The sequence below is a fragment of the Acinetobacter sp. A2 genome, from assembly GCF_048537555.1.
In the GTDB taxonomy this organism is placed as follows: Bacteria; Pseudomonadota; Gammaproteobacteria; order Pseudomonadales; family Moraxellaceae; genus Acinetobacter.
The window spans coordinates 1441784-1672469 of record NZ_CP183239.1 but is presented as its reverse complement, the minus strand read 5'-3'; the positions used below and the strand labels follow the sequence as shown (position 1 = coordinate 1672469).

Below are 230686 nucleotides of genomic sequence, written 5' to 3'. Positions count from 1 at the left end.
AATCCGGCACCGACGTTATTTGCCCAAAGCCCATGCTTTTGAGACCCAGCTAACCTATCTATGGTTTGATCCGGATCAGCTCGCGACCTTTACCGGTAAATCCTGGCTCTGGTCTTCCAGCCGCTGGAATTTTCTGACCCTGGATGAGCGCGATTTTCTGAGCATGGAATGTGGTTCAATCCGGCAGAAAGTTGCACGCCTGCTAATCAAGCGGGAAAACTATCTGTTACCGCATGCCGCTTCCATCCGGGTGCTGGCCTTGCCGCGCACACTGGGTTTCCGTTTCAATTCCGTAGTGTTTTATCTGGTCTTTGGTGCCACCGACCAGTTGCTCTTTGTGCTGAGTGAAATCACCAACACACCGTGGAATGAACGACAGGTCTACATTCACGACTGCCGGAACAATGCAGACGAACATGCGCCGTACCAGAGTCACCAGTTTGACTTTAAAAAGGCCTTTCATGTGTCGCCGTTCATGCCGATGGGGCTGGATTATCGCTGGCGCTTCAGCTTTTCGGATCGGCAGAACGTGATTCATATGCAGCTGTTTGAGCAGGGAATCTTGCAATTCGATGCCACCCTGAAATTTTCCTTGCAGGCCATCACGGTTCCTTCACAGCAGCATCGCTATGCTGTACTGAAAGTTCTTGAACCCTTCAGGATGGTCAGCGGAATTTATCTGCACGCCTTTCGTTTATGGAAAAAGAAAATTCCGTTTTACCGACATCCTAAAAAAGAAAAAGGAAACACATTGCGATGAAGACACTATTCATGGGAGAGCAAAGCACACTGCCGGTGGTACTGCGCCACCTGCTGAAATTACGCCATGGTCAGCTGATTTTTAAAGGCGTCTGGAACGGGGCTGTCGGGGAAAATAGCGATTTACAGGCGGTGATACAGGTGCATGATGTCCGTCTGATGGATCTGCTGTTCCGTAATGGTGTACTGGGTGCTGCCGAAGGTTTTATCCGTGGCTACTGGAGCAGTGAAGATCTGGTCGATGTGATCCGCATTTTGGCACGTAACCGCGATGTGCTGGACCAGATGAATCAGAATGCAGTGGCCAAAGCCAGCCAGTTACTGTTAAAGGTCTGGTATAAATCGCGCAAGAATTCGATTGATGGCAGCCGCAAAAATATTGCCGAGCATTATGACCTGAGCAATGACTTTTTCAAGCTGTTTCTGGATTACAGCATGATGTATTCCAGTGCGGTGTTTAAAGAGCCGGGCATGAGTCTGGAACAGGCTTCGGATTATAAAAAAGAGCTGATCTGCCAGAAACTGCAACTCAAACCGATGGATCATTTGGTCGAAATTGGCAGCGGCTGGGGTGGTTTTGCCATTTATGCCGCGCAGCAGTATGGCTGCAAGGTCACCACCATCACCATTTCCAGAGCACAGTATGATGAAGCGGTCGCGCGAATAGAGGCAGCAGGATTATCCCATCGCGTGACTGTGCAGCTAAAAGATTACCGCTTACTGGAAGGCAAATACGACAAGCTGGTGTCGATTGAAATGATCGAGGCCGTAGGTGAGCAGTATTTATCCACCTATTTCCAGAAATGCCGTGAGCTGCTGAAACCGAATGGTCTGGCCCTGATTCAGGCCATCACCATTGAAGATGCACGCTATGCCAAAGCCCTGAATACCGTGGACTATATCAAGCGCTATATTTTCCCGGGCAGTTTTATTCCCTGTATCAGTGTCATGACCCAGACCGCTTCCGAACAAAAACTGCGTCTCAAACATCTGGAAGATATAGGCCAGAGCTATGCCCAGACCTTGCACTGCTGGCGTCAGCGTTTCTTGCAGCAGCATGATCAGGTCCTGCAACTCGGCTTTGATGAGCGTTTTATCCGCATGTGGGATTTTTATCTGTGTTATTGCGAAGGTGGCTTCCGCGAAGGCGTGATCAGTGATGTACATCTGCTGTTCGAAGCCAGTGCCTACTAAGCCAAGATAAAACAGGAGGGCTGACATGCTGCTGAATTTACTGGTGCTGAATGTCTTCATTATGCTGTGTAGCTGGCTGCTGGTGACCTATAACCAGCGTGCCGGACTGGTCGATGTAGCGTGGAGTTTCAGTATTGCACTCAACGTCATTATCGCGGCCTGGGTCGTGGAAACGGCTCCGCTACCGGTGCGCATGTTTCTGGGCGTGGCGAGTGGCATCTGGTTTTTACGCCTGACCTGGCATCTGCTGCGCCGTTATGCCAATGAAACTGTAGAAGATACCCGTTACGCCAATATGCGCCGGGCTATGGGCGATTACCAGCATCTCGGTTTTCTGGCCTTTTTTATGTTTCAGGCCGGACTGGTGGTGCTGTTTTCCTATCCGATGCTGGAACTGCTAAGCATTCCGGTGCAGCAGTGGAATGACTGGACCTCAGTGATGCTGATTGTGGCAGGCATGATCATGTTGCTGGCGCTGATCGGTGAGAGTACCGCTGACCAGCAACTTTACCGGTTTAAGCTCAATCCACAAAATAGGGGTAAAACCATGGATCGGGGACTCTGGAAATACTCGCGCCATCCCAATTATTTCTTTGAATGGCTGCACTGGTTTGCCTATCCGGTCCTTGGTCTGGCAGCAGGTGCCTATGGATTATGGATTTATCCGCTGCTGATGTGGCTGTTTCTGTACTACATCACCGGGATTCCCTTTAGTGAACAACAGGCGCTGGCACATCGCGGCGACAACTATAAAGACTATCAACGACGAACTTCAATGTTTATTCCGTGGCCACCCAAACAGTAGGTAAATACATGGACTTTATGATTCAACAATCTTTAAAACTGGTCGAAAGCGGCAAGCTGCCCGATTCGGTCATTCGCGCCGGCATTCGCAGCCTAAGCAAAAAACGTCTGGCACAGGAAGGGCGCTTTGACCCGGCACTGGCAGCCCGGCGCTATATGGATGTGCTGCATATGCTGAAAAACAGCGAGATTGCCATCGAGACCGACAAGGCCAATGAACAGCACTATGAACTGCCCACCGCATTTTTCCAGGCAGTACTGGGCAAGCGTCTGAAATACAGTGCCAGCCTGTTTGAACATACTCATACCACGCTCGATCAGGCGGAAGAAGCGGCACTGGCCAGCTATTGCCAGCGTGCACAGTTAAAAGATGGACAGGATATTCTGGAAATTGGCTGTGGCTGGGGATCTTTGAGTCTGTATATGGCCGAGCATTATCCCAAGGCCCGTATCACGGTGGTGTCGAATTCCTCGACCCAGCGCCAGTATATTCAGGAACAGGCGCGTCTGAAAAAACTGCAGAACCTGACGGTGATCACCTGCGACGTCAATGTGCTGCAACTGGAACCCGCGTCCTTTGACCGCGTGGTTTCGGTGGAAATGTTTGAACACGTACGTAATTACCAGAAACTGTTTGAAAATATCAGCAGCTGGCTGAAAGCGGATGGTCTGCTCTGGTGCCATATTTTCTGTCACCGTTTCCTGCATTATCCGTTTGAAGTGAAAAATGAATTCGACTGGATGTCGAGATATTTCTTTAGTGGCGGACTGATGCCGGCAGCTTCGACCTTTCTGCATTTCCAGCAGCATTTGCAATTAGAGCAGCACTGGCAATGGGCCGGCACGCAGTATGAACGCACCGCAAATGCCTGGCTGGAGAACATGGACCGGAAACAGGTCGAGCTGCAGCCCCTGTTTGAACAGACCTATGGTGCAGATGCCGCCATCTGGTGGCAACGCTGGCGGATTTTCTTTATGGCCTGTGCCGAACTGTTTGGTTATGAGCATGGACGTGAATGGGTGATCGGCCACTTTCTGTTTAAGAAAAAAGCCATATAATTGAACAATGAATCGGATGGGCCAGCGGGGAATCTAGCAATGTTAAAGCTGTTTAGGGACAAACGCGATCATCCTTTGGGTGAGGTGTTTAACCGCTACTATTGGCTGCAAATCGGATTCATTGCCCTATCTGTGGTAATCGGGATTGCCTGTAGTGCCTGGGTAATCAAGGGTTCCTTGCTCAAAACTGCGCTGGAACAAGAAATGTCACACTACTGGCAGCGGCTGGAACGTAATCCAGCTGCTGAACTGCCCGACACCAAAAACCTATATGGTTACCGCTGGAACGATGTGCCGCCGGTCCAATTTCGGCATATGCAGCTTGAGCAAGGGGTGAACCGGCGTTTTGTCGATGGTAAGGAACGCATGACCGTTTATGGTGAAAAAGATGGACAGCATGTGTTGCTGGTATTTGGCGAAAGCAACGTCAACAAGCTGGTGTGGCTGTTTGGTCTGGCACCACTGATGGTCAGCCTATTTGTGCTGTATAGCGTGCTGTGGTGGTGGAATCGCCGTGCTCGGCGCTATTTTTCCCCGATTACCCGCCTAGCCAATGCGCTGGAGCATATTGACTGGGAACACCAGAAAAATCAGGCTTCCCCGTTTCAGGACATCCGTACCGACTCCAATCTGGAAGCGGAATATCTCAAGCAGGCATTAGAAAAATACCATCACGTCTTAAGCGAGTTTATTCAGCGTGAACGCGAGTTTACCGGTGATGTCAGCCATGAGCTGCGTACGCCACTGACCATTTTAAAGGGCAATGTGCAGCTGTGCCAGGCACGCTATGGTGACAACAAGTCCTTTACCCGCCTGCACAATACCATTGAAGATATGCAGCTGCTGGTCGATACTTTGCTGGCGATTGCCCGCAATACCACCAATACTTTAACTGCCGAACCAAGCATGCTGTCCCAGTTACTGGACAATCTGGTGCAAGATCTGGACAGCGTTAGCCATAACAAAGGCATGCAGATTGATCTACAAAAAGACCTCGATGAACAGCCACGTAAGCTTTATCCATCGATGACCAAAATGGTGTTTGGCAATATTCTGCGCAATGCGCTGAATTATTCGCAAGGCACAGAAATTGACGTCATTCTGCAAAAAAATAAAGTACTGATTGCCGATGATGGGGTCGGCATTCCTTGGCCGAATAACGCCAAAGTTCAAGAGCTTTCCGGACAGCAGCTGCAACTGGAAATCAAAGGACATGGCATTGGCCTGCAACTGGTACAGAAGCTGTGCAAGCAGCTGGGCTGGCGGGTGGAGTTGTTTGACCGGCAGTATTATCTCAGCACCCATCAGGATGTTGATCTTGCGATGACGACCGGACTGATTGTAGTAGTGTATTTAAACGAAGTTTCCGTTTGAAAATATTAAGACTCTAAAGCAATTTTTAAACCGACACCAGATATGGTATGAATCAGCTTCTGCTCAAAAGGCTTATCAACCATCTTACGTAGATTATAGATATGACTGCGTAACGCATCACTTTCTGGTTCTTCATCGCCCCAAAGCTCCATCATAATTTCCTGCTTGGTCAGCACTTTAGGGGAATGGCGCATCAAGAGTTTTAACAATTTAAATTGAATCGGAGGCAGCTCAATGGTTTGACCAGAACGGGTTAGCTGCTGTCTGGCCGGATCCAGAACCAGATCGTGAATTTGCAGACGGCTACTAGAGACTTCACCCAGCGAACGCTTGATCAGGGCTTTGACCCGTACCACTAGCTCGTTAAAATCGAAAGGCTTGACCAGGTAATCATCTGTACCGGAATTGAAGCCTTTGAGTTTGTCATCCAGGGTATCACGAGCAGTGAGCATCAATACTGGTAGGTCCAGACCTTCTTCATTGCGTAACCATTCACACAGTTCATAGCCAGAACCATCAGGCAAATTAATGTCCAAGAGTAGAACATGATAACGCTGTTGTTTTAATAACTGGCGTGCAGCATGCAGATTTCGGGCATGATCGACCACAAAATCGTGTTCTTCAAGAAACTCGCACAAGGTAGAGGCCAGTTCATAATGGTCTTCCACCATCAGGATAAAATGTTTGGACATAGCTGCGGATACTAATTTAATAATTGCTGTTTTAATTTAGCACTAAATGGCTGCGGACCAAGCCAGATATTAAAATATTGCTGGGCTAGAGGATGCTGCAGCTGCCCCAAGTCTTTCCGATTGAGGGATAAACTTAGGGTTTGTGTGTAATGGTTGTATTTTAAACGGTACAGATCACCTGATCTCACTGGACGATATAACTCGGTGATCGGATTAAAAATAGCCTGGATGTTGGGGTCCTTAACGTTACGCTTGAGCAGATGCGTAGCAGCTCGTTTGAATGCCCATTCCGGAATATTTTGAGTATAGGAAAAATCCATCTGGATATTCTGTTCTTTCCAGGACTGACTACAGTTTTGTGCAAAATATCTGGCCACTCCAACCTGTTTTTTCCCCACCATCAGTGGGCCATTACTACATTTATTTAAGGTTTGTGCCTGCGCCCATGAGCTGATACTAACTCCCATCACGAACACCGTACTGATCACTACTTTTTGAAAGGCAGAACCCATGAATAGGCACCTCCAACATAAGGTAGGGAACGATACAGGCCGTTGGCGGGATCCCAGAAATCTTGCTGGAAAATAATCTTATTGTTTTCATTGACCTTAATTTCACTGATTCCGAAAGAATCCATGCTTCGAGTCGTTCCGAACATCTTAAAGTCATAGGCCATATGCCAATGTACGTAGGCAGAATCTTGATGATAATAGGTATTTAACAGCTTAACGCTAACATTACTGACTCGCTTGTTCATCCCCTGAAAATGTTCAAGCAGATTTTGCCGGGATGAAAATTGTGAAAGGGTATCGTTAATAAAAAGCTGATCGGCATATAATACTCCAGCTCTTTCAGTAAATTCTGGTGTACCCAAAGTATTAAATGCTGAAGTAAAGCGCGTTCCAATAGCTAGTGCTTTATCCTCATCCAAAGCTACGCCCTGAGTACCAGTTCTGGCTTTTGCATAATCAGAGGAATAACTAGGGATACTTTTACATCCGGATAACAATAGCAGTGGTAGAGACAAGGCCGCTGCCATTATTTTCTTAACATTTTTCATCATCACTGTCCGTCTTAAATTTATGCATTTAATCTAGATAAAATGTCGTGAATAGAATGTGAAGATGACAACACCCTATGGGTAAAACAGACAGATTCCCATTCTTTTTTAAGAAAGATGGACTTAAAATTGACATACTCCCGCCACTTTCGTTTTACCTCAAGTGGGGGATTCTAAAAGCAAAAGCTCTTAGGTGACTTCCTCACGGATTTCACTTGCTTTCTGCTTCACAGGGCGACCTTTACCGCATCCTCCCTCGACAGACAAAACGGCATGTCCTGCCGCCAAAATATTGCAAGAAGCGTTAATATCCGCATTCTCGCTAAAGCCACATTCAACACACTCAAATTTAGCTTGAGTTTGTCGATTCTCTTTCGCTACATGACCGCATGAGCTACACGTTTGACTTGTATATCTAGGGTCAATTTTGACGAGCAAACCACCTCACCATAGCTGTTTGTACTCCAACATATCGACAAGCATCGACAAACCTTGATCAAGAATTGATTTGTTTAAGCCCGATTTGGCTTTAACATTCTTTCCTTTTTTCTCGATTGAGCCTTTCGCTGATTTCGACATATTGGCTACCTTTAAGTCCTCAACTACGATCATTGCGTGGTTTTTGCTGAGAGTTGTAGTGACTTTGTGCAAGTAGTCATGCCGAATATTGGCAATATGATGGTGTAATTTATTGATCTTTAGATTCAGTTTTTTCCAGTTTTGACTAAATTTGGTTTTCTTTCTCAACTTGCGTTGAAGCCTAGCTAACTTGACCTGATTGGCTTTAAAGCTATTGATCGGGTCGAATACCTGACCACTAGAGGTTGTGATTAACTTTTTAACGCCCAAGTCGATGCCAATGGCTGATTTTGATAGGTGGATAGGTTGTTCGACCTCACGATTAGTACAAAATGAAATGTACCAAAGCCCACAAATTTTCTTAATCGTGACACTTGTGATTTTGCCAACAATTTCCTGTGATTTTTTAAACTTAATCCAACCTGTTTTTTTAGGCAAAGAAACGCGATCACCGACAACATCACAATCCTGAAACGGAAGTCTAAACGATTGCTCACCATCAGATTTTTTCTTAAAGCGTGGCATGAGTGGTCGAAGCTGAACCTCGCTACCATCAGCTAATTTAAAGAATCTTGGTTTTTTAGGTTTGAATGGTTTTTGCTTCAACTTCGCTTGTTCTTTGGCGTTATAGAACTTCTTCCATGCTGTAGCAAGATCACGGATTTTTTGCTGTAAGCAAGCTGAATAGGTATCACCAAGAAAAGAGAACTCTGGTATTTTCTTGAGTGGTACTAAGTTTTTCTCAATGGTTTCATAGCGAATAAATTCATCTTTAGCGAACACTTCAAATGATTTAGCGAGAATTTGATTCCACACAAAACGAGCAGAACCGATTGCTTGATTAAGCAATATTTCCTGTTCTTGATTAGGCAAAAGCCTAAACTTGCAATGTTGTGAAATATTCATTAAACCATTGTTTAGGAAAGAGTTATTAATAAATAACTGTATCAGAAATTGGTGATATATCCAAGAAAATGTTAGCTTTATTATGGCTTACGCCACTCGCTTATATCCACCACCTCACTGTCGGTGGGGGGTCTTACGCTCGATTAAAGATAATCAGCTATATTGCATCAAAAATGTTAGAACCCATTCAAAATGTCTATATTTTCAATTCTCACCAGTAAAAATGTCTAGTTTATGGCAACTTTCAAACCTTTCTGCAACAAAGCCAGTTACGAGTTGAAAAAGTCTAATGATTCTACGAATACATCTAACTTTTTCAACTAACTATAAATGTGTCGCACTTGAGATTAAATTCGCGATTAAGAAAAGTCTAATTCCTTCTCAAATGCTTTCAGTTCAAAGCGAGCCATAGCTAAATTTGATTTTGAACGATCTAAAACTAGATACAAAAACAAATTCCCATTGCTTTCAAGTGGGCGAATCAGGTGATATTGCTTACCTAAAGTAATTAAAAGATCTTCAATATCATCATTTAATTGCAAAGCATTGGCTATTTTACGTTTTGCACGGATAACTTCTGTATTACCTGCTGCTGCAAGTTCCAAGTCTATGCTAGTACCATGTGTTGTTGCTAAAGCTAAACCACTTTCACTATCTACTAATGCGGCTGCAATAAAACCATCTATCACAGTTAAACTATCTAAAACGATACGTGCCATTTTACTGTCTACCTTAAATGAAGGGTTTCCCCATAAGAAATACTGATTTAAAGACCTAATTTTTTACGCAGTTTCGTAAAGAAACTACGTACTTTTACCATCTGACCTTGGTCAGTTGATACATGACTTCTCATAAATTGAGCTTCATGAGAGTCAATCCATGAACCCATTTTGAGCATGTGAGTAAGCGCAACAAAGCGGATAATTTGATGTTTTGGAATATCTAATTGATCGATTACTGTCTGAATTTGAGCACCTTGGGCAAAACAGGAGGCAATTTTTAACAAATTACGACGCTCATTGCCTGACTCAAATTTTGGCCAAATCTGCAATTTGAAATATTGATTCATCTGAATATCTGGAAGCGCTAGATCAGTAGAATGATAGGCTATCTGCCACAACCAGCTGCGTAAATCCTGAGCCGGCCTATCTTTGATCGTGTTTTGTACAAATTGGTTAGTAGCATAGGTGTGATTTAAACTTTTATCAAAACACGATACTGGGTTATTAGGGTTAAGCCAAACGCGCTCGGTCACAGTATCTACTAATGCCAAAAATCCTCGATAATGAAATAGTTGAATAAAACCATTTCTGGCTAATAAACATTGATCCAAGACCGTCGAAATCGTAACAGAGTGGCCTATAGCTTCTACCGGTAGATGAAAAGGATAATCTGGTTCATAGTCAAAGAATTTTTCTTGTAACCACTCACGTAAATCATCTAACTGTGTCACAGGATAAGCTAAGGTGTCATCGACAATCTTCCCCTGTTGTTCTGGAACTTTAATCAGACGTAAGTAATTTACATGAATCTGCGCAAGAATTTTTTGAATGCTAGATGAAGCAAAAAAGGCATCATTCACCATCAGGAGATCTATATTAGTGTCAGCAATATTTACCCAACGTATATTCACTTCATAGGGAACCGAGCGCAATATTTGGGTTTTAAGCTGATTAAGAGTATTTAAGCTCAGACCGAAGACAGCAATATTTAATTTTTTCTTCATTCTCTAACCGAATTAAGTCAACTGTTATTATGAATATTAAAATTCATTTAAATACAGTACATTCCAAAAGAATTAATCAGAAAATTTAAAAAATCATCTATATATTGATCTTAGCTAAAGATTCAGATGCTTTTTTAACTTCATAGCGCATTTGACCAAGCAGCACATCAGATGTCCCTACTGCTACAATTAGCATGGGATAATCTGCATGTTCCACCCCCATTAACACAACATGACCATTTTCAGCATCCAGTGAAAGAGTTTTACAGCCTGTTAAGTTAATTTCAGCAATAAAAGCCGATACCATGGCTAAAATCGAGCTGCTGACCGCCGCAATTTTCCCAGTATGCTCTAACTGCTTTTTACTAGCCAAAGCCAATTGAAAACCGTCGGAAGAACACAACATTACAAAATCAACACCACTGACACTATTTAACAGTTCATGCATTTTTACACGACCAGTTTCAATCAATGATTGAGGAATTTGGCGTGAAGGCAGATTGAGATTCATTTTGATTTCATCCTTTAAAGCATTGGCATACTGTAAGTTTCAATAGCAGCAATTAATACTTCAACTATAAGAAGAACATCATCTTTGTGTCTGGCATCAATCGCAAATACAGGATAACTGTAGTCATTTAGGCTCATCCAATCCCGATAAATTTTAAGCATATGGTCATTTGGTTGATCAAGATGGGTAATACCAATCACAAGATTTTTACTATAGCTTTGGAAGGCATTGATATAATTTTGCAAATCTTGCAAACGCTCTGCACGTGAATGATCAATTAAAATAGCAATGCCCATTGCACCTTTACAGACAATCTTCCACATAAAATCAAAACGATCCTGACCGGGGGTGCCATAAAGTCCAATTTTAGTCTCATCTTCCAGCACGATTTCACCGTAGTCGATTCCGACTGTAGTGGAATATTTACTGTGTCTCTCGATATCTGTATTGATTGCTTCGGTTTCTATGACCGGAATGTCGGAAAGTGCCTTGATCGCGGCTGATTTTCCAGCCCCCATACTCCCACCAAAAACAATCTTATATTGCTGAAAAATCATATAGATACCTTTTTCTTCAAGCTTTGATAGGTGTCGTATAAAATCTATCGCGTAGTTTTAAGCTTAAAGCTGCCAAGTGTAATTTAGTACTTATGTCAATATTTTTAATTATGGTTGGATCATTACATGATTACAGTAACCATAACCATTTAAAATATTTTCAAATACCAGGCGGTAAGCGTAGGAGTATAAGTGTGAATAAATTGTGAATTATGAATTGATTATTTGATTAACTTGGACTGGTTACCAGAACAAATTTCAGGTGCTTTAACACAGTGCGGTTGGCTGGATGTACCTTCACATGAGTGGATTTACCAGTACATTAATCAAGATAAATCAAAAGGCGGTAAACTCCATCTACACTTAAGGCATCAGAAGAAATATCGAAAACGAGGTTACAAAAACACGGATCGTAGGGGGCAAATCATTGATAAAACAAGTATTCATTGCCGAGACCAGGTCATTGATTAACGACAACGTTTAGGAGATTTCGAAGGTGACACGGTAATTGGTAAACATCATAAAGGTGCGTTATTAACTCTCGTTGATCGAAAGAGCCTGTGCGTACATATTGTTCATTCAGGAAAGACGAGAACTTCATCTAAAATGATTACTTGTGCATTAGACCGTTTACGGATGAGCCATGCTTATAGTGTGACATTTGATAATGGCAAGGAATTTGCCGAACACAAAAGAATTACTGATGCTGGCATAGAGACGTATTTTGCTGATCCTTACAAGTCTATTCAGTGAGCTAGAAATGAAAATACGAATGGTTTAATCCGTCAATATCTGCCAAAATCATCATCGTTTGATGACGTGTCAAACGAACAAATAGAGCAGATAGAATTTGCACTCAACCATTGTTCTAGAAAAACACTAGGTTGGCTTACACCGAGTGAAGTTATGGGTGGTTTTTATACTGTTGTACTTGCCGCTTGAATCCGCCTTATATTTTAAGTGATTTGTAATCTAATTTGTTGCTTAAAAGATTGAATCTTGGGGGGCGTTGCATTGGCAGCGCAAAGAGAACTTATATCTTACAGAGCGAATATGTTGTCAAAAAACAAATCAATTTTTATCTTTCTTTTTTTAGCATTCGTAATCGTGAATATTTTCATGATTAGTTTATTTGCTTATACCTTATATACTTCACATGAGCGCGAAGAAGCTGAAGTTAGAATTCATATAGAAAATTTAACTTTACTTCTCGAAAAAAGAATTAGCAGTAGCTCAAAAGAAATTGATTTATCTTTACATACGTTACAAGCTTATGTAGAAAAAGAATTACGTGAAAAAAAACAAATAAATGATAGAGATATTTCTAGCTTTATTCAAAAACAAAAAGACTGGATCGGTTCTGTTACACGAATTCATATCACCGATATCAAAGGTCAAGTCCAATTTGGCGATAGTGATATTAGTAATGAGACTTGGAATTACGCCAACTATCGTTTTTTTAAAGATGTTCAACAGAATGATACAGATCAACTGTTTGTTACGAAACTAATAAGAGATCCTAATGGTCAAGGCTGGGTTCATCTATTTGCACGACGTTACAACCAGCCGGATGGAACTTTTGCAGGTATGATCGTCTCTACATTACCTGCTAGTTACTTTAATCATCTGATTGCAGATCTGGATGTAGGCCCTAAAGGGGTGCTGTTGGTGCAAGACCTGAATATGCGAATTATCGCCCGCAATCCCGTGCTCCAAACTCCGAAAGGCCTAGTGGGTTTTGTAAGTGCACCACCAGAACTGTCACAACTGGTTCATTCCAGAGCACAGTTTGGTAGTATTTATAGTCAACAAACAATAGATAAAGTCCCACGTATGGGACACTTCCGTAGATTAAGCACTATGCCTGTTTTTGTTGTTGTTGCTTATGCAAAAGAAGACTATCTGGCTCAATGGTATCATGAACTAATTAAAGCTATTTTGTTTGGGTTGCTCTTTCTTGTAGTTACTGCGATTACAACATACTTAGTTTGGTATCAAATCCGGGCCAATATATTAAGTAATCGTCGTAGTCAGATGCTGTTGCAGAATGCTAAAGATGGTATTCATATACTAGATAGACAAGGCCGGCTCATTGAAGGGAGTGATTCGTTTTTTCGTATGATAGGCAGCACTCCACGACTAGTTGTAGGACAAACGCTGAGTTATTGGGATAACGGCTATAATGAAACAGATCTTCAAGATTTGATCAATACAGGTGTTTTAAATCCAGAAGGTATTCGCTTCGAAACTTATTATCAGAATGCTCAAGGTGAGTGTTATCCAGTAGAAGTCAGTTCAGTTCTAGTGCATCTTGATAATGAAGAGGTTTTCTTCTGCTCGGCACGTGATATTACTGAACGTAAAAAAGCTGAAGAAAATCAGCGTATCGCTGCAACTGCATTTGAATCCCAGGTTGGAATGATGATTACAGATTCTCAGCGAGTTATTTTACGGACCAATCGTGCATTAACAGAAATTAGCGGTTATAGCCAGCAAGAGTTGATCGGTAATACACCAAAAATCTTTCAATCGGGCAGGCACGACAAAAAATTCTATGCCACCATGTGGGAGCTTATTCGTACCACAGGATCTTGGCAAGGTGAAATATGGAATAAGCGTAAAAATGGAGAATTGTATCCACAGCACATCTTGATTGCGGCTGTACGTGATAGGAATGGCGAAACGACGCATTATGTGTCTTCTATTACCGATATTTCTGCCTACAAAGCTTCAGAAGAAAAAGTACGCTTGCTTGCATTCTATGATTCTCTGACCCAATTACCTAACCGTAGCCTGTTTCTCGAGCATCTTGAACAGAGCCTACAAGAAGCGGAAAATAAAAAATGGTGGGGAGCACTTCTGTGCATTGATCTGGATCACTTTAAAGTATTGAATGATACAGAAGGTCATGAGACTGGCGATCGCTTATTAAAGCAAGTCGCAACGCGCCTGTCAGAATACATAGAAGCAAATCAAATGGTTGCTCGATTTACGAGTGATGAGTTTGTGGTACTGCTTGATCAGCTTGGAAACTCCGAGATGGAGGCTATCCAACGAGCAGAAAAAACTGCAAAAGATATTTTGCAAAGACTCGCTCAACCATACTTTTTCACTAACTCTGAGTACCGTAGTTCAGCAAGTATCGGGATTAGCCTGTTTGGTCAAGATGCAGAGGAAAACCTACAGGATCCAATTAAACGTGCCCAAATGGCAGTGTTTGAAGCAAAGAATTATGGCCGAAATACCTATCGCTTCTTTGATCCACGGATTCAATCTCAGGTTGAGGAACGTGCCGAGATTGATGCCGGCTTGCGTCAAGCGTTGGAAAAAAATCAGCTTATGTTGTATTACCAGCCACAAGTAAATGGTGCAGAGCGGATGATAGGAGTAGAAGCCTTGTTACGTTGGCGTCATCCAGTTAAAGGAATGATTTCTCCTGCCCGTTTTATCCCTATAGCAGAAGAAAATGGCTTTATGATTTCACTGGGTCAGTGGGTACTAGAAAGTGCCTGCCAGCAATTAGGAGAATGGGCTAAACACCCGAAAACAGCTCATCTCAGCATCGCCGTGAATGTCAGTGCAAGTCAGTTTAGGCGTGAGGAGTTTGTTCAAGACGTACTCGAAATTCTGGAGCGTACCCAAGCTCCGGCACACTTGCTCAAACTTGAACTTACCGAAAGCGCCCTAGTCATGCGTATAGAAGATATTATTGAAAAAATGACCATTCTTAAACGTTATGGAGTGATATTTTCTCTAGATGACTTTGGGACTGGTTATTCTTCTCTGGCTTATTTACAACGTATTCCAATTGATCAGTTGAAAATTGATCAAGGTTTTGTTCGTGATATCGTGGTGAGTAGTAATGATGCCGAAATTGTGAAAATGATTATTGTTTTGGCTAAAACTTTGGGAATTTCTTTAATTGCTGAGGGAGTTGAAACTGAAGCCCAACGAGATATATTAGAAAAACAAGGCTGTTACCATTATCAAGGCTATTTGTTTGGCAAACCGATGCCTATTGATGAGCTTGAGCAATACTATCTTTCAAGAGTACATACAAAACCAAGAAAGACCTGAGTAAGTCCCAAAGTCGTGCTATCTATCCCCACCTAAATCAAAGATTACAGATGGGGAATTTCGCACAGTTAGTTAAATTGCTGTATAAAGCAGGGCAGCCAGGCATTCCGCTTGCTCAATCGAACAGATGCCTTCCAGGCGCATCTCTTTGATCACGATCCTGAAGGGTTCTATTCGCCCGTTCTACACAGCCTTTGGCTTGTGGTGAGTTGGCGAAGATAATATCGATATTCAGGGTGCTGAGTACGCGCCCAAATTGCGTAATCTTGGTGTCTTTCTTGCTGCTTTGATTCACCCTGAAGACTGAATGTTTGTCGCTGTAAAACGCTAAAGGCTTACCATGCTGTTCGACATACAAACGTGTTGAAATCATATAGTCAAAGGCTGATTCCGACTCACAGAAGCGTAAATGCTGCAATTTTCCTGTGGCATCATCGATAAACACCAGTAGACAGCATTTAGGGGCTCATCCATCAAACCAGTCATGGTATGAGCTATCGATTTGAATCAGTTCACCAAAGCAATCCCGGTTGTAACGAGGCTGATACGGGCGTTTCAAGTGCTTGGTGCAAAATCAACAGCTACTTGGATACCAATTCTTATTAAGAATGGACACTTACTACTCACTTGCCTTGTGCCATTTTAGTAAGCATCCGGCTAACACAGCCTTACCAAGCGATCCTATAAGCCTTAATTTAGTTCCCACCTAAAAACAAGTGGGGACTTAATCCATGAACATGGATATATATTCAGCAACACCTCCTGTTGCTAAAAAACGCCGAAAATACAGCAAAGAATTCAAACTCAGTATTGTCAATGCCTGCAAAAATCCTAATACCTCGATCGCTTCGGTAGCACTGCAACATAGTATTAATGCCAACTGAACCGTACCGGGTTTGTCGGAGACTTTTTATTTAAGTTAGGCCACCTGACCTAACGGGTTAATCTTATCATAGTACATTGCTTCAAAATCAAAAGGTGATACATAACCCAGTGCACTGTGTACACGCTTTTTATTGAACCAATCTACCCAGTTTAGTGTCGCAAGCTGTACATCCGCTAAACCTTGCCAATCTGCTTTTAAATATTCAATCACCTCTGTTTTGTATAAGCCATTCACTGTTTCAGCCAAAGCATTATCGTATGAATCACCAGTCGTACCGACTGATGCTCTTAAATTTGCTGCTTCTAAACGATTGGTATAACGAATGGAAAGATATTGCACACCTCTGTCTGAATGATGAATCACATTCTTTGGCATGCCTCGATCGTGCAATGCTTGCTCAAGTGCATCGAGCACCATATCTGTATTCATCCGTGTAGATACTTTCCATCCAACAATTGCTCGCGAGAACACATCAATAATAAAGGCGGTGTAGACCCAGCCATAATTGGTTTGAATATACGTAAAGTCAGCGACCTGAGATACCGTCTTGGTAGTCAATCAGGTTTTGAGATTATTCTACCAATAAATAATCTCTTTGATAGGCAGTCTGATGTTTTAAAACGCCATAACACAGATGTATAAGCTTGCGCATTGCAGCACCTAAAGCACACATTTTATTTTTACCCTGGCTTAATAATCGTTGATATAAAGCTTCAATGTGTGGATTATATTTAATCGCTGTTAATGCTGACATATACAATACTGAGCGTATTTTACTGTCACCTGCTTTTGATAAGTGACTTTGCTTGTTGACTGAACTGCCAGACAACTGATGTACTGGAACCAAACCTACATATGCAGCAGCTTGACTTGCTTTTTCAAACTTGTGCGAATGAAATAACCCCAACAGTAATAAGCCTGATCGTTCACCGATTGAAGGAATAGTTTGCAGTAATTTCAAATCCTGTTTCAATGTTGGATCTTGATCTATGTGATTATTTATTAACTTATCAATATGTTCAAGTTGCTGATTTAAATACTCAATATTCTCTTCAAGTAATTTAATCACAACAACGGAGGTATGAGTAGACTGCGCCTTTTCAAGTCGATTCTTTTCCTGCAATAGACTACCTAGATAGACATCTCGTCTGCCTAGTAAAGCTTTTAATAATCTGACATTTTCAGGTTCAGGCTGCCATATGATTAACTTTGCGGTGTAACCATAACGTGAAAGAGCTTCACTATCAGCTTTATCCGTTTTATTTAGCATGGACATGCCTTTGGCAAAGGCTCTTACTCGTGAAGGATTAGCCACACAAACCTTTACACCTGCATCATATAGATAATATCCCAAATTCTCATGATAAACCGAAGTCGCTTCCATGATTGCTGTCACTTGATCAGGTTCAATTTTAAGAGTGATGAGCCATTTGAGCAGACTGCCAAAGCCACTTTCTGTATTAGTAAATATTTTATTTTTTCTTTTTCCAGTCAAACCTTGAGGGAAAATGCAACAATCTATTTTGGTTTTACTGACATCAATACCTAGCATAATCATGGTGATATTCCTTGAGTTTAAGCTATGATTTTTATCCCATTAACCATCATCTTACCTTGTGAATACAGCATCAAAGTGCTTAGTTACCGTTCAGAGTTGTATGAGGGATAAGGGCAAATTGTAGGTTTTATCTCAGGTTCAAATTTAAGATTTTAGCAGCATTCCAAACTCTACAATTTGCGTATAGTGGTAGCTAATCACTATATCAATCAAGATACAAGAAGCATTGCTTCGCAAGGGTCAGGTCGATCAGCACTAAAATTCCGTTTCACTAAATCATGTGCTCTTTTTTGATCATCTCGGCTACGGGTGGTTTGTTTATTCTTACCACGCCAAACACCTTGTATACCTAGCTTCTGCATCAATCGAGCAACTGTACAACGTGCGATAACATAACCTTCACGTTTCAATTGTTGCCAGACCTTACGCACACCATATCGACCTGAACTTTCTTTCCAAATTCGTTGAATTTGTTCAGCATGATGCTCATCATGTCGAACTCGTTTCGCTCGAGGTTCTGGATTGTCAGCGAGATCTAAAGTTCGGTAATAGGTTGAAGCTGCGATCGGTAAAATCCTACAAATCGCATCAACACCATATAAGTCTTTATTGTTATGGATGAAATCCACCATTATTTGTGTGGGCGGTCGAGCTCCGCCTGGGCGAAAAAAGCGGCTGCTTTACGTAGAATTTCATTCGCACGTTGCAGTTCTTTATTTTCACGTTCCAGTTGTTTGATACGTTCTTGATCTGAAAATTGTTGTACTTTGATTGGATTTTGTTGATCCAAGTATTTTTGATACCAAACACGTAGTGTTTCAGGAGTACAGCCAATTTTAGGAGCAATTGCGGAAACTGCAGCCCAATTCGATGGATAATCTTTCTCGGATTCAATCAATAATTGAACCGCTCTTTCTCTGATTTCAGGGGTATATTTTAATTTTGTCATCGGGATAGTCTCTCAGAATATTGACTCTCCGACAAACCCGGTACGGTTCAGCTGTAGCAATTAGTGTTTTTACAAGTCTCATCATCAGTGTCCGTATGAAGTGTATGTTTATACCTTAGGCAGCACAGCGTGAACAGAATGTGAAATAGACGTTATAGATGAGCAATTGAATAGAACTTTTCAAATCAAAGATTAAATGTTTAACTTTTTTCCTCGGCCATTAACCAATCAATGATATTCATAACATCACGATTTTCGTTATTTTTTCTGACCATTGCATAAAAATTATAGTCACAATAGATAAAACCAAAAGGGGCAATGATCCTTCCATTTAACATTTCTTTTTCTACTAGAATTTGAGGTGCTATGGCAATTCCTAACCCAGACACGGCAGCTTCTATCATTAAATTCAGACTATCAAAATAACGTTCATTCGCTTTTGGGGAAAAGCGTATTTGAAACTGATCGAACCATGTATGCCATGCACTTTTATTTGAGTGGGTATGAAGTAATGGATAGTTTAAAAGATCATTTACGGAATGAAGAAGATTTATTTCACGATTACAAATAGGACCCATGTTATCGGGAAATAACAGATATTTATTCAAAAAGTTGGGAAGTAGATGATGCTCACTGACGCTATTGATCAATATGTCAACCTTCTCTTTTTCTAACAATTTTAAGTCATTACATGTCATTAATTTGATATGGATATTGGGATAAATGACTTCGAGCTTTTCTAATCGAGGAATCAGCCAATTTGCCATAAAACTATGAGAAGCGCCTATGACAACTTCTACTTCTGAAGTTTTATTTGTTAACTCAAAGACGCATTGTTCTAAACGATTAAAAAGCTCCATACAAACGAGCGATAATTCTTCGGCATCCGCCGTCAGAGAGATGGTCGAGGAATGTCGAATAAACAATTTTTTATCCAACCATTCTTCTAACTGCTTTATTTGATGGCTAATCGCACTATGGGTGACACATAATTCTTCGGCAGCTAAGCTGAAACTTTTATTTCTGGCGACAGCTTCGAAAGCTTTTAAAGCATTAAGAGGAGGTAATGTTCTGCGTTTCATGTTGTAAAATTTTCTAACACCATAAGCTCAAAATATATCAATTATCATCAAAATGAAAATATTTTAAGATCGAACAAGTTTTGATAGTAAAAGAGATATGAGATGACAACCCCTTATACAGGTAATGGTCCTGATGACTTAGGATTTTTTGGTAAATTTGGCGGATGTTACATGCCAGAGAGCTTAATGCCAGCACTTCAAGAATTAGAGCAAGCCTTTAATAATGTTCGGCACAAACCTGAATTTTGGGCTGAATATCAGCAGATTTTAACGGACTTTGTTGGTCGTCCTAGTCCTCTTTTTTATGCAAAAAACCTAACAGCTTATGCAGGCGGCGCTCGAATATATTTCAAGCGAGAAGATTTGAACCATACGGGTGCGCATAAGATCAATAATTGTGTAGGCCAAATCTTATTAGCCAAATTTATGGGGAAAACCAGAATCATTGCAGAAACTGGTGCTGGGCAACATGGTGTTGCAACAGCAACGGTTTGCGCGCTGTTTAAGATGAAATGTACCATTTTTATGGGAGAAACAGATATTCAGCGCCAACAAATGAATGTTGAGCGCATGAAATTACTCGGTGCTGAAGTCAGAAGTGTTCAAAAGGGTCGTGGGACTTTAAAAGATGCCATGAACGAAGCATTACGTGACTGGATTCGTCATGTGGATACAACCTATTACCTGTTGGGTACTGGCGCAGGCCCTCACCCATATCCGACGATGGTCAGAGAATTTCAGAAAATTATTGGTCTAGAAGCCAGAAACCAAATACTCCTGAAAGAAAATAGGCTGCCTGATGCTCTAGTTGCTTGCGTGGGTGGGGGATCAAATGCACTAGGGTTGATGCATCCTTTTCTAGAAGACCTGAATGTCAAAATGTTTGGCGTTGAGGCAGGTGGAAAAGGAATAAATAGCGATGAACATGCCGCCTCTATTTGCAAAGGTCAGGTCGGTGTGCTACATGGCAATTTAACCTATTTATTACAAGACTTCGATGGGCAGATTTTAGAAGGGCACTCTGTATCAGCTGGATTGGATTATCCTGGTGTTGGTCCAGAGCATGGCATTCTGTTTGAAACAGGACGTGTGACATATACGGCTATAACCGATCAAGAGGCTGTAAATGCATTTCAGCTTTTAAGTCAACAGGAGGGTATTATTCCTGCGCTTGAGAGTTCTCATGCGATTGCATATGCGATTCAACTTGCTCAAGAAATGCAGCCAGAACAGATCATTATTGTCAATTTAAGTGGCAGAGGAGACAAAGACTTAAACACGGTCAAAAAATATCTTGCAGGAGCTACAGCATGAACCGTCTAGATCAAAAATTAGAGCAATTGAAACTGGAAAATCGAAGCGGTCTGGTCTGTTATTTTACTGCTGGAGATCCTAATTTTACAGCAAGTTGTCGTCTGTTAAGCCAATTGGGTCAAGCAGGGGCTGACATTATTGAAGTGGGTATTCCATTTTCTGATCCAGTGGCAGATGGAGAGATCATTCAGGCAGCGCATCTTCGGGCTTTAGATGCAGGTCAAACGGTAAAACAGACCATTGAGTTGGTAAAAGTAATCAGGCTGCATGATGACCAGACACCAATAATTTTCATGACTTATTTAAATCCGATGATGCAATATGGTTTTGAGACACTTATCGCCGAAACAGAAAATCTTATAGATGGAATATTGATTTTAGATGCTCCATATGGATATCGAGAAAACTTTGAAGTGCAATTAAATGAAAAAAATATGCATTTAATTGCAATGACCGCGCCGACGACCCCAGTTGAAAGGTTAGAGCAAATTTCAGCGCGCGCGACAGGGTTTTTATATCATGTTGCAGAAAATGGATTAACAGGAGGAGACTTCAATCTATCTAATCTTGAGAAAAAGATGACTGAAATTAAGCCGATTTTTAATATTCCTGTTGCAATTGGTTTTGGAATCAAAAATGAAAACCATGTTAAAGCACTAGCCAATAAAGTAGATCTTATTATCATTGGTTCAGCGCTTGTCGATACTTTTTTTAATAAGGGAATGAATGCGACTTTAGAAAAAGTGACGGTTTTTGCACAGATACTGAGACAAAATAAAGAATAGTCAGGCACCTTTCATAAATCTTCTTTAAAACCATAATTGAATATAAAACAATATTTATCTTGGCCTTCTCCCGTGAGGGAGATGGAACTTTATACGTCGATTTTTTCTAAAATGATCGCTTTTTAAAAATCACTATTATCATATAGATGTGACATGCGTTTTTGCTTTGTTTCAAGATAAGCTTTGTTAAAGATATTTAAACCAACTTTTAAAGGAATACGTTCAACAACATTAATTCCTAAATCAGTTAAAGATTTAATTTTAAGGGGATTATTTGTAATGAGTTTTACATTCTTTATTTTTAAATAATCTAACATAATGGTACATATATCATATTTACGAGCATCTGCTGGTAAATTTAATAATAAATTGGCGTCAAGAGTATCATGTCCTTGGTCTTGAAGGGCGTAAGCTCGGATTTTATTGGTTAGTCCTATGCCGCGACCTTCTTGGCGCAAGTATAAGATCACACCTTGACCTGCATCATTAATCATTTTCATGGTTGAATGTAATTGGGGGCCACAATCACATTTGAGTGATCCAAAAGCGTCACCTGTTAAGCATTCTGAATGAATTCTAACGAGTACAGGTTGATTAGAAATAGCACCCATGCCTTTGGAAAGAGCGATATGTTCTTCACCAGTACTTTTGTCTTGAAACGCTATAATTTCAAAATCACCAAATGCAGTCGGTAGTTTTGCTTTTGAAACAAACTCTATAGCCATTGGAGAATACACCTATATAAATTTATATTTGGTACAATTTACTTAATCTAACTTGAAAGCATTGGTTAATTTTTTTCAGTCATAAATTTCAGCATTTTACTTCCAAGTAAAGAGTATGTATTTAATAGTGAATTTTTTGTGAAATCTTAAGTTGACAAAAACAACTAACCAGGTGGAAAAGTTTTTTAGTTAGCCAATGTTCACACATGCCTCGCATTGTTTCTATCCTACTCAGCCTAGAACAGCAAGAACAACTCATTTTTTTGACTAAGCATGCAAAACATTCGCGTGAAAGGCAACGTACCTAAATGATTCTTTTGCTTTTTGAAAGTAAAAGTGTTGTAGAAGTTGCTGTTTTACAAGAATGTATTTGATAAAAGATAAGGCTACTACGTCGACGTTGGGAGCTATATGAATTTGAATCGATCTAAGATGGGCATCGCTTAAGTCGGTGCAATACATTAACCTCGGACGATCAGGCGAAAATTCTAGGTTGGGTCAATACAACTACACTCGGCGCAGAACAAATCTGAGTCTAATTATATGAAGGATATAATGTGTCCGTGTCGATAATGTCAGTCAGTTAAGCAAACATTAGCAAAATGTAGTAAAAATGAGTGTATGCCAATACGCTCATTTTTTATGACTTTATCTGAAAATTTAGATTGCACTCTCCAAAAAGCCTCCCCCTCACTCGAGCCTGTAAATTAAATTGTGTAATTGCCTGAATTTGCTAAAGGAATCAAAACAGAAGACGATCTCAATCAATTCACCCGATTGTTGACTAAACTCACTGTTGAAACGGCTCTCAATGTCGAACTTACCGAACATCTCGGACATGAAAAGAATGCTCGTAAGAACGGTTCAAATGCTCGTAACGGTTATTCCAGTAAGACCGTGCTGAGCGATGATGGTGAGATTGAGATCACCACACCACGAGATCGTGATGGCACATTTGAGCCACAGCTAATTAAAAAGAATCAGACTCGTATCACGCAAATGGATAGCCAGATTCTATCCCTTTATGCCAAAGGCATGACCACCCGTGAAATCGTTGCTACCTTCAAGGAAATGTACGATGCCGATGTATCTCCAACGCTCATTTCCAAGGCGAACAGCACTGCTGTGAGGATGCCGTCGTTGCAGGATATTCTGATCGCCTGTGTGGATGGACTAAAAGGCTTTCCTGATGCCATTAACAGCGTATACCCGCAAACCCATATCCAGCTGTGCATTATCCATATGCTGCGTAACAGCTTGAAATACGTATCATGGAAAGATTACAAGGCCGTCACTCAGGATTTAAAAACCGTTTATCAGTCATCTACTGAAGAGGCAGCCTTGATGGCCTTGGATCAATTCGCCCAAACATGGGATGACAAGTACCCACAGATCAGCAAAAGCTGGCGTACACACTGGGAGAATCTAAATACCTTCTTTGCTTATCCAGCCGAGATACGCAAAGCCATCTATACCACCAATGCGATCGAATCATTAAACAGCGTAATACGTCAGGCGATCAAAAAGCGTAAAGTCTTTCCAACGGATGATTCTGTACGTAAAGTGATTTACCTGGCAATTGATGCAGCATCTAAAAAGTGGAATATGCGCGATTCGCGACTGGCGTTTAGCCATGAGCCGCTTTATTATTGAATTCGGTGACCGCTTAAGCAATCACCTTTAAATTTATGAAAAGCAATTACACAAAATTATTTACAGGCTCATTAAAATGACTAAGACAAGAACTATTATTGTGATTGAAGTTATTGTGCAAATTCTTATTTAAATGATCATTAAATTTTGTGCTAACTTGGACAGACATTATTCGGCTAGTTGGACAAACAGTTATTGTTCTTTAAGATGATTAATTAATCGCTCATAGTCATTTTTAGAAAGTTTACCAATGTAAGTTAATTTTGTTTTATCAATTGGCAGCTGATATGTCTGTACGGTATCAATCCATTAGTACCCACCATCATCGTTTAAAAATGCTTGAGCAGATTTTGTATTTGATACTTTTACACTTGGGATATTATGGCTAAGTGCTATGAGCTGTGCTGTATTAAAATCATCATCACTTATTTGATTGCTTACAGGGATTCGACCTGTTTTGGCAATTTCAGCCATGACCATACTAAAAACAGATGCAGGGGTTAGCCCAACTTTTTTAATAATGTACTCTGCTGATTCCGAAATAGCCTCATCCACAGAATATTGAACTCTCTTTTTTATTAGCGTAGACATTTAACACCTCTCAATCTTATTAATGCCATTTTATGCCATAAAATGGCACAGGGAAAGTGAGTAGTAAGTGTCCATTCTTAATAAGAATTGGTATCCAAGTAGCTGTTGATTTTGCATTATTGAATTAGAAAGTGAATTTTACATTAAAATTGAGTAAAAAACCGTCAATTGTAGACTAAAATCTACACTGAACTTGAGCCTGACATTTTCTGTTTTATTCGTATATACGAATACAAAAGACTTATGAATAGTGCAATTTTCCGAATAATTACATAGATACTGGTACCAGAAAGTTTAAATCTTTGTTCATTTATTTGTGAGATTTAGTGTCTATTTGAATAAGAATATGCAGGATATAGCTCTATCAGCGTATTACATTTTTTTTGACACGATTTCCTAAGCTACGTAGGATTTTATGCTAAAAAAAATGTAAGGTTTAAAGCGTAGAACTGCAGGCTTTGGAAAGTTGGGCTCTCAGCGTATTACATTTTTTTTGACACGATTTCCTAAGCTACCCCTCAAATTCATGCTAAAAAAAATGTAATAGTGGCTAAGCAGAAAGCCTGATTTAAGAGGATTCGATGCATTGGGATATTACATTTTTTTTGACACGATTTCCTAAGCTATCCCTCAAATTCATGCTAAAAAAAATGTAAGAGTTACTAAGCAGAAAGCCTGATTTGTGATCCTAGACAGTATCGTGGACAACAAATCCCTCTAAACTCTTAAAATATTTCTGTTCAAAGGCTTCTGGGCTTAACCAGCCGTTTGCGGAATGCCTTCTGACCCGATTGTAATAAATCTCAATATAGTCAAACAAGACTGTATTCGCTTCTTTTCGAGTGGCAAACACACTGCCATGGACCACATGACCTTTCAATGTATGAAAGAAGCTTTCGGCCACTGCATTATCCCAACAGTTTCCCCTGCGTGACATACTTTGAACGCAGTTATTCGTCAATAATAGCGCCCTAAAATCACGACTACAGTACTGTGAGCCTTGGTCCGAATGCACCATGACACCCATTGGATACCCCTGACGAGCCATTGCACAATGAAACGCATCACACACCAATTGACGGTCTATTCGATGGCTGGTTTGCCAACCGACAATACGACGGCTGAATAGATCCAGCATCACACACAAATACAGCCAACCTTGCTTAGTACGGATATAGGTAATATCCGTTGTCCAGATCTTATTGGGTTCATTGACCGTAAATTGACGATCCAACAAGTTAGGCGCTGTAGGCAAACGATGGTTTGAATCAGTCGTATACTTGTATTTACGTGCAATCCTGCTACGTAAACCAAGCTTTTTAAGCATTCTTCCAACGGTTCGTTCGCTCATGCTGTAACCTAAATCATGCATGCCATGTACCAATGAAGGTGCACCCAATCGTGCATGATGCTGCCAATATACGGCTTTTAAATCATTATATTTCTGCGCTGGATTGGCCTGGCGTTTTCGCCAGGCATAATAGCCTGAAGTGCTGACACCCAGGCATTGACAGGCAGAAGATACAGTGACTTCATTCACATCCAGATCTTGAATTACCGTGTACTTTTCTTGGCATGATCTGTCAGAAAGTACACATGCGCTTTTTTTAAGATGTCATTGGTTTCCCTGAGCTGTTTGACTTCTTTCTCTAATTCTAAGATCCGCTGTTGTTCTGGTGAAAGTTGACGTTTGCTTGAACCTACTGGATTGGCTTCACGAATCCATTTGTCTAAAGTTGAATAACCCACACCTAATTTCTGGGCGATTGCAGCTATAGGTTCGTGGGAGTTTGAAAGTGCATAATCAATCGCTTGCTGTTTAAATTCAGGACTAAAACGTTTAGCCATTTCTTGAATCTCCAAAGATTAAAGTTACGTTATCTTTAGAGGGACGTGCTGTCCATTATTTTGGCTAGGATCATGTCTCAAGCATTAGTCCCTAAAACTATTACATTTTTTGATACTATCTTCTAAGATTACCTAATAATGTATATGGCTAAATGTATTGCTAGGTTTGAATTTTTTTTACTGGGCATTTGAATAAGATTAAAGGGTAGATTGCCCTAAGCAATATTGAATAATCCTTCTGGGAAAAACGTTAAATGAATGACTTGCATGAATTGAATGGCCTAAAAAATATTTATCTCTATGATTCATACTTACCAAATAATTCTACAAAAATTGAATTGGGTGAGGGGAATTCTAATTTAACGGGTGCAAACGGCGCAGGAAAAACATCCACCTTAAATTTAATCCCAATATTTTTTGGGGCTCGGCCTGATCGATTAATGGATCGTTCTGCCAATAAACTCAGTTTTACAGATTATTACCTTCCAAATCCACGTAGCATGATTGTGTTTGAATACAATACACCGATGGGGCTGTGCTGTGCGGTTTTTTACCGTAATCAGGATAAACAATGCTATCGCTTTATTCAAGGCAGCGCATCTGAGACTGTTTTTTCAAAATCTTCTATAGAATTCCATAAGGAACACCAGACTGTAAAAAGTCTGTTGCAAGAAATTGAAATGAAAGGTTATTACGTCAGTAAACAGATCGACAATAGTCTGGATTATGTAGCGGTTCTAACTAATGATAAAAAACGTCTGAATCGTGATTTCAAACTGAGGGATCTTGCTTCTATTTTCTCTCTTAGCGGCAAAGGCCATGAATTAAAGCATATCGGGGCATCCACCCAGATCACCTTGAATAAAACCAACTTGTTAGATAACTTCAAGCTCATGTTGGTCGATGCTTTTTTAGAAAATGAGCAGATGATGAATCAGCGCTCAAATACGCTGAATTCTTCCAGCCTCATTTCGGATATTCAGACATTACGGGAATTCGATAAGGAAAAGCCAAAACTGCAACTGGGGATCGAGCAACGACGCGCCTTAATGCAGACTTACGCTTTACTGGAGGCTTATCGAGGTCAGGCAATCAAAAAACTAGAGATCAATAATACGACAATCGCACAGCTTCGTTATCAGAGAAGCCAAGCTATTGAGCATGCTAGAGCTGAATTAAAGGTGATTGAAAATGAGATTATTGCGAATAGCTCAAATGAATCACGTGCAAAAGGTGAGTTGGAAGGCTTACAACATGCTTTGGCCTCTATAGAGGAAAATGAGAAAAATTATAAGAATCAGGATATTCTGAAAAAGCAGGAAGAATTCAATAATCTTGCCAAGTACAAGCAGGAAGCTGAAGATGCCCGCCGTTATGTGGATGAATTAGAGAAGAACCTGAAAGAAATTGTTCATAAATTTGAAAAACTTAAAAATAATGCCTTGGAAGAAAAAGACCGGGATTTAGCTGCTATTCATGAAGGTAAGAATGAGGTTTCTAATTTACTACACAATTTGCAACAGGATAGGTCTCATGCTGTAGATCAACTGGCTTTGGCTGAAAAGAATGAGCTCAATGCTTTCGAGCAAAGTAAACTGGAAGAGCGCAAAATTTATGAAGATGAGGTTGATCATTGCAATAATTTGATTGCTGAAGCAGTAAACCATACACAGGAAGAACAACAGCAAATTGAAGAGTACCAGCTGAATCTTCAAGCACTCCAAAAGACCATGCGGGACAAGGAGCAACAACTCAACGCGGCGAACACTCATTTATTGCGCCTAAAAAGTGAGAACACTCGAGCCAAGACAGATCTTGATACAGCCAAACGCCATTTAGATAAATCCACGCAAACAGAACATCAGTTAAGAGATATCCTGTATCAGAAAAATACATTACTGAGCTTCCTGAAACAGTGTCCCGATGACAACTGGAAACACAACATTGCCAAACTGATTAATCCCAAATTATTTTTGCATACCGGGTTAAAGCCTTACTGGGATTCAGAACAGCAAACTGGAACTGGTGGCTTTTATGGCCTGCATCTTGATACTTCTAAACTGGAGCTGCCAGTTGAAGCCGAGTCACTCAATGAATTAGAGCAACGCCTTGCACAGGCGATTAGCATTCTGCAAGATGCCAAAGAGAAATACACTAGCAGTGAAAAAGCAGTGGCCGCATCTGCCAAAGCAGTTCAGGACTTTGAGCTGAACCTCATCAAGCTGCAGAATGAGCTGCGTCAGTCCCGAGACACATTTGATAGTACCCAGCGTATATTTGAGCAGTATAAGCAAACTGTTCAGATGAATGTGGCAGAGCGGAGAAAATTAGCCGAGGGACAACGTGATCAAGCTCGTCAGCGACTAAATCTATTTAATGAACAATTAAATGTGGAACGCCAAATGATTCATGATCGTTTTGGCAACGAAAAAAACCAAATTCAGCAGAGTTATGATTTCAAAATCAAAGAACAATTAGAACGCAAGGCCATGCTGGATGAAAGATCCAAGTCTGTTGTTCAGAAATATAATAATAAAATCATAGATCTGGAATCTCTGCGTAATAGTGAATTACAACAAAAAGGCTTGGATACTGCAGTTTATCAAAAGGCACAGGATCAGCTAAAACAACTGAACCATAAATGCCATATTGTGAAAGATTATGAAACCATCTTGATGCAGTACAAGGTTTGGTTTGAGCAGGAATATTCACGTAAAACGGGTATCTGCAGCTTAATCGGCAATCTCGAACAAGAAATTTATGCCTTCAGACAAAACTTTGACAAACTGACTATCAAAATCGAAAAACTCAAAGAACATTCACGTCATGAAGTTAATCTTATTGAACGCAATCTTCAGCAGGTTGAAGAGGAAAACACCAAGATAGCCTCTTTAAGAAACCGTGTTAATTCAGTACTGGAAGGTATCCCGCAGATTGAACAGCTTGAGGTTGCTGAGCCGGTTAGTTTTGAATGGTTTTACCGCAATACGGAGGATCATCTCAATCGTCAGAAAGAACAGCTCAAGGAGTTGAAGCAATCCCTCAATACCGTACTCAGCATTCTACGCCAGAATACTGATTTCGAGCTCTACAAGCAGTGGGAAAACCGTATGGCGCTGTTAGGTAATGTGAACACCACCACATATGATCTTTACGGTATGAAAGAAATCGAAAATATGCTGTTGGTGGATATCCCTACAAAAGAAAACCTTACGATCAACAGTTTTAAACTGGCTGCTTATGATTTACGTAATTATGGGCAATCTTTGGCTAAATTCCGCCGCAAGCTGAAGGCGATATCTAACGACCTTACGGAGCAAACCAATACAACCAATCCATTCACAGCATTAGGGAATATTCAGATTGAATTGCTCTCTGTACTTGATGGCCTCAATGTCTATGAACAGTTGGATCGCTTTGAAAAAGATCTGGATGAAGAATCGATCCAGGAATCATCTCAGCTCATACTACCGAGTGAGAAGTTAATACGGTCATTTGAATCAGCTGTTAAAGCATTAGAAAAGTCGAATGTTCAGACTGACGATATTCGCTCTTTAGTCAAACTGCGGATTAGCTATGAAGAAAATAACCGCAAGGTCTATGTGAACAATGATTCTGATTTGCTTTCCGGCAGTAGTACTGGCTTGTCACGATTAATTGTCATTATTATCTTTACGGCTTTAACACGAAAACTATGTCCAGATATCAATACAGTTATCCATGTACCACTCGATGAAATCGGCCAGTTTGATTCACAAAATACAATACGATTATTCGAGTTGATGCATAAGCAGAATATTTATCTGGTCTGCGCTCAGCCGAACTTATCCAGTGAATTAAGTGAAAGTTTTGTGCATAAGAATGATATCGACCGAAACTTCGGTATACGCAAGTTTAAAACCCAGAAGAACGAAAAACCTAATCCGCTTTTAGCCTAGTGGGGACCTATTATGCAAATTGCTAAATCAATTTTTTCTAACATTGTAAATGTTTTAATTTCTGGGGGAATTATCGATGAGCATGTCCACAAAGATCTCTACCACAAGCTCCAAGATGATCTGGTCTTGGAGGAAATAAATAATTATCTCGATTGGATGGGAAAAAAGTGCATCCGTACCAAAGATAATTATGGGTTTTACTGTGTCTTTAGTGAAAGTCGGAAGAACAAAGAAACCCGTGAACTCCTGAGAAAACAGTTCAGCGAAATTGTTTCGAAAATGGAGCCCTTAAATGATTGGCTTCGCTTATGCCGTTCAATCAAAGACAATAGCCGTATTATGCAATGCGGGGATACAGTGACTTATGGTGAACTCATCACTGAGGTTGAACGATCTCCACTGATTATGTCACAACTTAAGGAGTTGGTCATTAAATTAGGTAAGGCATCCACCTCTCCTAAAGAGCAGATTAGCTCTGTGCTTCAATACCTTGTCAGCAATCAATATTTACATCCAACCGGCAACACTGGCACGACTTATATTGCGACAGCAAAGTGGTCCGTCTTTTATGATGAGCTGGAATACATCTGTACCTTTAATGGTATCAATTACGATGAAATGCCTGAACTGGAACAGGGCGAGCTGATATGAGTGAGTTGGAATATCCGGCAGCCAAAGCGGCGAAAGCGCTCAACAACTACATTGATAATATCGGTAATGCGATTGTATTTAACAACGCAATTGTGCCTGTAACTGATGACAATGAGTATTTAATCAAAGTATTGAATAAAGCCGAACTTGGCTATTTCAACACTGAAAAAAATGGCTTTAACTTATACAACCACGTGATTTCATTCGTAACCTATTATGAGAAAAAACGTAGGGTTACTGACAGCTCTAAACAGATTCACAAACTTATTTCAGACATTCGTGCCAATATCAGTGAATTTGAAACAACCAAACTCAAAAGTGTAGAAGATGCTGAAATTTATAAGGATGAAATTAGTGAAGCTATTGTTGAATTAGCCAATACTATTTTTGAGAGCTGCTATGATTTCTCCACTCAGGCACTTCAAGATCTGGCATTGTTTAACAATCTTGAGGTCCGTATTCAACGCATTGAAAAAACCATCAGGATTTTAAGTTCACTGACTGAAGTGATGGGCGCACTTTCAACCAACGCAATGCTTGAGCTTGGTGCTTCAGATAAAGATCTTGAAAGTTTGGTGGTAACTAAGCTGATCCCAGTATTCATTATCTGTAGTAAAGAGGTGAAATACAGTGCTTCTAAATTAAACAAGCAGTTGTTTGATTGGAAACAGGAATTATCTTCGCAGAAAAAAAGCAACATGGTGGATGCTTTCTACCGCTTTTTAAAAGGAAAATCTGCATTAAATTTAGAATTTGATGAGACGACGGCATCAGAAGTCTTTTATCGTGTGCCACGCAGTGAATTGATTAGCTATGCAGATCTGGATGCTGAGGAAGAACAGGAAACGCTGCGTGAACTTGGCTCAAAAGCCTTTACCAAGCGTGAAAAACGGATAGATCAGAATAAAGATCGAGAAAATCTGCCAGATGTTAAAGAAGGAAATGAGGTTGTTGAGCAGCCCTTAACTGCTTTAGAGATTGCTATGAGTAATTTCTTTGAAGCATTGCTTGTGGATGGGGGCAAACATCAGCAATTGAGTGGTGTTGAAACATATGAACTGCTAATGCCAGGATGCGATATCGATTTTTGGCTGATCGCCTTAACCAGCCACTATAGAAACCATTTCAAAAATAAATTGAACATGCAATTTATCGAAACGATAGATCCTATATTTGATGGAAATAGTTGTGTATCTGATGTCATCATTTCTCGAACTGATAAATTGCAACAGGTTGCGTGATAGGAGAACTTAATGACTTTTGGCTTACGCGAACTCTCCGTCATTCAGACGGCGTTGCAATTAAAAAAACGGTCTATGGCTTTCAATAAAACCTGGCAAAAAGTTCATCAGGATTATCAGATTGGTACGGTTCACGGTAAGGAGCTTCACCTTACCTCTAAAGAACTGGAATATTTGGAATGCTGTATCTATGCAAAACAGGTTAAGGTCGCTCCTGAACAGTCTCTTAATTTAGAATCTGATCGTATGGACTTGTTAAACTTTTTGAAAGATGAAAAGTCTGGGGGATATTCTGTATTCGGCGATCAACTTGTATTTGCATCAGTGTATGCAAAATTGCCATTAAAACAGGGGGATGTAGTCATCGGTTATAAGGGCTTAGTTCCTACAGTTCATGCCAATGAATTAATCTTCAATAAAATTGAAAAACTGATTATCGTTGAAAATGGAACAATGCTGACCAGACTGTTTGATTGGTATGAACAGCTACCTGAAGCATGGCAAGACAGTTTATTTTTATATCGTGGTCAGGGGCAAAATGCACGTCAGGTGTTTGAATTGCTGGCCAAACTTCCTGACCATACAGAAATTTCCTTTTATGGTGACTTTGACCCGTTCGGTTTGAACATTGCTGCCCATTTCCTTAAGCGTAGAACAATGTCTATCTTGATTCCTGAATGCTGGAGAGAAATCACCCGGAATCATCTGGACAATAACCCTAGTAAATTTTTTGAACAGATTCATAGTAGTCATGACCTTTCTACTGATACTGCTCAGCCTTTGCTCATTAGGGATTTGTATAGGCACATATACATCAATCAAATTGCTCTCATGCAAGAAAATGTGAATAGGTTAGGGCCTCTAAGTGAATTAAAGATGGACTGAAATTAATCTAATCCTAATTTCTTAATAAATTTTTTGGGCTTTGTTGCACAAAGATTTGAAATGCAAAGCGCCCCTAATTGAGCCAAATTTAAGGCGTAACTTGGGTAAGTGGTCGACCTAATTCCGTAAATCTGTTGAGGACTGCTACACGTGCATGAATTTCATTCACCTGACTAGGAAAGCTTCTTGCCATTAATTTATCGCCTAATAATTTGATGCAATCCATCTTGGTTTCCACCAAACTGGAGGGTGTAAATAATTCTGTGTAAATACAGTTTTAAAAATACTTGCTTTCAGCATCTTATCACTATTACTTTTTCCTTGCTAACAAGGTCGCAAAACGCTGCTTAATTCGATCACCTGCAGCATCTGTACGGTGTAACTCACCTACATTTTCATTGTATTTCACAATATCCCAATCAGCATAACACGCACTTAATTCACCCGCTTTAAAGCTAGAAGGGAAGTCTTGTTGTACAGGGTAGTCTTCAGTATCCATTGCACAAACAATTAAGTTGTAACCCTGTGAAAGAGTGGCTTTTTGCATATTTTGAATGAGTTTTGGAGTAGTTTCAGGTGCCAAGAACATCATCACCACAGTACAATTAATAAAGTGATATTGCCCTGAAATAGATGAATCCTGATTCAAGTCACGCACCGCAGTTTGAATGGTAGTGATTTGCTCTGCTTCAATAATTTCATTCAATTTTTGAATACTGGTCGGGTTACCATCCCAAGCATCGACCTGAAAACCATGCTGACTCAAATACAGCGCATTGCGGCCTGTACCACAACCAACATCTAAAGCTTTGCCAACGGGTAACTGCGGCAGTGCGGCTATAATTTCAGAATGGGTTGGGCTTAATTTGTATTTTTTGACAAAATAATCTTGAGCTAAACAATAAAAACTGAGCTGACATTCAATGTCTTCACTGGCAGATACGATTTTATGCCAAGCTTGCGGCTCAATAAAAGGCGGTTGGTTTTGCACAGAAAAAACATGCTCAGATTGCACTTCACCTGATTCATGCAGCATTGAAAAATGAATTTCACCTTTTAAAATGGTGAGTTTTGCCCAAGTGCCTACTTGCGTGTTGTGTTGTTTCTTAAAACCTTGCGGAATTGAATCATGATTCCAAATTGGAAGTTGCTTATAACATATCAATTCTTGTTGCATCATAAACTCCAGCGTTGTTCATCATGATTTAGACACTTGTGTAGATTTTTTATTACGTAGATTAGTCTACTTGATCTTAATTTCAGCATAGCATTTCATGTCGTTTTCAACCATCTATTCACTGAGAATTTGCAAGCTTAAAAAATGTGTTTTGAGGTGAAATAAGCAGTACCCAGAAATGATCCTGAAAAATATTCAGCTGAAGCTGCATTATTTTCATGTTCATTGCGCTATGAATGTTTTACCATGAGTCGCCTTAATTTATTGAATTATCCAGTGTTTATTCAAGCCAATCAGTTTGTTATTCCCACACAGCAGCATGATTATCCTGAATGGCATCGTGGGCGTGAGCATTATGCGTTGTGGTACTTAAGCATTGAGCATCCTGCTTTAGTTCAATATTTAGAACAATTAAAACAGCAATTTTCTGATTTATTATTGACTCCTAATACCCGCCAGTTTCATATCACTTTATACATTTGTGGTTTTTCCGCCGTAAAAAAACACTGGGATGATGACTTTGTTGAACAACAGTTTCAGCGACAATTACAGGCGCTGCAACATTTGCAATTGCAACCTTTTCAATTGCAGATTGGCGGAATCAATAGCTTTAACAGCGCGTTGTTTGTAGATGTGCAAGATCATGCTCAGCAATTATGCCGTATTCGTCAGGCTTTAAGCACAGCAGGAGAGGAAATTGCCGCTTTGCAGTATCATCCGCATATTACTTTGGGGCTGTATCAAGCTGAACATTCAACTAATTATATTTTAGAGCGTATTCAAAATACTATAGTGCAACATTTCGATTTGAATATTCAGCATTTAAGTTTTGGATATTATCAGGCGAAAACATTACAAGGGCCACTTTTTACAAGCTATCAATTTCCTTTGGGAGCATCATGATTCAACTTATTTTGGGCGGTGCACGTTCTGGGAAAAGTCGCCTAGCCGAACAAAGTGCACAGCAATTTGGCAAAACGGTTATTTATGTGGCAACCGCACAAGCAGGCGATGCCGAAATGCAGGCACGGATTCAGCATCATCAGCAACAGCGTCCGCAGTCATGGCAATTGCGTGAAGAACCTTTATATTTGGCGCAACAGTTAAAAATGCTGGATCATCCAGATCATGTGATTTTGGTAGATTGTCTGACTTTGTGGATGAGTAATTTACTGATGCAAACGGCAGAAAACTTTGCTGAACAACAAATTGTAGCATTACTTGAAGTTTTACCTCATTTGCAGGCCGATATTATTTTGGTGAGCAATGAAACAGGTTTAGGTGTTGTGCCACTAGGGGAAATCACCCGAAAATTTGTAGATGAATCAGGGCGGCTACATCAACAGTTAGGGCAAATTGCAAACAAAGTCCAGTTTTGTGTTGCTGGTTTTCCAATGCTTTTAAAAGGAGAGAATTCATGACTTGGTGGTTAGCTGAATGTCAAACACCCAATGTGCAGATGAAACAGCAGGCAATCCAAAGACAGCTTCAACTGACAAAACCTACAGGGTCGTTAGCTGAACTTGAAAATGTCGCAATTCAACTGGCATCTTTACAAGGCACAGCGCAACCGAATATTGAACGTCCGTGGATTTGCATTTTTGCAGGTGATCATGGCGTCATGGAAGAAAATATTTCGGCCTATCCGCAAGCGGTGACACGACAAATGCTGCAAAATTTTGCGACGGGTGGCGCATGTATCAGCGTCATTGCTAAACAGTATCAGGCACAACTACAAGTGATTGACTGTGGTTCAGTGGGCGATGCGTATGACTATGCGGGCGTAGAGCGACATTGTATTCGTGCTGGTACAGCAAATTTTGCTAAAACGCTTGCCATGACCGAGCAAGAGTGTATGCAGGCTATGGCTTTAGGGCGTAAAAGTGTTGAAGATGCTGTTGCGCAACAGGCCTCAATCTATGTTGCAGGTGAAATGGGGATTGGGAATACTTGCTCTGCATCGGCCTTATCTTGCTTTTTATTGCAAGCACCTGCAGAAGCACTCACAGGTGTGGGAACAGGTATTGACACTGCACAATTACAACATAAAAAGCAGGTGATTGATGCAGCTTTGGCGCTACATCAAGACTATGTAAAACAAGATGCCTTTAAAGCCCTTTGTGCTGTTGGTGGTTTAGAAGTTGCGGCTATGGTGGGCGCATATATCCGCTGTGCACAGCTAGGTATGCCTATAGTGGTGGATGGTTTTATCAGTAGTGCTGCGGCATTGGTTGCTGTCCGTCTAAACCCGCAGGTGCGTGAATGGATGTTGTTTGGACATCAGTCGGCAGAATATGGCCACCGCCGTTTATTGGAAGAGTTAAATGCGCAGGCATTATTAAATCTAAATTTACGTTTGGGTGAGGGCAGTGGTGCAGGTGCTGCTTTGGGCATCATCCAGCTGGCCTGTGCCTTGCATAATCAAATGGCAACTTTTGCAGAAGCAGCAGTCATTGGCGAGAAAGTAACTTCATGCTCAGGCTAGATGTATTAAGGCATGGAGAAACAGCATTGAGCCATACTTTGCGTGGCTCAACCGATGATGCTTTAACGTCCAAAGGCTGGAAAACAATGCAGCAAACCGTGAATACTGCGCTGGATCATGGTCTGCAATGGGATATGATTCTGAGTTCTCCTTTGCAGCGTTGTTTGAATTTTGCTCAGGATTTTTCTGGCGAACAGCAATTGCCACTTTATATTGATGCCCAGTTTCAGGAAATGCATTTTGGTACTTGGGAAGCGGCTTCAACCCAGACTTTATATGTAGAATATCCTGAAGATTTAGCAAAATTTTGGACGACCCCTACGCAATTTACCCCGCCACAGGCAGAAGCCTTGTTCGATTTTCAACAACGGGTTGTACAAGGTTTGAAGGACTTTATTCAGTATTTACAAGTCAAAAACACGAATCAGCCAAAACGAATTTTACTGGTCACACACGGTGGGGTCATTAAGCTGTTAAAGGTGATGGCGCAGCAACAACCCTTAGATGATATTTTGAAAATGTCGGCAGATTTAGGGCAACTGAGTTCATTTCAATTGCATTTGGATGGAAGCGTGACGATGCAGGAGCAACAATGACAGCGTTTTGGATTGCCTTGCAATTTCTCACCACTTTGCCTGTGTCCTTAAAACAACTGCCGAGTCCACAACAAAATGCGCAGTCGTTGTTGTTTTATCCTGTGGTGGGTTTGCTAATCGGAGCTGTGCTTTGGGGTGTTGCCAGTTTGCTGCAATTTCTGCCTTTGGTGCTTAGTAGCAGCCTGATTTTAGTTCTCTGGATTTGGCTCACTGGTGGTTTGCATTTAGATGGACTAGCAGATACCGCAGATGCATGGGTGGGTGGTTTTGGAGACCCCGAACGAACATTAAAGATTATGAAAGACCCAAGCAGCGGGCCAATTGGTGTGCTGAGTCTACTGATGTGCTGCTTGCTAAAATGGTCAACACTTTATGTTCTACTCGAGCAACAATATTTAGCAGCTTTACTGCTGGTACCTGTTTTAGCGCGTTTGAGTGCACTACTTTTATTTTTAAGCACACCGTATTTGCGTGCTCAAGGTTTGGGTACTCCTATACAAGCTTATTTGCCCAAAACAGGCGCAAAAATTGTGATTGCGTTGACTTTTGCTAGTGCTGCGCTGTGGGGATGGCTTGGCTTGATCGCTGTGCTGACTTTCATCCTTTGTACGGTATATCTACGACATAAATTTATGCTGCGATTGCAAGGTATAACGGGCGATATGGTGGGTGCGAGCATAGAAATATCTGAAACGATGGTTTTATTGGCTATTGCGATTTCATGGTTTTTAATTCACTGAAATTTTTTAAGTGCTTTGGGATACTTGTTTAGCACATCACAAGTATATGAATTTGTTTGATTTAAATAATAATTGACTTGTTTTTGCAAAAATGTAGATGTACGCTTATCGGAAAGTTCCTAAATTAGATTTGATATTTTTAAAAACTATGATAATAGTAATTTATGTCAGTCAGCCTTGATGGCATTTGTATCTCAGGATGAGATCACAAGCATGATGTATAAAAATCAAAAGGAATGTCATATATGATCAAACTGTTAAAGCAAATTTTCTGTTTACACATCTATGAATATGATGAAATGGAAGAAATCGGGGCGCATTTAGAGTGTCGTAAATGTGGGGACAGTAAGACACAATAAGTCATCATTAACAAAAGTGAGTTTATAACTCACTTTTTTATTGCCTAAATTTTGACACATTTGTATTTAGATTCTATTTTCTTGCATGTTCAGGCTTTAAGCTTGGTTGAGTTGCTTTTAAGATAGCGCTATCTTGCCTGTTAAAAGATGTGATGGATGGCGATGCCTAAAAACTTTAAAGAAAAGACCTATATTGTAGATGAAAATTTGGCAGATACTTTGACGTGGTTACTACATCATCAAGACTGCTATGATCGTTTTTATTATGATGCGATTCAGCAACAGCTAACAGTAGAACATGCCAATGGTGCCGATATAATTAAAGTAGGGCAGTATTTGAATGCCAGCTACGGTATTTTAATCACCTCTTAAAAGTGCTGCTGGACTAAATTATTTTGCTGAATAAAAATTGAATATGACACAAAAACAAAGTCCCATTTTGGGACTTTGTTTTTTTTGGTTTAAGCTAAATGTTTAAGCAATTGCCATTGCATCTACAGACAATTCTGCAACGGTTGGTTTGGCACGTTCAGGAACTAAACCTAGCTTTTGGAACAGCTGTTTGTCTTTGCCTTCGCCTGCATTTGGCGTGGTGAGTAATTTTTCGCCCGAGAACAATGAGTTCGCACCTGCCATAAAGGCCAAAGCTTGATCTGAATCTGACAATGATTCACGCCCTGCTGATAAACGAATGTAACTGTTTGGCATAATAATACGCGCAACCGCAATGGTACGAATCCACTCAATCACATCTAGTTTTTCTACTTCAGCCAACGGTGTACCTTCAATCGGCACTAACATATTGATCGGCACAGATTCAGGGTGTAATGGCAATGTCGCCAATTCATGCAATAAACCAATACGGTCTTGGGTGTCTTCACCTAAACCAACAATACCGCCACTACACACTTTCATACCAGTTTGACGCACAATGTCTAAGGTATTTAAACGATCGTCAAAGCTGCGAGTGCTGATCACATTAGGATAATATTCACGCGACGTGTCGAGGTTGTGATTGTAATAGTCCAAGCCAGCATCTTTTAAACGCTCTGCCTGAGATTGATTCAGCATGCCTAAAGTCATACAGGTTTCTAAACCCAGTGCCTTTACTTCACGTACCATTTCCAACACATAAGGCATATCACGTTCATGTGGGTTACGCCATGCAGCGCCCATACAAAAACGTGAAGAGCCTGATTCTAAAGCTTCTTTGGCCTCTTGAATGACTTTTTCAACGGCAATGCGTTTTTCAGCTTCTAGTTGTGAATCATAATGCGCAGACTGTGAGCAGTATTTACAGTCTTCCGGGCATTTGCCTGTTTTAATGGACAATAAGGTACTGACTTGTACAGTATTGGCAGCAAAATGTTGGCGATGCACACGCTGTGCTTCAAAGACCAAATCCAGAAAAGGCTGTTCATATAACTGCTGAATTTCTTCTCGGGTCCAATCATTACGTACTGACATAAGTAAAAGTCCATCATCCCTATTATTTATAGTCTGTATCATACACAAACTGTGGAAATCAGAAAGGCATAATCTCTCAATTTGGTCGCAAATATTTATCTTTCGTCAAGTAAAACAACAAACTCATTTTAGTTGCAAACTTAAGCATTTTTATGGCTATTTCGCAGCAAAATTAAATTCTGGCCATTTTTATTTTGTGATGAAATGGCAACTAAAATTCAGATAATGCACGAAACTGGCAAAGAACCTGCAGTCCAAACGCTACCGTTTTTGTTAGGTGAAAATTGTTTATTTTTTAGGCTGTTTTAACTCTTGTTCCTGAATGGCCCAGTCAGTATGGATTTGCACAATCTCATCATGCTGTAATCTTGTTTGTTGCAAAGTTTGCAAAATTTGTGAAGAAAATGGGGCATTTCCAAGTCCAATGGCAATATTGCGCATAAAGCTCTGATAGCCAGTACGACGCAATGGACTGCCTTCCGTTTTGGCTAAAAAAGTGGCTTCATCCCATTGCCATAAATCTAGCAGGCTGATCTGATCTAGCGCATGCCGAGGCTGAAAATCATCAACCGTGGTGACTTGGGCAAAGCTGTTCCACGGGCAAATCAGTTGGCAATCATCACAACCAAATACCCGATTGCCAATGCCACGGCGTAAATCTTCAGGAATTACCCCTTGATATTCAATGGTCAAATACGCAATACATTTACGTGCATCTAACATATAAGGCTCAACAAGGGCCTGTGTTGGGCAAATGTCAATGCAGGCTGTGCAAGAACCGCAATGCGATGTTGCAGGTGTATCAAAAGGCAAATCTAGTGAAGTAAACAGTTCGCCCAATACAAAAAACGACCCAGATTTTTTATGAATAAGTAAGGTGTGTTTGCCTGTCCAACCCATGCCTGCACTTTCTGCAAGTGACTTTTCAAAAATGGGTGCAGAGTCGGCAAAGGGGCGTGATTCAAACTCACCAACTTTTTCACGGATACGTGTTGCAAGAGTTTTAAGGCGACCACGCATCACTTTGTGATAATCACGACCGCGCGCATAACGGGCGATAATTGCCGAATTAGGGGCATCTGGAATGTGGCGTGGTTGTGGTCTTTCCACCAAATAATTCATACGCACGCAAATAATGCTTTTGGTATTTGGCACTAATAATGCTGGGTTGGCTCGTTTTTCTAAATTTTCTTCCAAAAACTTCATATCACCATGATAGCCACGGTTTAAATATTCCTGAAAACGGGCTAATTCTGCTTGAGCATCTGGTTTGGCAATGACACAATCAGCAAAACCAAGCGCCAAAGCTTGAGCTTTAATCCACTCTTTCAGGGCAGTTGGATCATCTTGATATAGTGAAATATGTGCTGAAGTGGTGGATGTTGCCATAACAAAACAGAAGGGAAGAAAAATGCCGCAGCAAGTGTACCATAGCCCTGTTTATCATAGCCAAAGTATTCAAGCGTGGGAGAAACGCTGGTTTGCCCGTCAAAACAGTTCCTATGGTTTAATGCAGCAAGTGGCATGGACACTACATTTACAACTTCGCAAAATTTTTGCTGCCCAGACTTTTCCAATTCAAACAGTTGCTGTGTGCTGTGGGCAGGGCAATAACGCTGGTGATGGCTACTTAACTGCAAAATATTTACAACAAGCAGGTTTTCAGGTCGATATTTATGCAGCAACACGCGGTACATCGACAGATTTACATCAGGCTTTTTTAGAAGCTGAAGCGGCAGAAGTGAATATTATTCAGGGTTTTGCATTTCAAAAAAAATATGACTGCTATATAGATGCGTTATTTGGTATTGGTTTAGATCGTCCTTTAAATGATGAATGGCAGTCGATTATTCACACGATCAATCAACAACAAGCTTTAAAAATTGCGGTAGATATTCCAAGCGGTTTAAATGCCAATACAGGTCAGCCGATGCCATGCGCAATTCAAGCGGATTACACCTTTACGGCCTTGGGTTTAAAGGTAGGCTTATTTACAGGGCAAGCGCAGGAATATACAGGACAGGTAGATGTACTGGACTTGATTCCTTTAGATGCAGAACTCAAAGCTTTGGCACAGCTCACACCACAACAAATTAAATTACCCGCAAGACAAGCTTTTGGGCATAAAGGCATTTATGGGCATGTGCTGATTGTAGGTGGGCACGCGCAAATGGGCGGTGCTGTGATGATGGCAGCAGAGGCCGCATCAAATGCAGGTGCGGGCAAAGTGACTGTGGTGTGTCATGCTAAACATCATGTTGCGATTTTAAGCCGAGCGCCAAATTTAATGCTGCGTGATATTGATGCACTGTCTAAGGCAGAGATTCAGCAATTAATTTCACAGGTGGATGCCGTAAGTTTAGGCATGGGACTTGGTCGGGATGCTTGGGCGGAGCAACATTATACAAATTGGTTTACGGCTTTAAATCAGTCAGATGTTGAGGTGGTTTATGATGCCGATGCATTGTGGTTCTTAGCCCAACATGCACAGGCTTCAAATAGTCCAGCTCAGCTCAAACTCAATAGCTATGCAACACCACATTCGGGCGAGGCGGCAACTTTGCTTGGTACTACGGTTGCCCAAATTGAAGCTGACCGTATTGCTGCGATTCAGCAATTACAGCAACGCTATGCAGGAGAATGGGTGTTAAAAGGTTCGGGCAGTTTGACTTTACAAACTGCGCCTACAGCAGCAGAAGCAACTGCACTGTGGATTTGTACCGCAGGCAACCCAGGCATGGGTACAGGGGGAATGGGGGATGTCTTGGCAGGAATGATCGCCAGTTTAAAAGCTCAGTTTCACAATCAAATTCAATTACATGAAATTGTCATGTTACATGCCTTAGCGGGAGATGTTCTTGCCCAACAAGGCATGCGTGGCTTACAGGCGCAACATATGAACCAAGCCATTTATCAGGTCGTGAATCAGTAAAATATTTAAGATGAAGCTATTTATTTAACGACGTCTAGAGCTTGAGCGACTACGACCACGGGCCATACCCCCTAAGGCATTCAGCACGGCTAATTTAGTCATACTGCCCGAAGCATGCGCATGGCAAATAGCAGCAGCTAAAGCATCGGCAGCGTCTTGTTGCGGTTTAATAGACAAGTCGAGCAATTTCATGACCATCATTTGTACTTGTTCTTTATCGGCAGCACCATAGCCAACGACTGATTGTTTAATTTGGCGTGCAGTATATTCCGCCACCTGCAAATCTAAATTCACCAAAGCGGCAATGGCTGCACCACGCGCTTGCCCCAATTTCAGGGCAGAGTCAGGGTTTTGAGCCATAAACACCTGCTCAACTGCTGCTTCTGTCGGGCCATGAAATCTTACAATTCGCTCAATGCCTGCAAAAATTCGTTTTAAGCGCTCAGGCATTTCACTGCTTTCGGTGCGAATGGTTCCTGCATCTACAAAACGCAATTTAGCACCATCACGTTCAATAATGCCGTAGCCAGTAAGCCGAGAACCAGGGTCGATTCCAATAATAAGTGACATGCCAAGCCTTAAAAAATTACATCATGCTGAATTATAGGAGTTTAAAATTCTTTTGTGTGGAGTAATTTAAAAACATTCAGTCAATGTGCTGATGTTTAAACAATTGGAGCATATCTTTGCCATAATTTCGATATTGGACTTCATTTTATTTTAAGTATTGAGTTTTATACTCAAAATATGATGTTAAAAAGAGGCAAGCTATGGCCAGATGGATTGATCAGCTAAAACAATGGGCTAAGCAAATTAAACGAGATGTCTATGCAGTTTGGTTTGCAGCACGTGATCCTGAAACACCATTCCTTGCTAAATTGGTAGCCTTATTGGTTGCCGCTTATGCCATTTCACCCATCGACTTAATTCCAGACTTTATTCCTATTTTGGGCTATTTGGATGATCTGATTTTAGTGCCCTTGGGTATCATGTTGGTATTGCGTTTAGTGCCCACAGAGGTGATGCAACATTGTCGTCTACAAGCCGATGCAATTAGTCAAAAACCAAGTAGTTATATCGCAGCATTGGTTTTTATCATTGTGTGGTTAGGGTTGGCGTATCTGGCTTATATTTATCTCTATCGCCCAACCATATAGGTTGTAATTGGGTGATGATGAAAATATTAATGACAGGCTAGACCTTTAAAAATACAATACTGCCCATATTGAAAGAAAAGTGAATCAAAAAAGCTTGATCCCGATGAAGCACTTGGTTTCTGCATTTTATTTATTTAATTGAGATTAGATTAATTTTCATGAAATTATTTCTTATTGTTCTAATTGGCTTAGTTCTTGAAGTCTTCGTCTGGATTGGTGTGGGTGACCTAGTAGGGAGCATGTGGTACGTGTTCTTTTGGTTTATTGCCGCATTTGTGATTGGCTTGAACTTGATTCGTAAATATTCTGCTGGTGTGATGCCACAAATGCAGCAAATGCAAATGGGGCAGATGAGTGCCGACCCTGCACTTAGCAATAATTTACCTAAAATCTTTGCGGGTTTTTTATTGATGATTCCAGGTTTGATCAGTGATGTTCTGGCATTGTTGGTGATGATTCCTGCCGTTCAAAATGCATTTAAAGCCGCAATGATGAAAGCCATGATGAAGCGTCAGCAAGCGATGATGAATCAAATGATGGGTGGCATGATGGGCGATATGAATGGCATGGGCGGTGCAGGTCAAAACCCATTTGCAGATTTAATGCGCCAAATGCAAGATATGCAAAATCAACAGGGTGGTCGTGACTCTAGTATCATTGATGGTGAAGCACGTGAAATTACCCCTGATGCTAAAAAAATTGAAATGAAAGATGTCAATCAACCTAAGTAATATTGATTGTGCTTTCTATAAAACCGAATCGAGCTGATTCGGTTTTTTTATGCGCATTTTGGATGATAATTAACGTGAAATATTTAAAGCAGCGTCTATAGCCTGATTAGGCAAGCTATAATCACGCTTTAAGTTCTTTCTGATGTATCTATGTCATTGTTATTGACCATTTGTGCACTGCATTTTGTTGCGCAGCTCAGTCCTGGTCCAGATGTGCTACTCATTGCTAAAAGTGCAGCAACCAATACACGCCGTAATACTTTACACATTATTGTAGGTATTTCGACGGGAATTGTCGTGTGGGTAGTGCTGACCTTGCTCGGTTTCACGGTCTTGGTACAACAATTTCCATGGATACAACAAGTACTGATGCTCATTGGTGGTTTATTTCTTGCCAAAATGGGTTGGGGTATGCTGTCAGGTGGTTGGCGGAGTTGGCAGCAAAGCAAACAGTTTGATGATACGAATGTTCAAATCCCTGCGGCAAAAAACTACTTTTTATTGGGTTTGTTCACCAATTTATCTAATCCTAAAACCTTAATTTACTTCAGCAGTGTCTTTGCTTTGGCGTTGAGTTCATCTGCAACGGGTTCTTTAAAAGCCCAATTAGCGGTCATTATTCCTATTCAGACCTTTGTGACATTTACTTTATTTATGTTGCTGCTTTCCACACCCAAAATGAAAAAGTTGTATCAGCGTTCGGGCAGTTATATTGATATGGTGTCGGGTGCATTATTTTTATTATTTGCGCTGTGGTTATGGCTAGATGCTCTGCGTATGTTTTCAACCTAAAATATAGATATGAACCTTAGTGAGTTGAGTTAATTGGGTCTGATGGTTTTTTGACGGTTTGTTTAGCTTCAGACTCAGCTTCTGTTTTAACGAAATGATCGGGTGGATAGTTCCGATTGCTACTTAAAGTCGCTTCTGTGTTTTCTGAACCCTGATATTTTCGGCTACGGTTGGCACGTTCACGTAAACCGCCTTTTTTAATCAATTGCACCATCTTGATTCTATTCCGTGTGATTAAAAAGATTGATAAAACCCACGTTTAGCAAGCTAAATTTGAGCTGTGATCTTGAGTTTTACGCAGTTCAATATTTTAACATGGCATATAAAATTCAGATGGAAAATCCAGAAATTTATTCAAAAATACTATTTGCGCATTTTTTCTAACTTTGGCATGCTGATTGAAATGCTTGGCAAGGTTGCTGAGCAAGTATCTGAGACAAGCTACAAAGTGTCACAGATGCTTAAGCAAAATTACACTTCATCAGGGTAGATGGTGTAACAATAAAAACAAGAATTACAGTGAAGTAGGAGAATACCTATGCTGTATCATCAGTATCGTTGCGCATGTTGCAATCGGGTTGTGGAATCATCAGAAAAAGAATGTACCTCTTGTGGTTCATACAATATTCGTAGTCCTTATGGTTTTTGGTTATTCTGTATTTTGGCTTGTTTAGCCGCAGCTATTGTGTTAAAAGTCGTGCATGTGTATTTGCAAGATCATCAAGAGGTGCCTGTACAGCAAACAGTACTTGATGTGATTCGTACACAGTAGGCTGAATATAATTCTAAACTTAACTTAATCTAAGATTTTCTGCTCAAACTTAGCCTATATCTAGTCATATTTAAGGTGCTAAATTTAAAAATCCTGAATGAAGCTATCATTCAGGATTTTAGGTGATTTTTCTGCTTGTATTTTTAATCTTAATCAAAGCATTATAAAGCTGTTAAGAGTTCAAAAAACTAGCTTGGTTAATGGCAGACAGGGCAGCATTGACTTCAAAAATCTTGCCACGAATGTTTTGTACGCCAAAACTTTCTAAACGGGCGGTGTGCATTTTTAAATATTGCTCTGCATTGGCAGTATTATCAAATAAGTAGATGCCACCAGCTTCTTGCGTCTGGCTGTTCTCTGTCCAGATTTTCCAAATCATGCCAGCTTCAAGGTTAATACTTTCAGCAAGTTCTTTGTATGCTTGGCTCATGCTTTCGCCAAATGGGCCTTGAGAAGGGAAGTCGACTTGAAGAATAACAGCCATGCGTAGCTCCTAAATTATTTTTAAGCGATATTAGGACTATAACATATTCGTATTTTATATATTGAGATTCACGTCATAAATATTGTTTGTTTTATGGTGCATTAAAAAAGCCCACCGAAGTGAGCTTTTGAAATCTGTTTGAATCAGAACTTTTATAAACCTGCAGAAGCTTTTAATGCTTCAACTTTGTCAGTTTTTTCCCATGTAAATGCAGTGTCTGAACCTTGGCGACCAAAGTGACCATAGGCTGCAGTTTGCTTATACATTGGTTGTAACAGATTGAGCATATTGGTAATGCCGTAAGGACGTAAGTCAAAGTGTTCACGTACCAAAGCAATAATCAATTCATCTGCTACTTTTGCAGTGTTAAAAGTGTTAATTGAAATTGAAGTTGGTTCAGCAACACCAATTGCATAAGACACTTGAATTTCACATTTGTCTGCCAAGCCTGCTGCAACAATATTTTTTGCAACATAACGACCTGCATAAGCAGCTGAACGGTCAACTTTAGATGGGTCTTTACCCGAGAAAGCACCACCACCGTGACGCGCCATACCACCGTAAGTATCTACAATAATTTTACGGCCAGTTAAACCACAGTCACCTACAGGGCCACCAATTACAAACATCCCCGTTGGGTTGATGTGAAATTTAGTGTCTGCATGGAACATTTCGGCAGGAATCACTTTTTTCACAATTTCTTCAATCACAGCTTCTTTGAGCTGAATTTGAGAAATTTCAGGATCATGCTGAGTAGATAAAACTACTGCGTCCAAACGTACAGGCACACCATTTTCATACGCAAAAGTTACCTGACTTTTTGCATCTGGGCGTAACCAAGGTAAAGCACCACTGCGACGTAATTCAGCTTGCTTTTCCATTAAGCGGTGTGCGTAAGAAATTGGGGCAGGCATTAATACATCAGTTTCACGGCTGGCATAACCAAACATCAAACCTTGGTCACCCGCACCCTGATCTTCAGGTTTTTGGCGGTCTACACCTTGCGCAATTTCAGGTGATTGTTTACCAATCATATTAATGACCGCACAGGTAGAACCATCAAAGCCAAGATCTGAATGATGATAACCAATACCGTTTACGGTTTGACGAACAATGGCTTCAAAATCAACATTTGCAGTTGTTGTGATTTCTCCTGCCAGTACAACCGCACCCGTTTTTACAAGCGTTTCACAAGCAACCCGCGCATAAGGGTCTTCTTTTAAGATTGCATCCAAAATGGCATCACTGATTTGGTCAGCCATTTTATCTGGATGGCCTTCGCTTACAGATTCCGAGGTAAATACAGCGTACTCGCGCATAAGTCCTATCACAGTTAAATTCAAAAGACGCAATATGTTACATCGAGTTAGACTTTAGGACTAGCGCATTACGACTAAAATGGCTGAATTTATTTCAATTCAATGACTTTTTATCGCATATCTTTTGCTAAAAAATAGATAAAGTATCGGTATGACTATATTTTGACTCAAAAATATTCATGTTGGCTAAAGCATGCCGTCATAATTTTAAACTAAGAAACATTTTATTTTTAAACATTGAATTGTATTTAAAAACAATATCTTATATTGATGTTTTAAAGACGTTGAATTGAGTTTATCTGCATGATTCTGCATTTTTAAAAGCTATTATAAAGTTTTGAAGGATGGCTGTGATTCAATTTATTGTGTGAAAAGTGAATAAAATTCAGGGTGGGGTTAAACTTGTCTATTATTTCAGCATTTAGTCAGGTCAAAATTGGATAATGCATGGAGTTAAACGAGATGAATTTTATCTAAAGTGTGAGTCGGGCATCAAACTTGCTCTTCGTTCATGCGAAATTCTATAAACTGAAATATCTATGTTTTAAAATCTGTAAAGCTGCGGCTTAAAACTTGCTTTGTTGAATGGTTGGCCTCATTTCTCTTAAAACAAATGCTGAAACTGCCCCGAATCTGCACGAAAAGTACGCTGAATGGGAATTAATGCGGAAATATTGTTGCATAGGCTTTACCCCTCAGGCGTTTTTTTGAGAGAATAGCGGCTGTTTTGAATTCTATTCATCTTCTTCTGTTTAACGATTTTTTGTGGACTCTGACCTATGACGACCCCGCTTAACGAACGTCGTATTGCAAACGCAATTCGTGTATTGGCAATGGATGCTGTGCAAAAAGCAAATTCAGGACATCCAGGTGCTCCGATGGGGATGGCAGATATTGCCGATGTGGTGTGGCGTGAATTCTTGAATCACAACCCAACTAATCCACAATGGGCAAACCGCGACCGTTTTGTACTGTCTAATGGTCATGGTTCAATGTTGCAATATGCGTTGTTACATTTAACAGGTTATGATCTTTCGATTGAAGATTTAAAAGCGTTCCGTCAGTTACATTCAAAAACTCCAGGTCACCCAGAATTGGGCTATGCACCAGGGATTGAAACCACCACTGGTCCTTTGGGTCAGGGTATTGCCAATGCCGTAGGTTTTGCCTTGGCTGAAAAAACTTTGGCAGCACAATTTAATAAAGAAGATATTCAAGTTGTAGACCATTTCACTTACTGTTTCTTGGGTGATGGCTGTTTAATGGAAGGTGTTTCACACGAAGCATGTTCATTGGCAGGTACTTTAGGTTTAGGCAAACTGGTTGTTTATTATGATGACAACGGCATTTCTATTGATGGTGAAGTAGAAGGCTGGTTCTCTGATGATACAGAACAGCGCTTCTTGTCTTATGGCTGGCAAGTACTAAAAGTTGATGGTCACGATGCAGATGCAATTCGTGCGGCAACAGTTGAAGCAAAAGCAGAAACGCAAAAACCAACCATTATTATTTGTAAAACAGTGATTGGTTTAGGTTCGCCAAACAAACAAGGTAAAGAAGACTGTCACGGTGCGCCATTAGGTCATGACGAAATTGCATTGACTCGTGAAGCATTAGGCTGGACAGATGAAGCGTTTGTGATTCCTGAAGATGTATATGCCGCTTGGGATGCGAAAACCAAAGGTGCAGAATCAGAAGCAGCATGGAATACGACTTTTGAGGCTTATGCAGCAAAATATCCAACTGAAGCTGCTGAACTTAAACGTCGTTTAAGCGGTGAATTGCCAGCAGAATTTGTTGCGCAAGCAGATGCATTTATTGCAGAAACCAATGCTAAAGCAGAAACGATTGCAACCCGTAAAGCCAGCCAAAATACTTTACAAGCATTTGGTCCATTATTGCCTGAATTATTGGGTGGTTCTGCAGACTTGGCAGGTTCAAACCTAACTCTTTGGAAAGGCTGCCAAGGTGTTCAGGACAATGCAGCAGGCAACTATGTGCATTACGGTGTACGTGAGTTTGGTATGACTGCTATTGCAAATGGTGTGGCACTTCATGGTGGCTTTATTCCATACGTGGCAACCTTCTTAATGTTTATGGAATACGCACGTAATGCAGTACGTATGTCTGCATTGATGAAGCAACGTGTAATTCATGTGTATACCCACGACTCAATTGGTTTGGGTGAAGATGGTCCAACCCACCAACCTGTTGAACAAATTGCATCTTTGCGTGGTACGCCAAACTTAAATACATGGCGTCCTGCTGACACTGTAGAAGCTGCCATTTCTTGGAAATCTGCATTGTTGCGTAGCGAAGGCCCAACTGCTTTAATTTTCTCACGTCAAAACTTACCATTCCAAACCCGTACTCAAGCACAAATTGAGAACGTGGCAAAAGGTGGTTATGTGTTGGCTGAAGAAAAAGGGGAACTTAAAGCAATTATTATTGCAACAGGTTCTGAAGTATCTTTGGCAATGGAAGCATACGCACAGCTTGAAGGTGTACGTGTTGTGTCTATGCCATGTGCTGAAGAATTTGTGAAACAAGATGCGGCATATCGTGAAGCAGTATTGCCATCACATATTCGTGCACGTGTTGCGGTTGAAGCAGCGCATGTAGACTACTGGTGGAAGTTTGTTGGTCTAGATGGCAAAGTTATTGGTATGACAACCTATGGCGAATCTGCACCAGCAAAAGAGTTGTATCAACACTTTGGTATTACCACTGAAGCGGTTGTAGCTGCGGTAAAAGAATTAACTGCTTAATTTTTTAATTAAGTGTTTTTAAAGGCGTTCCTGCAAAGGGACGTCTTTTATTTTTGCATATTTGTTTGGCCGCTTGTTTAGTGTTGCCTGCAGATGTTGCAAGTGTAAGTCAGGTTTGTGAATAGACCTCTGTGTAATTGAGTGAGATGAGAAATGAGTTTGTACGAGCAAATTAATGATGAAGTCACTTTAATGGATGCGGGTGAACAAAAGTGGATTGGACAAGATTTACCACTTGAAGCAATGGTTGCGGTGGAGTTGTTATTACAGGATTTAGCTGAGGATCAGCAAATCAAAATCCGCCGTAAAAACCATGAAAAGCAATCAGGCTTAAAGCAGGTTGATCGTATTTTGATTGAAAAGCTTTAATTGATTTGCCTTTTAATGGTAAAAATCGTGAATTGTTAGAGATCAGCTTTATTCTATGCGTAGGGTAAAGCTTTTTTATTGCTGTAAAAATAGTGTATAAAATAGCCTAAGCATAATATTCAATGTGAATCATCAATCATTTCAAGATATAACAATTAGGCAATATCCAAGCATGCAGACAACCCAAGTACGGCATCAACTAAGTCAAAAAATAGATATTGTGCCGTTAAGCGAAATTCAGTTTGAGCAATGGCAAGCACTTTGGCAAGGCTATCAGTTATTTTATCGGGTGCAACTCAGTAATGAAGTGACACGACTGACTTGGTCAAAACTGACCGATCCTCAACGACCATATATTTATGGCTTTGCTGCCGTATCTCAAACTAAAGTTGTCGCAATTGTGCATGTGATTGAACATGACAGTTGCTGGACACTCAAGCCTTATGCCTATTTACAAGATTTATTTACCTTGCCTGATTATAGAGGGATGGGGATTGCAAGGTTGCTCATAGCGCAGATTTATCACACAGCGCAACAGCGTGAATGTGATCGGGTGTATTGGCTTACCCATGAAGATAATTTACAGGCTCGGCAATTGTATGATCGTGTCGTAAAAAGAACAGGTTTTATTCAATATCGAAGTCCTACAATCGCTATGTAAAACGAGCATGCATATTTTTACAAATTTATCGTTTCAGTCATGCAACATAACGTTTTATCTTTACACGTGTATTTGCATCAAAAATCTATAAACTAAACATCATTGAAAACGAATTCACTCTTTTGGAGATCAACAACATGAACATGAAATCAATTGCATTAGGTTTGGCTATCGCTTCTGCAGCAACTATGACTATCGCAAAACCAGTAGCTTATCAAATTGACCCAACCCATACTGCAACTGTATTTACTTGGGATCACTTCGGTTTTTCTACACCATCAGGTAACTTCTCAAACATTCAAGGTACAATCAATATTGATGAGAAAAAACCTGCGAACTCATCTGTTAACGTAACTATTCCATTAAGCAGCATTAACACTAACGTGAAAGCTTTAGATGAGCACTTAATGGCAGCAGACTGGTTTGATGCAGCAAAATACCCAACAATTACTTTCAAAAGTACTAAAGTTGAAACTCAAGACAAGAAAAACTTTAAAATCACTGGTGATTTAACTGTAAAAGGTGTGACTAAACCGGTAGTACTTGATGCCGTATTGAACAAGCAAGGTCCACACCCAATGACTCAGGCGGCGACTGTTGGCTTTAATGCAACAACTTCATTCAACCGTTCTGCATTTGGTATTGCAAGCTATGTACCAAACGTAGGTGATAAAATTACTGTAAACATCACTACTGAAGCATCTGTAGCTGCAAAAAAATAAGTAGATATGATGTGATAAAAGCACCATTGATATGGTGCTTTTTTTGTGTCTGTATTTTTAGATGTATTTATACGTGTGGCAGATTTTGAGTCTAATATTGAAATGGATTAAATAAAAATGCGAACCGAAGTTCGCATTTTTAGATAGGAGCTTTAGCTTTTAAAATTTAACACAACTTAGAAAAAGCCTGCAGGTTTAGTTGAATAGCTCACCAACAAGTTTTTGGTTTGTTGATAATGCTCTAACATCATCTTGTGGTTTTCACGGCCAATACCTGACTTTTTATAACCACCGAAGGCAGCGTGTGCAGGGTAAATGTGATAACAGTTGGTCCAGACACGACCTGCCTGAATTGCACGGCCTGCACGGTATGAGGTATGCGCAGAACGTGACCAAACCCCAGCACCTAAACCGTAAATGGTATCGTTGGCGATTTTAATGGCTTCATCGAAGTCTTTAAATGTAGTGACAGAAAGTACAGGGCCGAAAATTTCTTCTTGGAAAATTTTCATATCATTGGTGCCTTTGAAAATGGTCGGTTCAATATAGAAACCGCTACCCACTTCCTGACGTTCACCACCACCTGTTAAAACTTGTGCACCTTCTGCACGGCCTGTTGCGATACAACCTAAGATTTTATCTTGCTGTTCTTGTGAAGCCTGCGCACCAATCATGGTTTCAGTATCAAGCGGGTGACCTGTTTTAATACGTTTAACACGTTCAATGGCTTTTTCCAAGAAACGGTCAGCAATACTTTCCTGTACGAGTGCACGTGATGGACAGGTACAGATTTCACCCTGATTCAGCGCAAACATAGCAAAGCCTTCAAGAGCTTTATCTAAGTAGTCGTCATCTTGCGCCATAATATCTTCAAAGAAAATATTTGGAGATTTACCACCAAGTTCCAAGGTCACTGGAATAATATTTTCAGTGGCATATTGCATGATCAACTGGCCAACTTGTGTTGAACCTGTGAATGCAATTTTGGCAATACGTGGATTGGTTGCCAATGGACGACCAACTTCTACGCCATACCCATTGACTACGTTTAATACGCCTGCAGGCAATAAATCTTGAATGAGTTCAACCAAAACTAAAATACTGGCAGGCGTTTGTTCTGCAGGTTTAAGCACAATACAGTTACCCGCAGCCAATGCAGGTGCAAGTTTCCATGTCGCCATTAAAATAGGGAAGTTCCATGGAATAATTTGTCCAACCACGCCCAAAGGCTCGTGGAAGTGGTAGGCAATGGTATCTTCATCAATTTCAGAAATTCCACCTTCCTGCGCACGGATACAGCCTGCGAAGTAGCGGAAATGGTCAATCGCTAAGGGAATATCGGCTGCTAATGTTTCACGTACAGGTTTACCGTTATCCCATGTTTCGGCAACCGCCAGTAATTCTAGATTTTGCTCTAAACGATCTGCAATTTTTAACAGAATATTAGAACGAGTAGTTGGAGATGAACTGTTCCATTGAGCTTTGGCTTTGTGTGCAGCATCTAAAGCCAGTTCAATATCTTCTGCAGATGAGCGTGGGACTTTGGTAAATACTTTGCCATCTACAGGAGAGATATTTTCAAAGTATTCGCCTTTGACTGGTGCTACCCACTCGCCACCAATAAAGTTTTCGTATTGTGATTTAAATTGAACTTTTGAACCGGGTTGATTTGGATCTATGTAACGCATGGCTATCTTCCTTTGATGGTTTTTTATAATGTGCCGTGGTGATATACTGTTTTGAACAATCCTGTTACGAAAAGCAGGGTAAATTTACGGCTATGGTATAAGGTACTCGGGTACGTTATTTGTTTAGCATACCCAATATAAGGTTGGAAAAAGGTTGGAAAGTTGCAGGTTTACAAGCAGCCGACAAATACTTACAAAAATAAGCAATACAGTGGATGTAATGTATTCAGGATTGTGAGAATCAGTGATGATGAAAAAACAAGACCTATTGGAAAAAAGACAACATATTGAACAGTTTAGACAAAGCAGTAGTTTATCTCCGCTACATGCACAGCAAATTCAGCAGAGTATTTTAAATTCGTGGCAACGCTCTGAAATTGCAGAAATTCCTATAGATCGGCAGGCGGCACCGTTAAATTCTAGTTTGTCTGGTTCGCAGAGCGGTTCAGCGTTGCAGCGTGCCGTACAAAACTGTGCTGAAGATTTAAAACATATTGCGCAGCAGTCATCTATGGTGGCAGCAGTAGGAGATGTAGGCAGCACCATTATTTGGACGGCAGCCAGTGCACAAATGCGTAATGTGGCGGAGCGAGTGCATTTTGTCGAGGGTGGACAATGGCGTGAAGAATTGGTAGGCACGAATGCATTGGCCTTGTCACTTAAAACCCAGCAAGCCAGTTGCGTGTTTTCCAATGAGCACTACATGTCGTCTTTGCATGATTGGGTGTGTTATGCCGCACCAATTGTCGATCCACATTCCAAACAGGTTTTGGGTGTGATTGATTTATCGACCACATGGAAAAACCATAACAGTTTAGGTCTGTTGGCTGCCGAGCGCTGCGCTGCATTGATTCAAACCGCATTGTTGGAACAACAAAAACAGCAGTTATATATCCGTGCATTCAGAGTGCCGCAAGTCTTGTTCAATGGCAAAGTGGTGGTCATGACACCACGTCAGTTGGAAATATTGGTTATTCTGGCACTTTGCCCACAAGGCATGAGTTTGGATACTTTACATCAGGCTTTATACGGCGAACGTAAAGTCAGTATGGGCACACTGAAAGCCGAAATGTCGCAATTGCGTGATACTTTAGGTGGAATGTTGGGTTCACGTCCGTATCGGATTTTGGCGCATATTGAAGCTGATTTTTTACAGGCAGAGCAGGCTTTAGATGCAGGTTATGTGCAGTCTGCCTTACAAACCTGCGCAGGAGTATTTTTGGCAAAAACCGAAAGTCCATTTTTATGTGCATGGCGAGATTGCCTAGAATCTCGCCTGAGCGATGCCATATTTAATGCACAGGATACAGATGCTTTACTGAAACACTTGGCACATAGTCCTGAAGCAATTGACGCGGTAGAGCGCTTAATTGAACTGATGCCGAAGCACCATCCTGCACATCAGATTTTATTAAAATACAAAGGCTAAATGATGAGTTAAGTCATTTAGCCTATATTTTACAGCCCTTTATTTTTTAACCAGTCAAACAAGGACTGATACACTTCTGCACGTACTTCGGGTGCAGACAGCACCAAATCATGTACGCCATTTTTAATCTGGCAAAGCTGAATATCACCATGCATACGGTGGGCAAATTTTTGCATATCAGCCACATTTAAAATGACATCGCTGCGCTGGGCAATTTCGTTCCATTGGCGCGGGTAACTACTTTGGCTAGGGTGCATAATCAGCGTTGGCACACCTAAATGCACACTGGCGTGAATTTCCTTTTGTGCTTCATGAATGGCATGCACAAAACTCAGGCGTACTTTAGGGTAACGTGGTTTTTTCCACTCCAGATTGAATAACCATTCACCATGATATTGCTTGTGTAAACTTGGCACATAAAAAGGATTTAGGCGGCTTGGAAACTTCAAATCTGGAAATAATTTTCCAAGTTGACTTAAACGAGGAACGCCAGCTTTTTTCTCAATTTCGGTCATATTGAAATCATAAAAAGGGCTGTTACACCATAGGCCGCGAATTAGAGGATGATTTGGATGATGTGCCACATAGAGTGTGGTGATTAATCCACCTGTAGAGTGACCGCATAAAATGACGGAATCATGTTGTTCAGCCGCGATTTGCTCAAGTGCAGCCGAAATTTCTGCATCGTATTCAGATAGGTTACGCACGTTATACCAGTGCTGGTGTGACAAATGTGAGCGTCCATATTTGCGTAAATCGAGCGCATAAAAGTCATAACCATGCTGATTAAACTGTTCTGCCATTTCAGTCTGAAAAAAGTAATCAATAAAACCATGAATATAGAGCACAGCTTTACGGGTTTCTTGTTCGGCTTTTTTGCGTACCAAAGTGGCAATCACTTTACCTTCATAATCGGCGGGGAAGTCCAACGTCATTTGTTGATAATCAGGACCTAAAATATCAGGATGGTAGCTAGGGGCAGCTTTTTGTTTTTTACGAAGTGGCATAAGGCGCTCATCATCAATTTTATTTTGTCTATATCCTTGATGAGCTGTGTGCATTTGTCAAATTGAATTATGAAAAGCATCAACATTTAGATATTTTGTAGATTGTGTATAAATGTCTATATGCGCAGCACAGATTAAAAAAAGCAGAACACACGTGACATGGTTCTGCAAAGGGAAGTTAAAAATTAAAACAAGAAACAAAATGAGAAAAAGACAATTGATTAGAGGATGGGAGAGGCTGAGCAAATGTAGATTCACTCAGCCGTGTAGCGATATTTACATAGCCGCTTTGAAAATTTCGACCACTTGCGCATGGTTGGCTTTACGTGGGTTAGTCAGCATGCAGGCATCTTTTTGTGCATTTTCCGCCATAATCGCTAAATCATCTTCTTTAACGCCCAACTCTGCCAAACCTGTTGGAATACCAATAGAACTCGATAATTCACGGATTGCATCAATTGCAGCATAAGCAGCCTCTGTGGTGGTTAAACCATCTGTATTTACACCCATCAACTCTGCAATGTCTGCATAGCGTTCAGGGCAGGCAATCAGGTTAAATTCACAAACATGCGGCAGTAAAATTGCATTACAGACACCGTGTGGCAAGTTATAAAAACCACCCAATTGATGCGCCATCGCATGTACATAGCCTAATGATGCATTATTGAATGCCATACCGGCCAAGTACTGCGCATAGCTCATGGCATCACGTGCTTCAATATTTTCACCATTTGCCACTGCAGGACTCAGCCATTGACTAATCATACGAATAGCTTTTTCTGCACAGGCATCGGTAATCGGGTTGGCCGCAGTTGAAACGTAGGCTTCTACCGCATGCGTCAAGGCATCCATACCTGTGGCAGCGGTTAAGCCCGCAGGTTTGGCAATCATAAGTTTAGGGTCATCAATGGCGATGAGTGGGGTACAGCGCCAATCGACAATGGCCATTTTTACGTGGGTGTCGGTGTTGGTAATGATACAGAAACGGGTCATTTCTGAAGCTGTTCCCGCTGTGGTGTTAATGGCAATCAGCGGTGTCATTGGCACGGTACTTTTATCTATGCCTTCATAATCACGAATATGTCCACCTCCTGCAGTGACCAAGCCAATACCTTTAGCACAGTCATGCGAAGAGCCACCGCCTAAAGACACAATGAAGTCGCAGTTGTTGGCATTGTAGGCATCGACACCGTTATGGACATTAATATCGGTTGGGTTTGGCTCTGCCCCTGCAAAGATATGGCTGGCAACGCCTGCTTCAGTTAAGTAGCCTGCAATGGTATCGGCCACGCCAAATTTAAATAGTCCTTCATCTGTCACAATTAGGGCTTTTTTTGCGCCCAAGTTTTGTGCTCTTACGCCAATTTCTTTGGCACAACCAGGGCCAAATAGTGACACGCAAGGAATATAAAAACCGTTGGTTTGATCTGCAATATTTTTAAAAGCCATGCTCAGATTCCTTCTTGCATTGGGTATTGGAATAATATGTTGTTATCGCGGTATTGAACCGTGATTTGAGTATTCAATGCTTTGTATGCAAATCCTACCTACCAAAAACCAACCCTATTTTGTGAGGAAATAGTGCAAATTAATCTATTGTAATTTATGGGATTTTAAAAGAGTAATTAACTATAACTAAAAATATAGATAAATATTTGCATAAGTGCTCATTTTGTCTATGTCGATTCAGTAGTGGCAAGGTGGGTATTTATTAGAGATTTAAATGATTATCTTTTGTATTTTAGGTGAGTGTCTTGGTATATTAGCATCCATATCTATTGATTATCCAATCCCTTAACCTAGGCATGGCTTTGTGAAATTAACACGCATTCATCACTGTAAAAACTTGAATCGAGAAAAGTATAAGCAACTTGAAAAACAAGCTGTTTTACTTGGTCGTGTTCGCAGTGAAGTTTGGGCTAAATATGGTGCTGTTGCAGGCTTAAATATCAGTGACAGGGCTATTCGTGATGCGTGGATGAAAGAAGGTCGCAACTTCGGTGTATCTGCAAATGCGTGGAAAGAAACCCTGCGTGACTGTATGGGTGATATTAAAGCCTATCGTGAAGCTGCCAAGGAAAAGGTCAAACAAGCTATTCGCAAACGTACGACTTGCGACAATGAACGTAAAAGACTCTATACGCTGCTAAAAAAAGATGAATGGACAACAGATAATTTCCTCCATCGTCAGATGCGTAAGCATTTTCGGCATGGTGTGAATCACACGCACAATCAAATCATTGTACGTGCTGATATGTGTAAAACCTTTGAGTTAAACGGTCAATGTTGGCTTAAAGTACCAAGCCTAATCCCTCGACAAACCATTAAAATCCCATTAAATACGACTGTTGATTTTGCACCGCAAGGCACATTAAGAATTATTCTAAAAAATGGCAATATTGAAGTTCATTCAACCTATGATGCAGTTGAAACACAAGATTGTGGTCAAGAAACTGTTGGTGTTGATAAGGGCTATTCAGAAGCCTTTGTAGATTCTGATGGCGATGTATATGGGAGTGGTCTAGGCAAGCTGATCTCAAGTGAATCAGATTATTTAAATCAAAAGTACAAGCACAGAAACAAGCTCAGAGCGATTGCTAAAGCTAAACCACACAAGAAACAGAAAATTGAGTTAAATAATCTAGGTCGAAAAAAACTAGATAAGCGACAAGATACTCAAAAAGCAAAGCTCAAGACATTAATATTTACAGCAACTCACAAGTTGGTTGATAAAGCCAAAGTGATTGTTGCGGAAGATTTAACATCCCCAATTCAAAGTAAACGCAACTATGGCAAAAACACCAATAGACGCTTAAATACATGGGCTAAAGGTTTGTTAGCTAATGCCCTAACTTCTATATCTCACCGTAGAGGTTCTACGGTGCATCTAGTCAATTCTGCATATACTTCGCAAAGTGATTCTTTCTTGCATGGCCTTTTAATAGGTACACGTAAGGGAGATCGTTTTCACCGTTTCAATGGGGAAGTTGTGCAAGCTGATTGGAATGCTGCGAGAAACGTGCTTGCAAGATTAAACGACAATGAGATAAGTCGTTATACGCCTTACAAAACTGTAAAGCGTATATTGCAAGAACGGACTGACCGCTACAAGTCGGAACTGACCGACTCAGGCTCTAGTTACACGCTTGGCAACAAGACATTAACAGAGTGCGAATTAGTCCTTGACTATGTTTGACTACATTTTAAGGAACAGTCATATTTCATCTGAAGCTTTATAAAAGCTATAGGCAAGGCCAGAAATCTTGTTTATAGTGGTTTATATATACGGTTTTATGTGTAGATACTGTGCATAAAACCAGTCTAGTGGAAGTTGATGCATAGGCAGATTTAAGGAAAATTCAAGCATCAAGTGCTTTATGAAAATGGAAAATAAAACAAAAAATAGGGATTAATCACGAGTTTGGTCTAGTCGCTGCAATTAAATAAAAATAAGATGCAACTTAGATAGACCGTACTTAAGCATGAGGAGTGTGTATGCAGCCAAGTCGCCAGCATAGCCAATTGCATGCCGTTGCACAGCAATTGGTACGTATTTCCAGTGTGGCCGCAGAAATATATCAAGATCAAATGGAGCTAGTTGGGCATCTCACTGCACAAAATATGTTCCGTATTGATCCTTTACAGCATCGGATTGAATTGCTAAACGGTCTATTTAGCCTTGAATTTTATCCGCCTAAATCTAACCCTAGTTTAATTCAGACGCAGTTTGAGTTTGCGGGGCAGCATCAAGAAGCGTTTGAAGATTTTTTTCTGCATGATTTACAGTTTCACACGGGTGATTTAAAGCCACAACACTCCTTATTTTTGCGTAATCAGGCGCAGCAATTACGACATCTGATTATGCAGCAAGCCTATATGTGGGTGGATGGTGCTGCACGTGTTCAACAGTTGCTGCTGCATTTAGATGGTGTACAGGCTCAGATTTTAGATCAAGCCTTGATTCAGTCTGATTATGCCCAGCATGCTGTTTTTACAGGTGCTGTACAGCATGGTGCGGTCATTCCAGATGAAACATTAACGGCCTTATCTGCATTGTGTGCTTTAGAATTTATTGAGGGTGATACCTTTTTGCCTGTGCAAGCCTTAATGCACAGTTATGATGATTTTTGTTTTAGTGCTGCACAGTTTTTGCCTAAAGCCATGTATCGAATTTTGGCGGTGTCCTTTCCTGAGCGTTTTAATTTGCAGGATTTAATTGACCATCAGGATGATATTCAGTTGTTGTATCGGCATGCCGAAGAACATGGTCATTTACTGGGTTTTGCCCGCTTAATGCATCGAGAAGTGTGGCAGCGTTCCGATGCATTGGCAAAACCGCATTTCTTAAAATCCTGTCCTTTAATTTGGCAAAAGAAGGTTGCCAAACTGCCGTTATTTGATTATCCACGAGCGGTGAACTGGCTGTTTAAACAGTCTGCACAAGTGTTGGATTGGCTCAGTTTAAATATGCAGCATACCAGTGTGCGGGTCGCAGTGACTGCGCTCAGTTTTGTCGATTGTAGTCAGGCACATCCACGTATTATTTTAGCGACATTGCAATATTTTCAATATTCTGCGGCGCGTATGTTTATTCAAAGCTGTAATGTGTATGCGACACAGCAGGCATGGTTTGCGCATGCACATAATGTCAGTCTAATGCCACATGGTGAAAAGCAATCTGTAGATGATCCACGTGTTGCGATTAGTCCTTCCATTTTGTATTTGGATGAATGGATGAGTTTGCTAAAAACAGTGGCGCAGCAAGATGAGCATTTGGTGAAGCATGTTTTTAGACGTTTGAGTCGTGTTATGCAAAGTTATATGACTTATTTGCAGCAAATCACACAGGATTTACCGCCTGCCTTGTTGGACTATATTCAGCCCGAGAGTCAGCAGCAGCGTGATTTTTATACGGTGTTGCAGCGTTATCAACTTCAACCTGATGATTTTCGGCAGCGTTTTTATTTACGGGCGCAGCATACGCGAGTTTCAGTGTTTGACAGTTATGTACGTGACTATTTACTGGAATATTTTGCAGCGCATACACATATTCCTAAGAGTCTGAGTTGGTTGGGGTTATTTTATCAGGCGGTGCGTTGGCATCAACAGGTCTACAAAGCAGAACTGATGGCCAAATTAAAAAAGGAAATTCAGTGCAGTGCATGGCAGGCCAAAAGCCCTATGCCAACGCTAAAATTTTCAGGCTGGTGCTTTGAGGAAATGATTCATTTAGACCGTATTATTGAAGAATCACAAAACTTTAAACACTGTTTGGCACTTAGCTACGCTAAGCTAATGAGTGAAGGGCAATATGTGGCTTTTCACATGGCGTCACCACATTATGCGCAGCAATTGACTCTGGGCTGTCATTTTCGGCAGGGGCAACTTGAATTTGATCAGTTGGAATATCCGAATAATCAAAAAGCGGAACAGTTACTGGTGACCATTGCAGAGCAGTTTATTGCATGGCTGAATCCACAATTGCAAGCTAAAGCATAAGACAACAGTTGTCGTATTCGCAGACTTGAGCCTTAACTTTTGGGCAAAAACTCGTTAGGCTATAGCCGTTCAGCAATGGTATAGGTCTTATGAAACAGGAAACTGCACTTAAACTTTTAAAAGCAGGCGAAAATGTCTTTTTAACAGGCTCTGCTGGTGCGGGTAAAACCTATACCCTGAATCAATACATCAATTATTTAAAAGCACGAAAAGTACCTGTAGCCATCACTGCATCTACAGGTATTGCTGCAACGCACATGAATGGCATGACCATTCACACATGGGCAGGCATTGGTATTAAAGATTTTTTGTCCGATGCAGACCTAAAAAATATGAAAGAGCGCAAATATCTCAAAGAACATTTAGAAAATGCGCAAGTGTTGATTATTGATGAAATTTCGATGTTGCATGCCAAGCAACTGAATTTAGTCAATCAGGTTTTAAAATATTTTAAAGATAGCGATGAAGCCTTTGGCGGCATTCAGGTGATTGTTGCGGGAGATTTTTTCCAGTTACCGCCTGTAGGGAAAAATGATGAGCGCAACCGAGATAAATTCTGTTTTATGTCGGACGCGTGGGTAGAAGCCAAGTTCCGTGTGTGTTATTTGACCGAACAACACCGTCAGGGCGATGACTATTTAAATGATATTTTAAATGCAATTCGGGCGCAGAATATTGAACAAGCACATATTCAGGCTTTGGAACAAACTCGTCAGCAAGATATTGGAGATACGTTCACCCGTCTATATACCCATAATATGGATGTAGACAACATCAACTTTAAACATCTGAATGAAATTGAAACTGAGAGCAAGCAGTTTGATGCCGTTTGTGATGGCAATGAAAAACTGATTGAAACCCTGAAATCATCAGTACGTGCACCTGAAATTTTAAATCTGAAAAAACATGCCAAAGTGATGTTTGTTAAAAACAACTTTGATATGGGCTACATTAACGGCAGTTTGGGCGAAGTGATTGGCTTTGAAGAAGATGATGATCATGGCATTTTGCCTAAAGTGAAACTGACCGATGGCACCGTCTTGTTGGTTGAGCCTGAAACATGGTCGGTAGATAATGATGCTGGTAAAACCATTGCCAGCTTTCAGCAAATTCCGCTGCGTTTAGCGTGGGCCATTACCATCCACAAGTCACAAGGTATGACCTTAGAAGCTGCAGAAATTAATTTAAGCCATACTTTTGAAAAAGGGCAGGGTTATGTGGCCTTGTCACGTTTAAAATCTTTAAGTGGTTTGCGCTTATTGGGTTTTAACAGCCAAGCATTGGAATTGGACAGTTTAGCCATTAAGGCTGACCGGCGTTTTCAGGAATTGTCTGAAGAAGCCGAAATACACTACGAACTGATGGATTTAACTCCGCAACATAATGCATTTATTCGTCATTGTGGTGGCACATTGAACGAAACCGAGATTTTGCGTAATGAAAAGAAAATTGCCAAAGGTGGTAAAACCAATTATGCAACCGCCACGTTGGATGAAACCCGCGCTTTATTTGAAGAAGGTTATGATATTCAAGATATTGCGGTAGAGCGTGGCTTAACACCTGCAACCATCATTAACCATTTAGCACGGTTGCAAAAAGAACAAAATCTGGATATTTCCGTGGCACATCCGGGTGAAGAAGTAGTGGAAGAAGTGCGTAAAATTTATAAGCGTTTAATGAAGCGCCAAAATGCAGATCATTTTAGCGATGACGGGGCAATTAAGTTGCGTCCTATAGTTGAAGCCACCAGTCCGAGAATGGGCTATGACCAAGTGCGCTTGGCACTGTTGTTTATTCAGTAGTTGAGGATGCCTGTAAAGACCACAGGCTTTTGCGGAGTAATTAACTATAACTAAAAATATAGACAAATATTTGCATAAGTGCTCATTTTGTCTATGTCGATTCAGTAGTGGCAAGGTGGGTATTTATTAGAGATTTAAATGATTATCTTTTGTATTTTAGGTGAGTGTCTTGGTATATTAGCATCCATATCTATTGATTATCCAATCCCTTAACCTAGGCATGACTTTGTGAAATTAACACGCATTCATCACGGCTTTGTTGCACAAAGATTTGAAATGCAAAGCGCCCCTAATTGAGCCAAATTTAAGGCGTAACTTGGGTAAGTGGTCGACCTAATTCCGTAAATCTGTTGAGGACTGCTACACGTGCATGAATTTCATTCACCTGACTAGGAAAGCTTCTTGCCATTAATTTATCGCCTAATAATTTGATGCAATGCATATTGGTTTCCACCAAACTGCGGCGATGATAGCCTGACCATTTTTTCCATAATGTCCTGCCTAAACGTTTAACTGTTCGAAGTAATTCATTTCGCTCTAGCGAGCTACTCTTTGTATCTTTCCATGGTTTCGCATTTTTTCTAGGTGGAATCACCGCATGTGCTTGCCGATCTGCAATGACCTGACGGCATTGCTTGGTGTCATAAGCTCCATCGGTATAAACAGAGTCAATCTGCTCATCTTGTGGAATCTGATTAAGTAAATCACCAAGCACCTGTGAATCACTGACATTATTGGTTGTGAGCTGAATAGCGCGTATTTGTAGGGTTTTGGCATCTATACCAATATGTAGTTTACGCCATTGGCGACGATATTCAGCTCCATGTTTCTTGCGTTTCCATTCGCCCTCACCTAGAAACTTCATGCCTGTAGAGTCTACGAGTAGATGCAGCCCATCGCTACTTTTTTGGTAGCTGATTGCAATATCAATATGCTTTTGTCTTCTACAAAGCGTACTGTAATCTGGTGCGGTCCAATTTAATCCGCAAAGTTTAATCAGACTTTGCACAAAGCCAATGACCATACGTAAAGATAGACGGAATAAGGATTTAATCATTAAGCAGCATTGGATAGCTGCGTCGGAGTAGGTTTGATTTCGCCCTTGTTTGCCTTTTGATGGAGCATACCATTGCGTAGCAGGATCAAACCAAATGGCAATATTTCCGCGACTCATGAGTGCTCGGTTATATGCGGGCCAATTGGTTGTGCGGTAGATTTTGTGTGTAGGCTTCTTCATTTGAAAATTATATCGCTGAAAAAGCCTTTACAGATAGGTTTGTGCAACAAAGCCGTTTTAAACCATCACGACGCTGTAATAGGTGATAAACCCGTTCAAATGCAGTTTGCCATTCTGGCTCAAGGTCTAAAACCAAGGCAGGTTCATCGAGTTGTACATAATCCACACCACGTGCTTTTAGTTCATCAAACAATGCAGCATAAATAGGCAGTAATGCATCTATAAATTGCAAAATGGCTTGATTTGCGGCAACTTCACGCTGCATTATATTACATTCACACGTATGCTGTTTTGTTTCTAGCGTTTCATAGGTATCGACAATGCGTGATAAGTACAAAAACGTTAGCAAGCCGGGTACAACAACTTTTAGCGGTTTATTAAAGGCTTTTGCGCGTTCCACTTGTGTAAATAAGTCGGAAAAATCAGCTTTAAATTCCTGAGCTGAATTTAATTCAGGTACAAGATAATGGTAGTTGGTGTCGAACCATTTGGTCATTTCCAGCGCTGCAACATCACTACAGTTTGGTGCACGACCACGTGCTAAATAAAATTGTTGATCGACTTGATTCAGTTTTGCTGCATCTTTAAAACGTGCTGGAATGATACCTAAACGTACAGCATGTGTGAGAACGCTGTCATAAAGTACAAAGTCACCCACTGTAAGTATAGAAATCCCTGCATCTACCTGTGCTTGCCAGTTAGCGGCTTCAACCGCTTGAGCTTCAGCTAGAAAGTCAACTTGTTGAATTTCACCTTTCCAATAGGATTCTTCTGCAAATTTGAGTTCACGTTTTGCCCCAATACGTGGGTAGCCTAAAATATGTGTGGTTAATGTCATGATAATTCCAAGGGAGATTGAGCTGATTATGTTGTAAATATCATCAAATAAAAAATAAGATGAAACAAACTCATTATTTTCATGTTAAAATTAATTAAATTCATTTTTTTGTGTTTGCATTTAAGCTTTGTGAAATGATCTGCTACAGATTAAATCTCAATATAAGCATCGAACAAATACATCAGCAGTTTTAAAAATTAGGAACAAGCAATGCTTGAAATTCGTCACTTAAAAACTTTGGCAGCCCTGCGTGAGCATGGTTCTTTGGTTGCTGCCGCCAATGATTTGTGTCTGACCCCATCAGCAATTTCTCACCAGTTAAAAGAATTAGATCATTGGTATGGGGTAGAAGTGGTGAACCGCCGTAGCCGCCCTGTGACTTTTTCTAATGTGGGGCAGCGATTATTAAAATTGGCCGATGATGTCTTGCCGCAAATTCAGATTACCCAAACCGACATTACCCGCATTGTGCATGGTCAAACGGGGCGAATTATTTTTTCTTCGGAATGTCATAGCTGTTTTGATTGGTTGATGCCGCTACTAAATCAGTATCGACAACAATATCCTGATGTAGATTTGGATTTCGCTTCAGGTTTTGAAGCTAATCCTCATGAATTGCTGCAAACGGCAGAGTTTGATTTGTTGATTACCGCAGACCCGATTGCACTCAAAGGTATCGAATATTTTCCAATTTTTGAATATGAATCACGTTTGGTATTGTCCAATACTCATCCTTTGGTACGTGCAGAGCGTATTACCGTGCAGGAATTGGCTGAAGAAACGTTAATTACCTATCCTGTAGATAAACACCGCTTGGATATTATGTCTAAGCTGTTTATTCCTGCCAATATTCAGCCCAAAGCCATTCGTACTACAGATCTAACCCAAATGTTAATTCAGCTTGTGGCCAGTGGTCGCGGTATTGGTGCTTTGCCTGACTGGGTGGTGAATGAATATGAACAAAAAGGCTGGGTGACTTCACGTCGTTTAGATTGTGTTGCTGCAGGCGGGTTACGCCGTACTTTGTATGCAGGTTATCGGAGCGAAGAAAAAGAAAAGAGTTATTTTGAAGGTTTTTTAAAGCAGCTCGAAAAATTTTCACAAAAGCGGACACAGTATTATTCAAGCTGAGCACGCTATAAAAGATAGTGCAGACTTATTGTTAAAAGCATTAAGCTGATTCAAATATTCTCTAAAGCCAACGGAATGTTCTTGCTAAGCTTGCCTTGCAAATATTAAGGGAGAGCGTGGTGAGTTCGGTGCGTTGGCTGACAAAGGATTTGTGGATTGTGGCAGCGGGTTTTATGGCCGCAATGCATATTGGCAAATTGCCGCCCACTGTTCCTGTGCTACAGGCTGAACTTGGGATTAGTTTGGTTTAGGCAGGCTTTTTACTGTCTTTGGTACAAGCTGCAGGCATGAGTTTTGCCTTACTGTTGGGCAGTTATACTGCAAAAATTGGATTGAAGCGTTGCGTATTATTAGGTCTGACTTTACTGGGTAGCGCCAGTTTTATAGGTGGTTTTGTTCAAGACTATTCAGCCTTATTAATACTGCGTGTCATTGAAGGTTTTGGCTTCTTACTGGTCACTTTGAGTGGTCCTGCAATGATTCGTCAATTGGTTGCTATAGAACAACTGCCTGCCAAAATGGGACTTTGGAGCGCCTATATGGGTGGTGGTATGGGCATTGGCTTATTGACCACACCTTTTTTATTGGATGTGTTGGATTGGCAAGGCGTGTGGATGTGCTTTGCATTGTTATCCTTTATCCTTGCAATCATCATTTATAAAGTCGTGCCGAGTGTGCAGATCGGCACGCAAACGATCGCCATATTTGACCTGATCAAAGCGACTTTAACTCATCCACCTGCATGGATACTGGCTTTGGTTTTTGGTGTATATGCTGGGCAGTGGTTCAGTTTGGTGGGTTTCTTACCCACGATTTATCAGCAATATCAAATTTCATTACAAACTGCAGGCATACTCACGGCAATGGTGGCAATAGCCAATGCAGTGGGGACATTTGTGTGTGGAATTTTATTGCAACGTGGTTTTAGAGCGTTGGTTTTGATGCAACTCGGCTTTGTTGTACTTATACTGTGCGCGCTGAGTTTTTACATATTACGTGAAGCTTTACCCTTTGCTGTACAGTTTTTACTGGTACTCAATTTTTCTTTATTTGGCGGTTTGGTTGCCGCGGTAGTATTTGCACAAGTGATGCATTTTGCCCCTCAACCTGTTGCAATTAGTACAACCATAGGTTTGGTGCTGCAATGTTCAGCAAGTTCTCAATTTTTGTTGCCACCTGTGGTGGCGGCTATCGTTTCTGCCACAGGAACATGGTTTTGGGTCGGTATTTTAATGGCAGTCTTATCTGCTATAGGGATGCTGTTAACCGCTATCTTATTTCGTAAAACTGCATGAATTTGGAAGGTTTTCATTTCCAATGCGTGATCTAAATTAAGTTCAAGAATAGCCAATAAATAAAGTTAAAATTCCTGCGGCAATCAATGGGCCGACAGGAACACCACGTAACACTGCAACACCTACCACAGTGCCGATCAACAAGCCTGCTACGACATTGGGCTGATTGGTCATTAGTTTCACACCACGCCCACCTAACCATGCAACAAAAACACCAATCGCAATAGCAAGTAACGATTTCCAACTAAGAAAAGATTTTAAAATTGCATCACCAGGAATTTTGCCACTGGCAATGGGTGTCAGTACACCAATGGTCAGAATAATAATGCCAATATTTAAACCGTGCTGCTGCAATAGTGGGAAAAACTCACTCAGAGGTGTAATTCTGAACACAATCAATATACCTGCAGCAATGGTTACTGCGGAGTTTTGACTGAAAATACCGCAGGCCAGCAGCACGATCAGTACCATTAAGTTAAGGTCTAATTGGGAGAGCATGATGATCAATACAATAGAAAACTGGAAAAGTGTCATTATTGTAACGGCTTTTAGCCATGAATGGGCAGAGCGCACGAACTGATCAGAAATTGTTGTGTATTTGGTTTAGAATAGCGGGCAACAGTTATTTTTAAATGTTTATGCACGGAAAGGTCGTTATGTTGCTGGAAAAAATGCTGCAATCACAAGGTTTTGGTTCACGTAAACATTGTCAGCAACTTATTAAAAATGGTGCAGTAAGTATTCAGAATGAAATTCAGACCAACCCTAAATTTGCTATCCAGATAAAACCAGATACTGCTTTGCAGTTTAGCGTGTACGGACAAAACTATCAGTACCGTGAACAGGTATATATTGCCTTACATAAACCACAGGGCTATGAGTGTTCGCATCAGGCGACGCATCACTTTAGCGTATTTGACTTGTTTGATGATGTATTGCTGAACCGTGGGCTACAATGTGTAGGACGTTTAGATCAAGATACTACAGGTCTGTTGCTGCTGACTGATGATGGACAATTTTTACAGGCGTTGACCCATCCTAAAAAGCATGTGGCAAAAGTGTATTCAATGCATACAGCAGACCCAATAAGTGCTGCACAAATACAGCAACTAGAGCAGGGTGTAGCATTGCGTAATGAAACAGGGCTATTTGCTGCAACAGAAGTACAGCAACTTGCTGAATGTGAATTGCAAATGACCATTCATCAGGGGGTATATCATCAGGTCAAACGTATGTTGGCGGCAGTCGGCAATAAGGTGGAACAATTGCACCGCCAGCAGGTGGGTGCATTAAATCTGAATGATTTGGCCATAGATGTCGGTGAATGGGTCTATTTAAGCCCCGAACAAATCCAGTTAGCGAAAACACGTATTGAATAAAGCACGAATAAAACTACTGATGCAAAGCTAGTGAGGTGCACTACTATTTTAAAAAGCAGTGATAGGTTTGAAACTCATCATCTTTGACAAAACCCATCTTTTCATACAATTGATGCGATTGGTAATTACTTTTCTGTGTTTCAAGGCTAATGCGTAGTGCATTTTCATGTCGTGCAAATAAAATAGCGGTATCAATTAGCTGTTTGGCCGAGCCTTGTCGTCTAAAAACTGGGGTGACATAGACGTCATCTAAAATATAGTAAGTTGAACAGGCAACAGATGAAAAACCTAAATAAAGTAGTACAAATCCAGTAATTTTATGGTCTTTGATATGTATGAAAATCACACTTTCCTGATTTTTAAAACGCTGTTTTAGGAAGGCTGCAGAAAGGCTTAAATTTGAGGAAGCGCCATAAAATTGACGATACTCATCAAACAATACCGCAAGTTGTTCTAAATCTTCTAAAGTGGCACGTCTTACAATCATATTGGTACTCCATGCTTTTTTATTATCCTTGCATGAAGCATAGCTAAGTTTTTAAAGCTATTTTTTAAAATTTTGTTTAAAAATGCAACACTGTTAATTTTTGTCAGTTTCACCCAAAATGGCATTCAACTCATCAAACAGATCTAAATGCTCATCATCTAGCTCAAATTCTTCGGTTTGAGCGGTAGGCATTGCGCTTGTATCTGGGGTTGCAGATGGCTCTGTAAGGTCTGCTTTTTGCTCTTGTTTTAATTTACGTAACTTAATCAATTGCTCCAAATTAATATTCTGATTTTCAATTGAAAAGGGGATTGATTTTGTTAGTACCACTTGCTTAAAGAATAGGCGTACTGCTTGCGCAGGTGTAATCCCGAGTTGTTTAAACACAGCAAAAGCTTGTTTTTTCTCTTGAGAGTCCAAGCGTACTTGATAGACTTCAGTTTTTCTCATAATTTTTAATGGAATAAAAAGATTTAAATTTTAGCGTTATTGTAAACAATTGGAGTGTAATTTCAATATGACTACAGATAAAATACGCTATTTTGTAATGACAAACATATTACAATGTCAATTCTTGTACTGCACTAAATTGTAATTGCTGTTGGCTGATCGGGTCAAAAAATGCTAAATGCTTGGCCAGTAATTGTAATGGCTGAGAAAAATCATCATTTTTTTTATGCTGCAAAATAGGATAAAAAGGGTCATTTTTAATTGGGATGCCTAAATGATTTAAATGTACTCGCAATTGGTGTTGTTTACCTGTGGTGGGATGCAGTTCGTATTTTCCCCATGTCTGATTATGTTCAAGTAAATGAATATCTGTTTCGCTATTTGCAGTGCCTGACACCACTTGCATCAAATAAAAAGGTTCGCCTTTTTCCATGCGTAATTGCACTTTACATGGCAGTGTTAAATTCGCTCGATAAGGCGCAATTGCATGATAAATTTTTTGCACCTGACGTTCTGCAAATAATTGTTGATATACCGCACGAGTTTCAGGCTGTTTGGAAAACAGCACCACACCTGCAGTTTCACGGTCTAAGCGATGAATAGGGGTGAGTTGTTCATTTTGCGTTTGTTTTTTCAGCCTTACCAATAAGGTTTCTTGTACATATTGCCCAGTGGGGCTCATGGTTAAAAAGTGAGGTTTATCGACCACCAGTAAATGTTCATTTTCAAACAAAATTTGATGCTGAAAAGGCACAGTAACTTCATGTGCTAAAAATCGATAATAAAAAATATCCTGATGTGCGAGGTAAGGTGCATCTACATTTAGACGATTGCCTTGATTGTCATAAACCAGACCATCTACAAAGCGTTGTTGCCATTCCTGCGCAGAAATATGCGCAAATTGAGTTGTTAAATAATCAAAAACAGAGCTAGGGTTGTTGTCTAATTTGGGTAAATGCAATTTGCTGGCGCTCACACCATCTAACATAGGCGGAATAAAAGGGCTGAGGTGAGTCGACTTCATCTGCGAATTGCTCGTATGAGGTGAAAATAGTTTACATTTGATTAAATACAAATAGCCTAAGCAAATTCGGGTATTCAATTGCGTCAGATCAGACAATCTAGCTGTATAAATATGCAATATATTGTCCACATTTACACAGTTTTATACATCAGTACATAGGCTTTAAAGCAGTGCGATGCTATCATAATTGGTCTTTTGAATCATGTCGTGAGCGCTATGCAGTATTCATTTAATTTGGCTTTAAATAATGAGCAAGATACCCAAAGTCTGGCACAGGTTTTGGCTACGCATTTTCGTTCTGGTGTGATTTATTTGATCGGCGATTTAGGTGCAGGAAAAACCACCTTATCGCGCTATTTTTTGCAGCATTTGGGGCATCAGGGTGCAGTTAAAAGCCCGACTTACACATTGGTAGAGCCGTACCAAATTCAAGGACAAGATATTTTTCATTTTGATTTATATCGCTTAAACGACCCATACGAATTGGAGTTGATGGGTATTCGTGATTATTTAGAAACTCCAAATGCCTTATTTTTGTTTGAATGGCCTTCTAAAGGTGGCGATGAAATTCCAGCTGCCGACCTCATTATTGATATTAAAAAATCAGAAGATGAATTAAGCCGTTTTGCAACACTGAGTTCATCTTCGGCTGAGTTACAACAAGCTTTGGAGCAACAGTTTAATCATGCCTAATGATGCGTTAAATCTACGTCGTATTCATACGCTTGAACCTGCATTAGCCAACCAAATTGCTGCAGGGGAAGTGATTGAGCGGCCTGCGTCTGTAGTCAAAGAATTATTAGAAAATGCGATTGATGCAGGTGCAACTGAGCTGATTATTCGTGTGGCACAAGGCGGCAGTACACTGATTGAAATTATTGACAATGGTCGTGGGATTCATGCCGAAGACCTACCTTTGGCGGTCACTCGTCACGCAACCAGTAAAATTCAGACAGCTGATGATTTACATGCCATTGTCAGTTTAGGCTTTCGTGGTGAGGCCTTGGCTTCAATTGCAGCGGTATCTCGTTTGACTTTAGTCAGTAGTCAAACGGAAGATGGTGTGGGTTATCAAGTTGAAGTGAATGGTACGGCCTTTGATCATCAAGACATTCAGGCTGTTGCTGCTCCCAAAGGTACACATATTCGAGTACAGGATTTATTTTTTAATGTTCCTGCACGGCGTAAATTCCTAAAAAAAGCGGGTACAGAATTCGGACATATTGAAGAAATTGTACGCCGTTTGGCGCTCACGCATTTTGATATTCGTTTTGTTTTAGAACACAACGACAGCATCAAACTGAATTTACCCATTGCCGACAGTGGCGAATTGCGTTTTCAACGGGTACAACAACTGCTAGGGCGAAACTTTGTTGAAAATGCTTATTGGATAGATGCTGACAGTGTCACTATGCGCTTATCGGGCTGGTTGGGTCATCCTTCCGATGCTCGCTCGCAAGCCGACTTGCAATATGTGTATGTAAACGGGCGTATTGTTAAAGACAAGACCATTTCCCATGCTTTACGCATGGCTTATGATGGTATTTTGCATGGGCATCAACATGCGGCATATTTACTGTTTTTAGAAGTTGAACCTGAAAATATTGATGTCAATGTGCATCCAACTAAGCATGAAATCCGCTTTTTAAATCAGCGTGAAGTGCATGAGTTTGTACGGCATTATGCCAAAGAAACCTTGGCACAATTTCAAACTGCAACAGCTGATCTTGCGACCGCAATGAAAGCCGACCCAGTAGAGCAGGCAGCACCTTATGTCGTACAACCACGTTACCAAGAACAATTTCAGCTGCACAAATCTGTGCAGACCAATCCCCTAAATCCGTACGAACAAACGGTAGATGTAGATCACGTATTAACTACAGCAGCATCAGGTAGTGATTTACTCACGGAGTTTAATCGTAGCCATCCGCAAACTGTGCAATACAGCCAAGCAATGCAAGGCAGGTACCAAGGCTCACAACAGCTGAATAATGCCTTAAAAAGCTATCTTGCACCTTTGCGTGATGCTGACCCTCAAGATTCAACTAGCGTAGCGTATGAATCAACGACAGCTGTAGATGAACACCCGCTTGGAATTGCGATTGCACAATTGCACGGTATTTATATTCTGGCGCAAAACAGCGAAGGTCTGATTATTGTCGATATGCATGCCGCACATGAACGTATCGTTTTACAGCAGATGAAAGCTGCATGGGATAAACCAGAGTTTTGGACTTCACAGCAATTACTTATTCCTAAAGTTATCAGCATTAGCCGTATGCAGACCATGCGTGTAGATGATTTAAAACCACAATTGGCACGTTTAGGTTTGGAAATTGATCAATATGGCGATGAGCAAGTTATTGTGCGTGGTGTACCAGCCATTTTGCATAAAGCAGATTTTGCAGAGTTAATCCCAGAATTGCTGAATGATTTAGACCCAAATGATGAAGCGCAGGCATTACTGCAAAAACGTGATCATATTTTGGCGGGTATGGCGTGTCATAGTGCAGTACGTGCACATCGGATGCTGAGTCTTTCTGAAATGAATGCCTTGTTACGTCAAATGGAACAAACCGAATTTGCCAGCCAATGTAATCATGGTCGTCCAACATGGCGTACTTTCCCATTGGCCCAATTAGATAAACTTTTTGCTCGAGGAGAGTAGTATTACATGTCAAAACAATTGCCGGTCATCAATTTAATGGGACCAACTGCAAGTGGTAAAACTGCTTTGGCATGTGAACTCTATGAACTAGGTCATTTTGAGCTAATTTCAGTCGATTCTGCGCTGGTTTATCGAGATATGGACATTGGTACAGCCAAACCAACTAAAGCGGAACAGGCGCGTTATCCGCATCATTTGATTGATATTATTAGCCCGCTTGAAGTTTATTCTGCTGCACAGTTTGTGGAAGATGCCTGCGCCTTAATTGATGATATGCACGCACGTGGAAAAACCCCAATTTTAGTGGGTGGTACCATGCTGTATTTTAAAGCTTTGCTTGAAGGGCTATCTTCTAATTTACCCAGTGCCAATTATGACGTCCGTGCAGAAATTGAAGATAAAGCTGCACGCGAAGGTTGGGAGGCGGTCTATGCAGAGTTATGTGCAGTAGATGCACTAGCAGGTGAAAAATTTAAGGTGTCAGATAAACAACGTATTATTCGTGCACTGGAAGTTTATAAATTAACAGGAACGCCAATTACCCAGCTTCAGGCAGAACAACCCAAAAATGTACCATATCGTTACACTTTTCATAACCACGCTTTGATGCCTGATCGGGTAGAATTACATCAGCGTATTCAAAAACGCTTAGAGATTATGTGGGAAATGGGTTTTTTGAATGAGGTGCGGCATCTTATTGAAAATTACGATTTAGATGCTAATTTACCCTCTATGCGTTCAGTTGGCTATCGTCAAGCTTTAGAGTTTTTGCAAAACGGTGATGAAAGTCGCGAAAAAATGCAGGAAATGGAGGATAAGGCGCTATTCGCGACACGACAACTCGCGAAACGTCAATATACTTGGCTCAGATCGTTGCAAGAATCGCATAAATTTCACACATATTTTACGATAAAGCAGGCTCAAGAAGACTTGCGAAACTGTTACGGATAAAGCAAAATTTACCTACTGTCTTTTTTATAATTTTTAATTGAAAAATAGAGATAGTTTTTGCGCTGATTTTTAATTATTTTTGGAGTTATAACATGTCTAAAGGTCAAACTTTACAAGATCCGTTCTTGAATTCTCTCCGTAAGGAACGTATTCCTGTTTCTATCTTCCTTGTGAACGGTATTAAGCTACAAGGCCATATTGAATCTTTTGACCAATATGTTGTTTTATTAAAAAATACAGTAAGCCAAATGGTTTACAAACATGCAATTTCTACAGTTGTTCCTGCACGTAATCCACGTCCTGCTGGTGCACCTGCTGGTGGTCAAGGCGCAGGCTTTGGCGGTCAAGGCGGTGGCTTCGGTGGTCAAGGTGGTGGCTTTGGTGGTCAAGGAGGCTTCGGTGGTCAAGGTGGCGGCTTTGGCGGTCAAGGCGGCTTCGGTGGTCAAGGTAGCGGTTTCGGTAGTCAAGGTGGCTTTGGTGGTCAAGGCGGCGGCTTTGGTGGTCAAGGTGGCTTCGGTGGTCAAGGTGGCTTCGGTGGCGGTCAAGCAACAGGCGGTTTTGACAACGATTCTAAATTTGAAGAATCTTCAGAAGACGATAACAACCATTAATTGATCTTCTTAAAAAAACCTCTCAAAATGAGAGGTTTTTTTATGTCTATGGTTTTTATCAAAGTCATATTTGAGTAGTAAATAAGATGCGGTGCACATGTTAGAAAAGCATAAAAAAAACCAGTGTAGCAACACTGGTTTTAATCTTAGAAATAGCAGAAAACTTAAGCTTAGTTTTTCTTGCGGTCTAAGCTTGGGTCTTTAATTTCTACAAAAGCATTGTTGCGCGTTTCACGTAACCAGCTATCCAATTCAGTATCAAACTGGCGTTCACCTAGTATTTGACGTGCCATACGTTCTTGGTATTCACGAGTCATATCTTGCTGGCGTGTATCGGTCACTTGCAGTACATGCCAACCAAACTGGGTTTGGAATGGTGCGCTAATTTCACCTTTTGCAGTGTTTTTCATTTGATTTTCAAATTCTGGCACCATCACGCCAGGATTCACCCAGCCTAGACTACCGCCATCACGTGCAGAGCCAGCATCATTAGAGAAAGTCGAAGCTAAGGTTGCAAAGTCTTCACCCGCTTTTAAACGGTTGTGAATACTGTCAATCATGTGTTTCGCATTTTCAGGGCTTACTACTTCACTTGGCTGAATCAAGATATGTCGAGTTTGGTATTGTGGAACTAGTGCACGTTGCTCAGTACTTTTGCGTTCCAGTAATTTTACGACATGAATACCATCACGGACTTCAATCAATTCACTGGTTTGCCCCACATCTAATGGCGTAATACGTGCAGCAAGTTCTGCAGGAATATCGGTCAAGTTACGTAAGCCCATGTCTGCAGACTGAACAGTTATGCCGTTGCCTGTATATTTTTTACTGATGGCTTGAATGTCATTGTTCTGCGCCAGTTCAGCTTTGACTTGTTGCGCAACCTGAGCTGCATTTTCTTTTCCTGAAACACGCACATGCAAAATATGGACTTGGTTGCCTAAAGCGGCCTGACCTTGTGGGGTTTTCAGAAAGTTATCAACGTCTTGATCGCTAATTTGAATACGTGACATCACCACTTGCTGACGCAAACGATTCATGGCCAAATCTTCTGCAATACGATTACGTAAAAATGCATAACTGCCAGGAGATGATTTATCTAACTTTTGCTGAAAAGCCTCTAAGCTATTGCTTCCATTTTGCTGTGCAACTTTTAACACAGCTTCATTCAGGGATTTTTCATCAGCTTTAATGTTATAGCGTTTTACTTGTTCTAATTGAGCCTGACGTACAATTAATTGCTCTAAGGCTTGTTGTTCTAAAATTTGTTGAGGTGGAACAGGGCGCTTTTGCATTTCAAGCTGTTGCTTAAGTTCAACCACGCTTTGCGCTAAATCACTTTTTAAAATGACACTATTGTCAACTACAGCCACAATTTGATCATTCGCAGCAGCAAATGCAGGCAGGCTAACAGCCATGCTCAGTGCCAAGGTAGATGCTTTTAAAAATCGTTTTAACTGTACTGTCTTCATTAACGTTGTGTCCAAGATTGATTAATTTTATTAAAACCTAAAATACGGTTTTCAAGCAAAGAAGCAAGTTTATTATTGAAACTGCCTAAACCTTTTAAATTTAGCTCTGCCATAATGGCACGTTTTGGTTTAACACCTGCATCTGTCACATCGTCCAAGTCGTTATAGTAAGAGCGACCATAGACTGAAATACCCCAGCAGCATGATTCGTAATTTACACCCAGTAAATACTCACGTGCCACACTGTTATCTAAGTCATATTGTGCGTGACCTAAAATACGCCAGTTGTTGTGAATGGGTTGAATGAATGATGCAACCACTTGATCATAATGGTCTTGGCGGTTTGGAATATAACGACGGTTAATATAGCCAAAGTTATATAAGTTACCCTGATCGCCAGCGTAAAGCAGATTTACATTACGCTGAGCATTGTCGCCATTAGACATCCAAGCAGCATTGGCACTGATGCTGAGATTTTGGCTTAATTGGCTGGTGAGGCTGACAATTGGCCCTGTACGGCTTTGCGTGTCAAAATCATCGCTGGTATTTTCTAGTGTGACACGGCGGTCTTCAAAATAGAAACTTTGACCAATGCCTGCCTTAACGCGCTCTAAACCAATTTCATCAAACAGACTGTAGCTTAGGCCTAAAGATAGGAAATTATTATCTTCTAAACGGTCATGTCCATAGAAACGGTTTGGACTGAATAATTGATCATAATTGATTGATGCTGTTGCAGAATCAAAGTTAGGGTGATCATTTTGATTTTTATACGGTGCATAGGCATAGAATGCACGTGGCGTAATCGTTTGTAGGAAGCGACCATTTTTTTCAAAGGTAATCCCTGTGTCCAATGTAAATTGTGGCACAGTGACAGATTCACTTTCACTAGATGAGTGATATTGATTCAACGCTCGAGTGTCTTTGTCATAGAAGGTGTTAATGTTGCGTAAAGACACTTCTGGAATAACAAATGACCACGGATTGCGGTAGTTATAACGCACTGCAAATTCGTTATAAATACGGGTGCCGCTTGGTTCGCCTACATCTAATGCACCAATGTCTTTTTTGAAGTAAGCCGTGTCGTTATTAAACTCGACTTGGAAACCTTGAGGATTACCTGTTTTATAATTCAACAAGAATTGTGGTAAACGTGCATAAGGGCGTTTTTCATAGGCAATAGATTGATCCAGCGTTTGGAAATCTTCAACTTTGAGCTGAGCTTTTAAGCCAGGAATACCATTGCGATAGTTAAGTTCCCAAGCACGACGTAAATTAAGATCGGTTTTGGAGTTAGGGTTATTATTTAAATCGGCAAAGTAATCTTTGTCTGAAGCATAGTTGTATTCAAGATTAGTCGAAAACTGATTGTTAATTTGCCAGTTGTGTAAAAAGTGCAAGTCTTTACGGTCTTGATCATCATATTTGGCATCTGAAGCTAAATAACCACCCCAGATTTGGCCTGAACCAAAATTTTCAGTTAAATAACGGAATTCACCCTCTAGCATTGCACCACGATCGCCAATATAGCGCGGGCTAACGGTTGCATCGTAATTAGGTGCTAGGTTCAAATACACAGGTACAGAAAGTTCAACACCACCATCATTGGTAAAACCAAAACTTGGGGTCAAAATACCTGTCGTGCGGCGGTCGTCAATCGGAAAGTTAAAATAAGGCACAGCCATGACCGGTACATTTTTTACATATAGTTTTGTACCGCGTGTTTCACCGCGTCCAGTTTCCTGATTGAGCTTAATTTCGTTGGCTTGAATTTTCCAGGTTGGCGCTTGCTCGGGCGGGCAGGTGCTGTAGGTGGCGTTATTGAGTACCATGGTATTGGTTGAGGTACGTGCAATTTTTTCTGCCATGCCATGAGCATGCTGTTCTTCAGCAATATAAAAACTGTTATTTAAATCGCCTTGCTGAGTTTTAAGGTTGTAGTTAATTTCATCACTTTGCGCAAGTAAACCAGCTTGTGCCATTTGAACACGACCTTCGGCTTTGGCAAAGGTTTGGGTCTGATCAATGGTAATTTTATCGGCGCGAATTTGACGGCCTTGCTGGTCAATCAGGACATTGCCTTCTAAGACAGAATCGCCATTTGGGTCATAGTGACCATAATCGGCAGTAACGGTAGAGGTTGCTTCTGCAGCGTCTACAGCAACTGTATTTGAACTGATAGGTGTCAGCCAAGCACCTTTACAATAAGCCGAGCTGGCTGTGTTACCAAATTGTTGTTGCGCTTCGGGCGTTGCTTTATCAACATAATATTGCTCAAAGAATTGCTGACCTGGGTAAGTCTCTTGAATACTTTGTTTAAGCCGTTGGTTGTCAATATGACTGACCGATGAAGCCTGATCTGCTGTCTGTGCATAACTGGAAACAGAGTGACCACATAACAGAGTTAAGACCGCAGTCGCTAAAGGATTAAATTTAAACTGATGCTTCATTTATCTCATCAACCAAGAGTGCTTAATCGCAATTAATTATTGTCGCATCATAGAGAAAAAGCGCAGAAGTAGCTACACTTAGCACTTTAAAAACTCAGCCTGTATTAGAATTTATTGCAAATGAATACACAACGTGAACAATTGATACAAACATGGATAACATCTGTACTTGGTTCAGATCAATTTGAAACTCATTTTTTAGCAGGCGATGCAAGTTTCCGTCGTTACGCACGAATCAAATTGAATAATAAAACATTTATGCTCATGGATGCACCACCAGAAAAAGAAGATTGTGGTTCTTTTGTCACGATTGATGAATTTTTTGCTGCCAATGCTGTGCGTGTACCCAAAATTGTGGCCAAAGACCTGACACAAGGCTTTTTGTTGTTGGAAGATTTTGGCGATGTGCTGTTATCGACCTTATTAAATGAACACACAGTAGATGACTATTATGCACAGTGCTTTAAGCAACTGATTCAATTACAAGCGATTGATGGTGCGGCACATTTCCCTGGATATTCGTATGACAAGTTGGTCAGTGAAATGGAGCTACTCACCGACTGGTTATTGCCCGCTTTACAGATTCAGCCAACGGCTGAAGAAAGTGCATTAATTAAACGTACATTTGCGATTTTGGCCAATGCTGCTTTGGCGCAGCCACAAGTGATTGTGCATCGTGATTTTCATAGTCGTAACTTAATGAAAATTAATGATGATGCCGAGTTAGGAGTAATTGATTTTCAGGATGCTGTGATTGGTGCAGACACTTATGACCTGATTTCAATTACACGCGATGCTTATGTGCAGTGGAATGCTGAGCGTGTGTATCGCTGGTTTAAAATGTTCTATGACTTGTTGCCAACAGCATCTAAGCAAGATCGTGACTTTGAACAATTTAAAAAAGATGCCGATATGATGGCAATTCAGCGCCATATCAAAATTTTAGGTATTTTTGTGCGTCTGTTTGAACGTGATGGTAAGTCGGGTTATCTCAAAGACTTACCAAGAGTAATGTGGTATTTGCTTGAAGAAAGCAAACCGTATCCTGAATTACAACCATTTATGCAATTCATTCACAATATAGTAATGCCAAAATTTACGGCTAAATATGGTCAGTATGAGGTGGTTGCTTAAATGAAAGCCATGATTCTTGCTGCGGGCATGGGTAATCGTATGCGTCCTTTAACACTGCATACGCCTAAGCCATTATTGGAAGTCGGTGGTAAGCCTTTAATTGTGTGGCACATCGAAAAATTGCAAAAAATTGGTGTGCAGGAAATTGTCATTAATACCGCATGGCTAGGTGAAAAACTCACAGATGCTTTGGGTGATGGTTCGCAATTTGGTGTGAAAATTTTGTGGTCGCATGAAGGTGAAGGCTTGGAAACCGCAGGCGGAATCATCAATGCGCTGTCATTATTAGGCAATGCGCCTTTTATATTGGTGAATGGTGATGTTTGGACCACGATGGATTTCGCACCTTTGTTGAATGTACAACTGCAGGATGCTTTGGCACATTTGGTTTTAGTTGAAAACCCTGTGCAGCATCCACAAGGTGATTTTACCTTGTCTGAAAATAAGGCTTATACCTTTGAGCAAGCACAGTCAGGTGAAAATCTGACTTACAGTGGGGTCGCGGTGATGCATCCACAAATGTTTGTTGGTTTAGAATCGGGCAAGCGTCCACTAGCGCCATTGTTGAAACAAGCCATGCAGCAAGAAAAAATTTCTGCACAGAAATTGCAGGGCGTTTGGGTGGATGTTGGCACTCCTGAGCGATTAAATGCACTAGATCAACAAATTCAGCAGGGTGTGTACGCTTAAGTGCATATTCACTAAGCATTCGCCCCTATGACTGCAACTATAAATCGGTATACTTCCATTAACTTTTTCGAGATGTGAATTGTGATGCATTCGTTTTTTCAGGAACTCAAGCAAGGTAGTCAGGCTTTAGGTTTAGAGCTCAGTGATGAGGCTTTAAATTTATTACTCAAATACCAAGATGCTTTGGTGCTATGGAACAAAGCGTACAATCTCACAGCAATTCGTGATCCGAAAGAAATGCTAGTGAAGCACTTGCTAGACAGCTTAAGTATTTTAAGAGATTTGCCTGCCGGTCGTTTGTTGGATATTGGTACAGGTGGTGGTATGCCAGGCATGATCATTGCCTTATGTCAGCCTGAACGTGATTGCGTGCTATTAGATTCTAATGGTAAAAAAATCCGTTTCTTAAAGCAGTTTATTGCTGATTTAAAACTGAAAAATGTAGTTGCCGTACAAACTCGTGTTGAAAATGAAGATAGCATTCGTGAGCTAGGTCAGTTTGATGTAATTACCAGTCGTGCTTTTGCATCTTTAACTGACTTTGTTGCAGCATCTAAACCATTTATGCATGAACAAAGTATTATTGCCTCTATGAAAGGTTTGGTTCCTGCCGATGAAGTGAAAGCATTGAAAGATGAGTTTAGCTGTGAAATTATCGAGCTCAAAGTTCCACGTTTAGACGAACAGCGTCATTTACTTTTATTAAAACGTATTTAATTTTTCAAAGGACTGGGGTGATCATGGCACAAATTATTGCGATTGCGAACCAAAAAGGTGGTGTAGGCAAAACCACAACCGCAGTAAATTTGGCAGCATCATTGGCTGTTTTGAAAAAGCGCGTTTTATTGGTTGATATGGACTCGCAAGGCAATGCCACCATGGGGTCGGGTATTCAAAAAAATGATTTGCTCTATTCTGTGACCGATGTGTTGTTGGGTGAAGTACCTATTGAAACAGCAATTACAAAAGCAGAAGTTGGCTATAAAGTGCTGGGTGCCAATCGTGATTTGGCAGGGGTTGAACTGGTCATTGCCGAGCAAGAAGGACGTGAATTTATTTTACGCAATGCTTTGCAGGAAGTTGAAAAAGATTTTGATTATATTATTGTCGACTGTGCGCCAAGTTTAAGCTTAATTACGGTGAATGCTTTGGCTGCTGTGCAGAGTGTGATGATTCCAATGCAGTGTGAGTACTATGCTTTGGAAGGTTTAGCCGATTTAACCCAAACCATCGACCGTATTCAGCAAGCCTTAAATCCTGATTTGGAAATTATTGGTGTGCTACGCACCATGTATGATGCACGTAATGCCTTAACTCGTGATGTATCAGAAGAATTGTCACATTATTTTGGCAAAAAATTATACGATACCGTAATTCCACGCAATGTGCGTTTGGCAGAAGCCCCAGCTCATGGCCTGCCTGTCATTTATTTTGAAAAAAGCTCTAAGGGGGCGGTTGCCTACCTAAATTTAGCAGCTGAAATGTTGAAAAAAAGCAAAGTGAAAAAAGGAAGTAAAGCATGACCACAAAAAAACGCGGATTAGCCAAAGGTCGTGGTTTGGATGCCTTGTTAGGATCGATCCAAAAAGAAAAATTACAACTCGAAGTACAAGCCTTAGATCATGGTCAGCTAAAACAGGTAGATGTTAATTTATTAAAGCGTGGTGAATACCAACCACGTCGTTTTATTCATGAGCAAGATTTGCAGGAGCTGGCTGCATCCATTGAAAAACATGGTGTGATGCAACCGATTGTGATTCGTCCAATTGACGATGAACAGCACCCTTATGAAATTATTGCAGGTGAACGTCGCTGGCGTGCAGCGCAATTGGCAGGTTTAACCGAAATTCCAGCAATTGTGCGTGACCTGACCGATCAGGTGGCAATTGCTTTGGCGTTAATTGAAAATATTCAGCGTCAAGATTTAAACCCAATTGATCAGGCACTTGCATTACAGCGTTTTCATGATGAGTTTGGTTTAAGTCATCAGGAAATTGCAGAAACAGTGGGTAAAGCACGTACTACAGTCAGTAATTTATTACGTTTATTGACTTTGACCGATGCAGTAAAAGATTTGATGCAGCAAGGTTTGCTGGATATGGGGCATGCACGTGCGATTTTAACTTTAAAAGCCAAAGATCAGCTCAAAGTTGCCCAGCATGTGATTGAAAAGAATTTATCGGTACGACAAACAGAGCAATTGGTGCGTGATTTCAATGCACCAAAACAAGAAAAACCTAAAACTGTGGTTGCTCCCGATATTCAACAACTCACACAGCGTTTGTCTGAGCGCTTTAGTGCAGATGTAAAAATTGATTATAACAAGCAGGGCAAAGGCAAATTGGTCATCAGCTATCACTCTCTGGAAGAGTTGGATGGCATTTTAAATATTTGCCTGTCCGATTAATTTTAATTCGTATTTATTGGGGAAAAACGAATGTGGGAATTAGTAAAAGCAGGTGGTTGGCTCATGCTGCCGTTGGTGTTGTGCTCGGTATTTACCGTTGCCATCACCATTGAGCGTTTTATGCGTTTAAAGCGTGCTGGCGTGTTGCCAAATGCACTGTTATTAAACCGTGGACAGAGTTTGTCTACAGTGTTGCAACAGTTAAACCAAAATGAAAGCTTAAAAAACAGTACCCTAGGTCGTATTTTTGTTGCGGGAGCGCGTAACCAACAACAATCAGAACAATATGCACGTGCACAAATGGAAGCGACTGCATCACAAGAAATTGGGTATTTAGAAAAAAATATTAATTTTTTAGGGACACTCAGTGCTGTTGCGCCATTATTGGGTTTGTTAGGTACAGTGCTTGGAATTATTGAATCATTTTTAGTGATTGATGTGGGTGCAAGCAATCCCACACTCATGATTCCAGGGATTTCTAAAGCTTTGATTACTACTGCGGCGGGGATGTTAATTGCAATTCCTGCGTTATTTGCCTATCGTTATTTTCAGCGTTTGGTGCAAGAGTATGTTGCGGAATTAGAGCAGCAATCGACCTTATTTCATGCAGGACTTTTTCATCAAAAACCACTTACTCAGGCTGAACCTAAGTTGAATGCGCAAGATGTGAAGAAAGTTAGCTAGGGTGAAGATATGAAATTCAAACGCTCGCAAGTCGAAGATATTCATATTAACTTGACACCAATGATTGACTGTTTATTGTTTATCTTGGTGTTTTTATTGCTTTCGACCACATTTAACCAGTTTAGCCGTATGAATTTAACCTTGCCTGAAGCGCAGGGTGTTCCACCAAAATCCTATGAACATAAAATTGAAGTGGTGGTCGACTCTACAGGGCATTACTCTGTGAATGGTCAGGCACTTTCTACTAAAGAAGTGGCAGACTTAAACACAGCAATTAAACAAATTTCGCAAGATCGTCGTGATTTAATGTTTATTATTGCTGCAGATGCCAAAGCAAGCCATCAGGATGTGATTCGGGTGATGGATGTCGCAGGACAACTTGGTTTCGTCAACATCAATATCAGTACGAAAGTCCCAACTCGAGGTTATTAGTGAAGAAGGATTTACAGGTCTACCGCCGTCTTCTGAGATATTTGCTCCCTTTTTGGGGTTTGGCTATTCTGGTCATTGTTGGTTTTGCCATCAATGCAGCCACAGAAGTTTCGGTGGCAAAACTCTTAGAGAAAATTATTAACGCCATTCAGGAGCGAGACCAGTCGTTTACGACACTTTTTCCACTTTTAGTTATTGCTTTAATGTTTTTCCGCGGTTTAGGCACCTTTATTGGAGGATACTTTACTGCGGTGATTTCACGTAATTTGGTCTTTAATATTCGTCAGGAAGTTTTTGCGAAACTGCTGCGGCTGCCTGCACAGTATTATCTGGATAATACCAGTGGCCATATTACGGCCAAAATTATGTATAACGTAGAACAGTTGACCGCTGCCTCTACGGAGTCCCTGCGTACTTTGGTACAGCAGGGTTTAATTACTTTGGGTTTGTTGGGGTATTTGCTGTACACCAACTGGCGTTTGACCTTATGTATTTTGGTGTTTGGTCCATTAATTGGTTTGCTGATTCGTAAAGCAGCAAAACGTATGCGCCGTTTGTCTATTCAGGTACAAGACACCATGGGTGATGTAAACCATGTGGTGCAAGAAACTGTAAATGGCAATTTGGTGGTGAAAGGCTTTGGTGGTCAAAGCTATGAACAAACCCGTTTTAAGGAAAACTCTTTAGAAAATTTACGTCGTGGTCTAAAGATGGTGGCTGTACAACAACTGAACAGCCCAGTTGTGCAGTTTATTATGTCGATTGCATTGGCCATTATTATTTGGATTGCATTACGACCTGAAATTTTGCGTGATATTTCAGCAGGTGAGTTTGTAGCATATATCACTGCGGCTGGTATGCTCAGTAAACCAATTAAAGCCTTGACCGATATTAATGAAAAATTACAGCGCGGTTTGGCTGCAGCACATTCAGTATTTGAACTGCTAGATATGTCTGAAGAAGATAATCAGGGCACGCTCACGCCAAACCTAAAGGGCAACCTACAGTTTAAGAATGTCAATTTGGTGTACTCAGATGGTCATCATGCTATTCATGACTTTAATCTAGATGTCAAAGCAGGTGAAACGGTCGCTTTAGTGGGGCGTTCTGGTGCAGGCAAGACTTCATTGGTCAATCTGTTGGTGCGTTTTCAGGAAGCATCCTCAGGGCAAATTTTATTTGATCAGCAAGATATTCGTGATATTGAGTTAAATAGCCTACGCTCACAAATCGCCATGGTTAATCAGCAAGTGGTGTTGTTTAACCGCACGGTACGAGAAAATATTGCCTATGGTCAGCTTGAAGGTGCTAGTGATGATGCCATTATTGCTGCAGCCAAAGCCGCCTATGCACATGATTTTATTATGGCTTTACCACAAGGCTATGACACACCATTGGGTGCGCAAGGATTGAACTTGTCAGGTGGTCAGCGACAACGTATTGCCATTGCCCGTGCTATTTTAAAAAATGCACCAATTTTAATTTTAGATGAAGCCACCAGTGCTTTAGATAATGAATCTGAATATTTTATTCAGCGTGCATTTGATGCAGCCATGCAAGACCGTACGACCATTGTCATTGCACACCGTTTATCTACCATTGAAAATGCTGACCGTATTGTGGTGATGGATCAGGGACGAATTCTAGAGCAAGGTACACATCAAGAGCTTATGATGCGAAAAGGTGCATACTTTCAGTTGCATCAACGTAATTTTGAGGAACATTAACTCATGTCTTTGGTACAATTCATTCAGGACGCTTGGCATAAACAAGCCAAATGGCTGGTTGTGCTTAGACCGTTGTCGATGTTGTATCGTGGCGTGAGTTTATTGAATCAAAATTTATATCGTTCAGGTATTAAAAAGGCTTATACCGCGCCCGTACCAGTCATGGTGATTGGTAACATTACTGTTGGTGGTAGTGGTAAAACCCCTTTACTGATTCACTTGGTGAAATATCTGCAAAGTCTAAATGTACGTGTTGGCGTGATCAGTCGGGGCTATGGCGGCAAAGGTCCATTTCCAGCCTATGTAGGTATTGATGCCGATGTTGAGGCAGTAGGCGATGAGCCAACCTTGATTGTGCAATCAACAGGTGTGCCGATGGCTGTAGGGCCAAATCGTCAAAAAAGTATTGAGCTACTGCTTGAACAGCATGATTTAGACTTGATTATCAGTGATGATGGTTTGCAGCATTTGGCTTTAAACCGTCAACTAGAATGGATTGTTTTAGATAATAACCGTGGATTGGGTAACGAGAAAATTTTGCCTGAAGGTTATTTGCGAGAACCAAAATCACGTTTGGATGATGCCACCGTGATTGAACATGCAGCACAACCGCACTCGAACTTAAATATGCATCTCGCAGTGGCTGCACCGTATTTGTTGCATCCTGAACAAGAACTAATTTTTGACCCGACCCAAAGTTTTTATGCGGTGGTTGGTATTGGCTTTCCTCAACGATTTTATAGAACTTTAGAGTCGATGGGGGTGACACAGTTTCAATGTCACGAATTTCCAGATCACCATGACTATGAAATTACCGATTTGCAGTTTGAAGACTCGCAACCGATCATTACCACAGAAAAAGATGCAGTGAAATTATTGGCATTGTTAAAGCAATATCCAGATTTTCAGCGTGAAATTTGGGTCGTGCCTGTAGAGGCCGTGTTGTCATCGGCCTGCTATGTCACCTTACATCAACAATTGAAACAATTAGGTTTAAACCTGCCTGAAGGAACATTATGAAGCACATTGTTATCCCTGCACGTTATGCCAGCTCACGTCTACCAGGCAAACCTTTGTTGGAAATTCATGGTCGTGCCATGATTTTACGTGTGGTCGATCAGGCTAAAAAAGTGGCAGGTTTTGATGACTTGTGTGTGGCGACCGATGATGCTCGTATTGCTGAGTTATGTCGTGCCGAAGGAGTTGATGTAGTGCTGACCTCGGCAGACCATCCCTCTGGTACAGACCGTTTAAGTGAAGTGGCACGTATAAAAGGTTGGGATGAAAACGATATTATTGTGAATGTGCAGGGTGATGAACCACTTTTACCTGCACAGTTGGTGAAACAAGTGGCACAGTTACTTGAAGATCAATCCGAGTGCTCTATGTCTACGCTGTGTGAGCCGATTCAGCAACTAGATGAATTCACTCGTGATAGCATTGTGAAAGTGGTGATGTCAAAGCACAATCAGGCTTTGTATTTTAGTCGTGCCACAATCCCTTATGACCGTGATGGTGCAAAAGCAGCGGAAGTGAAATTGCATGCACATGCCTATCGTCATTTAGGTTTATATGCTTACCGTGTAGCGTTGTTACAAGAATACGTGACTTGGGAAATGGGCACATTGGAAAAATTGGAAAGTTTAGAGCAGTTGCGTGTGTTGGAAAATGGCCATCGTATTGCTATTGCTGTAGCAGAAGCGAATTTACCACCTGGGGTGGATACGCAGGCAGACTTAGACCGATTAAATGCAATGGATATTGCCCATTTTGAATAAGTGAATTGCCCACCATGCAGCATGATGTAATTGGACACGTTTATCCGTGGCAGCAACAAGTTTGGGAAAACCTGACTGGTCGATTTCCCCAAATGGGGCATGGTTTATTATTTTTTGGTAAGCAGGGTTGTGGTAAAGAAGCCTTTGCACAACAATTTGTAGCATGGATTTTGTGCCAGCAGCGTGATGTGCAATCACAGCCTTGTGGTGAATGTAGTAGTTGTCAGTGGTTAAAATCAGATACACATCCAAATTATGTCTATATCAGCACCGATGAAGAGAATAAAAAACAAAACGCGAAAATTAAGATCGAGAAGATCCGTGATTTATTACCTTTTGTCCAACAAACGGTAGATGGTTGGCGGGTAATTGTGATTGAACCTGCCGAAGCCTTAAATATTGCATCATCCAATGCCTTGCTGAAAACCCTCGAAGAACCGGGTGATCGCATTGTGATTATTTTGCTGGCAGATCATTATCTTAAATTACCAGCAACCATTCGCAGTCGTTTACAGCATTTTGCTTTAGACCGAATTGATTCAGCGCAAGCTACAGTATATTTGCAGCAGCATTTACCCGATTTGGATGTAACTAAGCAACAATTGTTGATGAATCTGTCCAATCACATGCCATTGCAGGCTTTAGCGTTAGCAGAGGCAGCATGGCTTGAGCAACGTACAGATTTTCTTAAAGACTGGTATAGATTGGTCACTCAAAAGAATATGCCAATGGCAATCGCAACAAAATGGAACAAAGCGCTGAGCTTTCCTGATTTTAGTCAGATGTTTGAATACTTGTTGTGTGATTTAATTTGTGTCAAGCTAAATCAAAGCATTAAAAATCTAGATTTAAGCACTGCTTTGCAGCATTTAGCCGAACAATATGGCTTGGAAAGTTTGTTTGGTTTATATGCAGAATTACAGCAAGCCAAGCCAATGCTTGAGCAAAACGTGCAAAGTAATCTGGTGCTTGATCAATTATGTATTAAGTTAATGAATATTTAAGGGGAACATCATGCAACCACGTATGGGCGGTATTATTCAGGCCAATATTCCTGATCTTGAAACGCTATATTTAAGTTATATGCCATACGTTGTAGGCGGTGGCTTATTTGTACCCTCAAAACAACCTGTAAAAATGGGCGAAGAAATTTTTGTACTCGCGACTTTACCTGAGCAATCACAAAAAATTCCCCTAACAGGCAAAGTGATTTGGATTTCCCAAAAGCAAAATGGTATCAAATTGCAGGGCTTTGGCATTCAGCTCAGTGGTGAAAAAGGCGTTTATTACAAATCAGAAGCCGAAAGAATCCTTGCGGGGCTTAAGTCTGACAACCGTACAAGTTACACTATGTAGGTAGTTTGCTTTTAGGAAAAAATCGTGTTTGTAGATACACATTGTCATTTAACCATGTTGGATTTAAGCCCTTATGATGGTGACTTAGATGCAGCAATTGCACAGGCACGTCTCGCAGGTGTCTCTAAAATAATGGGCATCTCGGTTGAGTTAGACGATCATATTGCCTTGGCTGCAATTGCAGCTCGTCATGCTGATGTAGGTTATAGCGTTGGTGTACATCCCTGTGAAAATGCAGAAAATATGGCACGAGCTACCACAGAACAACTGATAGCTTTGGCACAAGCAGACAAAGTCTGGGCTTTGGGGGAAACAGGTCTAGACTATTTTCATAGTACTGATTTTGTTGCGGAGCAAAAAGCCTGTTTTGCGCGCCATATTCATGCCTCGCAAGCTGTGAAGAAACCAGTTGTAGTGCATACTCGCGCTGCCAAGCAAGACACAGTGGATATCATCCGTGCCGAAAAATCGACCCATGGCGTTTTGCATTGCTTTACTGAAGATTGGGCAACTGCCAAAGCGGTGCTAGATTGCGGTTACTATGTGTCATTTTCAGGCATTGTTTCTTTTAAAAATGCACAAGATTTGCGGGATGTGGCGAAACAAGTGCCTTTAGATCGTGTGCTTATTGAAACAGACAGCCCATATTTGGCACCTGTGCCATATCGCGGTAAGACAAATGAGCCAAAATACGTTCCGTATGTAGCCAAAGCCCTAAGTGATGTATATGATAAGTCCTTAGAGGAAATGGCTTTCATAACAACACAAAACTTTGAAAACCTGCTCAAAGGACATTAATTTACACGCTGGATGTGTGTAAATGTGGCGCATGTCCACGTGAAATATGAAAAATTTTAATTGATAGAATAGTGAAAAGAGAGTTTATCGGGTGAAGATGGATCGTCAGGCTCAGTTTCGAGCAAGAGAAACGTTAATTTTCCAAGTGGCAGAGCAATTGCTTTTGGAAAATGGTGAAGCAGGAATGACCCTTGATGCTTTGGCAGCAGAACTGGATTTGGCCAAAGGGACTCTATATAAACACTTTCAAAGTAAAGATGAGTTGTATATGTTGCTCATTATTCGTAATGAGCGCATGTTGCTAGAAATGATTAAAGATGCTGAAAAGCAGTTTCCTGAGCATTTAGCTTTTTTTATGCTGCATCACTTGCATCATCCTGAGCGCACTGTGCTTTTTCATCAAATTGAAGAGCGTCTTTCTACCACAGGTGTTGGCATTGGCTTGTTGTTTAGTGAACTCTATCAAGTTCGTAAAAGCCGATTACGCATTATTATCCGCATGACTGAACAATATTTAGAATCTATTCATAGTCACATGGAAGTACGTGACTATTTAGCTTCCATTTGGGCGTTGACGCATGGTGCGGCAGCTATTTTAAACTCAAGCTTTTATCAGCGTTATTTGGGTTCGCGGGATACTCTACGCGTGGCCTATATTGATCAGGCTTTGGCTATGCCAAAACAAGCACAGTCTTTTGAACAATTGACCTAATTAAAATATGAACACTCCACTGTCTTCGGTACGCGGTTTCACGCTCATTGAATTGATGGTGGTGATTGTGATTATGGCAATCATGGCATCACTGGTTTTAATGAATATTGGTGGTGTCGATCAGCGTAAAGCCATGCAGGCACGGGAAGTGTTTTTATTGGATTTGCGTCAACTGAACCGTGAAGCCAATGATCAAGCACGTATTTTTGCTTTAAATTTGCATACCGCAACCGATGTTTCTCCTGCACGCTATGAGGTGTTGGAATATCAGCCTTACGCTTCAGAGCAGCAATTAAGCCTGCAAAATAATCAAAAATGGCAAACTTATACAGAATTTAAAACGAGAACTTTGCCTGAACAAGTTTCTATCCAAATTTTATCTTTAGAGCAAAATTATCCGCAAGCGAATCAGAGTGAGTTATTGCAAAGTAATGCGCCTGCCTTGATTTGGCTGGGTAATGGTGAAGCCAAACCTGTGCGGATTCAATTTTATTTTGAACAACGCCCTGTAGGTGCGGAAATTGAAGTCGATCATTTAGGGAAAATCCATGAAAGTTAACGGATTTACACTGCTTGAAGTGATGGTCGCTTTGGCAATTTTTGCAACGGCTGCCATGGCCATGACCAAAGTAGCCATGCAGTACACTCAATCTACCGCAAACGCTATTTTAAGAACCAAGGCACAATTTGTGGCCTTGAATGAAGTAGCATCTATGGAAATGAATCGCCAATGGTTAAGTGGTACAGAGTCAAAACAGGTTACCCAGCAGGGAGAAACTTGGCAAATTGACAAGTCCACACAAGCAACCATTAGCCCAAATGTACAGCGTGTGGATATTCAAATCAGTTTATATAATACAGACACTGGACAGGTTGAAGCAGGGGTAACGTCTTTGGTGTTTTTTAATACACGTGAGCAAAACCCATGAGTGCAAGAAAAGGCTTTACCCTAGTTGAGTTATTGGTTGCGATTGCCATTTTTGCTGTGCTGTCTGCATTGGGTTGGAAGGTGTTTGACTATTTATCTAAAGTCAAAGACCGTAATGCCATGCATGAAGCCAATTTGGAGCAGTTGCAGGAAAGCTATCAGCAAATTTTACGTGATACCTTACAGGCTGTGCCTTTGGCTGCGAATGTAAAAGGGCAACAACAACCTGCATTGGTCTTACAGAGTGGACGTTTTAATTATAGTAAAACAGGTGTGACTGATCCTTTGCAACAAGGTATTTCACCGAATGAGCGTGTCGAATATCAATATCGTGCCGATGAAAAAAAGGTGTATCGTTTAAAATATCGTAATTTGCATCAAACAGGGCATGACCAGCCTGAATCAAGCGTGTTGTTGGATCAGGTCGATGCGTTTGAAATAGTGGTATTAAATCCTCAAACATTAAATAGCTGGCCTGAAAACCCGATCAATCCAAACCAAACCGAGCAGCTTCGACTTTTACCCAAAGGCGTAAAAATTAATTTGACTGTGCGTGATGTGCAGTATGAATGGGTTTTTAGTTTATTACAGACCGATTTTTTAAATAAAAATAATCAAAATAAATAAAGACAAAGGGCGGCCATGCGTTTACAACATACACAGACCTCACGCATTATCAAATCACAGCAAGGTATAGCCTTGATTACGATTTTGATGTTGGTTGCCTTAGCTACAATTTTGGCGGCGACCATTGCTAAACGACAAATGTATACCAGTGAGAATACTGCTTATTTAATGCGACAAAATCAGGCACTTTTGTATGCCAAAAGTGCTGAAGTATTTTTTTCAGAGTTGCTGCAAGATGATGCTAAAAATGCAGGGCAGGTCGATCATTTACAAGAAAACTGGGCGAAACCAATGCCACCATTTCCAGTCGAAGATGGCTATGTGTCAGGTGTGCTACAAGATGAGTCGGGTAAATTTAATTTAAATAGTTTGCTGACACCTGAAAATCAGATCAATGAAAAAGCGAAAAAGTATTTTGAAAAATTGTTGCAGCGGGTGGGCTTGCCTGCGCAGCTGAGTGAAGCGGTGATTGACTGGCAAGACCCAGATGATGAGCCGAGTGGCGCAATGGGTGCAGAGTCAAGTTATTATCAAGGTTTGCCGCTGCCATATTTGCCGCCCAATAATTTATTTCACAGTGTTGAAGAATTAAAACAAGTCCGAGGTTTCGAGGGTGCTAAGTACCAGTTACTTACGCCTTATGTGAGTGCATTGCCAAAACGTGACACGACCATCAACATCAATACTGCACCAGCATTAGTGTTGGCAAGTTTAGATGAAAAACTGGATGTTGCTGCTATACAAAATTTATTAGACCGTCGCAATGCCAACTTAGAACATTTTAGTAATGTGAATGCGTTGTGGGAGTTGGAAGACTTTCAGAATGTAGATGCATCAATACGTAACGAGTTTTCAGGTTTGCTGGGTGTGCAATCCAATTATTTTAAAGCGAAAATAGAGGTGGTGTTGAGCGAGCGTAAACGACAATTTAGTAGTGAATTGGTACGTAGTGAGAAAACGGTTGATGTGGCATATCGAAGTTTGACACCTTTTTAATTGGGTGAGCATTGATGAGCTTTTGATCTTAGCTCAAATTGACATGAGAACGCATCTTTAAATACTGTTATTGTCAGGCAATCTGAGGGCTAAAATTAGCTTATTGTTCACGTTTTGCATTATAATTATAAGGAATATCCCCCAAATATTGTGATGACCTAACGACACATGATAATTCGTAAGTTATTTAAGTTTGAAAATGCGCATATTGTGCGTAATTGCACTTCAGACCGTTGCAAGCGCTCGATTCATGGTCATAGCTATAAAGTAGAATTGTTACTGAAAGCTTCAAAACTTGATCATGGCCAAATGGTGTATGACTTTGGCTTACTCAAAGGTGTTATTAAAGAATTATATGATGCCTTTGATCATGCAATTTGTTTTTGGGAACATGATGACCCTGAGTATATTCAGGCCTGCAAAAAATTTAGTGCACGTTGGGTCTCTTTGCCAGTGTCACCATCGGCAGAGCAGTTTTCTCGCATTTTCTTTTATTTGGCACAGCAGGTATTGGCATCGACCATCACACAAAATGGGGAAGGTGATGTAGAGGTCTATTCTGTGATTGTGCATGAAACAGATACAGGCTATGCACAAAGCTTTTTAGAAGATATTGAAAATGCACAAATGGGTGAGTTGCAGTTAGCGCAAATCCATTTTTCTGATCAAGTGCAGGCAGAGTGGTCAGACCCTCAAATGTATGAAAAATTAAAACAGGGGATGAAGTTTCAAAACCCTAATGTTGAGTTACAAGTCAAACTTTAAACCAGACCATTAGACATCTACAAGGATTGATACAAGCATGTCTTTTACTGAGCAGCAATATGCGAGCTTAAACAAAGTCCAGTTGGATGACAGTTGGAAATACAGCTTGGCTGAATTTTTATTAAGTCCTCAAATGGATGCGCTACGTGAGTTTTTGTTGCAAGAAAAACAACAGAATAAGGTGATTTATCCACCAAGTTCGCTGATATTTAACGCTTTAAATACCACCCCTTTAAATCAGGTGAAAGTGGTTATTATTGGGCAAGACCCTTATCATGGGCCAAATCAAGCGCATGGACTCAGCTTTTCTGTGCAAAGAGGGGTTGCATTACCCCCATCTTTGCGTAATATTTTCCATGAGTTACATACAGATTTAGGTATACCTGTTCCACGCCACGGCGATTTAACCCATTGGGCGGAACAAGGGGTGTTGTTACTCAACAGTGTGTTAACTGTACAAGCAGGACAACCAACCTCGCACCAAAAGCAGGGTTGGGAAGATTTTACAGATCATGTGATTGATGTGTTAAATCAACAACGTGAGCATATTGTGTTTATTTTATGGGGCGCATATGCACAACGTAAGGGACAACGTATAGATCCGAATAAACATCTGATATTGAAGGCAGCACATCCATCGCCACTGGCAGCAAATCGTGGTGGTTTTTTTGGGTGTAAAGTATTTTCAAAATCAAATAATTATCTTAAACAAAATGGCATTGAGCCTATAGACTGGCAGCTGGACGCATGACACATTCTCCCATTTCAAAAGAATACCACCCAGATTTAATTGTAGAAGAAGCAAAAAATGGCTGGCGCATTGTGCGTTTGAATCGCCCAAAATCATTGCATGCTTTGGATGAATCAATTGTTTCTGCATTATTGGCAGTATTTGAAGACTTTCATACCGATGACAGCGTGAAAGCAATTTGGCTGGATTCAACTACACCTAAAGCGTTTTGTGCAGGCGGTGATGTGCGTAAGTTACGCCAGTTGGTTATTAATGATGAAGTTGCAACCGCCAATAAATTCTTTGAGCAAGAATATGCACTGGACTTGTTGTTGCATAACTATGCCAAGCCAGTGTTGGTTTGGGGTGAAGGTTATGTGATGGGCGGTGGTTTAGGTCTCTTCATGGCTGCGCCATTCCGTTTGGTAACACCATATTCACGTTTAGCGATGCCAGAAATTAATATTGGCTTGTACCCAGATGTAGGTGCAACCCGCTTCTTGGCAGACCGTGGTGCGATTGGTTTGTTCACTGGTTTAACAGGTTCAATCATGACTGCAGCGGGTGCCTATGGTATTGGTTGGGCAACGCATATTTGTGATGCGCAGCGTGCAGCAGTGTTAGATAAAGTCATTAATATTGACTGGAATCATTACCCAGCAGGTGACTTCCGTGCCATTGATGACACCTTGAACAGTATGCATCGTCCTGTAGGCCCAGGGCCGTTGCAAAACTCTTTAGATGTGATTCAAAGTGTGTGCCGTGGTGTGAGTTTTGAAAGTGACTATGAGTCGATTATTGGTTTGAGTGATGCGCGTAGTGACTGGTTGCGTCAAGCCAGCGAAAATCTGCAAAAAGGTTCACCAACCACAGCGGCTTTAACTTGGTTGTTATGGCAATGGGGTAAACAAGTTCATTCTTGGAATGAAGTATTTGAACTAGAAACTCAAATTTCTGACTGGAAAATCCGTCACGCAGATTTTGTAGAAGGTGTGCGTGCGCGTTTAGTTGATAAAGACTTGGCACCTGCATGGCAACAAAACGGCAAGATTAATCTCAAAAATATTTTTGTAGATAATCCACCTGTGACCACTATTGAAAGCTGGAATGAATTGTTAAAGCAATACGAAATTATTTAATTTTTCATTCTATTTCGCTGTTATTTGAATGTCAGAACAACACTATAGTGATGAAGATTGGATGCAGCTTGCTTATGCGCAGGCTGCATTGGCTGCGGCACAGGGAGAAATTCCTGTGGGTGCAGTGATTGTGAGTCAAAATCAAGTGATCGGTGCGGGCTATAACGCACCTATTTCTTTACATGATGCAACTGCACATGCTGAAATTGTGGCTATTCGTGCTGCTTGCGCCAATATTAAAAACTATCGTTTACCCGAAGACGCAACCTTATATGTCACCTTAGAGCCTTGCACCATGTGTGTGGGGGCATTGATTCATGCGCGAATTAAACGGGTAGTGTTTGGCGCGACAGAACCCAAAGCGGGTTCATTAATCAGTGCCAGAAAGCTTTTAGAATCGGGTTATTACAATCATATTTTTGAATATCAATCAGGTTGTTTAGAGCAACAATGCTCGAGTCAGTTAAGTGATTTTTTTAAAATGCGTCGTGCACAAAAGAAACAACAAAAGCAGCAACAGCTAATAAATGACCTAGATGATCAAAAGCAAACCTGAGTTTTACTGCTGATTTGCGTTAAACTGAATGACAGATCATTTAATAATTTATTCTCAGGTCTTACCATGAATGCCATTCAAATCAAAAAAGAATTTAATGCGCCTGTGTCGCAGGTTTTTGAATTACTGTCTAAACATGCGACATATAACATTGCCTTTGCGCCTATGCAGGTAGTACGTGTGAAAGATTCAGCTGACCCTGAGCGCCCTGATGGAGTAGGTTCTGTACGTCGCATGGGTATTGGGCCAATTAAGCCTTTGCAGGAGCAAATTACTTTGCTCGAACCGAATCAGCGTATTGAATATAAAATCATTAAAAACCCATTGATCAAACATCATTTGGGGGTAATTGAATTTCAGGATATGGCTGATAATAAAACTTTGGTGACCTACAGCATTGAGTTGCAAACTCGTGTGCCATTTGTGAGTAAGGCTATTTTGGCTCAACTAAAAACTGCAATTAAAATTGGCTTGTCTAAACTGGCCAAATCTCTCTAAATCATTACGGAAACATCATGACCGTTCAAATTATTACCATTGATGGCCCAAGTGGCTCAGGTAAGGGCACCTTAGCTGCAAAACTGGCAGCGCATTATCAATTTCATTTGCTTGATTCAGGTGCATTGTATCGTTTACTTGGTTTGGCTTTACATAAGCAAAATCTGCTAGATCGTCTAGATACAGAGCTGCAAGCGTGCATCGACATCGCAACACACTTAAACATTCAATTTGTAACCCAATCAGATGCAACTCAAGTGCTACTGGATGGTGAAGATGTTAGCCAAACTATTCGTACTGAACGTGTAGGTGAGTATGCTTCTAAAGTGGCAGCTGTGCCAGAACTAAGAATCGCATTGCTTGCCCGCCAGCACGCTTTTGCCCAAGCACCAGGCTTGGTGGCAGATGGGCGTGATATGGCAACCAGTATTTTTCCTGCAGCGCAAGCCAAAATCTATTTAACGGCTTCGGCGGAGTCACGTGCACAAAGACGTGTAAAACAGTTGCAGGGTATGGGGCTGGATGCTAAAATAAGCGACATTTTAGCGAATATCCAAGCTCGCGATAAACGTGACATGGAGCGCACTGTTGCTCCGCTTAAGCCGGCAGATGATGCTTACATCATTGATAGTTCTGAACTGAACATTGATGAAGTATTTGCATTAATGACGGCTTATGTCGATCAGAAGCTTGGTATTAGCCACGCTTAATAGGCGCGAACCCAATATATTCAGCGAACGCATAGCTTGATCAGTTTTATACGGACTATGTAGACGCTTAACTAAACCGGCCTTGTCTGATCCAAGACCGCTGACTTTATCAGGTATATCATGACCGAATCTTTTGCAGCCCTCTTTGAAGAAAGCGAATTAAACCTCAACGTTGAAAAGGGTGCTGTCATCCAAGGCGTTGTAGTAAGCATCGACTCTGACTGGGTAACAGTTGATACTGGCCTTAAATCAGAAGGCGTTGTAGACCGCGCTGAATTCTTAAACGAACAACGCGAACTTGAGGTTCAAGTTGGTGACACCGTTGATGTTGTTGTTGAAGCACTTGACAACGGTATGGGCCAAACTGTTTTATCACGTGAAAAAGCGAAACGTGCTGAAACTTGGACTAAACTTGAAAAAATCTTTGAAGACGGCGAAATCGTTACTGGTGTTATCTCTGGTAAAGTTAAAGGCGGTTTCACTGTAGACATCGGTCCAGTTCGTGCGTTCTTACCAGGTTCTTTGGTAGACACTCGTCCTATCCGTGACACAACTCACCTTGAAGGCAAAGAGTTAGAGTTCAAAGTTATCAAACTTGATGCTAAACGTAACAACGTTGTTGTATCTCGTCGTGCAGTGATGGAAGCTGAATCTTCAGCTGACCGTGAAGCACTTCTTGCTCAGCTTGAAGAAGGTCAAACTGTTACTGGTACAATCAAGAACCTTACTGACTACGGTGCATTCGTTGACCTTGGCGGTATTGATGGTCTTCTTCACATCACTGACATGGCTTGGAAACGTATCAAGCATCCATCAGAAGTGGTTGAAGTGGGTCAAGAAGTTACTGTTAAAGTACTTAAATTTGACAAAGAGCGTAACCGCGTATCTTTAGGTCTTAAGCAATTAGGCGAAGATCCATGGTTAGCGATCATGAGCCGTTATCCTAAAGGTTCTATCGTTAAAGCTCGCGTAACTAACTTAACTGACTACGGCTGTTTCGCAGAAATCGCTGAAGGCGTTGAAGGTTTAGTTCACGTTTCAGAAATGGACCACACAAACAAAAACATCCACCCGTCTAAAGTTGTTCAGATTGGTGATGAAGTTGATGTTATGGTTCTTGAAGTTGACGAAGAGCGTCGTCGTATTTCTCTTGGTATCAAACAAACTCGTGCTAACCCATGGGAAGAGTTTGCTAAGAACCACGACAAAGGTGAAAAAGTTTCAGGTACTATCAAGTCAATCACTGACTTCGGTATCTTCATCGGTTTACCAGGCGGTATCGATGGTCTGGTTCACTTGTCTGACATTTCTTGGAACGAGCAAGGCGAAGAAGCTATCCGTCGCTACAAGAAAGGTGACACTGTTGAAGCGGTTATCCTTTCTGTAGACGCTGAAGGCAACCGTATCAGCCTTGGTATCAAGCAATTGAACAGCGATCCATTCAACGATTTCTTAGCTGCTAACGAACGTGGTGCTTTGGTTAAAGGTACTGTAACTGCTGTTGACGCTCGTGGCGCAACTGTTAAGTTAGCTGACGAAGTTGAAGCAACTCTTAAAGCATCTGAAATCAACCGTGATCGCGTTGAAGATGCAACTAAGTTCTTAGAAGTTGGTCAAGAAGTTGAAGCGAAAATCATCAACGTAGATCGTAAATCTCGCTCTATCAACTTGTCTATCAAAGCGAAAGACGAAGCTGAAGAGAAAGAAGCAGTTGCTAACTTGAAAACAGCAGCTAGCGGTCAAGACAATGGTCCTAAGACTATTGGTGATTTGATCAAAGCTCAAATGGGCAACTAAGTTGCGGGTAAACTGTATTGTTAATGTAAATTAACTAATACTTTTTACACAAATACTGTAAACGGTAGCGTAGTATTCAATTATTACGCTACCGTTTTGTATTTAAACAGGTTATTATCAGTTTTAGGTAAAAGTAGCTTGATAATTAAAGAGGTCGCAGATGACTATTGAAGCACTTAATAAGTCTGACTTGATAGAACGAATTGCTTTGAAAAATCCACATCTGGCTGAGCCATTGGTGGAAGAAGCTGTTAAGATAATGATAGATCAAATGATTGCATCACTATCGGCAGATAACCGAATTGAAATTCGTGGATTTGGTAGTTTTGCATTGCATCACCGTGAACCACGTGTAGGTCGTAACCCAAAAACAGGTAAGTCTGTAGAAGTTGCGGCTAAAGCTGTACCGCATTTTAAGCCGGGTAAAGCACTACGTGATGCAGTAAACGAATCGGCAAATAAATAAAATTCCTAGGGGTGTTTATGCGTTACGTTCTCGTCGCTATTTTAGTTATTCTATTTGGATATTCTCTGGCACTGGTTTTGCAAAACGGCACTGAACTTTCAGTGGATCTGTTGTTTACCCAAGTACCTGCTATGCGTTTGGGCTTATTGCTACTAATCACGTTAGCACTTGGTTTAGTGCTGGGACTGTTGTTGGGTGTGCAAGTTTTCCGTGTATTCCAAAATAGTTGGGAAATTAAGCGACTACGTAAAGACATTGAACATCTGCGTAAAGAGCAAATTCATGCAGCTCAACTGGCTGCTGCTGAAGCTGCTGCACATACGCGCCATGAAAAAACAGTATTAGATGTGCATACAGAAGACCGTTCTTCTAATGCCCTTTAAATTAGCAAATTAAGTTAATTTAAAAGCAACACCCCAAGGTTTACTTTGGGGTGTTTTTTTATGCTTATATTTTTATAGTCATCTATTCCACTTATGATCAGATTTGAGCTGTCTTTTGACTATCTGCCTCATGCGAATCACTTTATAATAAGCATTATTTGTCTAATTCATAGGTAATTCTCTTGAGTATCATTGTTGCCCTCGATGCTAAAAGCCAATATGACGCCTTAACCATTGCAGAGCAGTTAGATCCTGCATTATGTCGAGTAAAAGTTGGTAAAGAGTTATTTACCCATGAAGGTCCAAGTGTAGTTAAAGCCTTGCATGCGCAAGGGTTTGAAGTGTTTTTGGATTTAAAATTTCATGATATTCCAAACACAACTGCGCAAGCGGTCTGTGCTGCAGCTGACTTGGGTATTTGGATGGTCAATGTGCACGCCTCTGGTGGCCGAAAAATGATGGAGACCTGCGTGGAGCGTTTAAAAGCGGGGAATTACCAAACACAACTGATTGCGGTGACTGTATTGACATCTATGGGGCGTGAAGATTTAAAAGACTTAGGTTTAGATATTGAGCCGTTTGAGCAAGTGCAGCGATTGGCTAAACTCACAAAAGATAGTGGTTTAGATGGGGTAGTATGTTCTGCACAAGAAGCAAAAATGTTGCGTGATACTTTGGGACAAGATTTTGCCTTAGTGACGCCAGGTATCCGCCCAGAAGGTGCTAACGCTGATGATCAAAAACGCATTGTCACACCAAAACAAGCCATGCTAGATGGTTCGACGCATTTGGTGATTGGTCGTCCAATTACCAAATCTGAGAATCCTCGTCAAACTTTGAAAGATATTTTAGCGACGTTTTAATTTTCCAATCTCTGACTCTCCAAAAGAGAGTAATTAACTATAACTAAAAATATAGACAAATATTTGCATAAGTGCTCATTTTGTCTATGTCGATTCAGTAGTGGCAAGGTGGGTATTTATTAGAGATTTAAATGATTATCTTTTGTATTTTAGGTGAGTGTCTTGGTATATTAGCATCCATATCTATTGATTATCCAATCCCTTAACCTAGGCATGACTTTGTGAAATTAACACGCATTCATCACTGTAAAAACTTGAATGTGCAAAAGTACAAACAGCTTGAGAAACAAGCTGTTTTACTTGGTCGTATTCGCAGTGAAGTTTGGGCTAAATATGGTGCTGTTGCAGGCTTAAATATCAGTGACAGGGCTATTCGTGATGCGTGGATGAAAGAAGGTCGCAACTTCGGTGTATCTGCAAATGCGTGGAAAGAAACCCTGCGTGACTGTATGGGTGATATTAAAGCCTATCGTGAAGCTGCCAAGGAAAAGGTCAAACAAGCTATTCGCAAACGTACGACTTGCGACAATGAACGTAAAAGACTCTATACGCTGCTAAAAAAAGATGAATGGACAACAGATAATTTCCTCCATCGTCAGATGCGTAAGCATTTTCGGCATGGTGTGAATCACACGCACAATCAAATCATTGTACGTGCTGATATGTGTAAAACCTTTGAGTTAAACGGTCAATGTTGGCTTAAAGTACCAAGCCTAGTACCTCGACAAACTATTAAAGTTCCACTAAACACCACTATGGAATTTGCACCGCAAGGTACGTTAAGGATTGTTCTTCGGAATGAAAATATCGAAGTTCATTCCACTTATGATGCGGTTGAAACTCAAGATTGTGGTCAAGAAACTGTTGGTGTTGATAAGGGCTATTCAGAAGCCTTTGTAGATTCTGATGGCGGTGTATATGGGAGTGGTCTAGGCAAGCTGATCTCAAGTGAATCAGATTATTTAAATCAAAAGTACAAGCACAGAAACAAGCTCAGAGCGATTGCTAAAGCTAAACCACACAAGAAACAGAAAATTGAGTTAAATAATCTAGGTCGAAAAAAACTAGATAAGCGACAAGATACTCAAAAAGCAAAGCTCAAAACATTAATATTTACAGCAACTCACAAGTTGGTTGATAAAGCCAAAGTGATTGTTGCGGAAGATTTAACATCCCCAATTCAAAGTAAACGCAACTATGGCAAAAACACCAATAGACGCTTAAATACATGGGCTAAAGGTTTGTTAGCTAATGCCCTAACAGGTATATCTCACCGTAGAGGTTCTACGGTGCATCTAGTCAATTCTGCATATACTTCGCAAAGTGATTCTTTCTTGCATGGCCTTTTAATAGGTACACGTAAGGGAGATCGTTTTCACCGTTTCAATGGGGAAGTTGTGCAAGCTGATTGGAATGCTGCGAGAAACGTGCTTGCAAGATTAAACGACAATGAGATAAGTCGTTATACGCCTTACAAAACTGTAAAGCGTATATTGCAAGAACGGACTGACCGCTACAAGTCGGAACTGACCGACTCAGGCTCTAGTTACACGCTTGGCAACAAGACATTAACAGAGTGCGAATTAGTCCTTGACTATGTTTGACTACATTTTAAGGAACAGGACAATTGTGGATTCTACTTTTAAATAGCAGCCAATATACTTACAGCAATGGGGGCAAGGACTGACAATACAAATCCACTGACCATTGCATGTGGAATAAAATCATTACCACAGGCTTGTTTGACCATGGGTAAAGTCACATCCATTGCTGTTGCACCTGCAGCTGAAATTGCAGCACGTGGATAACGCCAGCCAAGTGCATACATCAACAATATTGCAAAAATCTCTCTGAACAAGTCATTCATTAACGCAATGCTACCTAATTCGGGTGTACGTAGTTCAGATACGACAATGCCACTCATAGAATAAAAGCCATAACCTTGTGACAACATTAGCAAATCTTTGAGCTGTACGGGTAGCCATAGTGCACAAAGTAACACGCCTGCGACAGAACCCATGATGCATCCAGCAGGAACCAGCAATATTTTCCAATTCAACCAAGCGCGATCTAACGGTGAATAGGCGAGGTCGAGTCCGATCATCCACATAAAAAATAACAGTAAGTACCACGTTTGTATCTGTGCTTGAAAATTCAAGCTATCTGTAATTTGATGCAGTGCATAACCAGCAAACAACGCTAGAAATGCATAACTGATGTTCAGGCAGGATTTGCGTAATAAATGCAGTGACACTTTACCGTGTGTGGTTTGTATTCCAATACCTTTAAATAAAAGATAACAGCATAGAAATGCACCTATTGAGGTGGCAAATGCAATTTGCATAGCAGTAGATAGAATCTGCACAGGTTGCTGTAGTGAGCTAAATGTCTGTGCAAATTCAAATGCAATTGCAACGAGTAAGATATAGCTAAAATATGGCAGTAATTGGAATGCAATTTTTTCAACGATAACGGGCAAGCGTTTAGCGAGTATAAATCCTAAAAATAAACAAAATAATAATTGGAAAATCAGCCAAAGAGATTGCATGACATCAACAGGTGAGAAGGTGGATTGAACACCTGTTGATTATGCCTATTCAAATGACAAAGCGGAACTTTATGCTGCTTTACTGATTAATCTAAAATCACTTGGATGCAGGGACTTGGTTTGAAGCCAGTATTTCCAAGTATAAGTTGGCCAAAGCGCAAAGTTTTTGCCATCGTCTTGTTGATACCAACTCACACAGCCAGATTGCCAAACGGTGTTGTTTAGCATAGCTTCAATTTTTTGATTGAATTGGTCTTGTACTTGATCTTTAACCACAATCGCCTGAGCATGTGATTGATTCACTAAATCCATCATTTGCAAAATATAATCAACTTGCGCTTCAATCATAAAGATAACTGAGTTATGTGCTAACACTGTATTTGGCCCAAGTAACTGGAACAAGTTCGGAAACCCTTTGTGGCTAATGCCGTAATAGCTTTCTGCGCCATCTTTCCAAGCTTGTTTAAGATCAATGCCATGCTCGCCAATACAACTAAATGGCTGTAAATAAATACGCGGATCGGTAATAAAACCTGTGCCATAAATCAAACAATCAATTTTACGTGTTTGACCATCGGCAGTAATGATGCTGTCCTCGGTCAGTTCTTGAATGGCATCAGTGACTAGCTCAACATTTTTGCGATTAAAGGTTGGGAAGTATTTGTTAGAGACCAAAATGCGTTTACATCCCATAATATAATCAGGGATGAGCTTTTCTGCCAATTGTTTGTCTTTGACCTGATAACGGATATACGCTTCTGCTAGCTTCTGAGTGTATTTCATCACACTGGGTTGCATGATTGGAATTGCACGTGATTCATTTGACCAATATAAACGAGCGCGATGCAGCTTTCTAAACCAGTCTAGTCGCTGAAAGATTTTTTTCTCTAAAGCTAAATACTTACGTTCATCCCTCGGAATAACCCAAGCTGCGGTCCGTTGCATTACATACAATTGTTTGACTGTTGGTGCAATTTCGGGAATATACTGAATGGCGCTACCGCCTGTGCCAATAGAGGCCACCACTTTGCCGTTTAAGTTGTATTGATGATCCCATTGCGAGGAATGAAAAACTTTGCCCTTAAATTTTTCAATGCCTTTAATTTTAGGAATTTGCGGAACATGCAGTGGGCCAGAGGCCAAAATTAAATATTGGCAACTTAATTGTTTGCCATCTTTTAAAGCAATGTGCCACACACAGTCTTTTTCCTGATATTCGGTATGCACCACTTCGCTATTGAATTGACAATAGTCACGTAAATTAAACTGTTGCACCACATCCTGAATATATTGAAAAATTTCTGGTGCTTCTGCGTAGCGTTTGCTCCAGTCGGTTTTTGGTGCAAAAGACAATGAATATAGATGCGATTGCACATCACAAGCAGCACCAGGGTATTGGTTTTCACGCCAAGTTCCGCCCACTTCATTGGATTTTTCTAAAATCACAAAATTTTGAATATTGCGTTGTAATAGACGAATCGCCATGGCTAAGCCACCAAAGCCTGCACCAATAATTGCGACTTGATAATGAGCTACTGCATCCTGCATGAAGACATCCTTATATTTATTTTGTTTGACTCAGGATAGAATAACCCGATGCCTGACAACATGATCGTGCTGACATAAAAATTGATATTTTCGGCAATTTCTATCTGTGGGAGAATCAGGTAAAAAGGATATTCTATTTCGCACTGTTCATTTTATGAAAAGATCTATACTTGGCTTGATGTATTTAATACAAGGCATGCGTAAAGCAGGCGTTGATGTCGATGCAAAATTGCAAAGTATCGGCTTGCGTGCAGACGCATTGGACACCAGTTCGGTGATTCATCCAAGTCTGGAATGGGATATTTTAAAAGTCATTGGTGCGGATGTTGAACCTGAAATGGGGCTGTTTATTGGACAGCATTATGCCTTGGCAGGTTATGGTCCTTTGCTGATGTTATTGGTGACCAGTCCTAATATTGCAACAGCATTAGAAAAGGGGATTCAATATCAGGGCTTGACCCATTTGAGTGGTCAATTGAGTTTGCAGCATCAAGCACAACAGATTGCACTGTGCTATCAACCGAACGATCTGCACAGCAGTTTAGGGATACTACGCGCACAATGTGAAATTTCAGGCACATTTAAGTTTATTCAAGACCTTTATAAAATGATGGGCTTGAGCGCACCACGTATTCGCATAGAATTACCCTTTGCACAGCCGCAGCAAAGTGAAGTGTTGCAAACCTTTTATGATTATTATGGCCAAGACATTGTCTTTAATCAGCCTCAAGCCGCATTTTGGTTTGATGATGTAGTGTTGAATGCACGTATTCCATCTGCAGATGCAGTAACGTTTAGTAGCTACGAAGCTAAATGTATTGTAGAGCTAGACCGCTTAAAATTAGAAGACAATACGCCTTCAGTGGTGCAACGTGTTAAAGATTATTTAGAGCTGCAACAGGGCAGTATGCCTAGCATGGCAGAAACAGCACAGGCCTTACAAATTCCAGAGCGGACGTTAAGGCATCAACTGCAACAATTGAACACCAGTTACAAACAAATTCGTGAAGATTTAATCAAAGATAAAGCACTGCGTTTAATTGAATATCAGGAGTATTCAATTGAAGTGATTGCAGAACTGTTGGGTTATTCGGAGCCTGCGGCATTTAACCATGCCTTTAAGCGCTGGTTTGGCCAAAGCCCACGCCAATATACCAAATAGCCTGTGTTTAGCCGAAGTATTCAGCAAACCTATGCCAAAGTGTTATATCTCGTGATTCGATCTTCGTTATAATCTATTTGCCCAAACAAGTATCCATGAATATGTCTGATTTTAATTCACCACACAATACAGCCTTTAATCCACTGTCACCTGCAGAGCGTTATGCGCAAGCGATTGCATCTGGGCAGTTCATGCCAGATGATGCACAGGCGCAGGCTGTACACGAACTTGACCGTGTGTGGCAGGAATTAATTCAACGCTATAAAGCTTCAAAAAAAGCATTTCGACGTTTTCGTCGTCAGACTGCGCCACAAGGTGTTTATATGTGGGGCGGTGTAGGTCGTGGTAAAACATGGTTGATGGATCAGTTCTATGATTCAGTTCCGTTTCGTCGCAAAACCCGCATGCACTTTCACCATTTTATGCAATATGTGCATCGTGAACTCAACAAACTTTCAGGGCAGCGTAATCCCTTAGACTCTGTTGCAGATCAAATTTATAAAGATGCAGTGGTGATTTGTTTTGATGAGTTTTTCGTTTCAAACGTCACCGATGCGATGATTTTGAGTGATTTATTCCAGAAACTGTTCCATCGTGGGATTACTTTGGTCGCAACTTCAAATATTGCTCCAGATGGTTTGTATAAAAATGGCATCCACCGTGACCGTTTTATTCCAACCATTGAAATGGTGAAAAAGCATTGTCAGGTACTCAATGTCGATGCTGGGGTAGATTATCGTTTACGTGTATTAAAACAAGCTCAGTTGTTTAAATCGCCACTCAGCCATGATAACCAAAACTGGATGGCGCAGCGTTTCAGTGCATTGACCAATACCCAGCAGCATTCATCTGAACCGATTATTATTAATCAGCGTACTGTAGAAACCATTGCACATACTGAAGATGTGTTGTGGTGTGAGTTTTCTGAACTGTGCTTTAAGCCACGTAGTCCTGCAGACTTTATTGAAATTGCCAATATCTATAATACAGTATTGGTCAGCAATGTACCGCATTTGACTGATTTCTTGTCTGAAGGCACACGTCGTTTTATTTACTTGGTTGATGAATTCTATGACCGTGGGGTAAAACTGTTATTGACCTCAGAAGATTCAATTATCGAAATTTATCAGGGCGAAAAGTTAGCATTTGAAATTGAACGCACGCGTTCACGTTTATTGGAAATGCAATCCGATGACTATTTAAATGCAGAACACCGCCAAATACAGGCAACAGAAGCCGAACAGCAAATGAGTTGATTTTAAAGCGCCTAGAATTAGGCGCTTTTTTATGTTAGAAATTCAGTGACTGCTGGTTTTATCGACATTTTGTCATAAACATGGCTTAATCTTGTGGTGTTGAAACAGGACTGTCGATGGTTTTTACAACAAAATCTGAACTTAAGTCTAATTTCGACATTTCAAAAACTTTATACACTGTGAAAGTGTATTTATATGAATAATAATGTCATGTTTCAGATCAGAATTTCAGGTGTTTATTGTCACTCATCTTGTAATAAATGATCGTTATTTTGAAATGTGATAATACTATTCAGCTAAATATAAATCAGTATACTAGAATCTCTTGTATAAAAAGTAGCAATATCAGGAAAGACAATGACTGCACGTATTCAAAAAGGCAAGTTAGCGATTGCTAAAGAACTTTACGATTTCATCGAAAATGAAGCACTACCAGGTTCTGGTTTAGACAGTAATGCATACTGGAAAAACTTTGAACAAGTCGTTGTCGATCTTAGCCCTAAGAACAAAGCGTTACTTGCAAAGCGTGACGAGCTTCAGGCTAAAATTGATGAATGGCACCGCAATAATACATTTGAATTAGAAGCTTACAAAGCTTTCTTGACTGAAATTGGCTACTTATTACCAGAAGTAGAAGATTTTCAAATTACCACCGAAAATGTTGATGAAGAAATCTCATTATTGGCTGGTCCACAACTCGTAGTACCTGTACGTAACGCACGTTACTGCTTGAACGCAGCAAACGCACGTTGGGGTTCGTTATACGACGCACTTTACGGTTTTGACGTTATTTCTGAAGATAATGGCGCAGAAAAAGGTAAAGGCTATAACCCAGTTCGTGGTGAAAAAGTAATTGCATTTGCGAAAAACTTCTTAAATGAAACTTTCCCATTGGCGCAAGGCTCACATGCCGATGCGACTAAATATGCTGTAGATGCAAACAAACTTGTAGTAAGCCTTAAAGATGGTTCTACAACAACACTTGCAAATGAAGCATTATTTGTTGGTTATAATGGCGAAGCTGCTGCTCCAACAGAAATCGTATTCAAAAATAATGGTCTACACGTTGTAGTTCAAATTGATGCAACTAGTCCAATTGGCCAAACAGATGCAGCTGGTGTAAAAGATGTTGTTCTAGAAGCTGCTGTAACGACAATTCAAGACTTAGAAGACTCAATTGCAGCTGTAGATGCTGAAGAAAAAGTTGAAGGCTACCGTAACTGGTTAGGTCTAATGAAAGGTACATTATCAGAGTCAATCGAGAAAAATGGCAAAACCATGACTCGTACATTGAACGCTGACCGTACTTTCAAAAACCTAGAAGGCGGTGAAACTAAAGTTCATGGTCGTTCATTAATGTTACTACGTAACGTAGGTCACTTAATGACTAACCCTGCAATTTTGGTTGATGGTCAAGAAATCTATGAAGGGATCATGGATGCATTGATCACTCCATTATTGACTTTTGCTGACATTCGCGGTGAAAACACGATCAAGAACTCACGTCAAGGTTCTATGTACATCGTGAAGCCAAAAATGCATGGTCCAGATGAAGTTGCATTTGCAGTTGAATTGTTTGAACGTGCTGAACAAGTACTTGGCTTGCCTGCGAAGACTTTAAAAATCGGTATCATGGATGAAGAACGTCGTACTTCTGTAAACTTGAAAAACTGTATTGCTCAAGCTAAAGACCGTACTATCTTCATTAACACGGGTTTCATGGACCGTACAGGTGACGAAATCCATACCTTCATGGAAGCAGGTCCATTCGTTCGTAAAGGCGAAGTAAAAGGTCAAATTTGGTTCCCAGCGTATGAAAACCGTAACGTGATGATCGGTTTGAAAGCAGGTTTACGTGGTAAAGCACAAATTGGTAAAGGCATGTGGCCAAAACCAGACATGCTTTTAGACATGTACAAAACCAAAACTGAACATCCTGAAGCGGGTGCAAGCTGTGCATGGGTTCCATCACCTACAGGTGCTGTGATTCATGCTATTCACTATCACCAAGTGAACGTAGCAGACCGTCAACAAGAATTATTGGCAACTGAGCCTTTATCTTTAGATGACTTGTTAACTCCACCATTGGCAAAAGACACTAACTGGTCTGACGAAGAAAAAACTAAAGAGCTTGAAAACAACTGTCAAGGTATCTTGGGTTACGTTGTACGTTGGGTAGATTTGGGTGTAGGTTGTTCTAAAGTTCCAGACATCAACGATGTTGGTTTGATGGAAGACCGTGCAACTTTACGTATTTCTTCACAACACGTTGCCAACTGGTTACGTCACGGTATCGTGACACGTGAGCAAGTTGAAGAAGTAATGCAACGTATGGCTAAAATTGTGGATCAGCAAAACGCTAACGATCCGTTATATACGCCAATGTCTAACGACTTTGCGAACAACATTGCGTTCCAAGCTGCGTCTGACTTAATCTTTAAAGGTGGTGAGCAACCTTCTGGTTATACAGAGCCACTTTTACACGCTGCGCGTTTAAAATTAAAAGGTTATACAGGTGACTAATCCTTTGGGAATGAATGTTCACTGATTGTGTAATACAAACAAATGAGCCTCTTCGGAGGCTTTTTTGTTGTCTGTATTTTGCCTATGGTTTCTTGAAAATTTTGCAGCTGAATAGTTACAGGATGTACTCGCAGCTAGAAAAACATCAAGCTGCGGAGTAGAGTGAAAGCCATATATAAAAAGTATCGCAAGGACAAATACATGCCAGCATATCAAGGTTTGAATCAACAATTTATTGGTGGACATTGGACGACTGGCACATCAACCAAGACCATAACCAATAGCAATCCTTATCAGCAAACAGTCATTTTTGAGATGCAGGCTGCCAGTGTAGTAGATGTTGATAGTGCCTATAGTGCGGCACAAAAAGCCTTTGATGAACAAGTTATTAAATCTACCGAAGTGCGTAAGCAAGTCATTACTAAATTACAGCAAGTCATTCAGCAGCGACAGGAAGAAATTGTACAGTGGCTGATTGATGAGTCAGGCAGTACTCGATTAAAAGCCAATATTGAAGTGGATGCTGCGCTAGGGATTATTCAAGAAGCAGCACAATTTCCTGATCAGATGACAACTACACCATTAGAAAGTAAAGATCCTCAAGTACGCAGTTTTGTTTTGCGCAAGCCTTTGGGTGTTATTTCAGTGATTAGCCCTTGGAATTTTCCATTTCATTTATCTATGCGTTCGGTGGTGACAGCAATTGCTTGTGCCAATAGTGTGGTGTTGAAACCTGCAAGTGATACACCAGTCACAGGTGGAACACTCTTGGGTAAATTGTTTGAAGAAGCAGGTTTACCTGCAGGCGTACTGAATGTCGTGGTTGGGGCTAGCCGTGAAATAGGTGATTATTTTGTTGAGCATGCTACGCCTAAAATGATTTCCTTTACTGGTTCTACAGCAGTTGGGCAGCGTGTAGGGCAAAAGGCAGTAGGTGGAGAAACACTGAAACGTGTTGCGTTAGAACTTGGTGGCAATGCACCTTTGGTCATTTTAGATGATGCCAATGTCGATTTAGCTGTGGAACTTACGGTAATGGGTCGATTTTTGCATCAGGGGCAAATTTGCATGAGTACCAATCGGGTTATTGTCGATGAGTCGATTTATGCTGTGTATATCGATAAGTTGTTAACACGTGTGCAGCAATTGGTGGTGGGTGATCCTAATGCACAAAATACACTTATTGGTCCCATCATTAATGCAGAGCAAGTGAAAAAACATCAGCAAATCATTCAAAAAGCGAAGGCGCAGGGCGCTGAATTAATTTATGAAGGTGGCATAAACGTAAATCTAGTGGCACCACATATTTTTGTAAATGTTGATGCTAATGCCGAGATTGTCCAGCATGAAAGTTTCGGGCCAATACTACCAATTTTGCAGGCCGAAAATGAAGCACATGCTTTGCAATTGGCAAATCAGACCCAATACGGGTTATCTGCAGCTGTGTGTACAGCAAATTTAGAGCGTGGCATTGATTTTGCTGCGCAGCTCGATGTGGGGATGACGCATATAAACGGTATTACCGTTGCAGATCATGCCAATGCACCGTTTGGTGGAGAGAAGAATTCAGGTTTAGGTCGTTTTAATGGGCGCTGGATATTTGAAGAGTTTACTCGAACACATTGGATGACGTGTCCCGCTTAAAGATGGCTGTTTGCAAGCATATTGCGCTTAAACATGCTAGTGCATGGGTAAGCGATACTATGCGTGATATAGTAAATTTGTCTTTTTATACAAGTTAAATATGTGTGCCAATTTTAAACCGTTGAGCCTAACGCAGTTATCTGCTTTAGGTTTACCAGAAATACCTTTTGAATATCCTGACGAAGTTTATCCGAACAGTACTGCGCCTTTATTATTTAAGTCTGAGACGGGTTTGGAGTGGCGTTTGGTAAATTTTGGCCTGATTCCAAAATGGGCCGAAGACAAAAGCATTGCTTTAAAAACTTATAACTGTCGTAATGAAACTATACTGGAAAAGCCCAGTTTTAGCGAAGCAGCCTATAAGTGCAAATTTGGCGTAATTCCAGTATCAGAATTTTATGAGTCAAAATATATTGAAGGTAAAGCCCAGCGCTGGGGTGTACGACGTAAAGATGGGCAGGTATTCTTTATAGCGGCGCTATACGAAATTTCTAGGCTAAATGTGGGGCAAGAAAATGAAGAGATTATACGCTCTGCCAGTATGATTACCATGGACGCAATTGAGCATGACATGATGAAAGAGTTTCATGTATCTGGCCCTGTGAAGCGTTCGGTTATTGTGATTCCACATGCACGTTTGGATGAATGGTTAAGCCTGAAAACGCCCAATATACAAAGTTTTGTACAAGGCTTTCCTGTAGATGAGTTTGAGTGTTCCTTTGTTCCAAAAGCAAAGATCGAAAAAGTAAGTCCCCAACTCAACTTTTTCGATCTTTAACAGTTTTTCAATGGCTTGTGATATAGCTTCTTAGCGAGCTAAGTTGTTAAAAATTTGACGTAAGCTTTCCATCATTTTTTCAATTTGTAGTGGTGTCAGGCCATCAAAGGATTGCTCTAGCACAACACTAGTCAAATCATTGATTTTATTGGTCATGTCGTCACCTTTTTCTGTGAGTACAACACGGGTAATACGCGCATCATCATCACAGGAATAAGTTTCTACTAAACCTTCATCTTTCAGGCGATAAACAATTTTAGTGGTGGTCGACATTTTAGATACCACCATATCAGACAAGTCAGACACGCTGGCATGCGGTTTAGAACGAAGCGCCAATAAAATACGGCGACGTGAATTGTCTAAACCATATTTCTTTAAAGCGTGATCAACATTTTGCACATATTGTGCATGCACTTGTGTCACCCAATAATATGGAAATTGTTTAAGATCGTAATGATCGGTTGAAGGCAGAAATTTAGAATATTTCTTGGACATTGCATATTCCTTGCATTGTTTTAATTGTATTTTTTGATATTTCACATTTTATGTGAAAACTCATGTGCTTAGCAAGACGTTTTTATTACTTAAAGTTAGTGTGAAGCTAAACTTAATAAAATAAAGGTCTAATAAATAAAAAATTCTTAAACAGATTCACGTAAATTTTGCGTTGTAAATGCAAGATCGTGATTGCCATTAGCGTGAATTCAGCATTGTTTTGAGTGTAAATTTTTAATTGTATTTTGGCGTTTGAACAGAAAGTTCAATGTTTGGTTGTAGCTTGTAGGTCTGTCATACCACATATTTATTAATCCTCTAGAATTTTTTTAGTACGGGGATTAGCAATTCATTGTTGTTATCTAGCAATCACATTGTGTGTGCCACAATGAATATTCATAATTAGGCAGCATTTTAGTCAAAAAAATACATTTGTACACTTCGCATTTCATTCAAAAGGTTGCGTGAATCTGATCATGATACGCAGAAGATATGGGTTCGAAATCTTAAAATATTAATATCACTTAAATAACAATAGCTTGTAATGTATTTGTTTTGAATAAAAAGTAAATTTTGTTCAAATGACTCATTCGTCAAATTTATTGCCTAAAATGGGTTTGACTTTTTATCTTATTTTTCAATGTTATGATTTTGTGCTAATCACTCCATATTTAGTTTATGGTTGAAAAATACAATAAAAAAGAAAGACCGATTGCTTTGTTTAGTTTTTTTCAAAATTTTCAAAAATATAATTACAAATCTTCAAGATTGTGCATAATTAATCTATCAATTGCTAAAAAGGTTACTTTTATGGATCCGTCGCCGTGCGCAGGTCTACTTTATATTTCGATTTCTGCTAACTTTCTCGGAGATTTAAACTAATGGAGTTTTTATTAGATCCGGGAATATGGGTTGGTTTAATTACACTTATTATTTTAGAAATCGTACTGGGTATTGATAACCTAGTTTTTATTGCTATTCTTGCAGAAAAATTACCACCTGAACAACGTGATAAAGCCCGTGTGATCGGTTTGTCTTTGGCGTTGTTTATGCGTTTAGGATTGCTATTTGCAATCTCTTGGTTGGTGACCCTAACCGAACCTTTAATTACCATATTTGATAAAACCTTCTCTGGGCGAGATTTGATTCTCTTGGGCGGTGGTCTATTCCTGGTCTATAAGGCCGTGGGGGAGCTGCACGAGAAGATGGAAGGCAAGCCTGAAGTCAAAGTCACAACCAATGTCGTGTACGCAGGTTTTGCAGCTGTTGTGGCTCAAATTGTCATTCTAGATGCTGTGTTCTCACTGGATTCGGTCATTACCGCAATTGGTATGGTTGACAACATCTATGTGATGATGGTGGCAATGGTTGTGGCAATGTTGGTAATGTTACTTGCATCTAAGCCTTTAACAGCCTTTGTTAACCGACATCCGACCGTTGTAATTTTGTGTTTAAGTTTCTTACTGCTAATTGGTATCAGCTTAATTGCAGAAGGTTTTGGCTTCCATATTCCAAAAGGCTACATCTATTCTGGTATTGGTGTTGCGATTGCAATTGAAGCGTTTAACCAGTTCGGTCAGCGCAATGTTGCAAAACATGAAGCAAAAATTCCATTACGTCATCGTACTGCCGACTCAATTTTAAAATTGATGGGCGGCAGATTGGAAACCAGCAGCCCAGATATGAATGTCGAAGCACAAGAAGCATTTGCTGATGAAGAGCGTTATATGATTGGCGGTGTATTAACACTTGCAGAGCGTTCTGTGGCTTCGATTATGACGCCACGCAGTCAAATTTCATGGGTAGACATTGAAGATTCGCCTGAACAAATCCGTGAACAGATTTTGTCAGTACCACACAGCTTATTTCCAGTGTGTCGTGGCAGTTTAGATAAAGTCATCAGCATTGTTCGTGCAAAAGAATTGTTAGATGTTGTAGATGATGAAGTTGAACTTAAAGCTTTAATTAAACGTCAGCGTCCAATTTACATTTTTGAAAAAATGAAAGTGATTGATGCCATCAATACTTTACGTACCTCTAAAGGCTCATTGGTGTTGGTTAGCGATGAGTTCGGTAACGTTCAAGGCCTCATTTCACCATTAGACGTGTTTGAAGCGATTGCGGGTGAGTTCCCTGATGCAGATGAACAGTTGGATTTAATTAAAATTAATGACAACGAGTGGAAAGCAACAGGCATGCTGGATTTGTATCAGCTTGAACTTGAGTTGGGTATGTTAGATTTAGTTGAAGAAGATGCGGGATATATTAGTGTCGCAGGTTTGATTCTAGATAAAACCCAAGGTGAAGTGCAGGTAGGTACACAGTTGGATTATCAAGGGGTGCACTTTGAAGTAACAGAACTTGATGCAAACCGCATTAAAACTGTGATGATTCGTTTGCCTTAATCAGCATCATCCCTAATTAATAAAAAGCTCTGCCAAATTGGCGGAGCTTTTTTTGTCATCTGAATGAAAATTACGACTACATGGGGGTGAGTTATTGTGTTAAAGAATAATCAACATCCATAAAAAAGAAGCAACCAAACAGGATTATAAATTTGGTTGCTTAAACTGGAACAAGCATCTACAGCAGTGTATATCCATCAATTTGTAGCTGTTTAAACCACCAACTGATCGGCAATAATTTCCCATAAGTTCTGATGTGATTTTTTAAACATTGCCATGTGTCCAATAGATTTATGTGAGAAACGATGCGGTTCTAATTCAATCATGCTAGTTGCAGCATTCGGATACAAGCGCAGTAAATCCTGCACATTGGCTTCAGTGGCAATTTCATCATCTGTAGTCCAAATGGCTGTAATTGGGCATTGGATTTCTGAGTGGAAATCACGCTGCACAGTTTTACCGACTGCGTTAATGACATAGCCAGGTTTACTGCAAAATTGAGCCCATTGTTGTGCGACATTTTTAGGTAAGTTCTCACCCATGCCAATTGCATTGGTTGGGCCATAACCATGGGTTAATCGGGCAATTGGGAAGATTAAATTAAACATGACAGGTGCGAGTAGGCGAGTACGTCCCTTTAAACCTTTTACGTGCCCTGTAGAGCCAGAAACAGCTACCACTTTGGCGACTTTATGGTATTCAGGATTAATTCCCAGAAGTTGTCCACCAGCGCTGTGACCCAACAAGATGACTTGTTCAGCCTGTGATTTTTGCAATAGTGAATTCACAGCGGCAGGAATATCAAGTTGTCCCCAATCGACAATACTGGCTTCACATTGTTTTAAGGGTTGATGCAAAGAGTCGCCAATACCACGAAAATCAAAGCATAATACTGCGTGACCGTGTTCGCTTAACCATGCAGCAAATGCATGATAGAAGCTTTTGGTTATGCCTGTTGCAGGGCAAATTAGTACTGGCAACCGTTGGGTATGGTTGTATTGATTTGGGTAATATCGTGCAGCTAAAGAATAACCGTCTGAACAAATAATATTTAAATTTTCAAAAGTACTCATAATGCTTTAACACAGTTTTGAATAAACTCACTTTACACGAGTTCCAAAAAGAAACTTGATATTTATGCTGACTCTAAAGTCAGATAAGTTGGTAGTGGCTGTAGTTAAATAGCGGAATGAAAATAACAGAGTAACTTACATGGATGGTTTGTCTTGGGCAGTGCGTCTGGCCATTATTTTTAGTGGGATTTTTTTATGGGTGGGAATGCTGACAGGTGTTTGGAAGTATTGGCAAATTAGGAATTCAGCTCAAGCACGTGCACATTATTATGTCGATATTGCACACCGAAGTAGTTTGCTCTATGCACCTGCAAGTTTAATTTTAGCGGTATTGGCTTATTTTTGTATTTGGGATGCCACTGTTATTTTAATTTGTGTGATCTTGAATTTAGCATTTTTTAGCTTTTCAATTTTAAGTTATATCTTGCATGGGCTATTAAAAGATACCACGAATCAATTTAAACAACCGCATCAGCTTGCAAAGTGGCAACTACCAGCGTGGTGTATGAGTTTGGCAATGTTGTTGTTAATAGGTGCGGAACTTGGAGGAACAAGCGTGTTATTGCTTGGTGCAATCTACGGATTATTATAGATTTATGGCTAGATCGGCAGCTATTGAATTTTAGAATTATTTTGAGAGTTGGCGGCAGTGGAATAATCCAACTGCCGCAGAATGTTAGATGATGGCTTAATTTTTAGCAGTGCAGGGCTAAAAATTAACGAGCTTCGGCGTTTTGGCTTTGGCGGAACTTTTGATCAATTGATGTCCAAATTGCAAAGGCAATACATACCAAAAAGGCATATAAGAAATAGGTTGGTTTCAAGTTACCTTGAATTGTACCTTGTAGCAATAAGGTTAGCATCAATGCAAAAGTGGTGCTTAAAAATGTGACTAAGTTTTGGTTAGCCTTCAGAGCGCTAATGAAGACTTGCGTATTGAAATGTGAAAACATCTCCATCCCTCCTTGTTATAAATCACTAAAATCAGAGCGTTTTAGTCAGATTGCTTTTAATGTTGTACTGCTTTATGAGAACTATTTCAAGCCCTTATGGTTATATTTCCTTAGAAAACGTCATTTTGTTGAAAAATACCTGATTTCCATATCATTTATTTACAAAATGAAACAAAGGGTGACATTTTTCAGCCCATGAAAAGTGCTTTTTGAATCACTTGCATATTTTATGCCAGCTAATTTTGCAGCAGACTATACGACTTTAGCGTTAATTTTTCTTAGGGTATAAAGTTGAATTTAAGCATAATTTTTGAAATTTTTATTTTAAAATTTGCTAATTCAGTTATTTATTTTAACTTTGTGAAGTCATGACTTTGCTACAACAACTGACATAAAACAGCATGCTTAATTGCACCATAAAACAATAAATGTCTGTTTGGGTAAAACCTGACAATTATTGTTTATTTGCAAACTTTCCTTCACATCATATTTGGGTAAAACATGATTCTAAGGCAATCAAGTCTCTTATTTTTTTAAGCGATCACGAAATGTTGCCAGCACAAATATTAGCAAGGCGGGAATTAGCCAAGCAAGATTTTGTTCACTGAGTGGAAGACTGGTGAGTTCATTTGGCAAGTAAGAGCTTAGATTTGCAGCTTTCATGGCATCAATTAACCCGAAAAGTAAAGCGACCGCTGCAGTTGGTGCAATAACACGTGTGGGAATACGAAAAAACTTCCAAAAAAAGCTAAGTAGAATGACCACAATTGCAGGTGGGTAAATTGCACTTAAAATGGGCATAGATATGGCGATGAGCTTGGTAAGCCCCAAATTGGATATAACAAACGCAAAACCCACCAATATAAAGACCCAGCGTCGGTAATGAATTTTAGTAATCTGTTCAAAGTAACCTGCACAGGCACAGGTGAGGCCAATTGCAGTTACGATACAGGCAATAAAGATCATAGCCGCAAGAAAAATAGCGCCAAAAGGACCAAATGCATGTTGCACATAGGCATGTAAAATAATCGCACCATTACTCGCATTTGTTGCAATTTCGTGACTGCCCATCCCCAGTTTAAACAGGCTAATATAAACAAGCGTGAGTCCAATACCTGAAATTAAACTGGCCCAAACCGCATAGCGTGTAATGAGTTTTTTATTGGTAACGCCACGTGAGCGGATTGCATTGATAATCACGATACCAAAAACCAGAGCACCCAAAGTATCCATGGTGAGATAACCATTAATAAAGCCTTCAGACACAGGTCGATTTATATAATGATCTACTGCTGGTGCAATTTGCCCTGTTGGGAGTAAAAAGGCACTTATACCTAAAATAAGTAATGCCAAAATTTTAAGTGGCGACAGCACATAACCCACAGTGTCTAAAATTTTGTGTGGGTAGAGTGATACCAACATCACCAAGGCAAAATAAATTGCGCTATAAATGAATAATGTCAGTGCTGAATCGCCCCAATAGGCTGAAAAACCAATTTCATAAGACACGGTTGCAGTACGTGGTGTTGCAAATAGTGGCCCAACGGCTAGGTAACAGATGATTGTTAAAATTAAACTTGCGGCTTTTCCTAAGGGTGAACTTAAAATTTGAATTGAGCCTTCCACACGCGATAAGGCCATAATGGTAATCACAGGTAAGCCCACAGCCGTGATTAAAAAACCGAATGCAGCAAGCCAAACATGCTCACCAGCTTGCTGAGCAACAATAGGGGGAAAGATAATATTACCCGCACCAATAAATAGTGCAAAGGTCATAAAACCTAAGGCAATAATATCCCGTGTACGTAAACTGGTCATGGGAGAGAAAGCAAACAAAAGAAGCGATTCTAGTAGAACAAAGCATGATTTTCTAATTTATTTTATGAATAGTATAAAAAATAGTTATTATAATGCTTGTAGTTAAATAATTAGTCTGCGGTTTATATCATTATGATTTATCAGTTAAAAACTATACTTGAACAGCTGATTGTATTCGGCACTTCAGGTCTTATTGGGTTATTTAAAGCGTTATCTAAGTGTTCAGTTCTTATACATTGTTCTAGGGTTGAGCAGTGCCATAGGTCACACAAAGCTGATTTTAAAAGGTGAAAGGGCTATAATCTTGAACTTCAGATCAGGAGTTCACTATGCGCGCCCTTAAAGTAAGTTTAAAAACCGAGCAAGATATAGAAAAATTACGCGTTTCAGGACGCTTGGCAGCTCAGGTTTTGGAGATGATAGGCGAGCATGTCAAACCTGGGGTGAGCACAGAATATTTAGATGATTTGTGTAATGACTATATTGTGAATACACTGAAAGTCATTCCTGCCAATGTGGGCTATCACGGCTATACTAAAACCACTTGTATTTCTCCAAATGAGGTGGTTTGTCATGGCATCCCATCAGCTAAAGCTATTTTAAAAGATGGTGACATTATTAATATTGATGTTGCAGTCATTAAAGATGGATTTTATGGCGATACCAGTCGTATGTACTATGTAGGGCAAGTGAAGCCAGAAGCTAAAAAACTGGTAGATACGACCTATGAGGCAATGCGTGCAGGCATTCATGCGGTTAAACCCGGCGCAACTTTGGGGGATATTGGTTTTGCTATCCAGAGTGTGGCGCATCGTGAAGGTTATAGTATTGTGCGTGAATATTGTGGGCACGGCATTGGGCGGGTGTATCACGAGCAGCCGAGTGTGTTGCATTATGGGCAACCTGGGCAAGGCTTGGTGCTTAAAAAAGGCATGGTATTTACCATTGAACCAATGGTGAATGCTGGTAAGGCACGAGTTAAAGAGCTAAAAGATGGCTGGACGGTAGTGACCACTGACAAATCACTTTCTGCACAGTGGGAACACATGGTGGCAGTGACCGATACTGGTTTTGAAGTGTTATCACCATGGCCAGAAGGTACGGGAAATTATCCTGAAATTTAATCTTTGTATTATTCAGTGCGAAAGACTTATTGAAAAAACATCTTAGACTTTAGTTTTAAACTATTTGTTAAAAAATGAACAATCGCTATAATAATAACCAAAGATACTTGCTGTAGTTTCTTTGTTTTATATTTCTTATGTTTTTATTTTAGATTGTAGTTTTCAAAGCTTATCTACCTTAGATAAGCTTTTTTTTTGCTTATTATTTGCATGATTAGTAAAACTTGTTTACTAGCGAATGGTGAGCTTTTCAACCAGATAATCAATAAATACACGTACTGCAGGTAACAAACCACGACGTGAAGGGTAGACGGCATGGAAAATTCCATGCGGTGCATGCCAGTCTGGTAATACACGCACCAATTCTCCAGAGGCGACATAATCTTCTACAATGGTGTCGGGGAGTAAAACAATGCCACAGTTTTGTCGTGCCAGTTGAGCCAGCATCATCAAATCTGAACCCATGACAGTTGGATTAACTTTAACTTTTTTCGGTTGTTGCTGTTGATCGTGTACCACCATGAATTGGTCTAAATGCTCATCCGCCATGCTTAAAATTTTATGCTGGCTTAAATCTTCAGGTTTTTTCAAATCACCAAATTCATTTAAATAGGCTTGACTGGCAAATAAATGTTGCTCGATATGGCTAAATTTACGAATCACTAAACTTGGGTCATCATCCAAGTTTGAGCGAACACGAAGGGCAATGTCGAGGCCTTCATTGACGATATCCACACGGCGGTTACTAACAATCAGCTGCACTTTAATTTCAGGATAGGTCTTTAAGAACTCAGGCAAAATCTTGGCAATTTCATTTTGCGCAATTGAAACGGGAAGGCTGACTTTAATTACCCCACGTGGTTGAATACTTAAGTGATCAACCAGATCATGTGCAGCTTGGGCAGCATTCATCATAACCTGCGCATGACGATAGACGTTCATGCCAATTTCAGTCACCGCAAAATGGCGTGAGCTGCGTTGAATTAAACGTACACCTAAGCGTTCTTCCAAATTATGGACTCTGCGGCTCAGTTTGGATTTTGGAATGTCCGTCGCACGTTCTGCAGCACTAAAACCACCGTGTTCGACCACTTGGGCAAAACAATAAAAATCATCCAAATCTGTGAGCATGACTAAATTCCATTTGTGCAACAATGTTTAAATTAAAGAGGCATCGTTGCATGATGTCAATTATTAATTGTGCTTTGTTGCTGTGCTGTTTGCAGAATATCTAAAACCTGTCTGTATTCTTCCAAACGTGCTAAATCACGTGCTGTAGGATGTGAAATACGTGCAAGATTCATATTGTCTTGTACATCCAATAATTTCACGCTGCGTGCGAGTGAATTACACGCCGTACGCTGTGCGGCTTGGATACGGGTTTCATGTGGTTGTTTAGTCAATGCTTGAATTGCTTGAATAATATGCGCGTGAAAACCCAAGTTGTGCAGGTCTTCTGCTGTGGTGGAGGTATCTTCAAGAATATCGTGTAGCACCGCCACAATTTGTTGGTCAGGGTGCTGTAATTGCAGCATTAAGCGTAGCGGATGCAAAATATAAGGTTGACCGCCTTTATCGACCTGACCTGCATGCTGTTGTACTGCCAATGTAATTGCGTTTTCTAGAGTGCTCATGATTTTTTGAAGAAAATTTTTGATGATTATAAGTGGCTGATACCACAAAATATAGCAATTGCTTGCTATGATGCGAACGATATAGCGTATTTTACGCATTTTATTTTTATTTTTGGTGACGACACGCTATGCCATATCAACTGATTGAATTGAATACACCCGCCACAGAAAATTTGCTTTGTCCACATTGTAAGAATGCCGTGATCAATTGGGCTGAAGAGCAATATATTCAGCCTTGTGAGCATACTTTATTTGTGGCAATGGACTTGGGTTTTGAATTCGTGGCAGATGTATTTGAACAGAGTATGCTGCGTAGTGTTGATGATATTCATGCACATGACGATCAGTTGGATATGTGGCAGGAATTGACATCTAGCCAATACCCGCAATATTTAATTTATAAGACTGACTTAGGTGTGCAGGATTTATCTCGTTATATTGGTTTTACTGCTGCCTAATTGACTTGATCTTAAAGCACATCTAAGCCTATAAAAAAGGGAAACTCAGGCATTGAGTTTCCCTATGTGATGAAGCATCAGATATCTTTATTGCTGCTTATCTGATTTAGCTCTCAATTTCTTCTTCTACTTCATCATCTGCACTATCCATACCTAACTCTTTGAGTTTTCGGGTTAGAGTGTTGCGTCCCCAACCCAATAGTTCTGCTGCATGGCGTTTACGCCCACGTGTTTGTTGTAGTGCGGCATTAATCAAAGTACGCTCAAACATTGGAATGGCAATATCCAGAAGTTTCATTTCACCATTTTTGAGCTTTTGAACTGCCCATTGACCCAACAATTCATCCCAGTGGTGCATAGAAACTCGATCTACCAAGTGCTGTGCAGGATGCTCACCTAATTTTTCAATTGGAATTTGCTTGAGTTCAGTTGGTAAGTCTTCAGGATAGACCTCACGACCTGTAATCATGACGGTTAGCCAACGGCAGGTATTTTCCAGCTGGCGTACATTACCTTGCCAAGGCAGTTGTTGCATGTATTCAACAGTTTCAGGACGCAATATTTTTGGACTCACGCCCAATTCTTTGCCTGCACGTGCCAGAAAGTGTTGCGCCAACATCGGAATATCTTCGCTGCGATGCGCCAGTTTAGGAATATGAATACGAATGACGTTCAGACGGTGATACAAGTCTTCACGGAAGCGACCATCCTGTACCAGTTTTTCTAAGTCCTGATGCGTCGCTGCAACAATACGCACATCTACTTTGACAGGTATATGCCCACCAACACGGTAAAACTCACCGTCAGCCAAGACACGCAATAAACGAGTTTGAGTTTCAAAAGGCATATCGCCAATTTCATCTAAAAACAGTGTGCCACCGTTGGCTTGTTCAAAGCGGCCTTGACGTTGTGTATTGGCACCCGTAAACGCGCCTTTTTCATGCCCAAATAGTTCGGTTTCAATCAAATCTTTAGGAATGGCCGCCATATTTAGCGCAATAAATGGTTTGCTGCTACGTGGGGAGTGGCGATGCAGTGCATGTGCCACCAGCTCTTTACCTGTACCAGATTCTCCATTAATCAACACGGTAATGTGTGATTGTGATAATCGTCCAATGGCGCGGAATACTTCCTGCATAGCAGGTGATTCACCAATAATTTCTGTCGATTGAATTGGCTGTACTGTAGATTTTGCAGATTCTTGCTGTTGTAATTTGGTGATGTGTAAAATCGCACGGTTAACCAATGCCAAAGCTTCATCAATATCGAAAGGCTTAGGCAGGTATTCAAATGCACCAGTTTGGTAGCTTGAAACTGCTGACTCTAAATCGGAGTGTGCAGTCATAATAATGACAGGTAGGTCTGGGTAATTTGCTTTGACTTTGGCTAAGAAGGTCAGGCCATCCACCCCAGGCATACGAATGTCGGTCAAAATTACATCGGGTGCATCTTGGCTGAGTTCATCCAGTGCAGATTGAGCCTCTTCAAAACTAGTGACTTCAAAACCTTCTTCTCTAAAGGTTTTTTCCAGTACCCAACGCATTGCACGGTCATCATCAATCACCCAAATTTTATTTCGCGACATGACTCGCCTCCCAAGGTAAATATAAGCTAAATATTGTTTTTCCTGGAATGGATTGGCATTCAATCATTCCGTTGTGTTGATGCATAATATTTTGTGCGATGCTCAAGCCAAGCCCTGTACCGTTGGCTCGTCCAGTCACCAACGGATAAAATACAGACTCTAAAATGTCTTCAGGTACACCAGGACCGTTATCTTCAATATCAACACGCACCGTAGAGCGGTTCAGTACACCATTAATGGTGACTAAGCGCTGAATACGAGTTCTTAAAACCAATTCAGGTTGATGCTCGATAAAGAAATCAGCATTTTCAGTCATGGCTTGCACCGCATTGGCACAAATATTCAGCATGACTTGAATCAATTGATCACGGTCTGCCATGACTTCAGGTAAGGAAAGGTCATAGTCACGAATGATTTTTATTTTATTTTTGGTTTGATTGACAATTAAACTGCGTACACGTTCCAACGGTTCGTGCACATTGACCAATTCATAACTTGGTAATTGGCGTGAACCGAGCATCGTGTCGGCCAAGTTTCTTAAACGATCGACTTCACTAATAATAATGTCGGTAAATTCGTCATATTTTGGATCATTTAAGCTGCGTGCTAAAAGTTGAGTTGCACCACGAATCCCTGCAAGCGGGTTTTTTATTTCATGCGCCACGCCACGAATAAGCTGACGTGCCACCTGATGCTGCTGAATAAAGTTCTCTTCTTTGGAAATTTTGAGCATCCGATCAATCGGATTTAATTCAATCAGCAATAAGGGATGATAAGGCTTGCCTGAATTTAGCTGTGATGCAGTGTAATCGACATGAATATCTTTAAAATTGACATTAATTGTTGCTTCACGGCGTGTATAAGGTTGACCCGTTTTGAGTGTGTTTAGAAAAGCCTCTTGAGTATTAAACTCATCATTAGGCATGTGCAGCAGATTTAAAACAGGTTGTCCTGATGCACGAATCAAACTGATATCAAACAAGGCTTCACACGAAGAATTTAAATAAAAAATATTCAGGTCACGGTCAACCAATAAAATTGCAGTGCTTAAGTTGTCTACCAAAAGGCGGTAGTCAATGCTCTGGGTTTGATCCATTAGCGAATACTTCCTGTATTAAAATAGCGCAAGGGTATTATCATGTAGCAGCCATGTTCCAAATTTGGATCGAATTGAGGCGAATTAAGCAAAATGCACGCCAACTTTAAGTTTTTAGTGCATTTATCTTCGCAAGTTCAAAAAAATGCGCTGCAACTGGACTGAATTTTCAAGATATAACGGATAACAGAAACACTGTAAATAAAAAATGCATTAAAATGGTGCAATAAATAAATCATTCAGCCTGAATGGTTGTATTTTGGTGCATTATGCAAAGAGTCGGCTATTTCTCTATTTTTATGCAAAGAAAAGTCATACAATACGCGCATTCTAGTGGAGTGCAGATTCTATGAAATCCCCCAAAGTCGGTTTTGTTTCTTTAGGTTGTCCTAAGGCATTGGTAGATTCCGAACGAATTTTAACTCAGTTGAAAACTGAAGGTTACGATGTTGCATCTGATTATGATGGTGCAGACTTAGTTGTTGTCAATACATGTGGTTTTATTGAATCTGCAGTACAAGAGTCCTTAGACGCGATTGGCGAAGCAATGAATGCCAATGGCCGTGTGATTGTGACAGGCTGCTTGGGTAAAGATGAAGACAAGATTCGTCAAATGCACCCGAATGTATTAAAAGTCACAGGCGCGGCAGCGTATCAGGAAGTTATGGAAGCGGTACACCAGTATGTACCTGAGCCGCCAAAGCATAATCCATTCATCGATTTGGTTCCTGAACAAGGCATCCGTTTGACGCCTAAGCATTATGCTTACCTTAAAATTTCTGAAGGCTGTAACCATCGTTGTACCTTCTGTATTATTCCAAGCATGCGTGGTGATTTGGTTTCACGTCCTGTGGGTTCAGTTTTAGAAGAAGCTGCTGCACTCAAACGTGCGGGCGTAAAAGAAGTACTTGTGATTTCTCAAGATACTTCTGCCTATGGTGTAGATACCAAGTACAAATTAGATTTTTGGAATGGTCAGCCGGTTAAAACCAAATTCTATGATATGTGTGAAGCCTTAGGGCAGTTGGGCATTTGGGTGCGTTTGCACTATGTCTATCCATATCCGCATGTCGATGCTGTGATTGACTTAATGGCTCAAGGCAAGATTTTGCCTTATTTAGATATTCCGTTTCAGCATGCCAGCCCGAAAGTGTTAAAGCTAATGAAGCGTCCTGCACACAGCGAAAACACTTTAGAGCGTTTAAAGCTGTGGCGTGAAAAATGCCCTGAGTTAGTTATTCGTTCTACCTTTGTGGTGGGTTTCCCTGGTGAAACAGAAGAAGATTTCCAAATCTTGCTGGATTGGCTCAAAGAAGCGCAACTAGACCGTGTTGGTTGTTTTACCTATTCACCAGTTGAAGGTGCCGCAGCAAACGATTTACCTGATCATGTACCTGAAGAAATTAAACAAGAACGCTATGAGCGTTTTATGCAGGTTCAGCAAGAAATTTCTGCAGCCAAACTTCAAAAGCGTATTGGTCAAACTATGACGGTATTGGTTGATGATTTGGAAGAGGAATTTCCAGTGGCTGTAGCACGTTCTTATGCCGATGCTCCAGAAATTGATGGCAATGTATTTGTAGAAGATATCGACAAGAGCTTAATTAAAGCAGGTGATTTGCTTGAAGTTGAAATTACCGATGCTGATGAATACGACTTATTTGCCAAACTGATTCAGGTCAAGTCTGCTTAGGGTTTCGCTGACTAAGATTTCAAGTTGTAAAACAGACGAATTGTAAGAATTTAAAGTTTAGAATTTAGAATTGGAGTAATGACAATGTTAGATTCAAAAAAGCCACGTTATGCACGTATCTTGTTGAAACTATCGGGTGAAGCGCTTGCAGGCAATAAAGACATGGGGATTGATGCGCAAGTGCTCGATCAAATGTCTTTGGCTATTGCACACTTGGTTGGTTTAGGTGTGGAAGTTGGTATTGTTGTGGGCGGTGGTAACTTGTATCGTGGCAGCCAATTACAAAAAGATGGCTTAGTCGGTCGTGTAACTGGTGACCAAATGGGTATGTTGGCAACTGTGATGAATGGTTTGGCCATGCGTGATGCTTTGGTACGCCGTAACATCAAAACTCGTTTAATGTCAGCATTACCAATTGGCACTGTGGTTGAGTCTTACTCAAGCCGAGATGCAATTCGTCACCTGACACAAGGTGAAGTATGCGTATTTGTTGCAGGCACGGGTAATCCATTCTTTACAACAGATACTGCAGCTTGTTTACGTGGTATCGAAATTGAAGCCAACTTAATCTTAAAAGCAACTAAGGTAGATGGCGTTTACAATAAAGACCCAAGCAAATACGAAGATGCTGTGAAATACGACACCTTAACTTTTGACCAAGTTTTAGATGAAAAGTTAGGTGTAATGGATTTAACAGCTATTTGCTTGTGCCGCGACCACAATGTGCCGCTGCAAGTTTTTGATATGAATAAAGCAGGTGCGTTGCTTTCTGTGGTTATGGGTGAAAAAGAAGGGACTCACGTTACGAACTAATGTACGTGAGCCTGAAAGCTCTTTATACTACAGACTAATTTAACCCTATATTTTGACTCAAATTTTAGAATACAGTAAGGAAGATCTTATGATTAACGATCTTAAAAAAGACAGCGAAGAACGTATGAGCAAGACTTTAGAGTCTTTAGAACATGGTTTTGCCAAAGTGCGTACAGGTCGTGCACATCCATCTATTTTAAATGGTGTGATGGTTTCTTACTACGGTTCCGATGTGCCATTAAACCAAGTTGCTAACATTGGTGTTGAAGATTCACGTACCTTATTGGTTCAGCCATTTGAGCGTTCAATGGTATCTGCAATTGATAAAGCTATTCGTGAGTCAGATTTGGGTCTAAACCCAATTACAGCAGACGCGATTCGTGTACCACTTGCTGCATTGACTGAAGAAACTCGTCGTGACATGCAAAAAGTGGCGCGTTCTGAAGCTGAAAATGCCAAAGTCGCGATTCGTAACATCCGTCGTGATGTATTGGGCGACATCAAAGCTTTATTGAAAGAAAAAGAAATTTCTGAGGATGATGAGCGCCGTGCAGCAGATGATATTCAAAAAATCACAGACAAATACGTTGCAGAAGTAGATAAGCGTCTTGCTGCAAAAGAAGCTGAGTTGATGAAGGTCTAATCAATGACCACATCTGAAGACTGTTTGTCTTTGCCAAAACATGTTGCCATCATTATGGATGGCAACAATCGTTTTGCAAAAAAAAATCAAATGCAAAAAGGGGAAGGACATCGCTCTGGCAAAGATGTGCTTGACCCGATTGTTGAACACTGTAGAAAAAAACATATTCAAGCTTTAACCGTTTTTGCTTTTTCGAGTGAAAACTGGAACCGTCCACAGTTTGAAGTGGATTTACTCATGCAATTGCTGGAAACCACAATTCATGAGCAACTTCCACGCATGGAAAAATTCAATATTGCCTTACGTTTTATTGGTGACCGTTCACGTTTGTCACCGCATTTGCGCGAGTTAATGTTGCATGCTGAACAAAGGACTGCTAATTTCAATAGCATGACACTCACAATTGCCATTAGTTATGGTGGTATGTGGGATATGGCACAAGCTGCGAAACAAATTGCAGCAGATGTTGTGGCAAATAAAATCGAAATTGAACAGATAGATACACATTTGTTTGGTCAATACGTCAGTCTGGCAGACTTACCACCTGTAGATCTTTTGATTCGTACAGGCGGCGATTTTAGATTGTCCAACTTTCTACTTTGGCAAGCTGCGTATGCTGAATTGTATTTTACCCAAACCTTGTGGCCTGAATTTTGTATAGAAGAATTTGACGATGCGCTGGCCGTATTTGGTGGTCGTGAACGTCGTTTTGGTAAAACTTCTGAGCAAATTCAGCAAGAGAAAATTGAGAATTAATACATGTTAGAGCGGATTATTACCGCATTGGTATTGGTCGCTGTAGTATTGAGTTGCATGTTTGCAACTCAGTCTCATTATCCAATGTTTATGCTGATGATTGTTGCAGCAGGGGTTGCGGGCTATGAGTGGTTCAAACTCATGCCAAGAAAAACAAATTACGTACTCAAGCCTATGGCTTGGGGCTTTGGTGTATTGACTGCCGCTTTGGCAGCGATGGCACTATATTTTAGTGATATTGCCTTATTACTTTGGGCAGCTTCAATTTTTACATGGTTACTCAGTATTTATTGGGTTAAATCTTATCCAGATTATGACGCATGGTATAACCCGAGCTTAAGCTTTATTGGTTTCATTTTAATTTCTGCCGCAGTCACCGCTATTTTTTCAGTTTGGGAAAGCTCACCGTGGTGGTTGATGTACCTATTCCTGTTGGTATGGGGTGCAGACTCTGGTGCTTATTTTGTTGGGCGTAAACTGGGCAAGAAAAAACTTGCACCGAATGTCAGCCCAAACAAGTCCGTAGAAGGCTTATATGGTGGTGTGTTCACTGCTATGCTAATCGTGATTGTGGTTGAGGTGGTGTATTTAGACCTGACCTTGGCACAACACATCTTATTCCTGCTTCTTTCAGTCATTACAGTATTTAGCTCAGTATTGGGTGATTTATTTGAATCTATGATCAAACGCCGTGCAGGAATTAAAGACTCTGGACGTGTTTTGCCGGGTCATGGCGGTGTATTAGATCGTATTGATTCTTTGCTTGCAGCAGCTCCAATTTTTGCTGCAGGTATGTATGTTTTAAAACTTATTGGCGTAGATTTATAAATGTCACAAGCTGTTTGTATCTTGGGTGTGACAGGTTCAATTGGACAAAGCACCCTAAAAGTACTGCAACAACATCCTGAGCAGTATTCAGTTTTTGCAGTCACGGCCCATAGCCGAATTCAAGAACTGGTTCAAATATGCAAACAGTACCATCCTAAAGTTGTGGTTGTACCTGCCGCCAAAGTAGATGAATTGCATCAACTGTTTCGCCAAAATCAAATTTCAAATATTGAAATTTTAAGTGATGAAGTGGGGCTAATTGCGGTTGCTGAACATCCTGAAGTGGATGTGGTCATGGCAGCTATTGTAGGTGCTGCAGGCTTATTGCCAACATTGGCAGCAGTTAAAGCAGGTAAGCGTGTATTATTGGCCAATAAAGAAGCATTGGTGATGTCGGGTGATATCATGATGCAGGCAGCACGTGAACATGGCGCTTTGTTGTTGCCAGTAGACTCTGAACATAATGCGATTTTTCAGTGTTTACCTGAACATTATTTACAAGCAGAACGCAATGGACAGCCTAAATTGGGCGTATCACAAATTTTATTGACCGCTTCAGGTGGCCCATTTTTAAAACATAGCCTAGAAGAATTACATCACGTTACTCCTGCACAAGCCTGCAAACATCCAAACTGGTCTATGGGACAAAAAATTTCAGTTGATTCTGCAACCTTAATGAATAAAGGGTTGGAATTAATCGAAGCGTGCCATCTTTTTGCAATTTCAGAACATTTTGTTACAGTCGTTGTGCATCCACAGAGTATTATTCACTCCATGGTTCAATATGTGGATGGTTCAACTTTGGCGCAAATGGGTAATCCTGATATGTGTACGCCAATTGCGCATGCTTTGGCATGGCCGCAGCGTATTCAAACGCATGTACCACCATTAGATTTGTTTGTGAATCATCAGCTGGATTTTCAGGCGCCAGATACTACACGTTTCCCAGCCTTAAGTTTGGCACGTCAAGCCATGCAAGAAAGTGGTTTGGCTCCTGCTATTTTAAATGCAGCCAATGAAATTGCTGTCGATGCTTTTTTAAAGCAACAGATTCGTTTTACCGAAATTGCGACAGTGGTTGAGCATACATTGAATCAGATACAAAATTCAGCCGCTGAAAGCATTGAGCTGATTTTGCAGGCAGATCAAAACGCTCGTGCGATTGCACAGCATTTTGTATTAAATAAAGGAAGCTAAAGCATGAGTGCCTTATTTATTGTGGTTGCTGCGATTCTTTTGCTTGGCCCTTTAATTGCAATACATGAATTTGGGCACTATTTTGTTGCACGTAAGCTTGGTGTCAAAGTTTTAGTATATTCCATTGGCTTTGGACCAACTATTTTAAAATGGACTTCTAAAAAGTCGGGTATTCAATATCAGCTTTCGGCATTGCCTTTAGGTGGCTATGTCAAAATGCTAGATGAGCGTGAAGAAAGCGTTGCTGAAGAAGACCTACCTTATGCTTTTAACCGTCAGCATCCGTGGAAACGGATTGCAATTGTGGCAGCAGGGCCGCTCATTAACTTGGTTTTTGCCATTTTATTGTTTTGGGTTTTATTTTTACCTGCTCAAGAGCAGCTGAATACGCGCGTAGGTAAAGTATTGGCAGACACACCTGCAGCAGCTGCACAAATGCAAGTAGGTGATAAAATCACAGCCATTGATGGTACATCTGTAAGTACGTGGGAAAAACTTAACTTTGCTCTAGTTGATCGTGTGGGTGAAACAGGCAATATTCAGGTAAAGGCTGAACGTGCAGGTGAAATCAAAACCTTTAATCTTCCGATTCATAATTTTATTAACGATCAATCTCAGTCGCCTTTAGATGTACTGGGTTTTACACCTTATCGTCCACAAATTCCAGCTATTGTCAGCAAATTAAGTGAAGATGGTGCAGCGATTCGTCAAGGCATGAAAGAGGGCGATCAAATTGTGGCAATTGATGGCGTAAAAATGAATGACTGGTACGACGTGGTACAAGTGGTTCAGGCATCGCCAGAAAAATTACTGAAAGTTGATGTGCTCCGCAATAATCAAATACAGCAACTGGAAGTCATGCCGCAAGGTAAACGCGATAACATGGGTAATGTTTCGGGTGTATTGGGTGTGCAAAGCGATCCTGGAAAAATTGTAATTCCAGATGACTATAAGCAAACCATTCAGTATAGCCCAAGCGAAGCATTATTGATGGCTGTAGATAAAACAGGTCAGCTATCAAGCATGATTCTGAACTCTATTGTCAAAATGGTACGTGGTCTAATTGGTTTAGATAACTTATCTGGCCCAATTACCATTGCCAAAGTAGCAGGACAAAGTGCAGAGATGGGGTGGCAAACCTTCATTTCCTTTATGGCACTCATGAGCGTAAGCTTAGGAATTCTAAATTTATTGCCAATTCCAATGTTGGATGGCGGACATTTAGTTTATTATTTTATCGAGCTGATTCGTGGTAAACCTGTTTCTGAACAAATACAATTAGTTGGTTTGAAAATTGGTATGGTACTGCTTGGAAGTATGATGCTTCTGGCATTATTTAATGACATTATGCGTTTATAACAACGTAGATACGAAATAAATTTAACATTGGAAAAGACTGGCATGCAGCACACACATTTATTTATGCCCTTGGCACTCATCAGTGCAATGGCGGCAACACAACAAGTATATGCAGCAGATGAATTCATTGTACGAGATATAAAAATAGATGGTCTTGTTCGTTTAACGCCAGCCAATGTCTATGGAATGATTCCAGTCAATAGTGGTGATCGGGTCAATGAGGCCGTTTTAGCCAATGCGATTCGCTCACTGTATGCCACAGGTTTGTTTGATGATATTCAAGCTACGCGTGAATCAGACACGCTGGTTTTTAAAGTGGTTGAACGTCCAATCATTTCTAAAGTTGAATTTAAGGGCAATAAACTGATTCCAAAAGAAGCATTGGAAGATGGTTTAAAGAAAATGGGCGTGGCTGAAGGTGAAGTGCTAAAAAAATCTGCATTGCAAACTTTAGAGTCTGAGCTTGAACAGCAATATATGCAGCAGGGTCGTTATGATGCAGATGTGCGCGTCATCACCACGGCACGTCCTAATAACCGTGTAGATTTAACCGTTGAGTTTGTTGAAGGTAAAGCCGCTAAAGTGGTGGATATCAACATCATTGGCAATACGGTTTTCAAAGAAAGTGAAATTAAACAGGCTTTTGCGGTAAAAGAAAGTAGCTGGAGTTCAATAGTTACCCGTAATGACCGCTATGCACGCGAAAAAATGGCGGCAAGTCTTGAAGCATTGCGAGCTCTATACCTCAATAAAGGTTACATCAACTTCAATATTACCAATTCAAGTTTGAACTTGAGCGAAGATAAAAAGCATATCTTTGTTGAAGTGTCTGTAGATGAAGGTGAGCAATTTAAGTTCGGTGAGAGTAAATTCTTGGGAGATGCGTTATATAAGCCTGAAGAACTGACCGCACTGCAAATTTACAAAGATGGTGAAACCTATTCACAAGAAAAAGTGAATGCAGTAAAACAATTGTTGCTGCGTAAATATGGTAATGCAGGCTATTACTATGCCGAAGTCAATATTGTTCCGCAAATTGACAAAGAAACCAAACTTGTCGATTTAAACTACTACATTAACCCAGGTCAGCAAGTAACTGTGCGTCGTATTAACTTCGCAGGCAACAGCAAAACTGCCGATGAAGTTTTACGTCGTGAAATGCGCCAAATGGAAGGTGCATTGGCAAGTAATGAAAAAATTGACTTGTCCAAAGTGCGTTTAGAGCGTACTGGCTTCTTTAAAACGGTTGATGTTAAGCCAGTGCGTATTCCAAATGTGCCAGACCAAATTGACTTAAATGTAAATGTAGAAGAACAGCACTCAGGTACCAGTACCTTAGCGGTCGGTTTCTCTCAAAGTGGTGGTGTGACATTCCAGGCAGGTTTAAGTCAAACTAACTTCTTGGGTACAGGTAATGCTGTTTCGATTGATTTATCACGTTCTGAAACGCAAGACTATTATAACCTGAGTGTGACTGACCCATACTTTACCATTGATGGTGTACGTCGTGGTTATAACATGTACTACCGCAAAACCAAGTTGGATGATGACTATAACGTTAACAACTATGTGACAGACAGTTTTGGTGGTGGTATTAACTTTGGTTACCCAATTGATGAGAACCAAAGTATTAGTGCAGGTTTAAACATTGACCAAACTGAAGTGACTACAGGGCCTTATGTTTCGACTTATGTGGCAGATTATTTAGAAAGAAATGGCGGGAAAGAAACAGTAAAAGGTGACCATTGTCCAGGTGCAATAGAGGCAACATCTGGGCAATGCGTAGATAAAGATGGCGTGCCAATTAAGACAATTACGTATGGTAAAGAGTTTAAAGGAGACTTCCTAACTTATAACTTAAATTTAGGCTGGTCATATAACACTTTAAACCGTCCGATTTTCCCAACCAATGGTATGTCGCATCGTGTTAATGCTGAAATTGCCTTACCGGGCAGTGATGTAGAATTCCAAAAAGTCACTTATGATGCTCAAGCTTACTTTCCATTAGGTAAAGATTTTGTCTTACGTGGCTATGGTAAGATAGGTTTTGGTAATGATTTGCCGTTCTATAAGAACTTCTATGCAGGTGGTTATGGTTCGGTGCGTGGTTACGACAACAGTACCCTAGGACCAAAATATCCAGGCGTATATTTCTCTGATACGGAACAATCAGATCTATCTCCAGAAGAAGTGGGTGGTAATGCCTTAGTACAATTTGGTACAGAATTGGCTCTACCAGTGCCATTTAAAGGGGATTGGACACGTCAAGTTCGTCCAGTGATTTTTGCAGAAGGCGCACAAGTTTTTGATACTCAGTGTAATGTTTCTGATTCAAATATTTTTGTGAATGGGGCTTCTGTGAATGCGAAGCAATATTGTAAAGACAACTACGGCTTTGACTTCGGCGAGATGCGTTATAGCGTGGGTGTAGGCTTTACTTGGATTACCATGATTGGTCCATTGTCACTTAGCTATGCATATCCATTGAATGATAAACAAGGCGATGACACCAAAAATATCCAATTTGAAATTGGTCGTACTTTCTAAGTACGACCCAAATTGGATCGTTTAAACACAGGATGTAGCACATGAAAAAAACAATATTGAGTTTGGCATTGTTTGGTTTGTCTAGCATGGCTGCTGTGGCGCATGCTGCAGGTTATGGTGTGGTGAGCTTGGAACGTGTTGTTGAAAGCAGCAGTTATCTCAAACAGCAAAATTTGGCATTGCAACAATCAGTTAAACCGCAAACCACTAAACTTGAGCAATTGGCCAAAGAGTTAGAAACCATGCAGCAGCGTGCGCAACAATCTAACAATTTATCTGATGCTGAAAAGCAGAAAATGAATACCCAATTCCAAGCCAAGCTAAAAGAATTTAATGGTTTGCAGCAAGTTGTACAAACCCGTGTTCAGGCAGAATTGCAGAAAATTAACGATGGTTTTGAAACACGTTTGAAGCAAATTGCTGAACAATTGCGTAAAGAAAATGGTTTAGATGTGGTTTTGAATAAAAACTCAGCACTTGCCTATGACCCGAAGCATGATTTAACTGATAAAATGATTCAAAAGGTTAACGCAATTAAATAATCAATGAGTTCTCAATATTATCGCTTAGAAGACATTGCTGCTCTAGTTCAAGGTCAATACATTGGACAGGCCGATTTACGTTTGCGAGGTTTGGCAAGCCTTGAGTGTGCTCAAGCAGATCAACTTACATTCGTAAATGGCGATAAGTATTTAGCACAAGCACGTAGCTCCCAAGCGGGGGCTTTTATTGTGACTGCTCAACTGCAAGCTGAGTTAGACAACCATCATAACTTTATTGTGGTGGATAACCCGTATTTGGCTTTTGCAATTCTGACTCATGTGTTTGAGCGCAAACATACTCAACGTGGTATTGAAAGCACTGCACAAATTCATCCATCTGCCATGATTGCCGATAGTGCCTATATTGGTCATTATGTGGTGATTGGTGAAAACTGTGTTGTGGGTGACAATACGATTGTGCAATCGCATTGTAAAATTGATGATTTTGTTGAAATTGGTCAACAGTGTTTTATCGATTCTCACGTGACCTTAACAGGTGAGGCTAAACTGGGGGATCGGGTACGTATTCATGCCAACACGGTAATTGGTAGTGAAGGCTTTGGCTTTGCGCCTTATCAGGGAAAATGGCATCGTATCGCACAACTCGGTTCAGTCATTATTGGCAACGATGTCCGTATTGGCTCGAACAGCAGCATCGACCGTGGCGCATTAAACGATACAATTTTGGAAGATGGCGTCATTGTTGATAATCTTGTGCAAATCGCACATAACGTCAAACTTGGTGCACATACCGCAATTGCGGCAAAGACTGCCGTTGCAGGAAGTGTGACGATTGGCAAAAACTGTATCATTGGTGGTGGAAGTGCAATTTCAGGGCACTTAAATATTGCCGATAATGTGACTTTGACGGGAATGTCAATGGTCACAAATAATATTTCTGAAGCAGGGAAATATTCTTCAGGTATTGGCTTGTTTGAAAATCAAAAGTGGAAACGTACCGTTGTGCGTCTCAGACAATTAGCAGATGTGCCATTGACCCAATTGGTGAAAAGACTTGATGATATGCAATCTCAAATTGAGTCCCTTGAATCAACTTTTAAATTGCGTAAATAATTATGATGACTGAGTCGAATTCTAGCACCTTCACTAAACCTGAATTGCCAATGCACATTCAAACTATTCGTGAATATTTACCCCATCGTTATCCATTTTTATTGGTCGATCGCATTGTCGAAGTGACTGATAACGGTATCGTGGGTTATAAAAATGTATCTATTAACGAAGAATTCTTGCAAGGCCACTTCCCGAATTATCCGATCATGCCTGGCGTTTTAATCGTTGAAGCATTGGCACAAGTGTCGGGTATTCTAGGTTTTATCATGAATAATGAGAAACCAAGCGCAGGTTCACTGTTTCTTTTTGCAGGCGCAGAAAAAGTTCGATTTAAAAAACAAGTCGTTGCAGGCGATCAACTTGTATTAAAATCGGAATTAGTTATGCAAAAACGAGGCATTTACAAATATAATTGTATCGCCACCGTTGATGGCGTTGTCGCAGCAACCGCGGAAATTATGGTTTCGCATCAGAAAACAGAGCAAGCATGAGCAATAACCCACTCATTCACCCAACCGCTATAATTGACTCATCTGCAGTAATTGCTTCAGATGTGACAATTGGACCATATTGTATTGTTGGCCCAAATGTAACGATTGGTGAGGGTACAAAACTTCATTCACATGTGGTGATTGGGGGTTATACCCGTATTGGTCAGCACAATGAAATCTTCCAGTTCGCAAGCGTAGGCGAAGTCTGCCAAGACTTGAAATATGCGGGCGAGGAAACTTGGTTAGAAATTGGTGATCACAACAAGATTCGTGAACATTGCAGTCTGCATCGTGGTACGGTACAAGATAACAGCCTGACCAAAATTGGTAGTCACAATCTACTCATGGTGAATACGCATATTGCTCACGACTGTATGGTGGGTGATCACAATATTTTTGCCAATAATGTTGGCGTGGCAGGCCATGTGCATGTGGGTGATTATGTAGTTGTGGGTGGAAACTCGGGTATTCATCAGTTCTGTAAAATTGATTCTTTCAGCATGATTGGTGGTGCATCACTTATTCTTAAAGATGTACCTGCATATGTAATGGTGTCTGGTAATCCTGCACATGCGTTTGCAATGAATGTGGAAGGCATGCGTCGTAAAGGTTGGTCGAAGGATGTGATTCAAGGTCTTCGAGAAGCCTTTAAACTGATTTATAAATCTGGATTAACGACAGAGCAGGCCATTCAACAAATTCGTGATGATATTTTGCCAAATGTGGCAGAAGCACAGCGTTTGATTGATTCTCTGGAACAGTCTGAACGTGGTATCGTACGTTAAGATATAAATTTGTTTAATGCTCATTGCATCAAAAAATTAAAAGACATCCTCGGATGTCTTTTTTTATTGGCTTAAATTTGCAATAGCTTAAGTTTATTTTACGAAGCCTGCTTCTTCAGATTGAGGATATTGACTGAGAATTTTGCTTCTATATTGGCCTGCTAAAGCAGGTTTATGGTCAACATCTTTGGCAATACTATATAAGCGGTATAAAGCACTGGCAGCTTTTGCAGATTGCGGGTATTTAGTTGCTACAATTTCAAAATTCTTTTTAGCTTCCGTGTAATTGGTAGGTTCAATTGCTAAATTAAACTCAGCCAACCAGAAGTAAGCATTACTGATATACACGCTGTCTGGATGGTTTTTAATGAAATTTTGCATGGGTGCAATGGCTTTTTTGGCCCCACCTTGCTTATAAGCATCTAGTGCGATGGTATATGCTGCTTTTTCCTGCTCAATATTGGCATTTAAGCCTTGTGCCGTTGGTGTCGCATTGTTTGCAGACTGAGGCGCTGGAATGTTTAACTGGTTGTTACTGGGGCTGGGAGAGCTATCCTTTTGGTTATCCTCCTCAGACATTGGTGCAGACTCAGGATCGACTTTTTGCTGTAGTAATTCTAAGCGTTGATCTAAATCTGTATAACGGTTTTGTAATTCGTGCTTGAGCTGTGAAATTTCATTTTCCTGCTCTTCCATTTTGCCACGTAATTGACGGATATCATTTTCTAATTGTTGATTTTTTTGCATTAATTGCCAATTTACATTGGTAGGAACATTGGCTGTTCCCATGTTTGTTGTCCCGATTGCGGGGCTGTTGGCATAGTTGGCACTGCTTTGGCTAAGGTTGTGACTTTCAATTGGAATATTAGCAAATACAGATGTAGAGCACAGTAGGGCAAGGGCACAGAGTGCATGCTTTTTTAGCATAGTTGAATATCCATTTAAATCTTGTGTGAATTGCGCACCCCTATATGAAAAGGCACAATCCGTTAATCTTGTCATTTTGACATTTAAAACGTCCGTGCAGGGAAATGCAATAAGCTTTTACAAACTTATTATCAATCTGTGCTGATTGTGAATTTGATATATCTAAACCAAGTAAATTTAATTTGAATGGTATGCTGTTAAAGCAAGAGGTTTGATTTTGTCACTATAAATACATCAAATTGATTGAGTTGTTTTTAAAATAATCAAATGGATAGCTTTAACGCAGGAAATTTTGTTCAACACTTGCAAGTTTGCTAAAAATCTCTATACTCTGTTTTGCAATGGTAGCCCTGCCGGTTACTTCGCAATTGTACTCTACGAACCCCGTCAGGACCGGAAGGTAGCAGCGGTAGTAGAACTATGATGTGCCGAAGTCTTGCTGGTAGGGTTGCCACCAGATTTAAAAATTATAATTATTTATCTTCTTTATTCAATTTAAAATTCTTGTTCCTGTCTACGAATTGCTTTCATAATCGCATCCATATCAAAACCTCGATATTGTAAAAACCGAATTTGTTTGGCTTTTAGTTTTGGTTCTTTGGCAACCTCTGTGCCGAATTTTTTCACTTTGAGTTGATAGGCCTGTTCTGTCCAATCGGTTTCTTTGAGTTCTTCTGAGATCAAAGCTGTATCTACTTTTTTATTTTTAAGTGCCATTTTTATGCGATTTGGCCCTTTGCCTTTGCGTTTCTGACTGGCCAAGAGCATTTCTGCAAGACGCTGATCACTTTGATAATTTTCTTGTGCTAATTCATTGACTAATGCAATCACTTCCTCGCGGTTGTCTGCATAGAGTGCTAATTTTTCAATTAAGTCATTTTTAGAATATTCTTTGCGTGTGAGCACGGCAAAGGCATAACTGCGTAAACGAGAACCTGTAAGCCCTGGACGTTTTGTTTGTTGTGTTTGATCGTTGCTTGCACCTTCATCTTCATAAGCTACTGCATCTTTATGATCGCTATTATTTTGAGACAGTGGTTGGATATGAGTGGAAGTAAAACGTAGTGCAGCGTCTGTATCTTGATGCGTATGCACGGTTTGCGATGTCGCTGCATCCTCGCCAAATTGTTGTTTTAAGGCTGCGTAATCAATCAGTTTGGGAAATTTGGGCTCAGACATAATAAGGGGCATCCATATACAATAAAACGCCCCGTAGAGCGTTTTATTTAAATCGGTCTGTGTTCATCTTACTGCATGCTTAAACATCAAGTAAGTCAAACTCTTCTTCGTCTTTATCTTCTACTGGGGCAGCTTGACCTGTAGTCAACAGTTGTTCACGAATAATCGCTTCAATGCCTTTTGCAAGCTCAGGATGCTCTTCAAGGTGGCGAATGGTGTTGTTTTTACCTTGACCAATTTTATCGCCTTGATAAGAGTACCAAGCACCTGCTTTTTGTACGATATTTTGTTGAACGGCTAAATCGACCAACTCGCCCAAGTGGTTAACGCCTTTACCATAAAGAATTTGGAATAACGCTTCTTTAAATGGAGGTGCCATTTTATTTTTAACGACTTTAACTTTGGTTTCTGAACCAATAATTTCGTCACCTTCTTTAACCTGACCTACACGACGAATATCTAAACGAACAGAGGCATAGAATTTCAGTGCGTTACCGCCCGTGGTCGTTTCAGGGCTACCAAACATTACACCAATTTTCATACGAATTTGGTTAATGAAAATCACCATACAGTTCGAGCGTTTAGCATTACCCGTGATTTTACGTAAGGCCTGACTCATTAAACGTGCTTGTAAGCCCATGTGTGAGTCACCCATTTCGCCTTCAATTTCGGCACGAGGGGTTAAGGCTGCAACGGAGTCGACAACAATTAGGTCAATTGCACCTGAACGTACCAACATATCTGCAATTTCAAGGGCTTGTTCACCATTGTCAGGCTGAGATACCAATAAGTTGTCAATATCTACACCAAGTTTACGTGCATATTGAGGGTCAAGTGCGTGTTCGGCATCAATAAAGGCACAGGTTCCACCTGCTTTTTGACACTCTGCAATAGCTTGCAGAGTCATAGTAGTTTTACCTGATGATTCAGGACCGTAAATTTCAATGATACGGCCTTTAGGTAAACCGCCAATGCCCAAGGCGATGTCTAGGGTCAATGAGCCTGTAGATACTGCTTCTACCGCTTGCACAGTGTTGTCGCCTAGACGCATCACAGTGTTCTTGCCAAATTGCTTTTCAATCTGGCTTAAAGCGGCATTCAGCGCCTTGCTTTTATTCTCATCCATCTTACAACCTCAATACGATGTCACTAAATAATATACTTAAGTGGATGTATTTACTTAAATCGTTTCCACGTGCATATAGTGACAGAATTTGTCCTGTAGTTCTATTTATATCACGAGCTGTACGACAGCCTGTGACGCTCTATTTAATCATCATTATATGACCAAAATTGGTCAAATTGCTGATCATTCTCTTGTTTAAATCTGCTGATGTCACGACGGTCTTTTTTACTTGGTCGATGATCAGGGCGTGCTAGATTATGCAACTTTCTTTGGGTGGCAATCAATTCCCTGCGCGCAATACTCACTTCAGTTTCTTCATAAAGTTGTTGTGCGATAGGAGCAGGGCCACGTACTCCTGACAGGGCTTTGACCAATACCGTTTTTTTATCAAAGCCTTGTTGAATAGTCAGTTCAGTACCTACACGAATTTCTTTGGAAACTTTCACGCGTTCGCCATTGTGATGAACTTTACCGCCTTCAATGGCCGCTTTTGCAATAGAGCGGGTTTTAAAAAAACGTGCAGCCCATAGCCATTTATCAATTCGGATGCTTTCGATTGCTTCGTGTGACGAAGTTTTAGGCATATTTTTGAGTGTCCTCAAATTGTTCTAAGACAGGAATTAAATCTGTTAATTGGTGCAGCATAGGGTAATTACAAGTCTGGCGAGCAGGCTTTGCCGAAGAAGGCTGAGCAATACTTAACAAGCGACCAATGCCAAAGCTTTTGGCACCATTTAACACTTTTTCAGTGTCATCTATAAAATAGCAGTCTTCGGCTTGAAAAGGATGCAACTGTTGTAACTTTTGCCAAAATTCAATCCGTTCTTTGGCGTAACCAATACTCTCAGAGCTAACAATAACTTCAAAATAATGCGCTAAACCTGTATGCGCTAATTTAAAATCTAAGCCTGCGCAGTCGGCATTAGTTGTGAGCCAAAGTCGGTAGCCCTTATTTTTTAAGTAGTCTAATAGTTCAATTGCCTGTGGACGCAAGGTGACTTGGTTTTTGTATTCAAGTTGCATGGCAAGCATGTCAATTCCAACCTTTGCAGTCCAAAAGCTGGATGAGTACCATTCGAGGGTGTGACTATGTGCCTGATAAAAATCATATAAAATTTCTTTACTGCGTGCTAAAGAACAGCCATGAACTTCTGCATAACGAATAGGCAGTTGTTCATTCCAGATAAAATCATCATAAGCGAGGTCTAACAGTGTGCCATCCATGTCAAACATGATGATATTTTTTTGCATTGAGCTACCCTGAAATATTGCCAATAGGTAAAGTAAACAGGCTCATTTAAGCATGCTTGGCGAATAACACAAAATACTGTCCGATTATTTGAGGTTTTATGTTAGGCTGAATGTGTGAAATTTATGCAGTTTTGAATTTGAAATTCTAAGATTCAGTCAATTTTTTAAAATCTTACTGTAGCGTTCACAAAAACTATTTTTTTGACATAGTGCTGTATTTTTTAAACTGTATAAGCGTAGCAATAGAATGCAAAACTTAGCTTAATTAGGGAGTCAGCTATGGCTGAACAACAGTATTTAGATTTGAAGTATTTAGATAAGCAGTTAGATGAATTTGAGAAAAAGAAGAAAAAAATTAAGAAAATGCGTATAGGGTATAAACTATTTACGCATTTGATGGGAGATGAAAAATTTGCTCATCATGTTTCAGAGTCTGCTTTAAACCCTGATAAACGCAGTTACCGTAAAGTTAAAATTAAAATCACGTCAGATGAAGGTGAATTGACTTTCCTTGAAAAAGATTAAACGCTTTTAAAAGCATATATTTTTTATATGTACAAATTTGTGTACATAAATAAGAGCCTGATATTTTTATATCAGGCTTTTTATTTGATGGGTTTGTGATTTAAGACATAAATTTGACCTAACACTGCTGATTAATCTTTGTGATCAAGCAAAATGCACAAAGCTGTCATAATTATTATTTAAGCTTCAAGTTACCAAAGTGAAATCATCATGCTTTATAGTGATTATTCTTAGTATGGGTTCTGTATATAAATGTGAGTTATCACATGCAAATGTTACGTTTTAACTATTAAAATTGGCATGAATGTGACAGAGTGATCGCTGATAATAATCACAATTTTTAGTCATTAAATAAAATAAAGGAACTGTGATGTCTATTTTAGGAATTGCCATTACTACGATTTTAGGACTTTTAGGTATTGCTGCAATTATTCTCGGTTTTATTGGTGGCGAAACTTATTTGGTGATTGTGGGAATTTTATTAGTGGTAAGTGGCGGATTGGCTTTATCAATGTTTAAGAAAAGTTTATCCAATCCATTTAAAGATTAATCGGATATTTACATTTTTTTATTTATAGATATTGCAAACAAGAAATTATATTTTAGATAAATGATTTTCATAAAATATACGTCAGTGTGAACATTAATGAATTGGTCATAAGCGCTAAATAAATTCAGGGTTTTAGACATCGCATAGCTCATAAATTTTATTACAATAGAACCCATGTAATGCGTAAGAAGTGTCAAAATGACACTGATCAAGGATAATCTATGTTTATAAAAACAACGCAACCGCAGCATGCACTGATTGAGCAGTTGCTTCCCGTGATGGTGCAAGCATGTGACATTCTCAATCAGGAGTTTCAGCAATATTGCTCGGGTGCGACATTTGATGTAGAGAAAAAAAACGACAATTCACCTGTTACTCAAGCAGATTATCGAGTAAATCATTATTTAACGCAGGCTTTGGCTGAAATTTCTACTTTGCCGTTGCTGTCAGAAGAAGGTGAGCAAAGCCAACGGCAAGCATGGCATGAGTTTTGGTTGCTTGATCCTTTAGATGGAACCAAAGAGTTTTTACACCAACGCCCTGAATTTACAATTAACCTGAGTCTAATTCGTGGTGCGGTAACGACTTTTGCAGTGTTAGCAGTACCTGGGGAACACAATATTTACTTTTGCCCAGAACAAGGCATGCCGTTGAAATATCATATTTTGACGCAGCAGTGGTATGTGTATCAAGCAAATGATCATACAACATCAATTTTGAATATAGGCCTAAGTCATAGCAGTCAAAGCAAACCACAGTACAGCGCATATTTACAGGCTTTGGCAGAGTTGACCGAGTATGTAGAGTTAAAAGCAGGTAGTGCCTACAAATTTTGTATGATTTTGGAAGACCGTGTCGATATTTATCCGCGTTTTCACCCAACTTCAGAATGGGACACCAGTGCAGGACAATGTTTATTGGAGCGAATTGGTGGAGGCTTAGTCGATTTTCAAGGTCGTGCATTTTTATATAATCAGCGTGATACCTTGCTTAATGGCGGTTTTATTGCCTATAAAAATGCCAAGATGAAGCAGATTGCTTTGCAGGCACTAGGACTTATGGCGAAGTGAGATTGAGCAAAGTGCTGAACATGGTATAGTGTCAGCTAACCAATTTAAAATTTTGGCTAGATCATGGCATTAGAATTACTCCCTGCAAGTATGCTTAAAGCAATTGATTTATTGCCTGATGCTCAGACTCCTGTAACTTTATTTACCCGTCATTCTATACGTGAAATTGTGGTGGGTCAGGGGTTGGCAGGCTATAACTTGCAATTGACTGAGCAAGGGCGTGATCTGGCGGAAGCTTGGGGCGGTTACTTGGTTGGAAATACAGACCGTGTGATTCAGCATTGTATTTCAAGTCCAATTCAACGTTGTGTCGATACCGCTGCTTTGATGATTCAAGGCGCAGATGGTATTACCCTTGAGCCGAATACCCATCATATTGAAATTGTAGAGCAGGGCTTATTGGTGGAGCCGGGCAGTTTTGTCTTGGACATTAAACAGGCGGGCCCATATTTTCAGAAGCAAGGTGCTTTGGGTTTTATTAATAGCTTTGTGAATAATGCTTTGCCTGGCATGAAGCATCCAATACATGGCGTGGTGGATGTGCTTGAACTGATTTATAACACGCATCCAACCAATCAATATGGTCTTAGTTTGGCCGTAAGTCACGACACAATTTTAGCTGCAATTATTGCCGTTATTTCTGGACGAAATGAAGTTACCCAAAGCGATTGGCCTGACATGATGGAAGGGCTTTTTGTCTGGTTTGAGGGCGATGAGTTCTTGGAATCTAAATTAAAATGGATTTGGCGTGGTCAAATTCATACTTTAGATATCTCACAATTTCGGCAAAAAGTTTAGACAAAACGCTGTTTATATCTGAAGTGCATACATGGCTAAAATATAGCTACAGTTCGAATCATGAATTATTGCGGATACGAATTCTTATTGCCTTAGACATTCCTCATACCGTTCGTCTAAAACCTAAAAAAATTCAAAATTTTTTCTCTTATTTTCTTTTATCACTTTTTATTTAGATTGTTGACTCGGTCAAAAATCAGGGTTCAATACGTGCGCTATTGTTAAATTATTTACGCCAATTTTTAAGAAAAAATAACAAGTTTATTGCTTTGAGTTAAATGCTGCATTTTTCAGTAGATTGCATAAATTTTATAACCTTATTAATATGATTTTATAAGCCATTGAATAATATGTGTTTATTGTTGTGTTTTTAGTCAATAATTGACATTGGGGTAAAAAAATTAATGAAAAATGTGACTCGGTTTTCGCTTAGTCTATTAAGTGTATGTGTATTATCATCTATGCTTGCAGCATGTGGCGGCGGCGGTGGCGGTGGGGATGAGGCGACTAATTCAAATCATGCCAATCCATATCCTGAACCCAAGCAAGATGTGATTAATCAGTCTGCACTCGGTTTTTTTGATTACAACGCTAATTCTGAATCACGTGAAGTGCGTAATGATTTAGAAGGTGATTTACAGGCGATGATTCAATTCGCGCAAGGGCATGTGGTCGATCCGAATGGCAACGAAGCAAAAAAAATGCCGCGTTTGACCTCAGAAAAAGAAGCATTGCTATTGGTCACGCCAAATCAGGGTATGGAGAATATCAGCGCTTTACAAGTTGAAGTCTATCAAAATGAACGCTTGTTACGTCGTATTGCATTGGCTGATCCAGCTCAGTTACCTGCTTCAGATCAGAGCAATCAGGATGGTCGTGCAGAGGTGCTATACAGTAAACGTGCATGGTCAGCTAAATTAAACTGGGATGAAATACGCCCTGGTTTGAAATTACGTTTGGTGGATTCTAAGCAGCGTAGCGGAACTTTGCCAGCAGAAAAAATTGATTTTGCCGCACCGGGTGAGTTGGTGCTGAATAATATTCGTATTGGTTTATTAACTGCACCACCAAAATCTGGTGGGCATTATATGTTGCTTGAACCAGAAAAAGCGGGCACCGATTATTTTCAGACCATTCCTGCCGCACAAATGACTGTAGCGAAATATGATGATATTCAATTAGATCGGGTGATGGTGGAAAATGGTACCATTTACGATACGCAAAGTGCGGGTGAAGGAGGTGTCTACTCGGGTGATATGCGGGAAAATACTGCAAAATCGACCTTTAGTGTGGGCATTAACCTTGCGAATTGGGGGGTGACCAGTGCCTCCATGTTGAGCCATCAACAACCCCAACTGACACAAACAGTCATTACTCACCATGCGCGTGGTAAATACAGCAATGGTGATCAAAGTCATGGCTTAAGTGGGGGTAATGGTATGCTCACACTCTATGATTCGGTGGGGAATGAGTTTAGCCATGAAATTGGGCATCATTATGGTTTAGGGCATTATCCTGGCTCTCAAGGCGAGAACATGTTTTGGGCTGCGCACCATGCCGACAGTGGGTGGGGCTATATTAGCTATCGTAATAAAATGCGCGGAAATTTAGCATGGCATTCTCGAAATTTGGGTGATGGAAAAAATGGTGTTCCAAACTTCTTAAAACAATATGCTTATGGTTGGGATGCCATGTCTGGCGGTGCAACCAATAGTAGTATTTCCCGTTATACCCACTACACTGGTTATAGTACGCATATCCGAATTCAGCCACATTTTGGCGCACGTCACGTGTGGGATCAAAGTTCGCCAAGTGGTTATAAATTGTGGAATAAAGACACGCGCCAAATGGAAGTGGTGTATCCTAAAGTGCCAAACTCAAGTGAGGTTTGGTATAACAGTGCTGATGGTTATTATTTAAAACCACGCTTGTTTGGTGTGCCTGTCATTACAATTATTGGTGGCTATGACCCTGAAACTCAGCAAGGGGTGTTATATCCTGCTGCGCGTAGTAACTGGGGGAATGTCTATAACTTACCTGCTGCACAACGTGGTTTGGAAAATTCCGCATGTTGGTTAGATGTTAAATACGCCAATCGGAACCAAAACGTGGCTTTGTCTCCTAATCGTATGCGAGGAAATGCCAACAAGTTACACGTGAATTTAGCCCTGAATGAGCAGCCGCAACAAGTACAGTTGTACTGTAAAAAAGCCAATGAAACTGAAAAACTATTATCTACGCTGAATATTCCACAATATACCGACAGCATAAAACCTGCAGTGAAAATTGGGCGTGAGAACGGTTATGATGCACTGAGAAAAATTGAATTACCTGAGTTTCAGGCACAGTTGGAGGCTCAAGCCAATCAACCCGTTGTCGCTTTAAAACCTGCAGCACAGCTGTTATATAATTCTTATGCAGCTCACCGTCAGGAATTAAGCTCTATTGCACAGCAACAGTTACAGCGTTATGAGCAGCAGCAAAATGCCATCTACCGATTAAACCGTTGGATGAATGTTTATCGTGCTCACTTAGAAAAAGCAAAACCAGAAGCAACAACGGCTTTAAGCAGTTTTGTCACGCAACTTGGTTTAGATAATGAGAATGTAGTGGCTGAAACCACACTCATGAAAAACCGAAATAACTGTTTGAAAGTTGAAACATTGGCAAGTGGTCAGAAAAATGCCTATATCAGTGGTGCAAGTGCCTGTACAGGTGATGAAACTGAACAATGGATATATGACGGTTTAGGGCGTATTCATAGCAAAGCTGAGATGGATCAATGTTTAACCAATAACGGCAATGTGGTGTCATTGGCAAGTTGTAGTACTTCTAAAGACAGCCAAGTATGGGAAATGTACACGGCTTCGGGGACGATTCGTCAGGGTAGCCAATGTTTTGACTTAGAACATGGCTATTTAAAAGAAAATCGTGCACGTTTAATTCGTTATGGTTGTACGGGCGGAGCTAACCAGCAATGGACACAATTAAAAGCCAACAACAGCTTGCAATTAGCGTATTTAAGTCCACAAAATTTAAGGCTAATGCTGAAGTAAATTGTTGCTAGACCTTAAATAATCATCTGCATTAAAAACACCTTTTGGCTTGTTCAGGAGGTGTTTTTTATTTTGAGGTTATGATTGCTTGGCGGTATGCAGCAAGCTTTTACTGTATGCGAGCGGGTGTTAAAGATTAGATACGCCAAATAACAGGCACAAAAAAAGCCCTAACGGGCTTTTTTTGCTGATAACACTTAGTTAGAAGCTAAAGCTTTAACTTGAGCGTTTAAACGGCTCTTATGACGAGCTGCTTTGTTCTTATGGATGATGCCTTTATCAGCCATACGGTCAATTACTGGAACAGCTTTTTTGTAAGCTTCAGTAGCAACCGCGTAATCACCAGCAGCAATAGCAGCGATTGTGCGTTTTAAATAAGTACGAACCATAGAACGTAAGCTTGCGTTGTGTTTACGTGCTTTAACGTTTTGACGAGCACGTTTTCTAGCTTGAGCAGAGTTTGCCACTCGTGCACTCCTTGAAATAGATTGGTCTGGGCGGGCTGCAATTACTTCCGAAAACCAACATCAGAAGAATTATCACCAGCCCGTAAACAAGTGCCATATTTTGATGAAACTAGACAGTTAAGTCAAGTCTTGACATGCTTTGACAACATTTTAGATGCAGAAAAATCAGAAAGAAACAGGTAGATTAAGGCTAAGCCTCAGAGATTGTTTAAAAAATGACAAATTTTATTCAAAATGCAATTGTAATTGGTGCAAATGGTTTGGTTGGGCAGCACTTGGTTAAACAGCTAAGTCTGCTGCCTGAATGTGAAAAAATTACCGTGGTTTTACGTAAGCCTTGTGCAGCATTAGAAAGCTTAGAAAAAGTCCAAAGTCTGATATTAGAAGATTTTTTGTTGCTCAATGATGAAGACGTGAGTGGCTATAGCCATGCATTTAGTTGTTTAGGCACCACCTTAAAAAAGGCGGGTTCTCAGCAAGCATTTTATGCGGTGGATTACAGCATTAATGCACATTTCGCAGAATTACTACAGGCAAAGGGTATGCATTATCTCTTGGTCAGTGCTTTAGGTGCCAATGCCAATTCGAAATTGTTTTATAACCGTGTTAAAGGCGAATTAGAGCAATATATTGAAATGCTGGATTTAGATAAAGTTTCTATTTTGCGCCCATCTTTATTGTTGGGGGAGCGCCACGAACAGCGCCGTTTAGAAGGACTAGGTCAAAAGCTATATCATAAAATATCGCATTTTATCCCGCAGCATTTTCAATATAAGCCAGTGACAGCCGAGCAAGTGGCTCATACTATGGTCGAGGCAGCACAATCACAAATTCATAAATACCAAATCTATGATAATTTACAAATACAAAAAACCAAGTAAAAGGGGAAAGACGTGTCTACAGTACCATTTGTGACCTGTGACTTATTAGATGACCATCCAGACCACAACCTTCAAGTGGTGATTCCATCTTTAGATGGTAAATTTTTCAAAAGTTATGGTGCACGAAAAACCTTTGGTGGACAAGTTGTCACAGTAAAATGTTTTGAAGATAACTCACGTGTGAAAGAGTTACTTGCTACAGATGGCACGGGTAAAGTGTTGGTGGTAGATGGTGGTGCATCTATGCGCTGCGCATTAATGGGGGACTTGATTGCAGAATCTGCAGTAAAAAATCACTGGAATGGTGTGATCATTTACGGCTGTGTACGTGATGTCGATGCAATTGCAGCACTTGATCTAGGCGTACATGCTTTAGCTTCAATTCCACAAAAAAGTAACCGTAAAGGTGTAGGTGAAGTCGATGTGGCTTTGCATTTTGGACAAGTGACTTTTAATTCGGGCGATTACGTCTATGCCGATAACAACGGTATTATTGTGGCAAAGGGAAAACTGGTAGAGCTATAAGCCACTTGCTTAAGTGATTGACAGTTTGCATATAAAAAGGAAACAAAATGGTGCATCATCAAATTAAAGTGATACAGGCTTTGGCATCTATGCTGACTGAAGGTGGGCGTGGTGTGAACGGCACTGCTTTTCCTAAGCAACCTGAAAAAGCTTTAAAGTTATATGAGTTTGAGGGTTCACCATTTTGCCGCCGTGTGCGAGAAGTCATGACCTTATTAAATTTAGATTATGAGGTCTATCCATGTCCCAAAGGCGGTACAAAATATCGACCTTTGGTGAAAGAATTGGGTGGTAAAACTCAATTTCCATTTTTAATAGATGAAAATACTGGTGATCAACTTTATGAGTCTGAGCAGATCATCCAGCATTTATTCAAACATTATGGTAACAAAGGCACAACACCGAAAAAATATGCGCATTACCCAAAAATTCCTTATCTGGCTTTAGCGGGTACTTTGCTGAATGGTGCACGTGGTGTTTGGGTGAATCAAAAAATTACTCAGCGTGCTGCACCTGAGCAATTACTTGAATTATGGGGTTTTGAAAGTAGTCCTTATACGCGAATTGTACGAGGTGTACTTACAGAGCTTGAATTACCTTATAAGTTTCATAATGTCGCTAAAGAGCGTTGGCAAGATCAGGGTTTGGCAAAACTACGCTTAAAACCCGGTAAATATGTACCTTTGGCGGGTGGTAAGCGCGAGCAAGTTTTAAAGGTCATGGGGAATAATATTCAAGTCCCATTTTTAATTGATCCAAATACACAAACACGCTTGTTTGAGTCTGCAAAAATTGTAAAATATTTACAGCAAACTTACGGCGAATAAGTTGTAAAAGCTTCTATTGGTTAGATAGCAAAGCATCTTTAGGATGCTTTTTGCATTTTTAGGGTGGGAAATAATATCGTGGGAAATAAAAGTCTATTATAAATAGCCTAAGCAAAGTCATTCTTTGCTAAATACAGTGAACGCCTATAAAAACTCGATCAGTTGCATCCAGTTCCTTGTAGCCTTTAAACTGTATAGCACTTTCATAGATTCATCCCATCCGAAGGTTCAATATGCTCAATAAGCTGACAGGTTTATTTAAAAATAAAGCGCAAGCGGAAGAAGAGGCTTATCTTGAAGCACATCAAATACAATGGAATGCTGAGCAGGGTTATATTGTAGAAGGGATTGTTTTAAATAAAACTTTGGCAGAACGATTAAATTATTTGTCAAACCGCCGTATGCAGCAGTTTGATGATTTAGCACAGCTGTATTCTACAGCCATGATTATCAATGAAAAAATTGACCTTGAAATTGCACAGCAGCGTTTTAACGAAATGGTGGGCAATACCGAAGAAAATTTGCTTGAATTTAAGGCAATTATTAAAAAATTGAATGATTATTATCGACAGTTCTTACGTGATAAAATGTAAAGTTCTGCATAGCACAAAATTAGTGAATACAATTTTAAAGTCGCTCAAAGATATAAAAGCTTACTCAAAAGGGCATGCCAGTATGAGAAATATACAGCTTTAGGATTAATAAAAATTACGCAAATCCGTCAATTCATCGTGCTAGTATAAGCCCCATGTTGTTTAGACCCTAAAGCTATATACATGTTCCAACAAGAAATTTCTCAACTCAACTTAGCGCAACTTAAAGCGGGTGAAAAACGCTGGATTGGCAATCTACAAGGTTCTGCTGCGGCATTATTGTTTAAAGAAATTGGTCAGCAGAGTCGGCATTTATTTGTCATTGTGGCGCGGAATCAACAACACTTGGCGCAGTTGGAAAGTGAATTAGAGTTTTATGGGGTTAAACCGACCATTTTCCCAGATTGGGAAATTTTACCGTATGACCGTCTATCACCTCATCAAGACATTGTCTCAGAGCGTTTGGCAATTTTGTCCAATATGCCACAGCAAGGTGTGTTACTGGTATCTGCAACGACTTTGGCGCAGCGTGTTGCACCAACTACGTGGGTACTCGGTGAGCATTTTGATATCCGTGTTGGGCAAAAATTTGCTTTAGAACAACAAAAACAGCGTTTGGTACAAGCAGGCTATCATTTGGTTGATACAGTCTATGATCACGGCGAGTTTGCCGTACGTGGCAGTATTATGGATATTTATGCTTCGGGACAGGAAGCCCCCATTCGTATTGACTTATTTGATGATGAAGTTGAAACCTTAAAGTTTTTTGATCCAGAAACGCAGCGTACCACGCAAAGTCTGAAAAACTTTACAGTTTTACCCGCGAAAGAGTTTCCGTTAAAAGAAGGTCGTGCAGTTTTCCGTGACCGATATGCAGAGAGTTTTCCAACAGCCAACCCAAAAAAGAACCCAGTGTATCAGGATGTGTTGGAAGGTATCGCATCACCAGGTTTAGAGTTTTATTTCCCGCTATTTTTCACTAATGAACAGCTTGAAGGTCAAAATACACTGCTTTCGTACTTACCTAAGCATTGCATTGTCATTACAGATAAGGCTGTGGATGAAGGACTGACTCAATTTTGGAAAGATGTATTGTATCGTTATGAAGACCGACGTCATAACATCGACCAGCCAATTTTGCCACCTGAACAATTATTTCTACAACCGAACCAATTATTAGAACAGCTGAATCAGTTTGGACGAGTGATTGCATCTCCCGAAGCTTTTGAGCAAAAAGTAGGTGTAGTGAATCTTAATACCTTAACACCACCACGTTTAGCAGTAGATCCAAAACAAGAAAAACCCTTTCATGCAGTGAAGCAATATATTGATGCTGCTAATCATCCTGTCTTATTGGTAGCAGAAAGTGCAGGCCGTCGAGAAACTTTAAAAGATGCGTTACGAGCCGCTTTGGGTGAAATTCCACAAGTCGACAGTTTTGAGGCCTTTCAGCAGTCATTACAAGCCATTGCAATCACCAATGCACCATTAGATCGTGGTTTAGTCATTCAAGATAAACTCAGTGTTATTTCAGAAAATCAGCTTTATGAGCATCGGGTAGTACAACGCCGTCGTAAACGCCAGCAGGAAGTTTCTGAAGAGTTTTTAATTCGCAGTTTGACCGAATTAAGCATTGGTGCACCTGTGGTACATATTGATTATGGTGTGGGGCGCTATGCAGGTTTAATCACTTTAAGCATCGATGAACAAGAGCATGAATTTTTGCAGCTCGATTATGCAGATGCAGCTAAAGTGTATGTGCCTGTGACCAATTTACACCTAATTAGCCGCTATAGTGGTGGTGATCCAGACCTTGCACCTTTGCATAAGTTGGGTACAGATGCGTGGAATAAAGCCAAGCGCAAAGCTTTGGAGCAAATTCATGATGTGGCGGCTGAATTGCTGCATATTCAGGCACGTCGCCAATCTAAACCTGGCTTTGCTTTTGAGTTAGATCATAGCTTGTATATGCAATTTGCTAGCGGCTTTGCCTATGAAGAAACCCTAGATCAAGCCAATGCCATTGAAGCGACCTTGCACGACATGCAATTGGCGAAACCTATGGATCGTTTGGTGTGTGGTGATGTCGGTTTTGGTAAAACTGAAGTGGCGATGCGTGCTGCATTTGTAGCAGTACAGAACAATAAACAAGTGGCTGTACTGGTTCCAACGACTTTGTTGGCACAACAGCACTATGAATCATTTAAAGATCGTTTTGCCGATTGGCCAGTACGTATAGAAGTCTTATCACGGTTTGGTTCGAGCAAATCACATCAAAAAACCATTGAAGATTTAGCCGAAGGCAAAGTCGATATTGTGATTGGCACGCATAAAATTCTGCAAGAAAATATTCAGTTCAAGCAATTAGGCTTAATGATTGTCGATGAAGAACACCGTTTTGGTGTGCGTGATAAAGAACGGATTAAAGCGCTGCGTGCTGATGTAGATATGCTGACGCTTACTGCGACACCTATTCCGCGTACCTTAAATATGGCATTTAGTGGTATGCGTGATTTGTCGATTATTGCAACGCCACCAGCTCGCCGTTTAGCAGTCAAAACCTTTGTGCAGGAACATACGGGCGATACCGTAAAAGAAGCTATTTTACGTGAGTTATTACGCGGTGGTCAGGTGTACTTCCTGCACAATGAAGTAGAAACTATAGAGCGTAGTGCACAAACGATTCGTGAGTTAGTGCCCGAAGCACGGGTGGCTGTGGCGCATGGACAGATGCGAGAGCGTGAACTAGAACAGGTCATGCAGCAGTTTTATCATAAAGAATACAATGTTTTGGTGTGCTCAACCATTATTGAAACAGGGATTGATGTTCCAAATGCCAACACCATTTTAATTGAACGTGCCGACAAACTTGGATTGGCACAGCTGCATCAGTTACGTGGACGTGTTGGGCGCTCACATCACCAAGCCTATGCTTATTTACTTGTGCCGTCTATCAAGGGCTTAAAAGGCGATGCTGAAAAACGCCTAGATGCAATTCAACGTGCATCAACCTTGGGCGCAGGTTTTATGCTTGCGACAGAAGATTTAGAAATTCGTGGTGCAGGTGAGCTCTTAGGTGAGCAACAAAGTGGTTCAATGCAAGCCATTGGCTATAGCTTGTATATGGAAATGTTGGAAAAAGCCACCAAAGCCATTCAAAAAGGTAAGACTCCGAACTTTGATGCACCGTTGTCATTGACTGCTGAAATTAACCTACACATGCCTGCGTTAATTCCTGATGATTATTTGGGTGACGTACATCAACGCTTATTGTTCTATAAGCGTATTAGTAATACCGATACCCAAGACAAACTCGATCATATTCGTATGGAGTTAATAGACCGTTTTGGTATTCCACCACAAGCAGTGAAGCAATTGTTTGCAGTGCATCAACTACGTTTAAAAGCAGAACAGTTGGGTATTACCAAAATAGATATTGGCAGTAATGGTGGTCATATCGAATTTTCACCAGACACGCCAGTGCAAGCCATCAGCATCATTCAAATGATGCAAAAACATCCGACTTATTTCCGTATGGATGGCGGGCAGCGTTTAAAAGTCATGGTGATGTTGGAAGAGCCTGAAAAGCGGATTCAGTTTATCGCTGACATGCTGAACAGCTTGTTAAAAACCTTGCACAACTGAGTTTAAAACCTGCAATTGAAACACGAAGTTTAAACACAAGTTTATGAAAACTTTATCTAGAAGCTTATGATTCTATGATGAAAATTTTTCATGATAATATTGTGATTAAATTATGTTTTATTTGTACTGAAACACGATGGGAATCATACTCAGTTCAATAGGGATGTGATAGTATTACCCATCATTACAATTTGCGTCATTTATAAAGATATGTTTAGTTTGCATCCACAACTTGCTCAAGATACTTTTTTTGTAGGCGACTTTCCTCTGTCAACATGTCGTTTAATGAATGATATGCAATTCCCTTGGTTAATTCTAATTCCACGTGTGCCAGGGGTTACAGAACTATATGAATTAAGTCAGGCAGACCAAGAACAATTTTTACGTGAATCGAGCTGGTTATCTAGCCAGTTATCACGTGTATTCCGTGCCGATAAAATGAATGTTGCTGCATTGGGTAATATGGTTCCACAATTACATTTTCATCATGTTGTGCGTTATCAAAATGACGTGGCATGGCCAAAACCTGTTTGGGGTACACCAGCAGTTCCTTATAGCAATGAAGTGTTAGCGCACATGCGTCAAACTTTAATGCTTGCGCTACGTGGTCAAGGGGATATGCCTTTTGACTGGAGAATTGATTAATTCTAAACACGGGTGCCACGCAGGAAGCGTGGCATTTTAATCCTAAATCGGAGTAGGTTGCGGCGTTCATGTATAATTGGATGGAAAAAGATCCCAAACAATTCGAATTCCTGCATCGTTTAGTCGGGTATGCGAGTTTATCCCTGATTATGGTGGTATACCACTACACCTATGCCGATACCAACTACCAAATCTATCTTCCTATTTTTCTTATTTTTCTTTTATTAATTATTCCTAAACTCTCACGCTGGATTCAATACAAACGAAATCATCAAGCTAAGCGTAACTTATTATTTATTATTGATATTATTGTCGTAGCAGCCTGTCTTTCTGCAGTGCATTTAAACTTGGTTCTGACTTTTGTGGCGTTATTTGCGCTGTTATACACCGCAATTTATATTAAAGTTTCGTTTTTTTTAGTGGCCTTAGCGTCTTTACTTGCCGTTAGCGTTTTCTATCTTTGTAATATTTTTATTTTTGGTTTTCATGAGTACTTTGAACAAAGTAGTACCGAACTGACCATTTTATCTTTCCTGTGCATGATTTTTTATTTTGGTATGGGCAGTGCATATCAAGCGCAGCGAATTCGTTTCACGATGGCAAAAAAAGACCATTATTATAGCCAAATGAACCGTTATATGGAGTTTGCCAATCAGTTAAGCCGTTATGCACCATTGCAGCTTTGGCAATCTATTATGAAAGGGGAATCTGAAGCAAAAATTGAATATAAACGTAAGAAAATGACGATTTTCTTTTCAGATATTCAGGGTTTCACAGAGCTTTCTGAAACCTTAATTCCAGACGATTTAGCATTTTTACTCAATGATTATTTGAGTCACATGACTGAAATTGCCAAGCAATATGAAGCGACGGTAGATAAGTTCATGGGTGATGCGATTTTAATTTTCTTTGGAGACCCGAATACTCAAGGCGTAGAACAAGACGCAAAAACTTGTGTGGAAATGGCAATTGCCATGCGTCAGCAAATGAAATTATTGCGCGAGCGCTGGGTTAAAATGGGGTATCCACCGTTGCATATTCGTATGGGCATTAGTACGGGTTATTGCCACGTAGGGAATTATGGCGCAGCACATCGTATGGCCTATACCATTGTAGGGCGTGATGCCAACTTAGCTGCACGTTTGCAAAGTGCAGCAGAGGTGGATGAAATTTTATTATCAGATGACACTTATAAATTAATTAAAGATGATTATTTGTGTGCGCCTAAAGCGCCGATCTTTTTAAAAGGAATTCAGGGGCCAGTCAGAACATGGCAGGTGATGGAAAAATATGCCGCCAGTAAGTCTGATTATCAGCGTTGGTTTGACTACGAATACAAAGGTTTTCATTTATTGCTGAACTTAGATGAAGTGCAAAACTTTGAGTATCCTGAACTGATTACGGTACTGGAAAAAATGATCAAGCGTATTCAAACCCAGCAACATCTGACCAACTCTCAAGGCATCGTGAAACTGAATCTTGAAGATGAAGTGATTGAAACCACACCAGAACCGAGCCAACCAGAACAATATCATTAGCACTAAAATAAAACAGCAGTTCTGCATCAGGAAATTATTAAACAAGCGTTTAACATAGGCCAATTCCATCCAGTCTGAGTTGAATGAAATTAGCACTTAGTTAAAATATTGTTATTGCCTGTGAGTAACTAACTCCGAAAGCTATTGAATTTTCACTAATTCTACACGTCTATTCAAGGCTTTGCCTTCATCCGTTGTGTTGTCAGCAATGGGTTGTGACGCACCGAGACCTCGTGGCTGTAAACGATCTGCCTGAATATCTGCTTGTATGAGCGCATTTTTAACAGCTTCAGCTCTTGATTCAGAAAGTTTTAAATTGTGCTGCGCTAGACCTGTATTATCTGTATGCCCATCAATAGATAATTTTAATTGTGGATCCTGTTGCAGTAGTTTCACTATTTCATGAATAGCTGTTTGGCTAGATGCTTCAATTTTGGCGCTATCTACAGCAAAATTAATATGCACAATTGCTTTGCCTGTTTCAGCAATAGATTGAGCTAATTCATCCGATTGTGGTTGCATGTTCAGTTGCACTTTTTGCATTTTTGCTTCAAATGGTTTGAGTTCCATAACCACAATTTTAGGTGAGTTTAGGCTAAGCTGGGCAATTACAGCTTGTCCTGCATTGTTTTTAAACCCGTATGTATATGTTTTTTGGCCAATATTCAGTTCTATATTAGAGTCAGTGTAAGCAATTTTTTCTGTTTGTTGAAAAGGAATTTCAGTATCATTTAATTTTTGCGCACCTATGGTTTGCATATTTTGTTCAAAACTTTTAATTAAAACGTGTTCTGAAATATTGTTTGAAGTTTTAGATAATGGAACTTTATAGAGTTTTCCTTCAAGCGCGTGATAGTTTTGTTGAATTGCAAAATAAAATTGTTCGTAATCCTGTAAGGATGGGCCATTTTCAGCATACCCTTCAGGAAGAGAAATATAAGGAAACTGGTCTGGGCTTATATTGGCATTTGGTAATTGATTAATATCAAAACTTTGAGCTTGTTGGGCTGTTTCAGATTTTTGTTCTGTTTGTGTTGTGTTGGTTTCAATCTGGTCTGGTTTTTCGCTTTTACTACAGGCTGTACATAAGCATAAACTTAACACTGTGCTTATAGCTAAATGCGCTTTTTTCATTATTCTCTCCAAAATTTTGTTTAAATCTAATTAGGCAACAGCCTTTAAGTTTGGGTATAAAATTTGTTCGGAGAATAGCATATTGGCAGAATACTCAAGTTATCATTTTGTTATTCGTAAAATAAAAAAGACTGCCGAGGCAGCCTTTTAAGTTCTTTATAACAAAAAGATTTAGTGGTTTTCAGAAGCATGGTTAATCGTGTATTTTGGAATCTCAACTTCTAAATCTTCATCCACAACTTTAACTTGGCAAGACAGACGTGAATCAGGCTCTAAGCCCCAAGCACGGTCTAGCAAGTCAGCTTCAACATCATCCATTTCTTCAAGGCTGTCAAAACCTTTACGTACAACAACGTGGCAGGTAGTACATGCACAAGACATATCGCAGGCATGTTCAATTTTAATACCATTTTTTAAAAGGCTTTCGCATAAATTTGCATTTTGTTCGACTTCAAACTCAGCACCTTCTGGGCAGAATTGCGCATGTGGAAGTACTTTAATACGTGGCATAATCTTTACCTTAAATTAGTTTGAGTTTGACCAGTCGTCAAGTTTGGTACCTTTGAGTGCTGCATCAATGTGTTGATTCATACGAAGTGCAGCAAAGGCATCACTGTGTATTTTAAGCTGTTCAACGGCATGTTCAATGGCTTTAATATCTTGTCCTGCCAATTCAGCATCCAATTGTGCTTTTGCTGCATTTAATGCTTCAAGCTGTGTGGAGCTAAGTAATTGTGCATCAACTTTTAAAGCTTGTTGTAAGGCTTCAAGTTCACGTTGTGCTTCAACTTTAGTTTCGTGTAAATGACGCAATTGTTTGTCTTCTTCGGCATATTTAAAGCCATCAAGCAGCAAACGCTCGGTATCTGCTTCAGATAAGCCATAAGAAGGTTTGATATCAATATTTGCGCTGACGCCAGAGGTCGTTTCTTTGGCAGACACACTGAGTAAGCCGTCGGCATCGACTTGAAAAGTAACTTCGATACGTGCCTGACCAGCGGTCATTGGTGGAATACCATGCAAGACAAAACGGCCTAAGCTGCGGCAATGTTCCACCAAATCACGTTCGCCTTGTACAACATGAATCAACATTGCTGTTTGACCATCTTGATAGGTCGTAAATTCTTGACGACGTGCTACTGGAATGGCGGTATTACGTGAAATAAGACGCTCGACCAAACCGCCCATGGTTTCTAAACCTAAAGACAGTGGGGTAACATCTAATAATAAAGAACCATCTTTACTGTTGCCAATTAACTGATTGGCCGTAATAGATGCGCCAATTGCAACAACTTCATCTGGGTTAATGGTGCATAACGGTTCTTGATTAAAGACTTCTTGGACTGCTTTTTGTACAGCGTAAGAGCGTGTTGAACCGCCAACCAAAACTACATTTTGAATGTCATCTAAGTCAAGTTTGGCATCACGCATAACACGTTTGCATACACTAATGGTTTTATCCAATGCAACCTGAATAATGCTTTCAAAAGTTGCACGGTCTAAGTGTAGGGTATGCTCTAAAAGTTTTAATTCAACACTTTCTGCTTGGCTAAGCGCTTCTTTGGCTTTGCGGGCAGACACAATAAAATGTGCATGCTCTGCGTCGTCTAAGTGTTCAAGCTGAAGCTGTTTTTTTGCCCATTTTACAATTAAGCGATCTAAGTCATCACCACCTAAAGCAGTATGACCGCCAGTGGCTAAAACTTCAAAGACGCCTTGTGAAAAACGCAAAATAGAAACGTCAAAAGTACCACCACCTAAGTCATAAATAACATAGTTGCGGTCTTGTTCTAAATTAGTTTCCTGGTCTAAACCGTATGCAACTGCAGCAGCAGTAGGTTCGTTTAATAAGCGTAAAACTTTTAAGCCTGCGAGTTCTGCCGCATCACGGGTAGCTTGACGTTGTGCTTCATCAAAATAAGCAGGAACAGTAATTACTGCACCATTGATTGGATTCTGCAAGCTTGCTTCAGCACGGTCTTTGAGCTGTTTAAGCAGTTCTGCGGAAATTTCAACAGGCGTTTTACGACCTTGTGCTGTTTCAAAAGCAGGCATTTGAGTGTCTTCACCCACCAAAGTGTAGGGGTGTTGAAACTTGATGTCTGCTTTAGAGCGCCCCATAAAGCGCTTAACAGAAACAATGGTGTTTTTAGGATCTGTAGTAATAAACGGCGCAGCATCGTTACCATATTGGCTGCTTTGTTCTGCATAATGGACAATTGAAGGCAGTAGTACACGACCTTGTTCATCCTGTAGCACTTTGGCTTTACCAGAAAGTATGGTGGCAACCAATGAGTGGGTGGTGCCTAAGTCAATACCAATCGCGATACGATGTTCATGCGGTGCACTTGATTGACCTGGTTCTGCAATTTGCAAGAGCGCCATTATGTAAAATCCTTTGCCCGTTAAATATTTAAATACACTAAATTAAAAATCATCATCTAAATCAAAGCTATCGTCATCTAAGAAACGATCTTCAGCTTTGTCTATATCTGCCATGACTTTAATGAAAAAACGTAACTTGCGGACTGTGTCTCGTGCTTCAGCCCAATCTTCTTCGGCATAGTCAATTTTAAACTCACGTACCAAACCATCAATCCATTGCTGAACTTCAACTTTGAGGGACTGCAGGTCTTCGGCAGCACTTGCATCATCCAGTTGCTCTCGAATTTCTAGAGCATCCTGTAAAAATTCAAAATCATGAATAGATTGATCTAAGTGATAATCCTGTTTTTTCAGTGACAGCAGATAAGCTGCACGACTGTCAATTGCAGAGAGTTGTTTAAAGGCTTGATTAATTTCACTAGATTTAATCAGGGCTTGATCTTTGTCTTCAGCTTTGTCTGGGTGATATTGTTGCTGCAGCTTTAAAAATTCAGCTTTTAAAGTAGCGAAATCAATATCGAGTGCGACGGGAAGATTGAACAACTCAAAATGATTCATGGGAGATGGAATCCGCAATTAGTGTGCAAAAATGACTGCATAAATGCAATTAAAACAGTGCATTGTACACTGTTTTAAGTCATAAAAGAGGGAGGTGCTGGTTATACAGTGAAAGATTCACCACAGCCACATTCGCCTTTTTTATTGGGGTTGTTGAACTCAAAACCTTCGTTTAAGCCGTTTTTAACGTAGTCCATTTCCATACCATCTAGATACACCAGACTTTTAGGATCTACGAAAACTTTAACGCCAAACTGTTCGAACATTTGGTCATGTGCATCTATTTCATCTACAAATTCGAGCACATAAGCCAAACCAGAACAGCCTGAAGTTTTCACGCCAACGCGAATACCTTCACCCTTACCGCGATTTTTTAAATAATTGCTGATATGAGTTGCAGCATTTTCAGTTAAATTGATCATGAAAACTCCGTTTATCTTTTCACAAAAACCAGCAAATTAAGCTTTAGTTTTTTTGCTGCGATAGTCTTCAACAGCGGCTTTGATTGCATCTTCCGCCAACACAGAGCAGTGTACTTTTACTGGTGGAAGGGCTAATTCATTGGCAATATCAATGTTTTTGATGGCTTGAGCTTCATCTAAAGTTTTACCTTTGAGCCACTCAGTTACCAACGAACTTGATGCAATTGCAGAACCGCAACCATAAGTTTTGAAACGTGCTTCTTCAATCACGCCTTCATCGTTAACTTGAATTTGCAGACGCATTACATCACCACATGCTGGTGCGCCCACCATACCTGTACCAACGTTTTCAGCATTTTTGTCTAAAACGCCAACATTACGAGGGTTTTCGTAATGATCAATTACTTTATCGCTATAAGCCATGTCGCTTCTCCAAACCTCGGGGTCAGCCTTAATATGAATATGGGGGTAAAATTACCTTTATCAATCTAATGGCTTCCTAACAAAGCCATTAGATTCAGGGATGAATTAGTGCTCAGTCCATTCCACTTTAGAAAGGTCAATGCCTTCTTTGTACATATCCCAAAGTGGTGAAAGTTCACGTAACTTTTCAACAGCAGCTTTGGTGACTTCAAGTACATGATCAATATCTTCTTCAGTGGTGTATTTACCAAAGCTAAAGCGGATTGAGCTATGTGCGAGTTCGTCTGAAAGACCTAAAGCACGTAATACATAAGATGGCTCTAAAGTTGCAGATGTACATGCAGAACCCGAAGATACCGCAGCATCTTTCAGTGACATCATTAAAGATTCACCTTCAACAAAGTTGAAGCTGATATTTAAGTAGTTTGCTACGTTCTGAGTCGGGTGGCCGTTCAGGAACACTTGTTCCATTGAGTTTAAGCCATTCCAAAGCTTGTCACGCAATACACGTAAACGTGCTTGTTCAGAAGCTAAGTTTTTACCTGCAAGCTCAAACGCTTCACCCATACCTACAATTTGGTGTGTCGCAAGTGTGCCTGAGCGCATACCACGTTCGTGACCACCACCATGCATTTGCGCTTTTAAGCGAACACGTGGGCTGCGGCGAACGAAAAGTGCTCCAATACCTTTAGGACCATAGATTTTGTGTGCAGAGAAGCTCATCAAATCTACTTTTAAAGTAGATAAGTCAATTTCAACTTTACCAGCGGCCTGTGCAGCATCAACGTGGAAGAAAATTTTCTTAGCACGCGTGATTTCGCCAATTGCAGCGACATCGGTAATGGTACCAATTTCGTTATTCACCATCATCAAAGATACTAAAATCGTATCTGGACGAATTGCCGCTTCAACCATTTCAGGCGTAATTAAACCTGTTTGTGGTTGTGGCTCTAAGTAGGTGATTTCAAAACCTTCAGATTCAAGCTCACGACAAGTATCTAAAATGGCTTTATGCTCAATTTTAGAGGTAATGATGTGTTTGCCTTTAGAAGCGTAGAATTGTGCTACGCCTTTAAGCGCAAGGTTGTCAGATTCGGTTGCACCTGAAGTCCACACGATTTCACGTGGATCTGCTTTGATCAAGTTCGCAACTTGTTCACGTGCATATTCAACTTTTTCTTCTGCTTGCCAGCCATAAGCGTGTGAGCGAGAAGCGGCATTACCGAAAGTCCCATCAAAAGTCAGGCACTCCATCATGCGTTCTGCAACTTGCGGATCTACAGGAGTGGTTGCTGCGTAGTCAAGATAAATAGGACGTTTCATGTCAAATACCTGTAACCGATAAAAGGGCTGAATCAAACGGAGCTGTATTTTGGCGGATGGCAACGGTTTGTACGTTGTCACGGGCTACTAAGTCAGCAAGTGAGATTTTAGCGAGATAGTCGGCGATATGATGGGAGAGTTCTTGCCATAAGTCATGAGTTAAGCACATTGCACCATTTTGGCAGTTCCCCTTATGGTCGCAGCGAGTGGCATCAACTGTTTCATTTACGGCTTCAATAATTTCTAGCACAGTGATTTCATTTGCACTACGTGCTAAATGGTAACCACCGTTAGCACCGCGAACACTAGACACTAAGCCGTGGCGCTTAAGTTTTGCGAATAACTGCTCAAGATAAGCAACAGAAATAGTTTGACGGGCTGCAATTTCAGCAAGCGTGATCGTTTGTTCAGTTGGCTGCAAAGCTAAATCAAGTAGAGCAGTCACTGCGTAGCGACCGCGAGTTGTTAAGCGCATGATTCGATACACATGATTAGACTAGATGTGTGTATTCTATGAATCCCGACTAAATTAGTCAAGTATTTTATTGTTATCTTGTAGCGGAGGTTTAGGGCTGTTTTTATTGATGTTTTAGTGTTCTTAATTCAGCCATAAATTATACACTAATAACGTAATTAATAGTACTGTTATTATGCTAAAGGCGATATTGATACGTTTTTGACGTCGCTCAATACGACGAATACGGTTTTTATGTTGTTTCAGCTCAACTTGTAAGGTGTTAATTTTAGAGCGCTGCTCATCAATTTTGTCTAAAAGTGGGGCAATACGTTTTTTAGAGCTAACCACTTCTTGCCCTTGAGGTGCTTCTTTTAACCACTGTTTCCAGTCGGCCAAAACTTTAGGCGCACTAAAATGCAAAATCAGATCACGAAATTCATCTTTTAGAGTGATGTCGCCATCTATACGCATGTGTTTGATGCTACGACGGTTGCCTAAAATGAAGATTTTAAATAAATCCATTAAAGTGGTGCGTACATCTAAATCAATAGCTTGATCAGGCGCTTTACTGTCAAACAAAATGCCATGTGGGCTAAATTGCACATATATGTCAAAATAAGGAATGTAGCTATTAATTTTTATAGTAATTTTTTGATCTACAAATTTTTTAGCTTGCAATGCGACAACGCGATCGTGCTTTAAAATAAAGCTAAAAATGGTTTCAAGCACAATCATAACCATGGTGAGCAACAAATGCGGATTACTTTGTCTTTGTTGCGAGTCACTCATAAAACCAAGTCCCTTAATTTAAAAGTTGAATTCCTTAATTTGTGTTTTTTGATCAGAAATATCGGAAAACACATGCAATAATCTTGCTTTGTAGAACAGTTTAGCAAAACGATCAAGTATTTAATTTGCTATTATTGGCGTATTTTGTAGGTTTATTATATTCATTTGCGCATAAAATAAGCGGGAGATGTGTCCATGGAAAATGCAACACAAACGCCAGAAGAACATACTTCTGAATCTGAAAATACATTGAAAAATAAAGATAAAATACGTGCAGGTCGTAAATCTTCACTCGATTTTCGTAAATATACCAAGCAAATTTGGTTAGCAGGTTTAGGTGCTTTTTCACGCGCTGAAGAGGAAGGCAATAAATTGTTTGACTCTCTGGTCAAGGTGGGGGAAGAGCTGGAATCTAAAACCACTGAAATTGCTGACCAAACTGTTGAAAAGGTTTCAGAAAAAGCCAAGGAATCGGTGATAGACACCAAAGACAAGGTCGAGCGTCTGATTGACCATAGCGTAAATCATTCTTTAAATAGAATTGGCTTAGTAACAGCAAAAGATCTTCAACATTTAGAGCATTTAGTATTACAATTACATGCCAAAGTTGATGCCTTGATTGAAGAAAATAAACAATTAAAAGAAGATGTTGCAAAAAGTAAACGTGTCTAGCCTAGATTTAGAAACATGCAGATGTGGATGAGAGGCGGGTTTTAGACTAATTGTCAATAGTATCTTATGCTCCATCGTTTTTTACCATTTATTTTGCATAAAAGCGTACAGGGAGTATTGCTTTTACCCTCAAAGCATTGCTATAAAGGCGTTACGGTAATTTAAATTAAATCTCTGGACCTTAAATAAACGATATTAAGAGGACGTAATCTTCATGAATAAATCAGAATTAATCGATGCAATTGCAGAGAAAGGGGGATTGTCTAAGACTGATGCAGGTAAAGCCTTAGACGCAACAATTGCTTCAATTACTGAAGCGCTTAAAGCTGGTGATACTGTAACTTTAGTGGGTTTTGGTACATTTAGCGTGAAAGAGCGTGCTGCACGTACAGGTCGCAACCCACAAACAGGTGCAACCCTAGAAATTAAAGCAAGCAAAGTACCAAGCTTTAAAGCAGGTAAAGGTTTGAAAGATTCAGTAGCATAATCTTTTAAAATGCCAAGAAAGCGCGCCAATTGGCGCGTTTTTTATTAATAATGTCAATAAAAGGCGTCAACGCATTCATTCGCTGAGGGTTTTCAGTTAAAATCTTCCGCAAATAAAATATTGGAATACTTATGGAATCTTTTCGTAAAGTTATTAAGGGTTGGTTGGGCAAAGTTTTGCTCGTTTTATTCTTGACCCCTTTAGCACTTGTAGGTATTGAAGGATATTTTAGTGGTGGTCAGTCTGAAGACACTGCACAAACCGTGAATGGTCAGCAAATTTCAAAACGAGAATTAGACAATCTGACTAACTCTCTGAAAGAACAATACTTGGCTTATACTAACGGTGATGAAACGCTGTTAAATCAAAATTACATTCAAAATAAAGCACAAGATACTTTGGTTGCACGTACTTTGTTATTGCAACAGGCTGAAAAACTGGGCATTTCTTTGAGTGATGCTCAAATCGAGCAAATGATTGCGCAACAGCCAAACTTCCAACAAGATGGTAAGTTTTCTGAAACATTGTATGCCAACTATTTGCAATCTGTGGGGATGACGAATCAAGCTTTGGTTGCAAACTTGCGTCAGGATCATGCTTTAAAAATGCTAAGTGCGAGCTTTACAGATTATGCGTTGGTGAGTCCGTCTGATATTCAGCAAATTGCAAATCTACAGACCCAACAGCGTACTTTGCATTTATCTAGCATTAAGTTGGACGACTACAAGAAAAATATCAGCGTGACTACACAAGAAATTGCTGCTTATTATGAGCAGCATTCAAGCACCTTTAAACAAGTGGCAAGTGTAGATGTCGATTATGTTGTTGTTACGCCTGCAAATATTGCCCCTGCAAACACGACTGTAACAGATGCTGAATTACAGCAAGCGTATCAAAAGTTTGTTGACACACAAAAAAGTGCAGCAACGCCGACGGTTAAACACATTTTAATCACCACAGATGCACGTGATGACGCTGCAGCTCAAAAACTGGCAGCACAAGTAGCTACTGAAATTCAAAAGGGTACAAGCTTTGCCTCTGCTGCACAAAAGTATTCAGATGACCCTGAATCTAAGGCCAAAGGTGGTACGGTTGCAGGATATGAAGCAGGTGTCTTTGGTGAAGCTTTTGATAAAGCTGTGAATAGCCTGAAATCGGGTGAAGTATCTCAGCCGATCAAAACGCAATATGGCTATCATTTAATTCAAACTGAAGGCGCTGCGGTTCAGGTGCCTACGTTTGAAGCTGAGAAAGCACGTTTAACAGCTGAGTTGCAAAAAGCAAAAACTGAAAATGCTTATACAGATACCATCAACAGCTTAAATGAATTGGTGGTAAGCAGTGACGCTTTAGATGTCGTGGCTGAAGAAGTTAAAACAGTCAAAGTTCAATCTGCTAATGCGGTTACTTTAGCGACACAACATCCTGTGTTAAGTCAGCCAAGCGTGAAAGTGAAGCTGTTTAATGATGATGTTAAAAATGGTGACCGTAATGCCTCAAGCAATATCACTTTAGCCAACGGCGATGTGGTATGGGTGAAAGTGCGTAATTACCATGCAGCAGGTGTGCAAACTTTAGAGGAAGCAACCCCGCGTGTGAAAACACAACTGATTGAGAAAAAAGCATTTGATGCGGCTAAAAAAGATATTCAAGCTGCTTTAGATGCATTTAAAACTCAGCCAGCTGCAACGGTTTTAGCTAAAAACCAAATCCGTTTTGAAAATGCAGGTACATTTACTCGTGCAGATGGCTTGTTAAAGCGTGAAATTGAACGTGCTGCATTTAGTGTGCTTGCACCTAAACAAGGCATGTGGTCAGTAACCACAGCATCTTTACCGAATGAATTGGTTGTGGTTGCTGTATCGAATGTAAATGACACAACTTCGAATGCTTTAACGCCTGAACAGCTCAAAGAATTGGCGCAATTATATCAACAACTTCGTGCTCAGCAAGAGTTGGATGACTACACTCAATATTTGAAGTCTCAAGCGAAAATCAAATAGTCATATTTATCATCAAAGAAAAAAACCAGCAAATTTGCTGGTTTTTTTTGTGCTTGTAAAAAGCGTTGACTAAGAATATTTGTGACTCATTCAGCGCGGATTTTTAATTCATAACCTGTGTATTTGCGAATGTTAATCACGCCTGTATCTAATATGAGATATTGTCCTTTAATACCTTGCAATTTACCGCGAATAATTGGAGTTTTATCCAAATTATGCGATTTGATCTTTTCAGGATATTGCTCTACAGGGTAAACAAACTCACGTGGTGGCTCTTGCTCTAACAATTCAACGGTTTCATTGAACTCTAAGTTTTGACTAAATTCATCACGAATAGTTTGAATTCTAGGTGCAAACTCTTCAATGAGCTGTTCACGCACTTCAATTAAGTTTAAAGGTTCTGCTTCACCTTTAAGCAGTTTACGCCAGTCCGTTTTATCTGCCACTTGTGAACCAAACATGATTTCGAGTTGCCCAGATAAACGGCGTGAACCAACTTTCATAATTGGCAAGGCTTGGGTTGCACCTTGATCAAGCCAGCGTGTTGGCATTTGTCCTAGACGGGTAATTCCCACTTTTAAAGCGCTGGAGTTGGCTAAATAGACAATATGTGGTTGAAAGCAGACCTCATGTGCAAAACTATCTTCACGACAAGTCCCTAAATGATAATGACAGGTTTCAGGTTTCATAATGCACATATCGCAAGAAGCCTTAGTTTTAAAGCATTTAAAACAATGACCCTGAGAATATGATTTTGGGGTTTTGACACCACAAGAAACACAGTAAATATTGCCTGTCCATTCCAGTTCAATTTCTTGACCAAGCTGAAAAGGCAGATCAATTTCTGAACGGTCTAGAATAAATTTATATTCAACATTTGCCTTGTGTACCTGTTCATCAGTTACACTATGGTCCTTAAGACCTGCGTGCATTTTATGGCAAATGCCTTGTAGTTCCATAAGAATACTCTCTCAAAAAATGAAGGAATGCAGTAATGGCTGATATGCGTTTGATTCAAGCGTTGATTGCAGATTTATCTCAACAACAGCCAATTTCTACCGCATTATGTGTGGGGCAAAATAGTGAAACTAGCCCGAATCCTCAAAATATAACAGTGGATAATTTTCCCACTATTGCATGTCAGTATTTTAGCGCATTGGACTTTTTAAATCTGCCTTTTACCCAGCGTTTTGATTTAGGTATTGTTTTTTTAGACAGCACAGATTTTTTCTCTGACAGTACACAGGAAAAATTGACTCTGCAAAAATCTCAGATATTGGTGAAATTACGTGATTTACTGGCTAAACGAATTATAGTTATCGCTTCACGTGAAGATGAGCAATTGCTTCGTGCGCTTGGTTTTACCCAACTAATTGACCATAAATTTGAAGAACATCATTTGACCTTATGGCAGTTTAATATTTTGACGTATAAACATGTGCCTGATTGGTTTAACTCAAAGTTTTGGGCGAATCCTGAAAATTGGGATAAATTCCGTTGGTAAACACTTAAGTAGTTCACCTTAAAGTGATACTTGAGTCATAAAAAGAAAATTTATTGCAAAATTTAACAATTTCTAGCAAGCATTTAGCTTAAAACTTCGTATGCTGTCATTAGGGCATAATGAGGAAAATAAAATGACCAATTTAAGCAATATTGTTGAAATATTGGCAAAGCAAGCATTAGGTGCGAATCAACAATCTAATCAATCGCAAGGTGGTTTGGGTGGTATTTTAGGTTCGGTATTGGGGCAGTTAAGTGGAAATAACCAGCAATCTTCTCAAGGTGGCTTGGGTGGAATTCTTGGTTCGGTACTTGGCCAGTTAGGCGGACAGCAACAGCGTTCAACATCAGGCGCTTCAGGCACACAAAGTTTGCTGGTCGCAGTACTGCCTTTGGTGTTGGTATGGATTCAAAAGCAAGGTGGTTTGCAAGGCGCTTTGGATAAGTTAAAAGGGCAAGGCTTAACCAGTCAAGTAGATGATTGGGTGTCTACAGGCCCGGGTGAAAATGCGCAAGTTCAGCCTGATCAAGTCCAAAGCTTATTTGATGATGCCGATGTTGAACAGGTTGCACAGCAAACTCAAGCGCCGAAGCAAGATATTTATAGTGCGATTTCTACAGTCTTACCACAAATTATTGATTCATTGACACCACAGGGTGAGCAAACCAGTAAACAAGAAGCCAATGATGATATTCAACAGGTGATGAATTTAGTATCTGGCTTTTTAAAGCGTTAATACAAAAAGAGCCTGTAAATAATTTTGTGTAATTGCTTTTCATAAATTTAAAGGTGATTGCTTAAGCGGTCACCGAATTCAATAATAAAGCGGCTCATGGCTAAACGCCAGTCGCGAATAGGCATATTCCACTTTTTAGACGCTGCATCAATTGCCAGGTAAATCACTTTACGTACAGAATCATCCGTTGGAAAGACTTTACGCTTTTTGATCGCCTGACGTATTACGCTGTTTAATGATTCGATCGCATTGGTGGTATAGATGGCTTTGCGTATCTCGGCTGGATAAGCAAAGAAGGTATTTAGATTCTCCCAGTGTGTACGCCAGCTTTTGCTGATCTGTGGGTACTTGTCATCCCATGTTTGGGCGAATTGATCCAAGGCCATCAAGGCTGCCTCTTCAGTAGGTGACTGATAAACGGCTTTTAAATCCTGAGTGACCGCCTTGTAATCTTTCCATGATACGTATTTCAAGCTGTTACGCAGCATATGGATAATGCACAGCTGGATATGGGTTTGCGGGTATACGCTGTTAATGGCATCAGGAAAGCCTTTTAGTCCATCCACACAGGCAATTAGAATATCCTGCAACCCTCGGTTTTTAAGCTCAGTCAGGACAGTCAGCCAGAACTTAGCGCCTTCATTCTCCGCCATCCACATACCGAGCAGTTCTTTGTGTCCATCAAGATTAATGCCCAAGGCTAGGAATACAGCCTTATTGATAACACTGCCATTATGACGGACTTTGACCACAATGCAGTCCATATAGACGATAGGATAGATCGCATCTAATGGACGGTTTTGCCATTCAGCAACCTGCTCCTTAACAGCATCTGTCACCCTGGAAATAAGCGTTGGAGATACATCGGCATCGTACATTTCCTTGAAAGTAGCCACGATTTCACGGGTGGTCATGCCTTTGGCATAAAGGGATAGAATTTGGCTATCCATTTGCGTGATACGGGTCTGATTCTTTTTAATCAGTTGTGGCTCAAATGTGCCATCACGATCTCGTGGTGTGGTGATTTCAATCTCACCATCATCACTCAGGAGGGTCTTACTGGAATAGCCATTACGGGCATTAGAACCGTTCTTACGAGCATTCTTTTCATGTCCGAGGTGTTCGGTAAGTTCGGCATTGAGAGCCGTTTCAACAGTGAGTTTAGTCAACAATCGGGTGAATTGATTGAGATCGTCTTCTGTTTTGATTCCTTTAGCAAATTCTGCTGCAAGGTCTTTTAGTTTTTGTTCGTTCATCATGTTGCCTGACTCCGTTGTGAATATGAACATAGCAAATTCAGGCAATTACACAATTTAATTTACAGTCTCTACAAAAAATTATCTTTGTAAAACTTACCTAGATAAACAAAGCCAGCAAATTTGCTGGCTTTTATTTGCCTATAAGTTGTTGCAATAAAAAACACGCCGAAGCGTGTTTTTTTGTTTTTTAAGTTCGGTTAAGACTTAGAAGTCGTAACGGAAACCTAAAGAAAGTGCTGTAGAGTTTTCATCTTTAGCACCTTTTACAGAGTTACCAAAGCTACGACCTTCTTTCCAAGGAGTAAGGTCTGCATTTTTATCATTTAACATGGTTGCAAGATTTGCGTATACACGCACTGCCTTGTCTAAGCGGTGCTCTACACCAACTGCCAATAATGTAGAGTTTGCATCTTCTGTATCAACATCACGATGGAAGACTTGACCACGTACATAAGTTTTAGGTGCAACTTTATAGTCTGCTGCTACGCCAAATACTTGTGCATCAGCATATTTTGCTGCAGTACCTTCTAAATCATGTGTAAGGTATTGGTATAAGCCACCGAAGTTTAATTCAGGTGTAATTTTATATGCTGCCGCAACACGGAAACCATCACGTTCGCCTGAGCCAATTGCAGAGTTTTCTTCGTAACGCTCATAAGCAGCTGCGAAGTCAACAGGGCCTTCTTTATAAGTTAAAGCAAGATCGTAAGCTTTATTGTCATCTAACCCTTCGCCATTTGCTTCTTTAGCAATTGAAGTGTTTGGATGTAATGATAGTGCAGCAAGTACGTTGAAACCACCACCAAACTTAGGTGATTTATATTCAACGGTATTCTCGTTACGTTCATCAAACTTATGATCGCTAACGCGAGTTACGTTACGGATGTCACCAACCATATCGCCAAAGAAGTTAACTGGACCACGAGCAACTTTAAATGGGCTGTCAAAGCGACCTGCACGTACTTGACCAAAGTCACCTTTTAAACCCACAAAAGTATCGCGAGTTGCGAAGTCTACACTTTTACCATCTTGGTTACCGCTAGCAAAGTTAATTTCTTGCTCAACTTGACCAAAAACAGTCATGCCATTTTCTAATTTTTGTTCAGCTTTGAAGCCTAAACGTGATGAGTTAGAAGAAAGACCAACTTCGTTGTAGTCTTTACCATCATCAAGATAGTCTAAAGATACGTGTGCACGACCATAAACTTTAACATCAGCAGCCATAGCTAGTGCTGGTGTAAATAAGGTTGCCCCAACTGCTAATGCGCAAAGCGTTTTTTTCATGTGTAGCTCCAATACAGACTATTGTTTTTAGTCCTAAACATTGTTCAGAAGTAGGGTAGATCTACTGCTGTTCTCTATTGGTGCTAAGTATTCCTTACAAATGCGACAGTAATATTAAGGAAATATTTCAAAATTATTAAAAAGAACAAATTAGATTAAAAACTTACCTTTAATCGCAAATTTTAAGTGAACAGGTTTTTAAATTTAGAAAAAATTTATGAAATGAATAACTTAATTGCAAGGGGAGTGACATATTATTGTCATCAATGCTGTGGTTAATCCGAAAATTAAACATGAAGCAAAAAAAATGGAGCGAAAGCTCCATTCATTTTTAATACAGTTTTGGAAATATTTTAAAGCGCTGCTTTAATTTTTTCGGCCAGTGCTAGGATTTTTTCCTGATCACCCATTTGTGCAGCATGTTTTCCAAGTTCGTGAACTGAAGTTGGAATTAAATGGAAATGTACATGCGGTACAGTTTGTCCAGCACTTGCACCAGACAGTTGCATGAGCACAATACCATCTACTCCTAAGCCTTTTTCAATGGCTTTGGCTATTTTTTGCACAATTTGGATGGTATATGCTGCAGCTTCGGCAGGTAGATCCAATAAGGTGACTGCAGGTGTTTTAGGAATAACCAAGGTGTGACCATCGGCTTGAGGCATGATGTCCATAAACGCAAGCACGTGTTCATCTTCATACACTTTTATTGCAGGAAGCTCACCACGTAAAATTCTTGCAAAAATATTTTGATCATCGTAAGCCATAATAATTCCTTCAATTCAGCTTATTTTCAAAACTGTTATTTACAGTTCAATTCTTTTTGACGTGCTTTAATTGCATCAAGGCGTTGTTGTTCTTTTTCAGAGAACTTTGGCTTGGTTGTATAGCAGTTGTCATTACCAAAACGTGCTTTAGCTTCAGGGTCTTTAAAGCAGAAACCTTTAGATGCATAAATAACATCGTGATCATTTTTTAATTTTTGACATTCTTGCTCAGAAGCAAAAGCAGTTGAATTTGCCCCGATAAAAGTTGCAAGGCTTGCAAATACGGCAATGCTAAACTTTTTCATAAGAGTTTCCTCTGTGGTTTGTAGGGTGACGAAGCACTTATATACATTATTGGGTTTGTGGCTGCGTATTCAATGGCGAGTTATTACTCTAGGGTAATATTACTCCATAATTCATACATTTTCACGGCAGTGGAAAAATCACTGTCTTTTTCTGCAGTTAAATTTGCGGCTTGAATCAGACTTTGAGTTAATGCCAGCACGGGTGCAGGCAAGGCAGCTTCACGAACTAAATCCAGTGCAATCCCAGTATCTTTGGCAAGTAAAGGCAGGGCAAAGGTATTTGGGAAAGCGCGATTTAATACTCGCTGCGGTAAAATCATTTCTGTTACGGCACTTTTGCCACTCGAGGCATTAATGCATTGCAGAGCCTGATTTAAATTTACCCCATGTGCTTTTAGGGTAGTAAAACCTTCAGCAGCAGCACATAGGCTGACCGCCATTAGCATATTATTCACCGCTTTAACTGCAAAACCTGCACCTGGCTCGCCAACGTGCTGAATCACTTTACCAAAAGCCTGAATTGCAGGGAGCGCTTTTTCAAAGGCGGCTGCTTTACCACCAATCATGACCGTTAAGGTGGCATTTTCTGCACCAATGGTTTGGCCACTTACAGGTGCATCTAAGAAATCGACGTTTTGGGCTTCAAGCTGTTGTACTAGTTTTTTGGCGCTTTCAGGTACGCCACTGGTGCAATCGACCCAAACTGAACCTGCTTTAAGTTGAACTTGTGCAATTAGGTTTTCAACTTCGGTACTGGTAGGCAAGCAAGAAAAAATAATATCTGCTTGTACCGCTTGAGCCAATTCAACCGCTTGAGTATTATATTCTGCAGCATGTTGTTCGGCTTTGGCAAAGTTACGATTCCAAACATAGACCGTGTCAAAATGTTTGGGTAAATGTGCTGCCATGCGGTAGCCCATTGCGCCTAAGCCAATAAATGCAACAGATTGAATCATGTTCGTGCTCTCTTTATGCGATTTTGCTGGATCGTTGTTCTAACCATGTGGTCAATTTAGGCCAAAATTCATTGGCACTTTTTTGACTGGACATTAAACCTAAATGCCCGCCAGGAATAAGAGTAAACGTGACATCGGTACTACTTGTCAATTCACACAAAGGTTGAGCTGCCTCTGCTGTGACAATCTGATCACTGTCACCTGCACCAACCAGAAGCGGGCAATCAATATTTTTTAGGTCAATATTGTGCTGTTTGAGCTGAATATGTCCTTGTTTAAGCGGGTTTTGCAGCCAAACATTTAACACCATGTCCTGATTAATGCCGCCCGGATAATCAATCATATTGTTTAAAAAATTGGCAAGCGTGGCATTTTCATGCAAAGTCTGTAAGTCATGTAAATTGGAAAGCATCTGTTTATTGCTTTCCAACCACGCTTTCGGGTCTAAAATTTTAAAACCTATCGCATTAATTAAACCTGGCGTATGAATAAAATGCTTGGGAATGTTGCCCGAATAAAATGCATGTTGCAGTTTCGGGTATTTGGAAATCAAACGATTGGTGATTTGAAATAGCTTACCCACACGGCCCGACGCATAACTGTCCACAGGGCTGCCCAAAATCATTAAATTTTTAACATGTTCAGGTCGGTGTTTTGCAGTGTAAAGCATGGCAAAGACACCTGCCATACTCCAGCCATGCAAAGAGATTTGTGTAGTTTGTGCATGCTGTAAAATATGCTGAATACAATGTGGCAAAGCATCATCTATAAAAGCCATAAAATTTAGATGACGATGCTGATAGGTTAATTGCCCCCAATCAATCAGATAGACATCAAAACCACTATGCTGAAAATGCTTGACCAGTGAGCGATACGGATATAAATCGTAAATGGACATGGTAATGGCAAGCGGTGCCACAAATACCAGCGGTTCTTTGTATTGCTTGTTGGGCGAGGCGTAATAACGAATCTGTGCATGTTTATAACGTGCAACAATTTCATAGGCTGTGGACTGCGACAGAATCAAATCCCGACTCTTAAACAGACGTGTACTGAGGTTTTTCAGTTTTTTTCGGTGCGGATTAAATTTTCGTTGTAACTGATTCATGAGGTGTTCCATCACACAAGGCGCCGATTTGAATGAAGTCTAAGCGATATTTATACATTTTACCTTGACCTTAAATACGCTTGGCGCTCAAAATGTTGGCAATTATTAACAAACAGGTCTTAGGACTAGATTAAGGGCTGAGCAGTAAAGATGAGTCAACCAGACGACCTTGCATATCAATTAGATACTTTAGCGATTCGTACAGGGCATAACCGTACATTTGAAAGTGAACACAGTGAACCAATTTTTCTGACGTCATCTTTTGTCTGTGAAAATGCTGCCGATGCAGCCGCCAAGTTTTCAGGCGAAATTGAAGGGAATACCTATTCACGTTATACCAACCCAACCGTACAAGCCTTTGAAAAGCGTTTAGCTGTTTTGGATGGTGCAGAACGTGCTGTGGCAACAAGCTCAGGTATGGCGGCAGTGCATGCTGTGACCTTGGCTTATCTTAAAGCAGGCGATCATGTGGTGTGTTCACGTGCGGTCTTTGGCTCTATCATTTCACTGTTTGAAAAATATGTGATGAAGTTTGGTGTAGATGTCACATTTGTCGATCTAGAAGATTTAGACAGTTGGAAGCAAGCGATTCGTCCAAATACGCGTTTGTTATTTATTGAAACACCATCAAATCCATTGGCTCAGGTGGGTGACTTGCAAGCGATTGCCGATATTGCACATGCACATGGGGCGTTATTTGCGGTAGATAACACTTTCTGTACACCCGTTTTGCAACAACCACTCAAATTTGGTGCAGACCTCATTATTTATTCTTCAACCAAATATATTGATGGTCAGGGGCGTGCCTTGGGCGGTGCGGTTGTTGGTAAAGACAAGTTGGTCGAAGAAATTAACAGTGTTATTCGTACCTTGGGTAATTCATTAAGTCCATTTAATGCATGGATTTTCTTAAAAGGCCTGGAAACATTAAGCCTGCGTATGAAAGCGCATTGTGCCAGCGCACAAAAACTTGCAGAGTGGCTAGATGCACATCCAAAAGTCGAAAAAGTGTATTATGCGGGACTGCCACATCACGTAGGGCATGAACTTGCGAAAAGGCAACAGTCTGGTTTTGGGGGTGTTGTATCGTTTGTAGTGAAAGGTGAGCGTGAAGGCGCTTGGACTGTAATTGATAATACACGCTTTTTGTCGATTACCAGTAACTTGGGTGACGTAAAGTCGACTATTACTCATCCTGCAACAACATCGCATGGCCGTATGAGCCCAGAAGCCAAACAAGCAGCAGGCATCAGCGAAGGTTTAATTCGTGTTTCTGTTGGCTTGGAAGATATTGATGATATTATTCGCGACATCGAGCGCGGTTTAGACCTTATTTAAAACGATAGATCATTTGTTCGGAGATTTTTATGAACATTAATATGTTGATGCAGCAAGCTCAGCGCATGCAAAAAGAAGTGGAAAACAACATTAAAAAAGCCAAAGAAGAACTTGCGCAAACTGAAGTGCATGCAGAAGCGGGTGGTGGTTTAGTGAAAGTGACTATGACTTGCCGTAATGTAGTGAAACGTATCGAAATTAATCCTGAATTGTTGCAAGACGATGCAGACATGATTGAAGATTTGATTGCAGCTGCAATGAATGATGCAGCACGTCAGGCTGAAGCAATTTCTGAAGAGAAAATGAAGTCTGCAAACTCTGGTATGGGCTTGCCACCTGGCTTGGCAGGTTTATTCTAAGGAACGGCGTATGTTTAGTGATCGTTTTGATCAACTGGTACAAGCGCTGCGCATTTTGCCAAGTGTTGGGCCTAAATCGGCTCAACGCATGGCATTGCACCTGATTATGAAAAATAGAGAAGGTGCAGTCGGTTTGGCTCATGCTTTGAATGAAGCCACCAGCTATATTCACGAATGTTCGATTTGCCATTCATTAACTGAAGATGAAGTCTGCAATATTTGTGCCTCACATGATCGGGATGCACATTTGCTGTGTGTCGTGGAATCTCCGGCCGATGTGATGGCCATTGAGCAAAGCGGTAGTTTTCGTGGCAAATACCATGTCTTAGGTGGGCATTTATCGCCTTTAGATGGTATTGGCCCAGATGAAATTGGCATTCCGTACTTGGTACAGCGTTTGAGTGATGGCAATATTACCGAAGTGATTTTAGCCACCAATGCAACTGTGGAAGGTCAGGCAACGGCGCACTATTTGGTCGAAGCCACAAAGCATTTACCTGTGCAGATGACGCGGATTGCGCAAGGCGTACCGCAAGGTGGCGAGCTTGAATATGTCGATAGTCATACTCTAAGTCAAGCTGTGCATAATCGGATGCGAATGAAATAAGCATCTTGGTGCTTATTTCATGTGAATGATCATTTAAAGTATTTGCTTGAATTCACATAGAGTAAAAACTCAAATTAAGATAAAAAAACGATAAAAAAATCTAGAAAATATCTGTATTGACTTAAAAATAAGATAAAAAAGTAAAATACCGATTATATTTTTATAGCTAAACGCTATTTAATGTTTAAAATGAAACTCTAGAGAGTGCAGTCTATCTGGTCGCTATGTTCCAATTTATTCACCAACAAAAAGATTTTGAAAATGTCTTGGCATTAATGAGTCAAAACAGCATCTATGGTTTAGATACCGAGTTTATTAAGGTCGATACGCTTTGGCCTAAATTGGGTGTATTCCAAATTAATGTCAATAATCAGGTCTATTTACTAGATGGCACTTCGCTCAATTTGACTGCTTTTTGGGAAAAACTGTTTCAGGCGCAGCAAAATATTTTTCATGCCTGCGGTGAAGATATTGATTTAATTTATCATTATGCACAGCAAAAAAACTTAGATAATGTTTTTGATACGCAGGTCGGCATGTCATTTTTAGGACATGGCTTGCAAGTCAGCTATCAAAACGCTTTAAAAACTATGCTGAATGTTGATATTGATAAAGGGCAGACTCGTTCAGACTGGCTGGCACGTCCCTTATCCGATGAGCAATTGAATTATGCGGCCAATGATGTGCTGTATTTAATGCAGTTGGCAGACAAAGTACAAAGTGATTTAAAACAGCAGCATTTACTCGATTTTGTGCAGGAAGATTGCCGTCATCTAACTCAGGAAATTGGTGAAGAAACACCAATTGAGCTGCTGTATCAAGATATTGGTAATTACCGTCATTCACGTCGTCAGCTTATGCAATTGCAGCAATTGGCTGTTTGGCGTGAACAAATGGTCAAGGCGCTGAATCAGCCACGTAGTTTTATTTTGCGTAATTCTAGTATGTTGGATTTAGTTGAAAAAAATCCACGTAATTCATTCCAACTGAGTGGAATTAAAGATTTACGTCCGCATATTGTGCGTGAGCATGGTAAAACTATTTTGGATTTAATCAAATACCTGCCTGATCAATCTCAATGGCCACTGCGTTTAGCCCGTCCAATCCGCCATTCCTCTAAAGATGTCAGTGATAATATGGATCGGGTGATTCAGGCTGCGGTTCAGGAAACTCAAATTCCGAAAGAAGTGTTGTTGCGTAAAAAGTGGCTGAATGCTTTGTATCAGCATGTGGTATTTCATAACGATGAACAAGACCTACCAAATTACTTGTTGGGCTGGCGTTATGAATTGCTGACCAAGCCGTTAATTGACGTGTTGCATGCCGATGAGCGCTATTTGTCTGGTCAAATGAAAGTGGCTGAATAAAGACATTTCTGTAATAAACATGCCGTCAACCTTGCACATCCATACAAACTTAGACCAATGCGTTAATAATGGTTAATGTATCTCGGTTTTTTTTGTTGTATCCTTTGCCTGAGTTTTTAGAGTTTTGTTGTTTATGCACTGTTCAATTTATAAATCGAGCAAAAAAGATGAGATGTATTTGTACATCGCCCGTCCTGAGCAAACTGAAGAGTTTAATCCACTAGATGCCTTACCCGAAGCAATGCGCAGCGCATTTGGTCGTGCGACTTTTGTGATGGATTTACAATTGTCTGAAAGCCGTAAATTGGCGCGTGTGAATGTTTTACACGTTATGGATTCAATTCAAACTCGTGGTTTCTTTATTCAAGTACCGCCAGAAGGTTTAATTAATCGAAATGCCGTAGAACCAGAAGGTTTACGCGGTGCATAACTTTTGTTCAGGAGTTGAGAAATGAATAGTGTTATGACTGCGTTGGCATCAATTCCTGAAACTGCAATTGCGATTGCTGTTTACTTGCTTGGTAGCACCATCATTTTGTGGTGCTGGTATGCAATTGCCAAGCGTTTGCCAAATCCATTGGGTGGCATTACTTGGATTATGCTGTTTGCGATTTTACTAACGCCAACTGTATCTGAAGGCAGTAACGCGGCACTTGCTCCTGCCATTTTTGGACTTCTTTTTGGTGTATTGACCAAAGAAATGCCATTGGTTTGGGCAAATTTATCTGCCATTTTATTTGTGATCGGTCTTGGCTTATTGATCGGTTATTTTTGGTCTAAATACCGTTTAAAACAAAGCGCTTTTACTGCCAAGAAAAAGACCTCACCACTGTAACTAAAAAAAATTAAGGTAAAATCATGTCTGTTGATGCACAACAATTCTCTGGTACAGATCAGTACATTGCGACTGATAGCTTAAAACTTGCGGTGAAAGCCGCACGTGCGCTGCAAAAACCGTTGCTGGTTAAAGGAGAGCCGGGTACAGGTAAAACCTTATTGGCTGAGCAAGTTGCTCAAAGTTTAGGTTTGAAACTGATTACCTGGCACATTAAATCGACCACCAAAGCGCAGCAAGGCTTGTATGAATACGATGCGGTGTCACGTTTACGTGATAGCCAATTAGGCGATGACCGTGTTTATGATATTAAAAACTACATTAAGCCTGGAAAGTTGTGGGAAGCATTTACCAGCGAAGAACGCTGTGTATTGTTGATTGATGAAATTGACAAGGCAGATATCGAATTTCCAAACGACTTGTTGCATGAACTTGATAAAATGTCATTTTATGTTTATGAAACGGGTGAAACGATTACTGCAACACAACGTCCGATTGTAATCATCACCTCAAATAATGAAAAAGAACTCCCAGACGCTTTTTTACGTCGTTGTTTCTTCCATTATATTGATTTCCCTGATGAAGCTACGATGCGCGATATTATCGATGTGCATTTTCCAAATATTTCAGGTACTTTGGTATCCGAAGCTTTGCAAGTATTCTTTAAACTACGCCAAGTTCCGGGTCTTAAGAAACCACCATCGACCTCTGAATTGATTGACTGGCTCAGCTTGCTCATGGCAGATGACATGCCAGAAGACATTTTGCGTAATAGCGATAAAAGCAAGGCCATTCCTCCTTTATATGGTGCGCTCATTAAAAACGAACAAGATGTGCAATTGCTTGAGCGTTTAGCCTTTATGTCACGCCGTTAAGGAGTACATCGCCATGTTCGTGCGCTTGTTTTACACCTTGCGTCGTTACGGTGTGCCTGTGAGCACACGTGAATTGATTGACTTAAATCAAGCAGTGGCTTCAGGTTTGGTGTTTGCAGATCAGGACGAGTTCTATCAATTAGTCAAAATGGTCATGGTCAAAGATGAGCGATTCTTTGACAAATTTGACCGTGCCATGAAAGATTATTTTGATGGTATTTCAACATTTGATCTAGATGATTTGCTGAACCAAGTTCATCAATTACCCAAAGACTGGTTTGATTTAGAGTTGCTTGAAAAGCATCTTACGCCAGAGCAGCGTGAAGAACTGAAAAAAGCAGGATCATTAGAAGAACTGATGAAAATGCTAGAAGAGCGCTTGCGTGAACAGCATAAAAAGCATCAGGGTGGCAACCGTATGATTGGTACGGGTGGCACATCACCTTTTGGGGCTTATGGTGATCATCCAGAAGGTGTGCGTATTGGTGGGCCAGGACGTAAGCGTTCTGCAGTTAAAGTCTGGGAGCAGCGTCAATACCGCAATTTGGATGATGAGCAGATTTTAGGTACACGGCAAATGCAATTGGCTTTGCGCCGTTTACGCAAGTTTGCCCGTCAAGGTGCAGCGGAAGAGCTAGATATAGATGGCACCATCCGTGAAACAGCAAAGCAGGGCATTTTAGATGTGCAACTGGTTCCCGAACGCCGCAATCGTGTCAAAGTATTGATGCTATTTGATGTAGGCGGCTCTATGGATGCTCACATTGCCCAATGTGAAAAACTGTTTAGCGCAGCTAAAACTGAATTTAAAACCCTCGAATATTTTTATTTCCATAACTGCTTATATGACTATGTTTGGAAAGACAATTTGCGTCGTAGCAGTACCCGTATGAACACGTGGGATTTATTGAATACCTATGGACGCGACTATCGGGTAATTGTGGTGGGTGATGCCAGTATGGCACCTTACGAGTTAAATTCGATTGGTGGTTCGGTGGAGTATATGAATGATGAAGCAGGGCAAGTTTGGTTACAGCGTCTGCGTCAGCATTTTGAAAAAACCGCATGGCTCAACCCAGAGCAGGAAGGTTATTGGCAATACACCCATACTATTGGTTTAATTAAACAAATTTTTGAACATCATATGTATCCAATGACTTTAAAAGGCATTGAAGATATGACTAAATATTTGGCGCGTTAAGCGTCATTTTCGTCAATATCACTCAACTATTGAGTGATTGTTAGGCGAAGACTAAGTAAGTACAGACACGATAGGCAACGTGAATTTCAATCTGAGGGGATCGATATGGATCATCAAATCAATGGCATCGCATTACCGAATGAAGAAGGTTTTTTCGGGCAATATGGCGGGCAGTTTATTCCACCGCATTTAAAAGAAGCCATGGATGAAATTAACGTTGCTTATGAGGAAATTCGTAAAACGGTAGAATTTCAGAATGAATTAAAAGATTTGTTTACTCACTATGTTGGTCGCCCAAGTCCTTTATTCTATGCCAAGCGTTTATCTGAACAGTTAGGTGGTGCGCAAATTTATTTAAAGCGTGAAGATTTAAACCATACTGGCGCACATAAAATTAACCATTGTTTGGGCGAGGCATTACTGGCCAAATATATGGGTAAAACCAAAGTCATTGCCGAAACAGGTGCAGGGCAGCACGGAGTAGCCTTGGCGACGGCATGTGCGTTGGTGGGTATTCCGTGTGAAATTCACATGGGACAGGTCGATATTGAAAAAGAACACCCGAATGTGGTGAAAATGAAAATTCTAGGTGCCAACCTGATTTCAGTAACCCGCGGCACAGCCACTTTAAAAGATGCAGTGGACAGCGCTTTTGAAGAATATTTAAAAGACCCAAAAAACTTTATTTATGCGATTGGTTCTGTGGTTGGGCCACACCCATTTCCAAAAATGGTGCGTGATTTCCAATCTATTATTGGTGATGAAATTAAACTACAAAGCCAAGAGCGTTTTGGTGTAAACCCAGATTATATCGTCGCGTGTGTGGGTGGTGGTTCAAACGCAGTGGGTGCATTTACTGCTTTCTTAAATGATGCAGAAGTGAAACTTGTGGGTGTTGAACCTGCAGGGCATGGTTTAGATACAGATCAACACTCTGCAACTCTAACTTTGGGTAAACCAGGCCAGCTTCACGGTATGGCGTGTTATGTACTTGAAGATGAACATGGTGAGCCATTGCCAGTGCACTCTATTGCCTCTGGTTTGGACTATCCGGGTGTAGGGCCACAACATAGCTTCTTAAAAGACATTGGTCGTGTGGAATATTCAACAGCGACAGACCAAGAATGTCTTGATGCCTTTATGACCTTGTCACGTGTAGAAGGTATTGTACCTGCATTAGAAAGTTCACATGCGGTGGCATGGGCATTACGTGAAGCACCTAAAATGGCGAAAGATGTGAAAATTGTAGTGAATCTTTCAGGTCGTGGCGACAAAGACTCTGACTATGTGGCAGAGAAACTTGGTCTAAACTAATTACTTGGCCTATTAAAAACGCCTAAACTTTTAAAGTTTAGGCGTTTTTGTTTGGGTAATTTTTTAGAAGGCTAACGCTTAGCTCGCAATATATTGTTGTAGTTGGTCAATCAGTTTACGTTGATCATCCATAGTGGCTTTTACCAAGTCACCAATTGAAACTAGCCCCACTAATTGTTCATTTTCCAAAACAGGTAAGTGACGTAAGTGGTGATCAGTAATCAGGCTTAGACATTCTTCAACACTGGTGTTTTTGGTTACAGTCAAAACTTTTGCCGTCATAATTTCGCTCACCGTCGTGCCTTTAGAGGTTCGCTCCATCAAAATGACTTTACGGGTGTAATCACGTTCAGACAATATGCCAACCACATGCTGGTTTTGATCGGTCACTACCAAAGCACCAATACCTTTATCTGCCATGAGGCTAATTGCTTCTAAAACGGTTGCTTCTGGGTGGATTGTGTAAATTTCGTGATGTGCTTTATCTTGTAAAACGTGAGTTACCTTGGTCATATTATGTGTCCTATTTTGTTGTTTATTGTTTGACTTTTAAAGTAACGTGAATTGTAAAAATTGCAAATACTTTAGAGTCACAATCGTTGATTTTTACGTCAATTCTATCCTGTTTAGATTTAAGCAATATTTAAAATGGGCTGATTAAAAAAGAAATGTTTCATTTGCGATGTGGTCAATTTTATCTTTTGACTCGATGAACCATACAGCGTAGGGGTAACATTTAAACGGGTGAGCGTAGGCAATAAAAAGGTTTCAAAATCCTGTGCAGAAATTTTGCGTGGGCTGTATTGTGGCCAGTGTTTTGCTGCATATTTATTGGCTTGAACCGCATTTAACCAAAAAGGGAAAATATAATCATCGTGATCTGAACTCATTGCCCAGCCTTGATGATACAGCCCCCAAAGTACACCACAATACATCATTGATTTTAATAGTGTAATTTTAAGAAAAAAGTCCTTGGGTAAGGGCTGAAGTTGGCTAATCTGATTCATAATCAAGTAGTGTTGTAAAATTTGGCTATATTGTAAAAAGAATTGATGAATATACCGTTTAAGCTTTGCGTAAAATCGTAAACAAATATGTATGAAATATAAATTGAAAAAATAGGGTCAAAAAAAACGCCACCTAAGTGACGTTTTATTATGCTTGCATGGTGGCCATGTTTTGCCAATACTGCGCTTTAAGTGAATCACGTTCTACACGGAAGCCTTGATAATACAGTTCTGCCAAGAACATTGCTGCTTTACCATGTCCTGCGCGTGCAGCCTCTTCCAGTTGTTTAACAGCGTCTTGGAAGTTCATTTGTGAATGAATGGTGTTTACCGCATTTGCATAAACATGCTCTAAGTCATGATGAGAGATTGCTTGAATCATATTAAACTCCTTATTCTAATTATGATTACTTATATAAGCCTACCTTTTAGGCTTCATATCAATTTAACGCTTTAATGTTAAACTAATATTACAATTCGTTTGAATTGTCAAATAATTATCGGGTCTATTTTTCTTATTTCAAGTTTACATGATTAAACATTGATCAGGTTTCTTTTTGATTACTATAAAGCTGTAAGCACAGAAAAAAGGAGAATAACATGACAAATACGATAGACGGGTTTGCTTTTGATGTACCTCCACTGGCAACACAAATTGTGGATTTGGCGCACCATCACCGTAAAAAATTAGATGAAGCGATTTTTCGGCGTGATGTGCATTTGGGTGAATATTGCTTGGCACAACGCAAACGTGTCGCAGATTTTGCCAAGACATTAGATAGGGAAGACCGTATCGCATTTTATCGTGCTTATGATGGTGAGCTGCTGCGCATAGCAGATGAAGATGAGTTACATCCTGCAGAGGCAGAAGCAGGACTAAGCATTTTTGCTATTTTCCTTGTACTGGCCATCATTGCTTTGGTTTTATACTTTGCTGTGATTCGCGGAACAATCGGTTAGTAAAGAGTGACGTTATTATAAATCAGGCTCAATTTTTACCGTGACGGTACAGTAAAAATTGAGCTGTTTAACTTGTGCATCGAACAAGCGCAGCCTACACTAGCGCTATTAGAGGTAGGTCATGCACAACGCAATTCAAAAAACTATTCAATTTATTTCTCAACTTAAACTCGAGCAAATTTATAACATTCTGATTGTAGTGATTATCTGCATCATCTTTGTTTTGGCGAGTTTTGCACTTTATCGCCCAGTTGGTGTGCAACAGTTTCATAATGTGCAGCGTCTTGCACAGCAATCTATATATGCCAACACTCAAGACATGGCGATGCTTTTATTGCAGCAACCACAAATTCGTTATGTGCATTATTTAAAGTTGATGCAGGCACACCAAGTTGAAAAAGACCGTGCTCAACAACTGCCTGCTTTGGCACAAGAGTAAACTCAGCAAGTCCACTCTTATGTGTTCGTATTCAAAGTTTTGCAGCTAATATTCTGAAAAGCTTAGTTCATCATGGGTTGCGTACTTGTATTTTTAGCTTGAACTGTTTTGGGCAAAAGGTTTTGTTGTAGCATTTTTTCCAATGTTGTTTTGTCTAAGTGCTCACTGACAATGATCAAGGTTAAACGGTCTGGGTGTATATGCTTTTGCAGCGCACGGTGCACATCTTCAGCACTAATATTTGCCACTTGCTGCGCATAATCACCTAAGTAATTAGCAGGTAACTGATAAAAACCAATATGCCCAAGTTGCGCATTAATATTGGCATTGCTGCTGTATTGATTCGGAAAAGCGCGGATTAAACCCGCCTTGGTTTCTTGCAGTTGTTTAGCATCTATCGGTTGTTGTACAAAATTAATCAGTGCTTGATGCGCTACTTGAATGCTTTCAAGCAACTGATCTTGACGCGTAGCATAGCCTATGCTAAATAATCCAGTCGCTTGAGTAAAACGAAACGAACTACTGACAGCATACGTTAGACCACGTTTTACCCGTAATTCTTTCATTAAAATTGAGTTGAAACCGCCACTGCCTAACATTCGATTGGCAATTTCCAAAGCTAAATAATCAGGGTCATCACGAGTGGTCGCTAGCTGTGCGATACTGACATGCGCTTGTTGTGAGCGGTATGGAATATGCTGAATGTTAAATGTGCTTGCAGCTACGGGTAGGGGCAGTGCGGCGGCGGCTTCACCTTGTGCTATATGTAAGCTGATACGATTCGCCAATTTTTCTGCTTCTTTTAAATTTAATTTGCCTGTAATGGCAATATTCATATTCTGCGCAACTAAAAACTGATCTCTAAATTTCTGTAAATGTTGGGGTTGAATCCGTTTAATGCTGCCATTGGTTCCTGTAATCGGTTCAGCGTAGGGATGTTTAGCATAAATTGCACGATACAGACGAATATTCATTAAACGGCTTGGGTTTTCTCGAAGTTGTTTTTGACCAATTTGAGTATTGGATACAACACGCTGAATATTTGAGGGTTCAAAGGTTGCGTGTTTTAACAGCGCGAGCATCATTTCAACGGCAAGGTGCATTTTATCTGGGTCAGACAGCGTTCTTAGACGCACCACAAGCATATCCCGATATGCTGTTGCACTAAACCGAGCACCAACGTTTTCAAAAGTGCTTGCAACCTCTTGTGCAGTATATCGTGGCGTACCTTCATCTATAAGTTGCGCTGCCATATTGGCAAGCCCATACAGCCCAGATTCAACTTCGCCATCTCGTGCGGAACCCGCATTAAAGGTCAATTGAATATCTACCATTGGTAATGCAGTATTTTCTACAAATAGGCTACGTGCTTGTTTTCGAGTTCTAAAATCGTGTACCTGTGGTGCGTGGGCATTTGGTAATTCATTCACCGCATTTAAGCTGTGCAATAGATTTTGTGATTGTAAAGGTGCAACCAAACTGGTTTCTGAAAACTCATGTGGCGCAGTTGTGGCAACATCTATTTCCATCGCGAATGTGGCAAATGGCACGCTAAGTCCTAAGGTGAAAATAAAAGAATGAAATACACGATTTTTCATGAATATGACCGTTTAAGGATTAGCGTTTGTGGTGCTATTTTTAGGTAGTAAATATAGCGTGCTCAGGTTGTCTTTAATCAAGTAATGCCTAGCAACCCGTTGCAGGTCTTCTGCGGTAATTGCCTGAAATTGTTGTGGTAGTGCATCCATTAATTTATGGTTTAAACCATTCACTTCTAAGTTGCCAATCATGCGAGCCTGTCCTGCAAGATCATCCTGACTATAAACCCAATTGGCAATAAACTTAGTGATCACTCGTTCAATTTCTTTTTGCTGTACAAGTTCTTGTTTGAGCAACTCAATTTCTTGCTGAATAGCTGCTTGCGCCTCATTTAACTCAATGCCTGCTGCGGGTAACGCAGAAATACTAAATAAACTATCGCCACGTTGGTATGGGTCGTAACTGATGCTGACTGAGGTTAAGACTTTATGTTCCCGCACTAAGCGCTGTTCGAAACGTGAAGTAATGCCACCATCCAATAGTTGTTTAATAATGCTAAGCGCATAGGCATCTTGAGGTTTTTTGACTGTAGCTAAAGAGCCGACATTCCAAGCCATATATAAGTTAGGTACTTGTACGGAGCTATTCAGCTCCATGTGACGATAACCCAACTGCTCAAACTCTAAAACATCATTACGTGGTGGAAGAGGAGCGGCATCAATATCGCCAAAGTATTTTTGCACTTGCAACAAGGCGGCTTGGGTTTCCACATCACCCACAATTACTAAAATTGCATTATTGGGGCGATACCATTTTTTGTACCAGTCTTTTAAATCCTGCAATTGAATATTTTGCAGGTTTTTCATGTGCCCAATAATTGGTTGGCGATAATGGCTAGTCGGATAAGCAATCCATTTAAAGCGTTCAAATGCCAAAGCTCGAGGATTATCATCGGTACGTTGGCGCCGTTCTTCCATTACCACTCGAATTTCCGGTTCAAAATCTTGCTGGCGTAGTAATAGGTTACTCATTCTATCCGCTTCAAGTTCTAGGGCTAAAGGAAAATAGGCTTTGGGATAGAGTTGATAATATTGGGTGTAATTTGTGAAAGTAGATGCATTGACACTACCACCATAAATACGACTTAAACGGGTGAATTCATCATTCGGGACTTTGGCTGTACCTTTAAACATCATGTGTTCTAAAACATGTGAAATGCCCAAAAGGTTGCCAGACTCATCACTACTACCAACCTTGTACCAAATTTGTGTCATTACCATCGGTGCACGGTGATCTTCACGAATAATCACTTTTAAGCCATTACTCAGCGTGGTTTCAAAGCTTGGCTGTCTGGTTTGAATAGGCGTATCTGCGTGACTCATTGAAAGTGCTGCACTGAAGAGCAAAAGACAAACAGACTTAATAGGCAATCGGAACATGGCAGCAAGTTTAGCAACAGTTGTAACCCTATCTTTCAGAAATTAAAGCGCAAAGGCAAGGCCTGCTTGCTGCAATTTTGTATGTGGCTATGTGATTGCAATGCAAAGTAAAAGCGTTTGGTTTATGATAGAATCCGATTTTTTAACGCAATGCTTTACAAGGATTCGGCATGCAACAGCAATCTAATGGGCAAAATAAATTTTTGATTGATGCTGATATCGGAGATGATGATGTCACGTTACCAAACTTACCTGCGGTAAATGTTCCGATTGTTGAAACAACACCTGTACAAGCAGAAGTTTCTGAACCTGTCGCTGCAGATGACTCTGCTATGACTGAAACGCCAGCAAAAGGTGGTTTTTTCAGTCGTATGAAAGAAGGTCTGACCAAAACCCGTAAAAACTTTGCCGATGGTATGGTCAATATTCTGATTGGCGGTAAAGAAATTGATGACGAGTTATTGGAAGAAGTTGAAGAACAGCTTCTGGTTGCAGATATTGGTGTAGATGCGACCAAAACGATTATTGCCAATTTGACTGAACGTACTGCGCGTGGCGATCTGATTTATTCACATTCTTTATATAAAGCACTACAAGAAGAATTGGTGGCTTTGCTTGCACCACGCGTAAAACCATTACATATTGACCCGAATAAAACACCGTATGTAATTTTAGTCGTGGGTGTAAATGGTGTAGGTAAAACGACAACCATTGGTAAACTGGCAAAACGCCTACAAGGTGAAGGTAAAAAAGTTATGCTGGCGGCAGGTGATACTTTCCGTGCAGCAGCGACTGAGCAATTACAAATTTGGGGCGAACGTAACGATGTTGCTGTAGTTGCACAGGGTCACGGTGCAGACAGTGCTTCAGTTATTTTTGATGCTTTTGAGAGTGCACGAGCTAAAGGTATTGATGTGCTGATTGCAGATACCGCAGGTCGTTTGCACAATAAAAGTAACCTGATGCAAGAATTGACCAAAGTAAAACGTGTGATGCAAAAAATTGATGCAACAGCACCGCATGAAGTGATGTTGGTGGTTGATGCAGGCACAGGTCAAAATGCCATTAACCAAGTTGAAATGTTTGATGAAGCAGTAGGCTTGACAGGAATTACCATCACTAAGCTAGATGGTACCGCAAAAGGCGGTGTGTTATTTAACATTGCAAGTCGTACGCATGTGCCTATTCGTTTTATTGGTGTCGGTGAAAAAATTGATGACTTGCGTCCATTCTCAGCAAAATCATTTGTAGCAGCACTTTTTGAAACCGAGAAATAAGAATCTTAGAAACAAGATTTTTGAACACATAGTATAAAATGCTATGTGTTTCACATAAACTCCGCAAAATGCGGAGTTTGTTGTTTTTAGCGGGTTTAAGTGTTGTAAAAAGCAACATCTAAAAAATACGAATGTGAATAAATCCACAGGAGTCTATATAGAATAAGAAAAAATATTCGCTTGTTTTAATTGATTTTTTGGGGAAGTTAAAATGACATTGCTAAATAAAATTGGTCATGTGCTTACAGCAGATATCACCAAAGATTTTAAACTCAAGAAAAAACCAATTCAGGATGGCCTTGAGCTAACTTTCATTGATCAATTAAAAAAACGCCGTAGTATTTATGCTTTAGGAAAACGTATTCATTATAGTCAAACCTATATGACTGAGTTAATTCAGGAAGCGGTGCGTAGTTGTCCATCTGCACATCATTCACAAAGTACACGTGTGGTGATCTTATTTTCTGAATCACATCAAAAATTTTGGAGCATTGTGCAGGACGTACAGCGTCAATTGGTACCCGAACAGATTTTTGCAGGTACGAAAATGAAAATTGAACAATGTGCTGCTGCTTTTGGTACGGTACTGTTTTATGAAGATCAGCAAGTGATTCGTCAGTTACAAAAGAAAGTACCCTTTAATGCAGCAGAGTTTCCAATTTGGTCTGAGCAAACTTCAGGCATGGCGCAGTTTGCGGTGTGGACGGCTTTAGCTGACTCAGGTATTGGCGCATCACTACAACACTATAACCCGAACATAGATCTTGCTGTGGCTGCTCATTTTGATATTCCTGATACTTGGTTGCTGCGTTCACAACTTGTTTTTGGCTCAATTGAAGAACAAGTGCCTGAACGTAGTCATGCACATTATCAAAATCAATTCAAAATTTATGCTTAAACTCATTTGTTTATCATATTGATTTAAATTGAAATAAATTTCTTTTATAGTGATGGTCAGTGTGTTCTATAGGAGCTTGATTTACTAAAGTAGTGCAAACTATTTTGGGGTAATCAGCAGGTATTTGGTAACTTTATAAAACTATAATCGTTCTATACATAAAACACACTGTCGTATTTTTTGTAATGTTTATGCTAAATAAACTGCTTAATATTGCTGTATCAGTGAGTTGCTACCAAAATTCTTAAGAGGAATAAAAAATGTCATTTTTAAATCAATTAGAAAAACGCCGTTCAATCTACGCTATTGGAAAAAATGTTCCTGTAGATCAAGCAACGATTGAAAACACAATCAAGCAAGCGGTTCGTTTGAGTCCATCAGCATTTAACTCACAGTCTTCACGTGTAGTGACTTTATACGGTGCATCACATACTCAGTTCTGGAATATTGTTTTAGAAACTTTACGCAAAATGGTTCCTGCAGAAGCTTTTGCAAATACCGAAGCAAAAATTAACAGCTTTGCTGCAGGTTTTGGTACAGCATTGTTCTACGAAGATCAAAATGTTGTAAAAGCCTTGCAAGAGCAGTTCCCACTTTATGCAGATAACTTCCCAGTTTGGTCAGAACATTCAACTGGTATTGCTCAAGTTGCAGTATGGACTGCATTAGCTGAAATCAATGTAGGTGCATCATTACAGCACTACAACCCAATTGTAGATGAAGAAGTGGCACAAACTTTTGAAATTCCTGCGAATTGGAAGCTACGTGGCCAATTGGTATTCGGTTCAATTGAAGCACCTGCAGGCGAAAAAACATTTATGGATGATGCAGAGCGTTTTAAAACTTTTAACTAAGCTTTAAGCCTTTTCAATCCATAAGTAAAAGTAGGGTGATCATTCATCCTACTTTTTTATTTTTAAGCATTGTCAAAAATATGAATGGAATGTAAGGGGGATTTAAAAGTCACATTTACATGAAAATTACAGGGATTACTTGCTGTCATAAAACTGTCATTTATACATTGCATAGTGCAATCAAACTTTCATAAATGATATCGAGTGAAAAATGACGTTAAAACTTGGTGTGGCGGGTCTAGCATTAATGGCTTGCAGTTCAGTATTTTCAGCAGTCACTATTTCTGTTCCTGAAGAAATTAAATTGCTGGCTGTGAATGATCAGGAAGTACGAGCAGGCTTATTCCGTTCTGCGCAACAAGTGAAAGTGAATGCAGGCGAAAATACAATTAACTTGCGTTATCAGCAATATTTTGAACATCATAATGGCGCACACGATATTTTAAAATCGGGTGTGATTCAGCTTAAAACACCAGTGTTGCAAGATGGTGAGAACTATCGACTCGTTTTAGTGAATCCACCAAAAGACTTTGAAGCAGCTAAAGAATTTAAAGATCAACCGACTGTGGGCTTATATAATCAAAAAAATCAATTATTGGTTCAACAAACGGGTGCTAAAGCAAGCACAGGTTCGTGGTTAAGTGGTAGTTTGTTTGGCAAAACCGTAGATGCAACTGATCATACGCAAGCACCGGCCAATCAACCTGCGGCTGTTTATACAACTGCCGCTGTCTTAGCTACAGAAAACACACCTTCAGTTAAGACTGCACAGAAGCCACAAGGCAAAGAACAGCAACTTATACAAATTTGGCAGCAGGCCAATAAGGCTGAGCGACAAAAATTTATGTCGTGGCTTGCAGAACAGGCAAACTAATTTAAATTTACAACCAGTTCAACAGAACTGGTTGTTTTCTACTATGGGCTAAAAAGAATTTATTTGAAAAACCAATTCAAATCACATAAAAATTTAACCTAAAAGAAGAAATACATGATAAAACTATTAAATACGCCTAAAGTTTAGGCGAGTGATACTTTTTTTCAAAAAAACCTAAAAAACATATTGCGTCTATTTGAAAACTGTATAGAATACGCAGCACACCAACGCAACGTTGTTTGAGTTGGGCTGTTATTGACGAAATAACAGCAAGATCATTAAGAGATTATGAAGAACAACTTGTGTGGATTTTTACTGATTGATTGATCGAAATATTATCATTGATTGATTGGTTTAAATTACTCGAAGTTTATTTGAGCGAAATTTAAGTCAGAAAATTGATGAGCCAGATTTGGAAGTTTAGATTAAAACTTCAAAATGATTTTAACTGAAGAGTTTGATCATGGCTCAGATTGAACGCTGGCGGCAGGCTTAACACATGCAAGTCGAGCGGGCGAGGTTGCTTCGGTAACTGAGCTAGCGGCGGACGGGTGAGTAATGCTTAGGAATCTGCCTATTAGTGGGGGACAACATTCCGAAAGGAATGCTAATACCGCATACGTCCTACGGGAGAAAGCAGGGGATCATTTGACCTTGCGCTAATAGATGAGCCTAAGTCGGATTAGCTAGTTGGTGGGGTAAAGGCCTACCAAGGCGACGATCTGTAGCGGGTCTGAGAGGATGATCCGCCACACTGGGACTGAGACACGGCCCAGACTCCTACGGGAGGCAGCAGTGGGGAATATTGGACAATGGGGGGAACCCTGATCCAGCCATGCCGCGTGTGTGAAGAAGGCCTTTTGGTTGTAAAGCACTTTAAGCGAGGAGGAGGCTCTCTTGGTTAATACCTGAGAAGAGTGGACGTTACTCGCAGAATAAGCACCGGCTAACTCTGTGCCAGCAGCCGCGGTAATACAGAGGGTGCGAGCGTTAATCGGATTTACTGGGCGTAAAGCGCGCGTAGGTGGCTAATTAAGTCAAATGTGAAATCCCCGAGCTTAACTTGGGAATTGCATTCGATACTGGTTGGCTAGAGTATGGGAGAGGATGGTAGAATTCCAGGTGTAGCGGTGAAATGCGTAGAGATCTGGAGGAATACCGATGGCGAAGGCAGCCATCTGGCCTAATACTGACACTGAGGTGCGAAAGCATGGGGAGCAAACAGGATTAGATACCCTGGTAGTCCATGCCGTAAACGATGTCTACTAGCCGTTGGGGGATTTGATCCTTTAGTGGCGCAGCTAACGCGATAAGTAGACCGCCTGGGGAGTACGGTCGCAAGACTAAAACTCAAATGAATTGACGGGGGCCCGCACAAGCGGTGGAGCATGTGGTTTAATTCGATGCAACGCGAAGAACCTTACCTGGCCTTGACATAGTAGAAACTTTCCAGAGATGGATTGGTGCCTTCGGGAATCTACATACAGGTGCTGCATGGCTGTCGTCAGCTCGTGTCGTGAGATGTTGGGTTAAGTCCCGCAACGAGCGCAACCCTTTTCCTTACTTGCCAGCATTTCGGATGGGAACTTTAAGGATACTGCCAGTGACAAACTGGAGGAAGGCGGGGACGACGTCAAGTCATCATGGCCCTTACGGCCAGGGCTACACACGTGCTACAATGGTCGGTACAAAGGGTTGCTACACAGCGATGTGATGCTAATCTCAAAAAGCCGATCGTAGTCCGGATCGCAGTCTGCAACTCGACTGCGTGAAGTCGGAATCGCTAGTAATCGCGGATCAGAATGCCGCGGTGAATACGTTCCCGGGCCTTGTACACACCGCCCGTCACACCATGGGAGTTTGTTGCACCAGAAGTAGGTAGTCTAACCGCAAGGAGGACGCTTACCACGGTGTGGCCGATGACTGGGGTGAAGTCGTAACAAGGTAGCCGTAGGGGAACCTGCGGCTGGATCACCTCCTTAACGAAAGATTGACGATTGGTAAGAATCCACAACAAGTTGTTCTTCATGACGATGTATCTGAGGGTCTGTAGCTCAGTTGGTTAGAGCACACGCTTGATAAGCGTGGGGTCACAAGTTCAAGTCTTGTCAGACCCACCACTACTGACGACGCAAGAGATTGCAGAGTAAACGGAAATCAGAAACATTGACTTATTGATAAGCTGGGGACTTAGCTTAGTTGGTAGAGCGCCTGCTTTGCACGCAGGAGGTCAGGAGTTCGACTCTCCTAGTCTCCACCACGTACTTTTAAATACGGGATAAGCTAAAGATTACAGAATTTAGTAAATAGGTTAAATCGTAAAGATTTAATGATTTATTAAATTCTGTGATTTATCACAGTGAGCTACTCGCTGACGAGGCGGTAGGAAATCATTAACAGATTGGCAAAATTGAGTCTGAAATAAATTGTTCAACTCATTTAATTCAAGATTGACAGTAATGCTTCGGTGTTACGTTTTAATTACGAATTGAAATGAGAACTAGCAAATTAACTGAATCAAGCGTTTTGGTATATGAATCTAATTGAAGCTGTACAGTGCTTAAGTGCACAAGACGTCAAACTGTGAATTAAATAAATATTTTATATTTATTTAATTGTCTTAACCCTACTTGTAGGGGTTAACGACTGTTTGGGGTTGTATAGTCAAGTAATTAAGTGCATGTGGTGGATGCCTTGGCAGTCAGAGGCGAAGAAAGACGTGATAGCCTGCGAAAAGCTCCGGGGAGGCGGCAAATATCCTTTGATCCGGAGATTTCTGAATGGGGGAACCCACCTACCTTAAGGTAGGTATCGTATGATGAATACATAGTCATACGAAGCGAACGCGGGGAAGTGAAACATCTCAGTACCCGTAGGAAAAGAAATCAATTGAGATTCCCTCAGTAGCGGCGAGCGAAAGGGGAAAAGCCCATTAAGTTATGTGTGTTTTAGTGGAATGCTCTGGGAAGTGCAACCATAGTGGGTGATAGTCCTGTACACGAAAGGGCACACATAATGATGACGAGTAGGGCGAGGCACGTGAAACCTTGTCTGAATATGGGGGGACCATCCTCCAAGGCTAAATACTCCTGACTGACCGATAGTGAACCAGTACCGTGAGGGAAAGGCGAAAAGAACCCCTGTGAGGGGAGTGAAATAGATCCTGAAACCGCATGCATACAAGCAGTGGGAGCCGACTTGTTCGGTGACTGCGTACCTTTTGTATAATGGGTCAGCGACTTATATTCAGTAGCGAGGTTAACCGCATAGGGGAGCCGTAGAGAAATCGAGTCTTAATAGGGCGTCTAGTTGCTGGGTATAGACCCGAAACCGGGTGATCTATCCATGAGCAGGTTGAAGGTTGGGTAACACTAACTGGAGGACCGAACCCACTGTCGTTGAAAAGCCAGGGGATGACTTGTGGATAGGGGTGAAAGGCTAATCAAACTCGGTGATAGCTGGTTCTCCCCGAAAGCTATTTAGGTAGCGCCTCGGACGAATACCATTGGGGGTAGAGCACTGTTTCGGCTAGGGGGTCATCCCGACTTACCAAACCGATGCAAACTCCGAATACCAATGAGTACTATCCGGGAGACAGACTGCGGGTGCTAACGTCCGTAGTCAAGAGGAAAACAATCCAGACCGCCAGCTAAGGCCCCAAAATCATAGTTAAGTGGGAAACGATGTGGGAAGGCATAGACAGCTAGGAGGTTGGCTTAGAAGCAGCCACCCTTTAAAGAAAGCGTAATAGCTCACTAGTCGAGTCGGCCTGCGCGGAAGATGTAACGGGGCTAAAACTATGTGCCGAAGCTGCGGATGTATACTTTGTATACGTGGTAGGGGAGCGTTCTGTAAGCCGACGAAGGTGGATTGAGAAGTCTGCTGGAGGTATCAGAAGTGCGAATGCTGACGTGAGTAACGACAAAACGGGTGAAAAACCCGTTCGCTGAAAGACCAAGGGTTCCAGTCCAACGTTAATCGGGGCTGGGTGAGTCGACCCCTAAGGCGAGGCCGAGAGGCGTAGTCGATGGGAAATTGGTTAATATTCCAATACTTCAGTGTAATGCGATGAGAGGACGGAGAAGGTTAAGTCAGCCTGGCGTTGGTTGTCCAGGTGAAAGGAAGTAGGCATGCATCTTAGGCAAATCCGGGGTGCTCTATGCTGAGATCTGATAGCAAGCTGTACTTGTACAGTGAAGTGGCTGATACCCTGCTTCCAGGAAAAGTCTCTAAGCTTCAGTTACACTGGAATCGTACCCGAAACCGACACAGGTGGTCAGGTCGAGTAGACCAAAGCGCTTGAGAGAACTCTGCTGAAGGAACTAGGCAAAATGGTACCGTAACTTCGGGAGAAGGTACGCTGTTGATGGTGATAGGACTTGCTCCTTGAGCTGTCGACAGCCTCAGAAACCAGGCCGCTGCAACTGTTTATTAAAAACATAGCACTCTGCAAACACGAAAGTGGACGTATAGGGTGTGATGCCTGCCCGGTGCTGGAAGGTTAATTGATGGGGTTAGCGTAAGCGAAGCTCTTGATCGAAGCCCCAGTAAACGGCGGCCGTAACTATAACGGTCCTAAGGTAGCGAAATTCCTTGTCGGGTAAGTTCCGACCTGCACGAATGGCATAATGATGGCGGCGCTGTCTCCAGCAGAGGCTCAGTGAAATCGAATTCGCCGTGAAGATGCGGTGTACCCGCGGCTAGACGGAAAGACCCCGTGAACCTTTACTGCAGCTTGACATTGAACTTTGACCTTACTTGTGTAGGATAGGTGGGAGGCTTTGAAACTCGGACGCTAGTTCGAGTGGAGCCGTCCTTGAAATACCACCCTGGTAATGTTGAGGTTCTAACTCTGTCCCGTTATCCGGGACGAGGACCATGTCTGGTGGGTAGTTTGACTGGGGCGGTCTCCTCCTAAAGAGTAACGGAGGAGTACGAAGGTGCGCTCAGCGTGGTCGGAAATCACGCGTAGAGTATAAAGGCAAAAGCGCGCTTAACTGCGAGACCCACAAGTCGAGCAGGTACGAAAGTAGGTCTTAGTGATCCGGTGGTTCTGTATGGAAGGGCCATCGCTCAACGGATAAAAGGTACTCTGGGGATAACAGGCTGATACCGCCCAAGAGTTCATATCGACGGCGGTGTTTGGCACCTCGATGTCGGCTCATCTCATCCTGGGGCTGAAGCAGGTCCCAAGGGTATGGCTGTTCGCCATTTAAAGAGGTACGCGAGCTGGGTTTAGAACGTCGTGAGACAGTTCGGTCCCTATCTACCGTGGGCGCTGGAAATTTGAGAGGATCTGCTCCTAGTACGAGAGGACCAGAGTGGACGAACCTCTGGTGTACCGGTTGTGACGCCAGTCGCATCGCCGGGTAGCTATGTTCGGAAGGGATAACCGCTGAAAGCATCTAAGCGGGAAGCCTACCTCAAGATAAGATTTCCCCGAGGCTTTATGCCTCCTAAAGAGCCGTTGAAGACTACGACGTTGATAGGTTGGATGTGGAAGCATAGCGATATGTGAAGCTGACCAATACTAATTGCTCGTGAGGCTTGACTATACAACACCCAAACAGTTGTTGTATCACAAGCATCAATCGATTCATAAAAGATCACTTAAACCTGATCAGATCAAATATCTTGATTCAGCCCTTGCTGAACATGAAATTTCAGATACAATAGCCAACCTGTTAATAACTCATTTGGAACCAAGTAAGGCATTACAAGCGAAAGCATCGAGCTTAAGCAATGTAACTAAGACCCGAACAAGTCCATAACAGTTGTGCTGGCGACAATAGCAAGAGTGAACCACCTGATCCCTTCCCGAACTCAGAAGTGAAACCTCTTCGCGCTGATGGTAGTGTGGGGTTACCCATGTGAGAGTAAGTCATCGCCAGCTCATTATTCGAAACACCCTCAACTAGCGTTGAGGGTGTTTTTTTATGGGTGGAATAAAATGTTAAGAAGAAAGACTACTAAAAATAATGAACACCAAAAAATAAAACCATCAATGGATGGTTTTAGCTACACCTCATTACACAAGAGAATTAAAGTGCATCTTTTAAGTTTTTTTGATGCTGCTTAACTTGTTTTGCATAACGTTTTCCCTGTTTTTTCATTTTCCGATTACTGTGATAACCCGTTGGTCCAACATTATAATAGGCAAGTGCTTTTAGCCATTTGCCTGACTGATTTTTATAATGATTTAAAATATAAGTGCCGCAATTGATGTTGGTGTGTTCATGATATAAATCACCAGGGCAAGTTTGTTGCCAATAGCGTGGAATGATTTGGGTAAATCCTACCGCACCAGCAGGTGAAGTCGCATACGCACGATAATTAGACTCTTGTCTGATTAAGGCCGCAACAAGTAAAGGGTCTACATCGTGTTTTTCGGAGCTTTGCACGATGATTGGTGCAACTCGATTTGCTGTATCTGGATGCACTGCATAGGCTTTTTGGATACCAGTAGATAATTTAGCTGATCGTTTTGCAATTGAACCACCACCTAAAGGTGAACAAGCCGTAATGGTGAGAGTAAGGAAACTGATACCCAATACTTTAATCGATGAGTAGTTTTTTAAAAAAGTTAGTATCATAAAAATGGTTTCTATAGATGCTGTCTAAAAATATTTGGCTTTAAGTGTATACTTTGATGGTAGTCAGCACACATATTTGAGTCAAGCAGCTGAAAGTACAGAATTGTATTATCAATCCAAATAGCCTTTTAAGAATTTTATTCATTTTCATGAATATATTTTCTGCATTTGATTGAATTAATCTATAGCGATTGATTTGTGATTTAATTTTTATTATATGACAGTTGTATGACAGTTTTTTTATTTTATATAAACTATTGGAAAAGAAGAAATAAACTGCAATTTTAAGCGGAAAGTGCGTACAATATCGGCTTTTTAACACTTTCAAAATTGCGTCTTACACAGGGAGTAAGTGTGTTAGAAGTCATTGTACAATTATGCGGTGGTATTGGTCTTTTCTTGATAGGAATGACCATGATGACAGACAGTCTGAAAGAAATGGCAGGCGAAACGCTGCGTGTCTGGTTGTCTAAATTTACAGGTTCACCCATTAAAGCCGTGCTTTCAGGTATTGGCTTGACGCTGATTGTACAGTCTTCTACAGCAACCACCTTAGCAACGATTGGTTTTGTCAGTGCAGGTATTCTCACTTTTGCCCAAGCAATTGGGGTGATCATTGGTGCAAATATTGGTACAACCAGTACAGGTTGGATGGTTGCATTTTTAGGTGTTAAATTTTCTATCACCAGTTTTGCCTTACCGTTGATTGGTATTGGCGCAATCCTCAAACTTTTTAGTCAGGGACGTGTTGCCTTATTTGGCTTGACCATAGCGGGCTTTAGCTTAATCTTTCTTGGCATTGATATGTTGCAAGTTGCAATGTCAGGATTTGCCGAACGTGTAGATTTATCAGTATTTTCAAGTCGGTCGTTAATCGCCCAATTAAGTTTGGTTTTGGTTGGCATTATCATGACGATTCTATTGCAATCGTCGAGTGCTGCGATTACTGCAACTTTAGCTGCATTGGCAAGTGGAGCGATTGATTTACAACAAGCGCTTGGTTTGGTGATTGGTCAAAATATTGGAACTGTTGCCACAGCAATCATTGCTGCTGTAGGGTCGACTGCGAATGCGAAGCGTACAGCTGCGGTTCATGTGATATTTAACGTAGTTTCAGCTGTTTTTGCATTTATTATTTTAAAGCCGTTATTCCTAGAATTGACTGAAAATCAGCGTCTGATGGCAGACTGGGATAACGTAGTCATTGTTGCAGCCTTTCATACGGCTTTTAGTTTTTGTGGCACTATTATTTTGTTGCCGATGATTCGTCAATTTGAACAACTCATTATGAAACTCATTCCTGATCAGACGCAATCGGTGTTGTGCTATCTCGATCAAGCGAGTTTGTCTGTGCCTGCTTTGGCCATCCATGCTGCATCTAAAGTAATTTATCACAGCTTATATGATGTATTGCTGATGATTAAATTGGCTATTCAAGAAGGTAGACTGCCATCTAAAGTACGCTTACAGCAATTAGATGAAGTGCTGATTCAAGTACAACGTTATTTGGAAGATATGTCGATTTCTGAAAATGAAGTAGATCAACAACGCTTAATGGCAATGCTCAGATTGATGGTGTATTTACGAGTTTTGCGTAGTGATTTGGAAAATATCAGTTTAGCAAAAGAGATTCGGACCCAACCAGCAATTTATCAAGTCGGTTTGGATTTTGTGCATATTATGGATGAGCATTTAAAAGAAATTGATGATTTTGATGTACACAATCACGTTGTCAGTTTGAATACAGAATTAACCAACCTGAAAAATTGGACTGAAGAGCAACGTGCCGATAATCGAGAAAAGGTATTGCAATACACTGCGGTCAATCAATTAAATGCAGCTACTGGATTAGAATTATTAGCAGCACAACGTTGGCTTGACCGTGTGGTTGCGCACGCACAGCGGTTGGCGAATGTTCTGGTAGAAAATTCACGTAAACCTGAATAAAAAAGAGGGCTATTTGTTTGTTATATTGCTAATAAATAGCCTAAGCAAATATGGATTTAAACTTAAGTCAGCGTATAATTTTCTAACTATTTCTTAAAGAATTCTCAAATGACACCAGCGACCAAACTTTTAAAAGCTAAGAAAATCCAATTTTCTATTCATGAATATGAACATGATGCAAATGCCAAAAGCTTTGGATTGGAAGCTGCGGAAAAATTAGGTTTGGACGTGACTGAAGTCTTTAAGACCTTGTTAGTCAGTGATGATAAAAACTTCTTTGTTGCAATTCTTCCCGTACATCATCAATTAAATCTTAAAAAAGTGGCCGCAGCATTTTCATGTAAAAAATTGCAGATGGCAGACCCGAAGGATGCAGAACGCTTAACAGGTTATTTGGTTGGTGGAATCAGTCCGATTGGGCAGAAGAAAAAACTTAAAACAGTGATTGATCAATCAGCTCAAAAGCTAGACTACATGTATGTAAGTGGCGGTAAACGAGGTTTAGATATTGGTTTGTCTCCAGCAGATTTGGCACAAGTACTAAATGCTAGTTTCGCTGAAATTGTAGATGCTTGAATTGAGTATTCTGAGTATTTTTTACAATAAAATATAGTCCTTGTGAGCAAATAAGATAATGATTCCAAATGAAGTGCTTATTGTGAGGTAATGCCTTTACAAAATTTACAAGAGAAAGGTTGAATAAAAATATTAATAATATATTATAAAAACATATATTGTTTTGAGTTAAAAGAATGCATGATTATCTGCTGGCATTAATTGGTGGTGGGCTGCTGGGACTTGCAGTCGTGGGTTATTTATATGTCCATGGCCGTATTGCAGGTATTAGTGGCTTGCTCGCTCAGGTGTTGAATCCACAGACTTTGTTCAAAACGCCTGCACTGTGGTTTGTGTTAGGTATTTTTGTTGTGCCGTTTTTTTATGGAATTTGGGCAACTCCAGAAATTGAGCTGAATGCAAGCCCTTTAATGATGATCGTTGCGGGTTTATTGGTAGGCTTCGGTACGCGTTTAGGTTCGGGCTGTACCAGTGGTCACGGTATTTGTGGCATGAGCCGTTTGTCTAAACGCTCTATGGCTGCTACAGGTACATTTATGTTGGCAGGTTTTATTACCGTGTACGTTATTCGCCATATCACAGGAGCATTCTAAATGAAAAACTTCTTGGCCTTCATTTTTGGTGGTATTTTTTCAATTGGACTTATGCTTTCTGGAATGTCGAATCCTGAAAAAGTTTTAAACTTCCTTGATCTTTTTGGGCAATGGGATGCGAGTCTGGCCTTTGTAATGATGGGTGCGATTGCTGTTGCATTTGTTCCATTCCAAAAATTGGTGCGTCAGCCTGAACCGAAAACATTGCTGAATGAACCGATTGAGCTACCAAAACAAACGCAGATCGATTCTAAATTGATCACTGGTAGTTTTATTTTTGGTGTGGGTTGGGGAATTGCAGGTATTTGTCCTGCGCCAAGCTTAACTTTAATTGGATTAGGCTATTATCAAGCGATCTATTTTATTATTGCCATGTTGGTGGGTATTCTAATTCATCGTAAGGTTGCAGGAGCATAAGATGCGAGCAGACATTCAGCATTTTTTTGATGAAAATACCAATACATTCAGTTATGTTGTAAGTGATCCTGCAACGCATCAATGCGCAATTATTGATAGTGTTTTGGATTATGACGCTGCATCAGCAACTACTTCAACAACGCTTGCTGATGAAATTATTGCTTATATTCGTAAAAACCAATTAACGGTTGAATGGATTTTAGAGACGCATGTGCATGCAGATCATCTGACCGCTTCACAATATTTAAAGGCTGAGTTAGGTGGCAAAATTGCCATGAGTCATAAAATTTCGATCGTGCAGGAAACATTTAGCGCCATTTATAACTTAGATATTAAATATTTTAATTCGCATCAATCGTTTGATTATTTATTTGATGACCATGAAGCATTTACTATCGGCGAGTTAAAAGCCTATAACATCCCAACACCAGGGCATACACCTGCATGTTTAAGCTATGTGATTGGTGATGCAGTTTTTGTGGGCGATACCTTATTCATGCCAGATTACGGTACGGCGCGCTGTGATTTCCCAAAAGGAAGTGCAGGGCAATTGTATGATTCTGTACAAACACTCTACGCGCTGCCTGAAGAAACTCGGGTGTTCCTATGCCATGATTATCTACCAGAGTCACGTGAAAAATATGAGCATACTACACTGATAAAAACACAGAAAATGCAGAATATTCATATTCATACAGGTGTGACCAAAGCAGAATTTATAGAGATGCGTACCAAGCGAGATGCAACTTTAAGTATGCCTAAATTGATTCTACCATCTATACAAATCAATATGGATGCTGGGAAATTTCCTGAACCTGAAGCAAATGGTATTCGCTATTTGAAATTACCTTTAAACTATTTCAAATAAATATTTAATGCAAATGCAGTGCATGTAGAGTATTGCCTAGGACTCAAAATAGCCTAAGCAATACTACAAGAGATATAAAGATAAAAGTACCTGAATAATTTGATTTTTACCCTAAAAAACCATTAAATAGATCACTACTATGTTTTCAAGTTCGGTATCCGCTTTATGTTATTAAATTATCAGATCACGCAAAATCAACCTGAATCGACTGCTGTACCTTTGGTTTTTATTCATGGTTTATTTGGTAGTTTGAGTAATTTAGGCATGTTAGCGCGTGCATTTCAGGAACAACGTACAGTCATTCAATTAGATGTGCGTAATCATGGTAAATCAGCACATTGTGATGAGATGAATTATGCTGCCATGGCGCAGGATGTGTTGGAAACTTTGGATGCACTAGATATTCAGCAGTTTTCTGTAGTGGGGCATTCAATGGGAGGTAAGGTGGCGATGACTTTAGCACCACTTGCCGCTGAGCGTTTACAGCAGTTAGTTTTACTGGATATTTGTCCTTTCGCGTACCCTGAAAACCGCCATGATCAAATTTTTAAAGCACTCTTTGCTGTGCAAGATGCGCAGGTAGAAAGTCGTCAGGCAGCCATGGAAATTATGCGCCAGCATCTTAATGAAGAAATGGTGGTGCAGTTTCTAATGAAATCTTTTAGTAAAGGACAGTGGCTGTTTAATTTGAATGCTTTGCGCACTCATTATGCAGAAATTTTGTCATGGCATACGGTGCATAGTCTTGTAGATACGTTGTTTATTCGTGGTGGAAATTCACCTTATATTCAATTGCCTGAGCATTTTGCCGCAATTGAAGCACAATTCCCACATGCAAAAATTGAACAAGTGGCTCATGCGGGACATTGGTTGCATGCTGAAAAAACAGCTCAAGTATTAGAATACATGACAGAATTTTTAGATTGAGCCATTTTTGATTGCGAGCAAGTTTGAGCTTAAATTTTTGCTTAGGCCGATGCATTATAAAGGTGTGTTGGCTGTTCCTTAAAATGTAGTCAAACATACTCAAGGACTAATTCGCACTCTGTTAATGTCTTGTTGCCAAGCGTGTAACTAGAGCCTGAGTCGGTCAGTTCCGACTTATAGCGATCAGTCCGTTCTTGCAATATACGCTTTACAGTTTTGTAAGGCGTATAACGACTTATCTCATTGTCGTTTAATCTTGCAAGCACGTTTCTCGCAGCATTCCAATCAGCTTGCACAACTTCCCCATTGAAACGGTGAAAACGATCTCCCTTACGTGTACCTATTAAAAGGCCATGCAAGAAAGAATCACTTTGCGAAGTGTATGCAGAATTGACTAGATGCACCGTAGAACCTCTACGGTGAGATATACCTGTTAGGGCATCGGCTAATAAGCCTTTAACCCATGTGTTTAAACGTCTATTGGTGTTTTTGCCATAGTTGCGTTTACTTTGAATTGGGGATGTTAAATCTTCCGCAACAATCACTTTGGCTTTATCAACCAACTTGTGAGTTGCTGTAAATATTAATGTTTTGAGCTTTGCTTTTTGAGTATCTTGCCTTTTATCTAGCTTCTTGCGACCTAGATTATTTAACTCAATTTTCTGTTTCTTGTGTGGTTTAGCTTTAGCAATCGCTCTGAGCTTGTTTCTGTGCTTGTACTTTTGATTTAAATAATCTGATTCACTTGAGATCAGCTTGCCTAGACCACTCCCATATACATCGCCATCAGAGTCCACAAAAGCTTCTGAGTACCCTTTATCAACACCTACTGTTTCCTGACCACAATCTTGTGTTTCAACTGCATCATAGGTTGAATGAACTTCAATATTGCCATTTTTTAGAATAATTCTTAATGTGCCTTGCGGTGCAAAATCAACAGTCGTATTTAATGGGATTTTAATGGTTTGTCGAGGGACTAGACTCGGCACTTTAAGCCAACATTGACCATTTAACTCAAAGGTTTTACACATATCCGCACGAACAATAATTTGATTATGTGTGTGATTAACACCATGCTTAAAGTGATTACGCATTTGACGATGGAGGAAATTATCAGTCATCCATTCATCTTTTTTAAGCAAGGTGTATAGTCTTTTTTGTTCATTATTACAGGAGGTGCGTTTTCGGATCGCCTGCTTTACTTTGTCTTTTGATGCTTCACGATAGGCTTTAATATCACCCATACAGTCACGCAGGGTTTCTTTCCACGCATTTGCAGATACACCGAAGTTGCGACCTTCTTTCATCCACGCATCACGAATAGCCCTGTCACTGATATTTAAGCCTGCAACAGCACCATATTTAGCCCAAACTTCACTGCGAACACGACCAAGTAAAACAGCTTGTTTTTCAAGTTGCTTATACTTTTCTCGATTCAAGTTTTTACAGTGATGAATGCGTGTTAATTTCACAAAGTCATGCCTAGGTTAAGGGATTGGATAATCAATAGATATGGATGCTAATATACCAAGACACTCACCTAAAATACAAAAGATAATCATTTAAATCTCTAATAAATACCCACCTTGCCACTACTGAATCGACATAGACAAAATGAGCACTTATGCAAATATTTGTCTATATTTTTAGTTATGGTTAATTACTCTTTAGGCTGAATTTGGAATAATCCGATCAATCAATATTCGACTGAATAAAAAAGGGCTGATTTTTAGTAATCAGCCCTTTTTTGAACATAAGAAATTTAAATTTCTTATGCTTTTTCTTCTTCATTACCCGCAAGTTGCTTGAGCAAATGCTTTTCAAGGTAGTGAATATCCATTGCTTGTTTGCAGAATTTTTTATCTTGCAAAATTAGGTCTTTGTGCAAAGGAATGTTGGTTTTAATACCTGTAAGGATCGTTTCATCCAAAGCTTGACGCATACGCGCAATGCTGGTTTCACGGTCTTTACCATGCACAATCAGTTTAGCAATCATCGAATCGTAATACGGTGGAATGCTATAACCAGGATAGATATGTGAATCTACACGTACACCTGCACCGCCTGGCGCATAGAAGTGTTCAATTTTACCTGGTGAAGGCAAGAAGGTCGTTGGGTCTTCTGCGTTAATACGGCATTCAATAGCATGACCACGAATTTCAACTTGGTCTTGCTCAATTTCTAAGCCTAGACCTGCGGCAATACGCAATTGTTGTTCGATAATGTCGATGCCTGTTACCATTTCAGTCACAGGGTGCTCAACTTGAACACGTGTATTCATTTCAATGAAGAAGTATTCATCATCTTCAAATAAGAACTCAAACGTACCTGCACCACGGTATTGCATCAACTTACATGCATTTACACAGGCTTCTAAAATATCGGCGCGTGCTTGTTCTGGTAAGTTCGGTGCTGGTGCTTCTTCCAACACTTTTTGGTGACGGCGTTGTAAAGAACAGTCACGGTCATATAGGTGAATGGCATGACCATTACCATCAGCCAATACTTGTACTTCTACGTGACGCGGCTTTTGTAAGAAACGCTCCATATAGACCGTGTCATCACCAAACCACATTTCTGCATCACGCTGAGCAGCCTGAACTGATTCAAGCAGGGTGTCTACGCGCTCTACAATACGCATACCACGACCACCACCACCAGCAGCAGCTTTTACAATGAGCGGGAAACCAATTTCTTTGGCTTCAGCTAAAGCATTGTGTGGTGTGACTGCATGTGCCGAACCTGGCACTGTTGGTACACCTGCTTTACGCATTGCAGTAATTGCAGACACTTTGTTACCCATTAAGCGAATGTGCTCAGGGCGTGGACCAATGAAAATAAAACCTGAACTTTCTACAATTTCAGCAAATTCAGCATTTTCGGCAAGGAAGCCATAACCTGGGTGAATCGCGTCTGCACCTGTAATTTCTGCTGCTGTAATAATGGCAGGAATGTTGAGGTAGCTTTCACTGCTTGCACCTGCACCAATACACACTGCTTCATCACAAAAGCGTAAGTGCATCAGGTCTTTGTCGGCATCGGAATAGATACCAACGGTTTTGATTCCTAAAGTTTTGCAAGCTCGGGTGATGCGCAGGGCAATCTCACCACGGTTTGCAATTAAAACTTTTTGCAACATTGTGAATCCCCGTGGTCTTAAGCGCGGTAGCGGAAGAGTGGTTGACCAAATTGAATCACTTCGCCATTTTTAACTAAAATTTCTTCAATCACACCGCTTTGGGTTGCTTCAATTGGGTTCATGATTTTCATTGCTTCAATGATGCCCAATGTTTCGCCTGCAGATACAGTTTGACCTATTTTAACAAAAGGTGATTCACCTGGGCTTGGCGCTGCATAGAACACACCAACCATTGGTGAAGTTTCAACTGCACCACGTGGTGAAGATTTTGGTGCTGATGGTACATCTGCTGCAGGAACAGGCATCGCAGGAACTGCTGCCGCTACTACTGGACTGCGACGAGTTAATGCAATCGACTGATCGCCTTCTTTAACTTCAATCGCTTGTAAGTCAGATTCAATCATCAAGTCGATGAGTTTCTTGATTTTACGAATATCCATGGACAGTATTCCTAGTTTAAGATTGTGTAGTAGGTTGAATTTTTTCAAGAACAAAGTCGAGTGCTGCGGCATAGCCTTTAGCGCCTAAACCACAAATCACTCCAATGGCTTTGTCTGATAAATATGAATGATGTCTAAATGCCTCACGTGCATGCACATTTGACAAATGAACTTCAATAAAGGGAATTGCAACACCCAGTAATGCATCACGTACCGCAACAGAGGTATGTGTCAATGCGGCTGGGTTAATAATGATATATTGTGTGCCATCTAACGCGGCTTGGTGAATTCGGTCTACAATTGCGCCTTCCCAATTACTTTGGAAAGTATCGAGAGAAATTGATGCTTTTTGCGCTTGTGAAATGAGCTGTTGATTTATATCCTCAAGAGTGAGGTAACCATAAACTTCGGGTTCACGCTTTCCTAGCAAATTTAGATTCGGTCCATGAATAACCAAAATGGTCGAACTCATTCCGCTTGCTCCAATAAATAATTGCAATAATACTTTGCAAGATGTCTGCAAAGTTTGCTAATTATGGCATAAAATTCCACATTTTTTTTGTAATTTGTTTAATTTGACGTAGAAAGCGTGTGCCAAAATGAGGCTCTATAATGAAAACTTTGCAGGGAATTCGCAATGTTAAAAAATTACATTTTTAGTTTTTTTTGCTGATTTTAATATTCTAAAACAACTGACAAAATCTATTCATTTGTTTTCTGTAACTGCTGATCAAGTGAATCGCTTAAGCTAGATTGATCAGGAATGCCAAAGCCAGAAAACAACAAGCATGCAAACCATTTTTCTTTATAGCATGATATTTCAATGCAGTTTATAAAATGTACTTGCTTGGCTTTTTCATGTCGCTCAAAGTTAAGTGTGGTCTAAGCCTTAGTCTATAACTTGATACATGCTTGAATCATCATACAATCTGCCATGTATGTACTAAGAGATAATTTCTGTTTCTGTCACTTAAAAAAATATTAACTTTATTTAAATAAAACATCACTTTAAATAGAATAGAGTGTGAATTGTGTTTGTATGTCTTTCTAAGGTGAAGTAGATGAACTTGCCTTGACGGATATAGCTTGAAGGATGCCTTGTCGGTTTAATAGCCAAAGTAAATGAGTAAAGGATGACTCTTAAAATCTAATCCCTGAACTAAATGCCTGTACATTCATGTGGGGTAAAAATACAGCGTTGCATCTCATCTTAGAAAGACGATGAATATTTAAGCTAGTTTTGCCTGCCAATGCTGTTTTGTTAAAAAGTTTGCAGTATTTTCATCATTGAGAAAATTTTAGAAGGCATTGACCTTTTCTTTCAAAAATAACCCTAAAAATGTCTCTGAAGCAAACTTGAGCAAAGGGTTTGGTATTGGCAAAAGTTAAATGATCTGATCATAAAACAGGTATTTTTTGTTGTGAAAGCCCACAAATACTTAGCCTACTTGCTGAATCTCTGCTGCAGAAGGTGATGTATCAAAATAGACAATCACTTTTAAACCTTGTGGTTGGTTTAGCTCAAAGTCGATACTATAGCCGTATTGTTCCAACAAGACTTTCACCAATGTTAAGCCCAAGCCATAACCTTGTTGATGTGCCGATTTTCGCCAAAAGCGCTGTGCTAAAACGCTCAGGTCTTCTTCACTTAAGTTTTTACCTAAATCAGTAATGAACAATTGCTTACCTTGCATATAGATGTGGATGCTTGGCGTGTCTTGCGTGTGTATGTATGCATTCTGAATCAGGTTTTTAAGTACCATGTGCAGGGCAGTTGTAGGAATTTCAATCTGCTGCATTAAGCTTGACCAGTCAATTTGTAGTTGTTGCGAGGCATGTGGATACGCGCTATCTAATTCACTGATTACAGTCTTTAAAACTTGATGAAGAGCGGATGGTGTTTTGGATAATTGCACTCCTGCTTCAGTTTGGCTGAGCAATAACAATTGCTCCAATAGTTGTTGATAGCGCTGAATGCTGTGTTCTGCATGTTTCAAATTGTCGATTACTTTAGCCCTGTCAGATGGCGATGTACTCTGATTCAACATTAACTGGCTGAGTTGCACATGGGTCTTAATAGCAGTCAACGGCGTGCGCAGTTCATGGGCAGCAAATGCACTAAAGTTTTTCTCATGTTCTAGACTTTTATGCAGACGTTCAATCAACATCAATAAGTTATCTACAAAAGGTTGAATCTCTTTCGGAATTTTTTGTGATTTCAATTCAATCAAATAACGTGAGGCCTCATCTAAAGACTGTTTTTTCTGAATTAAATGTCGGGTCATTTGATCTAGTGGCAGGAATTCTAGGCGAATAATCCATAAAATCAGTAAAATACAAATAATTAAAGTAAGCAGTAAGGGAATCAGCACAGATTGTAAAATTTGTTTGAGTAGGTTTTGGCGTAACTCAATTTTTTCGGCAACCACCACTTGCACTTCACCTTCACGTAGTACATAACTGCGCCATTGCAGTCCATTTTCTTGCCAAGTACTAAAACCAACCTGTTGATTGCGCAAATTTTTTGGTGCGCCTTGAGTACGTGCAATGACGTGTTGAGGGAGTGAAATATCAGCACGGAAAATGGACACTTCACAGGCGATTAAACTGTGCAGCAGTGCATTTTCAGATTCTGCATGTAAACTTTCTGTAAGTTGCTGAAGGGGGAGTTGCTGAATTAAGCGGGCGACCATACGCGCTGAGGTAGACAGCCGTTCATCAAGCGTATTTTGTAAACGCTGTTCTAAGTCATGGTATAGCCATGCAAAGACAATCACCCACAGCAGAATAAAAGCACAGCTAATGGTAGAAACCAAACGCCACTTCAGGCTGTAGTTTTTCATGTCAGCAACTCAGGTTTAAAAATGTAGCCAACCCCGCGTATCGTCTGAATAAAATCGGGGTGGATTTTATGCCGTAAATGATAAATATGGACGTTTAAGGCATTACTTTCGATGCTGTCTTGAAAACCATAGACTTTATCAATCAGTTCTTCATTTTTTAAGATTTGGTTCGGATGCCGCAAGAAAGTTTCCAACAAACTATATTCACGGCGTGACAAAGGAATCGCTTGATCATGCCAATGTACTTCCTGAGTATCCAAATTGATATTTAAATGACCGCTTTGCAACTGGTTAGACGAATAACCACGGTGACGGCGGCTGAGTGCATAAACACGAGCAATCAGTTCATTCAGTTCAAAAGGTTTAGTCAAATAGTCATCTGCACCTAAATTCAAAGCTTGTACGCAGTCTTGGGTATGATCACGCGCTGTTAAGACCAGCACTGGTAAATGTATGCCATTTTTACGCCAGTTTTCGAGTAACTGTAAGCCATCTTGGTCGGGTAGTCCTAAATCGAGCAGGCACAAGTCTACAGCACTGTTACGAATTAAATAGTCGGCATCGCGTGCAGTACTGACATGCTCGACTGAAATACTTAAATATTCGAGTGCTGCCACAATACCTTGGGCAATATAAGGATCATCTTCCACCAAAACAACGAACATATTTGCTCCCATGCTGTGCTTATAGTTTACAAAGAAAAATCTTTGTTAATGTTCTCTTAATCTACACTTCACGATAATACAGACAGTTTTTTAATATTTAGTATAAACGCATGGTATTTGTTCGAGTCATTGCTTTTTTAATTTTGAGCCTATGTGCAGTGTGGACCAATGCTGCCAATGAATTTTTAGCGCCCGATCAGGCTTTTAAATTTCAGGCGACTTCATTGTCTGAACAAACTGTTGAATTAAAATGGGATGTTGCACCACATTATTATTTATATCACGATCAATTCAAAGTCAGCCAAGCACAAAAGCCACTCAGCTTTAAATTGCCTGCAGGGCAGGAAAAAGATGATCCGACTTTTGGATTAACACGTGTGCATTATGGGCAAGTGACTACACAAATTCAGGTCAAGCCCAATCAGCAGTATCAAATTACTTGGCAAGGTTGTGCTGAAGATGGTTTGTGCTATCCTATACAGCGCCAAAGCATTCAAACCGATGCCGATGGCTTATTGTCACAGCATAATTTGAGTTCAGCTAAAGGAAATTTGCTTCAGCAATTGAGTCAAAATAATCAAGCCGCGTTAAATAGTAACTCTACTAATATAAATAACAGTCAATCCTCAACCAATAATCAAAAACAAGAAAAGGCTGCTTTAAATACAGAGACGACAAAAGAACTCAAACAAGATCAGAAAGCGACAGTAAAGACACCGCAGACTGAGGGGGAAAATGCCGTTGCTGAACAAAATGCTACAAATACAAATGTCGTAATCGACACAGCTGAGGATGCTAAGCCTTCTGATGTTGTAGTGTTTGAAAACTCAAATACGACAGATGCAACAGCCAACTCAACGAATACTGAAACAGCGAGCAGTAGCAGTCTGAATCAGCAATGGAACAATGATCAATTTTTCTTGAATTTATTGTCAGGGCAAGGGTTATTGCTGAATGCATTTATCTTTTTAGGTTTTGGGGTATTACTGGCTTTTTTACCGTGTTCATTACCACTTATTCCAATTCTTTCTGGAATTTTGGTTCAGCGCAACACAGGCTATAAAGCTGCAGCAATTGCGATCACTTTTGTGGTGAGTATGGCATTGGTCTATGGCGTTATGGGCGTTGTCGCATCTCAAATTGGCTATAGCGTACAGCGCTGGTTTCAAAACCCTGTGGTAATTGCAGTTTTTGCCATGCTATTTGTGGTGTTTGCTTTAAACCTGTTCGGTTTGTATCAGTTGTCATTACCACAAGCGGTGTTGCAGCGTTTAGACCGCATTCAGCAATATCAAAAAGGCGGCACTTTATTCAGTGCAGCAGTAATGGGCGTTATTTCTGCACTGATTGTTGGGCCATGTATGAGTGCGCCTTTGGCGGGTGCCTTGTTGTATGTGTCGCATTTGGACCAAGCAGCATTGGGTGGTTTATATCTGTTCCTGCTCGGTTTAGGTATGGGAATTCCTTTACTGATTGCGAGCGTTTTTGGTGCCAAATACTTACCAAAACCAGGTTTGTGGATGGAACGTCTAAAATTTAGTTTTGGCTTTATTATGTTGGCGATGGCCTTATATTTCGCCCGGCCTTTACTGGCAACTACTTGGTACTATGTTGCTTTTGCTGTGGTGTTATTTGCCTTTGCTGCGTACCTGATTGCAATTTTGCGCCATGTGATGCATCGCCCACATCGTTTTTCATTATTGGCTTTGTCTGCCGTGATTGCCAGCAGTGGAATTTGGCATGTTAATCAGAGTATTGCCAGTGTCAATGCGCAGGTACAGGCTAGTCAATTGCAAAACTGGATAAAGGTACAAACTGAACAAGAGCTGAATGCAGCATTGGCAGCATACGCCAATCAAAATATTGTGATTGATGTCTATGCAGATTGGTGTGTAGCGTGTCAGCCCATTGAGCGTGATGTGATTCCACGTACTGATGCGCAGGATGCCCTTAAAAATGTAGTGCGGATTAAGCTTGATTTAACTGAGCAGCATCCTTCACAAGATGCCTTATTGAAAAAATGGCAAATTTTAGGCCCACCAACTATGCTGTTTTTAGGCGCACAACAGCAAGAACAGCGTGACTTGCGTTTAACAGGTACATTTAATGCTCCACAACTGATTCAGAATATTCACCAATTGTCTGAGGTTAGCCCATGATTCAAACTGCAGCCTTGCATTTAGGTGTATTTATGATTCCATGGCCATTGGTTTTTCTGCTATTGGGGCTAGTTGTAGTCTTTATTGTCGGCAAATTTTTTCAGCGCCGTTATACATGGGATGTACAAACTTGGGCACGCTATCAGGATGCATTGTGGAATGCACTTTGGATAGGTGCCTTAGTTGGGCGGACCGTTTTTGTATTGCAGCATTATGAGCTGTATTTTGCTAACCCGATTGATATTTTAAAAATTCAGGACAAAGGCTTTCATCTGATTGCTGCAGTCGTGGCAGGTGTGGCGTGGTTTGTTTGGAAAAACCGTGGCATTCAGCGTGTGGTTTTGGCATGGGCAGTAGCGCTATTTATTGCAGTACAGGCAATAGGTTGGAGTTTCATTCAACCGTTGCAAACACAGCATGCTTATCCAAATCTGGTACTGCATAACTTGCAGCAACAACCACAAGATTTAGCCCAGTTTTCAGGTCAGCCAACAGTCATTAACTTATGGGCAACGTGGTGTCCGACTTGTCACCGTGAAATGCCTGTGATGCAACAAGCACAGCAAGATTTTCCTGAAATCAATTTTGTATTTGCCAATCAGGGAGAGTCTGCAGCAGAGATTCAAGCCTATTTGCAGAAACATCAGTTTCGGTTTGAACATTTGTTGTTAGACCCTGCAGCTACATTAGGGCAACACTTTAATATGTTTGGTTTACCAAGCACCTTATTTTTTAATGCACAAGGTGAGTTGGTTGACCATCACATGGGCGAATTGACCAAACCGATGCTGCAGCATTACCTAAAAAAGATACAAACAAATCCATAAAGACGATTTTATCTATCTCAAAGAAAAACCGCCGTGAACCCAAAATTAAGGATCGTAAATATGACATCTATTTTAACCAACAACATGCTGAAACTGGCGATAGGCATGAGTCTTGCCAGTAGCGTGAGTATGCTGCAGGCACAAGACAACTTAAAACAGCACATTGAAAAAGAAGGGTTTAAGTTTGTGCAGCAAATTCAGGCACCTGCACAAATGACAGGTTGGGCAGGGCACATTGAGCAAAGCCCTGCAACGGTGTTTATTTCCAATGATCAGAAATACTATATTGTGGGCACTTTGTTTGATGCTCAAGGCAATAATTTAACGGTGGATGCTTTAGATCGCTATGTGAAAAAGTCGGTACTAGAAGATGTGTGGCAAAGTCTGGAGCATGCAACGTGGATTCAGGATGGACAAACCAGTGCTGAAAAAATTGTTTATGTGTTTTCAGACCCAAATTGTCCGTATTGCCATAGCTTTTGGAAACAGGCACGTCCGTGGGTAGAGTCTGGCAAAGTTCAGCTGAGACACATAATTGTGGCAGTGATTCGCCCTGAAAGCAAAGGGCAGGCAGCCACCTTGTTGATGGCGAAAAATCCACAGCAGACCTTTAATGAATTTCATCGTCAATACGGTCGAAAGAAATTAATTGAACAAAAAAATGTGCCTGTGCATGTTGAAAAAACTTTAGAACAGAATCAGGCGTTGATGGATAGATACGAACTATTTGCCACACCTGTTGTACTTTGGAAAAATAAACAGGGCGAATTGCAGTCCGTACAAGGGATGCCTAAATCTTTAAAAGATGTGTTTGAGTGATTTTTAAAATACCTAAGCAAAATATTGATATTGAAAGTCCCTTCTCCCTGCGGGATGAGGAATACATTCCGCAAGAGGATGAGGGCTGAACTAGGGACTTTAAGAGGATTTATAAAAGAACTCTAATTGAATTGGAGCAAGCCTTTTTTATGTAAAGATTCAGACTTTTATTTCTGAATACGAATCGCAAATTGAATCACGTGAGATTTGCCCTGATGCAGTTTGCCTTCTGAGCGTTCTACATCGCCCACAAAGAAATGAATCAGATGATCATGTTTGAAATGGCTTAAAAACAGGATAGGATCGTACAGCATTTCTAATGCACGAGGGCCGCCCGTTTTATATTCCAGCTGACTGGTTGAGTACAGCTCACCTACAAATAAACCGCCGTTGACCAATGTTTCACGCACGCCATTTAACACTTTTTGCTGTGTTTCAGGGTTAAAGTGGCCAAATACACATATCACGTTGTCATATTGATTGGCTTGCCAATTTACCTGACTTAAATCTTGCTTCTGGGTATTCAGACTTAGACCACGTTGCTGGGCATAGCCTTGGGCTTTATCTAAAGCAACTTGTGAATAGTCCCACAAATCTGCTTCAAAAGTTTGTCCCTTCGTTTGTGCTAACGCAGCCAAATATAACAAGTTACGTCCTTCACCTTCGGCTAAGCCCAAAGTTTTGCCTTGAATTGGCAGCTTTTGTGTAATCTCCTGAATGAAGGCATTGGCTTGTTCACCATAAATATGATCATGTTGGCTGTAGCGTTCATCCCATTCATTATGGATATTTGACATAGTTCTAACTCAGCTTAAATACTTAAATAAGGTTACTCGGTAGTAGATGGGGAAAACTCTTTAAAAGCAGCTACAGCGTTCGCAGCATACATCAGCGATGGACCACCACCCATATAAACAGCAATACCTAAAATTTCATTCAGTTCTTCAAAAGTCATGCCCATTTTGACCAAGGTTCTGACGTGAAAACCAATACAACCATCACAGCGTTGCGCAACACCAATAGCAAGGGCAATAAATTCTTTGGTTTTGGCATCAATTACGCCATCTTTCATGGCAACTTGAGACAGTGCGTTGAAGTTTTTGAGTAAATCTGGAGATTGCTCTTTCATAGATTTGATATTTGACGAGATTTCGGCAGTGAGTTCGGTATATTTCATGTTGTTTCACCATCTAGCAGCATAGATTATGAATATAATATATCATATATTTAAATATATTATGTTTATATATATTAAAATACAGCTTGAGGTAAATCCAGTAAAACTACATATACAGCATTACCAATTGTTATAAATCTCTTTATAATGTTGCGCATATTCGGGAGTTCACTGTAGGGTCGTACAGTATTAATTTATAACTCCCATCCGCATTGTTTAAGTCAATTTCTCCTCCGTGATTCGGCTTATAAATCAATATTTAAAAATTGTGTGTCTGATCAGGCACATACAGCGCTAGGTGTGCCAGCATGGAAATTAAAGTCAATTATCTTGACAATCTTCGTCTTGAAGCCAAATTTGACGATTTTACGGTAATTGCCGATCAGCCTATCCGTTATAAAGGCGATGGCTCTGCACCAGGGCCATTTGATTACTTTCTGGCATCTTCTGCTTTATGTGCAGCGTATTTTGTAAAAGTTTATTGCCAGTCACGTGATATTCCGACTGATAACATTCGTTTATCGCAAAACAATATTGTCGATCCTGAAAACCGTTATAAACAAATTTTTAAAATTCAGGTGGAATTACCTGCAGATATTTCTGAAAAAGACCGTCAGGGTATTTTACGTTCCATTGATCGTTGTACTGTTAAAAAAGTGGTACAGACTGGCCCTGAGTTTGTGATTGAGCAAGTCGAAAGTATTGATGCCGATGCACAGGCTTTATTGATGCCGAACCTGACTTCAGCTCAAGCCACGTATATTGCAGGCAAGGATTTACCTTTAGAAGAAACCATTGCCAATATGTCAGGTATTCTGGCAGGTTTAGGCATGAAAATTGAGATCGCTTCATGGCGTAATATTGTACCGAATGTCTGGTCATTGCATATCCGTGATGCACAATCGCCAATGTGTTTTACCAACGGTAAAGGGGCAACTAAAGAAAGTGCACTTGCCTCTGCATTGGGTGAATTCATTGAACGTCTGAACTGCAACTTCTTCTATAACGACCAATTTTGGGGCGAAGAAATTGCCAATGCTGAGTTCGTACATTATCCCAATGAAAAATGGTTTAAACCTGGGCCAAATGGCGAATTGCCTGCAGAAGTTTTAGATGAATATTGCCTAGAAATTTATGATCCTGAAGATGAATTGCTTGGTACGCATTTATATGACACCAACTCAGGTAATACAGAACGTGGTATTTGTTCATTGCCTTTTGTCCGTCAGTCAGATGGCGAGACTGTATATTTTCCATCGAATTTGATTGAAAACCTGTATTTAAGTAATGGGATGAGTGCAGGCAACACGCTTGCAGAAGCTCAGGTGCAGTGCCTGTCTGAAATTTTTGAGCGTGCAGTGAAGCGTGAGATTATTCAGGAAGAAATGAGCCTGCCTGATGTGCCACAAGAAGTATTGGCAAAATACCCAAGTATTGTTGCTGGCATTCAGGCGCTAGAAGAGCAAGGTTTCCCTGTATTAGTCAAAGATGCTTCATTGGGTGGCCAGTTCCCAGTAATGTGTGTGACCTTAATGAACCCACGTACAGGCGGTGTATTTGCTTCGTTTGGTGCACATCCTAATTTTAAAGTAGCTTTAGAGCGTAGCTTGACCGAATTATTGCAAGGGCGCAGTTTTGAAGGTCTGAATGACTTGCCACAACCAACGTTTAGCAGCAATGCAGTTACAGAGCCAAATAACTATGTTGAACATTTCATTGACTCAAGTGGTGTGGTGTCTTGGCGTTTCTTTAGTGCGCAGGCAGATTTTGAGTTTGTGGAGTGGGATTTCACCAACAATGGTCAATACAGCAACGTAGAAGAAGCTGAGGCTTTATTTACGATTCTGAAAGATTTGGGCAAAGAATCCTATATGGCGGTATATGAACACTTAGGTGCTACTGCTTGCCGAATCTTAGTGCCAGATTATTCAGAAGTGTATTTGGTGGAGGACTTGATTTGGGATAACACCAATAAAGCCTTGCTTTACCGTGAAGATATTTTGAATTTACACCGTTTGGATGACGCCCAACTTGAAGCCTTGGTTGAGCGTTTGGAAGAATGTGAGTTGGATGACTATACCGAAATTAAAACCCTGATTGGTATTGAGTTTGATGACAATACAGTTTGGGGACAACTGACCATCCTTGAATTAAAGTTGTTGATTTATCTAGCATTAGAACAGTTTGAAGAAGCTAAAGATTTGGTCGAAGCATTTTTACAATACAACACCAATACCGTAGAACGTGGCTTGTTCTATCAATGTATGAATGTCGTGCTTGAAGTCATTTTAGATGATGAAATGGATATCGCTGATTATGCAGTTAATTTCCGCCGTATGTTTGGCAATGAACGCATGGATGCAGTCATGGGCTCAGTTGAAGGCACAGTACGTTTCTATGGTTTAACTGAAACCAATATGCAACTTGAAGGCTTAGATCGTCATTTACGTTTGATTGAAAGCTACAAAAAACTGCATAAAGCACGAGCTAAGTTTGTCGGACTAAACAAAGGCTAATCTTGCTTAAGCCAGTACGCTCATCTAAATAAGCATCGCAAAAAGATGTTTGTTTGGATGAGCAGTTTTATGAATATCTTTTCTGTACAACTGAAGCAGATCTAGACACTATCAAAGACGAATCAGATAACAACTAAAAAAGCACTAATCGCCAAGTGCCAATAAGCCTTCCCAGCTAAAATAATTAGGACTTAGTTTGCTGCGATTCATAGCCCATGTACGGTCTTGCAATTTACATGCACCAATGGCAAGTTTTTGTGTGCCAAACTTATTTTTAACGCTATCTAGCACTTGTTGTAAGTGTTCCTGCTTTTCAATCTGTTCTGTATCTGCAAGTAAGTCGTGAATATAGCCTTGTTTTGGCTCAATTCCCGTTAGAATCACACCACACTTTTTAAAGGCAATACCTTCCTGAAATAGGGTAGAGATATGCTTCATGATGGCTTTGTTCATGATTAAGGCAGAATCTGTTGGCTCATTAAAGGCAATGGTCACCGATTGATTGTAAAAAGCTTGGTGCTGATCAAAACGACTGGATTGCGCAAAAATAATCATACAGGAACATAAGCTTTTTTCTGTTCTAAGCCTTTGCACAGCAGATTGTAAATAATCGCTCAGTGCTTCCGAAAGTGCATGAATGTCGGTGACTCGTTGTCCAAAAGAACGTGAGCTGATGATTTGCTGTTTACTGGCTGTGGTTTGTTCCAGTTCAATACACGGCGTACCTGTTAGCTCCAATATGGTTTTTTTCATTAAAATTGAAAATTTACGTTCCATGTGTTCAGGATCACTGATCGCTAAATCAAATACAGAATGAATCTTTAAAGCATGCAGTTTTTTTGCAAGTTTTCGGCCCACGCCCCAGACTTCATCAACATCAATGAGTTGAAATAAGGCTTCTTTGCTACATAAATCCATATCTATTAAATTGCACACGCCGTTGAAATAGCTATTTTTCTTGGCAATATGATTGGCCAGTTTTGCTTCAGTTTTACTGTGACCGATACCCACACAGACAGGTAGAGCCAGCCATTTCCATAAAGTTGCTTTAATTTCTTGTGCCAATTCATTTAAATCGGTTTGAGAATACGAACTCAGTTCAATAAAGGTTTCATCAATTGAATAAATTTCAATGTCTTTGGCACTAACAAACTGTTGAATCGTATTATTAAAACGTCTGGACATTTCTGCATAGAGAGCATAGTTACTCGAAAAGACGGCAATATTGTGTTGTTTGATCTGCTCTTGAATTTGATAAAAAGGCACAGCCATTTTTATACCGAGTTGTTTGGCTTCTTCGGAACGTGACACCACACAACCATCGTTATTGGACAAGACCACCACTGGACGATGATTCAGATGTGGTTGAAACAGCCGTTCACAGCTCACATAACAATTATTAATGTCAATGAGCGCAAAAATTTGCTTTAAAGGTTTCATGAATATTCTGCTTATTTGGCTTTTATTATGGTGTGCGGGTTTAAGCCATCAGGTTTTTTAAGTTCCAAGTCACCACGGCAAAGACTTCAAACGTTTGCCCATCTTTCAAATAAATACTGTCATAGTCAGGGCTTTCAGCTTTGAGCCAAGCATCAGGCAAAGTAGCAGGGTCGTAGTCTTCACCAAAATGTTCCACCAACTCACTTTTGGACATTTTGGCGGTAATCATCAAGCGTTTAATGGTTAAGTCTTTTTGGTCAATTAGGGCCACTACAATGCTGCGGTGTTTGGCTTCTTTGCTGCGATCTACCAATACAATATCGCCGTATTCAAGCCCGGCATTAATCATAGATGTGGTGCGTACCACATTTAAAAAGGTCGCATTTTCATTGGAAATTAGATACTCATTCAGATCAATATTTTTATCAATATAGTCTTGGGCAGGAGAGGGAAAGCCTGCAGGAATGGATTCGACGGCAACTGGAAGCGGTAAAACGGTACGTTTGCAAACAGGCTGAAAGTCTTGTTTATTCAGCAGTTCCATCTGCTCTAGAATGGAGTTTAAGGTTGGGCTAGGCTTGCCTTCAGTACCCATAATTTTTTGTAATGACGACCAAGCAGCATCAGAGAAGTAAATAGGTAACTTCTTGGACATGAGATGACTCCTACGCAACAAGGCGTGTTTGAAGTGTAATTTGATGTGTTGATAGCATAACTGAAATTGTGATCAAGATTCAATCTGATTAGGTGATTCGCCACTGAATAGAAATGAACTCTACTTTTGCATAGCTATACAAACATAGGGCTTTCCGTTAGGATTTTTCTATCGCAGCAGTAAATTTAGAGATGAGTATGCATATTGTTGAAGACATTTATTTAACGAAAGAAGAAGTTGAATCTTTACTGTTGGGATTAATCAATTCACAACTTGAACCTGAGTTTTTAATGCAGGATTTCATTAAACATCAGGTGTTCTCTTTGGCTGAATATTTTAAACAAAACTCCGAACATGAAATTGACTTTGCACAGATCAGTTGTCCGATCAAAGTCAGAGCGGAATACCAAAATCATCGTTTAAAACGTCAATTTTTAGTTGAGTTTCATCTCACCACAACACCTTTTTTTAATTATGAGCCTGAAGAAAATAGTGTGACCTATTCTTATATGATGAAAGATTTTTATCTGACCGATATTATTTTCTATGATGCTTATACGGGTGAAAATTTACAGGCTTGGATGCAAAAAAGATTTGTGATTTTACAAGGTGAGCGTGAAATAGAGGTGAACTCATTGTCATGGTATGCAGATTACAATTTACCGCAAGTCACGCAAAATATGGTGTCTTTTGTGAGTGAAGCGGCTTATGACACTGGTTTAGATCAGATTATAGACGACGTCAATTTACGCTTGCAGCAGGCAAAGATCGTGAATTAATTTGGAGTGCATCCATCTAAAAGTAGTTATTTTGGATGGATTATAGGGAATATACGATTGCACAATGCTGATCAGGTTTAGGAATATCTCAAATGACCACAATCACGCATGATTTAGGTCATGGCATGGGGAGCGACTGGGAAAATAAAGATTGGGCCCATATTACAGTTCCAGAATTACACCGCCTGCAACTGCATTACCCACGTTTGCAAGGTAACGTTCAAATTCTGTGGTGTAGTCCACGTCCATTTTCTTCTGCGGTACTGGTTGAAGTTACGCAGGTTTTATCTAACACGGGTCAAATAAATCTTCACTCATATTTCATTAAGCGTAGCCATCGTTCATTTCGCAATGCTCAAGATATTTTGCAAGAGCATGCCTTCCTGCAACATTTAGCCAGTAAAGACATTCCAGTTGCCACATTGATTGCCTCAAATTGCGGCCTGACAGCTTTAGAGATGGGGGATTGGACGTATGAGGTCTATGAAAAAGCAGTAGGCTTTGATTTATATGTCGATCAGCAATCTTGGACTCCTTTTTTCTATACCGAGCATGCAGCCAAAGTTGGAAGTTTACTTGCTAAACTGCATATCGCCATGCAGGATTTTCCTGAGTTACACGGCAGATCGGCTCGTTATTTGGTCTCGAATCAGCAGCTTTTAGAAAGTGAAAGTATTGTAACGGCTATTCAGCAACGTATTGATAATAGCCCTGAATTGAGTCGTTATTTTGCCGATAAAAACTTAGATGCTGTTTTTTTAGAGCGCATATTCCAGACACATCGTAAAATTAAGCATGTATTGCAGCAGGCGACTAAAATTTGGACACATAATGATTTGCATGCTTCCAATTTGTTTTGGTCTACGCAAAGTGCCGATGCCAATATTACAGCGGTGATTGATTTTGGCTTGTCAGATCGAAATTCAGCGCTTTATGACCTTGCCATAACGATTGAGCGTAACTTTGTAGATTGGCTAGCCTTAGCACATACATCACAACTAAAGATTGATGAAGCGGGTTTGAGTGCATTTTTACAGGCTTATTTTGCCGAACAGCATCCACAACAAGACTTTAGCATTTTGCCCGAACTGCTCAAAATCGTACATTTGGATTTTGCATTTTCAGAGCTTGAGTATTTTATTGGAATTACCAAAAACCAAAAACATGCAGATGCGGCTTATTATGATTGGATTATTGGGCATGTAGATTGGTTTTATTCAGAACAAGGGCAGCAATTTACCCAGACTTTAACTCGATTAATTCAACGCGAATTGTCATAATCTGCGCCTATCAAATGCCTCAAGTATCACCACCCATTTTTATGCAAGGTTTCGTATGTACAATCGTAAATTCAAACAGAATGTATTAACTACGTCTTTAAAAACTATCATTCTGTCACCGCTTTGTTTGACACCTCTGGTTTATGCTGAAAATGGTGTGCAACAGCTCGATACGATTGTCATTACAGCCGATGAATCAACGCCGTACTTTAGCTCTACAGTAAAAATTGAAGGTTTAGGCACAGATCGTCTACAAAAAGCACATGCCTCTATTTCTGTTGTCACTGCAGATGTAATTGCCGATCAACAAGCACGAGTATTGAGTGATGTCATTAAAAATGATGCGTCTGTGGGCGATGGTTATGCTGCGATTGGTTACTATCCCAACTTTGTATCACGTGGCTTTGCACTCGATTTAGCATCAAGTTATTTAGTGAATGGCAATGTGATACGTGGTGAACAAAACGTCGCACTTGAAAATAAATAGGACTTACGCACTATTATTTATAGATTCTCTGTGGTAGCAGATGATTTTTATCGAGAATAAAGTCATCAATGAAGTTTTTGATAACTGGTCTAAATAATTTCTTCTGCCAACGATATACATTTTCAAAGATCCGCTCAAACTGGTTCTTTTGTATCTCGACGTAGGCCATCAAGGCTGAAAAAATATGATTCAAAATCAGTTTAGATCGTCTTACTTGAAACTTTTCAATATGACAAACCTGTTTAATCACCCGGTGATATTGCTCTATTTTCCAATGACTTGAATGTAATTCATGAAAACCCTCAAAGGACAATAAATCATCTTCATCTTGATGCACAATATAAAACCTCTGCTGTTCTTTTAACTGAGTCTTAAATAATTGTACAAAGCCAAAATCTTTGAGCCAGACCACTTGACCCTGATGGAAATTTGGCAATAAACGCAGTTGAAACCATTGTCCTTTTTCTGGGGAAACCTTACGGTTACAGTCGATACCAAACATAAATCGAATACCATATTTTCTTATGGTTTTTAGATTTCCAGTCGATGAATACCAACTATCACCTGTAATAAATTGAATCTTTGCACCCCAACTGAGTACTTCACTTAACATATCCATAAAGTAATCATTCTTGGTTTTACTTTCAGATTTGTCATAAATTCGGAAATTAATTGGAATATTTTGACCATTCTGATCTGTCGCATACAAGGTAATGAGATTAATACCCTTGACGGATCGGTGGTGTTTGCCTGACCAAAAATAGCTAACCAAGTCCATATGTTGACTATAGGGTTTATCTAAAACAGTATCATCAATACTGACTATAAGTTTATTATTATCAATATGTTGAATTGCTTCTTGATATAGGTCGTGAGGTGTGTAGTCTTCACGTTCTAGAAAGCGATTTACACTATCATGCGAGATGTTATAAGTCTCGGCAAGTTGTGTGCAGCTAATAGAGTTCGGTTCTGTCATGAGAAAGCCCATATAAATGGGTAATGTACAAGTTGCTGTAGAAGCATGTTTAATTCGTCTGATCACAGATACTTTATAAAGTATTTTAATACTTTTTTGAATCCGTCAATGCGTAAGTCCTAATAAAGAACGTGTGGAAATTTTAAAGGGTATTTCTGCAATTCAAAGTGGTATGTCTACACCGGGCGGCGTGGTCAATTATGTCACTAAGCGACCTAAAGATATTCAGGCACTTAACTTTTCTGCAGATGAACATGGGCAGTTTGCAGTCGCAGGGGATGTGGGAGGATTTTGGGGGAAAGATCAACAATTTGGCTATCGCATCAATTTAGTCAATGAACAGATTGATTCTTATGTCGATCATGTAGATGGCGAGCGTTATTTGGCGGCATTAGCACTGGACTGGAAAGCTACAGCACAATCCAAATTCGAGTTTGATCTTGAAGCACAGCGTTCAGAACAAAAATCTGTACCAGGTTATCAATTACTTGATGGCAAAGTACCACAAAACGTGAAATGGGAGCGTTTGCTGGGTTACCAAAGTTGGGGCAAGCCTGTCACAATTGACAGCCTAAATAGCAGTTTAAAATACAACTATACGTTTAATGATGACTGGAATTTAGGATTGGTTGCCTCGCATAGCAAATCTAAAGTGGATGATTATTCAATATTTCCTTTTGGTTATTACCGAGATGGATGTTTGGAAGCATATTCGTGCAACACATTTGGTGCGCAGGGAGAATATGACCTTTATGACTACCAAAACCCAAATGACACATTTAAAACCAATCAATTTAAAATAAAGTTAGATGGCTTGGTCAATACCGATTGGGCAAAGCATCATCTTAGTTTTGATTTGACTCAAACAGATAAATCTAGACATCACTACACAGGTATATATCAATACGTAAATTCAACAGATTATGTAGGTAATATTTACCAAGATAGCTATGATAGGATTCGTGAAGAAGGAGATCTTGGTCCTTATTTTAAAGCTTTGGATAGTAAGCAAACTGCTTTTACGGTTATAGATCGCATTGAATGGAATGAGCAATGGTCTACTTTGATGGGCGGGAAATGGATCGAGCTTGATGAGCAAGCTTATAATGAAACCGAACAAGTCCGTGATACGGATTTAGGCAAATTTCTACCACAATTTGCAGTAAGTTATAGCCCAACGGAATCAACAACTGTGTATGCTTCTTATGCAAAAGGGCTGTCAGATGGAAAAACTGCACCTTGGTTTGCAGAAAATAGTGCAGATACATTAGCACCTATCCATTCTGAACAATATGAAATTGGCTTAAAACAACAGATTCATAACTTTTTATTGACGGCAGCTATTTTTGATTTACGTCAAGACAATCAATACTCTAAGCCGATCTCAGATAAGCGTTATTTTGTTCAAGAAGGTGAGCAACACAGTCTAGGCTTAGAATTAGGACTAAGTGGAGAATTAAGCGATTATTTAGCACTTAGCTCATCTTTAGCATTGACTAGAGCTCGTTTGGATGATGTTGAAGCGGTTGAATATGGCAATCATCAAGCGCAAAATGTACCTAAAATTCGTTTTGCAACGCATCTGACTTATCAAGTACCGACTATTGAAGGTTTTAGAGTACTTGCGGGTGGTCAGTATAGTTCGAGCAAATATGCCAATAAACAAGGTACTGCAAAAGTGAGTGGTTATAGCGTCTTTGATTTAGGCGCTGCTTATCAATTTAAGTTAAATACAACCGATGCGCAGTTACGTTTCAATATCAATAATTTATTGAACAAAAAATACTGGCGTGATGCAGGTGAATTCTATGGCGATGATTATTTATTCTTAGGTGCGCCACGTACAGCAACTTTTTCTTTAAATCTGAATTTCTAAATCTGTCGTATAAAAGCGAAAGAGATTTAGATAGAAAAATAAGTGAAACCCTGATTTTGATTGAAAATTAGTCAAAATTAGGGTTGGGTTAAGATTATAATGCAGCTCACTCAGTTTAATTTAGATCATTTAGATAAGACTTCACTAGATCAACAAGATATTGAATATAAAGAAATTGTTGACTATGAAATAGTCAGAGAAAGTATTTGTAGCTTGATATTCAAATTGAGTAGACAGGCTAAATTAGCTGATCCTGAACAACAAGTTGTATTTCAAAAAAATATAGATAAACTCGTCTACATCAGAGATCATTTGCAAATTCACGATAAAGCATCCATTCAAAACATCATGTCTGAGATTAAATCTCATCAATAACGATATACATGAGTAAGCATCCGGCTAACACAGCCTTACCAAGCGATCCTATAAGCCTTAATTTAGTTCCCACCTAAAAACAAGTGGGGACTTAATCCATGAACATGGATATATATTCAGCAACACCTCCTGTTGCTAAAAAACGCAGAACATACAGCAAAGAATTCAAACTCAGTATTGTCAATGCCTGTAAAAATCCTAATACCTCGATCGCTTCGGTCGCACTGCAACATAGTATTAATGTAAGCGTCCGCTGAACACACCTTCTGAATTCATCCTATAAGCCTTAATTTAGTCCCCACTTAGAAACAAGTGGGGACTTAAATTTATGACTACAAATAATCAGACATCCATCGCATCTCTTGCGAAAAAACGAAGAACATACAATGAGTTACCGGTAGCGCTGGGGAACCTGGTAGGTGGTTTGGCTTTAACTGGTCTTGCACTCTACACCACGCATGTCCGCACTGCACCAAAACGTGAGTTCTAAGTTTTAAGCCCACAGGATGAGTTCAGGAATCAGGGAAGATTCCAGCCAGTTGAGATCAGCGCATGTCCACTTTGCCATCTTCACACCAGACTTCACTTCAAATTCGGCTTGGGCAATATAGTGCTGCCGGCCGCAAAGAGAGCAATCAGGATTTTCATGGTTCGGCTGTTCCGGAGGGCTATCTGGCACAGCAAAAGGGCATTGCCTGCGCCATTGCCGATGGCATTAGCAGCAGCAATGTCAGTCATATCGCCAGTGAAACCGCTGTGTCCAGTTTTCTGGCCGATTACTTTTCGACGCCCGATTCCTGGAGCGTCAAAACTTCGGTCGACCGGGTGATTCGTGCCACCAATTCCTGGCTCTATGCCCAGACCCAGCAAAGTCAGAGCCGTGTCGATAAAGACCGCGGCTATGTCTGCACTTTTAGCGCGCTGGTATTCAAACATGAAACTGTACATCTGTTTCATATTGGTGATGCCCGTATTTACCGCTTGCGTGAGCAACAGCTGGAACAGCTCAGTGTCGATCATCGGGTCTGGTTATCTTCCCGGGAAAGCTATTTAAGCCGGGCTTTGGGCGTGGCGCAGAAAGTAGAGGTGGATTATCTGAGTCTGCCGTTGGCACAGGATGATATTTTCCTGTTGATGACCGATGGTGTATATGAATATCTGTCGGACAGCCAAATTATCGAGGCACTTCACAGCCCCGAAACTTTAGATCTTGACCAGGTAGCAGAAATGCTGGTCCATCTGGCCGATGCGCAGGGCAGTCCTGACAATTTAACCCTGCAAATTGTGCAGGTACAGCAGCTGCCACAACAGGCCCAGTCACAATTTCAGCCAAGTCACAACCAGCTAAGTCTGGCCCCGGATTTAAGCATAGGTCAGCAGTTTGAAGGCTACCGGATTCAAAACGTGCTGCACCAGAACCACCGTAGCCGTTTATATCTGGCTTGGGATGAGACGTGGCAGCAGCAACTAGTCATTAAAATTCCGTCACTGGATTTAACCCACGATGTGCAGGCACTGGAGCGTTTTTTGCTGGAAGAGTGGGTGGCGAAACGGATTCAGCATCCACAAGTTTTAGCGGCCTATCCGCATCAGCGCA

215 protein-coding genes, 2 tRNA genes, 3 rRNA genes, 1 other RNA gene, 11 pseudogenes and 1 other annotated feature (2 of these 233 cut by a window edge) are annotated in these 230686 nt (G+C 40.4%); of the genes and pseudogenes, 148 read left to right on the top strand and 84 right to left on the bottom strand.

Translation table 11 applies throughout. The features are described from left to right. The 5 genes in view from ACNS8M_RS07915 to ACNS8M_RS07895 are tightly spaced (at most 39 nt apart) and all read left to right on the top strand, a layout consistent with a single transcriptional unit that may run on beyond the window. Positions 1-760 carry the 3' portion of a DUF1365 domain-containing protein gene (locus ACNS8M_RS07915; protein ID WP_180024909.1) on the top strand. The gene continues 35 nt to the left of window position 1, outside the view, so the window shows 760 of its 795 coding nt (coding positions 36-795); the start codon falls outside the window, past its left edge; its stop codon occupies positions 758-760. Further along, positions 757-1953: an SAM-dependent methyltransferase gene (locus ACNS8M_RS07910; RefSeq protein ID WP_160241402.1), complete on the top strand. Its 1197-nt coding sequence runs from the start codon at positions 757-759 to the stop codon at positions 1951-1953. Before ACNS8M_RS07915 ends, ACNS8M_RS07910 begins: the two co-directional genes overlap by 4 nt. 25 nt (positions 1954-1978) lie before the next feature. After that, positions 1979-2758, top strand: a complete 780-nt coding sequence (locus ACNS8M_RS07905) for a DUF1295 domain-containing protein (protein WP_160241401.1) — start codon at positions 1979-1981, stop codon at positions 2756-2758. 8 nt (positions 2759-2766) lie between these two features. Next, the gene (locus ACNS8M_RS07900; protein WP_286409495.1) at positions 2767-3816 is read left to right on the top strand and encodes an SAM-dependent methyltransferase; all 1050 of its coding nucleotides are present in this window, start codon (positions 2767-2769) and stop codon (positions 3814-3816) included. A 39-nt stretch (positions 3817-3855) separates the two neighbouring features. Further along, the gene (locus tag ACNS8M_RS07895; protein WP_168398642.1) at positions 3856-5190 is read left to right on the top strand and encodes a sensor histidine kinase; all 1335 of its coding nucleotides are present in this window, start codon (positions 3856-3858) and stop codon (positions 5188-5190) included. A 5-nt stretch (positions 5191-5195) separates the two neighbouring features. On the opposite strand, the gene ACNS8M_RS07890 is transcribed toward ACNS8M_RS07895, so the two are convergent. The 8 genes and pseudogenes from ACNS8M_RS07890 to ACNS8M_RS07855 all read right to left on the bottom strand — a co-directional run bounded on the left by ACNS8M_RS07890 (position 5196) and on the right by ACNS8M_RS07855 (position 11221). Then, a complete protein-coding gene (locus tag ACNS8M_RS07890; protein WP_160243324.1) occupies positions 5196-5882 on the bottom strand; it encodes a response regulator transcription factor in 687 nt (228 codons plus the stop codon). A gap of 11 nt (positions 5883-5893) precedes the next feature. Continuing rightward, complete coding sequence (locus ACNS8M_RS07885; protein ID WP_160243323.1) at positions 5894-6394, bottom strand: chalcone isomerase family protein; 501 nt, start codon at positions 6392-6394, stop codon at positions 5894-5896. Continuing rightward, positions 6370-6942 carry a nuclear transport factor 2 family protein gene (locus ACNS8M_RS07880; protein ID WP_171503187.1) on the bottom strand — a complete coding sequence of 191 codons (573 nt, stop codon included), beginning with the start codon at positions 6940-6942 and terminating at the stop codon, positions 6370-6372. The genes ACNS8M_RS07885 and ACNS8M_RS07880 overlap by 25 nt, the downstream gene beginning before the upstream one ends. A gap of 189 nt (positions 6943-7131) precedes the next feature. Next, a pseudogene (locus ACNS8M_RS07875) lies at positions 7132-8427 on the bottom strand (RNA-guided endonuclease InsQ/TnpB family protein). A 359-nt stretch (positions 8428-8786) separates the two neighbouring features. Beyond that, positions 8787-9146, bottom strand: coding sequence for a roadblock/LC7 domain-containing protein (locus ACNS8M_RS07870; protein ID WP_419224696.1), 360 nt, complete (start codon positions 9144-9146; stop codon positions 8787-8789). A 47-nt stretch (positions 9147-9193) separates the two neighbouring features. After that, entirely contained in the window at positions 9194-10153 is a 960-nt protein-coding gene (locus ACNS8M_RS07865) for a hypothetical protein (protein ID WP_160243320.1), read from the bottom strand. Between the two features lie 97 nt (positions 10154-10250). Then, a complete protein-coding gene (locus tag ACNS8M_RS07860) occupies positions 10251-10664 on the bottom strand; it encodes a roadblock/LC7 domain-containing protein (RefSeq protein ID WP_160243319.1) in 414 nt (137 codons plus the stop codon). 14 nt (positions 10665-10678) lie between these two features. Further along, positions 10679-11221, bottom strand: coding sequence for a GTP-binding protein (locus ACNS8M_RS07855; protein ID WP_419224695.1), 543 nt, complete (start codon positions 11219-11221; stop codon positions 10679-10681). A gap of 216 nt (positions 11222-11437) precedes the next feature. Here ACNS8M_RS07855 and ACNS8M_RS07850 point away from each other — a divergent pair. Together ACNS8M_RS07850 and ACNS8M_RS07845 are read left to right on the top strand one after the other, a co-directional pair. Further along, positions 11438-12163, top strand: a pseudogene (locus tag ACNS8M_RS07850) (IS30 family transposase); the annotation flags it as partial. A gap of 57 nt (positions 12164-12220) precedes the next feature. Beyond that, positions 12221-15298, top strand: a complete 3078-nt coding sequence (locus tag ACNS8M_RS07845; protein ID WP_419224694.1) for an EAL domain-containing protein — start codon at positions 12221-12223, stop codon at positions 15296-15298. A 71-nt stretch (positions 15299-15369) separates the two neighbouring features. On the opposite strand, the pseudogene ACNS8M_RS07840 reads toward ACNS8M_RS07845, so the two are convergent. Further along, positions 15370-15863: pseudogene (locus ACNS8M_RS07840) on the bottom strand (ISNCY family transposase); the annotation flags it as partial. A 166-nt stretch (positions 15864-16029) separates the two neighbouring features. Here ACNS8M_RS07840 and ACNS8M_RS07835 point away from each other — a divergent pair. Further along, a pseudogene (locus tag ACNS8M_RS07835) lies at positions 16030-16179 on the top strand (transposase); the annotation flags it as partial. 38 nt (positions 16180-16217) lie between these two features. Here the strand turns inward: ACNS8M_RS07835 and ACNS8M_RS07830 are convergent. The 4 genes and pseudogenes from ACNS8M_RS07830 to ACNS8M_RS07815 form a co-directional block, all read right to left on the bottom strand. Then, positions 16218-16718, bottom strand: a pseudogene (locus ACNS8M_RS07830) (IS3-like element ISAba18 family transposase); the annotation flags it as partial. A 37-nt stretch (positions 16719-16755) separates the two neighbouring features. Further along, a complete protein-coding gene (locus ACNS8M_RS07825; protein ID WP_004278529.1) occupies positions 16756-17742 on the bottom strand; it encodes an IS110 family transposase in 987 nt (328 codons plus the stop codon). Positions 17743-17981: 239 nt separating this feature from the next. Next, positions 17982-18691, bottom strand: a pseudogene (locus ACNS8M_RS07820) (IS3 family transposase); the annotation flags it as partial. Further along, positions 18300-18416, bottom strand: a sequence feature (AL1L pseudoknot). (Overlaps the previous pseudogene by 117 nt.) A 200-nt stretch (positions 18692-18891) precedes the next feature. After that, positions 18892-19773: a LysR family transcriptional regulator gene (locus tag ACNS8M_RS07815; protein ID WP_419224693.1), complete on the bottom strand. Its 882-nt coding sequence runs from the start codon at positions 19771-19773 to the stop codon at positions 18892-18894. Positions 19774-19875: 102 nt separating this feature from the next. On the opposite strand from ACNS8M_RS07815, the gene trpB (ACNS8M_RS07810) reads away from it, so the two are divergent. Together trpB (ACNS8M_RS07810) and trpA are read left to right on the top strand one after the other, a co-directional pair. Continuing rightward, complete coding sequence (gene trpB, locus ACNS8M_RS07810) at positions 19876-21087, top strand: tryptophan synthase subunit beta (RefSeq protein WP_104851852.1); 1212 nt, start codon at positions 19876-19878, stop codon at positions 21085-21087. Then, the gene (gene trpA / locus ACNS8M_RS07805; protein WP_325781116.1) at positions 21084-21872 is read left to right on the top strand and encodes a tryptophan synthase subunit alpha; all 789 of its coding nucleotides are present in this window, start codon (positions 21084-21086) and stop codon (positions 21870-21872) included. Before trpB (ACNS8M_RS07810) ends, trpA begins: the two co-directional genes overlap by 4 nt. Before the next feature lie 122 nt (positions 21873-21994). Here trpA and ribA read toward each other — a convergent pair whose 3' ends face one another. Further along, complete coding sequence (ribA, locus tag ACNS8M_RS07800) at positions 21995-22597, bottom strand: GTP cyclohydrolase II (protein ID WP_325781115.1); 603 nt, start codon at positions 22595-22597, stop codon at positions 21995-21997. A gap of 720 nt (positions 22598-23317) precedes the next feature. On the opposite strand from ribA, the pseudogene ACNS8M_RS07795 reads away from it, so the two are divergent. Continuing rightward, positions 23318-24281 (top strand): annotated as a pseudogene (locus ACNS8M_RS07795) (IS256 family transposase). 278 nt (positions 24282-24559) lie between these two features. Here the strand turns inward: ACNS8M_RS07795 and ACNS8M_RS07790 are convergent. Both ACNS8M_RS07790 and ACNS8M_RS07785 read right to left on the bottom strand, forming a co-directional pair. Beyond that, positions 24560-24841, bottom strand: coding sequence for a type II toxin-antitoxin system RelB/DinJ family antitoxin (locus ACNS8M_RS07790; RefSeq protein WP_092819300.1), 282 nt, complete (start codon positions 24839-24841; stop codon positions 24560-24562). Positions 24842-25529: 688 nt separating this feature from the next. Beyond that, a protein-coding gene (locus tag ACNS8M_RS07785; protein ID WP_325781114.1) for an IS3 family transposase occupies positions 25530-26689 on the bottom strand; the annotation gives its coding sequence in 2 pieces (ribosomal slippage) (positions 25530-26455 and positions 26455-26689; 1161 coding nt in all). Positions 26690-26943: 254 nt separating this feature from the next. Between ACNS8M_RS07785 and ACNS8M_RS07780 the strand changes: the two genes are divergently transcribed. From ACNS8M_RS07780 to ACNS8M_RS07765, 4 genes are read left to right on the top strand one after another with little or no spacing between them, the layout of a single operon-like run. Then, entirely contained in the window at positions 26944-30627 is a 3684-nt protein-coding gene (locus tag ACNS8M_RS07780) for an ATP-binding protein (RefSeq protein WP_286378437.1), read from the top strand. Positions 30628-30639: 12 nt separating this feature from the next. Next, entirely contained in the window at positions 30640-31278 is a 639-nt protein-coding gene (locus ACNS8M_RS07775; protein ID WP_286378438.1) for a hypothetical protein, read from the top strand. After that, positions 31275-32519, top strand: coding sequence for a hypothetical protein (locus ACNS8M_RS07770; protein WP_286378439.1), 1245 nt, complete (start codon positions 31275-31277; stop codon positions 32517-32519). The genes ACNS8M_RS07775 and ACNS8M_RS07770 overlap by 4 nt, the downstream gene beginning before the upstream one ends. 12 nt (positions 32520-32531) lie before the next feature. Further along, positions 32532-33404 carry a DUF7281 domain-containing protein gene (locus ACNS8M_RS07765; RefSeq protein ID WP_286378440.1) on the top strand — a complete coding sequence of 291 codons (873 nt, stop codon included), beginning with the start codon at positions 32532-32534 and terminating at the stop codon, positions 33402-33404. Positions 33405-33492: 88 nt separating this feature from the next. Here ACNS8M_RS07765 and ACNS8M_RS07760 read toward each other — a convergent pair. Together ACNS8M_RS07760 and tehB are read right to left on the bottom strand one after the other, a co-directional pair. After that, positions 33493-33648, bottom strand: a pseudogene (locus tag ACNS8M_RS07760) (IS5/IS1182 family transposase); the annotation flags it as partial. 66 nt (positions 33649-33714) lie between these two features. Further along, positions 33715-34581: an SAM-dependent methyltransferase TehB gene (gene tehB / locus ACNS8M_RS07755; RefSeq protein ID WP_168419430.1), complete on the bottom strand. Its 867-nt coding sequence runs from the start codon at positions 34579-34581 to the stop codon at positions 33715-33717. Positions 34582-34857: 276 nt separating this feature from the next. Between tehB and ACNS8M_RS07750 the strand changes: the two genes are divergently transcribed. The 6 genes from ACNS8M_RS07750 (at position 34858) to ACNS8M_RS07725 (ending at position 39133) form a co-directional block, all read left to right on the top strand. Further along, positions 34858-35484, top strand: a complete 627-nt coding sequence (locus ACNS8M_RS07750) for a 2'-5' RNA ligase family protein (RefSeq protein WP_416224692.1) — start codon at positions 34858-34860, stop codon at positions 35482-35484. Beyond that, positions 35481-36002: a bifunctional adenosylcobinamide kinase/adenosylcobinamide-phosphate guanylyltransferase gene (gene cobU, locus ACNS8M_RS07745; RefSeq protein WP_168419431.1), complete on the top strand. Its 522-nt coding sequence runs from the start codon at positions 35481-35483 to the stop codon at positions 36000-36002. Before ACNS8M_RS07750 ends, cobU begins: the two co-directional genes overlap by 4 nt. After that, on the top strand, positions 35999-37066 hold the full coding sequence (cobT, locus tag ACNS8M_RS07740; protein WP_168419432.1) for a nicotinate-nucleotide--dimethylbenzimidazole phosphoribosyltransferase: 1068 nt from the start codon (positions 35999-36001) through the stop codon (positions 37064-37066). Before cobU ends, cobT begins: the two co-directional genes overlap by 4 nt. Next, complete coding sequence (locus tag ACNS8M_RS07735) at positions 37054-37662, top strand: histidine phosphatase family protein (protein WP_168526754.1); 609 nt, start codon at positions 37054-37056, stop codon at positions 37660-37662. Before cobT ends, ACNS8M_RS07735 begins: the two co-directional genes overlap by 13 nt. Beyond that, positions 37659-38402 (top strand): adenosylcobinamide-GDP ribazoletransferase, encoded by a 744-nt coding sequence (locus ACNS8M_RS07730; RefSeq protein ID WP_168419434.1) that lies wholly within the window; start codon positions 37659-37661, stop codon positions 38400-38402. Before ACNS8M_RS07735 ends, ACNS8M_RS07730 begins: the two co-directional genes overlap by 4 nt. Before the next feature lie 521 nt (positions 38403-38923). Then, a complete protein-coding gene (locus tag ACNS8M_RS07725) occupies positions 38924-39133 on the top strand; it encodes a hypothetical protein (RefSeq protein ID WP_168419437.1) in 210 nt (69 codons plus the stop codon). 102 nt (positions 39134-39235) lie between these two features. Here ACNS8M_RS07725 and bioB read toward each other — a convergent pair whose 3' ends face one another. Then, the gene (gene bioB, locus ACNS8M_RS07720) at positions 39236-40228 is read right to left on the bottom strand and encodes a biotin synthase BioB (RefSeq protein WP_286417488.1); all 993 of its coding nucleotides are present in this window, start codon (positions 40226-40228) and stop codon (positions 39236-39238) included. Positions 40229-40516: 288 nt separating this feature from the next. Continuing rightward, a complete protein-coding gene (gene queG / locus ACNS8M_RS07715; protein ID WP_168419526.1) occupies positions 40517-41617 on the bottom strand; it encodes a tRNA epoxyqueuosine(34) reductase QueG in 1101 nt (366 codons plus the stop codon). A 22-nt stretch (positions 41618-41639) separates the two neighbouring features. Between queG and ACNS8M_RS07710 the strand changes: the two genes are divergently transcribed. Further along, the gene (locus tag ACNS8M_RS07710; protein WP_168542646.1) at positions 41640-43160 is read left to right on the top strand and encodes an NAD(P)H-hydrate dehydratase; all 1521 of its coding nucleotides are present in this window, start codon (positions 41640-41642) and stop codon (positions 43158-43160) included. A gap of 24 nt (positions 43161-43184) precedes the next feature. On the opposite strand, the gene ruvC is transcribed toward ACNS8M_RS07710, so the two are convergent. After that, positions 43185-43730, bottom strand: coding sequence for a crossover junction endodeoxyribonuclease RuvC (ruvC, locus tag ACNS8M_RS07705; RefSeq protein WP_168419524.1), 546 nt, complete (start codon positions 43728-43730; stop codon positions 43185-43187). Positions 43731-43930: 200 nt separating this feature from the next. Between ruvC and ACNS8M_RS07700 the strand changes: the two genes are divergently transcribed. The 3 genes from ACNS8M_RS07700 (at position 43931) to ACNS8M_RS07690 (ending at position 45840) form a co-directional block, all read left to right on the top strand. After that, the gene (locus ACNS8M_RS07700; protein WP_419224692.1) at positions 43931-44317 is read left to right on the top strand and encodes a YkvA family protein; all 387 of its coding nucleotides are present in this window, start codon (positions 43931-43933) and stop codon (positions 44315-44317) included. Positions 44318-44475: 158 nt separating this feature from the next. After that, on the top strand, positions 44476-45048 hold the full coding sequence (locus ACNS8M_RS07695) for an FxsA family protein (RefSeq protein WP_167845952.1): 573 nt from the start codon (positions 44476-44478) through the stop codon (positions 45046-45048). Positions 45049-45198: 150 nt separating this feature from the next. After that, positions 45199-45840 (top strand): LysE family transporter, encoded by a 642-nt coding sequence (locus tag ACNS8M_RS07690; RefSeq protein WP_168526439.1) that lies wholly within the window; start codon positions 45199-45201, stop codon positions 45838-45840. Between the two features lie 16 nt (positions 45841-45856). On the opposite strand, the gene ACNS8M_RS07685 is transcribed toward ACNS8M_RS07690, so the two are convergent. Then, on the bottom strand, positions 45857-46054 hold the full coding sequence (locus ACNS8M_RS07685; RefSeq protein ID WP_168526437.1) for a hypothetical protein: 198 nt from the start codon (positions 46052-46054) through the stop codon (positions 45857-45859). A 327-nt stretch (positions 46055-46381) separates the two neighbouring features. On the opposite strand from ACNS8M_RS07685, the gene ACNS8M_RS07680 reads away from it, so the two are divergent. Beyond that, positions 46382-46612, top strand: coding sequence for a hypothetical protein (locus ACNS8M_RS07680; protein ID WP_419225331.1), 231 nt, complete (start codon positions 46382-46384; stop codon positions 46610-46612). A 172-nt stretch (positions 46613-46784) separates the two neighbouring features. On the opposite strand, the gene ACNS8M_RS07675 is transcribed toward ACNS8M_RS07680, so the two are convergent. Then, positions 46785-47096 carry a monooxygenase gene (locus ACNS8M_RS07675; RefSeq protein ID WP_168526433.1) on the bottom strand — a complete coding sequence of 104 codons (312 nt, stop codon included), beginning with the start codon at positions 47094-47096 and terminating at the stop codon, positions 46785-46787. A gap of 152 nt (positions 47097-47248) precedes the next feature. Then, positions 47249-48415, bottom strand: a complete 1167-nt coding sequence (gene metK, locus ACNS8M_RS07670; protein WP_104851871.1) for a methionine adenosyltransferase — start codon at positions 48413-48415, stop codon at positions 47249-47251. Positions 48416-49194: 779 nt separating this feature from the next. Here metK and tkt point away from each other — a divergent pair. The 4 genes from tkt to ACNS8M_RS07650 all read left to right on the top strand — a co-directional run bounded on the left by tkt (position 49195) and on the right by ACNS8M_RS07650 (position 52935). Beyond that, the gene (gene tkt / locus ACNS8M_RS07665) at positions 49195-51183 is read left to right on the top strand and encodes a transketolase (RefSeq protein ID WP_168419309.1); all 1989 of its coding nucleotides are present in this window, start codon (positions 49195-49197) and stop codon (positions 51181-51183) included. Positions 51184-51336: 153 nt separating this feature from the next. Further along, entirely contained in the window at positions 51337-51552 is a 216-nt protein-coding gene (locus tag ACNS8M_RS07660) for a hypothetical protein (RefSeq protein WP_004976879.1), read from the top strand. A gap of 172 nt (positions 51553-51724) precedes the next feature. Further along, positions 51725-52213, top strand: coding sequence for a GNAT family N-acetyltransferase (locus tag ACNS8M_RS07655; RefSeq protein ID WP_168419310.1), 489 nt, complete (start codon positions 51725-51727; stop codon positions 52211-52213). 137 nt (positions 52214-52350) lie between these two features. Continuing rightward, positions 52351-52935 (top strand): YceI family protein, encoded by a 585-nt coding sequence (locus ACNS8M_RS07650; RefSeq protein ID WP_168419311.1) that lies wholly within the window; start codon positions 52351-52353, stop codon positions 52933-52935. Positions 52936-53111: 176 nt separating this feature from the next. On the opposite strand, the gene ACNS8M_RS07645 is transcribed toward ACNS8M_RS07650, so the two are convergent. Further along, positions 53112-54623, bottom strand: a complete 1512-nt coding sequence (locus ACNS8M_RS07645) for an aldehyde dehydrogenase family protein (protein WP_168419312.1) — start codon at positions 54621-54623, stop codon at positions 53112-53114. Between the two features lie 247 nt (positions 54624-54870). On the opposite strand from ACNS8M_RS07645, the gene ACNS8M_RS07640 reads away from it, so the two are divergent. Further along, entirely contained in the window at positions 54871-56052 is a 1182-nt protein-coding gene (locus ACNS8M_RS07640; RefSeq protein ID WP_168419313.1) for a transcriptional regulator, read from the top strand. Positions 56053-56081: 29 nt separating this feature from the next. Here ACNS8M_RS07640 and ACNS8M_RS07635 read toward each other — a convergent pair whose 3' ends face one another. Next, positions 56082-57059: an alpha/beta hydrolase gene (locus tag ACNS8M_RS07635; RefSeq protein ID WP_168419314.1), complete on the bottom strand. Its 978-nt coding sequence runs from the start codon at positions 57057-57059 to the stop codon at positions 56082-56084. A gap of 276 nt (positions 57060-57335) precedes the next feature. Next, entirely contained in the window at positions 57336-58508 is a 1173-nt protein-coding gene (mdh, locus tag ACNS8M_RS07630) for an iron-dependent methanol dehydrogenase (RefSeq protein ID WP_168419315.1), read from the bottom strand. A 364-nt stretch (positions 58509-58872) separates the two neighbouring features. Here mdh and ACNS8M_RS07625 point away from each other — a divergent pair, with 364 nt between their 5' ends. The 3 genes from ACNS8M_RS07625 (at position 58873) to ACNS8M_RS07615 (ending at position 64360) form a co-directional block, all read left to right on the top strand. Next, positions 58873-60255: an IS200/IS605 family accessory protein TnpB-related protein gene (locus ACNS8M_RS07625; protein WP_419224691.1), complete on the top strand. Its 1383-nt coding sequence runs from the start codon at positions 58873-58875 to the stop codon at positions 60253-60255. 299 nt (positions 60256-60554) lie between these two features. Further along, on the top strand, positions 60555-62558 hold the full coding sequence (locus ACNS8M_RS07620) for a hypothetical protein (RefSeq protein ID WP_168419316.1): 2004 nt from the start codon (positions 60555-60557) through the stop codon (positions 62556-62558). 89 nt (positions 62559-62647) lie between these two features. Beyond that, positions 62648-64360, top strand: coding sequence for an AAA family ATPase (locus ACNS8M_RS07615; RefSeq protein WP_168419317.1), 1713 nt, complete (start codon positions 62648-62650; stop codon positions 64358-64360). Positions 64361-64664: 304 nt separating this feature from the next. On the opposite strand, the gene ACNS8M_RS07610 is transcribed toward ACNS8M_RS07615, so the two are convergent. Together ACNS8M_RS07610 and ACNS8M_RS07605 are read right to left on the bottom strand one after the other, a co-directional pair. After that, entirely contained in the window at positions 64665-65597 is a 933-nt protein-coding gene (locus ACNS8M_RS07610; RefSeq protein WP_419224690.1) for an IS5-like element IS17 family transposase, read from the bottom strand. A 7-nt stretch (positions 65598-65604) separates the two neighbouring features. Further along, a complete protein-coding gene (locus ACNS8M_RS07605; protein ID WP_419224689.1) occupies positions 65605-66435 on the bottom strand; it encodes a hypothetical protein in 831 nt (276 codons plus the stop codon). Positions 66436-66645: 210 nt separating this feature from the next. On the opposite strand from ACNS8M_RS07605, the gene ACNS8M_RS07600 reads away from it, so the two are divergent. The 3 genes from ACNS8M_RS07600 to ACNS8M_RS07590 all read left to right on the top strand — a co-directional run bounded on the left by ACNS8M_RS07600 (position 66646) and on the right by ACNS8M_RS07590 (position 68861). Beyond that, entirely contained in the window at positions 66646-67566 is a 921-nt protein-coding gene (locus tag ACNS8M_RS07600; RefSeq protein WP_168419036.1) for a LysR family transcriptional regulator, read from the top strand. A gap of 128 nt (positions 67567-67694) precedes the next feature. Next, entirely contained in the window at positions 67695-67817 is a 123-nt protein-coding gene (locus ACNS8M_RS07595) for a hypothetical protein (RefSeq protein WP_419224688.1), read from the top strand. A gap of 36 nt (positions 67818-67853) precedes the next feature. Then, positions 67854-68861, top strand: a complete 1008-nt coding sequence (locus ACNS8M_RS07590) for a CynX/NimT family MFS transporter (RefSeq protein ID WP_419224687.1) — start codon at positions 67854-67856, stop codon at positions 68859-68861. A 42-nt stretch (positions 68862-68903) separates the two neighbouring features. Here ACNS8M_RS07590 and ACNS8M_RS07585 read toward each other — a convergent pair whose 3' ends face one another. After that, positions 68904-69359: a DUF441 domain-containing protein gene (locus ACNS8M_RS07585; protein ID WP_168419040.1), complete on the bottom strand. Its 456-nt coding sequence runs from the start codon at positions 69357-69359 to the stop codon at positions 68904-68906. 158 nt (positions 69360-69517) lie between these two features. On the opposite strand from ACNS8M_RS07585, the gene ACNS8M_RS07580 reads away from it, so the two are divergent. Beyond that, positions 69518-70240: a pseudouridine synthase gene (locus ACNS8M_RS07580; protein ID WP_168419035.1), complete on the top strand. Its 723-nt coding sequence runs from the start codon at positions 69518-69520 to the stop codon at positions 70238-70240. 43 nt (positions 70241-70283) lie between these two features. Here ACNS8M_RS07580 and ACNS8M_RS07575 read toward each other — a convergent pair whose 3' ends face one another. The 3 genes from ACNS8M_RS07575 to ACNS8M_RS07565 all read right to left on the bottom strand — a co-directional run bounded on the left by ACNS8M_RS07575 (position 70284) and on the right by ACNS8M_RS07565 (position 72201). Next, entirely contained in the window at positions 70284-70727 is a 444-nt protein-coding gene (locus ACNS8M_RS07575) for a GNAT family N-acetyltransferase (protein ID WP_168419034.1), read from the bottom strand. A gap of 93 nt (positions 70728-70820) precedes the next feature. Continuing rightward, positions 70821-71177, bottom strand: coding sequence for a type II toxin-antitoxin system RelB/DinJ family antitoxin (locus ACNS8M_RS07570; RefSeq protein ID WP_168419033.1), 357 nt, complete (start codon positions 71175-71177; stop codon positions 70821-70823). A gap of 109 nt (positions 71178-71286) precedes the next feature. Beyond that, positions 71287-72201: a pseudouridine synthase gene (locus ACNS8M_RS07565; RefSeq protein WP_168419032.1), complete on the bottom strand. Its 915-nt coding sequence runs from the start codon at positions 72199-72201 to the stop codon at positions 71287-71289. A 216-nt stretch (positions 72202-72417) separates the two neighbouring features. On the opposite strand from ACNS8M_RS07565, the gene tsaE reads away from it, so the two are divergent. The 4 genes from tsaE (at position 72418) to hfq (ending at position 76431) form a co-directional block, all read left to right on the top strand. Next, positions 72418-72894, top strand: a complete 477-nt coding sequence (tsaE, locus tag ACNS8M_RS07560) for a tRNA (adenosine(37)-N6)-threonylcarbamoyltransferase complex ATPase subunit type 1 TsaE (RefSeq protein WP_419225330.1) — start codon at positions 72418-72420, stop codon at positions 72892-72894. Continuing rightward, the gene (gene mutL / locus ACNS8M_RS07555) at positions 72887-74869 is read left to right on the top strand and encodes a DNA mismatch repair endonuclease MutL (RefSeq protein WP_419224686.1); all 1983 of its coding nucleotides are present in this window, start codon (positions 72887-72889) and stop codon (positions 74867-74869) included. Before tsaE ends, mutL begins: the two co-directional genes overlap by 8 nt. A gap of 6 nt (positions 74870-74875) precedes the next feature. Further along, a complete protein-coding gene (gene miaA / locus ACNS8M_RS07550) occupies positions 74876-75820 on the top strand; it encodes a tRNA (adenosine(37)-N6)-dimethylallyltransferase MiaA (protein ID WP_168542437.1) in 945 nt (314 codons plus the stop codon). A 92-nt stretch (positions 75821-75912) separates the two neighbouring features. Then, positions 75913-76431 (top strand): RNA chaperone Hfq, encoded by a 519-nt coding sequence (gene hfq / locus ACNS8M_RS07545; protein WP_168419029.1) that lies wholly within the window; start codon positions 75913-75915, stop codon positions 76429-76431. Between the two features lie 170 nt (positions 76432-76601). Here the strand turns inward: hfq and ACNS8M_RS07540 are convergent, their stop codons facing one another. Together ACNS8M_RS07540 and ACNS8M_RS07535 are read right to left on the bottom strand one after the other, a co-directional pair. Continuing rightward, on the bottom strand, positions 76602-77903 hold the full coding sequence (locus tag ACNS8M_RS07540) for a peptidylprolyl isomerase (RefSeq protein ID WP_168419028.1): 1302 nt from the start codon (positions 77901-77903) through the stop codon (positions 76602-76604). After that, positions 77903-80353, bottom strand: coding sequence for an LPS-assembly protein LptD (locus tag ACNS8M_RS07535; protein ID WP_419224685.1), 2451 nt, complete (start codon positions 80351-80353; stop codon positions 77903-77905). The genes ACNS8M_RS07540 and ACNS8M_RS07535 overlap by 1 nt, the downstream gene beginning before the upstream one ends. A 120-nt stretch (positions 80354-80473) precedes the next feature. Here ACNS8M_RS07535 and ACNS8M_RS07530 point away from each other — a divergent pair, with 120 nt between their 5' ends. From ACNS8M_RS07530 to ACNS8M_RS07390, 29 genes are all read left to right on the top strand, one after another. Beyond that, positions 80474-81487: an aminoglycoside phosphotransferase family protein gene (locus ACNS8M_RS07530; protein ID WP_419224684.1), complete on the top strand. Its 1014-nt coding sequence runs from the start codon at positions 80474-80476 to the stop codon at positions 81485-81487. Then, on the top strand, positions 81488-82177 hold the full coding sequence (murU, locus tag ACNS8M_RS07525; protein ID WP_168542443.1) for an N-acetylmuramate alpha-1-phosphate uridylyltransferase MurU: 690 nt from the start codon (positions 81488-81490) through the stop codon (positions 82175-82177). Between the two features lie 84 nt (positions 82178-82261). Beyond that, a complete protein-coding gene (gene rsmG / locus ACNS8M_RS07520) occupies positions 82262-82894 on the top strand; it encodes a 16S rRNA (guanine(527)-N(7))-methyltransferase RsmG (RefSeq protein ID WP_419224683.1) in 633 nt (210 codons plus the stop codon). A gap of 23 nt (positions 82895-82917) precedes the next feature. Continuing rightward, positions 82918-83700 (top strand): ParA family protein, encoded by a 783-nt coding sequence (locus tag ACNS8M_RS07515; protein WP_168419023.1) that lies wholly within the window; start codon positions 82918-82920, stop codon positions 83698-83700. Further along, positions 83697-84584, top strand: coding sequence for a ParB/RepB/Spo0J family partition protein (locus ACNS8M_RS07510; protein ID WP_168419022.1), 888 nt, complete (start codon positions 83697-83699; stop codon positions 84582-84584). The genes ACNS8M_RS07515 and ACNS8M_RS07510 overlap by 4 nt, the downstream gene beginning before the upstream one ends. Before the next feature lie 30 nt (positions 84585-84614). Continuing rightward, positions 84615-85268: a MotA/TolQ/ExbB proton channel family protein gene (locus tag ACNS8M_RS07505; protein ID WP_419224682.1), complete on the top strand. Its 654-nt coding sequence runs from the start codon at positions 84615-84617 to the stop codon at positions 85266-85268. A 9-nt stretch (positions 85269-85277) separates the two neighbouring features. Further along, entirely contained in the window at positions 85278-85700 is a 423-nt protein-coding gene (locus ACNS8M_RS07500) for an ExbD/TolR family protein (protein WP_168419020.1), read from the top strand. Continuing rightward, positions 85700-87427, top strand: a complete 1728-nt coding sequence (gene msbA / locus ACNS8M_RS07495) for a lipid A export permease/ATP-binding protein MsbA (RefSeq protein WP_419224681.1) — start codon at positions 85700-85702, stop codon at positions 87425-87427. Before ACNS8M_RS07500 ends, msbA begins: the two co-directional genes overlap by 1 nt. Before the next feature lie 3 nt (positions 87428-87430). Continuing rightward, a complete protein-coding gene (gene lpxK / locus ACNS8M_RS07490; protein ID WP_419224680.1) occupies positions 87431-88447 on the top strand; it encodes a tetraacyldisaccharide 4'-kinase in 1017 nt (338 codons plus the stop codon). After that, the gene (gene kdsB, locus ACNS8M_RS07485; protein WP_168419017.1) at positions 88444-89205 is read left to right on the top strand and encodes a 3-deoxy-manno-octulosonate cytidylyltransferase; all 762 of its coding nucleotides are present in this window, start codon (positions 88444-88446) and stop codon (positions 89203-89205) included. The genes lpxK and kdsB overlap by 4 nt, the downstream gene beginning before the upstream one ends. Positions 89206-89219: 14 nt before the next feature. Further along, positions 89220-90209 (top strand): DNA polymerase III subunit delta' C-terminal domain-containing protein, encoded by a 990-nt coding sequence (locus ACNS8M_RS07480; protein ID WP_419224679.1) that lies wholly within the window; start codon positions 89220-89222, stop codon positions 90207-90209. A 10-nt stretch (positions 90210-90219) separates the two neighbouring features. Beyond that, a complete protein-coding gene (locus tag ACNS8M_RS07475; protein WP_168419015.1) occupies positions 90220-90561 on the top strand; it encodes a PilZ domain-containing protein in 342 nt (113 codons plus the stop codon). Between the two features lie 24 nt (positions 90562-90585). Further along, positions 90586-91359: a TatD family hydrolase gene (locus ACNS8M_RS07470; protein ID WP_168542455.1), complete on the top strand. Its 774-nt coding sequence runs from the start codon at positions 90586-90588 to the stop codon at positions 91357-91359. Between the two features lie 97 nt (positions 91360-91456). Further along, entirely contained in the window at positions 91457-92071 is a 615-nt protein-coding gene (locus ACNS8M_RS07465; RefSeq protein WP_168419013.1) for a TetR/AcrR family transcriptional regulator, read from the top strand. Positions 92072-92078: 7 nt separating this feature from the next. Beyond that, complete coding sequence (locus ACNS8M_RS07460) at positions 92079-92630, top strand: pilus assembly FimT family protein (RefSeq protein ID WP_419224678.1); 552 nt, start codon at positions 92079-92081, stop codon at positions 92628-92630. Further along, positions 92620-93000: a type II secretion system minor pseudopilin GspI gene (gene gspI / locus ACNS8M_RS07455; protein ID WP_419224677.1), complete on the top strand. Its 381-nt coding sequence runs from the start codon at positions 92620-92622 to the stop codon at positions 92998-93000. The genes ACNS8M_RS07460 and gspI overlap by 11 nt, the downstream gene beginning before the upstream one ends. Then, on the top strand, positions 92997-93626 hold the full coding sequence (gspJ, locus tag ACNS8M_RS07450) for a type II secretion system minor pseudopilin GspJ (protein ID WP_419224676.1): 630 nt from the start codon (positions 92997-92999) through the stop codon (positions 93624-93626). The genes gspI and gspJ overlap by 4 nt, the downstream gene beginning before the upstream one ends. Before the next feature lie 15 nt (positions 93627-93641). Then, entirely contained in the window at positions 93642-94622 is a 981-nt protein-coding gene (gene gspK / locus ACNS8M_RS07445; RefSeq protein WP_419224675.1) for a type II secretion system minor pseudopilin GspK, read from the top strand. A gap of 168 nt (positions 94623-94790) precedes the next feature. Continuing rightward, a complete protein-coding gene (locus tag ACNS8M_RS07440) occupies positions 94791-95387 on the top strand; it encodes a 6-pyruvoyl trahydropterin synthase family protein (protein WP_419224674.1) in 597 nt (198 codons plus the stop codon). A 37-nt stretch (positions 95388-95424) separates the two neighbouring features. After that, a complete protein-coding gene (gene ung, locus ACNS8M_RS07435) occupies positions 95425-96138 on the top strand; it encodes a uracil-DNA glycosylase (RefSeq protein WP_168419008.1) in 714 nt (237 codons plus the stop codon). After that, the gene (locus ACNS8M_RS07430) at positions 96135-97256 is read left to right on the top strand and encodes an enoyl-CoA hydratase/isomerase family protein (RefSeq protein ID WP_168419007.1); all 1122 of its coding nucleotides are present in this window, start codon (positions 96135-96137) and stop codon (positions 97254-97256) included. Before ung ends, ACNS8M_RS07430 begins: the two co-directional genes overlap by 4 nt. A gap of 28 nt (positions 97257-97284) precedes the next feature. Then, entirely contained in the window at positions 97285-97812 is a 528-nt protein-coding gene (tadA, locus tag ACNS8M_RS07425; protein ID WP_168460259.1) for a tRNA adenosine(34) deaminase TadA, read from the top strand. Positions 97813-97878: 66 nt separating this feature from the next. Continuing rightward, on the top strand, positions 97879-98310 hold the full coding sequence (locus ACNS8M_RS07420; RefSeq protein WP_168542463.1) for an SRPBCC family protein: 432 nt from the start codon (positions 97879-97881) through the stop codon (positions 98308-98310). A 17-nt stretch (positions 98311-98327) separates the two neighbouring features. Continuing rightward, positions 98328-99020 (top strand): (d)CMP kinase, encoded by a 693-nt coding sequence (gene cmk, locus ACNS8M_RS07415; protein ID WP_419224673.1) that lies wholly within the window; start codon positions 98328-98330, stop codon positions 99018-99020. 120 nt (positions 99021-99140) lie between these two features. Beyond that, complete coding sequence (rpsA, locus tag ACNS8M_RS07410; RefSeq protein ID WP_168419003.1) at positions 99141-100817, top strand: 30S ribosomal protein S1; 1677 nt, start codon at positions 99141-99143, stop codon at positions 100815-100817. A 160-nt stretch (positions 100818-100977) separates the two neighbouring features. Continuing rightward, entirely contained in the window at positions 100978-101283 is a 306-nt protein-coding gene (locus tag ACNS8M_RS07405) for an integration host factor subunit beta (RefSeq protein ID WP_168419002.1), read from the top strand. 17 nt (positions 101284-101300) lie between these two features. After that, positions 101301-101666: a lipopolysaccharide assembly protein LapA domain-containing protein gene (locus tag ACNS8M_RS07400; RefSeq protein ID WP_168419001.1), complete on the top strand. Its 366-nt coding sequence runs from the start codon at positions 101301-101303 to the stop codon at positions 101664-101666. A gap of 182 nt (positions 101667-101848) precedes the next feature. After that, positions 101849-102529 carry an orotidine-5'-phosphate decarboxylase gene (gene pyrF / locus ACNS8M_RS07395; RefSeq protein ID WP_419224672.1) on the top strand — a complete coding sequence of 227 codons (681 nt, stop codon included), beginning with the start codon at positions 101849-101851 and terminating at the stop codon, positions 102527-102529. 221 nt (positions 102530-102750) lie between these two features. Further along, positions 102751-104133: an IS200/IS605 family accessory protein TnpB-related protein gene (locus tag ACNS8M_RS07390; RefSeq protein ID WP_419224671.1), complete on the top strand. Its 1383-nt coding sequence runs from the start codon at positions 102751-102753 to the stop codon at positions 104131-104133. Positions 104134-104171: 38 nt separating this feature from the next. Here the strand turns inward: ACNS8M_RS07390 and ACNS8M_RS07385 are convergent, their stop codons facing one another. Next, positions 104172-105077 (bottom strand): lysine exporter LysO family protein, encoded by a 906-nt coding sequence (locus tag ACNS8M_RS07385; protein WP_419224670.1) that lies wholly within the window; start codon positions 105075-105077, stop codon positions 104172-104174. Positions 105078-105146: 69 nt separating this feature from the next. Beyond that, a complete protein-coding gene (locus ACNS8M_RS07380) occupies positions 105147-106625 on the bottom strand; it encodes a flavin-containing monooxygenase (protein WP_419224669.1) in 1479 nt (492 codons plus the stop codon). 154 nt (positions 106626-106779) lie between these two features. On the opposite strand from ACNS8M_RS07380, the gene ACNS8M_RS07375 reads away from it, so the two are divergent. The 5 genes from ACNS8M_RS07375 (at position 106780) to ACNS8M_RS07355 (ending at position 113988) form a co-directional block, all read left to right on the top strand. Beyond that, a complete protein-coding gene (locus ACNS8M_RS07375; RefSeq protein ID WP_168525462.1) occupies positions 106780-107787 on the top strand; it encodes a helix-turn-helix transcriptional regulator in 1008 nt (335 codons plus the stop codon). A 101-nt stretch (positions 107788-107888) separates the two neighbouring features. Then, entirely contained in the window at positions 107889-109043 is a 1155-nt protein-coding gene (gene zapE / locus ACNS8M_RS07370) for a cell division protein ZapE (protein WP_168460272.1), read from the top strand. Positions 109044-109400: 357 nt separating this feature from the next. Continuing rightward, a complete protein-coding gene (locus ACNS8M_RS07365) occupies positions 109401-111566 on the top strand; it encodes a malate synthase G (protein WP_419224668.1) in 2166 nt (721 codons plus the stop codon). Positions 111567-111767: 201 nt separating this feature from the next. After that, the gene (locus tag ACNS8M_RS07360; RefSeq protein WP_168418919.1) at positions 111768-113210 is read left to right on the top strand and encodes an aldehyde dehydrogenase family protein; all 1443 of its coding nucleotides are present in this window, start codon (positions 111768-111770) and stop codon (positions 113208-113210) included. A gap of 100 nt (positions 113211-113310) precedes the next feature. Continuing rightward, on the top strand, positions 113311-113988 hold the full coding sequence (locus tag ACNS8M_RS07355) for an SOS response-associated peptidase (protein ID WP_419224667.1): 678 nt from the start codon (positions 113311-113313) through the stop codon (positions 113986-113988). A 30-nt stretch (positions 113989-114018) separates the two neighbouring features. On the opposite strand, the gene ACNS8M_RS07350 is transcribed toward ACNS8M_RS07355, so the two are convergent. Continuing rightward, entirely contained in the window at positions 114019-114483 is a 465-nt protein-coding gene (locus ACNS8M_RS07350; protein WP_419224666.1) for a MarR family winged helix-turn-helix transcriptional regulator, read from the bottom strand. Between the two features lie 881 nt (positions 114484-115364). Between ACNS8M_RS07350 and ACNS8M_RS07345 the strand changes: the two genes are divergently transcribed. After that, positions 115365-116888: a TerC family protein gene (locus ACNS8M_RS07345; protein WP_168525466.1), complete on the top strand. Its 1524-nt coding sequence runs from the start codon at positions 115365-115367 to the stop codon at positions 116886-116888. Positions 116889-117100: 212 nt separating this feature from the next. Here the strand turns inward: ACNS8M_RS07345 and ACNS8M_RS07340 are convergent, their stop codons facing one another. Further along, on the bottom strand, positions 117101-117961 hold the full coding sequence (locus ACNS8M_RS07340) for an alpha/beta fold hydrolase (RefSeq protein ID WP_419224665.1): 861 nt from the start codon (positions 117959-117961) through the stop codon (positions 117101-117103). Positions 117962-118100: 139 nt separating this feature from the next. Between ACNS8M_RS07340 and ACNS8M_RS07335 the strand changes: the two genes are divergently transcribed. After that, on the top strand, positions 118101-118553 hold the full coding sequence (locus tag ACNS8M_RS07335; RefSeq protein ID WP_168418924.1) for a hypothetical protein: 453 nt from the start codon (positions 118101-118103) through the stop codon (positions 118551-118553). 124 nt (positions 118554-118677) lie between these two features. On the opposite strand, the gene ACNS8M_RS07330 is transcribed toward ACNS8M_RS07335, so the two are convergent. Beyond that, positions 118678-118914 carry a hypothetical protein gene (locus tag ACNS8M_RS07330; protein ID WP_168418925.1) on the bottom strand — a complete coding sequence of 79 codons (237 nt, stop codon included), beginning with the start codon at positions 118912-118914 and terminating at the stop codon, positions 118678-118680. A gap of 525 nt (positions 118915-119439) precedes the next feature. Next, entirely contained in the window at positions 119440-120732 is a 1293-nt protein-coding gene (gene brnQ, locus ACNS8M_RS07325; protein ID WP_168418926.1) for a branched-chain amino acid transport system II carrier protein, read from the bottom strand. 329 nt (positions 120733-121061) lie between these two features. Between brnQ and map the strand changes: the two genes are divergently transcribed. Beyond that, positions 121062-121856, top strand: coding sequence for a type I methionyl aminopeptidase (gene map / locus ACNS8M_RS07320; protein ID WP_419224664.1), 795 nt, complete (start codon positions 121062-121064; stop codon positions 121854-121856). A 231-nt stretch (positions 121857-122087) separates the two neighbouring features. Here map and ACNS8M_RS07315 read toward each other — a convergent pair whose 3' ends face one another. Then, a complete protein-coding gene (locus ACNS8M_RS07315) occupies positions 122088-122987 on the bottom strand; it encodes a LysR substrate-binding domain-containing protein (protein WP_168418928.1) in 900 nt (299 codons plus the stop codon). Between the two features lie 56 nt (positions 122988-123043). Then, positions 123044-123490, bottom strand: coding sequence for a guanosine-3',5'-bis(diphosphate) 3'-pyrophosphohydrolase (locus ACNS8M_RS07310; protein WP_168418929.1), 447 nt, complete (start codon positions 123488-123490; stop codon positions 123044-123046). Positions 123491-123618: 128 nt separating this feature from the next. Between ACNS8M_RS07310 and ACNS8M_RS07305 the strand changes: the two genes are divergently transcribed. Continuing rightward, entirely contained in the window at positions 123619-123948 is a 330-nt protein-coding gene (locus tag ACNS8M_RS07305; RefSeq protein WP_168418930.1) for a hypothetical protein, read from the top strand. A 106-nt stretch (positions 123949-124054) separates the two neighbouring features. Here ACNS8M_RS07305 and glnG read toward each other — a convergent pair whose 3' ends face one another. Together glnG and glnL are read right to left on the bottom strand one after the other, a co-directional pair. Further along, the gene (gene glnG, locus ACNS8M_RS07300; RefSeq protein ID WP_168418931.1) at positions 124055-125533 is read right to left on the bottom strand and encodes a nitrogen regulation protein NR(I); all 1479 of its coding nucleotides are present in this window, start codon (positions 125531-125533) and stop codon (positions 124055-124057) included. Further along, on the bottom strand, positions 125520-126629 hold the full coding sequence (gene glnL, locus ACNS8M_RS07295; RefSeq protein WP_168418932.1) for a nitrogen regulation protein NR(II): 1110 nt from the start codon (positions 126627-126629) through the stop codon (positions 125520-125522). The genes glnG and glnL overlap by 14 nt, the downstream gene beginning before the upstream one ends. A 349-nt stretch (positions 126630-126978) precedes the next feature. Between glnL and rimO the strand changes: the two genes are divergently transcribed. The 12 genes from rimO to lpxA all read left to right on the top strand — a co-directional run bounded on the left by rimO (position 126979) and on the right by lpxA (position 139357). Continuing rightward, entirely contained in the window at positions 126979-128322 is a 1344-nt protein-coding gene (gene rimO, locus ACNS8M_RS07290) for a 30S ribosomal protein S12 methylthiotransferase RimO (RefSeq protein ID WP_168418933.1), read from the top strand. 84 nt (positions 128323-128406) lie between these two features. Continuing rightward, positions 128407-129135: a UMP kinase gene (gene pyrH / locus ACNS8M_RS07285; protein WP_019836498.1), complete on the top strand. Its 729-nt coding sequence runs from the start codon at positions 128407-128409 to the stop codon at positions 129133-129135. Between the two features lie 88 nt (positions 129136-129223). Continuing rightward, positions 129224-129778, top strand: coding sequence for a ribosome recycling factor (frr, locus tag ACNS8M_RS07280; protein ID WP_004976711.1), 555 nt, complete (start codon positions 129224-129226; stop codon positions 129776-129778). 3 nt (positions 129779-129781) lie between these two features. Next, positions 129782-130534, top strand: coding sequence for a polyprenyl diphosphate synthase (gene uppS, locus ACNS8M_RS07275; RefSeq protein ID WP_168418934.1), 753 nt, complete (start codon positions 129782-129784; stop codon positions 130532-130534). Between the two features lie 3 nt (positions 130535-130537). Beyond that, the gene (locus ACNS8M_RS07270; RefSeq protein ID WP_168418935.1) at positions 130538-131362 is read left to right on the top strand and encodes a phosphatidate cytidylyltransferase; all 825 of its coding nucleotides are present in this window, start codon (positions 130538-130540) and stop codon (positions 131360-131362) included. Continuing rightward, complete coding sequence (gene ispC, locus ACNS8M_RS07265) at positions 131363-132559, top strand: 1-deoxy-D-xylulose-5-phosphate reductoisomerase (RefSeq protein WP_168418936.1); 1197 nt, start codon at positions 131363-131365, stop codon at positions 132557-132559. 3 nt (positions 132560-132562) lie between these two features. Then, entirely contained in the window at positions 132563-133918 is a 1356-nt protein-coding gene (rseP, locus tag ACNS8M_RS07260; protein WP_168418937.1) for an RIP metalloprotease RseP, read from the top strand. A 42-nt stretch (positions 133919-133960) separates the two neighbouring features. Continuing rightward, a complete protein-coding gene (gene bamA / locus ACNS8M_RS07255; protein ID WP_216076198.1) occupies positions 133961-136465 on the top strand; it encodes an outer membrane protein assembly factor BamA in 2505 nt (834 codons plus the stop codon). 41 nt (positions 136466-136506) lie between these two features. Continuing rightward, positions 136507-137007, top strand: a complete 501-nt coding sequence (locus tag ACNS8M_RS07250) for an OmpH family outer membrane protein (protein WP_168460293.1) — start codon at positions 136507-136509, stop codon at positions 137005-137007. A gap of 3 nt (positions 137008-137010) precedes the next feature. Continuing rightward, a complete protein-coding gene (lpxD, locus tag ACNS8M_RS07245; RefSeq protein ID WP_168418939.1) occupies positions 137011-138081 on the top strand; it encodes a UDP-3-O-(3-hydroxymyristoyl)glucosamine N-acyltransferase in 1071 nt (356 codons plus the stop codon). 2 nt (positions 138082-138083) lie between these two features. After that, complete coding sequence (gene fabZ / locus ACNS8M_RS07240; RefSeq protein WP_372595714.1) at positions 138084-138572, top strand: 3-hydroxyacyl-ACP dehydratase FabZ; 489 nt, start codon at positions 138084-138086, stop codon at positions 138570-138572. Next, positions 138569-139357 carry an acyl-ACP--UDP-N-acetylglucosamine O-acyltransferase gene (gene lpxA / locus ACNS8M_RS07235; protein WP_168460295.1) on the top strand — a complete coding sequence of 263 codons (789 nt, stop codon included), beginning with the start codon at positions 138569-138571 and terminating at the stop codon, positions 139355-139357. The genes fabZ and lpxA overlap by 4 nt, the downstream gene beginning before the upstream one ends. 93 nt (positions 139358-139450) lie before the next feature. Here lpxA and ACNS8M_RS07230 read toward each other — a convergent pair whose 3' ends face one another. Then, on the bottom strand, positions 139451-140284 hold the full coding sequence (locus tag ACNS8M_RS07230; RefSeq protein ID WP_168525478.1) for a YbgF trimerization domain-containing protein: 834 nt from the start codon (positions 140282-140284) through the stop codon (positions 139451-139453). 351 nt (positions 140285-140635) lie between these two features. Between ACNS8M_RS07230 and ffs the strand changes: the two genes are divergently transcribed. Next, positions 140636-140732: signal recognition particle sRNA small type (ffs, locus tag ACNS8M_RS07225), an RNA gene on the top strand. A gap of 47 nt (positions 140733-140779) precedes the next feature. On the opposite strand, the gene ACNS8M_RS07220 is transcribed toward ffs, so the two are convergent. The 4 genes from ACNS8M_RS07220 to ACNS8M_RS07205 form a co-directional block, all read right to left on the bottom strand. Continuing rightward, positions 140780-141463, bottom strand: coding sequence for a regulatory protein RecX (locus ACNS8M_RS07220; protein WP_168542075.1), 684 nt, complete (start codon positions 141461-141463; stop codon positions 140780-140782). 79 nt (positions 141464-141542) lie between these two features. Further along, positions 141543-142589 (bottom strand): recombinase RecA, encoded by a 1047-nt coding sequence (recA, locus tag ACNS8M_RS07215; RefSeq protein WP_104851910.1) that lies wholly within the window; start codon positions 142587-142589, stop codon positions 141543-141545. Between the two features lie 143 nt (positions 142590-142732). Further along, on the bottom strand, positions 142733-143173 hold the full coding sequence (locus tag ACNS8M_RS07210; protein ID WP_104851911.1) for an RNA-binding S4 domain-containing protein: 441 nt from the start codon (positions 143171-143173) through the stop codon (positions 142733-142735). Continuing rightward, a complete protein-coding gene (locus ACNS8M_RS07205; protein WP_168525482.1) occupies positions 143166-143840 on the bottom strand; it encodes an HAD-IA family hydrolase in 675 nt (224 codons plus the stop codon). The genes ACNS8M_RS07210 and ACNS8M_RS07205 overlap by 8 nt, the downstream gene beginning before the upstream one ends. A gap of 279 nt (positions 143841-144119) precedes the next feature. Between ACNS8M_RS07205 and ACNS8M_RS07200 the strand changes: the two genes are divergently transcribed. The 5 genes from ACNS8M_RS07200 to ACNS8M_RS07180 all read left to right on the top strand — a co-directional run bounded on the left by ACNS8M_RS07200 (position 144120) and on the right by ACNS8M_RS07180 (position 149839). Further along, on the top strand, positions 144120-144365 hold the full coding sequence (locus tag ACNS8M_RS07200) for a hypothetical protein (RefSeq protein ID WP_104851912.1): 246 nt from the start codon (positions 144120-144122) through the stop codon (positions 144363-144365). A 370-nt stretch (positions 144366-144735) separates the two neighbouring features. Further along, positions 144736-144915 carry a hypothetical protein gene (locus tag ACNS8M_RS07195; RefSeq protein WP_168419371.1) on the top strand — a complete coding sequence of 60 codons (180 nt, stop codon included), beginning with the start codon at positions 144736-144738 and terminating at the stop codon, positions 144913-144915. A 221-nt stretch (positions 144916-145136) separates the two neighbouring features. Then, entirely contained in the window at positions 145137-145985 is an 849-nt protein-coding gene (locus tag ACNS8M_RS07190) for a 3'(2'),5'-bisphosphate nucleotidase CysQ family protein (protein WP_168525484.1), read from the top strand. Between the two features lie 63 nt (positions 145986-146048). Then, on the top strand, positions 146049-146783 hold the full coding sequence (locus tag ACNS8M_RS07185; protein WP_168419373.1) for a histidine phosphatase family protein: 735 nt from the start codon (positions 146049-146051) through the stop codon (positions 146781-146783). A gap of 461 nt (positions 146784-147244) precedes the next feature. Further along, the gene (locus ACNS8M_RS07180) at positions 147245-149839 is read left to right on the top strand and encodes a M66 family metalloprotease (protein WP_419224662.1); all 2595 of its coding nucleotides are present in this window, start codon (positions 147245-147247) and stop codon (positions 149837-149839) included. Positions 149840-150036: 197 nt separating this feature from the next. Here the strand turns inward: ACNS8M_RS07180 and rpsT are convergent, their stop codons facing one another. Next, on the bottom strand, positions 150037-150306 hold the full coding sequence (rpsT, locus tag ACNS8M_RS07175; RefSeq protein ID WP_004976669.1) for a 30S ribosomal protein S20: 270 nt from the start codon (positions 150304-150306) through the stop codon (positions 150037-150039). 215 nt (positions 150307-150521) lie between these two features. Here rpsT and ACNS8M_RS07170 point away from each other — a divergent pair, with 215 nt between their 5' ends. From ACNS8M_RS07170 to ACNS8M_RS07140, 7 genes are all read left to right on the top strand, one after another. Next, entirely contained in the window at positions 150522-151187 is a 666-nt protein-coding gene (locus ACNS8M_RS07170) for an NAD(P)H-binding protein (protein ID WP_168542071.1), read from the top strand. A gap of 12 nt (positions 151188-151199) precedes the next feature. Beyond that, the gene (rraA, locus tag ACNS8M_RS07165) at positions 151200-151712 is read left to right on the top strand and encodes a ribonuclease E activity regulator RraA (protein WP_419224661.1); all 513 of its coding nucleotides are present in this window, start codon (positions 151200-151202) and stop codon (positions 151710-151712) included. A 47-nt stretch (positions 151713-151759) separates the two neighbouring features. Beyond that, complete coding sequence (locus ACNS8M_RS07160; protein ID WP_168542069.1) at positions 151760-152539, top strand: glutathione S-transferase N-terminal domain-containing protein; 780 nt, start codon at positions 151760-151762, stop codon at positions 152537-152539. A 233-nt stretch (positions 152540-152772) separates the two neighbouring features. Then, the gene (locus ACNS8M_RS07155; protein WP_168542067.1) at positions 152773-153132 is read left to right on the top strand and encodes a hypothetical protein; all 360 of its coding nucleotides are present in this window, start codon (positions 152773-152775) and stop codon (positions 153130-153132) included. Positions 153133-153315: 183 nt separating this feature from the next. Further along, entirely contained in the window at positions 153316-156777 is a 3462-nt protein-coding gene (mfd, locus tag ACNS8M_RS07150; protein WP_168542065.1) for a transcription-repair coupling factor, read from the top strand. A gap of 210 nt (positions 156778-156987) precedes the next feature. Beyond that, positions 156988-157422 carry an HIT domain-containing protein gene (locus ACNS8M_RS07145; RefSeq protein WP_419224660.1) on the top strand — a complete coding sequence of 145 codons (435 nt, stop codon included), beginning with the start codon at positions 156988-156990 and terminating at the stop codon, positions 157420-157422. 68 nt (positions 157423-157490) lie between these two features. Then, positions 157491-158960 carry an adenylate/guanylate cyclase domain-containing protein gene (locus ACNS8M_RS07140; RefSeq protein WP_419224659.1) on the top strand — a complete coding sequence of 490 codons (1470 nt, stop codon included), beginning with the start codon at positions 157491-157493 and terminating at the stop codon, positions 158958-158960. A 141-nt stretch (positions 158961-159101) separates the two neighbouring features. On the opposite strand, the gene ACNS8M_RS07135 is transcribed toward ACNS8M_RS07140, so the two are convergent. From ACNS8M_RS07135 to ACNS8M_RS07095, 9 genes are all read right to left on the bottom strand, one after another. After that, positions 159102-160094 carry an OmpA family protein gene (locus ACNS8M_RS07135; RefSeq protein WP_419224658.1) on the bottom strand — a complete coding sequence of 331 codons (993 nt, stop codon included), beginning with the start codon at positions 160092-160094 and terminating at the stop codon, positions 159102-159104. Positions 160095-160265: 171 nt separating this feature from the next. Then, positions 160266-160604 (bottom strand): ISC system 2Fe-2S type ferredoxin, encoded by a 339-nt coding sequence (gene fdx, locus ACNS8M_RS07130; RefSeq protein ID WP_168419041.1) that lies wholly within the window; start codon positions 160602-160604, stop codon positions 160266-160268. A gap of 15 nt (positions 160605-160619) precedes the next feature. Further along, entirely contained in the window at positions 160620-162479 is a 1860-nt protein-coding gene (gene hscA, locus ACNS8M_RS07125) for a Fe-S protein assembly chaperone HscA (protein WP_419224657.1), read from the bottom strand. 42 nt (positions 162480-162521) lie between these two features. Next, positions 162522-163037: a Fe-S protein assembly co-chaperone HscB gene (gene hscB / locus ACNS8M_RS07120; protein WP_168419043.1), complete on the bottom strand. Its 516-nt coding sequence runs from the start codon at positions 163035-163037 to the stop codon at positions 162522-162524. 101 nt (positions 163038-163138) lie between these two features. Further along, on the bottom strand, positions 163139-163459 hold the full coding sequence (iscA, locus tag ACNS8M_RS07115) for an iron-sulfur cluster assembly protein IscA (RefSeq protein ID WP_419224656.1): 321 nt from the start codon (positions 163457-163459) through the stop codon (positions 163139-163141). A gap of 36 nt (positions 163460-163495) precedes the next feature. Then, the gene (gene iscU / locus ACNS8M_RS07110; protein WP_168419045.1) at positions 163496-163882 is read right to left on the bottom strand and encodes a Fe-S cluster assembly scaffold IscU; all 387 of its coding nucleotides are present in this window, start codon (positions 163880-163882) and stop codon (positions 163496-163498) included. Between the two features lie 105 nt (positions 163883-163987). Then, positions 163988-165205, bottom strand: coding sequence for an IscS subfamily cysteine desulfurase (locus ACNS8M_RS07105; protein ID WP_168542054.1), 1218 nt, complete (start codon positions 165203-165205; stop codon positions 163988-163990). A 1-nt stretch (position 165206) separates the two neighbouring features. Continuing rightward, positions 165207-165680: an Rrf2 family transcriptional regulator gene (locus ACNS8M_RS07100; RefSeq protein ID WP_004976645.1), complete on the bottom strand. Its 474-nt coding sequence runs from the start codon at positions 165678-165680 to the stop codon at positions 165207-165209. 123 nt (positions 165681-165803) lie between these two features. Next, complete coding sequence (locus tag ACNS8M_RS07095; RefSeq protein ID WP_168419047.1) at positions 165804-166451, bottom strand: hypothetical protein; 648 nt, start codon at positions 166449-166451, stop codon at positions 165804-165806. A 195-nt stretch (positions 166452-166646) separates the two neighbouring features. Between ACNS8M_RS07095 and ACNS8M_RS07090 the strand changes: the two genes are divergently transcribed. The 3 genes from ACNS8M_RS07090 (at position 166647) to ACNS8M_RS07080 (ending at position 169613) form a co-directional block, all read left to right on the top strand. Continuing rightward, complete coding sequence (locus tag ACNS8M_RS07090; RefSeq protein WP_168419048.1) at positions 166647-167123, top strand: phasin family protein; 477 nt, start codon at positions 166647-166649, stop codon at positions 167121-167123. A 214-nt stretch (positions 167124-167337) separates the two neighbouring features. After that, positions 167338-167610: an HU family DNA-binding protein gene (locus ACNS8M_RS07085; RefSeq protein ID WP_168419049.1), complete on the top strand. Its 273-nt coding sequence runs from the start codon at positions 167338-167340 to the stop codon at positions 167608-167610. A gap of 131 nt (positions 167611-167741) precedes the next feature. Beyond that, positions 167742-169613, top strand: a complete 1872-nt coding sequence (locus ACNS8M_RS07080; RefSeq protein WP_168525496.1) for a SurA N-terminal domain-containing protein — start codon at positions 167742-167744, stop codon at positions 169611-169613. 86 nt (positions 169614-169699) lie between these two features. On the opposite strand, the gene ACNS8M_RS07075 is transcribed toward ACNS8M_RS07080, so the two are convergent. Continuing rightward, a complete protein-coding gene (locus tag ACNS8M_RS07075; protein ID WP_419224655.1) occupies positions 169700-170572 on the bottom strand; it encodes a DUF2797 domain-containing protein in 873 nt (290 codons plus the stop codon). 35 nt (positions 170573-170607) lie between these two features. Here ACNS8M_RS07075 and ACNS8M_RS07070 point away from each other — a divergent pair, with 35 nt between their 5' ends. Then, complete coding sequence (locus tag ACNS8M_RS07070; RefSeq protein WP_419224654.1) at positions 170608-171117, top strand: DUF6231 family protein; 510 nt, start codon at positions 170608-170610, stop codon at positions 171115-171117. A gap of 133 nt (positions 171118-171250) precedes the next feature. Further along, positions 171251-171853, top strand: a complete 603-nt coding sequence (locus ACNS8M_RS07065) for a YidB family protein (protein WP_419224653.1) — start codon at positions 171251-171253, stop codon at positions 171851-171853. A gap of 47 nt (positions 171854-171900) precedes the next feature. On the opposite strand, the gene ACNS8M_RS07060 is transcribed toward ACNS8M_RS07065, so the two are convergent. The 6 genes from ACNS8M_RS07060 to ACNS8M_RS07035 all read right to left on the bottom strand — a co-directional run bounded on the left by ACNS8M_RS07060 (position 171901) and on the right by ACNS8M_RS07035 (position 177532). Then, positions 171901-173109, bottom strand: a complete 1209-nt coding sequence (locus ACNS8M_RS07060; protein ID WP_419225320.1) for an IS256 family transposase — start codon at positions 173107-173109, stop codon at positions 171901-171903. A gap of 207 nt (positions 173110-173316) precedes the next feature. Next, positions 173317-174396 carry a porin gene (locus ACNS8M_RS07055; RefSeq protein ID WP_419224652.1) on the bottom strand — a complete coding sequence of 360 codons (1080 nt, stop codon included), beginning with the start codon at positions 174394-174396 and terminating at the stop codon, positions 173317-173319. A gap of 353 nt (positions 174397-174749) precedes the next feature. Further along, complete coding sequence (locus tag ACNS8M_RS07050; RefSeq protein ID WP_168419055.1) at positions 174750-175163, bottom strand: HIT family protein; 414 nt, start codon at positions 175161-175163, stop codon at positions 174750-174752. 35 nt (positions 175164-175198) lie between these two features. Further along, entirely contained in the window at positions 175199-175468 is a 270-nt protein-coding gene (locus ACNS8M_RS07045) for a YARHG domain-containing protein (protein ID WP_168419056.1), read from the bottom strand. Positions 175469-175551: 83 nt separating this feature from the next. Continuing rightward, positions 175552-176424: an NAD(P)-dependent oxidoreductase gene (locus ACNS8M_RS07040; protein WP_168525498.1), complete on the bottom strand. Its 873-nt coding sequence runs from the start codon at positions 176422-176424 to the stop codon at positions 175552-175554. A 13-nt stretch (positions 176425-176437) separates the two neighbouring features. After that, complete coding sequence (locus ACNS8M_RS07035) at positions 176438-177532, bottom strand: alpha/beta fold hydrolase (RefSeq protein WP_419224651.1); 1095 nt, start codon at positions 177530-177532, stop codon at positions 176438-176440. A gap of 150 nt (positions 177533-177682) precedes the next feature. Here ACNS8M_RS07035 and ACNS8M_RS07030 point away from each other — a divergent pair, with 150 nt between their 5' ends. The 9 genes from ACNS8M_RS07030 to trpB (ACNS8M_RS06990) all read left to right on the top strand — a co-directional run bounded on the left by ACNS8M_RS07030 (position 177683) and on the right by trpB (ACNS8M_RS06990) (position 185428). Next, complete coding sequence (locus ACNS8M_RS07030) at positions 177683-178870, top strand: O-succinylhomoserine sulfhydrylase (RefSeq protein ID WP_419224650.1); 1188 nt, start codon at positions 177683-177685, stop codon at positions 178868-178870. A 29-nt stretch (positions 178871-178899) separates the two neighbouring features. Further along, complete coding sequence (locus ACNS8M_RS07025) at positions 178900-179229, top strand: YbaB/EbfC family nucleoid-associated protein (RefSeq protein ID WP_004976621.1); 330 nt, start codon at positions 178900-178902, stop codon at positions 179227-179229. A gap of 10 nt (positions 179230-179239) precedes the next feature. Continuing rightward, entirely contained in the window at positions 179240-179836 is a 597-nt protein-coding gene (gene recR, locus ACNS8M_RS07020) for a recombination mediator RecR (RefSeq protein WP_019837914.1), read from the top strand. 224 nt (positions 179837-180060) lie between these two features. Next, a complete protein-coding gene (locus ACNS8M_RS07015) occupies positions 180061-181203 on the top strand; it encodes a ribonuclease D (RefSeq protein WP_168419060.1) in 1143 nt (380 codons plus the stop codon). Between the two features lie 133 nt (positions 181204-181336). Then, positions 181337-181633, top strand: coding sequence for a YcgL domain-containing protein (locus ACNS8M_RS07010; RefSeq protein ID WP_419224649.1), 297 nt, complete (start codon positions 181337-181339; stop codon positions 181631-181633). Positions 181634-181654: 21 nt separating this feature from the next. Further along, positions 181655-182038 (top strand): hypothetical protein, encoded by a 384-nt coding sequence (locus tag ACNS8M_RS07005; protein WP_419224648.1) that lies wholly within the window; start codon positions 181655-181657, stop codon positions 182036-182038. Positions 182039-182061: 23 nt separating this feature from the next. Continuing rightward, complete coding sequence (locus ACNS8M_RS07000; protein WP_419224647.1) at positions 182062-182913, top strand: AAA family ATPase; 852 nt, start codon at positions 182062-182064, stop codon at positions 182911-182913. Positions 182914-182926: 13 nt separating this feature from the next. Then, positions 182927-184114: a vWA domain-containing protein gene (locus tag ACNS8M_RS06995; protein WP_419224646.1), complete on the top strand. Its 1188-nt coding sequence runs from the start codon at positions 182927-182929 to the stop codon at positions 184112-184114. Positions 184115-184219: 105 nt separating this feature from the next. Next, complete coding sequence (gene trpB / locus ACNS8M_RS06990) at positions 184220-185428, top strand: tryptophan synthase subunit beta (protein WP_168419065.1); 1209 nt, start codon at positions 184220-184222, stop codon at positions 185426-185428. Positions 185429-185506: 78 nt separating this feature from the next. Here the strand turns inward: trpB (ACNS8M_RS06990) and ACNS8M_RS06985 are convergent, their stop codons facing one another. The 3 genes from ACNS8M_RS06985 to ACNS8M_RS06975 all read right to left on the bottom strand — a co-directional run bounded on the left by ACNS8M_RS06985 (position 185507) and on the right by ACNS8M_RS06975 (position 186817). After that, entirely contained in the window at positions 185507-185941 is a 435-nt protein-coding gene (locus ACNS8M_RS06985; protein WP_168419066.1) for a CBS domain-containing protein, read from the bottom strand. A 119-nt stretch (positions 185942-186060) separates the two neighbouring features. Then, on the bottom strand, positions 186061-186435 hold the full coding sequence (locus ACNS8M_RS06980; RefSeq protein ID WP_168419067.1) for a DUF2750 domain-containing protein: 375 nt from the start codon (positions 186433-186435) through the stop codon (positions 186061-186063). A 148-nt stretch (positions 186436-186583) separates the two neighbouring features. After that, on the bottom strand, positions 186584-186817 hold the full coding sequence (locus ACNS8M_RS06975; protein WP_168419068.1) for a hypothetical protein: 234 nt from the start codon (positions 186815-186817) through the stop codon (positions 186584-186586). Between the two features lie 218 nt (positions 186818-187035). Here ACNS8M_RS06975 and ACNS8M_RS06970 point away from each other — a divergent pair, with 218 nt between their 5' ends. Beyond that, positions 187036-187395 (top strand): hypothetical protein, encoded by a 360-nt coding sequence (locus tag ACNS8M_RS06970; protein WP_168419069.1) that lies wholly within the window; start codon positions 187036-187038, stop codon positions 187393-187395. A 121-nt stretch (positions 187396-187516) separates the two neighbouring features. Continuing rightward, complete coding sequence (locus tag ACNS8M_RS06965; RefSeq protein WP_168419070.1) at positions 187517-187834, top strand: hypothetical protein; 318 nt, start codon at positions 187517-187519, stop codon at positions 187832-187834. Positions 187835-187896: 62 nt separating this feature from the next. On the opposite strand, the gene ACNS8M_RS06960 is transcribed toward ACNS8M_RS06965, so the two are convergent. Next, positions 187897-189432, bottom strand: a complete 1536-nt coding sequence (locus ACNS8M_RS06960) for a M16 family metallopeptidase (protein ID WP_228284159.1) — start codon at positions 189430-189432, stop codon at positions 187897-187899. A 12-nt stretch (positions 189433-189444) separates the two neighbouring features. Then, entirely contained in the window at positions 189445-190755 is a 1311-nt protein-coding gene (locus ACNS8M_RS06955) for a M16 family metallopeptidase (protein ID WP_419224644.1), read from the bottom strand. Positions 190756-190982: 227 nt separating this feature from the next. On the opposite strand from ACNS8M_RS06955, the gene ftsY reads away from it, so the two are divergent. The 9 genes from ftsY to rrf all read left to right on the top strand — a co-directional run bounded on the left by ftsY (position 190983) and on the right by rrf (position 200608). After that, entirely contained in the window at positions 190983-192089 is a 1107-nt protein-coding gene (gene ftsY, locus ACNS8M_RS06950; protein WP_168542038.1) for a signal recognition particle-docking protein FtsY, read from the top strand. A gap of 211 nt (positions 192090-192300) precedes the next feature. Continuing rightward, positions 192301-192987: a nitroreductase family protein gene (locus ACNS8M_RS06945; RefSeq protein WP_419224642.1), complete on the top strand. Its 687-nt coding sequence runs from the start codon at positions 192301-192303 to the stop codon at positions 192985-192987. A 260-nt stretch (positions 192988-193247) separates the two neighbouring features. Then, positions 193248-193841 (top strand): nitroreductase family protein, encoded by a 594-nt coding sequence (locus ACNS8M_RS06940; RefSeq protein ID WP_168542034.1) that lies wholly within the window; start codon positions 193248-193250, stop codon positions 193839-193841. A 211-nt stretch (positions 193842-194052) separates the two neighbouring features. Further along, on the top strand, positions 194053-194715 hold the full coding sequence (locus tag ACNS8M_RS06935) for a DUF2057 domain-containing protein (protein WP_168460345.1): 663 nt from the start codon (positions 194053-194055) through the stop codon (positions 194713-194715). Between the two features lie 445 nt (positions 194716-195160). Then, positions 195161-196697 (top strand): 16S ribosomal RNA (locus ACNS8M_RS06930). A 61-nt stretch (positions 196698-196758) separates the two neighbouring features. Continuing rightward, positions 196759-196835, top strand: a tRNA-Ile gene (locus ACNS8M_RS06925). 64 nt (positions 196836-196899) lie between these two features. Beyond that, positions 196900-196975 (top strand) — tRNA-Ala (locus ACNS8M_RS06920). A gap of 402 nt (positions 196976-197377) precedes the next feature. After that, a 23S ribosomal RNA gene (locus ACNS8M_RS06915) occupies positions 197378-200270 on the top strand. A gap of 223 nt (positions 200271-200493) precedes the next feature. Continuing rightward, positions 200494-200608: ribosomal RNA gene (rrf, locus tag ACNS8M_RS06910) — 5S ribosomal RNA — on the top strand. Together the 16S, 23S and 5S rRNA genes with 2 tRNA genes alongside form the textbook arrangement of a ribosomal RNA operon. A 148-nt stretch (positions 200609-200756) precedes the next feature. On the opposite strand, the gene ACNS8M_RS06905 is transcribed toward rrf, so the two are convergent. Continuing rightward, positions 200757-201308 (bottom strand): lytic transglycosylase domain-containing protein, encoded by a 552-nt coding sequence (locus ACNS8M_RS06905; protein WP_168419517.1) that lies wholly within the window; start codon positions 201306-201308, stop codon positions 200757-200759. A gap of 354 nt (positions 201309-201662) precedes the next feature. On the opposite strand from ACNS8M_RS06905, the gene ACNS8M_RS06900 reads away from it, so the two are divergent. From ACNS8M_RS06900 to ACNS8M_RS06875, 6 genes are all read left to right on the top strand, one after another. Then, positions 201663-203255: a Na/Pi cotransporter family protein gene (locus tag ACNS8M_RS06900; protein WP_168419516.1), complete on the top strand. Its 1593-nt coding sequence runs from the start codon at positions 201663-201665 to the stop codon at positions 203253-203255. 108 nt (positions 203256-203363) lie between these two features. Continuing rightward, positions 203364-203831 carry a Cys-tRNA(Pro) deacylase gene (gene ybaK / locus ACNS8M_RS06895; RefSeq protein ID WP_168419515.1) on the top strand — a complete coding sequence of 156 codons (468 nt, stop codon included), beginning with the start codon at positions 203364-203366 and terminating at the stop codon, positions 203829-203831. Positions 203832-204007: 176 nt separating this feature from the next. Beyond that, complete coding sequence (locus ACNS8M_RS06890) at positions 204008-204424, top strand: YeeE/YedE family protein (RefSeq protein ID WP_168419514.1); 417 nt, start codon at positions 204008-204010, stop codon at positions 204422-204424. Continuing rightward, the gene (locus ACNS8M_RS06885) at positions 204425-204841 is read left to right on the top strand and encodes a DUF6691 family protein (RefSeq protein ID WP_286429858.1); all 417 of its coding nucleotides are present in this window, start codon (positions 204425-204427) and stop codon (positions 204839-204841) included. Position 204842: 1 nt separating this feature from the next. Continuing rightward, entirely contained in the window at positions 204843-205709 is an 867-nt protein-coding gene (locus ACNS8M_RS06880; protein WP_168419512.1) for an MBL fold metallo-hydrolase, read from the top strand. Between the two features lie 165 nt (positions 205710-205874). Further along, positions 205875-206636, top strand: a complete 762-nt coding sequence (locus tag ACNS8M_RS06875) for an alpha/beta fold hydrolase (RefSeq protein ID WP_168419511.1) — start codon at positions 205875-205877, stop codon at positions 206634-206636. An 89-nt stretch (positions 206637-206725) separates the two neighbouring features. On the opposite strand, the gene ACNS8M_RS06870 is transcribed toward ACNS8M_RS06875, so the two are convergent. From ACNS8M_RS06870 to ACNS8M_RS06845, 6 genes are all read right to left on the bottom strand, one after another. Next, positions 206726-208108 carry an RNA-guided endonuclease TnpB family protein gene (locus tag ACNS8M_RS06870; protein ID WP_419224641.1) on the bottom strand — a complete coding sequence of 461 codons (1383 nt, stop codon included), beginning with the start codon at positions 208106-208108 and terminating at the stop codon, positions 206726-206728. Positions 208109-208407: 299 nt separating this feature from the next. Next, on the bottom strand, positions 208408-209775 hold the full coding sequence (gene accC, locus ACNS8M_RS06865) for an acetyl-CoA carboxylase biotin carboxylase subunit (RefSeq protein WP_168419289.1): 1368 nt from the start codon (positions 209773-209775) through the stop codon (positions 208408-208410). Positions 209776-209792: 17 nt separating this feature from the next. Next, positions 209793-210215 carry an acetyl-CoA carboxylase biotin carboxyl carrier protein gene (accB, locus tag ACNS8M_RS06860; protein ID WP_075175224.1) on the bottom strand — a complete coding sequence of 141 codons (423 nt, stop codon included), beginning with the start codon at positions 210213-210215 and terminating at the stop codon, positions 209793-209795. A 16-nt stretch (positions 210216-210231) separates the two neighbouring features. Continuing rightward, positions 210232-210687: a type II 3-dehydroquinate dehydratase gene (gene aroQ, locus ACNS8M_RS06855; RefSeq protein ID WP_075175225.1), complete on the bottom strand. Its 456-nt coding sequence runs from the start codon at positions 210685-210687 to the stop codon at positions 210232-210234. A 967-nt stretch (positions 210688-211654) separates the two neighbouring features. Beyond that, complete coding sequence (locus tag ACNS8M_RS06850; RefSeq protein ID WP_419224640.1) at positions 211655-213058, bottom strand: ATP-binding protein; 1404 nt, start codon at positions 213056-213058, stop codon at positions 211655-211657. Continuing rightward, positions 213055-213723, bottom strand: coding sequence for a response regulator transcription factor (locus ACNS8M_RS06845; protein WP_168419292.1), 669 nt, complete (start codon positions 213721-213723; stop codon positions 213055-213057). Before ACNS8M_RS06845 ends, ACNS8M_RS06850 begins: the two co-directional genes overlap by 4 nt. Positions 213724-213833: 110 nt before the next feature. Between ACNS8M_RS06845 and dsbD the strand changes: the two genes are divergently transcribed. Genes dsbD through dsbG form a run of 3 tightly spaced genes read left to right on the top strand, consistent with a single transcriptional unit; the run spans position 213834 to position 217528 of the window. Next, positions 213834-215882 carry a protein-disulfide reductase DsbD gene (gene dsbD / locus ACNS8M_RS06840; RefSeq protein WP_419224639.1) on the top strand — a complete coding sequence of 683 codons (2049 nt, stop codon included), beginning with the start codon at positions 213834-213836 and terminating at the stop codon, positions 215880-215882. Further along, the gene (locus tag ACNS8M_RS06835) at positions 215879-216709 is read left to right on the top strand and encodes a TlpA disulfide reductase family protein (protein WP_168419294.1); all 831 of its coding nucleotides are present in this window, start codon (positions 215879-215881) and stop codon (positions 216707-216709) included. The genes dsbD and ACNS8M_RS06835 overlap by 4 nt, the downstream gene beginning before the upstream one ends. Before the next feature lie 60 nt (positions 216710-216769). Further along, a complete protein-coding gene (dsbG, locus tag ACNS8M_RS06830) occupies positions 216770-217528 on the top strand; it encodes a thiol:disulfide interchange protein DsbG (RefSeq protein ID WP_419224638.1) in 759 nt (252 codons plus the stop codon). Positions 217529-217695: 167 nt separating this feature from the next. Here dsbG and ACNS8M_RS06825 read toward each other — a convergent pair whose 3' ends face one another. After that, the gene (locus ACNS8M_RS06825) at positions 217696-218325 is read right to left on the bottom strand and encodes a class I SAM-dependent methyltransferase (RefSeq protein ID WP_286429798.1); all 630 of its coding nucleotides are present in this window, start codon (positions 218323-218325) and stop codon (positions 217696-217698) included. 32 nt (positions 218326-218357) lie between these two features. Further along, positions 218358-218705, bottom strand: a complete 348-nt coding sequence (locus ACNS8M_RS06820) for a carboxymuconolactone decarboxylase family protein (protein WP_168419297.1) — start codon at positions 218703-218705, stop codon at positions 218358-218360. Positions 218706-219013: 308 nt separating this feature from the next. On the opposite strand from ACNS8M_RS06820, the gene ACNS8M_RS06815 reads away from it, so the two are divergent. After that, positions 219014-221221, top strand: a complete 2208-nt coding sequence (locus ACNS8M_RS06815) for an OsmC domain/YcaO domain-containing protein (protein ID WP_168419298.1) — start codon at positions 219014-219016, stop codon at positions 221219-221221. 144 nt (positions 221222-221365) lie between these two features. Here the strand turns inward: ACNS8M_RS06815 and ACNS8M_RS06810 are convergent, their stop codons facing one another. Beyond that, complete coding sequence (locus ACNS8M_RS06810) at positions 221366-222661, bottom strand: Y-family DNA polymerase (protein WP_168419299.1); 1296 nt, start codon at positions 222659-222661, stop codon at positions 221366-221368. Positions 222662-222701: 40 nt separating this feature from the next. Continuing rightward, positions 222702-223316 carry a translesion error-prone DNA polymerase V autoproteolytic subunit gene (umuD, locus tag ACNS8M_RS06805; RefSeq protein WP_168419300.1) on the bottom strand — a complete coding sequence of 205 codons (615 nt, stop codon included), beginning with the start codon at positions 223314-223316 and terminating at the stop codon, positions 222702-222704. Positions 223317-223513: 197 nt separating this feature from the next. Here umuD and ACNS8M_RS06800 point away from each other — a divergent pair, with 197 nt between their 5' ends. The 3 genes and pseudogenes from ACNS8M_RS06800 to ACNS8M_RS06790 form a co-directional block, all read left to right on the top strand. Continuing rightward, positions 223514-224095: a hypothetical protein gene (locus tag ACNS8M_RS06800; RefSeq protein WP_168419301.1), complete on the top strand. Its 582-nt coding sequence runs from the start codon at positions 223514-223516 to the stop codon at positions 224093-224095. A gap of 92 nt (positions 224096-224187) precedes the next feature. Continuing rightward, positions 224188-225375, top strand: a complete 1188-nt coding sequence (locus tag ACNS8M_RS06795; RefSeq protein ID WP_168419302.1) for a phosphotransferase enzyme family protein — start codon at positions 224188-224190, stop codon at positions 225373-225375. A 55-nt stretch (positions 225376-225430) separates the two neighbouring features. Next, a pseudogene (locus ACNS8M_RS06790) lies at positions 225431-225859 on the top strand (TonB-dependent receptor plug domain-containing protein); the annotation flags it as partial. Positions 225860-225875: 16 nt separating this feature from the next. Here the strand turns inward: ACNS8M_RS06790 and ACNS8M_RS06785 are convergent. Next, complete coding sequence (locus tag ACNS8M_RS06785) at positions 225876-226904, bottom strand: IS701 family transposase (protein WP_007116247.1); 1029 nt, start codon at positions 226902-226904, stop codon at positions 225876-225878. Between the two features lie 106 nt (positions 226905-227010). On the opposite strand from ACNS8M_RS06785, the gene ACNS8M_RS06780 reads away from it, so the two are divergent. The 5 genes and pseudogenes from ACNS8M_RS06780 to ACNS8M_RS06760 all read left to right on the top strand — a co-directional run. Beyond that, on the top strand, positions 227011-228714 hold the full coding sequence (locus ACNS8M_RS06780; protein ID WP_419225329.1) for a TonB-dependent siderophore receptor: 1704 nt from the start codon (positions 227011-227013) through the stop codon (positions 228712-228714). A gap of 99 nt (positions 228715-228813) precedes the next feature. Then, positions 228814-229089 (top strand): hypothetical protein, encoded by a 276-nt coding sequence (locus tag ACNS8M_RS06775; RefSeq protein ID WP_168461656.1) that lies wholly within the window; start codon positions 228814-228816, stop codon positions 229087-229089. Positions 229090-229187: 98 nt separating this feature from the next. Further along, positions 229188-229340 (top strand): annotated as a pseudogene (locus tag ACNS8M_RS06770) (transposase); the annotation flags it as partial. A gap of 131 nt (positions 229341-229471) precedes the next feature. Beyond that, positions 229472-229579 (top strand): annotated as a pseudogene (locus ACNS8M_RS06765) (formate/nitrite transporter family protein); the annotation flags it as partial. A gap of 62 nt (positions 229580-229641) precedes the next feature. After that, on the top strand, positions 229642-230686 hold the 5' portion of the coding sequence (locus ACNS8M_RS06760) for a bifunctional protein-serine/threonine kinase/phosphatase (protein ID WP_168418664.1). 710 nt of this gene lie beyond the right edge of the window; only the first 1045 of its 1755 coding nucleotides appear in the window; its start codon is at positions 229642-229644; its stop codon lies beyond the right edge, outside the window.

Excerpts from the sequence above, each read along its gene's own strand:
- ACNS8M_RS07910 (WP_160241402.1), top strand. The coding sequence starts at position 757 with ATGAAGACACTATTCATGGGAGAGCAAAGCACACTGCCGGTGGTACTG.
- ACNS8M_RS07905 (WP_160241401.1), top strand. The coding sequence starts at position 1,979 with ATGCTGCTGAATTTACTGGTGCTGAATGTCTTCATTATGCTGTGTAGC.
- ACNS8M_RS07900 (WP_286409495.1), top strand. The coding sequence starts at position 2,767 with ATGGACTTTATGATTCAACAATCTTTAAAACTGGTCGAAAGCGGCAAG.
- ACNS8M_RS07895 (WP_168398642.1), top strand. The coding sequence starts at position 3,856 with ATGTTAAAGCTGTTTAGGGACAAACGCGATCATCCTTTGGGTGAGGTG.
- ACNS8M_RS07890 (WP_160243324.1), bottom strand. The coding sequence starts at position 5,882 with ATGTCCAAACATTTTATCCTGATGGTGGAAGACCATTATGAACTGGCC.
- ACNS8M_RS07885 (WP_160243323.1), bottom strand. The coding sequence starts at position 6,394 with ATGGGTTCTGCCTTTCAAAAAGTAGTGATCAGTACGGTGTTCGTGATG.
- ACNS8M_RS07880 (WP_171503187.1), bottom strand. The coding sequence starts at position 6,942 with ATGAAAAATGTTAAGAAAATAATGGCAGCGGCCTTGTCTCTACCACTG.
- ACNS8M_RS07870 (WP_419224696.1), bottom strand. The coding sequence starts at position 9,146 with ATGGCACGTATCGTTTTAGATAGTTTAACTGTGATAGATGGTTTTATT.
- ACNS8M_RS07865 (WP_160243320.1), bottom strand. The coding sequence starts at position 10,153 with ATGAAGAAAAAATTAAATATTGCTGTCTTCGGTCTGAGCTTAAATACT.
- ACNS8M_RS07860 (WP_160243319.1), bottom strand. The coding sequence starts at position 10,664 with ATGAATCTCAATCTGCCTTCACGCCAAATTCCTCAATCATTGATTGAA.
- ACNS8M_RS07855 (WP_419224695.1), bottom strand. The coding sequence starts at position 11,221 with ATGATTTTTCAGCAATATAAGATTGTTTTTGGTGGGAGTATGGGGGCT.
- ACNS8M_RS07825 (WP_004278529.1), bottom strand. The coding sequence starts at position 17,742 with ATGATTATGCTAGGTATTGATGTCAGTAAAACCAAAATAGATTGTTGC.
- ACNS8M_RS07815 (WP_419224693.1), bottom strand. The coding sequence starts at position 19,773 with ATGAAACGCAGAACATTACCTCCTCTTAATGCTTTAAAAGCTTTCGAA.
- trpB (WP_104851852.1), top strand. The coding sequence starts at position 19,876 with ATGACAACCCCTTATACAGGTAATGGTCCTGATGACTTAGGATTTTTT.
- trpA (WP_325781116.1), top strand. The coding sequence starts at position 21,084 with ATGAACCGTCTAGATCAAAAATTAGAGCAATTGAAACTGGAAAATCGA.
- ribA (WP_325781115.1), bottom strand. The coding sequence starts at position 22,597 with ATGGCTATAGAGTTTGTTTCAAAAGCAAAACTACCGACTGCATTTGGT.
- ACNS8M_RS07790 (WP_092819300.1), bottom strand. The coding sequence starts at position 24,841 with ATGTCTACGCTAATAAAAAAGAGAGTTCAATATTCTGTGGATGAGGCT.
- ACNS8M_RS07780 (WP_286378437.1), top strand. The coding sequence starts at position 26,944 with ATGAATGACTTGCATGAATTGAATGGCCTAAAAAATATTTATCTCTAT.
- ACNS8M_RS07775 (WP_286378438.1), top strand. The coding sequence starts at position 30,640 with ATGCAAATTGCTAAATCAATTTTTTCTAACATTGTAAATGTTTTAATT.
- ACNS8M_RS07770 (WP_286378439.1), top strand. The coding sequence starts at position 31,275 with ATGAGTGAGTTGGAATATCCGGCAGCCAAAGCGGCGAAAGCGCTCAAC.
- ACNS8M_RS07765 (WP_286378440.1), top strand. The coding sequence starts at position 32,532 with ATGACTTTTGGCTTACGCGAACTCTCCGTCATTCAGACGGCGTTGCAA.
- tehB (WP_168419430.1), bottom strand. The coding sequence starts at position 34,581 with ATGCAACAAGAATTGATATGTTATAAGCAACTTCCAATTTGGAATCAT.
- cobU (WP_168419431.1), top strand. The coding sequence starts at position 35,481 with ATGATTCAACTTATTTTGGGCGGTGCACGTTCTGGGAAAAGTCGCCTA.
- cobT (WP_168419432.1), top strand. The coding sequence starts at position 35,999 with ATGACTTGGTGGTTAGCTGAATGTCAAACACCCAATGTGCAGATGAAA.
- ACNS8M_RS07735 (WP_168526754.1), top strand. The coding sequence starts at position 37,054 with ATGCTCAGGCTAGATGTATTAAGGCATGGAGAAACAGCATTGAGCCAT.
- ACNS8M_RS07730 (WP_168419434.1), top strand. The coding sequence starts at position 37,659 with ATGACAGCGTTTTGGATTGCCTTGCAATTTCTCACCACTTTGCCTGTG.
- ACNS8M_RS07725 (WP_168419437.1), top strand. The coding sequence starts at position 38,924 with ATGCCTAAAAACTTTAAAGAAAAGACCTATATTGTAGATGAAAATTTG.
- bioB (WP_286417488.1), bottom strand. The coding sequence starts at position 40,228 with ATGTCAGTACGTAATGATTGGACCCGAGAAGAAATTCAGCAGTTATAT.
- queG (WP_168419526.1), bottom strand. The coding sequence starts at position 41,617 with ATGGCAACATCCACCACTTCAGCACATATTTCACTATATCAAGATGAT.
- ACNS8M_RS07710 (WP_168542646.1), top strand. The coding sequence starts at position 41,640 with ATGCCGCAGCAAGTGTACCATAGCCCTGTTTATCATAGCCAAAGTATT.
- ruvC (WP_168419524.1), bottom strand. The coding sequence starts at position 43,730 with ATGTCACTTATTATTGGAATCGACCCTGGTTCTCGGCTTACTGGCTAC.
- ACNS8M_RS07700 (WP_419224692.1), top strand. The coding sequence starts at position 43,931 with ATGGCCAGATGGATTGATCAGCTAAAACAATGGGCTAAGCAAATTAAA.
- ACNS8M_RS07695 (WP_167845952.1), top strand. The coding sequence starts at position 44,476 with ATGAAATTATTTCTTATTGTTCTAATTGGCTTAGTTCTTGAAGTCTTC.
- ACNS8M_RS07690 (WP_168526439.1), top strand. The coding sequence starts at position 45,199 with ATGTCATTGTTATTGACCATTTGTGCACTGCATTTTGTTGCGCAGCTC.
- ACNS8M_RS07685 (WP_168526437.1), bottom strand. The coding sequence starts at position 46,054 with ATGGTGCAATTGATTAAAAAAGGCGGTTTACGTGAACGTGCCAACCGT.
- ACNS8M_RS07675 (WP_168526433.1), bottom strand. The coding sequence starts at position 47,096 with ATGGCTGTTATTCTTCAAGTCGACTTCCCTTCTCAAGGCCCATTTGGC.
- metK (WP_104851871.1), bottom strand. The coding sequence starts at position 48,415 with ATGCGCGAGTACGCTGTATTTACCTCGGAATCTGTAAGCGAAGGCCAT.
- tkt (WP_168419309.1), top strand. The coding sequence starts at position 49,195 with ATGACGACCCCGCTTAACGAACGTCGTATTGCAAACGCAATTCGTGTA.
- ACNS8M_RS07660 (WP_004976879.1), top strand. The coding sequence starts at position 51,337 with ATGAGTTTGTACGAGCAAATTAATGATGAAGTCACTTTAATGGATGCG.
- ACNS8M_RS07655 (WP_168419310.1), top strand. The coding sequence starts at position 51,725 with ATGCAGACAACCCAAGTACGGCATCAACTAAGTCAAAAAATAGATATT.
- ACNS8M_RS07650 (WP_168419311.1), top strand. The coding sequence starts at position 52,351 with ATGAACATGAAATCAATTGCATTAGGTTTGGCTATCGCTTCTGCAGCA.
- ACNS8M_RS07645 (WP_168419312.1), bottom strand. The coding sequence starts at position 54,623 with ATGCGTTACATAGATCCAAATCAACCCGGTTCAAAAGTTCAATTTAAA.
- ACNS8M_RS07640 (WP_168419313.1), top strand. The coding sequence starts at position 54,871 with ATGATGAAAAAACAAGACCTATTGGAAAAAAGACAACATATTGAACAG.
- ACNS8M_RS07635 (WP_168419314.1), bottom strand. The coding sequence starts at position 57,059 with ATGCCACTTCGTAAAAAACAAAAAGCTGCCCCTAGCTACCATCCTGAT.
- mdh (WP_168419315.1), bottom strand. The coding sequence starts at position 58,508 with ATGGCTTTTAAAAATATTGCAGATCAAACCAACGGTTTTTATATTCCT.
- ACNS8M_RS07620 (WP_168419316.1), top strand. The coding sequence starts at position 60,555 with ATGCAGCCAAGTCGCCAGCATAGCCAATTGCATGCCGTTGCACAGCAA.
- ACNS8M_RS07615 (WP_168419317.1), top strand. The coding sequence starts at position 62,648 with ATGAAACAGGAAACTGCACTTAAACTTTTAAAAGCAGGCGAAAATGTC.
- ACNS8M_RS07610 (WP_419224690.1), bottom strand. The coding sequence starts at position 65,597 with ATGAAGAAGCCTACACACAAAATCTACCGCACAACCAATTGGCCCGCA.
- ACNS8M_RS07605 (WP_419224689.1), bottom strand. The coding sequence starts at position 66,435 with ATGACATTAACCACACATATTTTAGGCTACCCACGTATTGGGGCAAAA.
- ACNS8M_RS07600 (WP_168419036.1), top strand. The coding sequence starts at position 66,646 with ATGCTTGAAATTCGTCACTTAAAAACTTTGGCAGCCCTGCGTGAGCAT.
- ACNS8M_RS07590 (WP_419224687.1), top strand. The coding sequence starts at position 67,854 with ATGAGTTTTGCCTTACTGTTGGGCAGTTATACTGCAAAAATTGGATTG.
- ACNS8M_RS07585 (WP_168419040.1), bottom strand. The coding sequence starts at position 69,359 with ATGCTCTCCCAATTAGACCTTAACTTAATGGTACTGATCGTGCTGCTG.
- ACNS8M_RS07580 (WP_168419035.1), top strand. The coding sequence starts at position 69,518 with ATGTTGCTGGAAAAAATGCTGCAATCACAAGGTTTTGGTTCACGTAAA.
- ACNS8M_RS07575 (WP_168419034.1), bottom strand. The coding sequence starts at position 70,727 with ATGATTGTAAGACGTGCCACTTTAGAAGATTTAGAACAACTTGCGGTA.
- ACNS8M_RS07570 (WP_168419033.1), bottom strand. The coding sequence starts at position 71,177 with ATGAGAAAAACTGAAGTCTATCAAGTACGCTTGGACTCTCAAGAGAAA.
- ACNS8M_RS07565 (WP_168419032.1), bottom strand. The coding sequence starts at position 72,201 with ATGAAGTCGACTCACCTCAGCCCTTTTATTCCGCCTATGTTAGATGGT.
- tsaE (WP_419225330.1), top strand. The coding sequence starts at position 72,418 with ATGCAGTATTCATTTAATTTGGCTTTAAATAATGAGCAAGATACCCAA.
- mutL (WP_419224686.1), top strand. The coding sequence starts at position 72,887 with ATGCCTAATGATGCGTTAAATCTACGTCGTATTCATACGCTTGAACCT.
- miaA (WP_168542437.1), top strand. The coding sequence starts at position 74,876 with ATGTCAAAACAATTGCCGGTCATCAATTTAATGGGACCAACTGCAAGT.
- hfq (WP_168419029.1), top strand. The coding sequence starts at position 75,913 with ATGTCTAAAGGTCAAACTTTACAAGATCCGTTCTTGAATTCTCTCCGT.
- ACNS8M_RS07540 (WP_168419028.1), bottom strand. The coding sequence starts at position 77,903 with ATGAAGACAGTACAGTTAAAACGATTTTTAAAAGCATCTACCTTGGCA.
- ACNS8M_RS07535 (WP_419224685.1), bottom strand. The coding sequence starts at position 80,353 with ATGAAGCATCAGTTTAAATTTAATCCTTTAGCGACTGCGGTCTTAACT.
- ACNS8M_RS07530 (WP_419224684.1), top strand. The coding sequence starts at position 80,474 with ATGAATACACAACGTGAACAATTGATACAAACATGGATAACATCTGTA.
- murU (WP_168542443.1), top strand. The coding sequence starts at position 81,488 with ATGAAAGCCATGATTCTTGCTGCGGGCATGGGTAATCGTATGCGTCCT.
- rsmG (WP_419224683.1), top strand. The coding sequence starts at position 82,262 with ATGCATTCGTTTTTTCAGGAACTCAAGCAAGGTAGTCAGGCTTTAGGT.
- ACNS8M_RS07515 (WP_168419023.1), top strand. The coding sequence starts at position 82,918 with ATGGCACAAATTATTGCGATTGCGAACCAAAAAGGTGGTGTAGGCAAA.
- ACNS8M_RS07510 (WP_168419022.1), top strand. The coding sequence starts at position 83,697 with ATGACCACAAAAAAACGCGGATTAGCCAAAGGTCGTGGTTTGGATGCC.
- ACNS8M_RS07505 (WP_419224682.1), top strand. The coding sequence starts at position 84,615 with ATGTGGGAATTAGTAAAAGCAGGTGGTTGGCTCATGCTGCCGTTGGTG.
- ACNS8M_RS07500 (WP_168419020.1), top strand. The coding sequence starts at position 85,278 with ATGAAATTCAAACGCTCGCAAGTCGAAGATATTCATATTAACTTGACA.
- lpxK (WP_419224680.1), top strand. The coding sequence starts at position 87,431 with ATGTCTTTGGTACAATTCATTCAGGACGCTTGGCATAAACAAGCCAAA.
- kdsB (WP_168419017.1), top strand. The coding sequence starts at position 88,444 with ATGAAGCACATTGTTATCCCTGCACGTTATGCCAGCTCACGTCTACCA.
- ACNS8M_RS07480 (WP_419224679.1), top strand. The coding sequence starts at position 89,220 with ATGCAGCATGATGTAATTGGACACGTTTATCCGTGGCAGCAACAAGTT.
- ACNS8M_RS07475 (WP_168419015.1), top strand. The coding sequence starts at position 90,220 with ATGCAACCACGTATGGGCGGTATTATTCAGGCCAATATTCCTGATCTT.
- ACNS8M_RS07465 (WP_168419013.1), top strand. The coding sequence starts at position 91,457 with ATGGATCGTCAGGCTCAGTTTCGAGCAAGAGAAACGTTAATTTTCCAA.
- ACNS8M_RS07460 (WP_419224678.1), top strand. The coding sequence starts at position 92,079 with ATGAACACTCCACTGTCTTCGGTACGCGGTTTCACGCTCATTGAATTG.
- gspI (WP_419224677.1), top strand. The coding sequence starts at position 92,620 with ATGAAAGTTAACGGATTTACACTGCTTGAAGTGATGGTCGCTTTGGCA.
- gspJ (WP_419224676.1), top strand. The coding sequence starts at position 92,997 with ATGAGTGCAAGAAAAGGCTTTACCCTAGTTGAGTTATTGGTTGCGATT.
- gspK (WP_419224675.1), top strand. The coding sequence starts at position 93,642 with ATGCGTTTACAACATACACAGACCTCACGCATTATCAAATCACAGCAA.
- ACNS8M_RS07440 (WP_419224674.1), top strand. The coding sequence starts at position 94,791 with ATGATAATTCGTAAGTTATTTAAGTTTGAAAATGCGCATATTGTGCGT.
- ung (WP_168419008.1), top strand. The coding sequence starts at position 95,425 with ATGTCTTTTACTGAGCAGCAATATGCGAGCTTAAACAAAGTCCAGTTG.
- ACNS8M_RS07430 (WP_168419007.1), top strand. The coding sequence starts at position 96,135 with ATGACACATTCTCCCATTTCAAAAGAATACCACCCAGATTTAATTGTA.
- tadA (WP_168460259.1), top strand. The coding sequence starts at position 97,285 with ATGTCAGAACAACACTATAGTGATGAAGATTGGATGCAGCTTGCTTAT.
- ACNS8M_RS07420 (WP_168542463.1), top strand. The coding sequence starts at position 97,879 with ATGAATGCCATTCAAATCAAAAAAGAATTTAATGCGCCTGTGTCGCAG.
- cmk (WP_419224673.1), top strand. The coding sequence starts at position 98,328 with ATGACCGTTCAAATTATTACCATTGATGGCCCAAGTGGCTCAGGTAAG.
- rpsA (WP_168419003.1), top strand. The coding sequence starts at position 99,141 with ATGACCGAATCTTTTGCAGCCCTCTTTGAAGAAAGCGAATTAAACCTC.
- ACNS8M_RS07405 (WP_168419002.1), top strand. The coding sequence starts at position 100,978 with ATGACTATTGAAGCACTTAATAAGTCTGACTTGATAGAACGAATTGCT.
- ACNS8M_RS07400 (WP_168419001.1), top strand. The coding sequence starts at position 101,301 with ATGCGTTACGTTCTCGTCGCTATTTTAGTTATTCTATTTGGATATTCT.
- ACNS8M_RS07385 (WP_419224670.1), bottom strand. The coding sequence starts at position 105,077 with ATGCAATCTCTTTGGCTGATTTTCCAATTATTATTTTGTTTATTTTTA.
- ACNS8M_RS07380 (WP_419224669.1), bottom strand. The coding sequence starts at position 106,625 with ATGCAGGATGCAGTAGCTCATTATCAAGTCGCAATTATTGGTGCAGGC.
- ACNS8M_RS07375 (WP_168525462.1), top strand. The coding sequence starts at position 106,780 with ATGAAAAGATCTATACTTGGCTTGATGTATTTAATACAAGGCATGCGT.
- zapE (WP_168460272.1), top strand. The coding sequence starts at position 107,889 with ATGTCTGATTTTAATTCACCACACAATACAGCCTTTAATCCACTGTCA.
- ACNS8M_RS07365 (WP_419224668.1), top strand. The coding sequence starts at position 109,401 with ATGACTGCACGTATTCAAAAAGGCAAGTTAGCGATTGCTAAAGAACTT.
- ACNS8M_RS07360 (WP_168418919.1), top strand. The coding sequence starts at position 111,768 with ATGCCAGCATATCAAGGTTTGAATCAACAATTTATTGGTGGACATTGG.
- ACNS8M_RS07355 (WP_419224667.1), top strand. The coding sequence starts at position 113,311 with ATGTGTGCCAATTTTAAACCGTTGAGCCTAACGCAGTTATCTGCTTTA.
- ACNS8M_RS07350 (WP_419224666.1), bottom strand. The coding sequence starts at position 114,483 with ATGTCCAAGAAATATTCTAAATTTCTGCCTTCAACCGATCATTACGAT.
- ACNS8M_RS07345 (WP_168525466.1), top strand. The coding sequence starts at position 115,365 with ATGGAGTTTTTATTAGATCCGGGAATATGGGTTGGTTTAATTACACTT.
- ACNS8M_RS07340 (WP_419224665.1), bottom strand. The coding sequence starts at position 117,961 with ATGAGTACTTTTGAAAATTTAAATATTATTTGTTCAGACGGTTATTCT.
- ACNS8M_RS07335 (WP_168418924.1), top strand. The coding sequence starts at position 118,101 with ATGGATGGTTTGTCTTGGGCAGTGCGTCTGGCCATTATTTTTAGTGGG.
- ACNS8M_RS07330 (WP_168418925.1), bottom strand. The coding sequence starts at position 118,914 with ATGTTTTCACATTTCAATACGCAAGTCTTCATTAGCGCTCTGAAGGCT.
- brnQ (WP_168418926.1), bottom strand. The coding sequence starts at position 120,732 with ATGACCAGTTTACGTACACGGGATATTATTGCCTTAGGTTTTATGACC.
- map (WP_419224664.1), top strand. The coding sequence starts at position 121,062 with ATGCGCGCCCTTAAAGTAAGTTTAAAAACCGAGCAAGATATAGAAAAA.
- ACNS8M_RS07315 (WP_168418928.1), bottom strand. The coding sequence starts at position 122,987 with ATGCTCACAGATTTGGATGATTTTTATTGTTTTGCCCAAGTGGTCGAA.
- ACNS8M_RS07310 (WP_168418929.1), bottom strand. The coding sequence starts at position 123,490 with ATGAGCACTCTAGAAAACGCAATTACATTGGCAGTACAACAGCATGCA.
- ACNS8M_RS07305 (WP_168418930.1), top strand. The coding sequence starts at position 123,619 with ATGCCATATCAACTGATTGAATTGAATACACCCGCCACAGAAAATTTG.
- glnG (WP_168418931.1), bottom strand. The coding sequence starts at position 125,533 with ATGTCGCGAAATAAAATTTGGGTGATTGATGATGACCGTGCAATGCGT.
- glnL (WP_168418932.1), bottom strand. The coding sequence starts at position 126,629 with ATGGATCAAACCCAGAGCATTGACTACCGCCTTTTGGTAGACAACTTA.
- rimO (WP_168418933.1), top strand. The coding sequence starts at position 126,979 with ATGAAATCCCCCAAAGTCGGTTTTGTTTCTTTAGGTTGTCCTAAGGCA.
- pyrH (WP_019836498.1), top strand. The coding sequence starts at position 128,407 with ATGTTAGATTCAAAAAAGCCACGTTATGCACGTATCTTGTTGAAACTA.
- frr (WP_004976711.1), top strand. The coding sequence starts at position 129,224 with ATGATTAACGATCTTAAAAAAGACAGCGAAGAACGTATGAGCAAGACT.
- uppS (WP_168418934.1), top strand. The coding sequence starts at position 129,782 with ATGACCACATCTGAAGACTGTTTGTCTTTGCCAAAACATGTTGCCATC.
- ACNS8M_RS07270 (WP_168418935.1), top strand. The coding sequence starts at position 130,538 with ATGTTAGAGCGGATTATTACCGCATTGGTATTGGTCGCTGTAGTATTG.
- ispC (WP_168418936.1), top strand. The coding sequence starts at position 131,363 with ATGTCACAAGCTGTTTGTATCTTGGGTGTGACAGGTTCAATTGGACAA.
- rseP (WP_168418937.1), top strand. The coding sequence starts at position 132,563 with ATGAGTGCCTTATTTATTGTGGTTGCTGCGATTCTTTTGCTTGGCCCT.
- bamA (WP_216076198.1), top strand. The coding sequence starts at position 133,961 with ATGCAGCACACACATTTATTTATGCCCTTGGCACTCATCAGTGCAATG.
- ACNS8M_RS07250 (WP_168460293.1), top strand. The coding sequence starts at position 136,507 with ATGAAAAAAACAATATTGAGTTTGGCATTGTTTGGTTTGTCTAGCATG.
- lpxD (WP_168418939.1), top strand. The coding sequence starts at position 137,011 with ATGAGTTCTCAATATTATCGCTTAGAAGACATTGCTGCTCTAGTTCAA.
- fabZ (WP_372595714.1), top strand. The coding sequence starts at position 138,084 with ATGATGACTGAGTCGAATTCTAGCACCTTCACTAAACCTGAATTGCCA.
- lpxA (WP_168460295.1), top strand. The coding sequence starts at position 138,569 with ATGAGCAATAACCCACTCATTCACCCAACCGCTATAATTGACTCATCT.
- ACNS8M_RS07230 (WP_168525478.1), bottom strand. The coding sequence starts at position 140,284 with ATGCTAAAAAAGCATGCACTCTGTGCCCTTGCCCTACTGTGCTCTACA.
- ACNS8M_RS07220 (WP_168542075.1), bottom strand. The coding sequence starts at position 141,463 with ATGTCTGAGCCCAAATTTCCCAAACTGATTGATTACGCAGCCTTAAAA.
- recA (WP_104851910.1), bottom strand. The coding sequence starts at position 142,589 with ATGGATGAGAATAAAAGCAAGGCGCTGAATGCCGCTTTAAGCCAGATT.
- ACNS8M_RS07210 (WP_104851911.1), bottom strand. The coding sequence starts at position 143,173 with ATGCCTAAAACTTCGTCACACGAAGCAATCGAAAGCATCCGAATTGAT.
- ACNS8M_RS07205 (WP_168525482.1), bottom strand. The coding sequence starts at position 143,840 with ATGCAAAAAAATATCATCATGTTTGACATGGATGGCACACTGTTAGAC.
- ACNS8M_RS07200 (WP_104851912.1), top strand. The coding sequence starts at position 144,120 with ATGGCTGAACAACAGTATTTAGATTTGAAGTATTTAGATAAGCAGTTA.
- ACNS8M_RS07195 (WP_168419371.1), top strand. The coding sequence starts at position 144,736 with ATGTCTATTTTAGGAATTGCCATTACTACGATTTTAGGACTTTTAGGT.
- ACNS8M_RS07190 (WP_168525484.1), top strand. The coding sequence starts at position 145,137 with ATGTTTATAAAAACAACGCAACCGCAGCATGCACTGATTGAGCAGTTG.
- ACNS8M_RS07185 (WP_168419373.1), top strand. The coding sequence starts at position 146,049 with ATGGCATTAGAATTACTCCCTGCAAGTATGCTTAAAGCAATTGATTTA.
- ACNS8M_RS07180 (WP_419224662.1), top strand. The coding sequence starts at position 147,245 with ATGCTTGCAGCATGTGGCGGCGGCGGTGGCGGTGGGGATGAGGCGACT.
- ACNS8M_RS07170 (WP_168542071.1), top strand. The coding sequence starts at position 150,522 with ATGACAAATTTTATTCAAAATGCAATTGTAATTGGTGCAAATGGTTTG.
- ACNS8M_RS07160 (WP_168542069.1), top strand. The coding sequence starts at position 151,760 with ATGGTGCATCATCAAATTAAAGTGATACAGGCTTTGGCATCTATGCTG.
- ACNS8M_RS07155 (WP_168542067.1), top strand. The coding sequence starts at position 152,773 with ATGCTCAATAAGCTGACAGGTTTATTTAAAAATAAAGCGCAAGCGGAA.
- mfd (WP_168542065.1), top strand. The coding sequence starts at position 153,316 with ATGTTCCAACAAGAAATTTCTCAACTCAACTTAGCGCAACTTAAAGCG.
- ACNS8M_RS07145 (WP_419224660.1), top strand. The coding sequence starts at position 156,988 with ATGTTTAGTTTGCATCCACAACTTGCTCAAGATACTTTTTTTGTAGGC.
- ACNS8M_RS07140 (WP_419224659.1), top strand. The coding sequence starts at position 157,491 with ATGTATAATTGGATGGAAAAAGATCCCAAACAATTCGAATTCCTGCAT.
- ACNS8M_RS07135 (WP_419224658.1), bottom strand. The coding sequence starts at position 160,094 with ATGAAAAAAGCGCATTTAGCTATAAGCACAGTGTTAAGTTTATGCTTA.
- fdx (WP_168419041.1), bottom strand. The coding sequence starts at position 160,604 with ATGCCACGTATTAAAGTACTTCCACATGCGCAATTCTGCCCAGAAGGT.
- hscA (WP_419224657.1), bottom strand. The coding sequence starts at position 162,479 with ATGGCGCTCTTGCAAATTGCAGAACCAGGTCAATCAAGTGCACCGCAT.
- hscB (WP_168419043.1), bottom strand. The coding sequence starts at position 163,037 with ATGAATCATTTTGAGTTGTTCAATCTTCCCGTCGCACTCGATATTGAT.
- iscA (WP_419224656.1), bottom strand. The coding sequence starts at position 163,459 with ATGATCAATTTAACTGAAAATGCTGCAACTCATATCAGCAATTATTTA.
- iscU (WP_168419045.1), bottom strand. The coding sequence starts at position 163,882 with ATGGCTTATAGCGATAAAGTAATTGATCATTACGAAAACCCTCGTAAT.
- ACNS8M_RS07105 (WP_168542054.1), bottom strand. The coding sequence starts at position 165,205 with ATGAAACGTCCTATTTATCTTGACTACGCAGCAACCACTCCTGTAGAT.
- ACNS8M_RS07100 (WP_004976645.1), bottom strand. The coding sequence starts at position 165,680 with ATGCGCTTAACAACTCGCGGTCGCTACGCAGTGACTGCTCTACTTGAT.
- ACNS8M_RS07095 (WP_168419047.1), bottom strand. The coding sequence starts at position 166,451 with ATGAGTGACTCGCAACAAAGACAAAGTAATCCGCATTTGTTGCTCACC.
- ACNS8M_RS07090 (WP_168419048.1), top strand. The coding sequence starts at position 166,647 with ATGGAAAATGCAACACAAACGCCAGAAGAACATACTTCTGAATCTGAA.
- ACNS8M_RS07085 (WP_168419049.1), top strand. The coding sequence starts at position 167,338 with ATGAATAAATCAGAATTAATCGATGCAATTGCAGAGAAAGGGGGATTG.
- ACNS8M_RS07080 (WP_168525496.1), top strand. The coding sequence starts at position 167,742 with ATGGAATCTTTTCGTAAAGTTATTAAGGGTTGGTTGGGCAAAGTTTTG.
- ACNS8M_RS07075 (WP_419224655.1), bottom strand. The coding sequence starts at position 170,572 with ATGGAACTACAAGGCATTTGCCATAAAATGCACGCAGGTCTTAAGGAC.
- ACNS8M_RS07070 (WP_419224654.1), top strand. The coding sequence starts at position 170,608 with ATGGCTGATATGCGTTTGATTCAAGCGTTGATTGCAGATTTATCTCAA.
- ACNS8M_RS07065 (WP_419224653.1), top strand. The coding sequence starts at position 171,251 with ATGACCAATTTAAGCAATATTGTTGAAATATTGGCAAAGCAAGCATTA.
- ACNS8M_RS07060 (WP_419225320.1), bottom strand. The coding sequence starts at position 173,109 with ATGAACGAACAAAAACTAAAAGACCTTGCAGCAGAATTTGCTAAAGGA.
- ACNS8M_RS07055 (WP_419224652.1), bottom strand. The coding sequence starts at position 174,396 with ATGAAAAAAACGCTTTGCGCATTAGCAGTTGGGGCAACCTTATTTACA.
- ACNS8M_RS07050 (WP_168419055.1), bottom strand. The coding sequence starts at position 175,163 with ATGGCTTACGATGATCAAAATATTTTTGCAAGAATTTTACGTGGTGAG.
- ACNS8M_RS07045 (WP_168419056.1), bottom strand. The coding sequence starts at position 175,468 with ATGAAAAAGTTTAGCATTGCCGTATTTGCAAGCCTTGCAACTTTTATC.
- ACNS8M_RS07040 (WP_168525498.1), bottom strand. The coding sequence starts at position 176,424 with ATGATTCAATCTGTTGCATTTATTGGCTTAGGCGCAATGGGCTACCGC.
- ACNS8M_RS07035 (WP_419224651.1), bottom strand. The coding sequence starts at position 177,532 with ATGAATCAGTTACAACGAAAATTTAATCCGCACCGAAAAAAACTGAAA.
- ACNS8M_RS07030 (WP_419224650.1), top strand. The coding sequence starts at position 177,683 with ATGAGTCAACCAGACGACCTTGCATATCAATTAGATACTTTAGCGATT.
- ACNS8M_RS07025 (WP_004976621.1), top strand. The coding sequence starts at position 178,900 with ATGAACATTAATATGTTGATGCAGCAAGCTCAGCGCATGCAAAAAGAA.
- recR (WP_019837914.1), top strand. The coding sequence starts at position 179,240 with ATGTTTAGTGATCGTTTTGATCAACTGGTACAAGCGCTGCGCATTTTG.
- ACNS8M_RS07015 (WP_168419060.1), top strand. The coding sequence starts at position 180,061 with ATGTTCCAATTTATTCACCAACAAAAAGATTTTGAAAATGTCTTGGCA.
- ACNS8M_RS07010 (WP_419224649.1), top strand. The coding sequence starts at position 181,337 with ATGCACTGTTCAATTTATAAATCGAGCAAAAAAGATGAGATGTATTTG.
- ACNS8M_RS07005 (WP_419224648.1), top strand. The coding sequence starts at position 181,655 with ATGAATAGTGTTATGACTGCGTTGGCATCAATTCCTGAAACTGCAATT.
- ACNS8M_RS07000 (WP_419224647.1), top strand. The coding sequence starts at position 182,062 with ATGTCTGTTGATGCACAACAATTCTCTGGTACAGATCAGTACATTGCG.
- ACNS8M_RS06995 (WP_419224646.1), top strand. The coding sequence starts at position 182,927 with ATGTTCGTGCGCTTGTTTTACACCTTGCGTCGTTACGGTGTGCCTGTG.
- trpB (WP_168419065.1), top strand. The coding sequence starts at position 184,220 with ATGGATCATCAAATCAATGGCATCGCATTACCGAATGAAGAAGGTTTT.
- ACNS8M_RS06985 (WP_168419066.1), bottom strand. The coding sequence starts at position 185,941 with ATGACCAAGGTAACTCACGTTTTACAAGATAAAGCACATCACGAAATT.
- ACNS8M_RS06980 (WP_168419067.1), bottom strand. The coding sequence starts at position 186,435 with ATGAATCAGATTAGCCAACTTCAGCCCTTACCCAAGGACTTTTTTCTT.
- ACNS8M_RS06975 (WP_168419068.1), bottom strand. The coding sequence starts at position 186,817 with ATGATTCAAGCAATCTCTCATCATGACTTAGAGCATGTTTATGCAAAT.
- ACNS8M_RS06970 (WP_168419069.1), top strand. The coding sequence starts at position 187,036 with ATGACAAATACGATAGACGGGTTTGCTTTTGATGTACCTCCACTGGCA.
- ACNS8M_RS06965 (WP_168419070.1), top strand. The coding sequence starts at position 187,517 with ATGCACAACGCAATTCAAAAAACTATTCAATTTATTTCTCAACTTAAA.
- ACNS8M_RS06960 (WP_228284159.1), bottom strand. The coding sequence starts at position 189,432 with ATGAAAAATCGTGTATTTCATTCTTTTATTTTCACCTTAGGACTTAGC.
- ACNS8M_RS06955 (WP_419224644.1), bottom strand. The coding sequence starts at position 190,755 with ATGAGTCACGCAGATACGCCTATTCAAACCAGACAGCCAAGCTTTGAA.
- ftsY (WP_168542038.1), top strand. The coding sequence starts at position 190,983 with ATGCAACAGCAATCTAATGGGCAAAATAAATTTTTGATTGATGCTGAT.
- ACNS8M_RS06945 (WP_419224642.1), top strand. The coding sequence starts at position 192,301 with ATGACATTGCTAAATAAAATTGGTCATGTGCTTACAGCAGATATCACC.
- ACNS8M_RS06940 (WP_168542034.1), top strand. The coding sequence starts at position 193,248 with ATGTCATTTTTAAATCAATTAGAAAAACGCCGTTCAATCTACGCTATT.
- ACNS8M_RS06935 (WP_168460345.1), top strand. The coding sequence starts at position 194,053 with ATGACGTTAAAACTTGGTGTGGCGGGTCTAGCATTAATGGCTTGCAGT.
- ACNS8M_RS06905 (WP_168419517.1), bottom strand. The coding sequence starts at position 201,308 with ATGATACTAACTTTTTTAAAAAACTACTCATCGATTAAAGTATTGGGT.
- ybaK (WP_168419515.1), top strand. The coding sequence starts at position 203,364 with ATGACACCAGCGACCAAACTTTTAAAAGCTAAGAAAATCCAATTTTCT.
- ACNS8M_RS06890 (WP_168419514.1), top strand. The coding sequence starts at position 204,008 with ATGCATGATTATCTGCTGGCATTAATTGGTGGTGGGCTGCTGGGACTT.
- ACNS8M_RS06885 (WP_286429858.1), top strand. The coding sequence starts at position 204,425 with ATGAAAAACTTCTTGGCCTTCATTTTTGGTGGTATTTTTTCAATTGGA.
- ACNS8M_RS06880 (WP_168419512.1), top strand. The coding sequence starts at position 204,843 with ATGCGAGCAGACATTCAGCATTTTTTTGATGAAAATACCAATACATTC.
- ACNS8M_RS06875 (WP_168419511.1), top strand. The coding sequence starts at position 205,875 with ATGTTATTAAATTATCAGATCACGCAAAATCAACCTGAATCGACTGCT.
- accC (WP_168419289.1), bottom strand. The coding sequence starts at position 209,775 with ATGTTGCAAAAAGTTTTAATTGCAAACCGTGGTGAGATTGCCCTGCGC.
- accB (WP_075175224.1), bottom strand. The coding sequence starts at position 210,215 with ATGGATATTCGTAAAATCAAGAAACTCATCGACTTGATGATTGAATCT.
- aroQ (WP_075175225.1), bottom strand. The coding sequence starts at position 210,687 with ATGAGTTCGACCATTTTGGTTATTCATGGACCGAATCTAAATTTGCTA.
- ACNS8M_RS06850 (WP_419224640.1), bottom strand. The coding sequence starts at position 213,058 with ATGAAAAACTACAGCCTGAAGTGGCGTTTGGTTTCTACCATTAGCTGT.
- ACNS8M_RS06845 (WP_168419292.1), bottom strand. The coding sequence starts at position 213,723 with ATGTTCGTTGTTTTGGTGGAAGATGATCCTTATATTGCCCAAGGTATT.
- dsbD (WP_419224639.1), top strand. The coding sequence starts at position 213,834 with ATGGTATTTGTTCGAGTCATTGCTTTTTTAATTTTGAGCCTATGTGCA.
- ACNS8M_RS06835 (WP_168419294.1), top strand. The coding sequence starts at position 215,879 with ATGATTCAAACTGCAGCCTTGCATTTAGGTGTATTTATGATTCCATGG.
- dsbG (WP_419224638.1), top strand. The coding sequence starts at position 216,770 with ATGACATCTATTTTAACCAACAACATGCTGAAACTGGCGATAGGCATG.
- ACNS8M_RS06825 (WP_286429798.1), bottom strand. The coding sequence starts at position 218,325 with ATGTCAAATATCCATAATGAATGGGATGAACGCTACAGCCAACATGAT.
- ACNS8M_RS06820 (WP_168419297.1), bottom strand. The coding sequence starts at position 218,705 with ATGAAATATACCGAACTCACTGCCGAAATCTCGTCAAATATCAAATCT.
- ACNS8M_RS06815 (WP_168419298.1), top strand. The coding sequence starts at position 219,014 with ATGGAAATTAAAGTCAATTATCTTGACAATCTTCGTCTTGAAGCCAAA.
- ACNS8M_RS06810 (WP_168419299.1), bottom strand. The coding sequence starts at position 222,661 with ATGAAACCTTTAAAGCAAATTTTTGCGCTCATTGACATTAATAATTGT.
- umuD (WP_168419300.1), bottom strand. The coding sequence starts at position 223,316 with ATGTCCAAGAAGTTACCTATTTACTTCTCTGATGCTGCTTGGTCGTCA.
- ACNS8M_RS06800 (WP_168419301.1), top strand. The coding sequence starts at position 223,514 with ATGCATATTGTTGAAGACATTTATTTAACGAAAGAAGAAGTTGAATCT.
- ACNS8M_RS06795 (WP_168419302.1), top strand. The coding sequence starts at position 224,188 with ATGACCACAATCACGCATGATTTAGGTCATGGCATGGGGAGCGACTGG.
- ACNS8M_RS06780 (WP_419225329.1), top strand. The coding sequence starts at position 227,011 with ATGTCTACACCGGGCGGCGTGGTCAATTATGTCACTAAGCGACCTAAA.
- ACNS8M_RS06775 (WP_168461656.1), top strand. The coding sequence starts at position 228,814 with ATGCAGCTCACTCAGTTTAATTTAGATCATTTAGATAAGACTTCACTA.